The 230,686-nt window shown below is 71.1% G+C and carries 200 protein-coding genes, 2 tRNA genes, 5 pseudogenes and 1 riboswitch (1 of these 208 running past the window's edge); of the genes and pseudogenes, 68 read left to right on the top strand and 139 right to left on the bottom strand.

The features are described from left to right. The 3 genes and pseudogenes from panC to AB0J72_RS03190 form a co-directional block, all read right to left on the bottom strand. On the bottom strand, nucleotides 1–799 hold the 5' portion of the coding sequence (gene panC / locus AB0J72_RS03200; protein ID WP_363393796.1) for a pantoate--beta-alanine ligase. 14 nt of this gene lie to the left of the window's left edge; 799 of the gene's 813 nt are visible here — the first part of the coding sequence; its start codon is at nucleotides 797–799; its stop codon lies beyond the left edge, outside the window. Between the two features lie 92 nt (nucleotides 800–891). Continuing rightward, nucleotides 892–1,803 (bottom strand): annotated as a pseudogene (locus AB0J72_RS03195) (DUF2520 domain-containing protein); the annotation flags it as partial. A 153-nt stretch (nucleotides 1,804–1,956) separates the two neighbouring features. Further along, nucleotides 1,957–2,502 carry a TetR/AcrR family transcriptional regulator gene (locus AB0J72_RS03190; protein WP_363393964.1) on the bottom strand — a complete coding sequence of 182 codons (546 nt, stop codon included), beginning with the start codon at nucleotides 2,500–2,502 and terminating at the stop codon, nucleotides 1,957–1,959. A 225-nt stretch (nucleotides 2,503–2,727) separates the two neighbouring features. Here AB0J72_RS03190 and AB0J72_RS03185 point away from each other — a divergent pair, with 225 nt between their 5' ends. Beyond that, nucleotides 2,728–4,020 carry a D-arabinono-1,4-lactone oxidase gene (locus AB0J72_RS03185; protein WP_363393794.1) on the top strand — a complete coding sequence of 431 codons (1,293 nt, stop codon included), beginning with the start codon at nucleotides 2,728–2,730 and terminating at the stop codon, nucleotides 4,018–4,020. Between the two features lie 1,035 nt (nucleotides 4,021–5,055). Here the strand turns inward: AB0J72_RS03185 and topA are convergent. The 6 genes from topA to AB0J72_RS03155 all read right to left on the bottom strand — a co-directional run bounded on the left by topA (nucleotide 5,056) and on the right by AB0J72_RS03155 (nucleotide 13,353). Further along, nucleotides 5,056–7,899, bottom strand: a complete 2,844-nt coding sequence (gene topA, locus AB0J72_RS03180; RefSeq protein ID WP_363393792.1) for a type I DNA topoisomerase — start codon at nucleotides 7,897–7,899, stop codon at nucleotides 5,056–5,058. A 253-nt stretch (nucleotides 7,900–8,152) separates the two neighbouring features. Continuing rightward, nucleotides 8,153–9,226, bottom strand: a complete 1,074-nt coding sequence (locus tag AB0J72_RS03175) for a hypothetical protein (RefSeq protein ID WP_363393980.1) — start codon at nucleotides 9,224–9,226, stop codon at nucleotides 8,153–8,155. Beyond that, nucleotides 9,223–9,765 carry a hypothetical protein gene (locus AB0J72_RS03170; protein ID WP_363393790.1) on the bottom strand — a complete coding sequence of 181 codons (543 nt, stop codon included), beginning with the start codon at nucleotides 9,763–9,765 and terminating at the stop codon, nucleotides 9,223–9,225. The genes AB0J72_RS03175 and AB0J72_RS03170 overlap by 4 nt, the downstream gene beginning before the upstream one ends. An 87-nt stretch (nucleotides 9,766–9,852) precedes the next feature. Continuing rightward, nucleotides 9,853–12,213 (bottom strand): sodium-translocating pyrophosphatase, encoded by a 2,361-nt coding sequence (locus AB0J72_RS03165; protein WP_363393788.1) that lies wholly within the window; start codon nucleotides 12,211–12,213, stop codon nucleotides 9,853–9,855. Between the two features lie 290 nt (nucleotides 12,214–12,503). Then, nucleotides 12,504–12,986 carry an ATP-binding protein gene (locus AB0J72_RS03160; protein ID WP_363393786.1) on the bottom strand — a complete coding sequence of 161 codons (483 nt, stop codon included), beginning with the start codon at nucleotides 12,984–12,986 and terminating at the stop codon, nucleotides 12,504–12,506. Nucleotides 12,987–12,990: 4 nt separating this feature from the next. After that, the gene (locus AB0J72_RS03155; protein WP_363393784.1) at nucleotides 12,991–13,353 is read right to left on the bottom strand and encodes an STAS domain-containing protein; all 363 of its coding nucleotides are present in this window, start codon (nucleotides 13,351–13,353) and stop codon (nucleotides 12,991–12,993) included. 155 nt (nucleotides 13,354–13,508) lie between these two features. Here AB0J72_RS03155 and AB0J72_RS03150 point away from each other — a divergent pair, with 155 nt between their 5' ends. Further along, complete coding sequence (locus tag AB0J72_RS03150) at nucleotides 13,509–16,253, top strand: DEAD/DEAH box helicase (RefSeq protein WP_363393782.1); 2,745 nt, start codon at nucleotides 13,509–13,511, stop codon at nucleotides 16,251–16,253. Here AB0J72_RS03150 and AB0J72_RS03145 read toward each other — a convergent pair whose 3' ends face one another. The 7 genes from AB0J72_RS03145 to ssd form a co-directional block, all read right to left on the bottom strand. Then, nucleotides 16,254–16,649, bottom strand: coding sequence for an Rv3654c family TadE-like protein (locus tag AB0J72_RS03145; protein ID WP_363393780.1), 396 nt, complete (start codon nucleotides 16,647–16,649; stop codon nucleotides 16,254–16,256). Further along, a complete protein-coding gene (locus AB0J72_RS03140) occupies nucleotides 16,646–16,939 on the bottom strand; it encodes a TadE family type IV pilus minor pilin (protein WP_363393778.1) in 294 nt (97 codons plus the stop codon). Before AB0J72_RS03140 ends, AB0J72_RS03145 begins: the two co-directional genes overlap by 4 nt. 110 nt (nucleotides 16,940–17,049) lie before the next feature. Beyond that, on the bottom strand, nucleotides 17,050–17,229 hold the full coding sequence (locus AB0J72_RS03135) for a DUF4244 domain-containing protein (protein WP_344509081.1): 180 nt from the start codon (nucleotides 17,227–17,229) through the stop codon (nucleotides 17,050–17,052). 55 nt (nucleotides 17,230–17,284) lie between these two features. Continuing rightward, nucleotides 17,285–17,890: a type II secretion system F family protein gene (locus AB0J72_RS03130; protein ID WP_363393776.1), complete on the bottom strand. Its 606-nt coding sequence runs from the start codon at nucleotides 17,888–17,890 to the stop codon at nucleotides 17,285–17,287. Beyond that, nucleotides 17,890–19,611: a hypothetical protein gene (locus AB0J72_RS03125; protein WP_363393774.1), complete on the bottom strand. Its 1,722-nt coding sequence runs from the start codon at nucleotides 19,609–19,611 to the stop codon at nucleotides 17,890–17,892. The genes AB0J72_RS03130 and AB0J72_RS03125 overlap by 1 nt, the downstream gene beginning before the upstream one ends. Then, entirely contained in the window at nucleotides 19,608–20,894 is a 1,287-nt protein-coding gene (locus AB0J72_RS03120) for a TadA family conjugal transfer-associated ATPase (protein ID WP_363393772.1), read from the bottom strand. The genes AB0J72_RS03125 and AB0J72_RS03120 overlap by 4 nt, the downstream gene beginning before the upstream one ends. A gap of 67 nt (nucleotides 20,895–20,961) precedes the next feature. Then, the gene (gene ssd / locus AB0J72_RS03115) at nucleotides 20,962–22,044 is read right to left on the bottom strand and encodes a septum site-determining protein Ssd (RefSeq protein ID WP_363393770.1); all 1,083 of its coding nucleotides are present in this window, start codon (nucleotides 22,042–22,044) and stop codon (nucleotides 20,962–20,964) included. A 658-nt stretch (nucleotides 22,045–22,702) separates the two neighbouring features. On the opposite strand from ssd, the gene AB0J72_RS03110 reads away from it, so the two are divergent. After that, complete coding sequence (locus AB0J72_RS03110; RefSeq protein WP_363393768.1) at nucleotides 22,703–23,515, top strand: HAD-IB family hydrolase; 813 nt, start codon at nucleotides 22,703–22,705, stop codon at nucleotides 23,513–23,515. Between the two features lie 239 nt (nucleotides 23,516–23,754). Here AB0J72_RS03110 and AB0J72_RS03105 read toward each other — a convergent pair whose 3' ends face one another. Continuing rightward, the gene (locus AB0J72_RS03105; RefSeq protein WP_363393962.1) at nucleotides 23,755–24,498 is read right to left on the bottom strand and encodes an oxidoreductase; all 744 of its coding nucleotides are present in this window, start codon (nucleotides 24,496–24,498) and stop codon (nucleotides 23,755–23,757) included. A 151-nt stretch (nucleotides 24,499–24,649) separates the two neighbouring features. On the opposite strand from AB0J72_RS03105, the gene acs reads away from it, so the two are divergent. Beyond that, the gene (gene acs, locus AB0J72_RS03100) at nucleotides 24,650–26,614 is read left to right on the top strand and encodes an acetate--CoA ligase (RefSeq protein ID WP_363393766.1); all 1,965 of its coding nucleotides are present in this window, start codon (nucleotides 24,650–24,652) and stop codon (nucleotides 26,612–26,614) included. A gap of 1,072 nt (nucleotides 26,615–27,686) precedes the next feature. Here acs and AB0J72_RS03095 read toward each other — a convergent pair. The 3 genes from AB0J72_RS03095 to AB0J72_RS03085 form a co-directional block, all read right to left on the bottom strand. Then, entirely contained in the window at nucleotides 27,687–29,060 is a 1,374-nt protein-coding gene (locus tag AB0J72_RS03095; protein ID WP_363393764.1) for a DUF1501 domain-containing protein, read from the bottom strand. A gap of 26 nt (nucleotides 29,061–29,086) precedes the next feature. Beyond that, complete coding sequence (locus AB0J72_RS03090) at nucleotides 29,087–31,060, bottom strand: DUF1800 domain-containing protein (protein WP_363393762.1); 1,974 nt, start codon at nucleotides 31,058–31,060, stop codon at nucleotides 29,087–29,089. Between the two features lie 278 nt (nucleotides 31,061–31,338). Beyond that, on the bottom strand, nucleotides 31,339–32,421 hold the full coding sequence (locus tag AB0J72_RS03085; RefSeq protein ID WP_363393760.1) for a C45 family peptidase: 1,083 nt from the start codon (nucleotides 32,419–32,421) through the stop codon (nucleotides 31,339–31,341). Between the two features lie 117 nt (nucleotides 32,422–32,538). Between AB0J72_RS03085 and AB0J72_RS03080 the strand changes: the two genes are divergently transcribed. Next, entirely contained in the window at nucleotides 32,539–33,462 is a 924-nt protein-coding gene (locus tag AB0J72_RS03080) for an alpha/beta hydrolase (protein ID WP_363393758.1), read from the top strand. Here AB0J72_RS03080 and AB0J72_RS03075 read toward each other — a convergent pair. Both AB0J72_RS03075 and AB0J72_RS03070 read right to left on the bottom strand, forming a co-directional pair. Continuing rightward, a complete protein-coding gene (locus AB0J72_RS03075) occupies nucleotides 33,459–33,821 on the bottom strand; it encodes a hypothetical protein (protein WP_344509059.1) in 363 nt (120 codons plus the stop codon). The two genes, AB0J72_RS03080 and AB0J72_RS03075, sit on opposite strands and share 4 nt — an antisense overlap. Continuing rightward, nucleotides 33,818–38,413, bottom strand: coding sequence for an SseB family protein (locus tag AB0J72_RS03070; protein WP_363393756.1), 4,596 nt, complete (start codon nucleotides 38,411–38,413; stop codon nucleotides 33,818–33,820). The genes AB0J72_RS03075 and AB0J72_RS03070 overlap by 4 nt, the downstream gene beginning before the upstream one ends. 340 nt (nucleotides 38,414–38,753) lie before the next feature. Between AB0J72_RS03070 and mycP the strand changes: the two genes are divergently transcribed. Next, nucleotides 38,754–39,842: a type VII secretion-associated serine protease mycosin gene (gene mycP, locus AB0J72_RS03065; protein WP_363393754.1), complete on the top strand. Its 1,089-nt coding sequence runs from the start codon at nucleotides 38,754–38,756 to the stop codon at nucleotides 39,840–39,842. Nucleotides 39,843–40,140: 298 nt separating this feature from the next. Here the strand turns inward: mycP and AB0J72_RS03060 are convergent, their stop codons facing one another. Further along, on the bottom strand, nucleotides 40,141–40,437 hold the full coding sequence (locus AB0J72_RS03060) for a WXG100 family type VII secretion target (RefSeq protein ID WP_363393752.1): 297 nt from the start codon (nucleotides 40,435–40,437) through the stop codon (nucleotides 40,141–40,143). A gap of 16 nt (nucleotides 40,438–40,453) precedes the next feature. Then, complete coding sequence (locus AB0J72_RS03055; protein WP_363393750.1) at nucleotides 40,454–40,771, bottom strand: WXG100 family type VII secretion target; 318 nt, start codon at nucleotides 40,769–40,771, stop codon at nucleotides 40,454–40,456. A 126-nt stretch (nucleotides 40,772–40,897) separates the two neighbouring features. On the opposite strand from AB0J72_RS03055, the gene AB0J72_RS03050 reads away from it, so the two are divergent. Next, nucleotides 40,898–41,695, top strand: coding sequence for a Dam family site-specific DNA-(adenine-N6)-methyltransferase (locus AB0J72_RS03050; RefSeq protein WP_363393748.1), 798 nt, complete (start codon nucleotides 40,898–40,900; stop codon nucleotides 41,693–41,695). On the opposite strand, the gene eccB is transcribed toward AB0J72_RS03050, so the two are convergent. Further along, complete coding sequence (gene eccB / locus AB0J72_RS03045) at nucleotides 41,682–42,989, bottom strand: type VII secretion protein EccB (RefSeq protein ID WP_363393746.1); 1,308 nt, start codon at nucleotides 42,987–42,989, stop codon at nucleotides 41,682–41,684. The genes AB0J72_RS03050 and eccB overlap by 14 nt on opposite strands. 68 nt (nucleotides 42,990–43,057) lie before the next feature. Between eccB and eccE the strand changes: the two genes are divergently transcribed. The 3 genes and pseudogenes from eccE (at nucleotide 43,058) to rarD (ending at nucleotide 47,082) form a co-directional block, all read left to right on the top strand. Further along, on the top strand, nucleotides 43,058–44,899 hold the full coding sequence (gene eccE, locus AB0J72_RS03040; protein WP_363393744.1) for a type VII secretion protein EccE: 1,842 nt from the start codon (nucleotides 43,058–43,060) through the stop codon (nucleotides 44,897–44,899). A gap of 757 nt (nucleotides 44,900–45,656) precedes the next feature. After that, a pseudogene (locus AB0J72_RS03035) lies at nucleotides 45,657–46,016 on the top strand (phage holin family protein); the annotation flags it as partial. Nucleotides 46,017–46,155: 139 nt separating this feature from the next. Continuing rightward, complete coding sequence (rarD, locus tag AB0J72_RS03030; protein ID WP_363393742.1) at nucleotides 46,156–47,082, top strand: EamA family transporter RarD; 927 nt, start codon at nucleotides 46,156–46,158, stop codon at nucleotides 47,080–47,082. A gap of 15 nt (nucleotides 47,083–47,097) precedes the next feature. Here the strand turns inward: rarD and AB0J72_RS03025 are convergent, their stop codons facing one another. Together AB0J72_RS03025 and AB0J72_RS03020 are read right to left on the bottom strand one after the other, a co-directional pair. Continuing rightward, complete coding sequence (locus AB0J72_RS03025; protein WP_363393740.1) at nucleotides 47,098–47,820, bottom strand: zf-HC2 domain-containing protein; 723 nt, start codon at nucleotides 47,818–47,820, stop codon at nucleotides 47,098–47,100. Nucleotides 47,821–47,839: 19 nt separating this feature from the next. Continuing rightward, a complete protein-coding gene (locus AB0J72_RS03020) occupies nucleotides 47,840–48,364 on the bottom strand; it encodes a sigma-70 family RNA polymerase sigma factor (RefSeq protein WP_363393738.1) in 525 nt (174 codons plus the stop codon). Between the two features lie 142 nt (nucleotides 48,365–48,506). On the opposite strand from AB0J72_RS03020, the gene AB0J72_RS03015 reads away from it, so the two are divergent. Then, entirely contained in the window at nucleotides 48,507–50,633 is a 2,127-nt protein-coding gene (locus AB0J72_RS03015) for a PhoX family phosphatase (protein WP_363393736.1), read from the top strand. 51 nt (nucleotides 50,634–50,684) lie between these two features. Here the strand turns inward: AB0J72_RS03015 and AB0J72_RS03010 are convergent, their stop codons facing one another. From AB0J72_RS03010 to AB0J72_RS02930, 17 genes and pseudogenes are all read right to left on the bottom strand, one after another. Beyond that, nucleotides 50,685–51,464 (bottom strand): IclR family transcriptional regulator C-terminal domain-containing protein, encoded by a 780-nt coding sequence (locus AB0J72_RS03010; protein WP_344509037.1) that lies wholly within the window; start codon nucleotides 51,462–51,464, stop codon nucleotides 50,685–50,687. Nucleotides 51,465–51,868: 404 nt separating this feature from the next. Then, a complete protein-coding gene (locus tag AB0J72_RS03005; protein WP_363393734.1) occupies nucleotides 51,869–52,831 on the bottom strand; it encodes a polyprenyl synthetase family protein in 963 nt (320 codons plus the stop codon). Between the two features lie 163 nt (nucleotides 52,832–52,994). After that, the gene (nuoN, locus tag AB0J72_RS03000; protein WP_363393732.1) at nucleotides 52,995–54,530 is read right to left on the bottom strand and encodes an NADH-quinone oxidoreductase subunit NuoN; all 1,536 of its coding nucleotides are present in this window, start codon (nucleotides 54,528–54,530) and stop codon (nucleotides 52,995–52,997) included. Next, nucleotides 54,527–56,056 (bottom strand): NADH-quinone oxidoreductase subunit M, encoded by a 1,530-nt coding sequence (locus tag AB0J72_RS02995; protein ID WP_363393730.1) that lies wholly within the window; start codon nucleotides 56,054–56,056, stop codon nucleotides 54,527–54,529. The genes nuoN and AB0J72_RS02995 overlap by 4 nt, the downstream gene beginning before the upstream one ends. Continuing rightward, nucleotides 56,053–57,963, bottom strand: a complete 1,911-nt coding sequence (gene nuoL / locus AB0J72_RS02990; RefSeq protein ID WP_363393728.1) for an NADH-quinone oxidoreductase subunit L — start codon at nucleotides 57,961–57,963, stop codon at nucleotides 56,053–56,055. The genes AB0J72_RS02995 and nuoL overlap by 4 nt, the downstream gene beginning before the upstream one ends. A 10-nt stretch (nucleotides 57,964–57,973) precedes the next feature. Continuing rightward, complete coding sequence (gene nuoK, locus AB0J72_RS02985) at nucleotides 57,974–58,273, bottom strand: NADH-quinone oxidoreductase subunit NuoK (RefSeq protein WP_344509027.1); 300 nt, start codon at nucleotides 58,271–58,273, stop codon at nucleotides 57,974–57,976. Then, entirely contained in the window at nucleotides 58,270–59,043 is a 774-nt protein-coding gene (locus AB0J72_RS02980) for an NADH-quinone oxidoreductase subunit J (RefSeq protein ID WP_363393725.1), read from the bottom strand. The genes nuoK and AB0J72_RS02980 overlap by 4 nt, the downstream gene beginning before the upstream one ends. After that, nucleotides 59,040–59,588, bottom strand: coding sequence for an NADH-quinone oxidoreductase subunit NuoI (nuoI, locus tag AB0J72_RS02975; protein ID WP_360564074.1), 549 nt, complete (start codon nucleotides 59,586–59,588; stop codon nucleotides 59,040–59,042). The genes AB0J72_RS02980 and nuoI overlap by 4 nt, the downstream gene beginning before the upstream one ends. 6 nt (nucleotides 59,589–59,594) lie before the next feature. Beyond that, on the bottom strand, nucleotides 59,595–60,941 hold the full coding sequence (gene nuoH, locus AB0J72_RS02970; RefSeq protein WP_363393723.1) for an NADH-quinone oxidoreductase subunit NuoH: 1,347 nt from the start codon (nucleotides 60,939–60,941) through the stop codon (nucleotides 59,595–59,597). Beyond that, nucleotides 60,938–63,397 carry an NADH-quinone oxidoreductase subunit G gene (locus AB0J72_RS02965; RefSeq protein WP_363393721.1) on the bottom strand — a complete coding sequence of 820 codons (2,460 nt, stop codon included), beginning with the start codon at nucleotides 63,395–63,397 and terminating at the stop codon, nucleotides 60,938–60,940. Before AB0J72_RS02965 ends, nuoH begins: the two co-directional genes overlap by 4 nt. Next, entirely contained in the window at nucleotides 63,397–64,713 is a 1,317-nt protein-coding gene (nuoF, locus tag AB0J72_RS02960) for an NADH-quinone oxidoreductase subunit NuoF (RefSeq protein ID WP_363393960.1), read from the bottom strand. Before nuoF ends, AB0J72_RS02965 begins: the two co-directional genes overlap by 1 nt. Nucleotides 64,714–64,724: 11 nt before the next feature. Next, nucleotides 64,725–65,414, bottom strand: a pseudogene (gene nuoE / locus AB0J72_RS02955) (NADH-quinone oxidoreductase subunit NuoE); the annotation flags it as partial. Beyond that, a complete protein-coding gene (locus AB0J72_RS02950) occupies nucleotides 65,414–66,730 on the bottom strand; it encodes an NADH-quinone oxidoreductase subunit D (protein ID WP_363393719.1) in 1,317 nt (438 codons plus the stop codon). The gene AB0J72_RS02950 and the pseudogene nuoE, both read right to left, overlap by 1 nt. After that, entirely contained in the window at nucleotides 66,727–67,425 is a 699-nt protein-coding gene (locus tag AB0J72_RS02945; protein WP_363393717.1) for an NADH-quinone oxidoreductase subunit C, read from the bottom strand. Before AB0J72_RS02945 ends, AB0J72_RS02950 begins: the two co-directional genes overlap by 4 nt. Beyond that, entirely contained in the window at nucleotides 67,422–68,093 is a 672-nt protein-coding gene (locus AB0J72_RS02940; protein ID WP_033363264.1) for an NADH-quinone oxidoreductase subunit B, read from the bottom strand. The genes AB0J72_RS02945 and AB0J72_RS02940 overlap by 4 nt, the downstream gene beginning before the upstream one ends. Nucleotides 68,094–68,096: 3 nt before the next feature. Continuing rightward, nucleotides 68,097–68,462, bottom strand: coding sequence for an NADH-quinone oxidoreductase subunit A (locus AB0J72_RS02935; RefSeq protein WP_344509015.1), 366 nt, complete (start codon nucleotides 68,460–68,462; stop codon nucleotides 68,097–68,099). A 184-nt stretch (nucleotides 68,463–68,646) separates the two neighbouring features. Beyond that, nucleotides 68,647–69,921, bottom strand: coding sequence for a geranylgeranyl reductase family protein (locus AB0J72_RS02930; protein WP_344509013.1), 1,275 nt, complete (start codon nucleotides 69,919–69,921; stop codon nucleotides 68,647–68,649). Nucleotides 69,922–70,369: 448 nt separating this feature from the next. Here AB0J72_RS02930 and AB0J72_RS02925 point away from each other — a divergent pair, with 448 nt between their 5' ends. Further along, entirely contained in the window at nucleotides 70,370–71,149 is a 780-nt protein-coding gene (locus tag AB0J72_RS02925; RefSeq protein WP_363393714.1) for a hypothetical protein, read from the top strand. 855 nt (nucleotides 71,150–72,004) lie between these two features. Here AB0J72_RS02925 and AB0J72_RS02920 read toward each other — a convergent pair. Further along, nucleotides 72,005–72,697, bottom strand: a complete 693-nt coding sequence (locus AB0J72_RS02920) for a demethylmenaquinone methyltransferase (protein WP_363393712.1) — start codon at nucleotides 72,695–72,697, stop codon at nucleotides 72,005–72,007. Next, on the bottom strand, nucleotides 72,694–73,932 hold the full coding sequence (mqnC, locus tag AB0J72_RS02915; RefSeq protein WP_344509007.1) for a cyclic dehypoxanthinyl futalosine synthase: 1,239 nt from the start codon (nucleotides 73,930–73,932) through the stop codon (nucleotides 72,694–72,696). Before mqnC ends, AB0J72_RS02920 begins: the two co-directional genes overlap by 4 nt. An 80-nt stretch (nucleotides 73,933–74,012) precedes the next feature. On the opposite strand from mqnC, the gene AB0J72_RS02910 reads away from it, so the two are divergent. After that, nucleotides 74,013–74,960, top strand: a complete 948-nt coding sequence (locus AB0J72_RS02910; protein WP_363393958.1) for an aldo/keto reductase — start codon at nucleotides 74,013–74,015, stop codon at nucleotides 74,958–74,960. On the opposite strand, the gene AB0J72_RS02905 is transcribed toward AB0J72_RS02910, so the two are convergent. From AB0J72_RS02905 to paaA, 7 genes are read right to left on the bottom strand one after another with little or no spacing between them, the layout of a single operon-like run. Further along, a complete protein-coding gene (locus AB0J72_RS02905; RefSeq protein WP_363393709.1) occupies nucleotides 74,950–75,651 on the bottom strand; it encodes an anti-sigma factor in 702 nt (233 codons plus the stop codon). The two genes, AB0J72_RS02910 and AB0J72_RS02905, sit on opposite strands and share 11 nt — an antisense overlap. Continuing rightward, nucleotides 75,651–76,259 (bottom strand): sigma-70 family RNA polymerase sigma factor, encoded by a 609-nt coding sequence (locus AB0J72_RS02900; RefSeq protein ID WP_363393707.1) that lies wholly within the window; start codon nucleotides 76,257–76,259, stop codon nucleotides 75,651–75,653. The genes AB0J72_RS02905 and AB0J72_RS02900 overlap by 1 nt, the downstream gene beginning before the upstream one ends. Nucleotides 76,260–76,308: 49 nt before the next feature. Continuing rightward, nucleotides 76,309–77,403 carry a 1,2-phenylacetyl-CoA epoxidase subunit PaaE gene (paaE, locus tag AB0J72_RS02895; protein ID WP_363393705.1) on the bottom strand — a complete coding sequence of 365 codons (1,095 nt, stop codon included), beginning with the start codon at nucleotides 77,401–77,403 and terminating at the stop codon, nucleotides 76,309–76,311. Continuing rightward, entirely contained in the window at nucleotides 77,400–77,864 is a 465-nt protein-coding gene (gene paaD / locus AB0J72_RS02890) for a 1,2-phenylacetyl-CoA epoxidase subunit PaaD (RefSeq protein ID WP_363393956.1), read from the bottom strand. Before paaD ends, paaE begins: the two co-directional genes overlap by 4 nt. After that, entirely contained in the window at nucleotides 77,858–78,598 is a 741-nt protein-coding gene (gene paaC, locus AB0J72_RS02885) for a 1,2-phenylacetyl-CoA epoxidase subunit PaaC (RefSeq protein ID WP_363393703.1), read from the bottom strand. Before paaC ends, paaD begins: the two co-directional genes overlap by 7 nt. Further along, complete coding sequence (gene paaB, locus AB0J72_RS02880) at nucleotides 78,595–78,864, bottom strand: 1,2-phenylacetyl-CoA epoxidase subunit PaaB (protein WP_363393701.1); 270 nt, start codon at nucleotides 78,862–78,864, stop codon at nucleotides 78,595–78,597. The genes paaC and paaB overlap by 4 nt, the downstream gene beginning before the upstream one ends. Further along, nucleotides 78,854–79,873, bottom strand: a complete 1,020-nt coding sequence (paaA, locus tag AB0J72_RS02875; protein WP_363393699.1) for a 1,2-phenylacetyl-CoA epoxidase subunit PaaA — start codon at nucleotides 79,871–79,873, stop codon at nucleotides 78,854–78,856. Before paaA ends, paaB begins: the two co-directional genes overlap by 11 nt. A gap of 261 nt (nucleotides 79,874–80,134) precedes the next feature. Here paaA and AB0J72_RS02870 point away from each other — a divergent pair, with 261 nt between their 5' ends. Then, nucleotides 80,135–80,989, top strand: coding sequence for a serine hydrolase (locus AB0J72_RS02870; RefSeq protein ID WP_363393697.1), 855 nt, complete (start codon nucleotides 80,135–80,137; stop codon nucleotides 80,987–80,989). Between the two features lie 684 nt (nucleotides 80,990–81,673). On the opposite strand, the gene AB0J72_RS02865 is transcribed toward AB0J72_RS02870, so the two are convergent. After that, entirely contained in the window at nucleotides 81,674–82,522 is an 849-nt protein-coding gene (locus AB0J72_RS02865; RefSeq protein ID WP_344508992.1) for a menaquinone biosynthesis protein, read from the bottom strand. A gap of 120 nt (nucleotides 82,523–82,642) precedes the next feature. Here AB0J72_RS02865 and AB0J72_RS02860 point away from each other — a divergent pair, with 120 nt between their 5' ends. Continuing rightward, nucleotides 82,643–83,506: a hypothetical protein gene (locus AB0J72_RS02860; RefSeq protein WP_363393695.1), complete on the top strand. Its 864-nt coding sequence runs from the start codon at nucleotides 82,643–82,645 to the stop codon at nucleotides 83,504–83,506. Here AB0J72_RS02860 and AB0J72_RS02855 read toward each other — a convergent pair. Next, on the bottom strand, nucleotides 83,412–84,662 hold the full coding sequence (locus tag AB0J72_RS02855; protein ID WP_363393693.1) for an MFS transporter: 1,251 nt from the start codon (nucleotides 84,660–84,662) through the stop codon (nucleotides 83,412–83,414). The genes AB0J72_RS02860 and AB0J72_RS02855 overlap by 95 nt on opposite strands. Before the next feature lie 46 nt (nucleotides 84,663–84,708). After that, nucleotides 84,709–85,284: a metalloregulator ArsR/SmtB family transcription factor gene (locus AB0J72_RS02850; protein WP_363393691.1), complete on the bottom strand. Its 576-nt coding sequence runs from the start codon at nucleotides 85,282–85,284 to the stop codon at nucleotides 84,709–84,711. A gap of 127 nt (nucleotides 85,285–85,411) precedes the next feature. On the opposite strand from AB0J72_RS02850, the gene AB0J72_RS02845 reads away from it, so the two are divergent. From AB0J72_RS02845 to AB0J72_RS02825, 5 genes are all read left to right on the top strand, one after another. Further along, entirely contained in the window at nucleotides 85,412–86,140 is a 729-nt protein-coding gene (locus AB0J72_RS02845; protein WP_363393689.1) for a VOC family protein, read from the top strand. A gap of 280 nt (nucleotides 86,141–86,420) precedes the next feature. Then, nucleotides 86,421–87,359, top strand: coding sequence for a ricin-type beta-trefoil lectin domain protein (locus AB0J72_RS02840; protein ID WP_363393687.1), 939 nt, complete (start codon nucleotides 86,421–86,423; stop codon nucleotides 87,357–87,359). A 232-nt stretch (nucleotides 87,360–87,591) separates the two neighbouring features. Beyond that, nucleotides 87,592–88,527, top strand: coding sequence for a hypothetical protein (locus tag AB0J72_RS02835; protein WP_363393685.1), 936 nt, complete (start codon nucleotides 87,592–87,594; stop codon nucleotides 88,525–88,527). A gap of 175 nt (nucleotides 88,528–88,702) precedes the next feature. Continuing rightward, the gene (locus AB0J72_RS02830; protein WP_363393954.1) at nucleotides 88,703–90,634 is read left to right on the top strand and encodes an AAA family ATPase; all 1,932 of its coding nucleotides are present in this window, start codon (nucleotides 88,703–88,705) and stop codon (nucleotides 90,632–90,634) included. A 54-nt stretch (nucleotides 90,635–90,688) separates the two neighbouring features. Continuing rightward, on the top strand, nucleotides 90,689–91,441 hold the full coding sequence (locus AB0J72_RS02825) for a VOC family protein (protein WP_363393683.1): 753 nt from the start codon (nucleotides 90,689–90,691) through the stop codon (nucleotides 91,439–91,441). Between the two features lie 6 nt (nucleotides 91,442–91,447). On the opposite strand, the gene AB0J72_RS02820 is transcribed toward AB0J72_RS02825, so the two are convergent. Genes AB0J72_RS02820 through mqnE form a run of 3 tightly spaced genes read right to left on the bottom strand, consistent with a single transcriptional unit; the run spans nucleotide 91,448 to nucleotide 94,740 of the window. Beyond that, complete coding sequence (locus tag AB0J72_RS02820; RefSeq protein WP_363393681.1) at nucleotides 91,448–93,235, bottom strand: M14 family metallopeptidase; 1,788 nt, start codon at nucleotides 93,233–93,235, stop codon at nucleotides 91,448–91,450. Nucleotides 93,236–93,276: 41 nt separating this feature from the next. Then, nucleotides 93,277–93,561, bottom strand: a complete 285-nt coding sequence (locus AB0J72_RS02815; protein ID WP_363393679.1) for a DUF4229 domain-containing protein — start codon at nucleotides 93,559–93,561, stop codon at nucleotides 93,277–93,279. A 9-nt stretch (nucleotides 93,562–93,570) separates the two neighbouring features. Continuing rightward, the gene (gene mqnE / locus AB0J72_RS02810; RefSeq protein WP_360566418.1) at nucleotides 93,571–94,740 is read right to left on the bottom strand and encodes an aminofutalosine synthase MqnE; all 1,170 of its coding nucleotides are present in this window, start codon (nucleotides 94,738–94,740) and stop codon (nucleotides 93,571–93,573) included. A gap of 316 nt (nucleotides 94,741–95,056) precedes the next feature. On the opposite strand from mqnE, the gene AB0J72_RS02805 reads away from it, so the two are divergent. From AB0J72_RS02805 to AB0J72_RS02790, 4 genes are all read left to right on the top strand, one after another. Continuing rightward, on the top strand, nucleotides 95,057–96,589 hold the full coding sequence (locus AB0J72_RS02805; RefSeq protein ID WP_363393677.1) for a C40 family peptidase: 1,533 nt from the start codon (nucleotides 95,057–95,059) through the stop codon (nucleotides 96,587–96,589). A gap of 217 nt (nucleotides 96,590–96,806) precedes the next feature. Further along, nucleotides 96,807–101,711: a hypothetical protein gene (locus tag AB0J72_RS02800; RefSeq protein ID WP_363393675.1), complete on the top strand. Its 4,905-nt coding sequence runs from the start codon at nucleotides 96,807–96,809 to the stop codon at nucleotides 101,709–101,711. 83 nt (nucleotides 101,712–101,794) lie between these two features. Next, nucleotides 101,795–103,099, top strand: a complete 1,305-nt coding sequence (locus AB0J72_RS02795; RefSeq protein ID WP_360566526.1) for a DEAD/DEAH box helicase — start codon at nucleotides 101,795–101,797, stop codon at nucleotides 103,097–103,099. Nucleotides 103,100–103,172: 73 nt separating this feature from the next. Continuing rightward, a complete protein-coding gene (locus AB0J72_RS02790) occupies nucleotides 103,173–103,778 on the top strand; it encodes a putative glycolipid-binding domain-containing protein (protein ID WP_363393672.1) in 606 nt (201 codons plus the stop codon). On the opposite strand, the gene AB0J72_RS02785 is transcribed toward AB0J72_RS02790, so the two are convergent. Further along, a complete protein-coding gene (locus AB0J72_RS02785) occupies nucleotides 103,775–104,221 on the bottom strand; it encodes an Lrp/AsnC family transcriptional regulator (protein ID WP_363393670.1) in 447 nt (148 codons plus the stop codon). The two genes, AB0J72_RS02790 and AB0J72_RS02785, sit on opposite strands and share 4 nt — an antisense overlap. A gap of 187 nt (nucleotides 104,222–104,408) precedes the next feature. Here AB0J72_RS02785 and AB0J72_RS02780 point away from each other — a divergent pair, with 187 nt between their 5' ends. After that, entirely contained in the window at nucleotides 104,409–104,636 is a 228-nt protein-coding gene (locus AB0J72_RS02780; RefSeq protein ID WP_363393668.1) for a BldC family transcriptional regulator, read from the top strand. On the opposite strand, the gene AB0J72_RS02775 is transcribed toward AB0J72_RS02780, so the two are convergent. After that, the gene (locus AB0J72_RS02775; protein ID WP_363393952.1) at nucleotides 104,599–105,231 is read right to left on the bottom strand and encodes a UbiX family flavin prenyltransferase; all 633 of its coding nucleotides are present in this window, start codon (nucleotides 105,229–105,231) and stop codon (nucleotides 104,599–104,601) included. The two genes, AB0J72_RS02780 and AB0J72_RS02775, sit on opposite strands and share 38 nt — an antisense overlap. A gap of 72 nt (nucleotides 105,232–105,303) precedes the next feature. Here AB0J72_RS02775 and AB0J72_RS02770 point away from each other — a divergent pair, with 72 nt between their 5' ends. Beyond that, nucleotides 105,304–106,764 carry a menaquinone biosynthesis decarboxylase gene (locus AB0J72_RS02770; protein WP_363393666.1) on the top strand — a complete coding sequence of 487 codons (1,461 nt, stop codon included), beginning with the start codon at nucleotides 105,304–105,306 and terminating at the stop codon, nucleotides 106,762–106,764. Further along, on the top strand, nucleotides 106,761–107,663 hold the full coding sequence (mqnP, locus tag AB0J72_RS02765) for a menaquinone biosynthesis prenyltransferase MqnP (protein ID WP_363393664.1): 903 nt from the start codon (nucleotides 106,761–106,763) through the stop codon (nucleotides 107,661–107,663). The genes AB0J72_RS02770 and mqnP overlap by 4 nt, the downstream gene beginning before the upstream one ends. Before the next feature lie 1,873 nt (nucleotides 107,664–109,536). On the opposite strand, the gene ccsB is transcribed toward mqnP, so the two are convergent. From ccsB to hemL, 6 genes are read right to left on the bottom strand one after another with little or no spacing between them, the layout of a single operon-like run. After that, entirely contained in the window at nucleotides 109,537–110,559 is a 1,023-nt protein-coding gene (ccsB, locus tag AB0J72_RS02760; RefSeq protein WP_363393662.1) for a c-type cytochrome biogenesis protein CcsB, read from the bottom strand. Further along, nucleotides 110,559–112,115, bottom strand: a complete 1,557-nt coding sequence (locus tag AB0J72_RS02755) for a cytochrome c biogenesis protein ResB (RefSeq protein WP_363393660.1) — start codon at nucleotides 112,113–112,115, stop codon at nucleotides 110,559–110,561. Before AB0J72_RS02755 ends, ccsB begins: the two co-directional genes overlap by 1 nt. Beyond that, complete coding sequence (locus AB0J72_RS02750; RefSeq protein WP_363393658.1) at nucleotides 112,112–112,864, bottom strand: cytochrome c biogenesis protein CcdA; 753 nt, start codon at nucleotides 112,862–112,864, stop codon at nucleotides 112,112–112,114. The genes AB0J72_RS02755 and AB0J72_RS02750 overlap by 4 nt, the downstream gene beginning before the upstream one ends. After that, nucleotides 112,864–113,403 carry a TlpA disulfide reductase family protein gene (locus AB0J72_RS02745; RefSeq protein ID WP_363393656.1) on the bottom strand — a complete coding sequence of 180 codons (540 nt, stop codon included), beginning with the start codon at nucleotides 113,401–113,403 and terminating at the stop codon, nucleotides 112,864–112,866. The genes AB0J72_RS02750 and AB0J72_RS02745 overlap by 1 nt, the downstream gene beginning before the upstream one ends. Continuing rightward, nucleotides 113,400–114,050, bottom strand: a complete 651-nt coding sequence (locus AB0J72_RS02740; RefSeq protein WP_363393654.1) for a histidine phosphatase family protein — start codon at nucleotides 114,048–114,050, stop codon at nucleotides 113,400–113,402. The genes AB0J72_RS02745 and AB0J72_RS02740 overlap by 4 nt, the downstream gene beginning before the upstream one ends. Beyond that, nucleotides 114,047–115,387 carry a glutamate-1-semialdehyde 2,1-aminomutase gene (hemL, locus tag AB0J72_RS02735; protein ID WP_363393652.1) on the bottom strand — a complete coding sequence of 447 codons (1,341 nt, stop codon included), beginning with the start codon at nucleotides 115,385–115,387 and terminating at the stop codon, nucleotides 114,047–114,049. The genes AB0J72_RS02740 and hemL overlap by 4 nt, the downstream gene beginning before the upstream one ends. 101 nt (nucleotides 115,388–115,488) lie before the next feature. On the opposite strand from hemL, the gene AB0J72_RS02730 reads away from it, so the two are divergent. Then, nucleotides 115,489–115,818 carry an STAS domain-containing protein gene (locus AB0J72_RS02730; RefSeq protein WP_360566448.1) on the top strand — a complete coding sequence of 110 codons (330 nt, stop codon included), beginning with the start codon at nucleotides 115,489–115,491 and terminating at the stop codon, nucleotides 115,816–115,818. Here AB0J72_RS02730 and AB0J72_RS02725 read toward each other — a convergent pair. Continuing rightward, nucleotides 115,784–116,383, bottom strand: a complete 600-nt coding sequence (locus tag AB0J72_RS02725) for a response regulator (protein WP_363393650.1) — start codon at nucleotides 116,381–116,383, stop codon at nucleotides 115,784–115,786. The genes AB0J72_RS02730 and AB0J72_RS02725 overlap by 35 nt on opposite strands. Nucleotides 116,384–116,415: 32 nt before the next feature. Beyond that, complete coding sequence (locus AB0J72_RS02720; protein ID WP_363393648.1) at nucleotides 116,416–120,783, bottom strand: HAMP domain-containing protein; 4,368 nt, start codon at nucleotides 120,781–120,783, stop codon at nucleotides 116,416–116,418. 175 nt (nucleotides 120,784–120,958) lie between these two features. Between AB0J72_RS02720 and AB0J72_RS02715 the strand changes: the two genes are divergently transcribed. Further along, on the top strand, nucleotides 120,959–122,833 hold the full coding sequence (locus AB0J72_RS02715; RefSeq protein WP_363393646.1) for a SpoIIE family protein phosphatase: 1,875 nt from the start codon (nucleotides 120,959–120,961) through the stop codon (nucleotides 122,831–122,833). 104 nt (nucleotides 122,834–122,937) lie between these two features. Here the strand turns inward: AB0J72_RS02715 and AB0J72_RS02710 are convergent, their stop codons facing one another. The 8 genes from AB0J72_RS02710 to AB0J72_RS02675 form a co-directional block, all read right to left on the bottom strand. Continuing rightward, entirely contained in the window at nucleotides 122,938–123,402 is a 465-nt protein-coding gene (locus tag AB0J72_RS02710) for a PH domain-containing protein (RefSeq protein ID WP_363393644.1), read from the bottom strand. A 14-nt stretch (nucleotides 123,403–123,416) separates the two neighbouring features. Next, entirely contained in the window at nucleotides 123,417–124,040 is a 624-nt protein-coding gene (locus AB0J72_RS02705; RefSeq protein ID WP_363393642.1) for a hypothetical protein, read from the bottom strand. A 9-nt stretch (nucleotides 124,041–124,049) separates the two neighbouring features. Then, nucleotides 124,050–125,252: an ABC transporter permease gene (locus tag AB0J72_RS02700; RefSeq protein WP_363393640.1), complete on the bottom strand. Its 1,203-nt coding sequence runs from the start codon at nucleotides 125,250–125,252 to the stop codon at nucleotides 124,050–124,052. After that, complete coding sequence (locus AB0J72_RS02695) at nucleotides 125,249–125,935, bottom strand: ABC transporter ATP-binding protein (protein WP_363393639.1); 687 nt, start codon at nucleotides 125,933–125,935, stop codon at nucleotides 125,249–125,251. Before AB0J72_RS02695 ends, AB0J72_RS02700 begins: the two co-directional genes overlap by 4 nt. A gap of 14 nt (nucleotides 125,936–125,949) precedes the next feature. Then, nucleotides 125,950–127,122 carry an efflux RND transporter periplasmic adaptor subunit gene (locus AB0J72_RS02690; RefSeq protein WP_363393637.1) on the bottom strand — a complete coding sequence of 391 codons (1,173 nt, stop codon included), beginning with the start codon at nucleotides 127,120–127,122 and terminating at the stop codon, nucleotides 125,950–125,952. A gap of 81 nt (nucleotides 127,123–127,203) precedes the next feature. Further along, complete coding sequence (locus AB0J72_RS02685) at nucleotides 127,204–128,814, bottom strand: HAMP domain-containing sensor histidine kinase (RefSeq protein ID WP_363393635.1); 1,611 nt, start codon at nucleotides 128,812–128,814, stop codon at nucleotides 127,204–127,206. Between the two features lie 9 nt (nucleotides 128,815–128,823). Further along, complete coding sequence (locus AB0J72_RS02680) at nucleotides 128,824–129,540, bottom strand: response regulator transcription factor (RefSeq protein WP_363393633.1); 717 nt, start codon at nucleotides 129,538–129,540, stop codon at nucleotides 128,824–128,826. 11 nt (nucleotides 129,541–129,551) lie between these two features. Continuing rightward, complete coding sequence (locus AB0J72_RS02675; protein ID WP_363393631.1) at nucleotides 129,552–130,619, bottom strand: efflux RND transporter periplasmic adaptor subunit; 1,068 nt, start codon at nucleotides 130,617–130,619, stop codon at nucleotides 129,552–129,554. A 133-nt stretch (nucleotides 130,620–130,752) separates the two neighbouring features. Here AB0J72_RS02675 and AB0J72_RS02670 point away from each other — a divergent pair, with 133 nt between their 5' ends. The 5 genes from AB0J72_RS02670 (at nucleotide 130,753) to AB0J72_RS02650 (ending at nucleotide 134,731) form a co-directional block, all read left to right on the top strand. Then, the gene (locus tag AB0J72_RS02670) at nucleotides 130,753–131,313 is read left to right on the top strand and encodes a hypothetical protein (RefSeq protein WP_363393629.1); all 561 of its coding nucleotides are present in this window, start codon (nucleotides 130,753–130,755) and stop codon (nucleotides 131,311–131,313) included. A 157-nt stretch (nucleotides 131,314–131,470) separates the two neighbouring features. Continuing rightward, a complete protein-coding gene (locus AB0J72_RS02665) occupies nucleotides 131,471–131,962 on the top strand; it encodes a hypothetical protein (RefSeq protein ID WP_363393627.1) in 492 nt (163 codons plus the stop codon). Nucleotides 131,963–132,099: 137 nt separating this feature from the next. Continuing rightward, nucleotides 132,100–132,783: a response regulator transcription factor gene (locus AB0J72_RS02660; RefSeq protein ID WP_363393625.1), complete on the top strand. Its 684-nt coding sequence runs from the start codon at nucleotides 132,100–132,102 to the stop codon at nucleotides 132,781–132,783. Continuing rightward, nucleotides 132,776–134,167, top strand: coding sequence for a HAMP domain-containing sensor histidine kinase (locus AB0J72_RS02655; RefSeq protein ID WP_363393623.1), 1,392 nt, complete (start codon nucleotides 132,776–132,778; stop codon nucleotides 134,165–134,167). The genes AB0J72_RS02660 and AB0J72_RS02655 overlap by 8 nt, the downstream gene beginning before the upstream one ends. 57 nt (nucleotides 134,168–134,224) lie before the next feature. Beyond that, nucleotides 134,225–134,731 (top strand): hypothetical protein, encoded by a 507-nt coding sequence (locus tag AB0J72_RS02650; protein WP_363393621.1) that lies wholly within the window; start codon nucleotides 134,225–134,227, stop codon nucleotides 134,729–134,731. Here AB0J72_RS02650 and ddaH read toward each other — a convergent pair. Next, a complete protein-coding gene (gene ddaH / locus AB0J72_RS02645; RefSeq protein ID WP_363393619.1) occupies nucleotides 134,728–135,558 on the bottom strand; it encodes a dimethylargininase in 831 nt (276 codons plus the stop codon). The genes AB0J72_RS02650 and ddaH overlap by 4 nt on opposite strands. Before the next feature lie 68 nt (nucleotides 135,559–135,626). On the opposite strand from ddaH, the gene AB0J72_RS02640 reads away from it, so the two are divergent. Together AB0J72_RS02640 and AB0J72_RS02635 are read left to right on the top strand one after the other, a co-directional pair. Then, nucleotides 135,627–136,115, top strand: coding sequence for an Lrp/AsnC family transcriptional regulator (locus AB0J72_RS02640; protein ID WP_363393617.1), 489 nt, complete (start codon nucleotides 135,627–135,629; stop codon nucleotides 136,113–136,115). Nucleotides 136,116–136,120: 5 nt separating this feature from the next. Continuing rightward, nucleotides 136,121–138,010, top strand: a complete 1,890-nt coding sequence (locus tag AB0J72_RS02635; RefSeq protein WP_363393615.1) for a beta-propeller domain-containing protein — start codon at nucleotides 136,121–136,123, stop codon at nucleotides 138,008–138,010. 90 nt (nucleotides 138,011–138,100) lie between these two features. Here the strand turns inward: AB0J72_RS02635 and AB0J72_RS02630 are convergent, their stop codons facing one another. Both AB0J72_RS02630 and AB0J72_RS02625 read right to left on the bottom strand, forming a co-directional pair. Next, on the bottom strand, nucleotides 138,101–138,277 hold the full coding sequence (locus tag AB0J72_RS02630; protein WP_344508247.1) for a DUF397 domain-containing protein: 177 nt from the start codon (nucleotides 138,275–138,277) through the stop codon (nucleotides 138,101–138,103). 23 nt (nucleotides 138,278–138,300) lie between these two features. Beyond that, nucleotides 138,301–139,158: a helix-turn-helix transcriptional regulator gene (locus AB0J72_RS02625; RefSeq protein WP_363393613.1), complete on the bottom strand. Its 858-nt coding sequence runs from the start codon at nucleotides 139,156–139,158 to the stop codon at nucleotides 138,301–138,303. 279 nt (nucleotides 139,159–139,437) lie between these two features. On the opposite strand from AB0J72_RS02625, the gene AB0J72_RS02620 reads away from it, so the two are divergent. Next, a complete protein-coding gene (locus AB0J72_RS02620; protein WP_363393611.1) occupies nucleotides 139,438–139,863 on the top strand; it encodes a DUF6232 family protein in 426 nt (141 codons plus the stop codon). A 12-nt stretch (nucleotides 139,864–139,875) separates the two neighbouring features. Here the strand turns inward: AB0J72_RS02620 and AB0J72_RS02615 are convergent, their stop codons facing one another. From AB0J72_RS02615 to AB0J72_RS02605, 3 genes are all read right to left on the bottom strand, one after another. Beyond that, nucleotides 139,876–140,940 carry a hypothetical protein gene (locus tag AB0J72_RS02615; protein WP_363393609.1) on the bottom strand — a complete coding sequence of 355 codons (1,065 nt, stop codon included), beginning with the start codon at nucleotides 140,938–140,940 and terminating at the stop codon, nucleotides 139,876–139,878. A 120-nt stretch (nucleotides 140,941–141,060) separates the two neighbouring features. After that, nucleotides 141,061–141,297 carry a DUF6457 domain-containing protein gene (locus AB0J72_RS02610; RefSeq protein WP_363393607.1) on the bottom strand — a complete coding sequence of 79 codons (237 nt, stop codon included), beginning with the start codon at nucleotides 141,295–141,297 and terminating at the stop codon, nucleotides 141,061–141,063. 61 nt (nucleotides 141,298–141,358) lie between these two features. After that, entirely contained in the window at nucleotides 141,359–141,976 is a 618-nt protein-coding gene (locus AB0J72_RS02605) for an NTP transferase domain-containing protein (protein ID WP_363393950.1), read from the bottom strand. A 99-nt stretch (nucleotides 141,977–142,075) separates the two neighbouring features. Between AB0J72_RS02605 and fdhD the strand changes: the two genes are divergently transcribed. Continuing rightward, nucleotides 142,076–142,948, top strand: a complete 873-nt coding sequence (gene fdhD / locus AB0J72_RS02600) for a formate dehydrogenase accessory sulfurtransferase FdhD (RefSeq protein WP_363393605.1) — start codon at nucleotides 142,076–142,078, stop codon at nucleotides 142,946–142,948. A gap of 350 nt (nucleotides 142,949–143,298) precedes the next feature. On the opposite strand, the gene AB0J72_RS02595 is transcribed toward fdhD, so the two are convergent. From AB0J72_RS02595 to AB0J72_RS02580, 4 genes are all read right to left on the bottom strand, one after another. Beyond that, entirely contained in the window at nucleotides 143,299–144,339 is a 1,041-nt protein-coding gene (locus AB0J72_RS02595; protein WP_363393603.1) for a DUF4192 domain-containing protein, read from the bottom strand. A 145-nt stretch (nucleotides 144,340–144,484) separates the two neighbouring features. Beyond that, the gene (locus AB0J72_RS02590; RefSeq protein WP_363393601.1) at nucleotides 144,485–145,039 is read right to left on the bottom strand and encodes a GNAT family N-acetyltransferase; all 555 of its coding nucleotides are present in this window, start codon (nucleotides 145,037–145,039) and stop codon (nucleotides 144,485–144,487) included. Nucleotides 145,040–145,288: 249 nt separating this feature from the next. After that, nucleotides 145,289–145,489, bottom strand: a complete 201-nt coding sequence (locus tag AB0J72_RS02585; protein ID WP_344508262.1) for a DUF397 domain-containing protein — start codon at nucleotides 145,487–145,489, stop codon at nucleotides 145,289–145,291. 19 nt (nucleotides 145,490–145,508) lie between these two features. Beyond that, the gene (locus AB0J72_RS02580) at nucleotides 145,509–146,363 is read right to left on the bottom strand and encodes a helix-turn-helix transcriptional regulator (RefSeq protein WP_363393599.1); all 855 of its coding nucleotides are present in this window, start codon (nucleotides 146,361–146,363) and stop codon (nucleotides 145,509–145,511) included. A 177-nt stretch (nucleotides 146,364–146,540) separates the two neighbouring features. Between AB0J72_RS02580 and AB0J72_RS02575 the strand changes: the two genes are divergently transcribed. Then, nucleotides 146,541–146,798, top strand: coding sequence for a hypothetical protein (locus AB0J72_RS02575; protein WP_344508266.1), 258 nt, complete (start codon nucleotides 146,541–146,543; stop codon nucleotides 146,796–146,798). Beyond that, nucleotides 146,798–146,977: a hypothetical protein gene (locus AB0J72_RS02570; RefSeq protein ID WP_363393597.1), complete on the top strand. Its 180-nt coding sequence runs from the start codon at nucleotides 146,798–146,800 to the stop codon at nucleotides 146,975–146,977. The genes AB0J72_RS02575 and AB0J72_RS02570 overlap by 1 nt, the downstream gene beginning before the upstream one ends. A gap of 25 nt (nucleotides 146,978–147,002) precedes the next feature. Here the strand turns inward: AB0J72_RS02570 and AB0J72_RS02565 are convergent, their stop codons facing one another. Next, complete coding sequence (locus tag AB0J72_RS02565) at nucleotides 147,003–147,593, bottom strand: hypothetical protein (RefSeq protein ID WP_363393595.1); 591 nt, start codon at nucleotides 147,591–147,593, stop codon at nucleotides 147,003–147,005. A gap of 351 nt (nucleotides 147,594–147,944) precedes the next feature. On the opposite strand from AB0J72_RS02565, the gene pdhA reads away from it, so the two are divergent. The 6 genes from pdhA (at nucleotide 147,945) to AB0J72_RS02535 (ending at nucleotide 155,943) form a co-directional block, all read left to right on the top strand. Then, nucleotides 147,945–149,078, top strand: a complete 1,134-nt coding sequence (gene pdhA / locus AB0J72_RS02560; RefSeq protein ID WP_363393593.1) for a pyruvate dehydrogenase (acetyl-transferring) E1 component subunit alpha — start codon at nucleotides 147,945–147,947, stop codon at nucleotides 149,076–149,078. Continuing rightward, the gene (locus AB0J72_RS02555) at nucleotides 149,075–150,055 is read left to right on the top strand and encodes an alpha-ketoacid dehydrogenase subunit beta (protein ID WP_363393948.1); all 981 of its coding nucleotides are present in this window, start codon (nucleotides 149,075–149,077) and stop codon (nucleotides 150,053–150,055) included. Before pdhA ends, AB0J72_RS02555 begins: the two co-directional genes overlap by 4 nt. A gap of 11 nt (nucleotides 150,056–150,066) precedes the next feature. Further along, a complete protein-coding gene (locus AB0J72_RS02550; RefSeq protein ID WP_363393591.1) occupies nucleotides 150,067–151,476 on the top strand; it encodes a dihydrolipoamide acetyltransferase family protein in 1,410 nt (469 codons plus the stop codon). 205 nt (nucleotides 151,477–151,681) lie between these two features. Beyond that, nucleotides 151,682–151,816: a hypothetical protein gene (locus AB0J72_RS02545; protein ID WP_344508274.1), complete on the top strand. Its 135-nt coding sequence runs from the start codon at nucleotides 151,682–151,684 to the stop codon at nucleotides 151,814–151,816. 179 nt (nucleotides 151,817–151,995) lie between these two features. Beyond that, nucleotides 151,996–154,041 (top strand): hypothetical protein, encoded by a 2,046-nt coding sequence (locus AB0J72_RS02540; RefSeq protein ID WP_363393589.1) that lies wholly within the window; start codon nucleotides 151,996–151,998, stop codon nucleotides 154,039–154,041. Nucleotides 154,042–154,104: 63 nt separating this feature from the next. Then, nucleotides 154,105–155,943: an NHL domain-containing thioredoxin family protein gene (locus AB0J72_RS02535; protein WP_363393587.1), complete on the top strand. Its 1,839-nt coding sequence runs from the start codon at nucleotides 154,105–154,107 to the stop codon at nucleotides 155,941–155,943. Nucleotides 155,944–156,921: 978 nt separating this feature from the next. Here the strand turns inward: AB0J72_RS02535 and AB0J72_RS02530 are convergent. From AB0J72_RS02530 to AB0J72_RS02520, 3 genes are read right to left on the bottom strand one after another with little or no spacing between them, the layout of a single operon-like run. Then, entirely contained in the window at nucleotides 156,922–157,662 is a 741-nt protein-coding gene (locus tag AB0J72_RS02530; protein ID WP_363393585.1) for a 5-oxoprolinase subunit PxpA, read from the bottom strand. Further along, a complete protein-coding gene (locus AB0J72_RS02525; RefSeq protein ID WP_363393583.1) occupies nucleotides 157,646–158,500 on the bottom strand; it encodes a biotin-dependent carboxyltransferase family protein in 855 nt (284 codons plus the stop codon). Before AB0J72_RS02525 ends, AB0J72_RS02530 begins: the two co-directional genes overlap by 17 nt. Then, on the bottom strand, nucleotides 158,497–159,090 hold the full coding sequence (locus AB0J72_RS02520; RefSeq protein ID WP_363393581.1) for an allophanate hydrolase subunit 1: 594 nt from the start codon (nucleotides 159,088–159,090) through the stop codon (nucleotides 158,497–158,499). The genes AB0J72_RS02525 and AB0J72_RS02520 overlap by 4 nt, the downstream gene beginning before the upstream one ends. Nucleotides 159,091–159,212: 122 nt before the next feature. Here AB0J72_RS02520 and AB0J72_RS02515 point away from each other — a divergent pair, with 122 nt between their 5' ends. Next, entirely contained in the window at nucleotides 159,213–159,839 is a 627-nt protein-coding gene (locus AB0J72_RS02515; protein WP_363393946.1) for a hemolysin III family protein, read from the top strand. Nucleotides 159,840–159,871: 32 nt separating this feature from the next. Here the strand turns inward: AB0J72_RS02515 and AB0J72_RS02510 are convergent, their stop codons facing one another. Further along, nucleotides 159,872–160,144 (bottom strand): DUF6458 family protein, encoded by a 273-nt coding sequence (locus AB0J72_RS02510; RefSeq protein WP_363393579.1) that lies wholly within the window; start codon nucleotides 160,142–160,144, stop codon nucleotides 159,872–159,874. Between the two features lie 88 nt (nucleotides 160,145–160,232). Here AB0J72_RS02510 and AB0J72_RS02505 point away from each other — a divergent pair, with 88 nt between their 5' ends. Next, nucleotides 160,233–160,751: a histidine phosphatase family protein gene (locus tag AB0J72_RS02505; protein WP_363393577.1), complete on the top strand. Its 519-nt coding sequence runs from the start codon at nucleotides 160,233–160,235 to the stop codon at nucleotides 160,749–160,751. 72 nt (nucleotides 160,752–160,823) lie between these two features. Here AB0J72_RS02505 and AB0J72_RS02500 read toward each other — a convergent pair whose 3' ends face one another. The 4 genes from AB0J72_RS02500 to AB0J72_RS02485 all read right to left on the bottom strand — a co-directional run bounded on the left by AB0J72_RS02500 (nucleotide 160,824) and on the right by AB0J72_RS02485 (nucleotide 166,811). Then, on the bottom strand, nucleotides 160,824–162,671 hold the full coding sequence (locus AB0J72_RS02500) for an acyl-CoA dehydrogenase (RefSeq protein WP_363393575.1): 1,848 nt from the start codon (nucleotides 162,669–162,671) through the stop codon (nucleotides 160,824–160,826). Nucleotides 162,672–163,090: 419 nt separating this feature from the next. Further along, complete coding sequence (locus AB0J72_RS02495; protein WP_363393573.1) at nucleotides 163,091–164,200, bottom strand: PP2C family protein-serine/threonine phosphatase; 1,110 nt, start codon at nucleotides 164,198–164,200, stop codon at nucleotides 163,091–163,093. Between the two features lie 66 nt (nucleotides 164,201–164,266). Continuing rightward, the gene (locus AB0J72_RS02490) at nucleotides 164,267–164,833 is read right to left on the bottom strand and encodes a septal ring lytic transglycosylase RlpA family protein (RefSeq protein WP_363393571.1); all 567 of its coding nucleotides are present in this window, start codon (nucleotides 164,831–164,833) and stop codon (nucleotides 164,267–164,269) included. 205 nt (nucleotides 164,834–165,038) lie between these two features. Next, on the bottom strand, nucleotides 165,039–166,811 hold the full coding sequence (locus AB0J72_RS02485) for a proline--tRNA ligase (protein ID WP_363393569.1): 1,773 nt from the start codon (nucleotides 166,809–166,811) through the stop codon (nucleotides 165,039–165,041). 129 nt (nucleotides 166,812–166,940) lie between these two features. Here AB0J72_RS02485 and AB0J72_RS02480 point away from each other — a divergent pair, with 129 nt between their 5' ends. After that, nucleotides 166,941–167,294, top strand: a complete 354-nt coding sequence (locus AB0J72_RS02480; protein ID WP_363393567.1) for a hypothetical protein — start codon at nucleotides 166,941–166,943, stop codon at nucleotides 167,292–167,294. Between the two features lie 173 nt (nucleotides 167,295–167,467). On the opposite strand, the gene AB0J72_RS02475 is transcribed toward AB0J72_RS02480, so the two are convergent. Further along, the gene (locus tag AB0J72_RS02475) at nucleotides 167,468–167,665 is read right to left on the bottom strand and encodes a hypothetical protein (RefSeq protein WP_363393565.1); all 198 of its coding nucleotides are present in this window, start codon (nucleotides 167,663–167,665) and stop codon (nucleotides 167,468–167,470) included. A gap of 162 nt (nucleotides 167,666–167,827) precedes the next feature. Beyond that, a complete protein-coding gene (locus tag AB0J72_RS02470; protein ID WP_363393563.1) occupies nucleotides 167,828–168,160 on the bottom strand; it encodes a sigma factor in 333 nt (110 codons plus the stop codon). Nucleotides 168,161–168,261: 101 nt separating this feature from the next. On the opposite strand from AB0J72_RS02470, the gene AB0J72_RS02465 reads away from it, so the two are divergent. Then, nucleotides 168,262–170,043 carry a glycosyltransferase family 4 protein gene (locus tag AB0J72_RS02465; protein WP_363393561.1) on the top strand — a complete coding sequence of 594 codons (1,782 nt, stop codon included), beginning with the start codon at nucleotides 168,262–168,264 and terminating at the stop codon, nucleotides 170,041–170,043. A 157-nt stretch (nucleotides 170,044–170,200) separates the two neighbouring features. Then, the gene (locus AB0J72_RS02460) at nucleotides 170,201–172,927 is read left to right on the top strand and encodes a BTAD domain-containing putative transcriptional regulator (protein WP_363393559.1); all 2,727 of its coding nucleotides are present in this window, start codon (nucleotides 170,201–170,203) and stop codon (nucleotides 172,925–172,927) included. On the opposite strand, the gene AB0J72_RS02455 is transcribed toward AB0J72_RS02460, so the two are convergent. The 4 genes from AB0J72_RS02455 to AB0J72_RS02440 all read right to left on the bottom strand — a co-directional run bounded on the left by AB0J72_RS02455 (nucleotide 172,924) and on the right by AB0J72_RS02440 (nucleotide 174,830). Then, on the bottom strand, nucleotides 172,924–173,064 hold the full coding sequence (locus AB0J72_RS02455; protein ID WP_363393944.1) for an alpha/beta hydrolase: 141 nt from the start codon (nucleotides 173,062–173,064) through the stop codon (nucleotides 172,924–172,926). The genes AB0J72_RS02460 and AB0J72_RS02455 overlap by 4 nt on opposite strands. Continuing rightward, nucleotides 173,043–173,333 carry a hypothetical protein gene (locus AB0J72_RS02450; RefSeq protein ID WP_363393978.1) on the bottom strand — a complete coding sequence of 97 codons (291 nt, stop codon included), beginning with the start codon at nucleotides 173,331–173,333 and terminating at the stop codon, nucleotides 173,043–173,045. The genes AB0J72_RS02455 and AB0J72_RS02450 overlap by 22 nt, the downstream gene beginning before the upstream one ends. Nucleotides 173,334–173,433: 100 nt before the next feature. Continuing rightward, nucleotides 173,434–174,021, bottom strand: coding sequence for a malonic semialdehyde reductase (locus tag AB0J72_RS02445; RefSeq protein ID WP_363393557.1), 588 nt, complete (start codon nucleotides 174,019–174,021; stop codon nucleotides 173,434–173,436). A gap of 23 nt (nucleotides 174,022–174,044) precedes the next feature. Beyond that, entirely contained in the window at nucleotides 174,045–174,830 is a 786-nt protein-coding gene (locus AB0J72_RS02440; RefSeq protein WP_363393555.1) for an alpha/beta hydrolase, read from the bottom strand. A 101-nt stretch (nucleotides 174,831–174,931) separates the two neighbouring features. Between AB0J72_RS02440 and AB0J72_RS02435 the strand changes: the two genes are divergently transcribed. Continuing rightward, on the top strand, nucleotides 174,932–175,504 hold the full coding sequence (locus AB0J72_RS02435) for a TetR family transcriptional regulator (protein WP_363393553.1): 573 nt from the start codon (nucleotides 174,932–174,934) through the stop codon (nucleotides 175,502–175,504). A gap of 82 nt (nucleotides 175,505–175,586) precedes the next feature. Here the strand turns inward: AB0J72_RS02435 and AB0J72_RS02430 are convergent, their stop codons facing one another. From AB0J72_RS02430 to AB0J72_RS02390, 9 genes are all read right to left on the bottom strand, one after another. After that, nucleotides 175,587–177,995: an Hsp70 family protein gene (locus AB0J72_RS02430; protein ID WP_363393551.1), complete on the bottom strand. Its 2,409-nt coding sequence runs from the start codon at nucleotides 177,993–177,995 to the stop codon at nucleotides 175,587–175,589. 103 nt (nucleotides 177,996–178,098) lie between these two features. Beyond that, nucleotides 178,099–179,082, bottom strand: coding sequence for a sugar phosphate isomerase/epimerase family protein (locus AB0J72_RS02425; protein WP_363393549.1), 984 nt, complete (start codon nucleotides 179,080–179,082; stop codon nucleotides 178,099–178,101). A 6-nt stretch (nucleotides 179,083–179,088) separates the two neighbouring features. Next, entirely contained in the window at nucleotides 179,089–180,522 is a 1,434-nt protein-coding gene (locus tag AB0J72_RS02420) for an FGGY family carbohydrate kinase (RefSeq protein WP_363393547.1), read from the bottom strand. After that, a complete protein-coding gene (locus AB0J72_RS02415; RefSeq protein WP_344508315.1) occupies nucleotides 180,515–181,477 on the bottom strand; it encodes a transketolase C-terminal domain-containing protein in 963 nt (320 codons plus the stop codon). The genes AB0J72_RS02420 and AB0J72_RS02415 overlap by 8 nt, the downstream gene beginning before the upstream one ends. Next, nucleotides 181,474–182,355 carry a transketolase gene (locus AB0J72_RS02410; RefSeq protein ID WP_363393545.1) on the bottom strand — a complete coding sequence of 294 codons (882 nt, stop codon included), beginning with the start codon at nucleotides 182,353–182,355 and terminating at the stop codon, nucleotides 181,474–181,476. The genes AB0J72_RS02415 and AB0J72_RS02410 overlap by 4 nt, the downstream gene beginning before the upstream one ends. 78 nt (nucleotides 182,356–182,433) lie before the next feature. Further along, nucleotides 182,434–183,432, bottom strand: coding sequence for a D-ribose ABC transporter substrate-binding protein (locus AB0J72_RS02405; RefSeq protein ID WP_363393543.1), 999 nt, complete (start codon nucleotides 183,430–183,432; stop codon nucleotides 182,434–182,436). Nucleotides 183,433–183,496: 64 nt separating this feature from the next. Continuing rightward, nucleotides 183,497–184,573 (bottom strand): ABC transporter permease, encoded by a 1,077-nt coding sequence (locus AB0J72_RS02400; protein WP_363393541.1) that lies wholly within the window; start codon nucleotides 184,571–184,573, stop codon nucleotides 183,497–183,499. Continuing rightward, nucleotides 184,570–186,096 (bottom strand): sugar ABC transporter ATP-binding protein, encoded by a 1,527-nt coding sequence (locus tag AB0J72_RS02395; RefSeq protein ID WP_363393539.1) that lies wholly within the window; start codon nucleotides 186,094–186,096, stop codon nucleotides 184,570–184,572. Before AB0J72_RS02395 ends, AB0J72_RS02400 begins: the two co-directional genes overlap by 4 nt. Continuing rightward, the gene (locus AB0J72_RS02390) at nucleotides 186,093–186,758 is read right to left on the bottom strand and encodes a DUF2291 domain-containing protein (RefSeq protein WP_363393537.1); all 666 of its coding nucleotides are present in this window, start codon (nucleotides 186,756–186,758) and stop codon (nucleotides 186,093–186,095) included. The genes AB0J72_RS02395 and AB0J72_RS02390 overlap by 4 nt, the downstream gene beginning before the upstream one ends. Before the next feature lie 167 nt (nucleotides 186,759–186,925). Here AB0J72_RS02390 and AB0J72_RS02385 point away from each other — a divergent pair, with 167 nt between their 5' ends. Then, a complete protein-coding gene (locus tag AB0J72_RS02385; RefSeq protein WP_363393535.1) occupies nucleotides 186,926–187,924 on the top strand; it encodes a sugar-binding transcriptional regulator in 999 nt (332 codons plus the stop codon). Between the two features lie 64 nt (nucleotides 187,925–187,988). Here the strand turns inward: AB0J72_RS02385 and AB0J72_RS02380 are convergent, their stop codons facing one another. The 3 genes and pseudogenes from AB0J72_RS02380 to AB0J72_RS02370 form a co-directional block, all read right to left on the bottom strand. Beyond that, entirely contained in the window at nucleotides 187,989–189,599 is a 1,611-nt protein-coding gene (locus AB0J72_RS02380; RefSeq protein WP_363393533.1) for a nucleoside hydrolase-like domain-containing protein, read from the bottom strand. A gap of 133 nt (nucleotides 189,600–189,732) precedes the next feature. Beyond that, nucleotides 189,733–190,176: a hypothetical protein gene (locus tag AB0J72_RS02375; protein WP_363393942.1), complete on the bottom strand. Its 444-nt coding sequence runs from the start codon at nucleotides 190,174–190,176 to the stop codon at nucleotides 189,733–189,735. A gap of 48 nt (nucleotides 190,177–190,224) precedes the next feature. Then, a pseudogene (locus AB0J72_RS02370) lies at nucleotides 190,225–191,322 on the bottom strand (DUF1593 domain-containing protein); the annotation flags it as partial. A 565-nt stretch (nucleotides 191,323–191,887) separates the two neighbouring features. Between AB0J72_RS02370 and AB0J72_RS02365 the strand changes: the two are divergent. Continuing rightward, entirely contained in the window at nucleotides 191,888–193,822 is a 1,935-nt protein-coding gene (locus tag AB0J72_RS02365) for a S8 family serine peptidase (RefSeq protein ID WP_363393531.1), read from the top strand. Nucleotides 193,823–193,883: 61 nt separating this feature from the next. On the opposite strand, the gene AB0J72_RS02360 is transcribed toward AB0J72_RS02365, so the two are convergent. The 4 genes from AB0J72_RS02360 to AB0J72_RS02345 all read right to left on the bottom strand — a co-directional run bounded on the left by AB0J72_RS02360 (nucleotide 193,884) and on the right by AB0J72_RS02345 (nucleotide 196,169). Further along, complete coding sequence (locus AB0J72_RS02360; RefSeq protein WP_363393529.1) at nucleotides 193,884–194,357, bottom strand: hypothetical protein; 474 nt, start codon at nucleotides 194,355–194,357, stop codon at nucleotides 193,884–193,886. A gap of 455 nt (nucleotides 194,358–194,812) precedes the next feature. Beyond that, nucleotides 194,813–195,361 carry a Uma2 family endonuclease gene (locus AB0J72_RS02355; RefSeq protein WP_363393527.1) on the bottom strand — a complete coding sequence of 183 codons (549 nt, stop codon included), beginning with the start codon at nucleotides 195,359–195,361 and terminating at the stop codon, nucleotides 194,813–194,815. Nucleotides 195,362–195,579: 218 nt separating this feature from the next. Next, nucleotides 195,580–195,653: transfer RNA gene (locus AB0J72_RS02350), tRNA-Gly, on the bottom strand. A gap of 9 nt (nucleotides 195,654–195,662) precedes the next feature. Then, nucleotides 195,663–196,169 (bottom strand): pyridoxamine 5'-phosphate oxidase, encoded by a 507-nt coding sequence (locus AB0J72_RS02345; protein WP_344508369.1) that lies wholly within the window; start codon nucleotides 196,167–196,169, stop codon nucleotides 195,663–195,665. A gap of 66 nt (nucleotides 196,170–196,235) precedes the next feature. Here AB0J72_RS02345 and AB0J72_RS02340 point away from each other — a divergent pair, with 66 nt between their 5' ends. Together AB0J72_RS02340 and dcd are read left to right on the top strand one after the other, a co-directional pair. Then, nucleotides 196,236–196,691, top strand: a complete 456-nt coding sequence (locus AB0J72_RS02340; protein WP_363393525.1) for a MarR family transcriptional regulator — start codon at nucleotides 196,236–196,238, stop codon at nucleotides 196,689–196,691. Between the two features lie 9 nt (nucleotides 196,692–196,700). Continuing rightward, nucleotides 196,701–197,279 carry a dCTP deaminase gene (dcd, locus tag AB0J72_RS02335; protein ID WP_344508373.1) on the top strand — a complete coding sequence of 193 codons (579 nt, stop codon included), beginning with the start codon at nucleotides 196,701–196,703 and terminating at the stop codon, nucleotides 197,277–197,279. Nucleotides 197,280–197,301: 22 nt separating this feature from the next. Here the strand turns inward: dcd and AB0J72_RS02330 are convergent, their stop codons facing one another. From AB0J72_RS02330 to AB0J72_RS02315, 4 genes are all read right to left on the bottom strand, one after another. Next, nucleotides 197,302–198,273 (bottom strand): NlpC/P60 family protein, encoded by a 972-nt coding sequence (locus tag AB0J72_RS02330; RefSeq protein ID WP_363393523.1) that lies wholly within the window; start codon nucleotides 198,271–198,273, stop codon nucleotides 197,302–197,304. A 9-nt stretch (nucleotides 198,274–198,282) separates the two neighbouring features. Next, nucleotides 198,283–198,415: riboswitch (cyclic di-AMP (ydaO/yuaA leader) on the bottom strand. 96 nt (nucleotides 198,416–198,511) lie between these two features. Then, nucleotides 198,512–199,105 (bottom strand): LamG-like jellyroll fold domain-containing protein, encoded by a 594-nt coding sequence (locus AB0J72_RS02325; protein WP_363393521.1) that lies wholly within the window; start codon nucleotides 199,103–199,105, stop codon nucleotides 198,512–198,514. Nucleotides 199,106–199,380: 275 nt separating this feature from the next. Further along, nucleotides 199,381–200,394 carry a hemolysin family protein gene (locus AB0J72_RS02320; RefSeq protein ID WP_363393519.1) on the bottom strand — a complete coding sequence of 338 codons (1,014 nt, stop codon included), beginning with the start codon at nucleotides 200,392–200,394 and terminating at the stop codon, nucleotides 199,381–199,383. Continuing rightward, a complete protein-coding gene (locus tag AB0J72_RS02315; RefSeq protein ID WP_363393517.1) occupies nucleotides 200,387–201,715 on the bottom strand; it encodes a hemolysin family protein in 1,329 nt (442 codons plus the stop codon). The genes AB0J72_RS02320 and AB0J72_RS02315 overlap by 8 nt, the downstream gene beginning before the upstream one ends. A gap of 180 nt (nucleotides 201,716–201,895) precedes the next feature. Between AB0J72_RS02315 and AB0J72_RS02310 the strand changes: the two genes are divergently transcribed. Beyond that, nucleotides 201,896–202,129: a hypothetical protein gene (locus tag AB0J72_RS02310; protein ID WP_344508383.1), complete on the top strand. Its 234-nt coding sequence runs from the start codon at nucleotides 201,896–201,898 to the stop codon at nucleotides 202,127–202,129. 38 nt (nucleotides 202,130–202,167) lie between these two features. Here AB0J72_RS02310 and AB0J72_RS02305 read toward each other — a convergent pair whose 3' ends face one another. Continuing rightward, a complete protein-coding gene (locus AB0J72_RS02305) occupies nucleotides 202,168–204,315 on the bottom strand; it encodes a (Fe-S)-binding protein (protein ID WP_363393514.1) in 2,148 nt (715 codons plus the stop codon). 206 nt (nucleotides 204,316–204,521) lie between these two features. Further along, nucleotides 204,522–204,806: a cell division protein CrgA gene (locus tag AB0J72_RS02300; RefSeq protein ID WP_360568745.1), complete on the bottom strand. Its 285-nt coding sequence runs from the start codon at nucleotides 204,804–204,806 to the stop codon at nucleotides 204,522–204,524. Nucleotides 204,807–204,936: 130 nt separating this feature from the next. Here AB0J72_RS02300 and AB0J72_RS02295 point away from each other — a divergent pair, with 130 nt between their 5' ends. The 4 genes from AB0J72_RS02295 to AB0J72_RS02280 all read left to right on the top strand — a co-directional run bounded on the left by AB0J72_RS02295 (nucleotide 204,937) and on the right by AB0J72_RS02280 (nucleotide 207,845). Continuing rightward, nucleotides 204,937–205,746, top strand: coding sequence for a DUF881 domain-containing protein (locus tag AB0J72_RS02295; RefSeq protein ID WP_360568744.1), 810 nt, complete (start codon nucleotides 204,937–204,939; stop codon nucleotides 205,744–205,746). Nucleotides 205,747–205,825: 79 nt separating this feature from the next. Next, a complete protein-coding gene (locus AB0J72_RS02290; RefSeq protein WP_363393512.1) occupies nucleotides 205,826–206,884 on the top strand; it encodes a class E sortase in 1,059 nt (352 codons plus the stop codon). Between the two features lie 4 nt (nucleotides 206,885–206,888). After that, nucleotides 206,889–207,191 (top strand): hypothetical protein, encoded by a 303-nt coding sequence (locus tag AB0J72_RS02285; RefSeq protein ID WP_363393510.1) that lies wholly within the window; start codon nucleotides 206,889–206,891, stop codon nucleotides 207,189–207,191. Nucleotides 207,192–207,200: 9 nt separating this feature from the next. Next, nucleotides 207,201–207,845 (top strand): aminodeoxychorismate/anthranilate synthase component II, encoded by a 645-nt coding sequence (locus tag AB0J72_RS02280; RefSeq protein ID WP_363393508.1) that lies wholly within the window; start codon nucleotides 207,201–207,203, stop codon nucleotides 207,843–207,845. An 87-nt stretch (nucleotides 207,846–207,932) separates the two neighbouring features. On the opposite strand, the gene pknB is transcribed toward AB0J72_RS02280, so the two are convergent. The 7 genes and pseudogenes from pknB to AB0J72_RS02245 all read right to left on the bottom strand — a co-directional run bounded on the left by pknB (nucleotide 207,933) and on the right by AB0J72_RS02245 (nucleotide 217,346). Beyond that, on the bottom strand, nucleotides 207,933–209,660 hold the full coding sequence (gene pknB / locus AB0J72_RS02275) for a Stk1 family PASTA domain-containing Ser/Thr kinase (protein WP_363393940.1): 1,728 nt from the start codon (nucleotides 209,658–209,660) through the stop codon (nucleotides 207,933–207,935). A gap of 1,052 nt (nucleotides 209,661–210,712) precedes the next feature. Next, nucleotides 210,713–211,513 (bottom strand): annotated as a pseudogene (locus AB0J72_RS02270) (serine/threonine-protein kinase); the annotation flags it as partial. 13 nt (nucleotides 211,514–211,526) lie between these two features. Continuing rightward, complete coding sequence (locus AB0J72_RS02265) at nucleotides 211,527–213,047, bottom strand: penicillin-binding transpeptidase domain-containing protein (RefSeq protein ID WP_363393506.1); 1,521 nt, start codon at nucleotides 213,045–213,047, stop codon at nucleotides 211,527–211,529. Further along, the gene (locus AB0J72_RS02260; RefSeq protein ID WP_363393938.1) at nucleotides 213,044–214,513 is read right to left on the bottom strand and encodes an FtsW/RodA/SpoVE family cell cycle protein; all 1,470 of its coding nucleotides are present in this window, start codon (nucleotides 214,511–214,513) and stop codon (nucleotides 213,044–213,046) included. Before AB0J72_RS02260 ends, AB0J72_RS02265 begins: the two co-directional genes overlap by 4 nt. A 75-nt stretch (nucleotides 214,514–214,588) precedes the next feature. Then, entirely contained in the window at nucleotides 214,589–216,007 is a 1,419-nt protein-coding gene (locus tag AB0J72_RS02255; protein ID WP_363393504.1) for a protein phosphatase 2C domain-containing protein, read from the bottom strand. Then, the gene (locus AB0J72_RS02250) at nucleotides 216,004–216,483 is read right to left on the bottom strand and encodes an FHA domain-containing protein (RefSeq protein ID WP_327007183.1); all 480 of its coding nucleotides are present in this window, start codon (nucleotides 216,481–216,483) and stop codon (nucleotides 216,004–216,006) included. Before AB0J72_RS02250 ends, AB0J72_RS02255 begins: the two co-directional genes overlap by 4 nt. An 86-nt stretch (nucleotides 216,484–216,569) precedes the next feature. Continuing rightward, entirely contained in the window at nucleotides 216,570–217,346 is a 777-nt protein-coding gene (locus AB0J72_RS02245) for a DUF3662 and FHA domain-containing protein (protein WP_344508403.1), read from the bottom strand. Nucleotides 217,347–217,505: 159 nt separating this feature from the next. Between AB0J72_RS02245 and AB0J72_RS02240 the strand changes: the two genes are divergently transcribed. The 3 genes from AB0J72_RS02240 to AB0J72_RS02230 all read left to right on the top strand — a co-directional run bounded on the left by AB0J72_RS02240 (nucleotide 217,506) and on the right by AB0J72_RS02230 (nucleotide 219,683). Then, nucleotides 217,506–217,588 (top strand) — tRNA-Leu (locus AB0J72_RS02240). Between the two features lie 213 nt (nucleotides 217,589–217,801). Further along, nucleotides 217,802–218,875 (top strand): NAD-dependent epimerase/dehydratase family protein, encoded by a 1,074-nt coding sequence (locus AB0J72_RS02235; protein WP_363393502.1) that lies wholly within the window; start codon nucleotides 217,802–217,804, stop codon nucleotides 218,873–218,875. A 1-nt stretch (nucleotide 218,876) separates the two neighbouring features. Continuing rightward, entirely contained in the window at nucleotides 218,877–219,683 is an 807-nt protein-coding gene (locus AB0J72_RS02230) for a WecB/TagA/CpsF family glycosyltransferase (RefSeq protein ID WP_363393500.1), read from the top strand. A 75-nt stretch (nucleotides 219,684–219,758) separates the two neighbouring features. Here the strand turns inward: AB0J72_RS02230 and AB0J72_RS02225 are convergent, their stop codons facing one another. From AB0J72_RS02225 to AB0J72_RS02205, 5 genes are all read right to left on the bottom strand, one after another. After that, the gene (locus AB0J72_RS02225) at nucleotides 219,759–220,055 is read right to left on the bottom strand and encodes a hypothetical protein (protein WP_363393498.1); all 297 of its coding nucleotides are present in this window, start codon (nucleotides 220,053–220,055) and stop codon (nucleotides 219,759–219,761) included. Nucleotides 220,056–220,180: 125 nt separating this feature from the next. Further along, nucleotides 220,181–221,149 (bottom strand): adenosine deaminase, encoded by a 969-nt coding sequence (add, locus tag AB0J72_RS02220; protein ID WP_363393496.1) that lies wholly within the window; start codon nucleotides 221,147–221,149, stop codon nucleotides 220,181–220,183. Between the two features lie 124 nt (nucleotides 221,150–221,273). Continuing rightward, a complete protein-coding gene (locus AB0J72_RS02215; protein ID WP_360568735.1) occupies nucleotides 221,274–221,783 on the bottom strand; it encodes a hypothetical protein in 510 nt (169 codons plus the stop codon). 145 nt (nucleotides 221,784–221,928) lie between these two features. Continuing rightward, nucleotides 221,929–222,156 (bottom strand): DUF397 domain-containing protein, encoded by a 228-nt coding sequence (locus AB0J72_RS02210; RefSeq protein ID WP_344508415.1) that lies wholly within the window; start codon nucleotides 222,154–222,156, stop codon nucleotides 221,929–221,931. Further along, nucleotides 222,156–223,004 carry a helix-turn-helix transcriptional regulator gene (locus tag AB0J72_RS02205; protein ID WP_360568733.1) on the bottom strand — a complete coding sequence of 283 codons (849 nt, stop codon included), beginning with the start codon at nucleotides 223,002–223,004 and terminating at the stop codon, nucleotides 222,156–222,158. The genes AB0J72_RS02210 and AB0J72_RS02205 overlap by 1 nt, the downstream gene beginning before the upstream one ends. Nucleotides 223,005–223,360: 356 nt before the next feature. Between AB0J72_RS02205 and AB0J72_RS02200 the strand changes: the two genes are divergently transcribed. After that, nucleotides 223,361–223,624 (top strand): hypothetical protein, encoded by a 264-nt coding sequence (locus AB0J72_RS02200; RefSeq protein ID WP_344508419.1) that lies wholly within the window; start codon nucleotides 223,361–223,363, stop codon nucleotides 223,622–223,624. 105 nt (nucleotides 223,625–223,729) lie between these two features. After that, on the top strand, nucleotides 223,730–224,539 hold the full coding sequence (locus AB0J72_RS02195) for a hypothetical protein (protein WP_363393493.1): 810 nt from the start codon (nucleotides 223,730–223,732) through the stop codon (nucleotides 224,537–224,539). On the opposite strand, the gene AB0J72_RS02190 is transcribed toward AB0J72_RS02195, so the two are convergent. Next, on the bottom strand, nucleotides 224,522–225,364 hold the full coding sequence (locus AB0J72_RS02190) for a PASTA domain-containing protein (protein WP_363393491.1): 843 nt from the start codon (nucleotides 225,362–225,364) through the stop codon (nucleotides 224,522–224,524). The genes AB0J72_RS02195 and AB0J72_RS02190 overlap by 18 nt on opposite strands. Before the next feature lie 151 nt (nucleotides 225,365–225,515). Between AB0J72_RS02190 and AB0J72_RS02185 the strand changes: the two genes are divergently transcribed. Further along, entirely contained in the window at nucleotides 225,516–226,973 is a 1,458-nt protein-coding gene (locus AB0J72_RS02185; protein ID WP_363393489.1) for a hypothetical protein, read from the top strand. Nucleotides 226,974–227,748: 775 nt separating this feature from the next. Here the strand turns inward: AB0J72_RS02185 and AB0J72_RS02180 are convergent. Together AB0J72_RS02180 and AB0J72_RS02175 are read right to left on the bottom strand one after the other, a co-directional pair. Next, entirely contained in the window at nucleotides 227,749–229,224 is a 1,476-nt protein-coding gene (locus AB0J72_RS02180) for a glutamate--cysteine ligase (RefSeq protein ID WP_363393487.1), read from the bottom strand. Nucleotides 229,225–229,415: 191 nt separating this feature from the next. Further along, nucleotides 229,416–229,991 carry a YceI family protein gene (locus AB0J72_RS02175; protein ID WP_363393485.1) on the bottom strand — a complete coding sequence of 192 codons (576 nt, stop codon included), beginning with the start codon at nucleotides 229,989–229,991 and terminating at the stop codon, nucleotides 229,416–229,418. A gap of 96 nt (nucleotides 229,992–230,087) precedes the next feature. On the opposite strand from AB0J72_RS02175, the gene AB0J72_RS02170 reads away from it, so the two are divergent. Further along, nucleotides 230,088–230,594 (top strand): MarR family transcriptional regulator, encoded by a 507-nt coding sequence (locus AB0J72_RS02170; RefSeq protein WP_363393483.1) that lies wholly within the window; start codon nucleotides 230,088–230,090, stop codon nucleotides 230,592–230,594. Nucleotides 230,595–230,686: the final 92 nt, after the last annotated feature.

Here is a 230,686-nt window from a genome sequence, read left to right as displayed (position 1 = left end):
CCGCGATGTTGTCGATCAGGCGGGTGCCGCCGACCCAGGCCGCGGTCAGCAGCCGGCCGGCGCCGTGCGCGGGTGCCGGGCCCAGCATGGGATCGGTCAGGACGAAGTAGTCGAGCTTGACCTCGGGCTCCGTCGCGAACTCGGCGACCCCCACGGCGATGGGGTCCTTGCTGTGCGCCGCCTTCGTGAGCGCCCTGGACAGCACCAGCGCCGCCTGCCGCTCCGCCGGGGCGAGGTAGCGGTTGCGGCTGGACAGCGCGAGGCCGTCGGGCTCCCGCACCGTCGGCACACCCCGCACCACGATCGGCAGGTCGAAGTCGCGGACCATCGCCCGGATCATGCCGAGCTGCTGGTAGTCCTTCTCCCCGAAGTACGCGACGTCGGGGCGGGTCAGCTGGAACAGCTTGTTGACCACCGTCAGCACGCCGTGGAAGAACCCCGGGCGGCTGGCGCCCTCGAGCTCGTTGCCGGCGGGCCCGGGGTCGACCCGGACCGCGGGCTCACCCTGCGGGTACATGATCTCCGGCGTCGGCGTGAACGCGATGTCCACGCCGGCCCGCTCCGCGATCGCCAGATCGGCTTCCAGGGTGCGCGGGTAGCGGTCGAAGTCCTCGCCCGGCGCGAACTGCAGGGGATTGACGAAGATCGTGAGCAGGACCGTGTCCGCTTCGGCGCGGGCGGCACGCAGGAGCTCGGCGTGCCCCTCGTGCAGCGCACCCATGGTCATGACGACGGCGACGGCGCCGCGCGCTCCCGCCCGCGCGACGGCGAGCTGCTCGCGGGTCTCGGCGACGATCATGGCTTACCTCCGGTGCCCTTGGCCTTCCGGCGGCCGCCGCGCTGCGCGGCGATCGCCGGCACCTGCTTCTGCGCAGAGCCCTCCTTCTGTCCGGAGTCGCCGCCCTTATGCCCGGAGCCGCTGAGCACGTCGAGCAGCGGCTCGGCGTCCATCGGGCGGAGCCGGCCGGCGGCGATGACCCGGTCGGCGGTGCGCCGGGCGAGCGCCAGGTAGGGCGGCACCGACTCCGGGGCGACCGCGTCGAGCGCCCTGAGGTGCTTGGCGACCGTGCCGGCGTCGCCGCGGGACACCGGGCCGGTGATGGCGGCGTCGCCGAGGCGCAGCGAGTTGTCCAGCGCGGCGCCGAGCAGCGGGGCGAGGACCTGCTCCGGGTGCCGGACGCCGGCGTCGCGCAGCCGGTCGAGCGCCTCGTTGACGAGGGTGGCGAGGTGGTTGGCGCCGTGGGCCAGGGCAGCGTGGTACAGCGGCCGGCGCTCCTCCTCGATCCACTCGACCTGACCGCCGAGGTCGGCGACCAGGGAGGCGGCGAGGTCGCGCAGGTCGTCGGGGGCGGTCACGCCGAACGAGACACCGGCGGCGAGCCGGCCCAGGTCGACGGCGGTGCCGGTGAACGTCATCGCCGGGTGCAGCGCCAGGGGGCGCGCGCCGGCGGCGGCGACGGGTGCGAGGACGTCGAGGCCGTGGGCGCCGGAGGTGTGCGCGACGATCTGCCCCGCGCGCAGCGCGCCGGTCTCGACCAGCCCGTGCACCAGGCCGGCGAGCACGTCGTCGGGGACCGCCAGCAGCACGAGGTCCGCGGAGGCGGCGACCTGGTCGGCGGGAAGGAGCGCGACGCCCGGGAGCAGCTGCTCCGCACGGGTCTTGGAGGCGGTCGAGACACCGACCGCGGCGACCACCTGATGGCCGGCGTTCACGAGCGCGGCGCCGAGCACCGCGCCGACCCGCCCGGCACCGATGATGCCGATGTTCTGCCTGCTCTTTTGGCTGTTCAGAGCACTGTTCATCGCGGTGGATCCAGTCCTCGGAGTGGGGTACCGGTCGACCACGAGTATGCGTCGTGCGGGGCAAAGCGGACAGGACGTGTGGGATTGTCAACACGAGGTTTCAGACCCTTTACCGGCCTCGCGAGCGGCCGATAAAGGGTCCGAACGGCGTCGTCAGAGGCGGTGGTGCAGGTAGTCCTTGATCAGGGCCTTGGCCTCGCCGAGCACCGCGCGGTCGCCGTCCGGCGAGCGCCGGAACGCCATCTTGATCAGCGCGTCGGCGGCCTCGACCGCGATCGCCAGCACGAACTGGAGCCGCTCGGCGTCCACGATGCCGAACCGGCCGATGAGCAGCGCCGCGAGCTGCGACACGATGACGTCGTTGTTGTCCCGCTCGTCGTCGAGCAGGTGGATGTCCACGACGTCACCGAAGTGCAGCGTCCGGAAGCCCGGCACCGTGCGGTGCATCTCGATGTACTCGTCGATGGCCGCGTCGACCGCGTCCCACCAGTGCGAGATGTCCTCGTCGGCCAGCCGGGCGCCGAGGCGCTCCAGGTAGCCCTCCAAGCTGCGCAGCGTGAGCGCCTGCACGATCGCGCGCTTGTCCGGGAAGAACTGGTAGACCGAGCCGATCGCCACCCCCGCCCGCTCCGCGAGCAGGGTCGTGGTCAACCCGTCGTAGCCAACCTCGTCGACGAGCTCGGCGCACGCGTCGAGCATCCGCCCGACCCTCGCCACACTGCGCCCCTGCACCGGAACCCGGCGCAGCGGCTTCGTCCCGGCACTGGCCACTGTCTGCGTCGCCACCCGGCAATCCCCCCTCTAGCTCGTCCCTCTGAAACCTACTCACGTCAACGAGCGGGCGGGATCGGCGGATAGCCCATTTCACTCTTGTGGTTCAACGGGTCATTGACGGCGGGCATACGTGAAGGGTACTCAGGTTTCGTGACTTCTCCGTGGGCCAACTGGGCCGGCAACCAGACCGCGCGGGCGACGCGTGTCGCACACCCGTCGACCACCGCTGAGCTGGCCGTTGTGCTCCGCGCCGCGGCGGACGAGGGGCTTCGGGTCAAGGCCGTCGGCTCCGGGCACTCCTTCACACCCACCGCTCTGACGGACGGCGTGCGGATCGAGCTCGACCAGATGGCGTCACTCGTCCGGGTCGAGGGCAACCTCGTCACCGTCCAGGCCGGCATGAAGCTCGCGACCCTCAACGCCACGCTCGCCGCACACGGCCTGGCCATGCCCAACCTCGGCGACATCGACGCGCAGACCATCTCGGGGGCGCTGTCCACCGGTACACACGGGACAGGCGCCGCATATGGGTGCCTTTCGACATTTATCGAGGCCCTCGAGCTGGTCACCGCCGACGGTGCGGTCGTGCGCTGCTCGGCCGCCACCCAACCGGACCTGTTCGCCGCCGCCCGGGTCAACATCGGCGCCCTGGGCGTGCTCACCGAGGTGACCCTGCGCTGCGTGCCGGCCTTCGTCCTGCAGGCCGACGAGCGCCCGGCGCCGCTGTCCGACGTGTGGTCGGGCCTGGAGACCCACATCGCCTCGAACGACCACTTCGAGTTCTACTGGTTCCCCTACACCGACCGGGTCCAGATGAAGCGCAACAACATCGTGCCCGCCTCCGACCGCCCCCTCGCGGGCTGGCGCCGCTGGCTCGACGACGACTTCCTGTCCAACTCGGTCTTCGGCGGCGCGTGCCGGCTCGGCCGGGCCCTGCCCTCGACCGTCCCCACGATCAGCCGCGTGTCGGCCCGGGCGCTGTCCGCCCGCACGTACACCGCCGCCTCGCACGAGGTCTTCTGCACCCCCCGCCGGGTCCGCTTCGTCGAGATGGAATACGGCCTGCCCCGCGCCGCCCTCCGCGAAGCCTTCGACGGCCTCCGCTCGGTGATCGCCGGCCTGCCGTACAAGATCCAGTTCCCGGTCGAGGTCCGCTTCACCGCCGCCGACGACATCTGGCTCTCCCACGGCCACGGCCGCGACAACGCCTACATCGCCATCCACCAGTACGTCGGCGCCCCGTTCGAGGAGTACTTCCGCCGCTTCGAGGCCGTCACCACCCCCCTCGGCGGCCGCCCACACTGGGGAAAGATGAACTTCCGCGACGCGGAGTCACTGGCCGCGGCCTACCCACGCTTCACCGACTTCACCGCGCTGCGCGACAAGCTCGACCCTGGCCGCCTGTTCGCCAACGCCTACACAGACCGCGTCCTCGGCCCCTGACTCCCACCCGCACCCGGCGCCTGACCCGCTGTTTCACACCCCCCTGCACGGATCGCGTCACCCGCACCGCCACCGGACCTGCTGTCCACGGGCGCGATCCCTGCACGAATCGCGCCACCGCAGCCGCACCGCCACCGGACCCGCTGTCCTCGAGCGCGATCCCCTGCACGAATCGCGCCACCGCAGCCGCACCGCCACCGGACCCGCTGCCCCCGAGCGCGATCCCCTGCACGAATCGCGTCACCGCAGCCGCACCGCCACCGGACCCGTGGGACCCGCGGCCCACGGGCGCGATGCGATGGCCGCGCCCTCGACACCTGCCCCTTCACCGCGATCGACGCCCAGCCGACCGTTCGACCAACGCCTGCATGACCCGCGCCACCGCGCCCACCTGCGGCGATCCGCGTGCCCCCGCAGACCCCGACGCGATCCGAAGGTGGGCCGCCGGGCTCGCCGGCTGCCATTCCGCTACCAGGTGCTGTGCCGCCGCCACCTCGGCGCGACGCAGCAGGCACATCGCGGTAAGCGCGGCGCCGGGCTCACCTGGCACGCTGCTGCCGGACCTACGAGACCTGCGGAGCTCGCGGGCTACTGGGCGCGATGCGATGCGGTGCGCGCCCTCGCCGGCTGGCGCAGGTCAACCTCGTCGGGCTCGCCGCCAGCGCCCCGGTGGCGAACACCGTCGGGGACCTCGCCCGACCGGGCGCGTCAACGGCGAGATCATCCGCCTCGACGGCGCCATCCGCATGGCCCCGCGCTGAGTCACCCCGGCCGACATCCGACTGGCCGTTTGGCCGACGCCTGCACGGGTCGCGGGACAGCGCCTGAACGCCTCGCCCCGCCGACGCCTGGCCGGTCACATCGACGGTAACACCGCTGGCCTAATCGACCTCCGGGCTCGGCACCGGCTGTAACCGAGCGAGTGCCTTGCCGCGCCGCGACGGCGATCTCCAGGCCGGCACGGTCGCCATCGCGTCGATGCGGCGACCGTGTGTATCCGATCCGATAACCGTGCGTCCTCGTGGTGCTGTTGGGTCACTCTCCCGGCGGGGTCGACTTCTTCGCCGAGGTGGCCTTCCGCGGGGCTGCCTTCTTGGCCGGGGTTGCCTTCTTCGCAGCCGTGGTCGTTTTCGCCGCCGTGGTCTTCTTCGCGGCGCTCGTCGTCTTCTTGGCCGCCGTCTTCTTCGCGGCAGCGGAAGCGGAAGCGGAAGTCGTCGTGCCGTCCTCGGCGCTCTTCGTGGCCTTCTTCGCCGCGCGCTTCTTCGGCGCCGGGCCCTTGGCCCGCTTCTCGGCCAGCATCTCGCTCGCCTCGTCCATCGAGAGTGACTCGACGGTCTGGTTGCGGCGCAGCGACGCGTTGAACTCGCCGTCCGTCACGTACGGGCCGAACCGGCCGTCCTTGATGACCAGCGGCTTCTCGGTCGCCGGGTCGGGGCCCATCTCGCGCAGCGGCGGCTTGGCAGCGGCGCGGCCGCGGGTCTTCGGCTGCTGCAGCAGCACCATGGCCGCGTCCAGCGAGATCGTGAAGAGCTGACCCTCGTTCTCCAGCGAACGGGTGTCGGTGCCGCGCTTGATGTACGGCCCGTACCGGCCGGGCGAGGCGATGATGTCCACGCCCTCGGGGTCCTTGCCGACGAGTCGCGGCAGGGTCAGCAGCTGCAGGGCCTCTTCGAGGGTCAGGTGCTCCGGCGACTGGGTGGACAGCAGCGAGGAGTTCTTCTCGCCGGTCGACACGTACGGCCCGTAGCGCCCCGACTTGAGGACGATCGGCTCGCCGGTCTCCGGGTGCTCGCCGAGCTTGCGCTCGCCGCTGGCGCCGCCGACGAACAGCTCCGCGACCTTCTCGGGGGTGAGCTCGTCCGGGGCGAGCCCGTCCGGCACGGTCGCCCGGTCGCCTTCGTCGCCCTCGGGCTGGTCGGCGAGGAAGCGCTGCAGGTACGGCCCGTACCGCCCGACGCGCACGACCACGTCGCGGTTGGCCTCGTCGCGGAACAGGGGGATCGAGTTGATCCCGCGCGCGTCGATCTCGCCGAGGCGCTCGGTGACCATACGCTTCAGCCCGCCTTGGCGGGGCACCGACCCTTCGTCGCCTGTGTCTCCACCGAAGTAGAAGGGGCGCAGGAAGTCCACGGCGCTCTCGTCGCCGTTGGCGATCTCGTCGAGGACGTTCTCCATCGACGCGGTGAAGTCGTAGTCGACCAGGCGCGGGAAGTGCTTCTCCAGCAGCCCGACCACGGCGAACGCCAGGAACGACGGGATCAGTGCCTGGCCGCGCTTGAACACGTAGCCGCGGTTGTTGATCGTCTCCATGATCGAGGCGTACGTGGAGGGGCGCCCGATGCCGAGCTCCTCCATCACCTTGACCAGCGACGCTTCGGTGTAGCGGGCCGGCGGCTGGGTGGTGTGCCCGGTCGCGGTCAGCCCCTTCTCGGTCAGCGTCTGGCCCTTGACCAGCACCGGCAGGCGCCGCTCGGCGTCCTCGGCCTCCGCGTTCTCGTCGTCGGAGGATTCGACGTACACGCGCAGGAAGCCGGGATCGGTGATGGTCTTGCCGGTGGTGCTGAAGTCGACCGACTCGCCGGCGGGGGTGGTCGCGTTGATCCGGACGGAGGTGCTGTTGCCGACCGCGTCGGTCATCTGCGACGCGATGGTGCGCTGCCAGATCAACTCGTACAGGCGCAGCTCCTCGGCACTGAGCTCCTTGGCCACGTCGCCGGGTGTGCGGAAGCTGTCGCCGGCGGGGCGGATCGCCTCGTGCGCCTCCTGCGCGTTCTTGACCTTGCCGGTGTAGCGGCGCGGCTGCGGCGGGACGGCGCTCGGGCCGTAGAGGTCGAGGATCTGCTTGCGGGCGGCGGCGATCGCGGCCTCGGACAGGTTCACCGAGTCGGTTCGCATGTACGTGATGTAGCCGTTCTCGTACAGCCGCTGCGCGATCCGCATCGTCTGCGCGCTGGACAGGCGCAGCTTGCGCGAGCCCTCCTGCTGCAGCGTCGAGGTGATGAACGGCGCGGCGGGCTTGCGCCGGTACGGCTTCTCCTCGACCCGGGTAACCGTGAACGGCCGGCCCTCCAGGCGGGCGGCGAGGCCGCGGGCGCCCTGCTCGTCGAGGTGGATGACGCCGGCGTTGGGCCGGACCTTGCCGGTCTCCGGGTCGAAGTCGCGGCCGGTGGCGACCTTGTCGCCGTCGATGGCGAGCAGCGTCGCGTTGAACGTGCGGGTGTCGCCGTCGGGCAGGAGCTTGGCGAGGATGTCCCAGTATTCGGCGGAGCGGAACTTCATCCGCTGCCGCTCCCGCTCGACCACGATCCGGGTGGCGACGGACTGCACGCGGCCGGCGGACAGGCCGCCCTGGACCTTCTTCCACAGGACGGTGGACAGGTCATAGCCGTAGAGCCGGTCGAGGATTCGCCGGGCTTCCTGGGCGTCGACCAGCGCGCGGTTGATCTCGCGCGGGTTGGCGACGGCGGCCTGGATCGCCGGCCGGGTGATCTCGTGGAACACCATCCGCTTGACCGGGACCTTCGGCTTCAAGGTCTCGAAGAGGTGCCAGGCGATGGCCTCGCCCTCGCGGTCCTCATCTGTGGCGAGGTAGACCTCGCTGGCCGACTTCAGCAGTTCCTTGAGCCGGGTGATCTGCTTACGCCGGTCCGCCGAGATGACATAGACCGGGGTGAAATCGTTGTCGACGTCGACGCCCAGGTAGGCCCACGGCTTGCTCTTGAGGTCCTCGGGCATGTCTTTCTTGCCCACAGGCAGGTCACGGACGTGGCCGAAGCTCGCCTCCACGACGTAATTCGGGCCCAGGTAGCCCGAAATCGTCTTGGCCTTCGCCGGCGACTCGACGATCACCAGCCGCTTCGTGTTGGCGGAGTTCGGCACAGCTCTCCCCGGTGCGGACGGACATGTGTCAAACGTAACGCGCGCTCTCGCGCCGAGTTGCGCAATGCGGCACCCGGCGGTCGGCTCGCGACACGCCGATCGGCGCCACGGTACACCCAAGCAGAAGCGCTACCTGCCCGATCTTGCGATCGTGTCGCATCGGCTGCCGTATTTGTCACGCTTTGTCGTACGGCGGTGACCCCGATGGCGGGTGGAATCACACTGCACGCCGACGGACCAGCCTACCCCGCGGTCACCTCGGCCAACTCGCGTTCGGCGCCCCGGCCGGAGGCTCACCGACGAGCTCCGCGAGGCGTGTCACGCGTCGCAGTCCCACGATCCGGTACGCGGGTCCGCCGGCTTTGGGACCGACGAACACCGCGATCAATCCGACGGCCGCCAGAGCATCTCCGATCGCGACCCAATTGTCGGCGATTCTCCTATTGATGGAGTTCTCATCGCTTTCGTCCTGCTGCGTCGGTACCGCGGAAGCCTCGGCCGGCGGTTCGGTGACGGCGTCGAGCTCGACTGTGGGCAGGTCGGCCACCCCGGAGTCGGGCCACTCGTCGCGGCTGTCGTCGACCCAGTCCTCGACCTCCACGCCCAGGTCGACGGGGCCGGGGTCGAACCCGGAGATGAGCGGTGCGGCCTTCTTCTTCGGCTTCCCGCGCGGCTTGCCGTCCTCGACCGCTTCGGCGCCGGCCGCACCCGGCCCGTCGTCGCCGGCGTCATCCATGTCCACCGCGCCCGCCTCGCTCTGGCCGGTTCGCTGCGTCTCGCTTCCCGCTCCGACCCCGCCGCTTCCGTCACCCCTTCCTCCGCCGGACATTTCCGAAATGTCGCCCGACGGGTCGAAGGGGATGACCTGGTCGTCCGCCGCTTCGGGATCGACGTCGTCGTCCGGCAGGGCTGGGCTGCTCGGGGCGAGGCGGAGCAGGTAGGCGCGCTGGCCGTCCCAGGAGCCCGCCGCCGCGACCCACAGCCGCAGCCGGCGGCCGTCGAGCACCAGGTCGGGTGGGGAAACTTTCGTGGTGCCGTCGAGCCAGCGGGTCGCGAGCGGGGCCAGCAGCGCCGCGTACGCCGTCCGGACGGTCCACCGGTCCTCGACGCCGGTCGGCTCGCAGGACACGACCAGGCCCCGCTGCTCGCACTCGGCCCGTAGTACGTCGGCCCGCCAGGCGTCCTCGACCTCGATCGACACCTTCGCGGTGCCGCCCATCCTGCCGACCTCGCCCGCGCCGGCGAGCAGGCCTTCCAGATCCATCGGGGTGGGCGGGCGCGCCTCGACCCCGAACAGCGACAGTTGCCGGCTCCGAGCCGGCGTCACCGACACTCGGGCACCTCGTTGAAGGCCTTCTGCAGGTCCTTCTGCTTGACGTGCTGCGGGTCGATGGCGCTCTGCTCGTACTCCTCCTTGAGCACCGCGAACGTGGACCCGACCGAGGTGTAGAACGCCTTCGCGTCGGCGGTCTGCAGGCCCTGGACGGAGCGCTTCGCGTTGCCATACGCGTCGCGGGCCTTCGCCAGCGAGCCGGTGAACTGCTGGGCGACCTTGTCGCCGCCGGAGACGTCGGGCACGCCTGCGCCGCTGATCCCGGCCCGGGCCTTCTCGCTCGAGGTCTCGGCGCCGGCGAGCAGGTCGACGATGTTGGTCTTGGTCTGCGCGGCGGTCGTCGCCGACTGCAGTTGCTGCTGGGCCTTCGTCGTCAGGTCGGCGATCTCGGTCCGCCAGGGGGTGAGCGCCGTGCACACCTGCTGCGCCCAGCGCTTCGGGGCGATGTCGCCGCTGCCGTCGTCGCCGCAGCCGCTCATACCCGTCGAAACGACGACAATGAGGGCGGCTGTGGCGACGGCGCGGAAGTGCATGGATGGAAGCCTAGAACCGATCGTCTGTTCGACAAATACGACGCCCCGGCCGGATGCTCCCGGCCGGGGCGTCGGATCGGTGCGAGGTCAGGCGGTGACCCGCTCCGGCGTCGTCTCCTGCGCGTTGGAGTCGTCGCCGTTGCTGGCGTCGACCGCGACCGGCTTGCGCTTGCTGATGAGCACCGCCACGGCGACGACGAGCGCCGCCGCGATCGCGATCGCGAAGCGGACCGCCGGGCTGCCGTCGCCCGTGGTGTAGACGACCACGGCGGGTGCGATCAGCAGGGCGACCAGGTTCATCACCTTGATCAGCGGGTTGATGGCCGGGCCGGCGGTGTCCTTGAACGGGTCACCGACGGTGTCACCGATGATCGTCGCCTCGTGCGCCGGCGAGCCCTTGCCGCCGTGCGTGCCGTCCTCGACGAGCTTCTTCGCGTTGTCCCATGCGCCACCCGAGTTGGACAGGAAGACCGCCATCAGCGTGCCCGTGCCGATCGCGCCGGCGAGGTACGCCGCCAGCGGGCCGACGCCGAGACCGAAGCCGACCGCGATCGGCGCCATCACCGCGAGCAGACCCGGGGTGATGAGCTCACGCTGGGCGTCACGGGTGCAGATGTCGACGACCTTGCCGTACTCCGGGCGCTGGCTGTAGTCCATGATGCCCGGGAACTCGCGGAACTGGCGGCGCACCTCGAACACGACCGCGCCGGCCGAGCGGGCGACGGCGTTGATCGCCAGGCCCGAGAAGAGGAACACGACCGCCGCGCCGATGAGCAGGCCGACCAGGTTGCCCGGGTTGGCCACGTTCAGGAACTTGTCGACCTCGACCTGGCTGAACTCCTTGAGGATCGAGTCCGTGTAGGAGCCGAACAGCGCCGTGGCGGCGAGCACCGCGGTGGCGATCGCGATGCCCTTGGTGATCGCCTTGGTGGTGTTGCCGACCGCGTCGAGCTCGGTCAGCGTGCGGGCGCCGCGCTCGTCGATGTCGCCGGACATCTCGGCGATGCCCTGCGCGTTGTCGCTGATCGGGCCGAACGTGTCCATGGCGACGATGACGCCGACGGTGGTCAGCAGGCCGGTGCCGGCCATGGCGACCGCGAACAGCGACAGCGTGATCGAGCCGCCGCCGAGCAGGAACGCGCCGAACACGCCGGCGCCGATGACCAGCGCGGAGTAGACGGCCGACTCGAAACCGACGCTGATGCCGGCGAGCACCACGGTGGCGGGACCGGTGAGGGCGCTCTTGCCGATGTCCTTGACGGGGCGGCGCTCGGTCTCGGTGAAGTACCCGGTCAGCGCCTGGACGATCGCGGCGAGCACGATGCCGATGACGCAGGCGATGATGGCGGTCACGTGCGGGCCGAACGGCGGCGCGTCGCCGCCGGTGAGCCCGACGATCGCCTTGAGCGAGTCGGTCTGGCCGTGCAGGCCGGCCCACGTCTTGGGCAGGTAGACGACCGCGGCGACGGCCACCAGGACCGCGGAGACGGCGGCGGAGATGTAGAACGCCCGGTTGATGGCGACCAGGCCGTTGCGGTCGGAGGGGCGCAGGCGGGTGAGCGCCACACCGAGGATCGCGACGATGACACCGATCGTCGAGACGATGAGCGGGAAGACCAGGCCTTCCTCGCCGAACGCGGCCTTGCCGAGGATCAGCGCGGCGACCAGGGTCACGGCGTAGGACTCGAACAGGTCCGCGGCCATACCGGCGCAGTCACCCACGTTGTCGCCGACGTTGTCGGCGATGGTGGCGGCGTTGCGCGGGTCGTCCTCCGGGATGCCCTGCTCGACCTTGCCGACCAGGTCGGCGCCGACGTCGGCGGCCTTGGTGAAGATGCCGCCGCCGACCCGCATGAACATCGCGAGCAGCGCGGCACCGAAGCCGAAGCCCTCCAGCACGGTCGGGGCTTCGCTCTTGAAGATCAGCACGACCAGCGCCGCGCCGAACAGGCCGAGGCCCACGGTGAGGAAGCCGACGACGCCACCGGTCCGGAAGGCGATCTTCATCGCCTTCTCCCGGCCGCCGTCTTCTCGGGCCGCCGCCGCGACGCGCAGGTTGGCGCGGGTGGCCAGCGCCATACCGGCGCCGCCGATGAAGGCCGAGAAGACCGCGCCGACGATGAAGAACGCCGACCTTCCGATCTTGACCATGGTCTCGTTGCCGCCCCCGACGTCACCCACGGGGAGCAGGAACAGCACCACCACGGCGATGACGACGAAGATGCCGAGGGTCTTGAACTGGCGAGTGAGATACGCGGTCGCGCCCTCCTGCACCGCCCCGGCGATCTCCTGCATCTTCGGGGTGCCCCGACCAGTCGCGAGCACAGCCTTGACCAGCGCGGCCGCGAAGCCCAGCGCCACGAAGGCGATGACGAGCGCGACGACGACGTAGGTCAGGTTGTTCCCGCTGAGGGAAATCTCGTCGGCTGCGACGAGTGTTGCGGACATTCGTTGTCCTCCTGTACCGACACATGACAGCGCCGCGAGCGGTCAGGCCGGCGGCGGGTTCTCCCAAGGGAGCCGTGCTGGACGGTCGAGGTACCCAATGACCAGGCCCGTCATACACGATCGCCGTACTCTAGCCGCAGAGCGTGTCTGTGGTCACACCGACTTGCGCGTTTCAAGAGATCGCTTTTTGTCGATGGTCCGGTTTGTGGCGCGCTTCACTCGATTGGGCGTTCCAGGTGGCCACTCCGTTGAGCGCTCCCACGGCCGTCCCGCCGGGCGCCCCGGCGGCTCTACTCCGCCGGGCGCTCCAGCGGCCACGACATGCGCACCTGCGTGCCGACGCCTTCGCCCAGCTCGGAGACGTTGAGGTCGTCGACGAGCCCGGCGAGCAGGGCGAGCCCCATCCTCGCCGCGACCGCCTCCTCCGCGAGCAGGTCCGGCGGGGTGGTCAGCGGCAGCGCCGGGTCCGACAGCACCATCACTTCATCCCCGGTCTCACCCTCGGCGCGGGTCACCATCGCCCCGTTCGCCGCCCGGTCGACCACCAGCACGGTGAACCGGTCGCCGTCGGCCATCGCGACGTCGACCAGGTCGTCCAGCCCGTGCGAGCGGTGCAGCGCGACGGCACGGGAGCACGCCTCACCGATGGCGAGCCTGACCTCTTCCAGCAGCTCCTCGGCGACACCGGCGCGCCGCGCGACGGCCACACCGACCAGCCGGGCGGTGCGGACGTGTGCGGCCGCCGGCGAGAACGACAGCCTGACTGTGGGCATGAACCTACGCCGTGGGTTCGGTGTCCGAGCCGGCCGCGGCGGTCGCGGAGGCCACGGAGTCGTACAGGGAGAACACCCGATCCAGGGCGGTGATCCGGAAGATCTTCAGGAGCCTCTCGTGCGCGCACACCAGCCCGAACGTGCCGTTGACCGCCCGCAGCCGCTTCAACGCGCCCACGAGCACACCGAGCCCGGTCGAGTCGAGGAACTCCACCCGGCTCAGGTCGACCACGACATGGCGGGCACCCGTCTCGACGAGCTCGACCAGCTTCTCGCGAAGCCGTGGTGCGGTGTACACATCCACCTCACCGCCGACTTCGAGCACTGTGTGGTCGCCGGAGTCGTACGTCGACAACGACAGCTCCATGCGGACCTCCTCTTCTGGCGGGTGCTGCGCACAATGAGTCTCTCGGGCATCTAACCATCGACGCCTCCACAAGGCGACGCGTCCACCCTGTTTCCCACAATTGCCACACGTGTATCACGCCATCTTCTTCGAACATCTGTCTTAGAGTGCTCGTCGTGACGGCCGTACTTCCGCTCTCTTTCCTACCGTCCCACCGCGCCGAGTCGCTCACCCACGTCGAACACGTGCCACCCCGCGCCGGGTCCACCGCCGCGTGGCCGTCATGGGCGCCGCCCGCGCTGCGCACCGCCTTCGAGGCCCGCGGCGTCGCCCTCCCGTGGACCCACCAGGCCACCGCCGCCGACCTCGCGTGGTCCGGCACCCACACCGTCGTCGCCACCGGCACCGGTTCGGGCAAGTCGCTGGCGTACCAGCTACCGGCCCTCTCCGCGCTCCTGCGCGACGCCAAGGCCACGGTGCTCTACATCTCGCCGACCAAGGCCCTGGCCGCCGACCAGCTCCGCTCGCTGCAGGCCGTCGACCTGCCGGACACCCGCCCCGCCACCTTCGACGGCGACACCTCCCGCGAGGAACGCGACTGGGTCCGCCAGCACGCCCGCGTCGTCCTCACCAACCCCGACATGCTCCACCACGGCATCCTGCCCAACCACGCCTCGTGGACCCGTTTCCTGCGCGGCCTGCGCTTCGTGGTCGTCGACGAGTGCCACACGTACCGCGGCGTCTTCGGCTCCCACGTGGCCCACGTCCTGCGCCGCCTGCGCCGGGTGGCCGCCCGCTACACGCCCCGCGGCCTGCCGCCCCCGTGCTTCGTCCTGGCGTCCGCCACCTCAGGCGACCCGCAGTCCTCCGGCTCGCGCCTGACCGGCCTGCCGATGACCGCCGTGACCACAGACGCATCGCCACGCGGCGGGGTGACGTTCGCCCTCTGGGAACCCCCACTGCTCCCACCACCCCCCGACTTCTCCAGCCTCGGCGAGACCGACCTCCTCCTCCCTGACGACCCCACCCTCACGACCACGGTCGCGGAACGCACCTCGCCCGCCGCCACCCGCCCTTCCGCCACACCACACACCTCTATCCCCGCACCCACCCCCACGACCGCCGGCGGCTCCACAACCACGGCCGATGCCAAGACCACTGGCAGCTCTGCTAGCACGCACAGCTCCACGACGGCGCACGCCTCCACAACCACGCGCGGCTCCACGACTGCGGCCAGCCCTACCACGGCGCACAGCTCCACCACCGCCGGCGCCTCCGCAACCACGCGCGGCTCCACAGCCGCAGCCAGCCTCACAACCACGGCGCACAGCTCCACAACCACGCGCGGCTCCACAACCACGCGCGGCTCCACAGCCGCGGCGGGCGGTGCCGGGGCGGGCGGTGCCGCGGCGGCGCGTGACTTCGCGGGCGCGGGGCGGGACGCGGAGCCGGTGCGGCGGTCGGCGCTGCGGGAGACCGCCGACCTGCTCACCGAGGCGGTCATCGCCGGCGTACGGACACTCGCCTTCGTCCGGTCCCGCAAGGGCGCCGAGGTGGTGGCGAGCATGGCAAGGCGCTCGCTCAACCAGGCCGTGCCGGGCCTCGGCGAACGGGTCGCCGCCTACCGCGCCGGCTACCTCCGCGAAGAGCGCCGCGCCCTCGAACGCGACCTCATGGACGGCACCCTGCTCGGCCTCGCCTCCACCAACGCCCTGGAGCTCGGCGTCGACCTCGTCGGTCTCGACGCGGTCCTCATCTCAGGCTATCCAGGCACCCTCGCCTCCCTCTGGCAGCAGGCGGGCCGGGCCGGCCGGGCGGGCCGCGACGCACTGTGCGTGCTGGTCGCCCGGGACGACCCGCTCGACACGTACCTCGTGCACCACCCGGAGGCCCTGTTCGGCAAGCCGGTCGAGGCGACGGTCCTCGACCCCGGCAACCCGCACGTCCTCGCGCCGCAACTGTGCTGCGCCGCCGCCGAGCTGCCGCTCACCCCCGCGGACCTGCCGCTCTTCGGGCCGACCGCCGAGGCCACGCTCGACGCCCTGGTCGCCGCGGGGATCCTGCGGAAGCGGCCCAGCGGCTGGTACTGGACGGAACGCCACCGCCCGGACGTCGACCTCCGCGGGGCGGGCGGCGGCCCGATCGCCGTCGTGGAGGAGGCCACCGGCCGCCTGCTCGGCACGGTCGACACCGGCTCCGCGCACCACCAGGTGCACACCGGGGCGGTCCACCTGCACCAGGGCGTCTCGTACGTCGTGGACAAGCTCGACCTGGCCGACTCCGTCGCGCTCGTCCACGCGGAGGAGCCCGACTGGAGCACCCACCCCCGCGACGTCACCTCCCTCACCGTCCTGTCGGTCCGCCAGACCCGCACCGCGGGCCCGGTCACGCTCTCGCTCGGGGAGGTCGAGGTGACCTCCCAGGTCGTCAGTTACCAGCGCCGCCGCATCACCAGCGGCGAGGTCATCGACACCTGCCAGCTCGACCTCCCCGAACGCATCCTGAAGACCGTCGCCGTCTGGTGGACCGTGTCCCCCGAGGCGCTCGACGAGGCCGGCATCGCGGAGGTCGACTGGCCCGGCGCCCTGCACGCCGCCGAGCACGCGTCGATCGGCCTGCTGCCGCTCGTCGCGACCTGCGACCGCTGGGACATCGGCGGCCTGTCGACCGCGCTGCACGCCGACACCGGCCTGCCGACCGTCTTCGTCTACGACGGCCATCCCGGCGGCGCCGGCTTCGCGGAGCGCGCGTTCGACGTGGCCGCCGACTGGCTCGGCGCCACCCGTGCCGTCGTCGCCGAGTGCCGCTGCGAGCAGGGCTGCCCCTCGTGCGTGCAGTCCCCGAAGTGCGGTAACGGCAACAACCCCCTCAACAAGCACGATGCGGTCCAGGTCCTCTCACTCGTCCTCGCGTCGCTGTAGTCATCTGTCGTCGTCAGCGTCGCCGGTACCGGTGGCCCACACCGGCCCCGCGCGGGCGCTCGCCTTGCCGCCGGCCATCCCGTCGCCCAGGCGGACCTCGACGGTCACCCGCACCTCGAACCCGTCGACCGCGCAGCCGACCAGCCTCGCGTCGTTGGCCGTGACCGCCCGGCCGGCGACCACGCAGGCCACCGCCGGACCGTCGATCGCCCACACCGCCCCGGCCAGCGCGCCCGCGTCGGCCGCGTTCTGCGCCCGGTGCCGCGCGACCTTGGCACCGCCCAGACCGATCCCGGCGAGCAGCGCCCCGACGAACACGACCCCGAGCACCACCATGAGCAGCGAGATCGACCCGCGATCCCGAGCCCCGGCCGCCGCCTGTCGCCGCCCGCTCACGAGGACTCCGCTCCGGGCTCGATCAGGGCGGCGGCCTCCTCCTGCAACGTGATCGACGGCAGCGGGCCGAGGCCGACCCGCTGGCGCACCGTCACGCGGACAAGGTCGCCGTCACGCTGGACCGAGATCGTGGCGCCCGCCGGCATGGCGCCGCCGGACGCCACCGGCTCGCCGCGGGCCGCCGCCCGTGCCGCCAGCCCCGCCGCGTCGGTGAGGCGCACCTTGGCCGCGAAGGCGCTCCACCCGGCGACGAAGATCAGCAGCAGGACGACGACTCCAGGAAGTGTCACGGCGAACTCGACCGTCGCCGATCCGCGGTCGTCGGCCCGGCCGTTGCGGAGCGTCCATCTCCGCCGGCGCCACGGACCCCCACGGCAGGCGCCACGATCCCGGTCGTCTCTCATGCCAGCGCACCGCCGATCAGGCGGAACATGGCGTCGTACGTCGAATCCGACACGACCACTCTCAGCAGCACCGCGGCGAGTGCCACGCCGACGCCGATGACCAGGACGTATTCGATGCTGTGCGACCCACGGTCTTCCCGGCGGAAGGCACGAAGACGGGCGCGGAGGTTGTGCACTGGTGCTCCTTCACGATGACGCTGAACCAAACCGATCGATGAACTGGAATACGAATCACAGGACGCTCACCACGTCGCGGATGATGGCGGCGACCACCGGCACGACCCCGATCAGCACGAACGCGGGCAGGAAACACACCCCGAGCGGCAGCACCACCAGCACGCCGACCCGGCGCGCCGACGCCTCGCCGGCCGCGGCCTTCGCGACCCGCAGGTCGGCCGCCTGCCGCTCCAGGGCTTGCGTCAGCGCCGTGCCCCGGTCGGCGCTGCGGGCGGCGACCCGGGAAAGCCGCCGCCCGCCGGGGAGGTCGGCCAGGTGCGCCCAGGCATCCCGCGGCGTCGCACCGAGCCGCAGTGCCCGTCCGACGAGCGTCAACCTGGTCCCGACCGGCCCGCCGACCGCCTCCCCGACCACGATCGCCGCACGATCGGGTGGCGCGCCGGTCCTCAACGCGGCGGCGAGCAGATCCGTCGCGAACGGCAGGTCACCCCGGGCAATCGCCCGCTCCCGCCGGACGCGCGGGGACTCGACCCGCCGCAGCATCCGCTCCGCCGCGACCGCCGACACGACGCCGGCCACGACACCCACGAGCCCGCCCAGCAGCAGCCCGGCAGCCAGGCCACAACCGGTCGCGTACAGCCACCGTCGCCCCCGGCTCATCACCGCACCTCCGCGACGACGGACCCGACCATCCGCCCGGTCCACAACATCCCGGCGCACTGCAACGCGACCGCGACGATCGCGCACGCCGCACCGAGCGGCGTGTGCAACAACTGCCCGACGGGATCGACCCCGATGCTCGCCCCGAGCCACAGCCCCGCCACCGGCATCCCGACCAGCAACGTCGTGGTCGTCTGCGCCCCGGACGTCTGCGCCGCGAGGTTGAGCCGGAGGGCCTGCCCCGCCCGCAGGTCGGCCTCAACCTGGTCGAGGAGATCGGCGAGCGGCGTGCCGAGCGCCTCACTGACCCGGTGCGCGGCCTCCAGCCGCGCCATCGCGACCGCGACCGCAGCCTCCTCACGCCGCCGCGCCCGCCCGCCACGCGCTCGACCAGACGCCCCGGCCGCCCCAACCCCGCCGACGACCGGACCACCGCTCGACACCACGCCCCCGTCGGCCACTCGGCCACCCACAGCCCGATCAGGTCTCGTGGCCGACCAGCCATTCGCGGCCTGACCAGCTCCCGCCGCCGGCCAGCCTGTCGTTGCCCGGCCACTCTCGACCCCATACCAGCCGACCGCCCGGCCGCCATCTGCTGCGGGGAGATCGCTCATGGCCCGGCCCGTCACCACCGTCGGGGAGCCGTCGGTAACCCCGCCATGGTCGGCAACCTGGTCATTCGTCATCTGCCAGCCGCCTGCGAACCGGCCACGCTCCGCAGCTCGGCCATCGACTGCAGGACGGCCATCGTTCGCAGACCGGGTGTCGGTTGCAGGCTGGGCGTCGTGTGCAGGCCGGCCGTTGATGGCAGAAGCCCAGCCACTGACCGTGGGCGAACCGTCGGCCACAGCCCAGCCACTGGCCAGAGGTCGACCGTCAGCAGCAGCCCGACCATCGGCGGCGGCCCAACCATCAACCACGCCGTGGCTATCAGCCGCAGCCCAGCCACCGACCGCAGGCCGGCCGTTGATCGCGGGCCAGCCACCCGCCCCGGCCGAGCCGCCGACAGCAGCCCGACCATCGACAGCGGCTCGACCACTGGCGGCGGCCCAGCCGCCGACCGCAGCTCGGCCGGTGATCGCGCCCCGGCTGGTGTGGCGACGGTTGGCGGCGGGGGCGGCCTCGGCAGCGTTCCGACCTGCGGCGGGCCGGCGCCGTTGTGCATTCCGGTCGCGGCCGGTGGGCTGACCGTCCTGTCTGTCGGCGGTCTCCCAGATCCGGCGGACGGTCGCCCCGAGGCCGCCCGGACCAGGCGTGCGGAACGGGCTCGGCGTGGTGTGCAGCTCCACGTCCGCCCCGCCCGGATACGGCGCGGCGGTCGCGAAGGGCACGATGCCCGCGCGCAGGTCTCCGACCGCGTCCTCGATCGTGTCGAGCAGCTCGGCGACCGCACGGTCGGCCGCCCGGCGTGCCAGCTGGCGGCGCACACCGATCAGCCCGACCGCCGCATACGCCCCCGCCAGCACGGCGGCGACCGGGCCACCGCCCAGCAGCCCGATCCCGGCCGCGGCCACGCTGCCGGCGGTGATGGTCGTGCGGGGACGGTCGACGAGCGCGGCCCGCAGCCGGTCGGCCTTCGGCAACCATGCGGCGATGGTCGTCCTGCGATGCCGGGTGAGGCGGTCGAGCCGAGCGCGAGCCCGGCGCCGGCGGAGCACGAACAGTCCACAGAAGACGGTCATGCCGCCGCCGGTCGCGAGGGCCAGGTCGATGGCGTTCATTGCCAGCCCGTTCCTCTCTCATAGCGCCAGGGCCCCGAAGAGCGGGGCGGTGTGATGCCTCGGGCGGCGATCAACGTCTCCAGCTGGTCGGACGCGGCCGCCCTGCCGGTGCCGCGCCGCCAGGCGGTGGCCATGACGGTGGTGCGCTGCTCCGGATGCGCCTCCAGGAGGCAGATCTCGCTGAGGTGGCGGCTGCCGTCGGTGGCTCGCTGCAGGTGCATCACGACCCGCAGCGCCGCGTGGGCGAGGGCGTGCAGCGCCGCTCTCGGCACGCCGCCGAGCAGCCCGAGGGCTTCGAGCCTGGCCGGCACGTCGGCCGGCGAGTTGGCGTGCAGGGTGGCCGCTCCGCCTTCGTGCCCGGTGTTGAGCGCGCCGAGCAGGTCGACGATCTCCGCGCCCCGGCACTCGCCGACGACCAGCCGGTCGGGGCGCATCCGCAGTGCCTGGCGGACCAGGTCGCGGAGGGTCACCTCGCCGGCGCCCTCCACGTTGGACATCCGCGACTGCATCGACACGACGTGCGGGTGCGAGAGTCGCAGCTCCGCGGCGTCCTCGACGACGACGAGCCGCTCCGTGGGCGGGGCCAGGGACAGCAGCGCCGCCAGGACGGTGGTCTTGCCGGTGCCCGTGCCGCCGGTCACCAGGAACGGGATCCGTGCCGCGACGATCGCGGCGAGCAGCCGGGCCGCGCCGGGGTCGAACGTGCCGCGGGCGATGAGCTCGTCGATCGTGAACGTCTGCCGGCGGAACGTCCGCAGCGACAGATACGGTCCCTCCCGGCCGATGGGCGGCAGGACCGCGTGCAGCCGGGTGCCGTCGGCCAGCTGCGCGTCGACGAACGGGGACGCGTCGTCCAACCGCCGCCCGGCGCTCGCCGCGAGCCGCTGCGCCAGCCGCCGCACCTCGGTCGCGTCGCCGAAGCGCCCGCCGGCCCGCCGCAGCCCCGCGCCGCGGTCGACCCACACCTCGACACCGTTGACCAGCACGTCGGTCACGGACGGGTCGGCGAGCAGCGGGGCGAGCCCGCCCGCGCCGATCATCTCGCCGATGAGACGGTCGGCGACCTGCCGCAGCGTGCTCTCGCCGAGCAGCGCGGCGCCCGGCTCGGCGCGCACCGCCTCCAGCACCGCCGAGGGGGTCGGCTCGACGCTGCCGACGGTCATCCGCAGCCTGACCCGCTCGGCGAACTCGTCGAGCGAGCTCGTGACGACCCCTCCGCCGGCCGCCACGATCCGCCTGCCCGGCGCCGTCTTGCTGCGCTCGTCGAGCACCAACGCGCTCATGCCATCACCTCCGCCGCACCCCGGCGCCCGCCCGAGCAAAAACCTGCAGTCCCGATCCGCGGCCCGCTCATGCCGTCACTCCGGTCGCCAGGCCGAGGTCGCCGATGATGCGACGGCAGAGGTGGGCGAGGGGGCCGCGGCCGTCGCCGGCCGGTGGGCTGCCCTTCTCGAGCCGGCGCGTGAGGCCGGGCTCGGCGCGCAGGGTGCCGGCGACCGGCACGCCCAGCGAGCGCGCGATGTCCCTGGTGCGCAGCCGGCCCGGCGCAGGCCCCCGGACGACCAGCCGCAGCTCGTCGGTGTGTGGTGTGACGGTCGCGGCGACCCTGGCGGCGGCGACGCAGGCGCGCAGCTCGGCCGGCACGACGAGGAGCACCCGGTCGGCGGCGCGCAGGGCGAGGACCGCCGCGTCGTCCAGAGATCGGGGCAGGTCGGTGACGACGAGGTCGCGGCCGCGGCTGCCGGCGTCGAGCGCGGCGGCCATCGCGTCCTGTGACAGGCCGCCGGGCTGGCCGCGGTCGCAGGACAGGACGGCGACGTCGCCGCGGCTGGGCAGGGCCGAGACGAGCGCCGGCGGGTCGACGGCGCCGCTCGTCGCGGCGAGCGCGGGCCAGCGCAGGCCGGCGACGTTTTCCCAGCCGAGGATCAGGTCGGCGCCGCCGCCGAGGGGGTCGGCGTCGACGAGCAGGGAGCGCAGGCCGACGTTGCCGGCTGTGATCGCCAGGGCGGCGGCGAGGACGCTGGCACCCGCGCCGCCGCGCCCGCCGAGGACGGCGAGGATCCTGCCGCGGGCGGAGACGGTGACGGCGGGCCCGTGGGCCACCGTGGCGAGGCGCTCGGTGAGCCATGCGGCGCCGTCGGGGAAGCGGACGATCTGTTCGGCGCCGACCGCGTCGGCGAGCGCCACCAGGCGGTCCGTCCCGTGGTCGCGGGTCAGCAGCACGACGCCTCGCCGTCGCGGCAGGTGGGCCCGGGCGCACGCCTGCGCCGCGGCGTCGCCGATCAGGACGATCGGCGCGTGGGGATATCGGGCCCTGGCCGGCTCGGGGCCGTGCTCGACGTCGACGTCGAGGGCGACCCCGGCGGCGAGGGCGAGCACATCGTCGAGCAGGTCGACGTCGGCGGTGACGAGCAGCGGTCGGTGACGGGTCACGGCGTGCTCCACGGTCTAGACGGGCTGGTGGACTCCGCACACCATCGCCCCGACCCCGCCGCGGCCGCTCGACCGCCGGCTCGTTCCTGTGGATAACCCGCCGCTTGTGGATATCTCCCGCACCATCAGTCGATCTGCTACGACAGTACGGACAAATCGGGTGCAATGCCGCGTCGCGGTGCGCCGGCAGTACCGTGGAGAAAAATCAAAACGGCCGGAGATGCCTAACCGTGAACGCTCAACAAAGCATCGGGCGTCAATGCCCTTAGCCCGACCAATCGCCGCGCCACCTAGCAAAACGCCATGTGGCTGTTGCGATACAAAGGGGACGACCCCCGCCGGGGGGTGACGGGGGTCGCCGGGGGTTCGGCTCCGGGGGGGTCGAGCCGAACCCACTCAGCGGCTACGGGGGGTGCAACCGCTGAGAGTCAATGGCAGATCGTTGTCGCGTCGACGTGAAACCGCGTCGTAAACATAAGCATGCCTGAGTGGACCGCCATACGTCGAGTAGGCCCGGCCCGCAACACGCCCGGAACGCCAATCAATATTTCGCCCGCCGGTAATCTTGCGTGATCGAGCACACGCCCAGCGTGATCCAAAGTCGGGGTTGCGGCGTCCGGGCCCCACACCATGTCCGACAACGCTACACTTGCCCGCCGTGGGGCGTAGCGCCGCGTTTTTCGACCTGGACAAAACGGTGATCGCCAAGTCAAGCGCCTTGGCCTTCGGTCGACCGTTCTATCGCGATGGGCTGATCAACCGCCGCGACGTGATCAAAGGCGCCTACGCGCAGCTGCTCTTCCGCGTCGGCGGCGGTTCCGACGAGCAGACCATGGCGAAGACACGGGACTACCTCGCGGCCCTGGTCAAGGGCTGGCGCGCAGAGCAGGTCCGGCAGATCGTGCGGGAGACGCTCGAGGAGCTGATCAGCCCGTACATCTACGCGGAGGCCGTGCTGCTCATCGAGGAGCACCGCGCCGCCGGCCGGGACGTGGTCCTCGTCTCGACCTCGGGCGACGAGATGGTGCGGCCGATCGGCGAGCAGCTCGGTGTCACCGACATCGTCGCGACCCGCATGGTCATCGGCGACGACGGCTGCTACACCGGTGACGTCGACTTCTACGCCGCCGGACCCAACAAGGTCGTCGCGGTCAAGGAGCTCGCAGCGGAGCGTGACTACGACCTCTCCGCGTGTTTCGCCTATTCGGACTCGGTCACCGACGCCGGGCTGCTGAGCCTCGTCGGACACCCGACGGCCGTCAATCCCGATCGCGGCCTTCGCAAGATCGCGATCGAGCGCGGCTGGCCGATGCTCGCCTTCCGGCACCCGATCCCGCTCAGCCGGCGCCTGCGGGAGCGGCCGGCGGTGCCCGTGACGGCCGCCGCGATCGGCGTCGGTGTCGGGCTGGCGATCGCGTTCGCGCTGTACAGCAAGCACCGCCGGACCAAGGCTGCCCTCACCGCGGCATGATCACAGCAGCACCATCCGTCACATTCTGCCGCTGAGGACTTCCGCTCATGGAGGTCTCGGCGTAGAACAGAAGAGCGGGATCTGCACGGATCTCGTGCACGGCCACCGGGCACCCACGAGCGATCAGCCGCGGTAGGCGCGTTGCGGCGGCTCCACAAGGACCGCCGACAACGGACTCAAAGTGCACGCATGGTAACCCGGTAGGACGTGTGTGACGGCGCCTCTGGATGGGGCGCCGTTCACTGTACGTAGGCGCCGCTGTCGCAGATCTCGACCAGCTCCTCGGCCGCCCGCTCGGCCGCCGTCGCGTAGTGGCGCAGCCAGGAGCGCAGACCATCCGGCGTGCCCGTCGCGAAGGCGTTGGCCGCACCGACATACTCGGGCTCGCGGCTACGGTGGCCCACATCCATCGCCAGCAGGCCCCGGGGGTCCAGCCCGCCGCCGATCAAGGTCAACCGCGCCGCCGCACGCGCCACCACACCGTTCGGCCCGTCAAAAGACTTCAGAGCCAGAAGCTCACCATGTACGACTGCCGCCAACACCAACACGGGAACCTTCGTGCCGCCGGTGACGAGGGCTGACAGTGCATCGAGACGCGTCGCGGCCTCCGGCTTGACCGGCCGGCCGAGCGACGACTCGGGCACGACGTCGCGGGCGATCAGCGTGTGCAGCCGGGCGAGCGCCTGACGGGGCGCCTTCGACCAGGTGCCCGTCAGCCCGTCGAGGGCCGCGGTCGCCCGCAGCGCGCCGTGAACCACCGGGTCGGTCACGACACCGGCACGCACTCCTTCGAGGTCGAAGCCGTGCGTGTCGAGCGCCGCGCTGGCGACCGACGAACGCAGGGCGACCTCGGCGGCGACGGGTCCGCCGGAGCGGCGCAGGGCACGGTGGCGCATGGCCGCGTCGATGGCGGCGCGCGCGGCGTCGAACGCCGGCCGGACATCGGCCAGATCCAACAGTGGAGCGAGTGGGTCATCTTGCACGGGCAAACGGTATCGTGCCTCTACTGGTAACAATGCTTACAGAAGAGCCCGGCGCTTCACAGGCGCCACTCAGCGCAGAACACTCGCAAACTGTCACACCCCCCAACTAGCCTGCTTGCGAGAGCTGGACCACATCGAGGAGCCATCACCGATGAGCGAGACCTTGGAAAACCTTCTCAACGAGACCCGGCAGTTTCCCCCGCCTGCCGAGTTCGCCGCCGCCGCCAACGTGACGGAGGGTGCCTACGCAGAGGCCACGCAGGACCGGCTCGCATTCTGGGAGAAGCAGGCCCACCGGCTGAGCTGGGCCAAGGAGTGGGAGCAGGTCCTTGACTGGACCAACCCGCCGTTCGCCAAGTGGTTCGTGGGCGGCCAGCTCAACGTGGCGTACAACTGCGTCGACCGGCACGTCGAGGCCGGCCGCGGCGACAAGGTCGCCATCCACTGGGAGGGCGAGCCCGGCGACACCCGCACCATCACGTATTCCGACCTGCACCGCTCCGTGTGCCAGGCGGCCAACGCGCTGACCGACCTCGGCGTCACCGCCGGCGACCGGGTCGCGATCTACATGCCGATGATCCCCGAGGCCGCGGTCGCGATGCTCGCCTGCGCCCGCATCGGCGCGACCCACAGCGTCGTCTTCGGCGGCTTCTCGGCCGACGCGCTCGGCGGCCGGGTCAACGACGCCAGCGCCAAGGTCGTCATCACCGCCGACGGCGGCTTCCGCCGCGGCAAGCCCAGCGGCCTCAAGGCGATCGTCGACGAGGCCGCGGCCAAGTCGCCGAGCATCGAGAGGGTCATCGTGGTGCGCCGCACCGGCCAGGACGTCGACTGGGACGACAGCCGCGACCTGTGGTGGCACGACGTGGTGGAGACCGCCTCCCCCGAGCACACCGCGGAGGCGTTCGACGCCGAGCACCCGCTGTTCATCCTCTACACGTCGGGCACCACGGCGAAGCCGAAGGGCATCCTGCACACCACCGGCGGATACCTGACCCAGGCGAGCTACACGCACAACGCGGTGTTCGACCTCAAGCCCGACAGCGACGTGTACTGGTGCACCGCCGACATCGGCTGGGTGACCGGGCACAGCTACATCGTCTACGGGCCGCTGTCCAACGGCGCCACGCAGGTCATGTACGAGGGCACGCCCGACACGCCGCACCGCGGCCGCTTCTGGGAGCTCATCCAGAAGTACAAGATCACCATTCTGTACACGGCGCCGACGGCGATCCGCACGTTCATGAAGTGGGGCGACGACATCCCCGCCGGGTTCGACCTCTCCTCGCTGCGCCTGCTGGGCTCCGTGGGCGAGCCGATCAACCCCGAGGCCTGGATGTGGTATCGGGAGCACATCGGCGGCGACCGCTGCCCGATCGTGGACACCTGGTGGCAGACCGAGACCGGCGCCATCATGATCTCCCCGCTGCCGGGCGTCACCGCCGCCAAGCCGGGCAGCGCCATGCGGCCGCTGCCGGGCATCTCCGCCGACGTCGTCGACGACCAGGCCCAGTCCGTCCCCGACGGCGGTGGCGGCTACCTGGTCCTGCGCGAGCCGTGGCCGTCGATGCTGCGCACCATCTGGGGCGACGACGAGCGGTTCAAGGAGACGTACTGGTCACGCTTCCAGGACATGTACTTCGCCGGTGACGGCGCCAAGAAGGACGCCGACGGCGACCTGTGGCTCCTCGGCCGCGTCGACGACGTCATGCTCGTCTCGGGTCACAACATCTCCACGACCGAGGTCGAGTCCGCGCTCGTCAGCCACCCGAAGGTCGCGGAGGCCGCGGTCGTCGGCGCCACCGACCCGACGACGGGTCAGGCGATCGTCGCGTTCACCATCCCGCGCGGCGGCGTCGACACCGAGGGCGACGCGGGCGAGGCGCTCATCCAGGAGCTGCGCAACCACGTCGCGAAGACCCTGGGCCCGATCGCCAAGCCCCGCCAGATCATGCTCGTGGCGGAGCTCCCGAAGACCCGCTCCGGCAAGATCATGCGCCGCCTGCTCCGCGACGTCGCCGAGAACCGCAGCCTGGGCGACGTCACCACCCTGCAGGACTCGACCGTCATGGACCTGATCTCGTCCGGCCTCCAGTCGGGCAAGTCCGAGGACTGACAGCCCCGCTTCCCGGGCCGGCAGCGTCCCACTGCTGCCGGCCCGTCGCGGAGCCCTGCCATCAGCCGGAGCCAGCCAAGCCAACACCAGACGACCACGAAACCAGCGGTCGCCGGCGCGGACCCTGCCGTCAGCCGGAGCCAGCGGTCAGAAGCCAGCGAGCCCGAGTCCGGCGAGCCGAGACCGACGGGTGGCGCGCCTGTCGTCAGCTGGAGCCGGCAGAGCCAGGCCAGACAACCACGAAACCAGCGGTCAGAAGGCAGCGTGCCCGACTCCATCGAGCCGGGACCGGCGGTTGGCTCGCCTGCCGCGTGGATGTGTTCGGACGCTCCGGCCGCTGCTCGTGACTCCACTCGCGTAGTGGCCCGCCCGGACAGCCACAGCCGTCTTGGATCAACAGCAGGGCCGGATCGGCCCGCAGCCTGGTCAGCAATGGATGGTGCGCGAGCCGTCCCCGGCGGCCTAGTCCCCGCTCATGATCCAAGTCGCGTGGCGGTCGCCCGCACGGCCACGACTGTCCTTCGATCACCAGACGCCGCCAATGACCACCGCAGCCCAGACCAGCATTTCCCACACAGACCACGCCCAGGAACGACCACGGCCCCCAGCGGCCCACCACACATGATCCAAGTCGCGCAGCGGTCGCCCCCACAGCCACGACCGTCCTTCGATCACCAGACGCTGAAAAGAACCCCTCAGCCCAGGCCAGCATTCGCACACGGAGCGGGCTCAAGAACGACCACAGCTCCCAGCGGCCCACCACACATGATCCAAGTCGCGCTGCGGTCGCCCGCACGGCCACGACTGTCCTTCGATCACCAGGCGCTGCGGATGGCCCGGTGGGCGGCGTCGGGGTGGCTCTCCCTCGGCCACGGCGGCGGGTGACCACGGGATGGGCGCGTATGCGCAACTCCAGCCACGCAAGCGTCGGCTGTGCGCCGCGCAGCGGCGCATTGGGGTGCGGGTGAGAATCCCCGCCGGGACCCGCCGCGAAGCGGTGGGGCGGAAGAACAGCGGAAACAGCGGGGCGGCCCCCGGGACCGGGGCCGCCCCTACTTACGCGTAGGTGGAGCTACGCGTAGATCTTGACCGGCGTGTAGGTCTGGCGCGGGAAGATCTGCCCGACCTCGGCGTCGGTCAGGCCGAAGCGGCCCTGGGCCACTGAGCCGAAGACGCTGAACATGTTGTTGTACTCGGGGACGTCGCCGTTGGTGAGGGTGGTGAGGCCGTTCCAGGTGCCGAGGAGTTTGCCGGCGAGCTTCTTGCCGGACAGGACGATGACGCCGCCGCCCTTGCCGTGGTCGGTGCCGCCGCCGTTCTCGGCGACGCGGCGGCCGAACTCGGTGGAGACCATGACGGTGATGTTGGCGCCCAGGTCGCCCAGGTCGTCGAAGAAGGCGGCCATGCCGGCGGCCAGCTCGCCGAAGCGGCCGGCCAGGTAGCCGCCGCGGGTGCCCTGGTTCTCGTGGGTGTCGTAGCCGCCCATGCCGATCGTGGCGATGCGGACGTTGGCGCCGCCCTTGATGAGCTGGGCGAGCTCCTTGAAGGCGTTGCCCACGCCGGTGTACTTGACGCCCTCGGTGGGGGTGTAGCCCTTCTGCGCCAGCGTGGAGGCGAGGGTGAGGGCGTCGATGCCGGCCTTCACCGGGGCCTCGATCGGGTGGTTGGTGCCGGTGAAGAGCTTCTGGATGGCGTCGACGGTGGCCTGCTTGTACTTGCCGTCGCCGTTCACGTTGAGGGAGCCGACGCTGTTGAGCGCGAGCGCGCCGCCGCCGCCCACCAGGGAGCGGGGCAGGGTCGAGCCGATGCCGATGGCGCGGAAGGCGGTGCCCGGGCCGAGCTTGTCGGCGAGGTTGGTCAGCCAGCCCATGCCGCCGGTCTCGGCGGGGAGGCCGCCGAGCTGGCAGATGTCGGTCGCGGCGAAGTGGCTGCGGTCGAGGCGCCGGTCGCTGACGGCCGGGATGAAGGCCAGCTGGCCCGCGTCCAGGTACTTCTTCAGCGGGGCGAAGGACTGGTTGAGGCCGAACCCGCGGTCCAGCGGGATGGACCCGTTCTCCGGCAGCGTGAAGCTGGGGCGGACGCGCTGCAGGACCGCGTCGTTCATCGGGGCGAAGAGCGAGAGCCCGTCGGCGCCGCCGTACAGGAACACGTGGATGAGCGTGCCGGTCGGGGTGGCCGCGAACGAGGCCTGCGTGGTCAGGAACTGGCTGGTCGCGAGGGCGGTCGTGGTGGCCGCGGCGCCGACGAAGAACCGGCGGCGGGTGACGCCCTTGCCGTCGTCCTGCTCGTCTTCCTGACGGGCCAGCTCGAGGTACTGGTCGCGGGTCGCCTTCTGCTCCTCCTGCACCGCGACGGCTTCGGCGCGCAGGGCGGCCTCGAACCGGTTGGGGCCGAGCTTCAGCAGGTCGGGGCACTCAGGGTGCAGTGACGGGTGTTGTGCGCGCACTGTCTTCTCCATTGGTATGCCTCGACTTACCGGAGGTGGTGGTGGGGAGTGGCGAAGATCGCCCGGACGATGGAGGCGATCGCACCGTTGAACGTGGCGTCGACGGGGGTGCTCGCGGTCGTCGCCGGGCCGAGGATGTGCAGGATCGCCAGGCGGCGGTCGTTGTCGAGCGTGACGTTGATGAGCTTCTTGGTCAGCGCGTCGAGGTAGGCGCCCGCGGTCGCCGGCGGGGCGGCGATGATCGCTTCGGGCTTCTGCCAGGTGAACTGGCGCCGGCCGCCGGTGACGGCGCCGTACGCGTCGTTCCACTGGTTGACCATCGTGCCGGCGGAGGTCCAGGCGACGTAGACGTCCGGGTAGCCGTTGGGGGTCGGCAGCTCCATCGGGGCGTGGCCGTACTCCTCCAGCTTGCGCTTGATGTCGCCGAGGCCCTGGACCATCGGGCTGACGTTCATGTTGTTGGAGGTGAAGCCGGCCGGGGCCTCGGCGCCGATGTCCAGCGCGCGGTAGGTCGCGGTGAGGTACTCGCCCGGGCGGCGCACCTTCTGGCCGACGGACGCCCAGAACTCGGTGCGGCTCAGCATCGTCATGAGCACGGCCGGGATGTTGCTCTTCTTGTCCAGGTACGTCTTCGCCATCGCGTCGACCAGCGTCTTCGGCGGCACGTCGGAGACGAAGCGGGTCGCGAGGTTCTGCGCCATGTACCGCGCGGTGTTGGGGTGCAGCGCGATGTAGCGGAAGTACGCCTCCTGGACGGCTTCACCGCCGGCCGCGTCGCCGTTCGCGTGCGAGAAGCCCATGATCTTCACGGGGCCGACGTAGTGCTGCTCCGGGCGGTAGACGTACTGGTTGTCCCGGATGCTGCGGCCGGTCTGCAGCATGGCGGCCTGCCGGACGTCGGTCTCGGTGTAGCCGTTGAAGGCGCCGACCGTGTAGAGCTCGAGGTTCTCGCGGGCGAGGTTCTCGTTGATCTGGTCCTTCGTCGACTCGTCCTGGTCGAGGTACCGCAGCAGCGCCGCGTGCTTGTTGCCGGCGACGAACATGTCGACGTAGTTGCCCAGGGCGTGCTTGCGGATGACGTCGCGCTCGAACGAGGCGCGGATCAGCTCGTTGCCGTCGTGGAAGGCCGCGACGTGGAAGTAGTCGCCGAAGAAGTCGACCATCATCTCGAAGAGCTGGCGGTCGGAGAACAGCTGCTTGGCGATCGCGTAGCGGACGTTCTGGTCGTCAGCCTGGATGCCCTTCTTGTCCAGGTCCTCGCGCTGGGCCTTCAGCTGGTCGTACGACATGGCCCAGGTGACCAGCTCGGCGTCGGCCTTCTGCTCGCCGCGCGTGAGCGGGATCGTCTCGGGCTTCAGCTGCTTGGCGATCCAGCCGTTGATGCCGAGCTTGTTGATGTCGGCGATCGTCTTGGCGTTCGGCCCGAAGGTCAGCCGCGAAGCGAGGTGCCGGACCGGGTCCTTGGTCGGCAGCACGGTCTTGGCGGTGACCTTGGCGTTCTTGGCGGCGTCGGCGGGGGTGCCGAACGAGTTGCCCGTGGTCGGCGTGTTCTTGCGGATGCCGAGGCCGGCCTGGCCGTTCATCAGGCTCTGGTTCTGGTCGACGTACGCCGGGGCGGCGGTGTCGACGGGCGTCTCGGCGCCGGCGTTGGAGGGCTGGGTGCCCTCGCCGAAGAACTGGGTGACGGCGTAGGCGCCACCACCGATGAGGGCGGCCGCGCCACCGCCGATGGCGATCATCGCCGTGCGGCGGCGCCAGTTCGACGGCTCTTCGTCGCCGAAGTCCTCGTCATCGATGTCGGGCAGGCCCGCGCCGTAGTTGCGGGCGGCGCTGCTGGGGTCGTAGAAGTGCGGGCCCGAGCCGCCACGGTCGGCGGGCATGGCGCGGTCGTGACCACGCCGGCCGCTGCCGGTCTGGTCCTCGTAGCCGGACTCGTAGTACGAGTCGGCGTACGGGTCGTAATTACCGTCAGGGCCCTGTCCCGGGCGCCGTCTCGGCACGTCTCGCTCGTTCATCTACAAATCCCGATTCCGACGAGGTGGGGGCTCACGTGCGTCGATCGGGAAGGTAGTAGGTGCCAAGAGCACCGACAAGCCGCGTATGAAGCGCTCTGACCAGGACTTAAGGAGCCGCGCGACCACCCACCGCGAAGATCACCGATGACCTGCCGGACTTAACCGTGCTGAGCTGCGAAAACAGCCCATCTGACGGCAGTGGCCGGCCGCCGGAACAGCCTCATCAGCACAGATACATTTAAGGTGGTTCTGCACCGCAGCGGTCAGGCGAAAAGTCCGGTTAGTCGGACCTCGTGATACGTATCGGCCTGACACGACGGACCGGCGGCGATGGACATCCGGCGCTCGTCGAGGTCGAGGATCACGGCGTACAGCGACTCGGAGCGGTCCTCCTCCGTCGGCGCGTTCACGTCGTGCCGGCAGATCGCCTGCGGGTGGCCGCCGTGGTCCGCGAGCACCGCCTGGAGGTGCTTCTCATCCACGGGGAGCGTGCCGAGCAGGCGGCGGGCCCGGGCGCCGCGGAAGAACGACGAGCCGCCGAAGTCGCGGAACGTGTCGTGCACCGTCGGCAGCGCCTCGAAGTGGTTGGCGTGGGTGATCACGCCGTCGACCGGATGCAGCACGCCGACGTCACCGGGAGCGACCTCCAGATCGATCAGCTCCCCCGGTACACCCGCGGCGAACGCCTGACCGAGCAGCAGGTTGATGCTCGCGCTGCGCGGCGTGGAGCACGCCACCCGCAGCGCCGTGCCGAGCACGTCCTCCTCCAGCACGGCCCGGAGCAGGACGTGATAAGGCACGCCGCCGGGCCGGCCGTCGCGGTCGCTGGTGAGCATGTTGACGCACACGCCCAGGCCGGCGTCGTTGAACCCCGTCTTGGCCAGCATGCCGGCCTCGGTCAGCGTGAGCACCGTCGATCCGCGCTCGTCCCGGGTCGCCAGCAGCAGCGTGTACGGGCGCTGCGCCGGGTGCCAGTCCCAGTTCTGCGCCAGGAGGGTGTGACCGGAGGCCGTCCGCGTGTCCAGCACGCCGATCGAGGTGCATTCCGTGTTGCCGTACAGCAGCTCCGTGCGCGCGTTGAGGGCATAGATCTCCTCCACCGGTACACCGGCACCCTCAGCGACACCGTCGAGCATCTCCGCCACGCGGGGGGCGTGCTGCCGGGACGCGGCGCGGAACAGGCTGCCGGCGCGCCGGACGGCCGGGCGGTCGAGCCCCGTCGCCGCGAACCGCTCGATGTAGTTCGCGGTGTTCGCCGCGATCATCGAGCGGGCGGCAGCACCGTAAGCGACGCCACACTCACCGGGAGTGCCCGAGACTTCGATCAGCGGCAACGGCAGGCTCATGCGCTGCACGCTAAGCGTGACTCACCCCTGCCGAGAACCCTCGGCGTTTCCCAGAGCGGCGGATCACACCCGGTCGCCTGGCAGGGATCCGGGCCGCGTGGCCCTACGCTGAGCTACATGAACCCCGCGGTAGACGACACGTGCGTCATGATCGACGGGCCGTGGTCGCACCGCTTCGTCAGCGCCAACGGCACGAGGTTCCACGTCGTGGAGGCCGGGACCGGTCCGCTCGTGCTGTTCCTGCACGGCTTCCCCGAGTTCTGGTACGCGTGGCACCACCAGCTCAGCGCGATCGCCGACGCCGGCTTCCGGGCGGTGGCCGTCGACCTGCGCGGCTACGGTGCGAGCGACAAGCCACCGCGCGGTTACGACGGGTACACGATGGCGGGTGACGTCGCCGGGCTGATCCGCGCGTTGGGCGAGCGGACCGCGCACCTCGTCGGCGCCGGGTACGGCGGCATGATCGGCTGGGCGACGGCGGCGTTCCACCCGAAGCTGGTCCGGCGCCTGGTCGTGCTCGGCGCGGCGCACCCGCTGCGGCTGCGGGCGGCGCTCGCGACCGACCCCCGCGGCCAGCTCGCCGCCGCGCGGCCGGTGCTGAAGTTCCAGCTGCCGCGCTTCGAGCACGTGCTGACCCGCGACAACGCCGCGCTGGTCGGCGAGTATCTGGCGATGTGGGGCGGGCCGGCGTGGGTCGGCACCGACGAGTACCGCGACTACGAGCACTCCTGCCGGCAGGCGATGCGCATCCCGCAGGCGGCGTTCTGCGCCCTGGAGACCTACCGGTGGGCGGCGCGGTCGGCGTTGCGGCTGCAGGGGTACCGCTTCGTCAAGCAGCTCCAGAAGCCGATCACCGCGCCCGTGCTCCAGTTGCACGGCGCGCAGGACACGGCGGTGCTGCCGCGGACCGCGCAGGGCTCGGGCCGTTACGCGCAGGCCGAGTACGAGTGGCGACTGATCCCCGATGTCGGGCACTTCCCGCATCTCGAGCAGCCGGAGCTCGTGACCGGGGAGATCCTGCGGTGGATCAAAACGGGCTAGACCCGATATTCCCGTAATTCGCTGACGTCGGCGCGGGGGGCCCAGCCCTGATACACGCCGTAGTCGAACTCCTCCAGGCCGAGCTCGGCGGCCACGGTCGCCTTGCCGCCGGTGTACTCGACGCGCAGCCAACCGTCGTGCTCGCCGAGCACGATGAACGGCTCGTCGCGCCAGAAGCAGGTCGTGCGGACGTACGCGAAGTCGACCTCGCCGAGCGGCACCACCCGCCGGAACCGCCCGGGCCGCACCTCCTCGAAGCCGTCGCTGGGATCCGGCCGGTACAGGCGGACGTTGTCGCCGTCCGGGCTGGCCTCGTACTCCGCGCCCTGCCAGCGGGCCGCGTAACCGTCCCGGATCACAGCTCCTGACCCTTCCGCCACGCCGGCCCGTCGGCGTCGAGGCGGGCGATCAGCTCCTGCCTGCCGTCGCGCCGCAGCCGCCACAGCTCCGCGTGGTGCGGCAGCCGGGCGCTGTCGACCTTGAACTCGGCGATCACGTCGCTGGTCTCGCTCGGCGCGAACCCGTTGCCCCGGAACGGCGGGCGCTCGATGACCCAGCCCTCCATCGCCCGCATCCCCGCCTCGTGCGACCCGCCGTAAGGGATCCGGTACAGGTCTCCGCGGTACGCCTTCCAGCGCAGCACGTACGCCTCCTCGGCGTCCGGCTTGAACGACGAGCCCGCGTACCCCAGACCCAGCGCCTGATACAGCTGCTCCGGCGTCTGCAGGTGCGCCACCTCGCCGGCGCGGTGCACGAAGCCCGACACCCGGTCGTAGCCGCGCTCCAGGTAGTACGACAGCTGCTCGGGCGAGATCGGCTTCTGCATCAGCAGCGGCCCGCTGGCCACCGGCGGCTCGAACGCCGGCCTCGGCTGCTGCGCGGGGCTCGCGGCCGCCGCGGGCTGCACCGGCTCCGGCTCGTCGACGCCCAGGCCCAGCTCGGCGGCCCACGTCGCGAGCTGCACCACCTCCGTGCCCGGCAGCACCGCCCCGGTCGGGGAGTCCGGGTTGACCGCGAACGCCAGCTGGTCCCCCGGCGGCCAGTTGCGGATCAGCCGCGTGAACTTGATCCAGCTACCCTGCGTGTCCGCGCCGAGCCGGTCCGCCATCCGCTCCGCGGACGTGAACACGACCAGGTGCGGCAGGCCGTTCATGTGCTCGGTCCGCCACGCCGCCGGGTCGATCAGCCCCTCACCGGTCCACTCCGGCACCAGGACCTTGGCCAGCAGCAGCGTCGACAGGAACCGGTCGGTGCTGTTGGCCTGCACCGCCTCGAACAGGTCCTGCTCGACCGTGTTGGCCGGCCGGAAGTCCCGCGCCTGCGCCGCGGCCGACTTCACCGGCACCGTCGGGGGCGGGATGACGACCTCCGCGTCGACGACGTCGGCATGCAGTCGCATCGGCGGCTCGTCGACGACCTCGGGCTCGTAGACCGACTCGAAGAAGGACCTCACCTCGTGCGAGGGCGCCGCTCCCGTTGCGTTTTCGGCTGCTGTACCGGCGGCTGCTGCACCGGCGGCGGGCGCGCTGGAGGCCGCGCTGGAGGCTGCACTGGAGGCTGCACTGGAGGCGAAGAACGAAATCGGGGTGTCTTCGGCGGGCCAGCCGATCGCCTGGGTCGATTCGCTGTCGCCTCGGGTGGTGTCCTGCGCGCCGGTCCAGCTCTGCCCGGCACTGTTCGACGCGCGGTCGGCGTCGGCCCGGTCGGTCGCCCCGGCCGGTCCGTCGTCCGTGGCACCGCTGCCTGCCGCGACTCGGCCGCTGGCCTCCTCGGCGCGGCGGCGGGCATCCTCGACAGCGCTGGACCGGGCGACTCGCTCCTCGATCGCCCGCAGCTGCTCGGCCAGCTCGCGGGCGGCCTGTTCCTCGGCGGCCCTGGCCTGGGTGGCGCGCTCCTCGATCGCCCGCAGCTCGGCCGCCAGGTCGAGGCCCGTCGCCTCGTCGGACGGCCGCCACGGCTCGAACGCACTCTGGGCGGCCGCCTCGGCGTCCCGCTCTGCCTGCGCACGGGCCGCTTCCTGCGCTTCGAGGTCGCGAAGCTGCTGGGCCACCAGCTCGCGGGCGGCCTCCTGCGTGGCCCGCTCCTCCTCGGCCCGCTCCCGTGCCTCCTGCTCCCGGGCTTCCTGCTCGGCCCGCTCACGGGCGTCGCGCTCGGCCCGCTCCCGGGCTTCCTGCTCCCGGGCTTCCTGCTCGCGTGCCTCCTGAGCGGCCCGGTCCCGGGCTTCCTGCTCCCGGGCTTCCTGCTCGCGGGCTTCCTGTTCGCGGGCCTGTGCGGCCTGCTCGCGGGCCGCCTGCTCGCGGGCCTCTTGGGCGGCCTGTTCGCGCGCTGCCTGTTCGCGGGCGGCCTGCTGGGCGGCGATCTCCCGGGCCATCTGGTCGCGGTTGCCCTGCTCGAACGCGTCCGGCCCCCACGGCACCTGCTCGCGCGGCGCGAGGTCGCGGTCGCTCTGCTCGAACGCGTCCGGGCCCCACGGCACCTGCTCGCGTGGCGCGAGGTCGCGGTCCGACGGCCCGGACGAGCGGCCCGGCCCGTCGAACCCGGAAGGCTCGGCGTCGGCGAAGAACGGGTGATCGTCCAGGTCCGAGATCCGCCCGAACCCGGCGGCCTTGGCCCGCCCCTTGACCGGCCCGAAGAGCGACCCCGGCTCGTCGACCGGCGCGGCCGGCTCGTCGGCGGGCGCGGGCGCCTCATCGACCTCGGGCGCCTCGATGTCCAGCCGGCTGAACCCGGGCCGGTCGAACACCGGCCGGTCGAACGGCAGCGGCGGCTCCGCCTGCGGCCGGCGCGGCTCCTCGGCGCGACCCCCCGCGGGTGCGGACAGGAAACCGCCCTGGTCCTGCGGCCCGCTCTCGCCCTGACCCGGGCGGGGCTCCTCGCCACGGAACGCGGCAGGCTCGTCGCCCCTGTCCCGCCCGCCCAGGAACCCACCCTCGCCGGGCCGGAACGCGCCAGGGTCGACCAGCCCGGGACGCACCGGCAACCCACCCGGCGCGCCCGGACCAGAGGGCCGCTGCGGGAGAGCGCCCGGACCACCGGGCTGAATGCCTTCGCCGGCACCGGGTCGCGACGGCAGCGGGCCGCCACCAGGCGCGGGCGGGGTCGGCCGGGACGGCAGCGCGCCGCCCTCTCCAGACCTGAACGCGGCCGGCACCTCGGCCTCGCCACGCCCACCCGGCTGGCGGGTCGGCAGCGGCGGAGCGGTCGACAGCGGCAGGTCCGGGGGCGGCTGCCACGCCGCCGGGATCACCGGGTCGGCGTGTTCGGTGAAGATCTCGCCGAGGCTGCGCGCGGGTTCGCGGCGTGGCCAGTACCGACGCGGATCGCCGTCACGGTCGTCCTGTCCAGGACCGTCAGCACCGCGCGAGGGCAGGCCACCGGACTGCTGCCGCCCGGGAACGGGCGCCGAGCCACCACCAAGCGCCGTGGACGGCCGCGACGGCAGACCCCCCGCCGGCGACGTCGGCCGCATCGGCAGCCCTGACTCACCACCAGGCCGCATCGGCAGGCCGGACTCGCTGCCGGGACGTGTGGGCAGACCAGACGAGCCGGCGGACCCGGGAGCAGGTGACGTCGGCCGCATCGGCAGACCACCAGGACCAGCCTCAGCACCACCCGAACGCCCCGCGAAGCCCGACGCACCGGACTCACCGGCACCGGGCCGCATCGGCAGACCAGACGAGCCAGCGGACCCGGGAGCGGGCGACGTCGGGCGCATCGGCAGGCCACCGGGCCCGGCCTCGGCACGCGCCGCGAAGCCCGACGACCCGGCGGACCCGGGAGCAGGCGACGTCGGCCGCATCGGCAGACCAGACGAGCCGGCGGACCCGGGAGCGGGCGACGTCGGGCGCATCGGCAGGCCGGACGGCTTGGACTGCGCTGCCGGGCGGGTGTCGGCACCAGGTGACCAGCCCGGCGCGCGGCTGGGCGCCTCGGGCTGCAGGTCGCTGAAGAGCTCGCGCTCGCCCGGCACGTCGAGCGACGAACGGTCCGACTCGTCGAAGAGCCCAGACCTGCCCGTCGGCGGCACCGGCGGCGGAGCGGCGGCGGGCGCCACCGGCGGCCGGGGACGGCGGAAGTCGGCGGGCCGGTCATAGCCCGCGGCCCCCGTCGTGCGCTCGTAGTTGATCGGCCGATCGGCCCGCGTCGGCAGGAACGCCCCGGGCGGCGCCACGTCGGGCGGCGGCACGTCCCGCTTCGGCGGCGGCCCGGCAGGCGGCCGGCCGGCGAGCCCCGACTGCCCCGCGCCCGCGAACCCACCGGCCCCCGGAGCACCGGAGCCGGCTCCAGGCATCCCGGACCGGGCGCCGCCGGCTCCAGCAGCCCCGGGCCCGGACGTGCCAGGCCCAGACGGAGCGGAGCCACCGAACCCGGCACCCGCGGACCCGGAACCGGGCGGCGCGGAGGTCGGTGCGGGCGACGACGACTCGGCGGCCTTCATGCGATGGCGCTCGATCGGCGTCGGGGCGGGCTGGTTGGGCACACCGCGGACCGGCACCTGCGCGGTCGCCCTGGCCCGCGACCCGGACGCCTGCTCGATCCTCGCCCGGGCCCCGAGCGTGCGCCCGGGCAGCCGGACGTCGCCACGAGTGATCTGGGTCACGAACCACGACGGCAGGTAGCCCTCGATGGGCAGGCCGGGGTTGACCGCCAGCCACCACTCGACGTTGGGCCAGATGCCGGACAGGTCACGGAACGGCACCCGCCGATGCGTGCCCGGATGCCCGGCGAGGCACTCCCGGAGCGCCTCGGGCGACGTGAACGCCAGCACGTGCGTGCGGCCCTCGGTCGTCCAGGTGCCCCAGCCGGAGTCGCCGGTCTGCACGCCCTCGGGCGCGATGGGCAGCAAGATGTCAGTCCGCGCCAGGATGCGGAAGTACTGCTCCTGGTCATTGGCGCGCAGGGCGTCACGCATGGCGCCCTCAGCCTCGGTGGCCGGCTGCCACTCGCTCACGGCCACCCCCTCTGTCGGGCTCGGAACCGCCGCGCTCGCGAAACTTAACCTATACGGCCACGGCAATCCGAGGGGTGCGACCCTGCAAGCGCTCCGGCCAGCATAGCGATCCAACCGCCTCCGAACCCAGGCCTGTCTCACGAGCGTCACCGTCCGAGGGTCGAACGACTACGATCTGCGCATGCCAGGAGCCGTCAGAACGGCCTTTCTGAGTGTTTCATGCTGCTTCGTCGCATTGTTTGTCGCACCTCCGACGGTCGAGGCGCACGCTCCATCTGCCTGTCCGGCCCCGATCCGGCCGCCCGCGCCCGCCCCGACCTCGCTTTCCTGGCCTTCGCAGATGTACGACCACCGCAAGCTCGACCCCCTCGCCGACGGTCGCGGCGTGACGGTCGCCGTCGTCGACTCGGGTGTCGACGCCGGGCACCCACAGCTCCAGGGCGCGGTACGGGAGGGGCCCGACCAGTTCCAAGAGGGCGGCTCGCTGATCGACTGCGTCGGCCACGGCACGGGTGTGGCGGGCATCATCGCCGCCCGCCCGATCGCCGGCTCACCGCTGCGGGGCCTCGCCCCGGCCGCGACGATCCTGACGATCCGGGTGAGCGAGCTGGTCGAGCTCGAGGACGGCAGCACCGCCGGCCGGCGCGGCACCCCGGCAGGCGTCGCCACGGCGATCCGGTCGGCCGTCGAACTGGGCGCCGGGGTGATCAACCTCTCGCTCGTGTCGTACCAGGACAATCCCGGCGTGCGTGAGGCGATCCGCTTCGCGGTGTCGCGCGACGTGGTCCTGGTAGCCGCGGCCGGGAACAGGTTCGCGGAGGGCAACCGGACCCCGTACCCCGCCGCGTACGACGGCGTGATCGGCGTCGGCGCCATCGGCCCGGACGGCCAGCGCCTGCCAGGCTCGCAGACCGGCCCGTACGTCGACCTCGTGGCCCCAGGCGGCCGCGTCGTGACGACCTCCCCACCCCGCGGCCTCGCCACCGTGGAGGGCACGAGCTTCGCGACGCCGTACGTCACCGCCGCGGCAGCCCTGCTCCGCCAGTACCACCCGGAACTGACGGCACCGGAGATCGCCGCCCGCCTCACCGCAACCGCCGACGGCGGCACGGCAGGCCCCGGCTACGGCGCCGGCGTGCTCAACCCCTACCGCGCACTGACGGAGGAGACCGGCGCCCAACCAGTCCGCGCCGGCCAGCCACTCCCCCCGATCGCCACGGACACACACGCAGCGGAACGCGCCGCGGCCGAACACCAGACGCTCCTCATCGCCGCCCTGACCACGGGCGTGGCCGCGCTGCTCCTGCTGACCGCGGTCGTCCTGCCCCGCGGCCGCCACCGCCGCTGGCGCCCAGGCCTCCAACGCCTCCCCGAACCGGCCAACCCCACACCCGACCGCTCAGCCCCCGCCTTCACCCCGCGCCGCTGACAACCAGCCAGGCACCCACCGCCACCTCACCGACGGCCCGAACCCCGCGCCCTCCCGCCCGGTGCCCACTTCGCCTGGTGGCCGCGCGGGCAGCGCGAGTCCGTCGCCGTGCTGTTGCTTCCCTTGGACGAAGACACGCGCCTCTCCCTCAAAAATCGGAGGGCGCTGGGCATGCCGAATCGCGCCGGGGGTCGAGCCCCCGACGCTCGTCGAACCGGCCCGCAAACCGCGAGGCGGCGGCGGGCATGGCAGGGGCCCGGTCCGCGAGCAGGTGCGGACCGGGCTGTCTCCGGGCGCCTCAGCGCTGGGGGAACAGGTGCCTGTTGCGTTGCTCCGTTTCCAGGTAGCGGCGCATGGACTCGTCCAGGGCGACCTTGATCTCCCGCAGCGTCGCGGCCAGGTCGGTGCCGGCGCGCTCCCAGTTGGCCTGGCGGGCGGCGTACGCCTGCTGGGACTCGCCCTGCCAGCCGGCGGTCAGGCGGCGGCCGAGCTGCGAGACCTCGTCGAGGCGGGCGGTGAGCGTGTTGAGCGCGCTCTGGATGGACTGCCCGGCGTGGTCCATGGCGGAGAAGTTGACCACCAGTGTGTCGTCCATGAGTGTCTCCCCCGGCTCAGAGCGGCAGCTGCTTGGTGCCGATGCCCCGGAAGCGGGCGCCGGCGTCGGTGTCGGAGACCTCGTAGTTGCGGCCGGCGGAGCGCAGGCCCTCGGCGGTCTCCAGCAGGTTCTTGTTGAGCGTGTCCTGGTCGCGGTGCCATGCCTGCTTGACCGTGTCGAACGACCGGCCGCCCGCGCCCTGCCAGCCGGTCCTCGTCGTCTCCAGCTCGCGCATCAGCGTGCCGAGCATGGTCTGCAGCTCGCCGTTGACCTGCTCGAACCGTTGTGCCGCCGATTGCAGCTCGGCCTGCTGCGCCTGTGTCGTCTGTGCCACGGTGCTCACCCCGTCTCTCGTGTCGCGGACTCGCCGACCGTATCGGCAGTCACCGATCCGCAACCAGACGTAATTCCTCCCTGTGGATAACTTCCGGCATTTCGCCGCTCCTTTACGATGGTGCGCGTGGCGGATGGCCGGTCGTTCATCAAGTGGGCCGGTGGGAAGACCCGGTATGCGACGCAGTTGATCGCGATGGCGCCACCGTTCACGGGGCGCTATTGGGAGCCCTTCATGGGCAGTGCCGCGGTGTTCTTCGAGTTGCGGCCGGCCAAGGCGGTGCTGTCGGACGCCAATCCCGAGCTCGTCGCCTGTTTCCGCGCCGTGGCCGCGCATCCGGAAGCGGTCATGCGGCGGCTGGACGCGCTGCCCAACACGGCCGAGCGGTTCGCCGCAGTCCGGGCGCAGAACCCCGCCGAACTGACCGACATCGAGCGGGCCGCCCGGGTGATCTACCTCAACAAGACCGCGTTTCGCGGGCTTTGGCGGGTCAATCGGCGAGGCGGGTTCAACGCACCTTATGGCGCTTACGACCGCCCGTACTATCGCCGGGAAACGCTGCTCGCGGCGTCGGCGGCACTCGCCGGGGTGGACATCCGGCTGTGCGATTTCGAGGAGCCGCTGCGCGAGGCGGCGGCGGGCGACTGGGTGTTTCTCGACCCGCCGTATCTGCCCGAGGGCGGGTTCGCGGATTTCAAGCGGTACACGCCGGGGCAGTTCAGCGACACGGACCACGAACGCCTCGCCGCCGCGATGCGGGCCGCCACCGGACGGGGGGTCCTGATCACCATGACCAACAGCGACACCGACGCCACCCGTCGCATCTACGGCGACTTCACCGCCACGACGATGGCCACGCGCCGCGACATCAACCTGCGGTCCGACGCACGGGCCAGCTCGGACCTGATCCTCACGAACTACTGAGCGCGACCTCCGGGTCGAGCGCCGGTCCGGCCGGCAGGAGCGCGACGAACTCGCCGGGCACGACGGCCGGCTCCACGCCCTGATAGCCGAGGCCGGACAGGACGCCCGCCACGGGAAGGGCGTGCCTGCGACCGAGATCGGTGACCAGTGTGAGGTTTCCGGAGTCGGTACGGACGAGCGCACCCCCACCCGGCGCCACCACGATCCGGTCGGCCAGCACCGCGCCCGAGGCCGACGCCGAGGACGTCTGCAGTGCGGCCCCGAGGTCGGGCAGCGTGTTGCCGGTCGTGATGGTGGCCGCACTGGTCGTACACGCGACGCCGGAGACATCGTCGAGAAGTTCAGGCACCTCTGAGGGCAGGCCGGCGCCGGGCGCGAGCGGGTGGACGGGCCGGTCCCCGACCAGCGCGGCGAACTCCCCCGGCGTCAGCGGCTGCGGCCTGACCTGCAGGAGCGCGGCCTGCAGCGGGGTCACCGAGGCAAGCCCGACGGCCGTCACGACGAACGCGTCGGCCCTGTCCCCGGTGCGGACCTCGAACAGCTGCCCGACCGTTCCCGCGGCGACCTTGCGCCCGCGCTCGGCGATCTCGGGAACGACCAGGTCAGGGCCGGATGGAATGGCGTGCAGGAGCGCTTGGGCGACCTTGGCCTGGCCGCGTCCCGACCACACCAGCGCCGGCAGGACGCTCCCAGGTTGCCTGATGAGGTGTTTTCGCCCGTGTACGACCAGGTACAGGCTTTCTGTCGTTCCTTTCGCGAGCAGCGCCCTGGTCCCGAGCGGCGTGCCGTCGCGTGGCGCGTTCGCGCCGATGAACAGCACCGACTCGCCCTGGTGCGCGCAGACTGCCCATGTCCCACGGTGGAGGCTCTTGGCGGACGGCAGCGAGGCGGGCGCGCCCGGGATGCCGAGCGGCGCGCCGCGGGGCGCCTCGGCGAGTGCCTTCCTGCCGACGGATACGGTTTTCGCTCCGGCACGGTTGATGATGAGCAGCGCGGACGCCTGATTCAGGACTGGATGGACGCGTTGGTCGCGATACACAAATAGTGCGCCCGACTCCTTCTCCACAATGATCGCTGTTTCGTCGCGCCATTTACCGGAGGCGCCGGGGACGATCAGCGCAAAAGCCGCGGCGCCTCCGATGCCGAGCGCCGCGAGCAGCACCCCGACCAGCGTTGCCCCTGCTACGCGCCGAAACGGCGATCTCGGCGGGTCGCCCTCGCGCATGACCAACGCGGCCACGACCCGCTGGACCATGAACTGATACGAATGCAGCTGGTCCTGCCGCGACGCCATGCAGCCCCTCCGAAATTGTCGTACCGGCGCTTTACGATATTCCGTGGATTGCATAGGCGGGGGGCGATATGAGGAAGGTCCTGTACGTGGTGCTGGCGCAGGCCGCGCTGGCACTGGCCGTCCTGGCGTGGACGGTGCACCCGGCGTGGGCCCTGGGGTTCGTGGTGGCGCCGGTCGGGCTGCTCGCCCGCCCGCGTGGCACCGCTGTCCGGTCCTTCATGACATCCGTCGACATCGACGGTGTCGCCGCGGGCGTGGTGGAGGACGCCGACGGGCTGGCCGTGATGATCCAGGTCGGCGACCTGTCCGACCTGCTCGGCGACGCCCCGCCGCCGCTTCCGCCACTGAGCACGCTGCTGCCCCCGCCCGCCCCGGACCTTCCGGAGCTACGCGTCCAGCTGCTGATCAGCGCGACCGCCGCCCTGGACCGCGACGCGTCCCCCTCCGCCGTGTCCTACCGGCAGCTCACCGACGGCCAGGTCCTCGCGCACCAGCGGGTCCTGGTGTGCGTGCGCGCCCGCCGCGCGGGCGGCTTTCAGCGCGAGGACCTGGAGCACACCCTCGTCGCCGCGGTCCGCCGCGCGTGCCGCCAGCTCACCAAGGCCCGCCTGCCCGCCCATCCCCTGCCGGCACCGTCGGCCTCGGCCGCGCTCGCGGAGACCACCGGCGACCGGCCCGGCCTGCCGGCCCGCGAGACGAGGCACGGCCTGGAGATCGGCGGCCTGCACCAGGCGATATACAGGCTGCGCCGCCGCCCGCGGGAAGGTCCGTTCGCCACGCACCTGCTGACACTGCCGTGCGCCGCCGTGACGGTCGCCCTCACCGCCGCCGGCGACAACCCGTGCCGCGCCGAGCTGACGATCCGCCTCGCGACCCCGACCCCGGCCGCCCTGGACCGGGCGACCGCCGCGCTGCACCGCCTGGCCACCACCCACGACGCCGCCGTCACCCGCCTCCGCGGCGCCCAGCTCGACGGGCTGGCCGCCACGCTCCCTCTCGGTGGCGGCGCCGCGTCCAGCACCGCCGCGCTCGCCGGCCTGCTCACCGGCCGCGACGACCTGACCCCCGACGGCACCCCAGCCGACCCCGTCACCACCGCCGACCTCACTTTCCTCCAGCCGACCCCCGCCCTGGCCGGCCTCATGCTCGGCCGCGACCGCCGCGGCGCCCCCGCCGTCATCCACCCGTTCCGCGCCCAGCCGACCCGCGCCGTCCTGATCGGCGGCGCCCGCTGCGCCCAGCTGCTGACCCTGCGCGCCCTGGCCGTCGGCGCCCACGTCACGGTCCAGTCGTCCCGCCCCGACACCTGGTCCCCGTTCCTGCGCTCCCTGACCGGCGAGCAGATCACCCTGCTCCCAGCAGGCCAGCCCGCCACCCTCCCCGCCCCAACCCCCACCCACCCCCAACTCCTGATCCTCGACCTCGACGCCGCCCCCACCGCCCAACCCACGCCCGCTGCTCGCCGCACTCCCACCGCCAGCAGCAGGCCGCTGCCCGCCACCCCTGCTCACGCCAACGGCCCCACACCCGCTCCCACGTCCACACCTACGCCGTCGACCGGCTTCGCTCCCATTCCCGTCGATGGCCCTGACGCGGACGTCGTTGTCGGAGCGGGCTTCCCGGCCATCTCGAGTGAGTCCCCTTGGCGCGCCACGCTCGTGATCCGTGACGGGCTGACGCTCGCCGATGCAGATCTGCTGACCGAGGCCGACCTCGTCTTCCTTCAGCCCCTGACCCCAGCCGAGGCCACCATCGCCACCGACGTTCTCGGCCTGACCGCTTCAGCCTCCTGGCTGACCCGCATCTCACCCGAGATGCTCGGCACCGTGATCAACCACCACACCCTCCGCTGGACCCACCTGTCCCCGACCGCCATCGAGCTCCAGCTCATCGGCCGCCCCACCCGCTGACCCAGGCCACCTTGCGCGTGGCCACTCCGTCCTGACCCGACGGACCGCGACCGCTACCAACATCCACGAACTCCACAACGTCACCTCGCGGCCCGCCACACCTCACCGCGTTCAGCCCCGCCATCAGCGCACCCGCCCCGCCAGGAACGCACCCGCCCGCAAACCGAGCCCCACCGAAACTCCAACTCGCCGGCCGCCCTGTTCGCTGACCAGAGCCACCTTGCGCACAGCCCACCCATCCGACCCAACGGCCGCGATCAACATCGACGAACTCGACAACGCAACATCGCAGCCGACCACGCCCGGCCTCGTCCTTCTCGAACCCTTGATCCGAGCAATGCCGCTGTCGCCACCGGTGCCCCTCGTCCAAATGCAGGAGCCGCCTATTCCCCCAAGCTCCAATCGACCGGCGCTTGTTCGGGGCCGCCAGCTGGGCAAACGGCGAGGGTCGATGGTTGGACTCGATGGGGCACGGCGGTTTGCCATGATCCCGAATGGTTCTGGTAGTCCCGGCCACCGGAACCGCACGGGATCATGGGGTGCGGCGGAGGCCGGGCACCGGATGCGGCGCGCATGCGCGGAAGCCGCCGCCTCGCGCCGTAGGCGCGCAGTAAGCGCAGCGTGGCAGGCGGTGCGAGCGAAGCGAGCATTGGGGTGCGGGTGAGAATCCCCGCCGGGACCCGCCGCGACAGCGGTGGGGCGGAAGTACAGCGCCGCAGCTAGCACTGCCTTGGTGGGGCGTGGCACGATCACCGGCATGGGAATCCTGATCCGGCTCGGCGTGAGTGCGTTCACGGTGTGGCTGGCAACGCTGGTGATCCCGGGCATCACTGTTGGGGGGACGACTGGGCGGACGGTGCTCACCGTGCTCGTCGTCGCCGCGATCTTCGGGATCGTCAATGCGGTGTTGCGCCCGATCATCAAGACCATTGGGTGCTGGGCGTATCTGCTGACGCTCGGGCTGATCTCGCTGGTCGTCAACGGGCTGCTGCTGATGCTGACGAGCTGGATCGCCGAGCAGTTGGACCTGGCGTTCCACGTCGAGAACTTCTGGCCGTCGGCGGTGCTCGGGGCGCTGTTCATCGGCATCGTCAGCTGGGTCATCAACCTCGTGATCCCCGACGGTGGCGACAAGGACCGAAACCAGCGCCGGCAGCCCCCGCCGTCGCGGCAGCAGCAGTACTACCCCCGCAACTACCGGTAGGCGAACGACCCGGTGAGGGGCGGTCGGCCGACCGCCCCTTACGGTAAGAGGCGTGGAACCGCTGCGCCGAGGGTATTTGTCCGCATTGTCCGCCAACATCATGTGGGGCGTGTTCCCGCTGTACTTCCGGGCGCTGCGGCCGGCGGGGGCGGTGGAGGTGCTCGCGCACCGGATCGTGTGGTCGCTGGTCTCGGTGGCGGTGCTGCTGACCGTGCTGTCGCGGTGGCAGACCCTGAAGGCGCTGGTCAAGGACGGCAAGCGGCTCGCCGGGATCGCCTCGGCGGCGGTGTTCATCGCCGTCAACTGGGGTGTCTACATCTTCGCCGTCGACACCGATCACGTGGTCGAGGCGTCGCTGGGGTACTTCATCAACCCGCTGTTCGTGATCCTGCTCGGCGTGCTGGTGCTGCGCGAGCGGCTGCGGCGGCTGCAGTGGGTCGCGCTCGGCGTCGGATTGGTCGCCGTCGTCGTGCTGAGCGTGGACAACGGGCGGTTGCCGTGGATCGCGCTGACGCTGGCCGGGTCGTTCGGGACGTACAGCCTGATCAAGAAGCGGCTCGGGCTGCCCGCCGGTGAGGGGCTGTTCCTGGAGTCGGCGGTGCTGACGCTGCCGGCGCTCGCGTTCCTGGCGTGGCTGGCGAGCCGGCACCAGGAGACGTTCGGCACGGTGTCGGCCTGGCACACGATCATGCTGGCGGGCAGCGGCCTGCTGACCGCGGTGCCGTTGCTGCTGTTCGCGGAGGCGGCGAACCGGGTGCCGCTGTCGGGCCTCGGGATCCTGCAGTACCTGACGCCGACGCTGCAGCTGGTGCTGGGCGTGCTGGTGTTCCACGAGCCGATGCCGCCGGCGCGGCTGGCCGGGTTCGTCATCGTGTGGTGCGCGCTCGCGATCTTCACCGCCGACGCGATCCGGCACAGCCGCAAGAGAAGGGCGTCCGCCGTGAAGGAGCCGGCGACCGCCGTCCGTGAAGCGGTGTGAGTCAGACGACGAAGGTCAGGCGTCGAGGGCGAGCAGGGGCGTGCCGTCCGCCCCGCGGATCTCGATCTTCTGGATGTTGTCGCGCCGGTACTGGCTGTGCGCCTTGAGCTCGTACTCGTCGCCGGCGCCGGCGGTCCACGAGTCGAGCTCCTCGGGTTCGCCGGACTTCGGCACGACGTAGAGCTTGTAGGTCCACTTGCCGTAGCCACCGCCGGGCTTGTAGGCGCACCGCATCCGCACGAGGGTGCCGTCGTCGAGCCCTTCGATCGCGAGGCTGGCGGTCACCGGCACCGTCGCCGCGACCTCCTGCATGGCGACGAAATCGGGCTGTCCGAGCCCCGCGGACCGCACCCCGAGCACGGCGAGCACGCCCAGGCAGGCGGCGACGAGCGCCGTCCCCGCGGTCTGCCAGCGACGGCGGCGCCGCTCGGTGCGCCGGCTGCGCCGCGCCCGGTCGAGCACCCGCGGCAGCAACGGATCAACCCCAGAAGCATCGGCCGGAGAAGGCGCGACCGACGGACCAGCCCACGAAAGGTCCGAAGACGAAGACGAAGACGAGGGCGAGGACGGCGGCACAGCCGAGGGACCGGCCCACGAAGCGACGCCAGGATCGAGCTTGCCGAGCAGCTCCGGCAGGTCGCCGAACTCCGCCACCTCCGCCTGGCACTCCGCGCAGCCCGCCAGGTGCCGCTCATACGCGTCGCGCTCCTCGGGCGACAGCGCCCCGAGCACGTACACGGCCGAGTCATGGAGGTGTTCACACCTCATTGCCCACCCCCAACTCCTCCAGAACGACCTTCAGCGAACGCAGTGCGTAGTAGGTCCGCGACTTGACGGTGCCCGGGGGCACGCCCAGTCGTTCGGCCGCCTCGGCGACCGAGCGTCCCTGGTAGAAGCACTCCACCAGGACCTCGCGGTGCGGTCGGGAAAGCCGGTTCAGCGCCTCCGCCAGGACCCAGGACTCCACCGCGCGCTCGGTCTCGTCGACCACGACCGGAGCCTCCGGCAGCTGGTCGGTGAAGACCTCGCCGACCCGCGCGGAGCGTCGCCGCCACGCGTCGATGGCAAGGTTCCGAGCGGTGGTGAAGAGCCAGGCCCGCACCGAGCCGCGGGCCGGGTCGAGCGCCTCCGGGTGTTGCCAGGCCCGCAGCAGGGTCTCCTGCACGAGGTCCTCGGCCCGTTGACGGTCTCCGCCGGTCAGTCGCAGCGCGTGGGCGAGCAGCGCGTCTCCGTGCTCCTTGTGGAGCGCCTTCAGCAGCAGGTCAGCATCGTCTGTACTCACGCTTTGGCACTATCCGCATCCCTTCCACTGGCTTCTACGCACTAATACGCACAGCGGTTCAAGGCGGCGTCACATGTCATTCACCCGACATCCCTAGGGTCGCGTGTCATCCCCCGTCGCTGATCAGGATCAGGAGCCCGTAATGTCGGATACCCATCGCCGGCCGTTACCGTTCATCGGCGCGGCCAACGTGACGCACGGCGGCCGTGACCGCATGACCTGCCTGTACCGCTGCGGCAACGCCTGCGAGCACCCGGTGCCGAACCAGTCCGACAACCCGTACTTCACCGACCAGGTGAACGCCGTGTCGCGGCGCGGCGTCATGCGCGCCGGTGCGCTGGTGCTGGGCCTGGCCGGGGCGGGCGCCGCCGCCGGGACGCCCGCGTTCGCCGCGCCGGCCGGGGAGGCCGTCGAGCCTGACGTGGTGGTGCCCGAGGTCGACACGTTCGCGGCGAAGAGCCCCGAGCCGTCGCAGCTGACGTTCAAGGCGGTCACGCCAAACCAGGTCGACGGCATCGTCGTCCCCAACGGGTACGACCACGCCGTCGTCATCAAGTGGGGCGACGAGGTCGTGCCGGGCGCGCCGCGGTTCAACGTCGCGAAGCAGTCCGCCGACGCGCAGTCGAAGCAGTTCGGCTACAACAACGACTTCGTCGCGGTGCTGCCGCTGGACCGCCGGGGCGAGCGGGCGCTGCTCGTGTGCAACCACGAGTACACCAACGAAGACCTGATGTTCCCGAACTTCCCGGGCATCGACGGGCTGTCGGTCGAGCAGCTGCGCACCGCGATGGCGGCGCACGGCATGTCGGTCGTCGAGCTGGAGCGGGTCGGCGACTCGGGTCGCTGGACCCCGGTGTCGCGCGGGTGGCGGCGGTACAACCGCCGGATCACCGCACTGGCGACGCACTTCAAGATGACGGGCCCCGCGGCCGGCCACGCCCTGCTGAAGACCGCGGCGGACCCGTCGGGCCGCGACGTCATCGGCACGCTCAACAACTGCGCCGGCGGCGTGACCCCGTGGGGCACGATCCTGTCGGGCGAGGAGAACTTCAACCAGTATTTCGTCGGCGCCGAGACCGCCGTCGAGCCGGCGAAGACCCGGTTCAACCGGTACGGCATCGACACGGTCAACCACTACCCGTCGGGCAGCCGCAAGTGGGACCGCGCCGACGCCCGCTTCGACCTGACGAAGAACCCGAACGAGGCCAACCGCTTCGGCTGGGTCGTCGAGATCGACCCGTTCACGCCGGGCTCCACCCCGCGCAAGCACACCGCGCTGGGCCGCGTGAAGCACGAGGGCGCCAACATCATCATCGCCAAGAACGGCAAGGCCGTGGCGTACATGGGCGACGACGAGCGCTTCGACTACCTGTACAAGTTCGTGTCGGACAAGAAGTTCGACAGCGGGAAGTCCTACTTCGCCCGCCGGCACAACCTGACGCTGCTGGAGTCGGGTTCGCTGTACGTGGCGAAGCTCGGCTTCACGTCGGCGGCGGAGATCGACGGCAGTGGCAAGCTGCCCGCCGACGGCGCGTTCAACGGCACCGGCGAGTGGGTCGCGCTGGTCAAGGACGGCAAGTCGCAGGTCCCCGGCATGTCGGTCGAGGAGGTGCTGATCTTCACGCGCCTCGCGGGTGACGCGGTCGGCGCGACCAAGATGGACCGCCCCGAGGACGTCGAGCCCAACCCGAAGACCGGCAAGATCTACGTCGCGCTGACGAACAACACCGCGCGCGGCCCGGCCGGCAAGGCGCCCGCCGACGAGGCGAACCCGCGCACGAACAACAAGCACGGCCACATCTTCGAGATCACCGAGGACAAGGACGACCACACGGGCACGACGTTCACCTGGACGATCCCGATCGTCTGCGGCGACCCGAAGGACCCGGCCACCTACTTCATGGGCTTCGACAAGGCCCAGGTGTCGCCGATCTCCTGCCCCGACAACGTCGCGTTCGACGGCGCCGGCAACCTGTGGATCTCCACGGACGGCAACGCGCTCGGCACCAACGACGGCCTGTTCGCTGTGCCGCTCGAGGGCCCGGAGAAGGGCCACCTGAAGCAGTTCCTGACGGTGCCCTACGGCGCCGAGACCTGCGGCCCGTGGATCCACGGCGACAACAAGAGCGCGTTCGTCGCGGTGCAGCACCCAGGCGAGATCACCGGCGCCTCGATCGAGAAGCCGGCGTCGAACTGGCCCGACGGCGACTTCGCCAAGCCGGGCGTCGCGGTGGCGTGGCGGGTGGACGGCCGCAACATCGGCGTCTGAGCCGCATCTCCATGGCGGGTGTCTCCCCTGTACGAGGGGGAGGCACCCGCTTCACTGTTCGGCCAGGACCGTCGCCAGGTGGTGCGCGGTGGCCAGCAGGCGGGTCCGCACGACCTTCGCCGAGGACATCAGCTCGGCGGGCGGCAGCGCGCACGCCAGCACGACCCGGCGGTCGGGGTCGCGGTCGTTGACGACCATGACGGCCGCGCAGGCGAGGCCCTGGCGGAACTGGCCGATCTCGATCTGCATGCCGCGGCGGTCGCCGGCGGCGAGGTCGGAGTCCAGCGCCTCGGGCGAGGTCAGCGTCGCCGAGGTGTAGGCGCGCATCCCGTACTCCTTCAGGAACCGCCACCGCTGGTCGGCGCTCATCGTCGCGAGCAGCGCCTTGCCCAGCGCGGTCGCGTGCGCGGCCTCGTCGTAGCCGGGCACCAGGTCGTCGAGCGGCGGCGTCCGCGGGCCCTCGGCCGCGGCCGTCACGGCGATCCTGCCGCCGATGAAGCGCCCCAGGTAGTGGCTGTACCCCGTCTCGGCGGCGGCGCGGCGCAGCCGGTCCGTGACGGCGCTGGGCCCCCGGAACGCGAGCACCAGCTCCCGGTAGCGGTCGGCGATCTCCAGGCCGACCACGTAGGTGCCGTTTTCGCGGCGGATCACGTAGCCCTCGTACGCGAGGGTGCGCACCAGGTGATAGGTAGTAGCGACCGTGAAGTCACACCGCCTGGCGATCTGCTTCACGGTGAGGCCGCGTGGTGACTGACCCACGGCCTCCAAGACTCGTAGTGCCCTCGAAACGCTCCGGATGAGGTCCGAGGGTTCGGCCTGTGGATCCCGCACCGCCGCCCTCCCCAGCCGCAGCAGTAACTGGATTCACACCATATGAAACTGGAGCGGGTCCAGGGAACACTTTGATCATTTCTGGAGCCATGTCAGGGAATCCGGCGGCTCTACACATAGCGATGAATGGCCCATTCTGGACATAGGTCATGTGCAGTCATGCTGTCGACACGCCGTGTAGCGTGAGTAATGCTCAGGCTGCGCCCATGGCATCTGTGGAAGTAATGGGTGCTCGCTTGAGTAACCGTCGCGCGAGTTCCGCCAAGCCGCTCCTGGCTGTCATCACGCCGTTGCGAGTTGTTGCGGGGGCAGGTACCAGCGCCAGGTCGCTATGAGCAATATGGCCGGGCATGCCGAAGCCCCGGTGCGGTCGTCGTGACCGCCGCCGGGGCTTCGGAAGAGGATCAGTTGGTGCGGTCGGCGATGAAGTCGCAGAGCGACTCGAGGGCCGCCCGCGCCGGCACGTGCGGCAGCGGGGCCAGGGACGCCCGTGCGCGGTCGGCATAGCCGCGGACGGTCTCGCGGGCCTGCTTCAGCGCCGCGGACTCCCGGAGCAGCCCCAGGGCCTCCGCGTGCAGCGCGTCGTCGGTGACCGGCCCGGCGGACAGGATCTCGCGGAGGCGGATCGACGTGGCGTCGCCGTCGCCGGAGGCCAGCGCGTAGAGCACCGGCAGGGTCGGCACGCCCTCGCGGAGGTCGGTGCCGGGCGTCTTGCCCGACTGGGTGCTCTCGCTGGCGATGTCGATCAGGTCGTCGGACAGCTGGAAGGCGATGCCGAAGGTCTCCGCGAAGGTCGCGAGCGCCTCGATCTCCTCCTCGCTGCAGCCGCCGAACATGCCGCCGAAGCGGGCGCTGGTCGAGATCAGCGAGCCGGTCTTCTGCGAGATGACCCGCAGGTAGTGCGAGATCGCGTCCTCGCCGTGCATCGGGCCGGCGGTCTCGGCGACCTGGCCGTGCACGAGGCGGGAGAACGTGCTCGACTGGATCTTGACCGCCTCGAGGCCGAGCTCGGTGGCGCACGCGGCGGCACGGGCGAAGAGGTAGTCGCCGATCAGGATCGCCAGCGAGTTGCCCCAGCGCGAGTTCGCGCTGGGCGCGCCGCGGCGCACGTCCGCCTCGTCCATGACATCGTCGTGGTAGAGCGTGGCGAGGTGGGTCAGCTCGACCACCGCGCCGGCCATCACGACGTCGCGCGAGCTCGGGTCGCCGAAGTGCGCGGCGAGCGCCACGAGCAGCGGGCGGAAGCGCTTGCCGCCCGCGTTGACCAGGTGGCGGGCCGCCTCGGTCACCAGCGGGTTGGCGCTGTCGACGGAGTCGATCAGCACTGTCTCGACGTCCTTGAGGATCGCCATGACGCTGCTTTCCAACGCCGGATCGGCGAAAGTCAGGCCGACAGACGCACCCGATTGCACGGTTCCCGTACTCACCACAGCTCCAACGATGCCATAGCCTGTCCGATCAGCTTGCGTCGCCCTTCATACAGCGACGTCCCCACGTGGTTGGCCACGGGGGACGTCACGGTGTGCGGGGCTATTTTCCGAAGAATGCCCCGGCGTGCTCGGTCGCATCGAGCAGCACGCTCGGGGCGACACCAAGCACCAAGGTCGCGACGGTCCCGATGACCAGCGCCGCTGCCGTCATCGCGCCCGGGATCGACACCGCAGGGGTGGTCTCGCCCGGCTCCGACAGCCACATCATGACGACCACCCGCAGATAGGGGAAGGCCAGAATGGCGCTGCTCACCACGCCGGCGATCACCAGCCACGTCTGGCCGGCGTCGATGGCGGAGGCGAAGACGCCGAACTTTGCGGTGAAACCGCTGGTCAGCGGCAGACCGGCGAAGGCCAGCAGGATGAACGTGAAGAGCGTCGCATACAGCGGCGAACGCTTCCCGAGCCCGGCCCAGCGGGACAGGTGGGTCGCCTCGCCGTCGGCGTCGCGGACCAGGGTCACCACGGCGAACGCGGCGAGCACCGTGAAGCCGTAGGCGACCAGGTAGAACATCGAGCTGGAGACGCCCTTGCTGAACGCGAGGACACCGACGAGCAGGTAGCCGGCGTTGGCGATCGAGGAGTAGGCGAGCAGGCGCTTGATGTCGGTCTGCGTGACGGCCAGGATCGCGCCGACGAGCATCGTGATGACCGCCACGGTGCCGAGCACGTCCTGCAGCGCCCACTCGGTGCGGGAGAAGCCGACGTTGACCAGCCGCAGCAGACCGCCGAACGCGGCCACCTTGGTGCAGGCCGCCATGAGCGCGGTGACCGGGGTCGGCGCGCCCTGGTAGACGTCCGGGGTCCACACGTGGAACGGGACCGCGGCGGCCTTGAAGAGCAGGCCGATCGACAGCATCGCCAGGCCGATGTAGAGCAGGATGTCGTCGTTGGCGGAGTTCTGGATCGCGGTGTCGATCGCCTTGAAGTCGACCTGGCCGGCGTACCCGTAGATCAGCGCGATGCCGAAGAGGAAGAACGCCGAGGCGAACGAGCCGAGCAGGAAGTACTTGAGCGCGGCCTCCTGCGAGAGCAGCCGCCGGCGGCGGGCGAGGGCGCACAGCAGGTACAGCGGCAGCGAGAAGACCTCGAGCGCCACGAACATGACCAGCAGGTCGTTGGCGGTGCAGAAGAGCAGCATGCCGCCGAACGCGAACATCGCCAGCGGGAAGACCTCGGTGGCGCCGGCGGTGCGGGTGGCCTGGTCGCGGTCGGCGTCCGTGTTGGCGGTCACCGCGGCCTGCGCGACGAACGCGCCGCCGGTCTCCAGCGTCCGCTCCCCGATCAGCAGCAGCGACACGATGCCGAGGACGATCACCGACGCCGACAGGAACAGGCCCGGCTTGTCGATGGCGACCGCGGTGTGCGCCGTGAGCACCTCCTTGCTGCCCTGGTTGATCACCATGACGAGCGCGGCGACCATGCCGAGCAGCGACAGCGAGAGCTGCACGGTGTGCCGGAACCGCCGCGGCACGAAGCCCTCGACGAGCACGCCGACGCACGCGACGCCGAAGAGGATCAGCATCGGCGACAGGGCCGCGTAGTCCAGGTGCGGCAGTTGGAGTTTGTCGTTCACTTGCCGGCCTCCACGGTGCCTGCGGTGGCTTTCGGGTCGGTGACGTGCATGTCCGTCATCGTCGCCTTGATCGCCGGGTTGATCACGTCGATGACCGGCTTCGGGTAGAAGCCGAGCACCAGGATCAGCACGATCAGCGGCGTGACGACGACGGCCTCACGCAGCGACAGGTCGCGGCTCATCGCCTTGACCTCGAGCAGCTTCGGGTTCGTGGTGCCCTGCGTGGTGCGCTGGATCATCCAGAGCACGTAGCCGGCGGCCAGGATGATGCCGGCGGTGGCGATGACGGCCACCGTCTTGTTCACCGTGAACGTGCCGATCAGCACCAGGAACTCGGAGACGAACGGCGAGGTGCCGGGCAGTGCGAGCGAGGCGAGACCGGCGATGAAGAACACGCCGGCGAGGACCGGCACGAGCTTGCCGGCGCCGCCGAAGTCGCTCACCAGGGCGCTGCCGCGCCGGCTGACCAGCATGCCGACGACCAGGAAGAGCAGGCCGGTCGCGAGGCCGTGGTTGACCATGTACAGCACGGCGCCGGTGCCCGCCTGGGTGGTGAAGGCGAAGATGCCGATGCCGATGAAGCCGAAGTGGGCGATCGACGTGTAGGAGACCAGCCGCTTCAGGTCCTGCTGACCGATCGCCACCAGCGCGCCGTACACGATGCCGACCAGCGCGAGCGTCAGCCCCAGCCAGGCGAAGTACTTCGAGGCGTTGGGGAACAGCGGCAGGCAGTAGCGCAGGATGCCGAACGTGCCGACCTTGTCCATGACGCCGACGAGCAGCGCCGCCGAGCCGGCCTGCGCGGCGCCACCGGCGTCGGGCAGCCAGGTGTGGAACGGGAAGAACGGCGCCTTGATCGCGAACGCGAGGAAGAAGCCGAGGAACAGCCACCGCTCGGCGGTGACGCTGAAGTCCGCGGACACCAGCGTCTGCCAGTCGAAGGTGTGCCCGCCCAGCACCCACAGCCCGACCACGGCGGCGAGCATGAACAGGCCGCCGACGAGGGAGTACAGGAAGAACTTGACGGCCGCGTACTGCTTCTGGTGCCCGCCGTAGGAGCCGATGAGGAAGTACATCGGCACGAGCATGACCTCGAAGAACACGTAGAACAGGAACACGTCCTGCGCGGCGAAGACGCCGATCATCGTGGCTTCGAGGGCCAGCAGCAGCGCGAAGTACGCCGGCACCGACCGCTTGCTCTTGTCGGCGTCGTGCCAGGACGCGAGCACGACCAGCGGCACCAGCAGCGCGATCAGCGCGATCATCACCAGGGCGATGCCGTCGACCGCGAACGTGAACTTGGCGCCCCACTGCGGGATCCAGGTGTACGACTCGCGGAACTGGAACCGGTCGCCGTTGGGCTTGAACTGCAGCCACAGCCCGACGGTCAGCGCCAGGATCAGCAGCGACCAGCCGAACGCGGCGCGCTTGGCCAGCTCCGGCTTGTCCTTCGGCAGGAACGCGATCCCGGCGGCGCCGACGAGCGGCGCGACCGTGAGCACGGTCAGGTACGGAAAGGAGCTCATCCGAACGTCACCGCCAGCATGGCGGCCACCACGAGCACCGCGCCTCCAAGGATGGACAGGGCATAGGAGCGCACGAAACCGGTCTGCGCCCGGCGGAGCCGGCCGGAGCCGCCGCCCACACCCGCGGCGAGGCCGTTGACCAGCCCGTCGATGCCACGGTTGTCGAGGTAGACCAGCGCGCGGGTCAGGTAGCGGCCGGGCGCCTCGAAGACCGCCTCGTTGAACGAGTCGGTGTAGAGGTTCTTGCGGGCCGCGGTGACCAGCGGTCCGGCCGGCTCCTCCTGCAGGGCGGTGCCCTTGTTGAACAGCGCGATGGCCAGGCCGGCGCCGGCGAACGTCATCACGAGCGACAGGACGGTGATGAGCAGGTGGCTCATGACCGGCTCGTGCTCGGCGTGCTCGCTGCCGTAGACCGGGGTCAGCCAGTCGGGCACCGAGGTCGACAGCAGGTAACCGGCCGCGACCGACCCGATCGCCAGCAGGATCAGCGGGATCGTCATGATCTTCGGCGACTCGTGCGGGTGCCGGATGTCGTCGGTCCACCGCTCCGGGCCGTGGAACGTCAGCCAGAAGAGCCGGGTCATGTAGAACGCGGTCAGCCCGGCGCCCAGCAGGGCCGCGCCGCCGAACAGCCAGGCGGTCCAGCCCTCGCGCTCGAACGCCGCGACGATGATCGGCTCCTTGGAGAAGAAGCCGGACAGGCCGGGGAAGCCGATGATGGCCAGCCAGCCTAGGCCGAACGTGACCCAGGTGATCTTCATGTACTTCCACAGCCCGCCGAAGCGGCGGATGTCGGTCTGGTCGTGCATGCCGTGCATGACCGAACCGGCGCCGAGGAACATTCCCGCCTTGAAGAAGCCGTGCGCGAGCAGGTGGATCAGGGCGAGCGCGTAGGCGGCGCCGCCGAGCCCGACACCCAGGAACATGTAGCCGATCTGGCTGACCGTCGACCAGGCGAGGACCCGCTTGATGTCGTCCTTGGCGGTGCCGATGATGCAGCCCATCAGCAGCGTCAGCGCGCCGACCGCGACCACGACCGTCTGCGCCGTGGAGTTGGCGTCGAAGATCGGGTGCGACCGGGCGACCAGGTAGACGCCGGCGGTGACCATCGTGGCGGCGTGGATGAGCGCCGACACCGGGGTCGGGCCCTCCATGGCGTCCGGGAGCCAGGCCTGCAGCGGGAACTGGCCGGACTTGCCGGCCGCGCCGAGCAGCAGCAGGAGCGCCATGGTCAGGACCACGCCGTTGCTGAGCTTGCCGACGCCGTTGAAGACCTCGGCGTAGTCGACCGTGCCGAGGTAGGCGAACATCATGAAGATGGCGATCGCGAAACCGGCGTCACCGACGCGGTTCATCAGGAACGCCTTCTTACCGGCGGTCGCCGCGCTCGGGCGCAGGTACCAGAACGAGATCAGCAGGTAGGACGCGAGACCGACGCCCTCCCAGCCGAAGTAGAGCATCACGTAGTTGTTGCCGAGGACCAGCAGCAGCATCGCCGCGACGAACAGGTTGAAGTAGCCGAAGAACTTCCGGCGACCCGGGTCGTGGTCCATGTAACCCACCGCGTACAGGTGGATCAGCGAACCGACGCCCGTGATCAGCAGGACGAACATCGCCGACAACGGGTCGAACAGCAGACCCAGCTCGACCTTGAAGTCCCCGACGCCGATGTAGTCCCACAGCTTCAGCTCGACGCCGCTGCGGTTCTCCAGCCCGCGGAGCGTGAAGAAGTAGGTCAGTCCCAGCACGAAGGACGTGGCGACGCTGAGCACGCCGAGCCAGTGTCCCCAACGGTCGGCGCGCTTGCCGAGCAGCAGCAGCACCGCCGCGCTCGCCAGCGGGATCGCGACGAGCAGCCAGAACGAGCCCAGCCACCCGGACGCCGCCGTGTAGGCGATTTGTTCCACAACCCGCTCCCTAGTACTTCAGCAGGTTCGCGTCGTCGACGCTTGCGGAGCGTCGAGTCCGGAAGATCGACATGATGATCGCCAGGCCGACGACGACCTCGGCCGCCGCGACGACCATGACGAAGAACGCCATGATCTGGCCGTCGAGCGAGCCGTTGATCCGGCTGAACGTGACCAGCGCGAGGTTGGCCGCGTTGAGCATGAGCTCGATGCACATGAACAGCACGATGGCGTTGCGCCGGATGAGCACACCCACCGCGCCGATCGTGAACAGGATCGACGCCAGGACGATGTAGTACGTCGGTGTCACTTCTCGGTCCCCTTCGGTGCGACGTCTGCCGACGTCAACTCCCGGGTCGGGAGGATCTTGGAGATGCTGCGGTCCGACGGGGTGCCGTCGGGCAGCCGCGCGGGCGTCGCCACCGAGTCGGAGGTGGAGAACACGCCCGGGCCGGGCTTCGGCGCGGGGTAGTTGCCCGGCCGGAACCGGGCGAGCATCCGCTCCGGCTGGCTGACCTTGTCTTCCTTGCGCTTCTCGATGTGCGCCAGGATCATCGCGCCCACCGCCGCCGTGATCAGCAGCGCCGAGGTCACCTCGAAGACGAACACGTACTTGGTGAAGATGAGGCTGGCCAGGCCGGTCACGTTGCCGGCCGCGTTCGCCTCGGCCAGCCCCTTCGGGGCGCTCCCGCCGAGCGCGCGGTACAGCCCCATGCCCATCAGCAGGGCCAGCCCGACGCCGAGCAGGATCGCCACCATCCGCTGGCCGCGCAACGTCTCGATCAGCGAGTCCGAGGAGTCGCGGCCGACGAGCATCAGCACGAACAGGAACAGCATCATGATGGCGCCGGTGTAGACGATGATCTGCACCATGCCGATGAACGGGCCGGCCTGCAGGACGTAGAACACGCCCAGGCACAGCATCGTGATCACCAGGAACAGCGCGGAGTGCACCGCGTTGCGCGCCCAGACCATGCCGATGGCGCCGAGGACCGCGATCGGGGCGAGGATCCAGAAGGTGGCGGCCTCGCCGCCCTTCACGTCACCCGCGGCGGCCAGCAGCTCGAGGGAGTAGTTCACGCCTGACCCCCCTTGTAGTGCTCGGCACCCGCGGACGTGCCGGGGTTGTCGAGCGCGCCGACGTAGTAGTCCTTCTCGGTGTCACCGAGACGCATGTCGTGCGGCGGGCGCTCCATGCCCGGCAGCAGCGGCGCGAGCAGCATCTCCTTGGTGAAGATGAGGTCGCGCCGGTTGTCCCGGGCCAGCTCGTACTCGTTGCTCATGGTCAGCGAGCGGGTCGGGCAGGCCTCGATGCACAGGCCGCAGAAGATGCAGCGGGCGTAGTTGATCTGGTACGTCTGGGCGTACCGCTCACCGGGCGAGAAGCGCTCGTCCTCGGTGTTGTCGGCGCCCTCGACGAAGATCGCGTCCGCGGGGCAGGCCCACGCGCACAGCTCGCAGCCGATGCATTTCTCCAGGCCGTCCGGCCACCGGTTGAGGATGTGCCGTCCGTGGTACCGCGGGGCCGGAGGCTTGCGCTGCTCCGGGTACTCCTCGGTGACCACCTTCTTGAACATGTGCGAGAAGGTGACCCCGAAGCCCTTGAGAGTTCCACCAATGCTCATGTGCCGTCAGCTCTCCTTGCCGGTCGAGACGGGCTCCCGCTCGACGATCACGCGCTTGGCCCGTGGACTCGGCGGCACCTCGAGGTTCAGCGGCGGCAAGGGGAAGCCCTTGCTGCCACCGACCCGGCCGCCCGGGTGCGCCTTCGGCATCTCGACCACCGTGACGTTGCGCCGCGACAGGGCCACCGCGACGAAGCCGAGCGCCAGGGCCGCGACGATGATCGCGACGGAGACGCCGAACTTGCTGCCGGAGCTGAGGCTGTCGGTGTTGATCGTCAGCAGGATGCCGGCGAGGGTCAGGATCCAGATCAGGTTGGCCGGGATGAGGACCTTCCAGCCGAACCGCATGAACTGGTCGTACCGCAGGCGGGGCAGCGTGCCACGCAGCCAGATGAACACGAACAGCAGCAGCAGGACCTTGATGGTGAACCAGAGGACCGGCCACCAGCCCTGGTTGGCGCCGTCCCACAGCGAGATCGGCCACGGTGCCCGCCAGCCGCCGAGGAACAGCGTCGCGCACAGGCCGGAGACGGTGACCATGTTGACGTACTCGGCGAGGAAGAACAGCGCGAACTTCAGCGACGAGTACTCGGTGTGGAAGCCACCGACGAGCTCCGACTCGGCCTCGGGGAGGTCGAACGGCGCCCGGTTCGTCTCGCCGACCGCGGCGGTGAAGTAGATCAGGAAGCTCGGCAGCAGCAGGATGACGTACCAGGCGGGCAGGTCCGCGCTCCAGCCGCCGATGTTGACGGTGCCGTTGCCGGCCTGCTGCTCCACGATCTGCGAGGTCGACATCGTGCCGGAGACCAGGAAGACCGAGACGATCGACAGGCCCATCGCGACCTCGTACGAGATCATCTGGGCGCTGGAGCGCAGGCCGCCGAGCAGCGGGTAGGTCGAGCCGGAGGCCCAGCCGCCGAGCACGACGCCGTAGATGCCCATCGACGAGCACGCCAGCACCAGCAGGACCGCCACCGGGATGTCGGTGAGCTGCAGCGGGCTGTGGTGGCCGAAGATCGACACCGTCGGGCCGAACGGGATCACCGAGAACGCGGTGAACGCGCAGATCGTGGAGATCACCGGCGCGAAGAAGAAGACCACCTTGTCCGCGAGCCGCGGCATGATGTCTTCCTTGAACGCCAGCTTCAGGCCGTCGGCGAGGGACTGCAGGAGGCCGAACGGGCCGTTGCGGTTCGGCCCTGGGCGGACCTGCATCCGGGCGACGACCTTGCGCTCGTACCAGATGGCGAAGAGCGTCATGACGACCAGGAACGCGAAGATCACGACGACCTTGGCGAGCACCAGCCACCAGGGGTCTTTGCCGAACTGGTCGAGGTTCGCGGCGAGGATCATGAGTTGGTACCCCCAGTGCTGATCTCGACCAGCGCACCTTCGGCCACGCCGAGCGTGCGCCGCAGGGTCGAGCCGGGCGAGTTCGTCGGGACCCAGACGACGCGATCGGCCATGTCGGTGACCAGCGCCGGCAGGGTGATCGCGCCCCGTGCCGTGCCGACCGTCACCGGGTCACCGTCGGCGACCCCGAGGTCGGCGGCGGTGCTCTTGGAGATCCGCGCGACCGGTGTGCGGGCGGTCCCGGCCAGGTGGCCGTCGCCGTCCTGCAGCGAGCCGCTGTCGATCAGGTGGTGCCAGGACGCCAGGATCGCCTGTCCGCCGGCCGGCGTGGCGGCCACACCCGCGGCCACCGTCGGCACCTCGGCCCGGACGCTGGCGCGCAGCGCGGCGCCGGCCGTGGCGGTGCCCGGCAGCGGCAGCTCCGCGAGCGTGGCGAGCTGCGCCCGCGCCGCATCGACGTCGCCGACACCCAGCTCGATGCCCAGCTCACGGCCGAGCGCGTCCAGCACGCGGGCGTCGCTCATCGCGGCGGTCTTCAGCACCGTGCCGAACGGCCGGACCCGGCCTTCCCAGTTGACGTAGGAGCCGCTCTTCTCGACCGCCGGGGCGATCGGCAGGACCACGTCGGCGCGCTTGGCGACGGCGCTGAGCCGCAGCTCCAGGCTGACCACGAACCCGACCGCGTCGAGCGCCTCCTCGGCCGCCCGCGGGTCGGCCAGGTCGCCCGGGTCGACGCCGCCGACGAGCAGGCCGCCGAGCTGGCCGGCCTTCGCGGCGGCGATGATCGCGTCGGTGTCCCGTCCCGACGCGCTGGGCAGGACGCCCGCGTCGAGCTGCCATGCGACGGCGACCTCGCTGCGCGCGGCCGGGTCGTACACCGGACGGCCACCCGGCAGGAGGGTCGGCAGCGCGCCGGCCTCCACCGCGCCGCGGTCACCCGCGCGCCGTGGCACCCAGGCGAGCTTGGCGCCGGTCTCCACGGCGATCCGCGCCGCGGCGGACAGGCCGCCCTCGACGCTCGCCAGCCGCTCGCCGACGAACAGGATCGCGCCCTCGGCCGACAGCGCCTCGCGCAGCTGCTCGGACCCGCCGAGCACCTCCGCCTCGGCGCCCGGCGCGGTGAGCAGGACGGTCGCGCCGAGCTTCTCGAACCCGCGGCTGACGAACGGGGCGACCGCGTAGCTGGCCAGCCCCCGCTTCAGGTAGGTCTTGCGGGCCCGCAGGTAGATGATCGGGCACTCTTCCTCGGGCTCCAGCCCGACGAAGACGACCGCGCCGGCGCGCTCGATGTCGGCGTACGTGACGTCGACCTGGCCGGCCACCGACGAGCCGAGGAACTCGGTCTCCTCCATGGACAGCGGGCGGGCCCGGAAGTCGATGTCGTTGGTGCCGAGGGCGACCCGGGCGAACTTCGAGTACGCGAACGCGTCCTCGACCGTCAGCCGGCCGCCGGTCAGGACGCCGACGCCGCCGTTGTCCTTCGCGGCGGCGAGCCCGGCGGCCGCGACCGTGAGGGCCTCGGGCCAGCTCGCCTCGCGCAGCTCACCGGTCTTCGCGTCGCGCACCAGCGGCTTGGTCAGCCGGTCGTTGGCGTTGGTGTACTGGAACGCGAAGCGGCCCTTGTCGCAGTTCCACTCCTCGTTGACCGCCGGGTCGTCGCCCGCCAGGCGGCGCATGACCTTGCCGCGGCGGTGGTCGGCCCGCTGGTCGCAGCCGGCCGCGCAGTGCTCGCACGCGTTCGGCGTGGAGACCAGGTCGAACGGCCGGGCCCGGAAGCGGTACTGCGCGCTGGTGAGCGCGCCGACCGGGCAGATCTGGATCGTGTTGCCGGAGAAGTACGAGTTGAACGGCGCGTCGTCCTCGGGCGACTCGGGGTTGCCCCGGAAGACGCCGATCTGCTCGTTGGACGAGCGCTCCATGAGGTCGATGAACTTGTCGCCGGCGATCTCGTCGGAGAACCGGGTGCAGCGCTGGCACAGCACGCACCGCTCGCGGTCGAGCAGCACCTGGGTGCTGATCGGCAGCGGCTTCGGGTACTCCCGCTTGTGCTCGACGAACCGGCTCTCGGCCTGGCCGTTGCTCATCGCCTGGTTCTGCAGGGGGCACTCGCCGCCCTTGTCGCAGACCGGGCAGTCCAGCGGGTGGTTGATCAGGAGGAACTCCATGATGCCCTCTTGGGCCTTCTTGGCCACGTCGGAGGTCATCTGGGTGCGGACCACCATGCCCTCGGCGACCGGCTGCGTGCACGAGGCCACCGGCTTGCGCTGGCCTTCCACGTCGACCAGGCACTGGCGGCACGCGCCGGCGGGAGCCAGCAGCGGGTGGTCGCAGAAGCGGGGGATGGAGATGCCGATCTGCTCGGCGGCCCGGATGACGAGGGCGCCCTTGGGTGCCTCGACCTCGATGCCGTCGATGGTCAGCTTGACCGTCTCGACCTTCGGAACGACGTCCGTCATCAGTGGGCTCCTACCAGTTCGCCCTTGAACATCGGGGCCTTGCGGCCTTCGATGTAGTCCAGGTAGTCCTGCTTGAAGTACTTGATCGAGGACGTCACCGGGCTGGTGGCACCGTCACCGAGCGCGCAGAAGGAGCGCCCGAGGAGGTTGTCGCAGGCGTCCAGCAGGGTGTCGAGGTCCTGGTGGGTGCCCTGGCCGGCGAGGATGCGGTGCAGGATCCGCACCATCCAGTAGTTGCCCTCGCGGCACGGCGTGCACTTGCCGCAGGACTCGTGGTGGTAGAAGGCGATCCACCGGTACGTCGCGTAGACGATGTCGTCCTGGTCGGAGAAGACCTGGACGGCGGTGGTGCCGAGCATCGTGCCGACGCTCATCATGCCTTCGAAGTCCATCGGCGTGTCGAGGTGCTCGTCGGTGAGCATCGGCGTCGACGACCCGCCCGGCGTCCAGAACTTGAGCTGGTGGCCGGCCTGCATGCCGCCGGCCAGGTCGATGAGCTGCCGCAGCGTGACGCCGAGGCCGCACTCGAACTGGCCGGGGTTGTTGACCCGCCCGGAGATCGAGTAGATCTTCGGGCCGGGCGACTTCTCGGTGCCCATGCTGCGGAACCAGGCCGAGCCGCCGAGGACGATGTACGGGATGCTGGCGATCGTCTCGACGTTGTTGACGACCGTCGGCGACGCGTAGAGCCCGTGCGTCGCGGGGAACGGCGGCCGCAGCCGGGGCTGGCCGCGGTACCCCTCCAGCGAGTCCAGCAGCGCCGTCTCCTCGCCGCAGATGTACGCGCCGGCACCGCTGTGCACGACCAGGTCGAGGTCGAAGCCGCTGCCGAGGATGTTCTTGCCGAGGTACCCCTTGGCGTACGCCTGCTCGACCGCAGCACGGAGGCGGCGGGCGGAGTGGACGGCCTCGCCGCGGATGTAGATCGCGGCGAAGTTGGCCCGGATGGCGTAGGAGGCGATGATGACGCCCTCGACCAGCGCGTGCGGGTCGGCCATCATCAGCGGCAGGTCCTTGCAGGTGCCCGGCTCGCCCTCGTCGGCGTTGACCACGAGATAGTGCGGCTTGCCGTCGTTCTGCGGGATGAAGCCCCACTTCATGCCGGTGGGGAAGCCGGCGCCGCCGCGGCCGCGCAGGCCCGAGTCCTTGACCAGCTGGATCAGCTCGTCAGGGTGGGCCTTGAACGCCTTGCGCAGCGCGGTGTAGCCGTCGAGCCGCTCGTACACGTCGATCTTCCACGCGTCGGGCGAGAGCCAGCGCTTGGTCAGCACCGGCGTCAGCTTCGACAGCGACTCCTGGGAGGGCTGGTAGTCCAGCGTCACGGCTTCGCCTCCTCTTTCTTGGAGATCGGCGTTTCGGGGTCGAAGCCGGGGACCGCGATGCCGAAGCGCTCCGCGAGCCGGTTGCCGGCGAGGGTCGGCTCGCCCGCGGGGCCGTCGGCGATGACGTCGTCGCCCCGGTCGTCGGCGAAGCCGGCCAGCTGGACCGCCATCTCCTTGAGCGTGCACAGGCGAGTGCCGCGGGTCGGCTGCGGGCGCTCGCCGTTCTGCAGCTGCTTGACCAGGGTGAGCGCGCTGTCCTCGGTGATCTGGTCGAAGAACTCGTAGTTGACCGTCATCACCGGCGCGTAGTCGCAGGCGGCCAGGCACTCGGCGTGCTCGAGCGTGATCTTGCCGTCGGCGGTCGTCTCGTCGTGGTCGACACCCAGGTAGTCGCGCAGCGCCTCGTACGCCTTGTCGCCGCCCAGGACGCCGCACATGGTGTTGGTGCAGACGCTGACCAGGTAGTCGCCGGTCGGCTTGCGCTTGTACATGGTGTAGAACGTCGCGACCGCGCCGACCTGTGCCTTGGTGATGCCCAGGATCTCGGCGCAGAAGGCGATGCCCTCCGGCGAGACGTATCCCTGCTCCGACTGCACCAGGTGCAGCAGCGGCAGCAGTGCCGAGCGCGACCGGCCCTCGGGGTACCGCGCGATGATCTGCCGCGCGCGCTCGCGCGTGACCTCACTGAACGCCATTAACGATCACACCCACCCATGACGGGGTCGAGCGAGGCGCCGCCCACGATGACGTCGGCGAGCAGCCCGCCCTCGGCCATCGCCGGAATCGCCTGCAGGTTGACGAAGCTGGGCTCCCGGTAGTGCACCCGGTAAGGGCGGGTGCCGCCGTCGGAGACCGCGTGCACGCCGAGCTCGCCGCGGGGCGCCTCGATCGGCACGTACACCTGGCCGGCCGGCACCCGGAAGCCCTCGGTGACCAGCTTGAAGTGGTGGATCAGGGCCTCCATCGACTGGCCCATGATCTTCGCGACGTGGTCGAGGGAGTTGCCGAGACCGTCGCCGCCGATCGCCAGCTGCGCCGGCCACGCGATCTTCTTGTCGCCGATCATGATCGGGCCGGGCTCGAGCCGGTCCATGGCCTGCTGGACGATCCGCACCGACTGGCGCATCTCGTTGAGCCGGACCTTGTAACGGCCCCACGCGTCGCCGGTCGACTCGGTCGGGACCTCGAAGTCGTAGGTCTCGTAGCCCGCGTAGGGCTGCTGCTTGCGGATGTCCCAGCCGAGGCCCGCGGAGCGCAGCACCGGGCCGGTGATGCCCAGCGCCAGGCAGCCGGTCACGTCCAGCACGGCGACGCCCTGCGTGCGCTCTTTCCAGATCGTGTTGCCCGACAGCAGGTCCTCGTACATGTCGATGCGCTCGGGCATCCAGCCGAGGAACTCGCGGATCTTGGCCAGGGCCTCCTCGGGCACGTCCTGGGCGACGCCGCCCGGCCGCACGTAGGCCATGTTCATCCGCAGGCCGGAGATCATCTCGAAGATGTCGAGGATGTACTCCCGCTCACGGAAGCCGTAGATCATCATCGACAGCGCGCCGAGCTCCATGCCGGTCGTCGCCAGCCACACGAGGTGGGAGGCGACCCGGTTGAGCTCCATCATCAGCACGCGGATGGTCTTGGCGCGGGGCGTGATCTGGTCCTCGATGCCGAGGAGCTTCTCGACCGCCATGCAGTAGCCGGTCTCGTTGAAGATCGGCGCCAGGTAGTCCATGCGGGTGACGAACGTGGTGCCCTGCGTCCAGTTGCGGAACTCGAGGTTCTTCTCGATGCCGGTGTGCAGGTAGCCGATGACGGTCCGGGCCTCCGTGACCGTCTCACCTTCCAGCTCCAGGACCAGCCGGAGCACGCCGTGGGTCGACGGGTGCTGCGGGCCCATGTTGACGACGATGCGCTCCTCGGCGCCCGCCTCGTTGACGACCGAGTCCCAGTCGCCGCCGGTGACGGTGAAGACCCGGCCTTCCGTGGTCTCCCGGGCGCTTGCGTAATCGGTGGTCACTGGTAACTCCTCCGCTGGTCCGGCGGTGGGATCTCGGCGCCCTTGTACTCGACCGGCACGCCGCCGAGCGGGTAGTCCTTCCGCTGCGGGAAGCCCTCCCAGTCGTCGGGCATGAGGATGCGGGTCAGGTTGGGGTGGCCGTCGAAGACGATGCCGAACATGTCGTAGGTCTCCCGCTCCTGCCAGTCGGCGGTCGGGTACACCTGGGTGACGCTCGGCAGGTGGGGGTCCTCGGTCGTGACCGCGGCCTCCAGCCGGACCCGGCGGCGGAACGTCATCGAGGTCAGGTGGTAGACGGCGTGCAGCCGCCGGCCGTCGGTGCCCAGGTAGTCGACGCCTGACACCGATGACAGCAGCTCGAAGCGCAGCGCCGGGTCGTCGCGCATGATCTGGGCGACCTCGGCGATGCGCTCGGGCACGATGTGCAGCGTCAGCTCGCCGCGGTCGACGACGATCCGCTCGATCGCGTCGTTGAAGCCCGGGTAGGCCTCCTCGAGCGCGTCGACGACCTCGTCGAAGTCCCCGCCGAACGGCCGCGGCGAGTCCAGCTCGACCTCGCGGCGCCGGCGCAGACCGCCGAAGCCGGAGGTGTCGCCCGTGCCGTGCACGCCGAACATGCCCCGGCCGGCGGTGCTGGACGGGGGGAACTGCGCCGGGGCGCCGAGCTCGGCGCCGACCGGTTCTACCTCAGTCACTTCGCTCCTCCGGACAGGTTCGCCCGCTCTTCCATCCACTTCTGGATGCGCAGCTGCTCCTCGCGGCCCTGAGCGACGGCCTTGGTCCACTCGGCGCGCTTGGCCTTGTCGAACCGGTAGCTCGACGGCATCGCGCCCGGCGCCACGATCGGCGCGCCGTCGCGCTCGACCCGCGCCTCGATCATGCGGCGGCGACGGTCACCGAGCGGCTCGGCCATCACCTTGTCGTGCAGCCGCAGGATCGCGTCGATCAGCATCTCGGGCCGCGGCGGGCAGCCCGGCAGGTACATGTCGACGGGCACGATGTGATCGACGCCCTGCACGATCGCGTAGTTGTTGAACATGCCGCCGCTGGACGCGCAGACGCCCATCGAGAGCACCCAGCGGGGCTCCGGCATCTGGTCGTAGATCTGGCGCAGGACCGGGGCCATCTTCTGGCTCACCCGGCCGGCCACGATCATCAGGTCGGCCTGGCGGGGGCTGGCCCGGAAGACCTCCATGCCGAAGCGCGCCAGGTCGTAGCGGGCCGCGCCGGTCGCCATCATCTCGATGGCGCAGCAGGCCAAGCCGAACGTGGCGGGCCAGAAGCTGGCCTTGCGCGACCAGTTGACCAGCTTCTCGACGGTGGTCAGCAGAACGCCGGTCGGTACCTTTTCCTCGATGCCCATGGCTCAGTCCCAATCCAGCCCGCCGCGCCGCCACACGTAGGCGAACGCGACGAACACCGTGACGATGAACAGGACCATCTCCACGAACCCGAACACCCCGAGCATGCCGAAGTTCATGGCCCACGGGTACAGGAAGATGATCTCGATGTCGAAGACGATGAAGAGCATCGCGGTCAGATAGAACTTGACCGGGAAGCGTCCACCGCCGACGGGCTGCGGAGTGGGCTCGATGCCGCACTCGTAGGCGTCGAGCTTCGCCTTGTTGAAGCGGCGCGGCCCGACGAACGGGGCCGCCGCCACCGAGAACAGCGCGAAGGCTGCGGCAAGGGCGAAGAGTCCGAGGATAGGTACGTACGGCGCGAGCGACACTGTGCTGCTCCGTCCTTTCGGCGAGCCCGGCGGGGCTGCCGCCCCTGGGGACCACTCAAGCTGTATGCGGTTTAACACTATTCGGTGAGGTCCGGACTGCTCCGTCCGGGGCTGTGCTTTTGGCCGTGCTTTTGGCTGTTCAGTTGCGGTTTTCGGGATGTGCCGTCATATGTCTGCCTGCTGGCTAAGCTGCCGGCGCGATCCGGGTCATCGCGTTGATCACACGGTCCATGGCGTCGCCACCCCGCGGGTCGGTGAGGTTGGCGAGGAGCTTCAGGACGAACCGCATGAGCATCGGGTGGGGCATGCCGTGCTTGGTGGCCATCCGCATCACCTGCGGATTGCCGATCAGCTTCACGAAGATGTTGCCGAGCCGGTAATAGCCGCCGTAACGCGCCTTGAGCTCGGTCGGGTAGTTGGCCAGCACCCGCTCGCGCGCGGTGCCCTGCGGGCGGGCCAGGGCCTGGATGGCGATCTCCGCCGCCAGCTCACCCGACTCCATCGCATACGCGATGCCCTCACCGTTGAACGGGTTGACCATGCCGCCCGTGTCGCCCACCAGCAGGACGCCCCGGGTGTAGTGCGGCACCCGGTTGAAGCCCATCGGCAGCGCGGCGCCCTGCGGCTTGCCCTCGGCGTTGGCCGGGTCGGACAGGCCCCACTCGGCCGGCGTGTTGTCGACCCAGTCGGAGAGCAGCGTCTTGTAGTTGGTCTTGCCGTAGGCCACGCTGCTGTTGAGCACGCCCAGGCCGACGTTGACCCGGCCGTCGCCGAGGCCGAAGATCCAGCCATAGCCGGGCAGCAGCTTGTCGCCGGACTCGCGGCTGCGCAGCTCCAGCCATGACTCCAGGTAGTCGTCGTCGTGCCGGAACTCGCTGCGGAAGTATTGCCGGACGGCCACACCCATCGGCCGGTCCTCCCGCTTGGCGATGCCGAGCGCGAGCGCGAACCGGCCGGAGACCCCGTCGGCCGCGATGACCAGCGGCGCCCGGAACTCCAGCGGCTCCTTGCCGGGGCCGGTCGCGGTCACGCCGACGACCCGGCCGGTGCGGTCGAGGATCGGGCCCGTCACCGGCGTGCCGGTGCGCAGGATCGCGCCGGCGTCGGTCGCGGCCGTGGCCAGCATCTGGTCGAAGTCCATGCGGGTGCGGGTCAGCCCGTAGTCCGGGAAGCTCGCGAGGTCGGGCCAGTCGAGCTCGAGCCGGATGCCGCCACCGATGACGCGCAGGCCGCGGTTGTGCAGCCAGCCCTTCTCCTCGGTGGTGTCGATGCCCATCTTGATGAGCTGCTTGACCGCGCGCGGGGTCAGGCCGTCGCCGCAGACCTTCTCCCGGGGGAACTCGGTCTTCTCCAGCAGCAGCACCCGCAGCCCGTGCCGGGCAAGGTGGAACGCGGCGGACGAACCGCCGGGCCCGGCGCCGACGACGATGACATCTGCGTCTTGCCGTGTGTCGGTCACAGCCGTCACCTCCCTGCCCTTCGTCTCGCTGACCGGTGGATCCCCGGGGTCATTCCCCAGGTCGCTCCCCGGTCGTCTGCGGTCGTTTCCGGCTCGTGAAAGTCTTCACAAAGTCACTCTGGTGCGAGTCTAGAACCGTGACGAGGTCCGCTGTCGGTTAGGCGACCCTAAGTTTTCACCCGAGCGGTCACCTAGATCGGCAAATAGGACGACAAGGCAGCGGTCGGTCGGATCCAGCGTCTCGGAGACGGTGATCATGGCGCTGGGTTATCCACAGAAAATTGTTGTGCGTCGACTTCGGACGGGTGCATGACGATCCTCGGTCATCATGAACCCCGGGCAGCCGGACCGTGACCGGCTCGACGCACTTGCCGCTGACCAACGCGGCCTCTTCACTCGCGCACAGGCTCTGAGCTGCGGTTTCAGCACCCTGCGGATCAGGACCAAGATGCAGGCCGGCGACTGGTCCCCGGTCGTCCGGGACGTCTTCGCCGACCGCGGCCTGCCGGTCACCTCCAGGCTGCGCGACGTCGCCGCGCAGCTCGCCCTTCCCGGCGCCGTGCTCGCCGGCCCGTCCGCCGCCCGCTGGCACGGCTGGGAGGTGCCGAGCACAGAGACGTTCGTCGCATTTCCGGGCCGCCGCCCGCGGCTCAGGCACGTCCACGTCGTGCCGGTGGACCTGCCCGCGACGGACATCTGCACCGTCGACCAGCAACAGGTCACGACACCGTCACGCACCGTGTTCGACTGCGCCCGCCTGCTGCCCGACGGCGCCGCCTCGGCCCTGCTGGCGACCGCCCTGCAGGAGTGCTGGACGACGATGCCCGACCTGGCGACCCGCATCCGCGACGCCACCGGCCGGCACGGGACGCCGCGGCTGGTCCGGCTGGTGCGGATGGTCGCCCTGGGCAATCGCACGGCCGCGCAGAAGCTGGCGGGGAAGCTGCTGCAGCGGGCCGGGATCTGGGGCTGGTCACCGCACGAGCCGATCAGCGACCGGTGGGGCCTGATCGGCCTGGGCGACCTGGTCTTCCCCGAGGCGAAGCTGGTCATCGAGCTGGGCATCGACGAGCTGGAGCCGGCGCCGCTGCGGGAGCGGCACACCCGGTTGGCCGCCGCCGGGTGGACGGTCGTCAGCTACTCCTGGACCGACCTGACCACCCGGCCGTCCGACCTGGTGGCCGAGCTCCGCCAGCACCTGGACCGCCTGACCCCGGTGCGGTGGTGACGGTGGCGCCGCTCGACCCCGGTGCGGTGATGACAGTGGCGCTCGGCCCCGGTGCGGTGATGACAGTGGCGCTCGGCCCGCTGCGCTGGAACGCCTGGCCGGCGCCCCGCCCTCCGCCCCGTCCTTCATGATCCCGTGCGGTTCCGGTAGCCCTGGCCCCGGAACCGCACGGGATCACGGGCGGGTCGGTCGCGGAGCGTCAGCCGGAGCCACGCTCAACGGCATCCGGCCATCGGACGTCGCCCGCTGGCGCACCCCTGCCGGTGTGGTCGCAGCGGCGCGCCCCGCCAGCGTGCGGGAGTGCCGGGGTGCCGGGGTGCCGGGGTGAGTCTCCCGGTGAACGCAGGTGAGCCTTTCGTGACCACGCCGCTGGAGCGGCTCGTCGCGTCCGGCGAGTTCGTCGCGCCCGGCGAGTTCGTCGCGCCCGGCGAGTTAGCTGGTCGCGCCCGGCGAGCTGGTCGCGTCCGGCGAGCTGGTCGCGTCCGGCGAGCTGGTCGCGCCCGGCGAGTTAGCTGGTCGCGCCCGGCGAGCTGGTCGCGTCCGGCGAGCTGGTCGCGCCCGGCGAGTTAGCTGGTCGCGCCCGGCGAGCTGGTCGCGCCCGGCGAGCTGGTCGCGCCCGGCGAGCTGGTCGCGCCCGGCGAGGAGGACCGGATCTGACGGACCTGCCGCCCAGTTTTCTGGAGCTTCTCGCGACGGACCGCCGTGCAATGTGGGCGGCCGGTCGTGTGGTGCGGGATGAGCGTCTCGTAGCGGGCCCGCCGCGCGGGTGCGAGGCGAGCCCTCCCCCGACGCGAAACCGCCGGGATGCAGGGTGAGCATCCCGGCGGCGGGCCGCGGTGAAGGTGGCGGTCGGGGCTAGACGCGGAAGCCGCGGTGCAGGGCTACCACGCCGCCGGTGAGGTTGCGCCAGGCGACCTTGCGCCAGCCGTTGGCGGCGACGCGGCCGGCCAGGCCTTCCTGGTCGGGCCAGGCGCGGATGGACTCGGCGAGGTAGACGTAGGCGTCGGGGTTGCTGGAGACGCGCTTGGCGACCTGGGGGATGGCCTTGACCAGGTAGCCGAGGTAGGCGCCGCGGAAGGGGCGCCAGGTGGGGTGGCTGAACTCGCAGATGACCAGGCGGCCGCCGGGCTTGGTGACGCGGGCCATCTCCTGGAGCGCGGCGTCGGTGTCGACGATGTTGCGCAGGGCGAAGGAGATGGTGATGGCGTCGAAGGTCTCGTCGGCGAAGGGCAGGGCCAGGGCGTCGCCGGCGAGGAGCGGGACCGCCGGGCGCTTGACGTGGCCGGCCTGGAGCATGCCGATGGAGAGGTCGACGCCGACGGCGAAGGCGCCGGACTTGGCCAGCTCCTCGGTCGAGACGCCGGTGCCCGCGCCGAGGTCGAGGACGCGTTCGCCGGGCTTGAGGCCGAGCGCGAGGCGGGTCTCGCGGCGCCAGATGCGGTCCTGGCCGCCGGAGATCACGGTGTTGGTGAGGTCGTAGCGCTTGGCCACGCCGTCGAACATGGCGGCAACCTCGTGGGGCTGCTTGTCCAGCGAGGCGCGGCTCATGACGACACCGGCGTCAGCGGGATGGAGCGGCCGGTGCCGCCGCCGGGGATGGCGATCGAGGAGAAGTGTGATTGCACGCGGTCGTCCGTGGGGTCGTCGGCGGGGGTCAGGTGGACGCGCAGATGGCGGTACTGGGTGTCGCGCTGCGCGGGAATCCGGTCGGCGTCGCGGATCATCTGGACCAGTTCGGTGAGGCGGGAGCGGTGGCGGGCGCCGGCGGAGGAGATGACGTTCTCCTCCAGCATGATCGAGCCGAGGTCGTCGACGCCGAGGTGCAGCGACACCTGCCCGACGTCCTTGCCCGTGGTGAGCCACGAGGACTGCAGGTGGGCGATGTTGTCGAAGAACAACCGCGAGACCGCGACGAGTCGCAGGTATTCGAGGCTGGTCGCCTGGGTGCGGCCCTTCAGGTGGTTGTTCTCCGGCTGGTAGGTCCACGGGATGAACGACCGGAAGCCGCCGACGGTGCCGTCGAGGTCCGCCTCGGTCGTGTAGCCGTTGGCGACCGCCTTGTCCTGCACGTCGCGGATCATGCGCAGGTGCTCGATGCGCTCGGCGTTGGTCTCGCCTGTGCCCATCATCATCGTGGCGGTGGAGGAGACGCCGAGGCGGTGGGCCTGGGTCATGACCTCGAGCCAGCGCTCGCCGGACTCCTTGAGCGGGGCGATCGCCTTGCGCGGGCGCTCGGGGAGCATCTCCGCGCCGGCGCCGGCGATGGAGGCGAGGCCGGCGGCCTTGATCCGCAGGATCGCCTCCTCGATCGAGACGCCGGAGACCTTGGCCATGTGCAGGACCTCGGACGGGCCGATCGAGTGGATGACCAGCGACGGGAACGCCTGCTTGACGGAGGAGAACAGCTCCTCGTAGTACTCGACGCCGTACTCCGGATGGTGGCCACCCTGCAGCATCACCTGGGTCGCGCCGAGGTCGACCGCCTCCTGGCAGCGGTGCAGGATCTCCTCGGTGCCGTGCGTCCAGCCCTCGGCGTGCTTCGGCGCCCGGTAGAAGGCGCAGAACTTGCAGGCCGTGACACAGACGTTGGTGTAGTTGATGTTGCGGTCGATGAGGTACGTGACGATGTTGTCCGGGTATCGGCGGCGGCGCACCGTGTCGGCCGCCTCACCCAGCGGGTGGAACGGGGCGTCGGTGTAGAGCAGCAGCGCCTCCTCCGCGCTGATCCGCCCGCCGTCGGCCGCACGCTGCAGAATGTCGCTGATCACCGGAGTCTCCGTCACACCTCCGAGACTACGTTGGCGGCAAACGGGTATGGCAGGGCCCCGCGACCTCTCGTGCCTAGGATCACCAAGTGACTGACATGCGTTATCGACGCCTCGGCTCCTCGGGCCTGACCGTCTCCGTCGTCGGCATCGGATGCAACAACTTCGGCGGCCGCATCGACGCGGACCGCGCGGCGGGCGTGGTCCACGCCGCGATCGATCTCGGAGTGACCCTGTTCGACACCGCCGACGTGTACGGCGCGACCCCGGGCGCCTCGGAGGAGGCGCTGGGCAAGGCGCTGGGAAAGCGGCGGGACGAGGTCATCGTCGCGACCAAGTTCGGCATGGACGCGCGCGGCTCGAACGGGCCCGACTGGGGCGCGCGGGGCAGCCGGCGGTACATCGCGAGGGCCGTCGAGGCGTCGCTGTGGCGCTTGAAGACCGAATACATCGACCTCTACCAGCTGCACGCCCCAGACCCGGGGACGCCGATCGAGGAGACCCTCGACGCCCTCGACGCGCTCATCAAAGCGGGCAAAGTCCGGTACATCGGACACTCGAACTTCTCCGGATGGCAGGCGGCCGACGCGGCATGGACCGCGAAGACCACCGGGAAGGCGCCGTTCGTCAGCGCGCAGAACTACTACTCGCTGCTGGAGCGCGGCATCGAGAAGGACCTGGTGCCGGCGCTGGAGCACTACGGGGTGGGTCTGCTGCCGTTCTTCCCGCTCGCGCACGGGCTGCTGACCGGCAAGTACCGGCGCGGCGAGGCCGCCCCCGAGGGCACCCGCCTGGCGCGGGACGGCTTCGACAAGGTCCTCGCCGCCGCGCCCTGGGACGCGATCGAGCGCCTGGAGGCGGTCGGCAGGGAGCGGGGCGTCGACCTGCTGACGGTCGCGATCGGTGGCCTGGCCGCCCGGCCGGCGGTGACCAGCGTGATCGCCGGCGCGACCAGCCCCGAGCAGGTCGAGGCCAACGTCGCGGCCGGATCCTGGGTCCCCACCGCCGAGGACCAGGCCGCGATCGAGGCCGCCCTCACAGGTTGATCTGACCGACGCCCGTCGGCGAGGGCAGCCGCGATCCGCCCTCGGGCTCCACGGTGACGGCGAACCTGGGCGCGAGTCCGGTGATGTACTGCCGGCCCGTCCCACCGGCCACGACACCGACCGGTGCGGGACCGGAGTCGCCGATCATCCACAGCTGGTAGTCCTTGCCGGCGCCAGGGTCGGCGAGGCCGTTCAGGACCGCCACCGCGGCGTTCCGGGAGGGCGAAACGATCAGCGTCACCCGGCCGCCCGCCATCTCCGAGGAGACCAGGCGGGCGTCCGGAGCGGCGAGGACGGCGTCGATCCGCGCGTTCTCCCGCTGTACGCCCTGCCGCGCGACCGTCCAGGTGCCGACGCCCACGCCGGCGGCCAGCACCGCGGCGGCGACCGCGCCGGCGGTCCAGCGCAGCAGCCGGGAGCGCCGGGACCGGCCCGCGCCGGAGGCACCCCGCCGGGGTCGTTCCTGCGCCGTCCGGCCGACCTCGGCCAGTACCGACTCCCGCAGCCGCGGCGGGGGTGCCTCGGCGACCGCATGGGTCAGCCACGAGGCCGTCTCCCGCAGCTCGGCGACCTCGACCGCGCACGTCCCGCACTCCCGCAGGTGCCGGTCGAAGGCGGCGCGCTCCAGATCGTCGACCGCGTCCAGCGCGTACGCGCCGGCCAGCGCGTGGATGTCCACCGTCTCGGCCATCAGAACGCCACCCCCAGGCAGTCCCGCATCCGGATCAGCCCGTCACGCATGCGTGTCTTGATGGTCGGCAGCGCGGCGCCGAGCAGGTCGGCGACCTCGCGGTAGCTGTTGCCGTTGTAGTACGCGAGCGTGATCGCCTCGCGCTGCAGGTCGGTGAGGCCGTCGAGGCAGCGGCGGACCTGCTGCTGCTCGATGCGGGCCGTCGCGGTCTCGACCACGTCGTCGTACGGGGTGTCGACGCTGCTCGCGGCCACCCGCTGCGCCCGGTCGCTGCTGGCCTGCTCGGCGCGGACCCGGTCGACGGCCCTGCGGTGCGCGATCGTGAAGACCCACGCGGTCGCGGAGCCGCGGGCACCGTCGAAGCGGCCGGCGTTGCGCCACACCTCGACCATGACCTCCTGCGCGACCTCCTCCGACTGGGCCGGGTCCCGCAGCACGCGGCGGATCAGTCCGTACACGCGCGGCGACAGCAGGTCGTACAGCTCGGCGAACGCCCGCTCGTCGCCCCGGGCGACCCGACCCAGCAGCTCGTCGGCGTCGACGCGGCGCTGCGGGGGCGGCACGGCGACGAGTCGCTGGGTGGGCAGCTCCTCGTGTTCGGGTCTCATGTCGTTCATTCGGAGCCGCCGCGGCCGCGGATGGGATCGATCCCGAGCGTCATGCGTCGTAGTCCACCACGACCTTGTCGGTGATCGGCAGGGCCTGACAGGTGAGGACATACCCGGCGGCGACCTCGTCGGGCTCCAGGGCGAAGTTGCGGGCCATCTCCACGGAACCGGACACGATCTTGGCGCGGCAGGTGGAGCAGACACCGCCCTTGCACGCATACGGCAGCTCGGGTCGCTGCCGGAGCGCGGCGTCGAGAATCCGCTCGTCAGGAGCCATCGCGATGGTCGACGTCCGGCCGTCGAGCACGATGTCGACCGTCACGCCCGCTACTTCAGAGGTGGCACGGGCAGGCGCTGCCGGTACATCGGCGACATGGAACAACTCGGTGTGCACGGCGGCGTCGGACACGCCCCGGAGGCTCAGCGCGACCCGGGCGTCGAGGACCATGCCGTGCGGCCCGCACAGGAACCACTCGTCGACGGTGGCCGCCGGGACCAGCGTGTCGAGGATGGCGCCGATGCGCTGCTCGTCGAGGCGGCCCGACAGCAGCGCCGACTCCTGCGCCTCCCGCGACAGCACATGTACGACGTGCAGCCGCTCGCGATGGCGGTCCTTGAGGTCGGCGAGCTCCTCGGCGAACATGACCGTGCCGGCGGCGCGGTTGCCGTAGACGACGGTGAACCGGCTGGCCGGCTCGACCTCGAGGGCCGTCGCGACCAGCGACAGGACCGGCGTGATGCCGGATCCGGCGACCAGCGCCCCGTAGTGCCGGGTGCGGGCCGGGTCGAACGCCGTGGTGAAGTGGCCCAGCGGCGGCATCACGTCGATCTCGTCGCCGGGGCAGAGGTCGGCGACCGCGTAGGACGAGAACGCCCCGCCGGGCACGGCCCTGATCCCGACCCGCAGGACCCCTTCGGCGGCGAGCTTCGACGGGCTCGAGCAGATGGAGTACGAGCGGCGGACCTCGGTGTCGCCGTGCCATCTGCGCACGGTGAGGTGCTGCCCGGCCTGGAACGCGAACGCGGCGCGCTGCGGCGCCGGGACGTCGAACGTCACCACGACCGAGTCGTCGGTGAGCTGCTCGACGTCGACGACGGGCAGCCGGTGGAACGTCGGGCGGCGCAGCTTGGGCGGGGCCGTCATAGCGCCTTCACCGCGTCGAAGGGCTCGAGGCAGGCGGTGCAGCGCCACAGCGACTTGCACGCGGTCGAGCCGAACCGGGACAGCTGCTCGGTCGCCGGCGACCCGCACCTGGGACATCGGATCGACAGCTGGACGGCCACCTTGGTGGAGCTCGGCGGCGCGATGCCGGCCGCGGCCAGCTTCGACCTGCCCTCCTCGGTGATCATGTCGGTGGTCCAGGGCGGGTCGAGCACGGTCCGCACCTTGACGTCGGCGACGCCCACCTCGTGCAGGGCGGACTCGATGTCGCTGCGGATCAGGTCCATGGCGGGGCAGCCCGAATACGTCGGGGTGATCGTCACCGTGACGGCGCTGCCGTCTTCGGTGACGTCGACGTCGCGGAGGATGCCGAGCTCGGCGACGTTGAGGACCCGCAGCTCGGGGTCCTTGACGGCGGCGACCACGTCGAACAGTGTCACCAGCGGGCTCCCGGGTGTGCGCGGTGCAGCACCTGCATGTCGGCGAGCAGCTCGGTCAGGGCCTCGGTGTGCTCGGTCCTGCTCATGACCGCCGTCTCGGTGTTCGGTCTGCTCAGCTGGGACTCGGTCAGGACCGTGTCGATCGTCTCGAGCCAGGCCGGGCGCAGCGTCGACGGGGCGACCACGACGCCGGCCAGGGCCAGGGTGTGCACGGCGGGGCCGGCCTCGAACAGCTGGTGCGTGTAGGGCCAGATCTGGTCGACGGCGGCCTGCATGCGGCGGTGCGACTCATCGGTGCCGTCGCCGAGCCGCACGACCCACCTGGAGCTGTGGTCGACGTGGTACGCCGACTCCTTCCTGGCCTTGGCGGCGACCGCGGCGATCCGCTCGTCGCCGGCGCCGATCGACCGGTCGTAGAGCAGCCGCTGGTACACCGACAGGAACAGCAGCTTGGCCATGGTGACCGCGAAGTCACCGTTGTCGAGCTCGACCAGCCGGACGTTGCGGAACTCGTGCGCCTCGCGCAGGTATGCCAGGTCGTCCTCGGTGCGGCCCTGGCCTTCGAGCTCGCCGGCGTAGCTCAGCAGCATCCTGGCGACGCCGAGCTGGTCGAGGGCGATGTTGGCCAGCGCGATGTCCTCCTCCAACTCCGGCGCGCGCGAGCACCACTCGCTCAGCCGCTGCGCGGCGATCAGCGCGTCGTCGGCGAGGCCCAGCACATACCCGAAGTGGCTCATATGTGGCTCGCACCTTCGGGCACGTCGTAGAACGTGGGATGCCGGTACACCTTGTCGGCGGCGGGCGCGAAGAAGGCGTCCTTCTCGTCGGGGCTGCTCGCGGTGATCTCCGTGGCCGGCACGACCCAGATCGAGACGCCCTCCTGGCGGCGGGTGTAGACGTCGCGGGCGTTGCGCAGCGCCATCTCGGCGTCGGACGCGTGCAGGCTGCCGACATGGGCGTGGGACAGCCCCCGCCTCGGCCGGACGAATACTTCAAACAGCACTGTTCTCTCTTTTCGCCGCGTACGCCATGGCGGCCTCACGCACCCAGGCGCCGTCCTCGTGGGCCCGCCGGCGGTGCTCCATGCGCTGCTGGTTGCAGGGGCCGTCGCCCTTGATCACGCGCATCAGCTCGTCGTAGTCGGGCTGCGTGTAGTGGTGCAGCTGGCGCTCCTCGTCCCACCGCAGGTCGGGGTCGGGAATCCGCAGGTCGAGGACGCCGGCCTGCTGGACGCACATGTCGACGAACCGCTGCCGCAGCTCGTCGTTGGAGAACCGCTTGATCTTCCAGGCCATCGACCGCTCGGAGTGGGTCGAGTCGCCGTCGGGCGGGCCGAACATCGCCAGCGACGGATACCACCACCGGTCGACGGCGTCCTGGGCCATCGCCTTCTGCTCGGGGGTGCCGTGCGACAGCGTGTGCAGGATCTCGAACCCCTGCCGCTGGTGGAACGACTCCTCCTTGCAGACGCGGATCATCGCCCGCGCATACGGCCCGTAGGAGCACCGGCACAGCGGCACCTGGTTGACGATCGCGGCCCCGTCGACGAGCCAGCCGATCGCGCCGACGTCGGCCCAGGTCAGGGTCGGGTAGTTGAAGATGGAGCTGTACTTCTGCCGGCCGTCGATGAGCATCTCGACCAGCTCGTCGCGGGAGATGCCGAGCGTCTCGGCGGCGGCGTAGAGATACAGGCCGTGCCCGGCCTCGTCCTGCACCTTCGCCAGCAGGATCGCCTTGCGCTTCAGCGACGGCGCGCGGGAGATCCAGTTGCCCTCCGGCTGCATGCCGATGATCTCCGAGTGCGCGTGCTGGGCGATCTGCCGGATCAGCGTCTTGCGGTAGGCCTCGGGCATCCAGTCGCGTGGCTCGATCTTCTGGTCGGCCGCGACGATCGCGTCGAAGTAGCCCTGGAGGTCCTCACCAGCCGCGACGTCCCGACCGGCGGCGTCTTGAAGGTCCCGCTCGGCGCTGTCCACCTGCTCGAGGAGCGGGGCGAAGTCGTTGCCGTACACCCCCTCAGTGTTACAGCAACTGACCGCATCGGCAAGAAGGTGTCACAGTCATCGAGGCAACTACCAGGGACCTTTGAGCGCGTCCGAGCTGCGAAGAATGCGTTGGAAGGAGAGACTGTCCGGGATCATCACGTGGCGTCACCCCCTGATTGCTTACGTGCTGGTTACCCCGGCTACATCTGCTCATGACCAGCGGTCGATGCAATGGGTGCGACCGCCAGGGAGGACCACCGACCCATGCGCAAACGCGTCGGATTCACCATGCTCGTACTGTTGGCCGTCGCAGTGATGATCGGCGTCCCGTTCGTCTGGGGCAGCGACCTGCTGGACGACCGCAGTTTCAGCGCCGCCGCGCCCGCGGCCGTGGCCGAGTCCGAGGCGGCGCAGGTCGAGGCGACCCGGAAGGCCGCCCCGGCGGCGCCGGCCGCCCCGTCACTCCCGCCGGCGCTGCTGCACCCGGCCACCGTCACGGTCAACGCCACGGGCTTCTGGTCCTGGACGGTTTTGGACCGCCGCACCGGCGAGATGGCCGGCTCCCCCAACGCCACCACCACCCAGCGCACCGCCTCGATGATCAAGGCCTGGCTGGCCGCCGACTACCTGCGCCGCACCCCGAACCCCAGCGCCTCGAACCTCCGCCAGCTCACATCCATGATCCGCAACAGCGACAACACCGCCGCCTCGTACTTCTGGACCCTCGACGGCCGCTCGGCCAGCATCACGCGGCTCGTGCAGATGTGCGGGCTGACGGACAGCAAGGCCTACATCGACTGGGCCAGCACCCTGCTCTCGGCCCGCGACGCCGCCCGGATGGGCGCCTGCATCGGCGACGGCCGCGCAGCCGGTCCGAAGTGGACCGACTGGGTCCTCAACGAGATGCGCAACGTCGCCAGCAGCCAGGAGTTCGGCATCGTGCCCGCCCTGCCGGCCGCGGAGCAGGCGACGACGGCGGTCAAGAACGGCTGGATCGCCCGCAGCGACGGCAAGTGGCACGTCAACTGCCTGGCCATCGGCACCGAGTGGGTCCTCAGCGTCCTGACCGTCTACCCGTCCTCGAAGGGCATGGGCTACGGCGCCGAGATCTGCACCAGCGTCACCCGCCAACTCCTGGCCTAGCGAACCCACCTTCCGCCGCCTGCCCCCTGCCGGACATCGCCGCCTGCCCTGCCGGACATCGCGGTCGGCAGCGACGGCCCGGCCCTGCGCCACACCGGCCGCGCCGCACCAGTCCCGCCGCACCGGCCGCGCCGCACCGGTCCCGCCGCACCGGTCCCGCCGCACCGGTCCCGCCGGATCGGACCCACCGGATCGGCCCCACCGCACCGGTCGTGCCGGATCGGTCCCGCCACGACGGCCGCCCGCAACGCGGGCCTCGCCGCCCCGCCCGAACTGGGACCCGCCCGTGCTCTGCCCTCGACGCGCATCCCAACCCCGCCGCAGCCCCAACGTCCGGCATCTCGCGACGATGGCGCCCGCGCTCGCTCGGCCCCAGCCAGGCAAGCGTTCCAGCCGGCCCCAACCAACCAGCCCCAACCAACCCCAACCAGCCGGGGCCAGACAGGCAAGCGTTCCAGCCGGGGCCGGGCGAGCATTCCAAGCCGGGCGAGCGTGTCAGGCGCGCGCGATCAGGCAGCGAACGGGCGGCGACTCGGGGACGGGTAGGACGTCAGGCAGGGCTCAGGCCTCGCGTGGGCCGGAAGGCGGGAGCGGTCGCGGTGGCGCTCCGATTTCTCTCCACCGTACCTGACGCATACAAATTGATCACTGAAGCCGTATACATCCAAGTCACCGAATGTAGTGCTAGCCGATGAAGAACTCCGGGCCGTTCGGGGGAAGGGCGGGCACGACGCCGCGGGCGGCGGTGCGGCGGGCGAACTCGCGGATGCCCTCGACCTGGCGGGCGCCGAGGGAGAAGTCCAGCACGCGGAAGTAGTGGGCGAGGGTTGCCGCCGACAGGGTCTCCCAGCGGGCGGCGGCCTCGGCGACCTCGTCGAGCTCGGTCAGGCAGAGCTCCTTGGAGCGCAGGAACGCCTGGTGGACGTCCTTGACCAGGCCGGGGTGGGCCTCGGCGAAGGAGCGCCGGACGGCCCAGGCGGCGAAGACCATCGGCAGGCCCGTCCAGTCGCGCCAGGCCTGGCCGAGGTCGGTGACGGTCCAGCCGTGCTGCGGGGCGTCGTGCATCGCGCGCAGGGCAACGTCGCCGATGATCACGGCGGCGTCGGCCTCGTCGAGCATGCGGGCCAGGTCGGGTGGGCTCTGGAAGTACGTGGGTGTGACGCCGACCTTCGACTCCAGGTACATCTGGGCGAGCATGACGCCGGTGCGGGACGTGGCGCCCAGTGCGACGCGCCGGCCCGAGAGCGAGGTGAGCGGCACGGTGGACACGAGGTTGACCGACAGCACCGGGCCGTCGCTGCCGACCGCGATGTCGGGTAACAGCAGCAGATCGGAGGCGTTGCGCAGGTACTCGACCATGGTGATCGGGCCGACGTCGAGGTCGCCGGCAACGAGGGCGGCGCTCAGCCGCTCGGGGGAATCCTTGTGCAGGTCGACGTCGATCAGTGCGCCCGAGCGCATCAGCCCCCAGTAGAGCGGCAGACAGTTCAGGAACTGGATGTGGCCGACGCGGGGCCGCTGCAGTGCAGGCACACCGCCCATGGTGCCCCAGGATTCGCCGCTCAAGCAGGAGAGGCGGTCATTGTCACAGCGTGTGATTCGGCGGGACACGCAGGCGGGCGGGGCATTGTCACGGCGCGTACCCTCTTGGGGATGCGACGCCCCCTCGCAGTACTGACCTGCGCCATCATGCTGGCGGGCTGCAGCACACCCGCGGAGCAAAAGCCGCAAAACGCCCAGCAGGCCGCCGCAGCGACCTCGGAAGCCGCGGCGAGTGCGTCCGCGGCGAGTCCGGCAGCGAGCCCGAGCCCCAGCGGCCCGCTCTTCGCGCCGACCAATCCGGTGACGATGAACGTCAAGGGCTTCTGGTCGTGGGCGTTCTACGACCTGAAGGAAGACAAGATGTACGGGTCGACCCCGTACACGACGAGCGACACCGCGAGCATGGCGAAGGCCTGGGTCGCCGCGGACTGGCTGCGCCGGCAGGCCGAGCAGAACAAGCAGCCCGCGGCCGCCGCGCTGCAGGAGCTGTCGCGCATGATCCGCGACTCCGAGACGGAGAACACGTTCAAGTACCACGTCCAGAACGGCAACCTGACCTCGATCAAGCGCATGGTCACGACCTGTGGGCTCACGGAGACCAAGGGCACGCAGAACTCGTGGAGCCTGACGCAGATGTCGGCGCGTGACGTGGCCCGGCTGGCGAAGTGCATCGGTGACGGGCGGGCGGCGGGGCCGAAGTGGACCGGCTGGCTGCTCAACGAGATGCGCAACGTGCGCGGGCCGGGGCGGTTCGGGCCGATCGAGGTGCTGCCGGCGGACGTACAGAAGGCGACCGCGATCAAGAACGGCTGGCTCGCCCGGGACGACGGTCAGTGGCACATCGCGTGCATGGCCGTCGGCGACGGGTGGACGATCGGGATCATGGCGCACTACCCGAGCACGCTGGGGAAGGACTACGGGACGAAGACGTGCCGGGAAGTGACGAAGCAGCTGCTGACCCAGCCGCCGCGCTGACCCGCCACATCCAGCTGCCGAGGGTCGCGGCGGCGATGAGGCCGGCGATGCCGCAGCCGATGACGATCTGCCGCGGTTCGAACCGGCCGACGAGCACGCCGCCGGCCGCGTAGCCGATGAGGTTGGCGGCGTTGATCACGGCGCCGAACCGGGCGAAGAACGCTCCTCGCACGGCCGCGGGGACGCGCCTGGCGGCGATGACGCCGAGGAAGTTGTTCTCCGCTCCGTTCACGGCGCCGCCCAGCAGCCACAGGGGGTACATCAGCAACACCGCGGTGACGAAGCCTGACAGCAGCACGACCAGCGCGGTCGCCAGGTGCATCAGCGCGAGGACCCGGCCGAGTGCGCCGTCGTCGCGGGCGCGGGACGCGGCGAGCCATCCTCCGGCCAGCATGCCGGCCGTCCACGCCGCTTCGACGAGCCCGAACTCGGCAGGGCTGCCGCCGAGCGTCTCCCGGATGAAGAACACGCCCACGACCATGTTGACGTTGATCGTGAGCACGATGGCCCCGACCAGGCAGGTCAATGCGAGCAGGAATTTGTCGTCGCGGATTTTCCACGGTGTACGACCAGTGCCTGCCGCTTCTGCCGGCGCCGCCGTGCGGCGGGTGCGCAGCAGGAGCCCAGCGGCGACGACGGCCAGGTAGGTGACGGCGTCGATGAGCAGCGGGACGCGCAGGCCGAACGCGCCGACGAGCAGCCCGGCGAGGGCGGGTCCGGCGAGCGAGCCGACCGAGTTGGCGGTCTGCCCGATCGCCATCGCCCGGCCGACGCCGTCGGGTCCGGCGCAGTCGGGCAGCAGGGCGTTGAACGTCGGTGAGGTCACCGCGACGCCGGCGGCCAGCAGCGCGACCAGCGTGATCAGCAGCCAGGTGTTGGTGGTGAGGGCCATCGCGGCGCAGCAGGCGGCCTGGCCGAGGCCGACGGTGGTGAGCAGGACGCGGCTGTCGATCCGGTCGACGAGCCGGCCGACGAGCGGGGCGAGCGCGACGACCGGCAGGACCGACGCGATGAGGACGGCTGCGACGGCGGATCCGCCCGCGCCGCGGTCCTGCAGCGCGAGCAGGATCGCGGTGGCGGCCATGAAGTCCCCGAGGTACGAGACGCCTCGCGCGACCGCGAGCAGGTACACGTCACGAGCGGATGTGAAGGACATACTTCGAAGTTAATGCTTCACATCTCGTGATCACCAGATGGTTGCCCTAACTACGGGGAAAGGTCCGGTACGTCACGTTCACCTGGCGGGCGCCCTCCGGCGGGTCGGGGCGGCGGGACCGCGCGTACCGCTCGAACAGCGCGAACACCTCGTCGTTGAGCGCCTTGAGCTCGTGCGCGGTGACCTGGATCTGCATGTCGGCCGAGGTCGCGGCCGTGTACCACGCGTAGGGCTCCTCGTCGCGGCGGGCCAGCCACGCGCGCGCCCGGGCGTCCTCGATCTCCAGGAACATCAGCGACAGCTCCCGGTCCGCGGCCCGCTCCGCCGCGCCGCCCTCCGGGCCGGGCTCGATGTTGAGCCCCCGCAGCTGGCTGCGCCAGACCCGCTCCCGGCCGTCGCCGCGGCTCGGCGCCTGCTCGATCAGGTTGACCTTCGCCAGCTCGCGCAGGTGGTAGCTGGTCGCGCTGGGTGACAGGCCGCAGACCTCGGCGAGCTCCGTCGCGGTCGCCGGCTCCCCGCCGTCGAAGAGCCGGTCGAGGATGGCGATCCTCGCCGGGTGCGCGAGCGCTCGCATGGTCGAGGCGTCGCGGATGTTCGCTCGCACCGGGGTCTCATCAGCCACGCACCCAGGGTATTCATGGCCCTTCGGATGATCTAAGGTCAGACCTTTTTTCTTATCGTTGGGGATCTTCAACTGAGGGGGACTGGTGCGAGTACGTGGTTACGCCCCTGCTACGCCGTGTTGGACCGTGCTGACCAGCCCCGACCCTTCGGCCTCCGCCGACTTCTACACCGGGCTCTTCGGCTGGACGGCGGCGCCCGCCGACGACGGGACCACCACGTTCCTGCTGCGCGACCTGGCGGTGGCCGGCCTGGCCGCCGCGCCCGGCCGCCCGTCGGCGTGGCTGACCTACGTGTCGACCGAGGACGTCGAGGCGACAGCGGGCCTGGTCACCGACGCGGGCGGCAGCATGCTCGCCCCGCCGGCGCAGGCCGGGACGCGCGGGCGCAGCGCCCTCTTCGCCGACGCGAGCGGCGCGGTGTTCGGCGCGTGGCAGCGCGGGACCTTCGCCGGCACGCAGGTCGTCAACGAGTCGAACGCGATCTGCTGGAGCGAGGTCGTCACCCCCGACATTCCCACGGCGGTCAGCTTCTACGGGAAGGTCTTCGGCTGGACCGAGCGCGCCGGTTCGGCGGGCGCCAACCAGGAGTACCACGAGTGGGTCGCGACGAACCGGGTGGTCGGCGGCATGAGCCCGATGGGCGCGCTGTACCCGCCGGGGACCCCCGCGCACTGGCGCACGATCATCCTCGTCGACGACTGCGCCGCGACCGCCTCGCGCGCCGAGTCGCTGGGCGGGCGCCTGATGGCCGGCCCGGTGGACGCGGGCATCGGCCAGGGCGCGTTCCTGCTGGACCCGACGGGTGCCGCGTTCCTCGCGTTCGAGCTGCTCCCCGAGCTGCGCGAGCACTTCTAGCCGCCGACCGTGGACATCGCCGCCCGCTGATGGTCGGCCGTTCGGTCAGGGCCACGACGCGCCCCGGCCGGACAGAGGTAGACGTTCCACCCACCCGGGACGGGTGAATCCGGAGGGTGATTTCGTAAATCACCCTCCGCAACTTCATCAGTACGCACCGATGGCCGCTACGTTCGGCGTCATGCGACCCCCGGCGCTGCTCATGATGTCGTTCGAGGGCCGCGACGGCGACGGCCGCGGCTGAACCGGCGGCCCCTGGGTGGAGGGAAGCGGCCGGCGCATGACCGATCCCAGCATGACGGCCGCGTGCACGGCCGGGCCGGAACTCGACGACGAGCCGCTGCTGGTTCGTCCGTACGTCCGCCTGCTCGCGGACCAGCTCGCGGCCGACGAGCCCGTGGACGACGTACCGGCGCCCGACGACCGGCCCGAGGACGACGGCCGACACGCGGGGCCGCCCACCGACGTCCTGCCGACCCAGGCCGCCCGTCCGGTCAGGCGGGTCCGCTGGCGCCGCCTTGCCGTCGGCTCGGGCATGCTGGTGCTCGCGCTGGGCGCCACCGCGCTCGGGCTGAGCCTCGGCGACCGGCCCGCGGCGCCCGCCGCGAGCCCGGGCGGGACGGCGGCGCCGAGGGGTGGCCTCTTCGGGACGGCCGCCGCGCCGGCCCTGCCGGCGCCGGGCACGGAGGCGGCGTCGCCCGGGGCGTCGGACGTGCCCGGGACGGCCGGAGCGTCGTCCGTCCCCGGGAAGCCGCCGCTGCCCGGGGTGTCTCCCGCCCCCGCGGATGCCGTCCTGCCGAGCGGTGACCCCGCGCCCAGCGACCTGCCCGCTGCGTCGCCGCCGCCTGGAGTGGAGTCCCGCACGGGCCGGATCACCGGCGCGTCCGGGCTGTGCCTCGACGGCAGCGCCGACCCGGACGACGGCGGCGACAAGGTCCGGCGGTCGGACTGCAACGGTGCCGCCGGCCAGGCATGGACCGTGGCGGGGGATGGCACCATCCGGGCCCTCGGCCGGTGCCTGCAGGCGTCGGGCGACCAGCTCCGCCTGCGCGGCTGCGACGGCGGAGCGGCCCAGCGGTGGCGGTCCGGACCCGCGGGCTCGCTGATCAACCAGGCGTCGGGGCTGTGCCTCGGGAGCCCGGACAACGTGAGCAGCAGGGCCCCGCAGCGGATGGCGGCCTGCAACCAGTCCGATGCGCAACGATGGACCCTGCCGTAGCGGCGCTTCCGCCGCATCTCTTGGGGGAAATGCGCCGATCGTTCGGTGTCTCGGCTGACCACCGACGATCACGACCTGCCTATCTGTAACGGGGTAGGCACGTAGAGCGCTACTTCGTGAGGGCGCACCTCCGAAGTGGCATCGGCACCGGCGCGTGGAGCGCCGCTGGGCGGACTCGATGGCATCTCGGTCGTGCCTCGCCGTCCTGGACCCCTGCCGATGAGGTGCACGGATGCTTACCGCACTACGCCTGGAATGCGACACCGCGCCTGATCTCGCGGCCACCATGAAGCTGCAGATCCCTGCCCTGGCCTGGCACAGAACCGGCGTCGGCGAATGGCAACGCACCTACCACCCGAATGGGCGGGGCATCCCGGTGCGGGTCGAGGCCGATCACGGCGGGCTGCGGTTCACCTTCCGGACCAGCGCGGAGGAGGCGCTGCTGCGTGACGTGCTGATCGCCACGTTCCGCAACGGCGAACAGGTCGGCGCCATGGCCCTCGCGGGTCACCCGGCGCTGAGAACGCTGCGCCGGCACCACCAGGGCATGATCCTGCTGAACGGTTCGCCGTTCGAGACGCTCGTCCTGGCCGTCCTGGCCCAGGGCCGGCCCGCCGAGGCGGTGCGGAAGGTGTTCCCCCGGCTCGCCGCCACCTGCGGTGGCATCACCCCGCAACGGCTGTCCGCCCTGCCACTGCCCAGACTGGCCCAGCTCGTCCGGCCGCTCGGCGAGGTCAAGGCATCCCGCCTGCACTCCACGGCGGCCATCCTCACCCGGCGCGGCGCGACGGCGTTCGACCGGCTGATCGCCGGCTCCGGCTCGCTCGCCCTGAACTACCTGCTGTCGCTGCCCGGCGTCGGTACCCACACCGCCGCCCTCGTCGTGACGATCATCAACAACATGCCCGACCTGGTGCCGATCGACCAGCATCTGATGCGGGTCGCGTACCGTCTCGGCCTCACCGACCACGACGGCGGCCTCACCAAACCGGGCAGCCGCCGGGTCGCCGCGGACCTCCTCGCCTACGGCCCGGACCTGGCGCGCGTCCACCCCCTGCTCCAGCAGGTCGCCTACGACACGTGCACCCCGGCCGCCCCGGACTGCCGCCGCTGCTTCCTCGCCGAGTCCTGCCGCCACGCCGCCCGCACCGCCGGCGCCCGCGTCTGAAGCAGGAGAGTCGACACGACGGCGGAAATGGGTGGAGGGGGTGGTGGGTGGGGCGTAAGGTGGTGGACCGCTTGACGGCCGCGGTGAGGTAGGCACCGCAGCGGACGTCCCTACGCGCCGGGTCGATGCGGTCCGGATACGCGAGCGAGCAGCTGCTGAGATTCCCCTGAAGGAAATCACCGTGCCCGCACTGGAAGACGAGCTCGCCGCTGAGCGAGCGCACCTGGAAGCATCGCGCAAGGCGCTCCGCAGGATGCGGGAGCATGCCGAGGATCTGTTCTCGACCGGGGATCAGGTGGCCGGGGACCCGTTCGCGGCGGAGACGCTGGGGCGGCATCTGGCCCGGCGGATCGCCGAGCTGGCGGACAGTCCCGACACCCCGTTGTTCTTCGGGAAGCTGGATATCGAGCAGGACAAGTTCCACGTCGGGCGGCGGCACGTCACCGACGTCGCCGGGGAGCCGATGGTGCTGGACTGGCGGGCACCGATCAGCCGGAAGTTCTACCAGGCGAGCGTCAAGGACCCGCAGGACGTCAGCCGAAGGCGGCGGTTCGGGTTCGTCAAGGGCGAGCTGACCAGCTTCGAGGACGAGAACCTGCGAGCCGGCGAGGAGCTCGGCACCAGCAGGATCCTGCTGGAGGAGATCGAGCGGCCGCGCGTCGGGCCGATGCGGGACATCGTCGCGACGATCCAGCCGGAGCAGGACGAGCTGGTGCGGGCGGAGCTGGACGAGTCGATCTGCGTCCAGGGGGCGCCGGGGACCGGGAAGACGGCGGTGGGGCTGCACCGGGCGGCGTACCTGCTGTACCTGCACCGGGAGCGGCTCAAGCGGTCCGGGGTGCTGATCGTGGGGCCGAACAGCGCGTTCCTCGGCTACATCGCGAGCGTGCTGCCGGCGCTCGGCGAGATCGAGGTGCAGCAGTCCACGATCGACGGGCTGCTCGGTACACCGGCGAAAACGGACGACGACGAGGCCGCGGCCCGGGTGAAGCACGACCCGCGGATGGCGGACGTGCTGCGCAGACGCCTGGAAGGCAAGATCCGGAAGCCGGAGGAGCCGCTGACGGTGTCCGACGGGTCCTACCGGTGGCGGGTGACGGCGGAGGCGCTGCGGCGGGTGGTCGACGACGTGCGGCGGGAGGCGCCACCGTACGGGATCGGCCGGGAGCGGGTGCGGGCCAGGATCGTGTCGCTGCTGATGCGGCAGTCGGAGGCGCGGCGCGGCGACTCGCCGAGCGAGGGCTGGCAGCGGCGGATGGGTAAGTCGCAGCCGGTGGTCGCGGTGCTGGATCACGCGTGGCCGGCGGTCACGCCGGAGCAGCTCGTGTTCGAGGTGCTCAGCGACCCGGCCGACGAGCTTCTCGAGCCGCACGAGCAGGCGGCGATCGCCTGGGCCAGGCCGCCGAAGACGGCGAGGTCCGCCCGTTGGTCGGCGGCGGATGCGGTGCTGGTGGACGAGGCCGCCGGACTGATCGACCGGGTGCCTTCGTTCGGCCACGTCGTGGTGGACGAGGCGCAGGACCTGTCGCCGATGCAGGCGCGGGTGATCGCCAGGCGCTCCGAGCACGGGTCGATCACGCTGCTCGGCGACCTCGCGCAGGGCACGGCGCCGTGGGCGGCGCTGGAGTGGCGGACCCTGCTGGCGCACCTGGGCAAGCCGGACGCGCGGGTGGTGCCGCTGACGACGGGGTTCCGGGTGCCGGCCGCCGTGGTCGCCCTGGCCAACCTGCTGCTGCCGGCGCTCGGTGTCGACGTGCCGGAGGCGCGGTCGCTGCGGACCGACGGCGCGCTGACGATCGGCGCGACGCCGTTGCAGGACGCGGTGCGGCAGGCGCTGACGTTCGAGGGGTCGATCGGGGTGATCGCGGCGGACGCGGCGGTCCCGGCGATCGCCGCCGTGGTGCGCCACGAGCGGGTCACGGTGCTGCCGGCGAGCCTGGCGAAGGGTCTCGAGTACGACCACGTCATCGTCGTGGAGCCGGCCGACATCGTCGAGGCCGAGCCGCGCGGGCTGAACCGGCTCTTCGTGGTCCTGACGCGGGCGGTGTCGCGGCTGGACGTCCTCCACGAACGTCCGCTTCCTGCACCGTTGGATAGGGTGTCGTGATCACGTCCCGGATGTCACTATCTCGAAACAGTGTGACAACCGGGAGGACGCGGAATGCGAGTAAGGGGTTACGCGCCGGGTACACCGTGCTGGGCCGAGGTCGGCAGCCCCGACCCGGTCGCCGCGCGGGCGTTCTACGGCGGCCTCTTCGGCTGGCAGTTCAACGACGACGGGCACTTCACGCTCAACGGCCGCGCCGTGGCCGGCCTGCGCACCGCCGGCCGGCCCGCGTGGCTGATCTCGATCTCGACCGACGACCCGGCCCGCACCGCCGAGGCGGTCGAGCGGGCCGGCGGGTCCGTGAAGGTGCCGCCGGCCAGCGTGCGGGACCTGGGCACGGCCGCCGTGTTCGCCGACGCCGGCGGCGCGGTCTTCGGCACGTGGCAGCGCAGCAGGTTCGGCGGGGCGCAGGTGTCGTTCGAGCCGGGCGCGATCTGCTGGTACGAGCTGGCCGCCCACGACCTGGACCGCACGGGTGCCTTCTACGGCGAGGTCTTCGGGTGGCACGCGGTGGGGACGGAGAACGCCGAGCCGTACTTCGAGCTGCACCACCACAACGATGCCGTCGGCGGGCTGCTGCCGATCGACGGCCGGTTCCCCGCGGGGCTGCCGGAGCACTGGACGGTGTGCTTCATGGTCGACGACGCGGTCACGGCGTGCGAGCGGGTGGCCGAGCTGGGCGGCACGGTCGCCCGCAAGCCGATGGTGTCGTCGGCCGGCTGGTATGCCCGCGTCGCCGACCCGGCCGGCGCTCATTTCGCACTGATCGAGATTTCCGACGAGTACGGCTTTTCGGGCGGCCTCTAGTGAACGCTAGCCGCGGGTGATCTTGACGTCGTCGACGGCGGCCTCGATGAGGCTGGCGCCGGCGGCGTCGGTGGCCTCGATCAGCAGCTGGATCGTCTTGCCGGCGTAGGGCGTGAGGTCGGCGCTGGCCGCGGCCCACACCGCGGCACGGTCGGACGCCGCGCCGGCCCTGGTGAAGATCGCGGTCTTCGAGCCGTTCTGCACCACGCTGACCTTGAACTGGTCGGCGGCCGACGCGTTCGCGGCGTGCGCGAAGTACCACGACCAGCCCAGCGTCAGCGGGCCGGCGGCGGGCAGCGCGACCGACGGCGACCGCACGCCGGTGGTGCCGCCGTCGACGTCGTAGCTGCCGGCCGCGGTGCCCGCCCTGCGGCCGGTGACCAGGTCGTTGTCGCCGCTGACCGTGGCGCCGAGCTGCTTCGGGCCGTTCTGCGTGGTCGCCTCGGGGTTGCCGCGCTCCCACAGCCCGGCGGTCGCGGTGCCGCTGGTGGTGGTCCAGCCCTTGGCGGTCTCGAAGTCGTCCGACCAGACGGTGTCGCCGCCGCAGTACTGCGCCTGCTTGCCGATGACCCGGTAGACGCAGTCGGCGTACTCCGCGAGCTGCAGGCTCGCCTCCTTGTTGCGGGCCGTCTGTGCCGCGATCACGCTCGCCGGCGGGTAGAAGCCGCTGGCGGAGCCGACCCCTGGGTACATCTCGAACGTGTAGGCGAAGATGCCCTGCGTCGCCCACAGCCAGTCGATGACCGAGCCGTCGGTGATGTAGAGGTCGCTGGACTGCTGGGCGGTGTAGCCGTTGGACTTCGCCATCCCGGTGCCGAGAGCCTGGAACGCCGCCTGCTGGTCGGCGCTGAGCCCGGGCACCGTGTCGGCGACCGTGTAGCCGAACGGCCAGAGGATCAGCTCCGAGAACGTGTGGAAGTCGATGCTCGCCTTGATCTGCTGGACCCCGTTGACCCGCCGGCTGAGCACGAAGTCGCGCAGTCGCTGGGTCTCGGGCGCGGAGAACGCCGCGTCGCCGTGGTAGGTCTCCGACGACGGGTTCGCCGACGATCCCCCGCAGCACCCGAACTTGTAGCTCCAGTTGCGGTTGAGGTCCGTGCCGATGCTGCTGGACCCGGCGTTCGGCTGGCGGTTCTTGCGCCAGTTGCGGTAGCCGCCCGTGGCGATGTCGTACTCGCCGCCGTCGGGGTTGAGGTCCGGCACGATCCACAGCTCGCGGCCGTCGACGAGCTTCGTGATGCGGGGATCCTTGCCGTAGCCGTCGGTGTACAGCTTCACCAGGTACAGCGCCATCTCGACGGTCAGGTGCTCGCGGGCGTGCTGGTGGGCGCCGTAGAGGACCTCCGGCTCGTCCTCGTCCACCGCGACGTTGTCGGAGATCTTGATCAGTGGCAGGTCGCGGCCCTGGAACGACGTGCCGATGCTCATCTTGCGGGCGATCGCCGGGTGGTCGGCGACGGCCTTGTCCAGCTCCGCGACCATCTCGGCGTAGTTGTGGTACCCCGAGTCGGCGGCGGGGAAGTCCTCGGCGCGGACCTCGGCGACGGCGTAGCCCTGGTCGCGCAGCTTGCGCACCTCGGACGGCAGGGCGGTGATCTCGGCCCGCCCGTGCTCGATCCCGTCGATCGCGGCGCCGCTGCGGGCCACCCGGTTGCGGTCCTCGAGGGTACGGACCCCCTCCACCACGTAGCTGCCGGACCGCTCGGCGGGCGCGGCGCCGGCGGGGTTGACCCCCACGAGCAGCAGCAGGCCGACGCCGGCGAGCGAGAGTGATACGGACAGCTTGCGGGCCATCGCTACTCCTTGGGTGGTCTGCACCAACCAAGGTCTAAGCGCTATTGGTCCGCTTTGGTGGTGCTTTCACCCCCATCTTCATCCCCGTTGAGCGCGGCGCGCAGTCGTTCGCGCTTTTCCGTGCGGCGCTGGGCGGCACCGACCGCCTGCACGGAGGCCTCCTCGCGGAGGCCCTTCAACAGGAAGAAGGCGAGCGCGGCGGAGACCACCACGGCGATCATCAGCTTCAGCAGCACGCTGACGTCGAGCGGGACGGCGAACATCACCGCGGCGGCCAGGACGAAGAGCCCGAGCCGGGCGAGGGAGTACTTCAGCAGAGCGGACATGGTGTCGTTCTACGCCCAAACCTGCTGCGGCTCCGCCCGGCGCGCGGCGAGGGGCGTCGGCTTCTCGTACTCCCGGACGACCTCATACCGCGTGTTGCGCTCGACGGGCTGGAAGCCGGCGTCCCAGATCAGGTGGAGCAGGTCCTCGCGGTGCATCGTGTTGGGCGTGCCGTAGCTGTCGGCGTCGTGGGTGATCTTGTACTCGACGACCGAGCCGTCGAGGTCGTCGACGCCGAAGTTGAGCGAGAGCTGGGCGACGGACAGGCCGTGCATGACCCAGAAGCACTTGACGTGCGGCACGTTGTCGAACATCAGCCGCGACACGGCGAAGGTCTTGAGCGACTCCGCGGGCGAGGCCATCTTCGTGCGGGCCTGCAGCTTGTTGCGGATCTTGCCGTCGGCGGAGTCGACGAAGTCGTGCTGGTAGCGCAGCGGGATGAAGACGGTGAAGCCGCCGGTCTCGTCCTGCAGCTCGCGCAGGCGCATGACGTGGTCGACCCGGTGCCGGGGCTCCTCGATGTGGCCGTAGAGCATCGTCGACGGGGTCCGCAGGCCCTTGCTGTGGGCGAGGCGGTGGATGCGGGACCAGTCCTCCCAGTGGCAGGCGTGGTCGACGATGTGCTGGCGGACCTCCCAGTCGAAGATCTCCGCGCCGCCGCCGGTCAGCGACTCGAGGCCGGCGTCGATCAGCTCGTCGAAGATCTCGTCGGCGGGCAGGCCGCTGATCTTCTCGAACCACTGGATCTCGGTGGCGGTGAACGCCTTGAGCTTGACGCCGGGCAGCGCGCCCTTCAACTCGCGGAGCACCTTCGGGTAGTACTTCCACGGCAGGGTCGGGTGCAGGCCGTTGACGATGTGCAGCTCGGTGAGCTGCTCGTCCTCCATCTCCTTGGCCTTGGCGACCGCCTCGTGGATGCGCATCGTGTAGGCGTCCTTCTCACCCGGCTTGCGCTGGAACGAGCAGTACGCGCAGCTGGCGGAGCAGACGTTGGTCAGGTTGAGGTGCCGGTTGACGTTGAACATCACCCGGTCGCCGTTGAGCTCGGTGCGCTTGTGGTGCGCCAGCTTCCCGAGCCAGACAAGATCGTCGCTCTCATACAGAGCGATGCCGTCTTCCCTGCTCAGCCGCTCGCCGGCGACGACCTTGGCCTCGAGTTCACGCTTCACACCTGCATCCACGAGGCCAGCGTACGTCGGCCCGTCCGGCGGGGAAGAGGCCCGGGCGCCAGTGCGGTGTTCATCTCTCTGTTCACCTCATCGCGAGCAAGCTGACATTGATCAGCTCTCGACGCTGATTGCTTCCGTGAGGTAAACAAAAGTGGGCAGAAACACGGTCGGGCGGCAGACCGACTGATCGATCGATCCTGATCGACCAATGGCGGGCAGACCGACTGGGGACGGTGGCATGGACGGATTGGTACTGAGAGCGGCGAGCTATCCCGGCGACGAGTGGGTCCCACCTGCACAAGCAGAGGAATCCGCGCAGGTCGCGGCCATGACCCCCAGACCGCGCGGGAAGCACTCGACCGGCCGGCGCGGCAGGATGTTCGTCGCCACGGTCGTGTGCACGCTGCTGTGCTCGCTGGTCCCCCGGCCCGCGTACGCCGATCCGGGCGGCGCGATCCCCGACACCGGCTCGCGGCCGATCGCGGCCGGCACGCTCCTCATGCCCGGGCAGACCGGCACCGGCACGCCCGTGCCCGTCGGCGGGAGCACCACGACGCAGCGCGGCCCGCTCGCCACCCAGCTCGCCACCCTCGAGGTCACGGTCAGCACGCTCGGGCAGAAACGGCTCCAGGCCCAGATCGACCTGGAGACCGCGCAGGCCGCGGCCACCGACGCCCAGGACAAGCTGCGGCTGGCCACCGACCAGGTCACCGAGCTGCGCAGCCGGGCCGACTCGGCCGCCGCGGAGGCCTACAAGCGCGCGACGGGTCTCGGCCCGCTCGACGGCTATGCCCACAACCTGCACCAGTTCGGCCTGCTCGCCCCGGGCCTCGGTCAGCAGCCGGGCAGCCAGGAGGACGCCCGTGGCCTGCTGCGCGCCGAGCAGGAGGAGGCGGCCGCCAAGCTGCAGTACGAGCTGGCCCAGTCGACCTACCTCGCCGCGCAGGGCACGTTCGTGCCGCTGGACTCCGACTTCAAGATCAAGGACGCCGAGTTCCAGAAGCTCAAGGCCGACAACGAGGCGGCGGTCCTGCGGATCGCCGCGGAGGACGCGGCCGCCGAGCAGGTCCTCGGCACCGTGGACAACGTGCCGGTCGACGGCATGGTCGCCAACCCGAAGGCCATCCAGGCGCTGAACTACGCCCTCGGCAAGATCGGCAGCTGGTACGTGTGGGGCGACGAAGGCCCCAGCACCTTCGACTGCTCGGGGCTGGCCTACTGGTCCTACGGGCAGGTCGGGGTCCGCGTGCCGCGGGTCGCCAACGACATGTACCACGGCACCCACGCGATCCAGGCGACCAAGCGCACCCTCGGCGACCAGCTGCTCCCGGGCGACCTGGTGTTCTTCGCCAGCGACTCCAGCGACTGGCGCTCGATCTACCACATGGGCATCTACATCGGCGGCGGCAAGATGGTGCACGCGCCGACCACGGGTGACAAGGTGAAGATCGGGCAGGTCAAGTGGTCGCGCTTCTTCGGCGCCACCCGGATCTTCGACGCGGTGCGGGCACCGAACGCGACCCCGACCACGACAGCGCCGTCCTCGACCCCGCCCTCCTCGACGCCACCCTCGTCGACCCCGCCGTCGTCGACGCCACCGTCCTCGACCCCGCCGTCGTCGACGCCACCCTCGTCCACGCCACCCTCGTCCGCCCCGCCGTCGTCGGCGCCGCCGTCGTCCGCGGCACCCACGACGACGACCGCACCGCCGCCCGCGCCGGAGCCCACCACCGACGAGACGTCGAAGGCGCCGAGCACGCCGGCCAGTAGCGCCGCGGCACCGACGAAGACGGCCGTCAAGCCGTCGACCGCCGGCGCCAGCACGACAGCGCAGGCGACGCCCTCCGCGTCGGACAACTGAGCATCCTGTTCCACCGGACCGGCTCACGGGTCTCCCGTGGCCGGTCCGTTCGTTTCCGAACAAAATCCGGCGTCCGCACGGGCGGATGATCCAAAACCCGACCGAGGTCCGGTCCAGCGTTCCGTGACTCGATGTGGCACCGTGGACGCGTGACTGGCGGCGGGGCACGCCGGGAGCGCGATGACGCCCGGGCAGGGCACGGTCATGGAGGGCAGCAATGGACGAGCGGGAGACACGGGACGGCGCACGCGACGAGGGGGTGCGGGCCGGCTCCCCGTTCGGCTTCCCGCCCGGCGCGCAGCCGCAGGCCACGAACCCGGCGGCCAGCACCGACGCGGAAGCACTCGACGACCTGCCGCCGCTGCCGCCACCGCCACCGGTCGGCGCCGAGCTGCCGCCGGACACGCCGGCGGAAGTGGTCCCCGACGCGGCGTACGAGCTCCCGCCCACCCCCACCGACGGCGCCCTCTGGCCCGGCGGCGACCCGTTCGCGGACGCCGACGACGACGAGGACGACCCGGAGGTCGCGGCGATGGTCGCGGCGTTCCACTCGACCGACACCGCCGCGCCCGCATCCGACGGGCTGTCCGAGGCGCCCGACACCCCCGAAGGCATGGACGCCGGCGTGAGCCCCGCGGGCCTCGGGCAATCCGCCGGCGTGGGCCCCGCCGGCACCGGCGTGGACGCCGGGTTGAGCCCCGCGCCGAGCGGCTCGTTGAACGAGGCGCCCGAGCAGCGGCCGGCCGGTCCCGACGGGCCGCGCCGCCGCGCCGAGCCCGAGGCGGACGTGATCGCCGCCGCGCTCTCCGCCGAGCCGCCGGCGTTCCAGCTGCCGAGCTTCGACCCTGTCGCCGGGACGTACGGTCCTCCGCCCGGCGAGTCCACGCCGTACTCCGGAGCCCACCCCGCGGAGCCGGAGTCCTCGGACGTGGCGGCGCCGCCGTTCGCGCCGGTTCCGGTGTCGGGCTTCGGGGCTCCCGCCGCGTCGATCGAGGACCCGGTGTCGCCGGCCGCTGGTTCGCCGTCGGACCCGCCCGCTGGTTCGGCTGAGGAATCGTTGCCGCCGCTGCCGAGCCGGACGCGGGCGCCGCGGCCGCTGCCGGAGTCGTCGTGGGACGCGTTCGCACTGCCGTGGAGCGCACCCTCGTCCTCCGATGCACCCGCCGCCGACGCTTCACCTGCTGGTTCACCCGCTGAGGCGCCGGTGTCGGAGCCGCAGGTGGTGCATCCGTTCGCAGTGCAGCGGCCGTCCCTGCCGTTCCCGCCCGCCGCTGAGCCCGCTCCGGCCGCCGCGGCCGAGCCCGTGCTCGCGCCGATCGACCGGCCCGTCGTCGACGTGCCCGCCGAGCCGCTGATGGCGCCCGGCTCGTCCGCACCGGTCTCCTCCGCTCCGGTGGTGCTGCCGGTCGCCGGGGCGTTCGCCGCCGCCGTGGTCGCCGCCCGGGCCAGCGCCTCCGTGCCCGGCACCCACTCGGTGACCGCCGAGGAGGCCGAGCAGGCCGCCCGCGCCACCGCCACCCCGACCGTGTACCGCACCTCCATGGCCCTCCCGCAGTCCATGGCTGGTCCGGGCACCTCTCCCTCCGGCGCCTTCGCCGCCGCTGGTCAGGACGCCTCGCCTGCCGCGGCGCCGGTCGACCCGATCCCGGGGCCGGAGCCGTCGCCGCTCCCCGGCCCGGAGCCGTCGCCGTTCCCGAGCCCGGAGCCGGTGCCCACGCCGGAGCCGGCACCGTTCCCGCCGGCGCCGGAGCCCGAGCCGATCCCGACGCCGTACCCGCCGACTCCGCCCGCGCCCGAGCCCACTCCCGTGCCGGAGCCGGAGCCGACGCCGCAGCCGTTCCCGGTGCCTGAGCCGTCCCCGGTCCCCGGCCCCGGACCCGAGCCGTCGCCGCCGTTCCCCGGCCCCGGGCCGCAGCCGCCGTCGCCGTTGTTCCAGACGCCCACGCCGTACACGACGCCGTCCTCCCAGCACCCGTGGGGCACCTCCGACGCCGGCCGCCCCGCCGCCGCTGCCTCCGGACAGGAGGAGGCGCCCGCTTGGGCCCAGCCGGCCGCCGGTGTACCGCAGCCGCCTGCCGGACCGCAGCAGCCGCAGCCCTGGCTGGCCGGCCAGCAACCCGTGTCGACCCCGCCCGGCCAGAGCTGGACCCAGCCCCCCGCGCAGCAGCAGCCCTGGCAGGCTCCCCCGGCCCAGCCCACCCCCGGCGGCTACAGCACCCCGGCCCAGCAGCCCCCGGCCTACCAGCCCCCGCCGCAGTACGGCACCCCCGGCCAGCCCGGCCCCGCGGGTCAATACGGCGTCCCCGGCCAGTACGGCACCCCTGCCCAGTACGGCACTCCCGGCCAACAGGGTGTTCCCGGTCAGCAGGGTGTTCCCGGTCAGCAGGGTGTTCCCGGTCAGCACGGCGCTCCAGGACAGCAGGGTGCTCCTGGCCAGCACGGCACCCCGGCCCAGCCCGGTCAGTACGGCGTCCCCGGCCAGTACGGCTCGCCCGCCCAGCCCGGTGCGCCGGGCCAGTACGGCACGCCCGCTCAACCCGGGCAGTACGGCACCCCGGCCCAGCACGGTGCCCCTGGTCAGCACGGTGCCCCGGGGTATCCGGGTGCTCCTGGTCAGCACGGCGCTCCGGGACAGCAGGGTGCTCCTGGTCAGCACGGCGCCCCGGGGCAGCCTGGTCAGTGGGGTGCCCCGCAGCCCGGCCAGCAGGGCGCCGCGGGCCAGTACGGCACGCCGCCTCAGCACGGTCAGCCCGGCCCGGCACCTCAGCACGGTCAGCCCGGCCCGGCACCTCAGCACGGTCAGCACGGCCCGGCACCTCAGCACGGTCAGCCCGGCCCGGCGGGTCAATACGGCGCTCCAGGCCAGCCCGCCCAGTACGGCACGCCCGGCCAGCCCAACACCTACGGAACGCCAGGCCAGCCCCCGGCACCGGGCCAGCAGGGATGGTCCACCCCGCCGGCGTCAACCCCGCCCGCACAGGGTTGGGCCGCGCCGCCGGCCCCCGCACAGCCCGGCTGGCAGCAGCCACAGGGCCAGCAGCCCGCCGCCGCACCGGCCGAGCAGGGCTGGGCCGCCGCACCCGGCCAGGGCTGGGCCCCCCCACCCCCGGCCCCCCAGGGTTGGCAGCCAGGCACCGGCCAGACGGGCGAACAGGTCTCCTCTCCCCCGGCACCCTCCTGGCAGTCACCCCCGGCCCAACCGGCATCAGCCCCACCGGCGTTCGCACCACCCACCTCGGGCGCACCGGCCTCCAGCACCCCACCCTTCGCCCCGCCGTCGCCGTCCGACTCGGCCCCGCCTGCGTTCGCACCGCCGACCTCAGGTGGACCGGCCTCGGCCCCACCCGCATTCGGCGCACCAGCCTCGGCACCACCGGCGTTCGCACCACCCACCTCGGGCGCGCCGGCGTCCAACACCCCGCCGTTCGCCCCGCCCGCGTTCGCGCCGCCGTCGTCGGACTCGACGCCGCCCGCGTTCGCACCACCCACCTCAGGCGGGCCAGCGTCCAACACCCCGCCGTTCGCCCCACCCGCATTCGCCCCGCCGCCGTCATCCGACTCGGCCCCGCCGGCGTTCGCACCACCGACCTCGGGCGCACCGGCCTCGGCCCCACCCGCGTTCGGCGCACCAGCCTCGGCCCCGCCGGCGTTCGCACCACCCACCTCAGGTGGACCGGCGTCCAGCACCCCGCCGTTCGCCCCGCCCGCGTTCGCACCGCCGCCGTCATCCGACTCGGCACCACCAGCATTCGCACCGCCGACCTCAGGTGGACCGACCTCGGCCCCACCCGCATTCGGCGCACCAGCCTCGGCCCCACCCGCGTTCGCGCCGCCGTCGGACTCGACGCCGCCCGCGTTCGCACCACCCACCTCGAGTGGACCGGCGTCCAGCACTCCGCCGTTCGCCCCTCCTGCGTTCGCACCGCCGCCGGCGGGCGGGCCGGGGGCAGGCACTCCGCCATTCGCGCCGCCCGCCTACGGGGCTCCGGCGTCGGAGCCGCCCGCTTCGGCGCCGCCGAGCTCCGGGGCAGTGTCGTACACCATGCCATCAGCATCACCGTCGGACTCCATGCCGCCGGTCTCCTTGCCGGGCGCTGTGTCCGGATCGTTCACCATGCCGTCCGCGACGCCGTCACAGTCGACGCCGCCGAGTTCTGCGCCACCTAGTTCGGGGGCTGGGTCGTACACCATGCCATCAGCGTCACCGTCAGACTCCATGCCTCCGGTCTCGTCTCCGCCGGCCTTCTCCATCCCCTCGGCGAGCCCATCGGACTCGACGCCGCCGGTGTCGGCGCCGCCGAACTGGGCTCCCGGTGGGCAGTCGTCAGGCTGGATGCCCCCACCGGCGACCACTGACTCGGTGTCGGCGCCGTTCGCGCCGAGCTGGGCCGCGGAACCCCCCGCGCCGCCTGCGTCCTCGGCTCCCTCCTCTCCTGCCGCGCCCGCGGCTTCCGCCTGGGCGCCGCCCCCGTCTTCGCCGGACTCCGGGCAGGGCTGGGCGCCGCCGCCTTCCTCCGACGGCCCGCCCGCCTACTCGGTGCCGACCGCCCAGCCCGAGCTGCCCCCGCTGCAGCAGACAGGCTGGGGCGCGCCAGCCTGGTCCCCGTCCGAGCCGCCGTCGGCGGGTCCCGAGCGGGACGACCGGCCGTCCAACGACAGGACGCCCGGCTCCGTCTACCCGTCGAGCGGCGCACCCGCCAACCCGTCTCCTCCGCCGCATCAGCAGCCGCCCGCGATCCCCCCGCCTGCGTCCGACGAGACCCAGGTGGTGAGCGACGCGGGCCCTTCGCCCGCGGCGGAAAGCTACGGAAAATGGGCTCGGAACCATCGCGGCTCTGCGGGCACAGTCTATGGCGGGCAAGGTGTCACCCCGGTGACAACAGCCTCGGCCGACGGCGGCAGCAGTCCTTTGGAGAACTCCGGCTCGCTGACCGGGCACATCTTGAGTCAAGGCACGCAGGACGCGGACGAGGACGACGACGAGCCGGCCCGATCCAGCAACCTGAAAGTCATGGTCATCATCGCGGTCATCGTGGTGGTGCTCGTGGTGGGCGGTTATCTCGCTGTCACGTTCTCCAAGTCATTCATGGAGGACATGTTCAGCGGCGTACCGCAGAAATAGTGAGGCACGACACCTCGACGCGGGGTCGGTGAGCGAGATCGGATAAGCTGAAGGGTCTCCAATCGGAAGGTCCCAGCTCCTTGCTGCTCGCTGACCCCAGTTCGTTCCCCTCCATCTTCGAATCCACCGATGAGCCGGGCTTCGCCGGCCTCGGTCTGCCCGCCAGGTTGGTGCGCGCACTCGCCGACCAGGGCATCACCGATCCGTTCCCCATCCAGGCCGCGACGGTCCCCGACGTCCTCGCGGGCCGCGACGTGCTGGGCAGGGGGCGCACCGGCTCGGGCAAGACGCTCGCGTTCGGCCTGCCCCTGCTGGCCCGGCTGGCGGCGAGCGGACGGTCCCGTCCGCATGCGCCGAAGGCGTTGATCCTCGTGCCGACGCGCGAGCTCGCGATGCAGGTCAACGACGCGTTGACGCCGCTGGCGAAGACGCTCGGCCTGTTCTGCAAGACCGCCGTCGGCGGCGTGCCGTATGACCGGCAGATCTGGTCGCTCGAGCGGGGGGTCGACGTGCTCGTCGCGACGCCCGGCCGCCTCGGTGACCTGATCAAGCGCGGGGTCTGCCGGCTCGACGCGGTGGAGGTCACCGTGCTCGACGAGGCCGACCAGATGGCCGACATGGGCTTCCTGCCGGAGGTCACCGAGATCCTCGGGCAGACGCCGGCCGGCGGCCAGCGCCTGCTGTTCTCCGCGACGCTCGACAAGGACGTCGACTCGCTGGTCAAGCGCTTCCTGGTCGACCCGGTCACGCACTCGATCGAGCCGCCGACCGCTTCGGTCGGCTCCATGGACCACCACGTGCTGCTGGTCCCGCCGAATGACAAGTTCGCCATCGCCGCGTCGATCGCCGCCCGCAAGGGCCGCACGATCCTCTTCGTGAAGACGCAGATGGCCGTCGACGAGCTGGTCGAACAGTTCGCGGCCGTCGGCGTGCGGGCCGGTGCCCTGCACGGCGGCAAGACCCAGCGGGTGCGCACGCGCACGCTCGCCGAGTTCAAAGAGGGCACGTGCAACGTGCTGGTGGCGACCGACGTCGCGGCGCGTGGCATCCACATCGATGACGTGTCGCTGGTCGTACATGTCGACCTCCCACGTGACCAGAAGGACTATCTGCACCGTGCCGGGCGGACCGCGCGGGCGGGGGCCGCGGGGACGGTCGTGACGCTGGTGCTGCCGCGGCAGCGGCGGCGGGCGGCGGCGCTGCTCGCGAAGGCCGGGGTCACCCCGACCGAGCTGCGGGTGCGGGCCGGCGACCCGGCGTTGGCCGAGGTCACGGGCGCTCGGCAGCCGAGCGGTGTGCCGGTGCGCATCCAGCGCAGTGCCCCGTCGCACGGTGGTCGTCCGGCCCGGCGGCCGAATCACGACCATGATCGTCGTCCACGGCGTTAGTCGCTGACGACAAGGGCGGTCCGCGTTTGGTGCGGACCGCCTTTTTGTCGTACCCATCGGATAGCGTCGACGCATGACGGTGCTTCCTCGGGCGTTCGCGTGGCAGCGGACCGACACGACAGGCGGCGAGTTCGTCACGCTCGACGACCGCCGCGGGCTCTATGCCAAGGGCATGGCGTTCGCCGCCGACAACGCGTTGTATTCGTGCCGATATGACCTGCACACCGACGAGGGCTGGGCGAGCACGCGGCTGGAGGTGACGGCCGAGGGTGCGGGCTGGCGACGGACGCTGCGCATGGAGCGGGCCGCGGGCCGGTGGCGGGTCACCACCGGCGAGCAGGGCGATCTGGAGCAGGTGCTGCCGACGGCGCCGTTCGCGGGCGTCGAGGAGCCCGACCGGCTGCATCAGGTGCTCGACGTCGACCTCTACAACTCCCCGCTGACCAACACGTTACCCGTGCGCCGGCTGGGCCTGCACCGCGCGGAGCCCGGCACGGTGGCGACGATCGAGGCGGCGTGGGTCCTGCTGCCCAGCTTGGCCGTGTTGCCGTTGCAGCAGGTGTACGAGGTGCTGCCCGGCCGACGGGTCCGCTATTCGTCGGAGGGTTTCACGGCCGACCTGGAGCTGGACGCGGAGGGTTATGTGGTCGACTATCCCGGGCTTGCGACGCTGGCCTAGGCCGGGGGCTGGGTGCGGCCTTCCCACTTCGTGGAGAGGGCGATCGCCGTGCGGGTGCGGGCGATGCCTTTGACGCGGTTGAGGTCGATGATGAGCCGTTCCAGGTCGCCGATCGTCTTCACGCGCGCCTTGCACAGAAACGATTCCTCGCCCGCCATGAAGTAGCAGGATTCGATCTCCTGGTGCTCGCGGAGGGCCTCGAGGATGTCGTCGGTGTCGCCGTTGCTGTCGTGCACGATGCCGATGACGGCGGTCAGCGGCAGCCCCATGGCCTCCGGGTGGATCTCGGCGCGGTAGCCCCGAATGACCCCCGACGACTCGAGCTTGCCGACGCGTTCGTGCACGGCCGGCGCGGACAGGCCGACCTTCCGGGCCAGCTCCGCGTATGGAAGCCGGGCGTTGTCTCGAAGCAGGTCGATGAGTTGTCGATCGATCGCATCCATCGCGTCCAGCCTAATGGTCAGGGTTTTAGCACAGCTAATTACCCAACACGTGCGATTTCCTCGTTTCCCGGACACGGCACGCTAGCGGTGCTGTAATGGGCGTACATCCCAGGATGACTCGTGCTTTCAGCTTGCCGCATGGGGGTGCGCGGGCCCGATCGAGCCACCCATGGGTTAAGGAGGGGCCGTGGAGACGGGAGATCGTCTGCTGACGCCCGGCGAAGTCGCCGCCTTGTTTCGTGTCGACCCCAAAACGGTGACACGCTGGGCTGCGGCTGGCCGGATCAGCAGCATCCGAACCCCGGGGGGACACCGGCGGTTCCGGGAATCCGAGGTGCGGGCACTGCTCGAAGGAGACGAGTCGCTCGACGACACCTCTAACGGGAATGGCCGAGTTCACCCGACCAACGAGTGAACAAGGTATGAGTGACGCCGGCAGCGTCGAGGACCTTGCCGGCGATGAAGTCAACGAGTTGGGCGGCCGTGGCCGCCGCTCCGGCCGAGTAGAAGCCGGGGCTGGCGGGGAGGACCACGGCGCCGGCGTCATGCAGGGCGATGAGGTGCTCCAGGTGACTGCGGGTCACCGGGGTCTCCCTCGGGACGACGACCACTGGGCGGCGCTCCTTGAGGTTGACCTCGGCAGCCCGCTGCAGCAGGTCCTTGGAGAGGCCGATCGCGATACCGGCGCACGCCGCGGTGCTCGCCGGCACGACGAGCATGCCCTTGACCTGGTACGACCCGCTGCTGGGACCGGCGGCGAGATCACCGGCGGGCCAGTAGGCGACGTCTGCTTCGGTCGCTTCCCGCCCCACCCAGGTGGCCAGGTCGTCCTTCCAGTGAGCGTCGCGGAAGGGTGCGCCGGTCTCGTCGAGGATCGTGAGCCGGGCGGCGCGTGACACGACGAGGTCGACGGCCTCGCCCGCGTCGAACAGCGCCCTGATCACCGCGGCCGCGTATGGCGTGCCGGACGCACCGGACACCCCGACGACCCACGGCCTGCGCTGATCCACCACGCGGTCAACTCTGCCACAACTGACCAGCCCGCTCGGAAAGTGTCGTACCGGGTTGGCAGGATGGTGGGCATGGCACGCGGCTTTCCGTACGCAGACCTCAACGACTTCCTCGCCGACCTCCAGCGGGCGGGTGAGCTGCATCGCGTGTCCGCACCCGTCGACCCGCACCTGGAGGTCAGCGAGATCGTCACGCGGACCGTCCGGGCGGGCGGACCGGCGCTCGTGTTCGACCGGCCGACACGTGGCGACATGCCGGTCGCGATCAACCTGTTCGGCACCGAGCGGCGGATGGCGATGGCGCTCGGCGTCTCCCATCTCGACGAGGTCGGCGAGCGCATCGGGTCGCTGGTCAAGCCGGAGCTGCCGGTCGGCTGGGCGGGCATCCGCGAAGGCATCGGCAAGCTGCTGCAGCTCAAGGCCGTGCCGCCGAAGCACGTGAAGACCGCGCCCTGCCAGGAGGTCGTCTACAAGGGCGACCAGGTGGACCTCAACCGGCTCCCCGGCCTGCAGATCTGGCCCGACGACGGCGGGATCTACCACAACTTCGGGCTGACCCACACGAAGCACCCCGAGACCGGCAAGCGCAATCTCGGGCTCTATCGGCTGCAGCAGCACTCGCACAACACGCTCGGCATGCACTGGCAGATCCACAAGGACTCGACCGCCCACCACGCGGTGGCCGAGCGGCTCGGGCAGCGGCTGCCGGTCGCGATCGCCATCGGCGCCGACCCCGTCGTCTCCTACTCGGCGAGCGCCCCGCTGCCCTCCGACATCGACGAATACCTGTTCGCCGGGTTCCTGCGCGGCGAGCGGGTCGAGATGGTCGACTGCCTGACCGTGCCGCTGCAGGTGCCGGCCAACGCACAGATCGTGCTCGAGGGCTATCTGGAGCCCGGCGAGCGCCTGCCCGAGGGGCCGTTCGGCGACCACACCGGGTTCTACACGCCGGTCGAGGACTTCCCGGTGCTGCACGTCGAGTGCATGACGACCCGCAAGCAGCCGATCTACCACTCGATCATCACGTCGAAGCCGCCGCAGGAGGACCTGGGCCTCGGCAAGGCGACCGAGCGGATCTTCCTGCCCCTGCTGAAGATCATGATCCCCGACATCGTCGACTACGACCTGCCCGCGGCCGGCGTGTTTCACAACTGCGTGATCGTGTCGATCCGCAAGCGCTATCCGAAGCACGCGCAGAAGGTGATGAGCGCCATCTGGGGCGCGCACCTGCTGTCGCTGTCGAAGCTGATCGTGGTCGTCGACGAGGACTGCGACGTGCACGACTACGCCGAGGTCGCCTTCCGCGCCTTCGGCAACGTCGACTACAAGCACGACCTGCTGATCACCGAGGGCCCAGTCGACCACCTCGACCACTCGTCCTATCAGCAGTTCTGGGGCGGCAAGGCCGGCCTCGACGCGACCCGCAAGGGCCCGTCGGAGGGCTACCATCGCGGCTGGCCGGAAGAGATGATCATGTCTCCCGAGGTCGTGGCGCGGGTCGACAAGCGCTGGAGAGAGTATGGGTTCAAGTGACGCTCGCTGAGGCACCCCCGAGCCGGGTCAAGGCTTTCCTGCGGCTCGTCGCGATCGAGCACTCGGTGTTCGCGCTGCCGTTCGCCTATCTGTCGGCGCTGACCGCGATGACCGTGCACGGCGGCCACGTCAACTGGGCCGATCTGCTCCTGGTGACGATCGCGATGGTCGGCGCCCGCACGTTCGCCATGGCCGCCAACCGGATCATCGACCGCCACATCGACGCCCGCAACCCGCGCACCGCCCAGCGCGAGCTCGTCACCGGCGCCGTCAGCGTCCGCACCGCGTGGACCGGCGCCGCCGTCGCCCTCGTCGTGTTCCTCGGCGCCGCCGCCCTGCTCAACTGGCTGTGCCTGATCCTCGCCCCGCTCGCCGTGGTGCCGCTGGTCCTCTACCCGTATGGCAAACGCTTCACCAACTGGCCGCACGCGCTGCTCGGCCTGGCGCAGATGGTCGGCCCGGTCGGCGCCTGGCTCGCCGTCACCGGCGACCTGCGCGGCTCGGCCCCCGCCTGGGTGCTCGGCGCCGCGGTCGGCCTGTGGATCGGCGGCTTCGACCTCATCTACGCCTGCCAGGACGCCACCGTCGACCGCGAGATCGGCGTCCACTCCGTCCCGTCCCGCTACGGCGTCCCCTTCGCCCTCCATCTGTCCAGCGCCGCCCACGTGGTGACGTTCGGCCTGTTCGTGTGGTTCGGCCAGCTCGTCGACCTCGGCTGGCTGTGGTGGATCGGCCTGGCCGCCACGGCCGTCGCCTTCATCTACGAGCACGCCATCGTCCGCCCCGACGACCTGTCCCGCGTCAACCGAGCCTTCTTCACCGCCAACGGCTTCGTGGGGATCGCACTCTTCGTGTTCGCCCTCCTCGACCTGACCGTCTTAGGCGGCCTCCGCCCCTGACCCCACCTCCCCGCCCTCGACCTCGACCTCGCCCGCGTCAACGTCGACGCTGCCATCCGCACCGGGCGCTGACGTCCACGCTGCAGTCGAACGCGAAGCCTTCCCACGGACATCACTGGTGTCAGGCGCAGGGCCTCGCACGGACGTCGCTGCCGTCGGACACGAAGCCTGCGTACGGACGTCGCTGCCGTCGGGCGCTGACGTCCACCCTGCCGTCGGACATGGAGCCATCCCGCGAACGTCGCTGGCGTCGAGCTCGGAGGGCTTTACAAGGACGTCAACGTTCACGCCGGCATCGCACGCGGGGCCTCGTGAGCGCCGCTGGCGAGGCCTTCAGGGCGTCGCTGGCGTCGGACGCGGGGCCTCGTGAGCGCCACTGGCGGGGCCTTCGCAGGGCGTCGCTGGCGTCGGACGCGGGGCCTTCGCACGGACGTCAAGGTCCATGCCGGCGTCGCACGCCGACGTCGACGTTCCGCGCAGGCGTCGGACGCGGGCATCAGGGCGCGGGCCTCGCGCAGCCGCGGGCGTCAGGCATCCGCGTTGACGTTCCCCTAGGCGTTGAGCATTCGCGCGGGCGCGGGCCTTCGCGTTGGGCGTTGACCGTTCCCGCAGGCGTCAGGCTTCGGGCGCGGAGCCTTCGCGAGGAGGTCAACGTCCACGCTGGCGTCGCACGCAGGCGTGGACGTTCCACGCAGGCGTCGGACGCGGGCGTCGGACACGAAGCCCTCGCACGGACATCGCTGGCGTCGGGCGCTGACATCCACCCTGCCGTCGGACATCAAGCCTTCCCGCGAACTTCGCTGGCGTCGAGCCCGGGGGCTTTGCAAGGACGTCAACGTCCACGCCGACATCGCACGCGAGGCCTTCACGGACGTCGCGGGCGATGCCTTCACGGGCGTCGCGGGCGTCGGACGCGGGGCCTCCGCACGGACGTCAACGTCCACGCAGGCGTCGCACGCCGACGTCGACGTTCCACGCAGCGTCGGACACGGACATCAGATGCGGGACCCGCGCAGCCGTGGGCGTCAGGCATCCGCGTTGACGTTCCCCTAGGCGTTGAGCGTTCGCGCGGGCGCGGGCCTTCGCGTTGGGCGTTGACGTTCCGTCAGGCGTCAGGCGTCAGGCTTCGGGCGCGCGGCCTTCGCGGGCGTCGCTGGCGTCAGGCGCGGGGCCTTCGCGGGGAGGTCAACGTCCACGCCGGCGTCGCATGCAGGCGTCGACGTTCCGCGCAGGCGTCGGAGGCGACCATCGGCGATGGGACCTCGCGTGGCCGTGGGCGCTGGCGTTCGGGCGCTGGCGTTCACGCAGGCGTCGGGCGTTCGCGGGCGTCGGGCGCAGGACCTCGTACGGCCGTGGGCGTTTGGCATCCGTGTTGACGTTCACGCAGGGGTTGAGTGTTCGCGTGGGCGCAGGCTTGCGTTGGGCGTTGGCGTTCACGCAGCACCCGCAAGCCGCCTCAAACTGCCAACCGTGCGCGAGCCACCAACGTGGACTGAAGAAGCACCAACCCGCTGCGGGTCGATCGGCGACGTCGTACGGGCGAGGTAGAGGTCAGGCCCGCCCGCGGGTGCCGGACGCTTGCCGACCCTCCGCGGAATGATCGGCTCCCGCGGGATGTGAATGCCCATGCCCAAGCCCCGCGCGAAGGCTCGCGTCCACGCAAGCGCTCAAGGGCGTTGGGCCTGCGCCCGGGCGGATCGATCCGGCGAACGCTCGAGGGATGGCGCATGCAACAGGCGTAGGTGACGTGAGCGGGCCGCCGGTGGTTGGGTGGCGGGCGTGGAGAGATCGAAGGAGGGATCTGGCCGTAGTGGTGGCCGGATCCCGCCTTCGATCAAGTGACGGTGGGCGGATCAGCGGTGTGGGGTGAGGGTCAGACGCCGGCGTAGGAGTGGAGGCCGCTGGCTACGAGGTTGACGCCGAAGAGGTTGACGAGCATGGTCAGCCAGCCGACTACGGCGATCCAGGAGGTGATGCGGCGGCTGACGCTCGGGGTGGAGCGGGCGTGGAGGTAGCAGGCGTAGACGACCCAGGCGATGAAGGACCAGACCTCCTTGGGGTCCCAGTTCCAGTATCGGCCCCAGGCTGCCTCGGCCCAGATGGCGCCGGCGATGACGCCGAAGGTCCAGATGGGGAAGGCGAAGGCGTGGACGCGGAAGGTGACGCGTTCGAGGGTGTCGGCCTGGGGGATGCGCTCGCCGAGGCTGTACGGGAAGTTGCGCTTGCCCTGGTCGTGGCCGGTGCGGATCAGGTGCATGGCGGCGGCGACGAAGCCGACGAGGAAGATGCCCGAGGCGATCGAGGCGGCGCCGACGTGGATGACGAGCCAGTAGGACTGGAGCGCGGGGACGAGGGGGCCGACCGGGACGTACAGCGTCATGCCGGCGATCGACAGCAGGATCGACGCGACCAGGGTGACGAAGAGGCCCAGGTGCCGGAGGTTGCGCCACTTGAACAGCACGACCAGCCAGGCGGAGACGCCGACGAGGGTGGCGGTCATGACGAACTCGTACATGTTGCCCCAGGGGGCGCGGTCGGCGGCGATGCCGCGGGTGACCAGGGCGCCGACGTGGGCCAGGTAGCCGAGGACGGTGAGACCGACGGCCGCGACGCCCGCCCACCGAAGACCCGAACCCGAAGAGTCCGGCTTATCCGAAAAATCGGAAATGTCCGCGGGGGAAGAGGAAGCGGAGGACAGAGAAGAAGAATGCGCGGAAGAAGTGGAAGCCGCAGCGGCCACCGGGATGGCTTCGACCGCTGGGGCGTCAGCAGTCATCAGCGCGCGCTGGCCGACGAGGCTGCGGGCGCCGAACGCGTATTCGACGGCGTACGCCAGCATGGCCAGGACGTAGCTGAAGATCGTGACGACCAGCAGCTGATTGGACAACCCACCCATCAAACGACCTCCTTGACGTCAGCGTCAGTCTGCGCCACCTGGTCCGGCACGGTGGCGGCAGGGGTCACCGCGGCCACGATGGACGCGAACTCCTCGGCGAAGCCCGGGTAGTCGCCGCGCGGCAGGCCGCCCGCGGACATGCCGGTCGGGGTGATCCGGAAGAACACGCGGCGGCGCTTGCCGGTGAGGGAGCCCAGCAGGCCGAGCAGCAGCGCGGCCGCGCCGCCCAGGACGATCGGCTGGCCGGGGTCGTGGCGGATCGAGATGCTGATCCACTGCTCGGTGCCGAGGAACTCGACCGTCGTGCCGTCCGGGAGGGTGCCCTTGTCGCCGGGCTTGAGCATGATCGGGTCGCCGAAGGGGCTGAGGCGCTTCGCGTCGATCTGGCGCTGGTCCAGCGTGTACACGGACAGGGGCGCGCCAGCGTCGAAGCCGAGGACGCCGCGGTACGCCTGCAGCATGAGACGCGGGTCGTTCTCGGCGGGGAAGGCCGACGACGCGACCGAGGGGTCGGACGGCAGGGTGGGCAGGTAGACGCCCGAGAAGCCGATCTGGGCCTTCTCGTCGCGGGTGCCGGTCGACGGGTTCAGGTTGACGTCCGGGAAGGTGGCGACGCCGTCGCTGGTGAGCATCCCGTCCTTGGGCAGGAAGGCGGCGACCTGCTCGTGCGACTTGCCGTACTTGTCGGTGTAACGCAGCCGGGGGGCGTACCCGTGGCCGAGCAGCGACACGTTGGCGCCCGAGAGGCGCAGCGGGTCGTTGACCTGCAGCACGTGCTTGGAGGAGCGGCCCCGCTCGGTGACGGTCACGTCGGCCTTGTAGGTGACGGGCTGGCCGTTGTCGAGGTACGTGGCGGCGAACTTGTCCATCCGCACGCAGAAGCGGGGCAGGTCGCCCTCGCCGACCTGGGCGCCGAGGGCGTGCTCGTCGTAGTTGAGCAGGGTGTTGCAGAAGGCGAAGTCCTGCCCCTGGATGAGCAGCCGGTTGCCGTGCCAGCCGAACCACGACCCGTACGCGACGCCGATCAGCAGCGACAGCAGCGCGAAGTGGAAGACCAGGTTGCCGGTCTCCTTGAGGTACCCCTTCTCCGCGCTGATCTCGGTGACGTCACCGGAGGTCCGGACGACGGTCCGGAACCGCCGGCGCCGCAGCACCGACAGCACCGAGGAAGCCGGCGCAGCGGGCAGATCCAGGGCCGACGCGGGCAGCCGGGCGAAGCGGGCCGGTGCGGGTGGAGGCTTGCGCACCATGGCGACGAAGTGCGCCCGGAAGCGGGGCACCAGGCAGCCGACGAGCGACGTGAAGAGCAGCAGGTAGATCGCCGAGAACCACGGCGAGGCGTACACGTCGAAGAAGAAGAACCGGTCCAGCGTCGGGCCCCAGTCGGGGTTGTCCCGCAGGTACTGCCGGACCTGCTCGGGCGACACGTTGCGCTGCGGCAGGACCGAGCCGGGGATGGCGGCGACGGCGAGCAGGAACAGCAGCACCAGCGCGGTGCGCATCGAGGTCAGCTGGCGCCAGGCGCGCCGGCACACGGACACGAGCCAGCGCGTCACAGTGGCACCAATCCCGGCCCGAAGCTGGCCGTGAGGGCGATCATGAGCGAGTGCCAGACGCCGGTGATGAGCGCGACGCCGACGAGGACGAGCAGGGCGCCGCCGACGCGGGTCACCCAGCGGCTGTTGCGGCGGATGAACTTGATGACCCCGATGAGCCGCTGGAAGCCCAGCCCGACCGCGATGAAGGGCAGGCCGATGCCGAGGCTGTACGCGATGGCGAGGGTCACCGCCCGTGCCTGCGAGCCGCTGGTGGAGCCGAGCGCGATCATCGCGGCGAGCGTCGGGCCGGTGCACGGCGCCCAGGAGAGGGCGAAGACGACGCCGAAGACGGGGGCGCCGACCAGCCCTGCGGCCGGGAGCCGCTGGATCCGCCATTGCCGCTCCAGCCCCGGCACGAGGCCGATGAAGGCCAGACCGAGGACGATGACGATCACGCCCGAGACGATCTCGATCGTCCGGCGGTGGACCATGAGCTGCATGGCGGCGCTGGTCGCGAGGACGATGAGGGTGACGAAGACGGCCGTGAACCCGGCGATGAAGAGCGAGACGCCGGCGACGACCCGGCCCCGGCGCTGCCCGGAGTCGAGGTCGGCGCCGGCGAGGCCGGTGACGTAGGAGAGGTAGCCGGGCACGAGCGGCAGGATGCACGGCGACAGGAAGCTGGCCAGCCCGGCGAGGACGGCGACGGCGATCGCACCGACCAGCGGGCCGCTGGTGGTGAAGTCGAAGACGCCGGCGAGGACCATCAGGCCTGCTCGGCGACCAGGTCGCGCACGATCGGCTCGAGCAGCTTCTGGTCGACCTGGGAGCGGATGACGGCGGCGACCCGGCCGCCGCGGTCGATGACCAGCGTGGCGGGGATCGTGTTGGGCGGCACGGCGAAGTTCAGCGGCAGCTCGCCCGGCGGGTCGAAGATGCTGCCGTACGTCGGCTTCACGTCGGCCAGGAAGGAGGCGGCGGGGTCGCGCTGGTCGCGGACGTTCACGCCGACGAAGACGACGCCGTCGCCCTTGGTCGCGCCGTACACCTTCTCCAGCTCAGGCGCCTCGGTGCGGCACGGCGCGCAGTAGGACGCCCAGAAGTTGATCACGACGACCTCGCCCTTGTGCTGGGCGAGGTCGAACGAGCCGGCGCGGTCCATGAAGTCGCCGCGCATCGCCGGCGCCGCCACCCGGTCGGAGGCAGCGATCTTGCGGCTGCCGAGGGCGTTCTGCGGGGCGGCGCTGTCGCAGGCGGCCAGGAAGACGCAGGCGACGAGGATCCACAGGAAGCGAGCCCGCATCATGCACCCTTCGCGTCGCGCGCGCCCGGCGACATGGCGACGAGGTGCGCGGCCGGTTCGCTGTACGCCACCCCGACGATCTTCGTGTCCTCGAAGTGGAAGCTGGTGTAGCTGGCGAGGTTGCACTCGCGCTTGCGGGGGTCGTGCCACAGCCGCCGGCGCTCGACGTGCCGGCGCAGCGTCCAGATCGGCAGCTGGTGCGACACGCACACGGCCTCGTGGCCCTCGGCGGCCTCCCGGGCGGCCATCAGCGCGGCGAACATGCGCGAGGCGATCGCCGTGTACGGCTCACCCCACGACGGCGTCACCGGGTCGCGCAGCACCCACCAGTTGCGGGGGTCGCGGAGCGCGCCGTCGCCGGCGCCGACCCGCTTGCCCTCGAAGAAGTTGCCGCTCTCGATGAGCCGCTCGTCGACGGCGATCGGCAGCCCGAACTGGTCGGCGATCGGCGACGCGGTCTGCTGGGCACGCTCCAGCGGGCTCGCCACCACGTAGGTGATGTCCTTCTCGGCGACGGCCTGGGCGGCGGCCTTGGCCATCTGCACGCCGAGCTCCGACAGCCGGTAGCCGGGAAGGCGGCCGTAGAGGATCTTCTCCGGGTTGTGCACCTCACCGTGCCGCAGCACGTGCACGATCGTCTTCGTCGTCATGAGAGGCCCGCCGAGGCGGCCGCGGCGGCGCGGGCGGCGTGCGGGAGCGCGGCCGCGATGACGTCCAGGGCCTCGGCGCCGATCGCGGTGGAGACGAACCACGACTCGTAGGCGCTGGGCGGCAGGTAGACACCCCGGGACAGCATGGAGTGGAAGAACGCCTTGAACGCCGCCACGTCCTGCGTGCGCGCGTCGTCGTAGTTCCGCACCGGCTGCGCCGTGAAGAAGATCGAGAACATGCTGCCGGCGGTGGCGAGCGTGTGCGGTACACCCGCCGCGGCCAGCGCATCGGAGGACAGCTTGCCGATCGTGGCCGCCGTCGCGTCGAGCTGCGCATAGACCTCGGGGGTCGCCAGTCGCAGGGTCGCGAGGCCGGCCGCGCAGGCGAGCGGATTGCCCGACAGCGTGCCGGCCTGGTAGACCGGGCCGGCCGGGGCGAGGTGCGCCATGATCGAGGCGCGACCGCCGAACGCGGCGGCCGGCAGCCCGCCGCCCATGACCTTGCCGAAGGTCCACAGGTCGGCGTCGACGGGCTCGAGGCCGGTCCAGCCGGCCCGGCTGACCCGGAAGCCGGTCATGACCTCGTCGAGGATGAGCAGCGCGCCGTGGCGGTGGGCGAGCTCGGCGAGCTTGCCGTTGAACCCGTCGTGCGGCGCGACGACGCCCATGTTGCCGCAGGCCGCCTCGGTGATCACGGCCGCGATCAGGTCGCCCTCGGCGGCGAAGACCGCTTCGACGGCGGCGATGTCGTTGTACGGCAGGACGATGGTGTCCCCCGCCGCCGCACCGGTGACGCCGGGCGAGTCGGGCAGCGCGAGGGTCGCGACCCCGGACCCGGCGGCGGCGAGCAGCGCGTCGACGTGACCGTGGTAGCAGCCGGCGAACTTGACCACCTTGGGCCGGCCGGTGAAGCCGCGGGCGAGCCGGAGCGCGCTCATCGTGGCCTCGGTGCCGGAGTTGACCAGGCGGACCTGCTCGACCGGGGTGCGCGCGACGATCTCCTCGCCGAGCGCCACCTCGCCCGGTGTCGGGGTGCCGAAGCTGGTGCCGTGCGCGGCCGCGGCGGTGATCGCACCGATCACCTCGGGGTGCGCGTGGCCGAGGATCAGCGGCCCCCACGAGCAGACCAGGTCGACATAGCGTCGCCCGTCGGCGTCGGTGAGCCAGCAGCCCTCGCCACTGACCATGAACCTGGGGGTGCCACCGACCGCGCGGAACGCCCGGACAGGTGAATTCACCCCACCCGGCACGATGGCCTGAGCGCGGTCGAACAGTGCCTGCGAAGCCGGAGCGTCACCCGCGTAGGGGCCGAGGCCGGCGGAGTCAAAAGCTGTCACAGCCTGCCCATTCTGACAGCCTGCCCGAGGCGACGCCGACCGCCCCCGGGCGGCCTGTGCCCGACGCCACTGCGGGCGCTGATCCACGTTAGGCTGTGCGGGTGGATCGACCGGAGCTTTCCGTCACAGTGCGGCGTGCGCCGACCGAGACCGTGGTATCGCTCGCGGGCGAGATCGACATGTCCACGGTCCAGCGGCTGGCGACAACCGTCGATGAGATCCTCGGCGGCGACGCCCCGCAGCGGGTCGTCCTCGACATGGGCGGCGTGACGTTCTGCGACTCGCAGGGCCTCGGCACGCTCGTGGTCCTCAGCCGCAAGGCGACCATGGCACAGAGCTATCTGGTGCTGACCAACGTCGGGGCGTTCCTGATCCGCGTCCTGGACATCACGGGCCTCAGGGGCGCACTGATGATCCAGGAACCTGCCTGAAGGCTCTGGTCAGCGCCTCCATCGCCTTCTCCACCTGCGAGCGGCCGACCTCCCCGCCGGCGGCCAGCCCGGCCTTCAGCAGCGCGGTGGCCTCGTCGACGGCGACCCCGGCGGCCCGCAGCTCGCCGTCCCGGGCCTTGACCAGCTCGGACTGCGCCGCGAGCTGCGAGGTCTTCGTCCACAGCTCGACGAACACGGACACCTTCGCTCGGAGCACCCATGGGTCGAAGGGCTTCGTGAGGTAGTCGACGGCGCCGGCCGCGTACCCGCGAAGCGCCAGATGCGAGTCACGGTCGGCCGCGGTGAGGAAGATGATCGGCACGTGCCGGGTCCGCTCGCGGCGCTTGATGTGCCGGGCGGTCTCGAAGCCGTCCATCGTCGGCATCTGCGCGTCCAGCAGGATCAGGGCGAAGTCGTCCACCAGCAGGTGCTTGAGGGCGTCCTCGCCGCTCTCGGCGGCGACGGCCTGGACCGGCAACCCCTGCAGGATCGCCTCCAGGGCGAGGAGATTGTCCCGCCGGTCGTCGACGAGCAGCACCTTCGCCGGCCGGTCCGGTCCAGTCAAGGACGCGCCCCTTTCTTCCGTTTCGGAGCAACCTACACCGCGCGACCCTCCCCGTTTACCCAAGCGGCCATCACGTCAAGCAGCTCGTCAAGATCGACCGGCTTGGTGATGTAGTCGCTCGCCCCGGCGGCCAGGGACGACTCGCGGTCGCCGGGCATCGCCTTGGCGGTCAGGAACACCACCGGCAGCTTCGCGAAGCGCCGGTTGCGCCGGATCGCCCGGGTCGTCTCGTTGCCGTCCTGGTCGGGCATCATCGCGTCCATCAGCACGATGTCCACGCCCGGGTGCTCCGACAACACGCGCACGCCGTCGGCGCCGTTGTCTGCGTACAGGACGGTCATGCCGTGCAGCTCGAGGGCGCTGGTGAGGGCGAAGACGTTACGGACGTCGTCGTCGACGATGAGCACGGTCGCGCCGTCGAGCTGATGCGCCGCCGCGGTGGGGCGCCGCTCCGGGGTCGGCAGCGCCCGCAGCATCGCCGGGCCGGGCGGCAGGCTGCGCACCGGCGCCAGGGGCTGCGCCGGCGCGGTGTGCAGGGTCTGGGTGACCTCGGTCGCGATGACGTCCGGCAGGTACAGGGTGAAGACGGCGCCCCGGCCGACCTCCGAGGTGACCCCGATCGCGCCGCCGAGCAGCCGGGCCAGCTCGCGGCTGATCGACAGGCCGAGGCCGGTGCCGCCGTACTTGCGGCTGGTGGTGCCGTCCGCCTGCTGGAACGCCTCGAAGATCAGCGCGACCTTGTCGTTGGAGATGCCGATCCCGGTGTCGGCGACCGCGAACGCGATCACCCGGCGCGCGCCGGCCAGCGTCGGCGACGAGAACTGCAGGTCGGGCGTGGCGACGCTGATCGACAGCGTGACCGCGCCCTTCTCGGTGAACTTCACCGCGTTGGAGATCAGGTTGCGCAGGATCTGCTGGAGGCGCTGCGGGTCGGTGACGATCGCGGGCGGCAGCTCCTCGGTCGTGCTGACCGTGAAGTCGAGGCCCTTGTCCTCCGCCTGCGGGGCGAACGCCTGCTCCACGTACGAGCGGATCTCGTCGAAGGAGACCTCACCGGGCTCCACGTCCATGCGGCCCGCCTCGATCTTCGACAGGTCGAGGATGTCGTCGATGAGGGCGAGGAGGTCGGAGCCCGCGTTGTGGATCGTCGCCGCGAACTCGATCTGCTTCGCGGTGAGGTTGGCGTCCGGGTTGTCGGCGAGCAGCCGTGACAGCAGCAGCATCGAGTTGAGCGGAGTGCGCAGCTCGTGGCTCATGTTGGCGAGGAACTCCGACTTGTACTGCGACGCCTGCGCCAGCTGCTGCGCCTTCTCCTCCAGGCCGAGGCGGGCCATCTCGATCTCGCGGTTCTGCTTCTCGATGTTGCCCTTCTGCTCCGACAGCAGCGTCGCCTTCTCCTCCAGCTCGGCGTTGGTGCGCTGGAGCTCCGCGGACTGGTCCTGCAGCTCCAGCGCGAGGCGCTGCGACTGGGACAGCAGCTCCTCGGTCCGCCGGTTGGCGAGGATCGTCTTGAGCGCGACGCCGATGGTGACCACGAGCCGGTCGAGGAACGCCAGGTGCAGCTCGGAGAACGACGCGACGCCGGCGAACTCGATGACGCCGAGCGGCTCGCCCTCGAACAGCACCGGCAGGACGACGAGGTCCGCGGGCGGGGTCGCGGCGACCCCGGAGCGGACCTGGAGCCGGCCGTCCTGGGGTGCGCTGACCCGGATCGCGCGGCGTGACAGCGACGCCTGCCCGATCAGGCCCTCGCCGGGCGCGAAGCTGACCTCGGCGCCGGGCGCCATGTAGCCGTAGGACGCCTCCAGGCGCAGCCGCAGGCCCGACCCGGCGTCTGCGCCGGCCAGGAAGAACGCGCCGATCTGCGCGTCGACCAGCGGCGTCACCTCGGCCATGATCATGCGGCAGACCTCGCCGAGGTCGCGCTGGCCCTGCAGGAGGCCGCCGACGCGGGCCAGGTTGGAGTCGAGCCAGCCCTGCTCGGCGTTCTTCTTCGTCGTCTCGCGCAGCGTGACGATCATCTGGTTGATGTTGTCCTTGAGCTCGGCGACCTCGCCGAGCGCCTCGACCGCGATCCGCTGGGTCAGGTCGCCGCGGGTCACGGCGGTGGACACCTGCGAGATCGCCCGCAGCTGGGTGGTCAGCGTCGAGGCGAGCTGGTTGACGTTCTCCGTCAGGTCGCGCCAGGTGCCGGAGACGCCGCGCACCTGCGCCTGACCGCCGAGCTTGCCCTCGGAGCCGACCTCGCGGGCCACACGCGTGACCTCGTCGGCGAACGACGACAGCTGATCGACCATCGTGTTGACCGTCGACTTCAGCTCCAGGATCTCGCCGTGCGCGTCGACGGTGATCTTCTGGGACAGGTCGCCGCGGGCGACGGCGGTGGTGACCTGGGCGATGTTGCGGACCTGGGACGTCAGGTTGGACGCCATCGAGTTGACGTTGTCGGTGAGGTCGCGCCAGGTGCCGGAGACGCCCTTCACCTGGGCCTGGCCGCCGAGCTTGCCTTCCGTGCCGACCTCGCGGGCCACACGCGTGACCTCGTCGGCGAACGACGACAGCTGGTCCACCATCGTGTTGACGGTCGACTTGAGGGCGAGGATCTCGCCCTGCGCGTCGACGGTGATCTTCTGCGACAGGTCACCGCGGGCTACGGCGGTGGCGACCTGCGCGATGTTACGGACCTGGGCGGTGAGGTTGGACGCCATGAAGTTGACGTTGTCGGTCAGGTCGCGCCACGTGCCGGCGACGCCGCGCACCTGGGCCTGGCCGCCGAGCTTGCCCTCCGTGCCGACCTCGCGGGCCACCCGCGTGACCTCGTCGGCGAACGACGACAGCTGATCCACCATCGTGTTGACCGTCGACTTCAGCTCCAGGATCTCGCCCCGGGCGTCGACCGTGATCTTCTGCGACAGGTCACCACGGGCCACCGCCGTCGCGACCTGCGCGATGTTACGGACCTGGGACGTCAGGTTGGACGCCATGAAGTTCACGTTGTCCGTCAGGTCCCGCCACGTGCCGGCCACGCCCGTCACCTGCGCCTGACCACCGAGCTTGCCCTCCGTGCCGACCTCACGGGCCACACGCGTGACCTCGTCGGCGAACGACGACAGCTGATCCACCATCGTGTTGACCGTCGACTTCAGCTCCAGGATCTCGCCCCGGGCGTCGACCGTGATCTTCTGCGACAGGTCACCACGGGCCACCGCCGTCGCGACCTGCGCGATGTTACGGACCTGGGACGTCAGGTTGGACGCCATGAAGTTCACGTTGTCCGTCAGGTCCCGCCACGTGCCGGCGACACCCGTCACCTGCGCCTGACCACCGAGCTTGCCCTCCGTGCCGACCTCGCGGGCCACACGCGTGACCTCGTCGGCGAACGACGACAGCTGATCCACCATCGTGTTGACGGTGTCCTTGAGCTCGAGGATCTCGCCCTGCGCGACGACGGTGATCTTCTGCGACAGGTCACCACGGGCCACGGCGGTGGCGACCTGCGCGATGTTGCGGACCTGGCCGGTGAGGCTGGACGCCATCGAGTTGACGTTGTCGGTGAGGTCCTTCCAGGTGCCGGCCACGCCCGGCACGTCCGCCTGGCCGCCGAGCTTGCCCTCCGTGCCGACCTCGCGGGCCACGCGGGTCACCTGTTCGGCGAAGATCCGCAGCGTGTCGACGAGCGAGTTGATCGTCTCGGCGAGCTCGGCGACCTCGCCCTTGGCCGTCACCGTGATCTTCTGCGACAGGTCGCCGCGGGCGAGCGCGGTCGCCGCGGTGGAGATCGACCGGACCTGGCCGGTGAGGTTCGCGGCCATCGAGTTGACCGAGTCGGTGAGGTCGCGCCAGGTGCCGGCGACACCGGTCACCTGCGCCTGGCCGCCCAGCTTGCCCTCCGTGCCGACCTCGCGGGCCACCCGCGTGACCTCGTCAGCGAACGACGACAGCTGATCGACCATCGTGTTGACCGTGCGGCCGATGGTGAGGAACTCGCCACGCAGCGGCCGGCCGTCGATCTCCAGCGCGAGCTGCTGCGAGAGGTCGCCCTCGGCGACGGCGACGATGACCCGGGCGATCTCCGTCGTGGGCCGCCCCAGGTCGTCGATCAGCGAGTTGACCGCGTGGATGCGGTCCAGCCACGCCCCCTCGAAGCCCTCCTCGTCGAGGCGCTCGGTCATGCGGCCCTCGCGGCCGACGACCCGGCTGATCCGCATGACCTCGCGGGTGTGCCGCAGCTTGAGCTCGGCGAGCCGGTTGAAGCGCTCGACGACCTCGCCTGGCAGGCCGTCGCGGCGGCTCAGCCGGTACTTCAGGTCGCCCGAGGCCAACCGGTCCAGCCCGGTGGACAGCTCCTCGAGCAGCAGCGTCTCGGGACTCTTCTGGGTGACTTCTTCGACTGTGGTCATGGCGTCTCCACCGGTCTCGGGGGCAGGCGGTGTCCACCCATCGTCGTCTCCAGGTTGGATTGTTACCACCGTTCGGTAGAGACTGCGAGGTGTGAACGCCCCGACCGTCCGGAGGATCCGACTCCCGGCCGACCATAGCTCTCCTGGGCTGGCCCGCGAAGCGATCCGGACGATCGTGCACGAACGGGATCTGGGCGGCATTCTCGACGAGGCGCTGCTGCTGGTGACCGAGCTGACGACCAACAGCGTCGTGCACGCCGGCACCGAGGTCGACGTGGAGATCACCGCCGCCGACAGTTCGCTGACGGTCACCGTGCTGGACTTCAAGCCCGGCACGGTCGTGCCCAACATCCCCGTGCCCGGCACCGACCTGGACGAGCGCGGCCGCGGCCTGCTGCTCGTCGACCAGCTGGCGTCCTCCTGGGGCACCCTGCACTTCGGCGGCGGCAAGGGCGTCTGGTTCCGGCTGGACAAGAAGCCCGGCACCGCCGGCAGCGACAGGACGGCGCCGAGCTTCGAGATCCCCGTCGCGCCCGCGCCGGAGGCGCTCAGCGCGCTCGGCTGGTCGGGCACCGGCACGTCGCTGACCGAGGTCTCGGAGGAGCTGCTGCAGCGGCTCGTCGGCGTGATCGGCGGGACCGGCGCGGCGCTGACCCTGGACGAGGGCGACGGCCCGCACACGGTCGCCGCCGTCGGCCGGCTCACCGGGACCGTCGACAGCGGCCTGCGGGTGCCGCTGCGGGTCACCAAGCCCTGGCGGGCGGAGCTGCTCGTCGCCGGCGGTGGCGGCAACCCGTACGCGCGGCCGCTGACGTCGCTCGCCGCGGACCGGCTGATGCTGCTGATCGAGAACCACCGGCTGCGCCGCGCCGACTCGGAGCGGCGCACCTGGCTGACGTTCCTCGCCGACGCCAGCGAGCTGCTCGCCCAGTCCCTCGACGTGGAGCTGACCCTCGCCCTGATCCCGCGGCTGGTGGTGCCGCGGCTGGGCACCTGGTGCGCGATCCACGCCGCCGACGCCGGCGGTGAGCTGCGGCTCGCCGCGGCCGCGCACGCCGACGAGTCGATGCTCACCGACCTGCTCGACTCGCTCGCCCACGCGGCCCCGCAGCTGAAGGAGGCGATGGGCACCGACGCGGTGGTGCCGCTCGGCCCGCCGCTGGAGGGGTATGTCCTCGCGCTGATCGCCCGCGGGCAGCACCTGGGCACGCTGACCGTGGGCGGTGGCGGCGACACGTGGCAGCGCAGCGAGGAGGTCGCCGTCGTCGAGGACGTGGCCCGGCGCGCGGCGCTCGCGATCGACAACGCCAACATCCACGCGGAGCGGCGCAGCATCGCCCAGGCCCTCCAGCGTTCGCTGCTGCCGCCGCAGCTGCCGAAGGCCGACGGTGTGGAGTTCGGCGCCGAATACGTGCCGACCGGCGAAGGGGTCGACGTCGGCGGCGACTTCTACGACGTGGTGCCGCTCTCCGGCCGCCGCTGGCTGGTGGTCGTCGGCGACGTGTCGGGCAAGGGCGTCCAGGCGGCGACGGTCACCGGTCTGGTGCGGGACGTCACCCGCGTGCTGGTCCGCGACGGCCGGCCGATGCCCGAGACGCTGAAGCGGATCAACGAGACGCTGATCGAGCGGGGCGCCGGCCGCTTCTGCACGCTGTGCCTGGCGGAGATCCTGCGCCGCCCCGACGGCACCCTGGACGTGGCGCTGCACCTCGCCGGGCACGACCAGCCGGTGCTGCTGCGCGCCGACGGCAGCACGGAGCTCGCCGGCCGGTGCGGCACCGCCCTCGGCCTGCTCGACACGATCAACACCCCGCGCACCCAGATCACGCTGCAGCCCGGCGACACGCTGATCTTCTACACCGACGGCGTCACCGAGCGCCGCCGCGGCGCGGAGCTCTTCGGCGTCGACCGGCTGCGCAAGGAGGCGGCGCTGCTGGCCGGCTTCCCCGCCGACGTGGTCGTCGCCCGCCTGCGCGCGACGACGCTGAGCTTCTCCACGGAGGCTCCCCGCGACGACATCGCCATCTTCGCCGTCCGCAACGACAGCTAGCACCCAACGGCAGCTGTCCGCAACGGCAGCTAGACCCCAACGGCAGCTAGACCCCAACGACAGCTAGACCCCAACGACGGCTAGCAGCCAGAAGCCGACGACAGCTAGAAGCCGCGGAGCCGGAGCAGCGCCTCGTAGACGTCGGCCGGGTGCGCGTTGAGGTCGTACCGGCTGAGCAGGAACAGCTGCTCGCCCGCGTCGATCTCCAGGAGCTCGCTGCGCATGCCGCCACGGGACCGGGCGTCGACGCGCATCCGCTCGACCTGCACCCAGTCGACCCGGCGGCGTCCCGCGTAGCCGGTGACGACGGTGACCCCGTCCGGGTCGGCGGCGAGACGGACCGGCGCGACGAAGTCCCGCAGCGCATAGATGCCGAGGATGGCCGCGGCGACCAGCGCGGCGGTGAGCATCCGGCGGTCGCCCGCGGCGAACACGCCGGCGACCAGGAGGCCGATCGCCGCACAGGCCTTCAGCGCGGCGAAGCCGGTCGACACCCGCCACCGTAAGGCGGTCGCCTGCGCCTGCGGCTGCGGCTGCGAGGGGTCGAAGGTTCCGCTGCGGAGGTCCATGCCCCCAGCATGCGCTACTTCGTCTTGGTGATCGAGGTGGCGGTGACGGTCCCGTCGGCGTTCTGGCCGACGATCGTCACGCTGGAGCCGGCGGTGAGGTCCTTCAGGGCACCCGGCATCGAGACGGTGGTCGTGCCGCTGGTCTTCACGATCAGCGTCTGGCCGTCGGCGGTCTCCACGTAGACGGTGGTGCCGTCGACGAGCTTGACGGTGCCGGTGATGCCACCCCGCGTGCCCGTCTGCCCCGTGCCGGTGCCGCCCTGCGCGCCGCCGGGGAAGCCACCCCGCCCGGCGAACTGGCTCGCCAGCGCCGCCGGGTTGGCGCCGCCGCCCGGGGTCGAGGCCGCCGGGGCGGTGCCGTAGGACTTCTGCACCTGGGCGCCGCCGACGAAGCCGGCGACCAGCAGCGCCAGCCCCGCCAGGACGTACGTGGCGCGGTTGGCGAGCCGGCGCGGTGCCGCCTTGCTGATCCGCTCGTTCAGGTCGTCGTCGAGCGGCTGCGCGAGGAGGTCGTCGTCGAGCGGCGGCGCGAGGAGGTCGTCCGGCGCCGGTTCTTCGAGCAGCACCGGCTCCAGCACCTCGGTGTCGTCGACGGACACGGTCGCGTTCGCGTTCGGCCGGCGAAAGGCGTGGCTCACAGGAATCTCCTACTCATAGCGCAGCGCTTCGATGGGGCGCAGGCCGGCGGCGCGGCTGGCCGGGTAGCTGCCGAAGAACAGCCCGATCGCGACCGAGAACCCCAGCGCCAGGAAGACCGAGCTGGGCACGATGACGGGCTTGATGCTGACGATCGTGAACCGGCTGCCGATCACCGCCGCGGCCACGCCCAGGAGCCCGCCGATCAGGCTCAGCACGGTCGCCTCGACCAGGAACTGGCTGAGGATCGTGCGCTTCGGCGCGCCGAGCGCCTTGCGGATGCCGATCTCCCGGGTCCGCTCGGTGACGGTGACCATCATGATGTTGGTGATGCCGATCCCGCCGACCAGCAGGCTGATCCCGGCGACCGCGCCGAGCAGCAGCGTGAAGGTCTCCGCGGTGTTCGCGCGGGTCTCCAGCAGCTGCGAGGCGTTCTGGATGCGGTACGCGCTGGTGCTCGACCCGGTGATGTTCAGCTTGGCGTTGAGGATCGCCGTGACCTCGCCCTGCGCGGCGCTGACGTCCTCCGGCGCGGTCGCCTGCACCAGCAGCTGGTTCAGCGACCCGTAGCCGGTCAGCGACTCCTGCACCGCGGTGACCGGGGCGATCGCGACGTCGTTGGGGTCGGTGAAGCCGGTGCCGCCCTTGTCGGCGAGCACCCCGACGACGGTGAAGAGCTTGCCGGAGACGGTGATCTGCTTCGACAGCGGGTCGACGGCGCCGAACAGCTCCTCCGCGACGGTCTTGCCGATGAGCACGACCTTGCGGGAGTCCTTGACGTCCTCGTCGGTGAAGAGGGCACCCTTGTCGACCTTGAAGTTCGAGGCCGCGACGTAGCCCGGGTAGGTGCCGACGAACTGCGCGATCGTGTGGTCGGTGCCCTCGTACGTGGCCGACTGCGAGCCGGTGACGACCGGCGAGACGCTGCGCACGTGCGGCGCCTCGTCCTTGTCGGACAGCGCGGGCACCAGGTCCATGGTGAGCGCGGTGCTCGTGGTCGCCGCCGCACCCCGCGCGCCGCCGCCACCGCCGGCCGTGACGGTCAGCGTGTTGGTCCCCAGCGACTCGATCTGCTTCTGTACGGCCTGGGCCGAGCCGTTCCCGACCGCGACGAGCAGGATGACCGCCGCGACGCCGATGAGGATGCCGAGCACGGTGAGGCCGGACCGCAGCTTGTTGGCGGTGATCGCCCGCAAGGCGAAGAGGATGTTCATTTCAGCCGCTCATCCTGGACGATGTGTCCGTCGACGAGCCGGATCAGTCGCTTCGCCCGTTCGGCGACGTCCGGCTCGTGGGTGATCAGCACGATCGTCCGGCCCGACGCGCTGAGCCGGTCGAAGACGGCCAGGACGTCGCTGGTGGACTGCGTGTCGAGGTTGCCGGTCGGCTCGTCCGCGAGCACCAGCGCCGGCGCGGTGACCAGCGCCCGCGCGACGGCGACCCGTTGCTGCTGGCCGCCGGAGAGCTGGTTGGGCTCGTGGCCGGCGCGGTCGGCGAGCCCGACCATCGCCAGGGCCAGGTTGGCCCGGCGGCGGCGCTCCGCGGACCTCACCCCCGCGTAGGCGAGGGGCAGCTCGACGTTGGCGAGGGCGCTGGTCCGCGCGATCAGGTTGAACGCCTGGAACACGAACCCGATCCGCCGGTTCCGCACGAGCGCGAGCTGCCGGTCGTTGAGGCGGCTCACGTCGACGCCGTCGAGCAGGTACTTGCCGGTCGTCGGGATGTCGAGGCAGCCGAGGATGTTCATCAGCGTCGACTTGCCGGAGCCCGACGAGCCCATGATGGCGACGTAGTCGCCGCGCTCGACGGTCAGCGACACCCCGCGCAGTGCCTGGACCTCGGTCTCGCCGTGCCCGTAGATCTTCTTGACCTTCTGGACGTCCAGAACTGGGTGCATGTCGCCGGGTCCCATCAGTTGCCCTGGCGGCCGCCGCCGCCACCGGTGAAGCCACCGCCGCCGGTGAAGCCGCCACCGCCGCCGGGGAAGTTGCCGCCGCCGGGGAACTGGTTGGTGTTGGTGCCGGTCGTCGAGCCGGTCGTCGTGGTGGTGATCACGACCTGCTCGCCGGCCGTGAGCCCCGACTTGATCTCGACGAACGAGCCGCCGCTGATGCCGACCTCGACCGTGCGGGTCTCCACCTGGCCGTTGACCTGCACCTGGACGGTGCGCTGGCCGCCGGCCGTGCGCAGCGCCTGGGTCGGGATGCGCACCACGTTCTGCGCCTCGGCGATCGTCACGACCGCCGTGGTGCTCTGCCCGAGCCGCACCCCTTCCGGCAGCGTGTCCAGGCCGATGACCACCGCGTAGGAGTTGACGTTGTTGGTGGTCGTCGCCGTCGGCGAGATCGTGCTGACCTTGCCGGTGGCGCGGGTGCCGCTGAGCGCGCTCCAGCTGATCTCCGCGGTCTGGCCGGGCTTGAGCTTCGTCGCGTCGGCCTCCGCGAAGCCGGCGTTGATCTGCAGCTTCGTCAGGTCGGCGAGCTGGATGAAGCCGGACGAGCTGCTGCTGGAGGAGGTCGCGCCGCCGGTACCGCCGCCGCCGGACGAACCGGAGGACGATGACGCCGATCCGACGGCGCCGTTCACGGCGGTGACCGTGCCGGCGATCGGGGCGGTCAGGACCGTGCCGTTGACGGTCGTCTGCGCCGACGTGACGCTGGCCTGCGCGGTCGCGACCTGCGCCTCCGCGGAGGCGATGGTGGCGTCGTCGGCGTTGTTGTTCTCCGCCCGGGTCAGCGCCGCCTTCGCCGCGGTCAGGTTGGCCTTCGCGGTGTTCAGCGACGCGTTCGCGGCGGTCGGGTCGATCTTTCCCAGGACCTGCCCCTTGGTGACCACGTCGCCGACCTTCACGTCCACCTCGGTGACCGTGCCCGAGCTGGTGAAGTTGGCGTTGGCGGTCGCGGAGCTGGCGACCGAGCCCGACGCCGACACCGTCTGCGACACCGTGCCCTGCGTGGCCGCGACGACCCGGGTCCGCGTGGTGGTCTGCGACGCCTGGGCGGCCGCCGGGCCGGAGACGATCTGATAGGCCCAGAGCCCGCCGCCGACCGTGGCGACCGCGAGCGCGGCGTTGATCAGACCCACGGAGTTCGGACGAGGCCGGCGTAGAGACGGCAGCGACAAACGCATGAGGGGAATCGTGGTGGGTGCCGCTCGGAGCGACCCTCAGTCCACCTCGGAGTTACCTCGGAATTCGGTTGCCCCGGTTTCTCCGGATTCGTCGGCGTCGGGGCCGTCGGGCCCGTCCTCGAAGTCAGGCTCGTCCATCGCCGGCAGCAGCACCCGGAACCGCGCACCCACGCCCGGTGCCGTCCACAGCTCGACCCGCCCGCCGTGCGCCTGCACGATCGCCGCGACGATGGCGAGGCCCAGCCCGGCGCCGCCGTGCCGGCGGGAGCGGGAGCCCTCCGCGCGGTACAGGCGCTCGAACACCCTGGTGGCGTCCTCCGGCTTCATGCCCGGCCCCGTGTCGCTGACCTCGATCGCGGCGAGCGGCACCCCTTCAGGCAGCGGCGCACCGATCGACGCGGTCGGCGGCGGGGTGTCGCCGGTCGCCCGCCCGACCCGGACGACGACGCGGGTGTCCTCCGGCGTGTGCTGCAGCGCGTTGCTGACCAGGTTGGCGACGACCTGCCGGATGCGCGCCTCGTCACCCTCCACGGTCACCGGCTCGAACGTCACCGACCGGTCGTCGAGCGCCGACAGCTGCACGAACCGGGTCGGCACCCGCACGTGCGCGTCGCGCACCGAGTCGGCGGCGACGGCGAGCAGGTCCACCGGGTGCCGCTGCAGGGCCCGCTCCTCGTCCATCCGGGCCAGCGTCAGCAGGTCGTTGACGAGCAGCCGCATCCTGCTGACCTCGGCCTCGATGCACGCCATCGCCTCGTCCAGCGCGGGGCCGGGCGGGGCACCGCCACGCCGGTACAGCTCGGCGAAACCCTGCACGGAGGTCAGCGGCGTGCGCAGCTCGTGCGCGGCGTCGGCGAGGAACTGGCGCAGCCGTCGCTCCGAGTCGGCGCTGTCCTCGACGGCCTCCTCGATGCGGGTGAGCATCGTGTTCAGCGCGATGCCGAGCCGCCCCGACTCCGTGTGCGGGTCGGCGTCGACGATCCGGCTGGACAGGTTGCCGTCCGCGATCTCGATCGCGGTCTCCTCCATGCGGGTCAGCGGGCTCAGCCCGACCCGCACCAGCGACGCCGTCGCGAACCCGGCGAAGCCGAGCACGATCAGGCTCACCAGCAGCGAGTACTGCAGCATCCGGTCCCGCGTGTCCTGGATCTCGACGAGGGAGACCGCGTTGGCGCCGTACCCGTTGGCCCCGGCCGCGGTGCCCGTCGGCACCGGCAGCGCGAACACGATCGCCCGCCAGTCCTCGCCGGCCGGGCTGGTGACCGTGAACGGCTTCGGATCCTCGGCCCGCTGCCGGACGTCGCCGAAGAGCGCCGGGTCCAGCACGACCGTCGACGGCTCCTTGAGCTTGCCCGAGCTGTCGAAGCGGTAGATCTGGTACAGCGGCCCGGGGAAGAACTCGCCGCTGTACCGGTCGCGCCGCCCGCCCGTCACCGAGGCGCTGGGGCTCGGGTTCGGGTTGCGGCCGACGAACGCGGGCGGGTGCGCCGAGTGCTCCAGCTGGTCGTCGATGCGCTGCATCAGGTACCAGTTGAGCAGCCCGACGCCGATCGCGTTGGCGGCGATGAGGGCGACCCCGGCGAGGGCCACCACGGAGACGACGATCCTCGTGCGGACCGTCCACTGGCGCCAGGGCCTGAGTCTCACCGCTGCGGCCTACTTCTGGGGCAGGCGCAGCGCGTAGCCGACCCCGCGGACGGTGTGGATCAGCGGCGGATCCCACTTGTCGACCTTGCGGCGCAGGTAGTAGACGTACGACTCAACGATGCGCCCGTCGCCGCCGAAGTCGTAGTTCCACACGCGGTCCAGGATCTGCGCCTTGCTGACCACCCGGCCGGCGTTGGTCAGCAGGTACCGCAGCAGGTTGAACTCGGTCGGGGAGAGGTCGACCCGGTGCCCGCCGCGGCGGACCTCGTGCGCGTCCTCGTCCATCTCCAGGTCCGCGTAGCGCAGCACCCCGCCGTCGACCAGCTGCTGCTGATCGCCCAGGCTGCGGCGCAGGATCGCGCGGATCCGCAGCACGACCTCCTCCAGGCTGAACGGCTTCGCGACGTAGTCGTCGGCGCCGACCGTCAGCCCCGAGATGCGGTCCTCGACGGAGTCCCGGGCGGTCAGGAACAGCACCGGCACCGGCCGCTGACCGCTGCGCAGCCGCTGCGCGACCTCGAACCCGTCCAGGTCGGGCATCATCACGTCGAGCACGACCAGGTCGGGCGCGAACTCGGCGGCGGCCGCGAGGGCCTCCCGCCCGCCGCCGGCGACCTTCACGTCGAAGCCGGTGAGCCGCAGCGTCGCGGACAGCAGGGCACGGATGCTCGCCTCGTCGTCCACGACGAGGACCTTCGGCTGTGGCGTGTTCGCCTGTACGGTCATCGGCTCCATCGTCACCGACCCGCCGTCAGGATCTCGTCGCCTTCGGCAAGTCCGCTCGTGATCTCGGTGTTGACGTCTCCGCGCAGCCCCGTCGCGACCTTGCGCTCCTCGTCGCGGCCGTTGACCCTGACCACGACCACGCCGCCGCGCACGGCCGTGGAGGGCACCGACAGCACGCCGTCCACGGACGCGGTGACCACTGCGACAGTAGCGCTCTGCCCGTAGAGCAGCGTGTCGGGCACCGTGTCGAACGCGATCAGCGCCGCGTAGCGCACCAGCCGGTTCGACACCGTGCCGGCCGGGTCGATCTGGATGACCTTGCCGTCGGACTTCGCGCTCGCGTTGTCCGGCAGCGTGATCCGGGCCACCTGGCCGACCTTGAGGTGGGCCACCTCGGCCTCGGTGAACTGCGCCTTCACCACGACGTCTCCGGTGCCGGCGAGCGTGATCACGCTCGAGCCGGCGGCGGATCCGACGGTGCCGTTCACGGCGAGGATCTTGCCCGCGAGCGGCGCGGTGATCACCGTCCCGGCCAGCTTGGCGTTGGCCTGGGTGAGGGTGAGCTTCGCGTTGTTGAGCCGCTGCTGCGCGTTGAGCAGGTTGTCGCTGGCGTTCTGGACGCTGTTCTGGTTGCCGGTGCCGGGGTTCTGCCCGCCGCCGCCGCTGCCGGGAGCGCGGCTGGCGCTCGGGCTGGCGCTGGGCGTGCTGGTGGCGCTCGCCTGGGCGGTCTCCGCGCGGTCCAGGGCGTCCTCGGCGCTGTCGACGCTCTCCTCGGCGGCGTCCACCGACTCCTGCGCGGCGGTCGCGTCGATCCTGGCCAGCACCATGCCGGCGGCGACGACGTCGCCGGGCTTGACGTTGAGCTCCGTCAGCGTGCCGCTGCTGGTGAACCCGAGCGTGCGGCTCTGCTGCGCCTGCACCGTCCCGGACGCGGAGACCGTCGTCGAGACCGACCCGCGGGTCACCTTCGTCGTGCTCACCTTCGCCGGCGCGACCTTCTCGTCGCCGGTCAGCAGGACCCCCACGACGACCGCGACCGCGAGCACGGCAGCCCCTCCGGCCAGCCACCAGACCTTCATGCCTGCTAGTTGACCGGTCCCGGCTCCCGGTCAGCTCGACCGGACCTCAAAGTTCCCTGGGAAGGCGCTCTCACCGAATTTTGAGGTCCAGCCCACGGTGCGTCGAGGTTCGCGCCGTTGCATGGCGGGAGTGATGACCAAGCGGATCGGTGGGGCCGCCCTCGCGCTCGCCGCGGTGGCGTTCTTCGCCACAGCCTGCGGATCGTCGGACAGCGCGGCGCCGGCCACGGCGGCGTCCGGCACCGACTACGCGTCGTGCCTGCGCGACAACGGCGTCAACCTGCCGCAGATGAACGGCTCGGGACGCCCCACCGCCCGTCCCGACGGCAACGCGTCGGGCCGGCCGACCGCGTTCCCGTCGGGGCAGCCGCGCCCGTCCGGCAGCGGCGGGTTCCGCGGCGGTGGCGGTGGCTTCTTCGGTACGGCCGCGCCGAGCGGCGTGGACCAGCAGACCTGGGAGAAGGCGCAGAAGGCGTGCGAGTCGCTGCGCCCGACCGCGTTCCCGGGCGGCGGTTTCGGCAACGGCGGAGGCGGCGGTGGCGGCCGGGACGCGGCGTACCGCAACTGCCTGACCGAGCACGGCGTCACCGTCAGCGGCCCGGTCGACCAGCTCGACACCGGCGACGCGAAGGTGGCGGCCGCCGTCACCGCCTGCGCTCCCCTCAAGCCCAGCCCCCGCCCGTCCGCGTCGTAGCCCTCCCCGGCTGTCGGACAGGCGGTGCGCCGGTCTTGCGGGTGTGGCGGTGGCGAAAAGGACATCGTGGGAGTGTCCTGACACTACGCCCGCAAGATCGGCGCATCTCCGGAGGCGCGACGCGTGTCGCTGAGCGCGAACCGTCGTTGCCTTCGATATGGAGACGCTGGACACCTTCACGTGCACCTTCCTCCCGGCCACGGCACTGGCGAGGCTGTCCGCCGCGACCATCCGCCGCCACGTGCAGGTGCTGCGCGGCTGCGCGGGGGACCGTGACGCCGTCGCCGTCGTCGCCCGCTGCACGTCGCGCGCCTCCCGCAACAGCGTGCTGATGCTGACCCGCAGCCGCCTCGTGATCACCACCGAGTCGCCGCTGCTGCGCCGGGTCTCCCTGCACCTCAACACCGACCTGCACTCGCTCGCCGACGTCACCTGGACCCCCGAGCCGACCCGCTCCGGCATCCAGCTCGGCGTGACCGCCATCGACGGCGTCCGCGAGAACGTCTGGGTCCGCCTGCCGAACAAGGTCGAGATGTGGCGCCTCGACGAGGCCCTCAAGCAGGCGTTCCGCACCCCGTGGGGCGTGGTCGCCGCCGCCGCGACGCCCCGGGTCCCCGCCCTGGCCAGGGCGGTCCTCCGCTTCGCGTGAGCAATCGGCCCACCCTTCGCGGCAGGCGCTGGCTTCCTCGCGAAGGGTGAGCCGATCGATGTTCCTGTATCCGACCGGTTCGATGCCCAAACATCGCCCGAACATCGGGCGGGGTGCGGGCGCGGCACAATGGGCCCGTGGATCAGGGCAAGGGGCTGGTGCTGGTCGTCGAGGACGAGCGGCCGATCGCCGACCTGCTGCGCATGTATCTGACGCGCGAGGGCTTCGGGGTGCACGTCGAGCACGACGGCCCGGCGGGCCTGGCCGCGGCGCGGAAACTGCGGCCCGTCGCGTGCGTGCTGGACATCGCGCTGCCGGGGATGGACGGCACGGAGATCTGCCGGCGGCTGCGGGAGGCCGGTGACTGGACGCCGGTGCTGTTCCTGACCGCGCGGGACGACGAGGTCGACCGGATCCTCGGGCTGGAGCTGGGCGGCGACGACTACGTGACCAAGCCGTTCAGCCCGCGGGAGCTGGTCTCGCGGGTGAAGGCGGTGCTGCGCCGCACGCAGGGCCCGCCCGACGTCGAGCAGGTCCGCACCGTCGGACCCGTCACGCTCGACCCCGCGCGGCGGGAGTGCCTGGTCGACGGCGCGCCGGTGGTGCTGACGTCGACGGAGTTCGCGCTGCTGGCGCACCTGATGAACCGGCCGGGGCGGGTGTTCACGCGGGAGGAGCTGCTCGGCTCGGTGTGGGGGTATGCCGCGCACTCCGGCACCCGGACGGTCGACGTGCACGTGGCGCAGGTGCGCGGGAAGCTCGGCGCCGCGGCGGGGGTGCTCAGGACGGTGCGGGGCGTCGGGTACACCGCCGATGCTTAGGGGCGGGTTCCGGTCCATCGCCGGGCGCAGCGCGCTGGTCACGTGCCTGGTCGCGGTCATCTCGGTGCTGGTGACGGCGCTCGTCGGGGCGCCGCTGGCGATCCAGGAGGCCAACAAGGCGGCCCGGGTCCGGCTGGCCGACGACGCGACGCTGACCGCCGAGCTGCTGCGACCCCGGTTCAACACGCCCCGGAGCACGGACGAGCAGGTGATCGTCGAGCGGCTGCGGACCCGCGGGATCCAGGTCTACCTGATCCGGGCGGGGCAGCCGGACCGCGCGGGGCTGCCCGACGGGGTGGTCAAGACGGTCGGGGCCGGGCGGCCGGTCCCGGTCCGGCGGGCGGTGGTGGACCAGCAGGTCCAGCTCGTGGTGGGCCGGCCGATCGGCAACGCGGGCAACGGGATCGTGCTGACCGAGCGGATGCCGTCGCGGCAGGCGACCATCGCGCGGCTGTGGGGGCAGCTGTGGATGGCGCTGCTGGCCGGGTTGGCGGCCGGGCTGCTGGCGGGTGTGCTGCTGGCCAGGAGGATCGCGCGGCCCATCCGTACCGTGGCGGCCGCGGCGAACCGGCTCACCGCCGGGGACCGGTCGGTCACGCTGGACGCGGACGGGCCGGCGGAGGTGGCGGACCTGGCGCACGCCGTGAACGCGCTGACCGCGGCCCTCGCCACGAGCGAGGGGCGGGAGCGGGACTTCCTGCTGTCGGTGTCGCACGAGCTGCGCACCCCGCTGACGACGATCCGCGGCTACGCGGAGGCGCTCGCGGACGGGGTGGTGGGTCCGGACGGGGCGCAGCGGGCCGGGCAGACGGTGCTCGACGAGGCGGAGCGGCTGGACCGGCTGATCGCCGACCTGCTGGTGCTGGCCCGGCTGGAGGCCGCGGACCTGCCGGTCGAGGTGGTCGACGTGGATCTGACCCAGCTGGTGGCGGCGACCGCCGAGGCGTGGGGCGGGCGGCTCACGGCGGCGGGGCTGCTGCTGCGCACGGAGCTGCCGCCGATGCCGGTGCCGGTGCGCACCGACCCGGGACGGATCCGCCAGATCGTCGACGGCCTGCTGGAGAACGCGCTGCGGGTCGTGCCGTCCGAGCAGGCGACGGGGGTGCCGGTGGTGCTGGCGCTGGTGTGGGGGCCGGCGGAGGCGTCGATCGAGATCCGTGACGGCGGCCCCGGGTTCACCGACGACGACCTGGCGGTGGCCTTCGAGCGGGGTGCGTTGTCGCGGCGGTACCAGGGCGCGCGCAAGGTCGGCAGCGGGCTGGGGCTGGCCCTCGCCGCGCGGATGGCCCGCCGGCTCGGCGGCAGGATCGAGGCCGGTCACGCGCCCGAGGGCGGGGCGAGATTCACGGTGACGGTGCCGTTTGGGCCGGGTGAGAGGAGGTAGTGCACCCGTCGGCTCAATTCGGCGGAGCTCGGAGCAGCTCGGACAGGAGGTACCCAGATGCGACGTACACGCATAGGCCTGTTGCTCAGTGCCGTGATCCTGGTGATCGTCGGCTCCCTGCCGGGGGTCGCACTGGCGGATCCGACACCCGGCGAGACCGGTCAGGGTGGCCAGCACGAGAACTGGCTCAAGAACGTGCTGCACGGTGAAGGCATCGTGCAGACGAAGAAGGGCCCGATACGGGTCGCGATGCAGAACGGCACCGCAACGGCGGCGACGGAAACGTCCGTGACGGTCCGGTCGACCGACGGCTACACCAAGACGTGGACCCTGGCCCAGCACGCCAAGATCTACAACGACCACATGAGCGTGCAGCCCGGCGCACTGCAGGCGGGCTCCCAGGTGGTGGTCGGCGGTCCGATCACGGTCAGCGGCGGCGGCGGAAGCCCGGCGGCGTCCCCCACCACGACCTACACGGCGCAGATCGTGCTGATCCAGTCCACGGCCGGGACCGGGACTGGGACCGGGACCGAAACCCCAGCGCCGGCTCCGGCGACCTCTTAAGGCCGAAGCTCGGCGATGCAGCACTTCACGGAGCCGCCGCCCTTCTTGAGCTCGGTCAGCTCCACCGGTACAGGCAGGTAACCGGCCTGGCGGAGCTTGGCCGCGAGGGCGGTGGCTTCACTGTTGAGCACCACGTTGCGCCCGTCGGAGACGAGGTTGAGCCCGAACGACAGGGCGTCCTCCTCGTCGGCGACGACGGCGTCCGGGAAGAGCTGCGCGAGCACCCGCTGGGACGCGGCCGAGAACGCGCCCGGGTAGTAGACGACAGTGCGGTCGTCCAGCGACGCCAGCGCGACGTCGAGGTGGTAGAAGCGCGGGTCGACGAGGCGCAGCGAGATCACCGGCCGGCCGAGTGCCTCCTGCGCCTCCGAGTGCGCCGAGGTCTCGGTCCGGAAGCCGTGACCCGCCAGGATCACGCCGCCGCCGAGCGCGTCGGGCAGGTAGGCGAAGTCGCCCTCGCCCTCGTTGGTCTCGGCCGGCGCGACGAACTTCCAGCCGTGGTTGTCGTAGAACCGCCGGTGCGCGGCGGCCTCGGCGATGCGCTGCGGGTACTTGAAGCGCGCCCCGTAGACGACGCCGTCGACGCTGAACGCCCCGTTGGCCGCGTAGACCATGTCCGGCAGGCCGATCTCCGGGGGCAGCACGTGCACCTGGTGGCCGAGCCGCACCAGGGTCTCCCGCAGGCCCTCCCACTGTTTCAGGGCGAGCTCCGTGTCGACCGGCGTGGACACGTCCATCCACGGGTTGATCGCGTACTCCACCACGAAGTGCTCGGGTGGCGACATCAGGTAGGTGCGCTCGCGTGGCTGCCGCTCGACGTGGGTCACGAGATCAAACGGTAGATTTGTGGGGTTGCACAAAACAGCGGTATTGCTTGCTTTCGAGGAGGGATTTGTTGCGCCTCGACCCGATCGACCAGCAGATCATTGCGTTGCTGCAGGAGGATGCCCGCTCATCGTATGCGGACATCGGATCGCGGGTGGCGCTGTCCGCACCGGCCGTGAAGCGTCGCGTCGACCGGCTTCGATCAAATGGAGTGATCCGCGGCTATACGGCGCTCGTCGACCCGGACGCGCTGGGGTGGACGACGGAGGCGTTCGTCGAGCTGTTCTGCACCGGGCGGACGTCGCCGCAGCAGATCCGCGACGCCGCGAAGCGCCACCCGGCGGTCGTCGGCGCCTACACCATCTCGGGTGAGGCCGACGCGCTGGTCCACCTGCGGGCGGTCGACATGGCGGGGCTCGAGGAGGCCCTCGAGCGGCTGCGCGCCGAGCCGTTCGTGACGTCGACCCGCAGCATGATCGTGCTGTCCCGGCTGGTCGAGCGGCTGGCGCCGAAAGTCGTCACCGTGCCGGGAACCGGATCGACACCCGCCACGTCCTAGCACGCATGAGACGCTCGCTTGCCGCGTTGAGTGCCCTGGTTTTCGTTGTCGCCGGATGTACGGACGGCGGGTCGCCCAAGTCCGCGCCGTCCACGGTCGCCGGGCCGGAGCCGGCGTTCAAGCTGGTGGCGTTCGACTCCTGCGAGCAGCTGCTGTCGTCGCTGCGGGACGCCGCCGCGGGTGCGGTCGGGCCGTGGGGGTTCCTGAACGACGGCGGCATGCTGCGCGGCGGTCGCGCCGAGGACACCGGCGCACAGCGGCAGGGCGGGCTCAACAGCGGTAAGGCGGCCGCGCCGGCCGGACAGGAGTTCTCGGGCACCAACACCCATGAGGCGGGTGTCGACGAGCCGGATCTCGTGAAGACCGACGGCAGGCGGATCGTGACGCTGTCGCACGGCGACCTGAAGGTCGTCGACGTCGCCAGCCGGGCGGTGACCGGCTCCCTGGCCATCGGCACCGTCGACGACGTCAGCGGCAAGCGCGCCGCCAGCGCCACGGAGCTGCTGCTGTCCGGGGACCGCGCGCTGGTGCTCGGCTACGACTACCGGGCCGGCTTCGACGACGTGCCCGGCGTGTCGGGCGCGCAGATGACGCTGGTCGACCTCGCCGGCGCGCCGAAGGTGATCGGCCGGTTCACCGTCGAGGGCGGCCTGCTCGACGCCCGGCAGGTCGGCGGCACCGCCCGGGTGGTCGTGGTGTCCCGGCCGCGGATCGCGTTCCCCGACACCGGGAAGCTCGGCAGCGACGACGCGCGGATCGCGGCGAACCGTTCGGCGGTCATGGCCGCGCCGGTCGACGCGTGGCTGCCGAAGTGGGCCGCGACCGACGCCGCCGGCAAGCGCACCGAGGGGCGGGTCGACTGCGGCGCGGTGAGCCGGCCGGCGACCTACTCGGCGACGTCGATGCTGACGGTGCTGACGTTCGACCTGGGCGGTGCGGCGCTCGGCGGCGGCGACCCGGTCTCGGTCGTGGCCGACGGCGACACCGTCTACGCCAACGGGCCCAGCCTGTACATCGCCAACGACCAGCGCTGGCGGGTGCTCGCCGCCGACGTGGTGCGCAAGAAGGTCGCGACGTCGCCGGCCCGGCCGTCGACCCAGGTGTTCAAGTTCGACATCGGCGGGGCGGGCAGCCCCCGGTTCGTCGCGTCGGGTGAGGTGCCGGGCTGGCTGCTCAACCAGTACTCGATGTCGGAGTGGGACGGGCACCTGCGGATCGCCACGACGATGTCGGCCGACAACACGACGGCGTCGGCGGTCTACGTGCTGCGCCGCGACGGCGGCCGGCTGACCGAGGCGGGTCGCGTCGACGGCCTCGGCAAGGGCGAGCGGATCTACTCCGTGCGGTTCATCGGCACGACCGGCTACGTGGTCACGTTCCGGCAGACCGATCCGCTCTACACGCTCGACCTGCGCGACCCCGCGGCGCCGAAGGTGGTCGGGGAGCTGAAGATCCCGGGCTATTCGGCATACCTGCACCCCGCGGGCGACGGGCGGCTGCTCGGCCTGGGGCAGGACGCCAACGCGCAGGGCCGGGTGCAGGGCATGCAGGTGTCGCTGTTCGACGTGCGGGACCCGGCGCACCCTTCGCGGGTCGCGCAGTTCAAGCGGCAGGGCGGCAGCTCCGAGGCGGAGTACGACCCGCACGCGTTCCTCTACTGGGCGCCGCTGGGGTTACTCGCGGTGCCGGTCTGGCGCGACACCCAGCCGGCCGTGCTGGTGCTGAAGGTCGGCGACTCGGCGATCACCGAGGCGGGTGCGATCACCCACCCCGGTCGCTACACGGCGATCCGCCGCTCGCTGATCATCGGTGGCACCCTGTGGACCCTGTCGGAGCAGGGGCTGAAGGCGACCGACGCGGCGACCCTGGCCGAGCAGGCCTGGATCGCGCTCTAGCTGGATCGTGTTTCGGTTCTGCGCCGCTTGTACGGTCAGCGCTGCTGGACGGTCAGCGCTGCCACACGGTCAATGCTGTCCGCCGTGCGGTCAGCGCTGCTCTCCGGCGACGTGCTGCACGAACGCCCTCCAGGCGGCGGCGTCCACGAAGATCTCCGGGCTGTTGGCGTCCTTCGAGTCCCGGATGCCGACGGCCTTCGGGTCGAGTAACACCTCGACGCAACCGTTGCCGCCGCTGCGCGTGCTTTTACGCCACACAATGCTCATGATGATGACCCCTAGAACCTGGGCTATTCGTATTCGCGAATAGCCCGCTGAATGTAATCGAGTGTTTCCGCGTGGCTCAACGCCACAGTGCGCAACGATTCGAAGGCGACCAGGTAGCGCCGCACTTCCTCGGGGCGGTTGCGAAACACCCCGCCGGTCATTCCGTCGCAATACACGAGCGCCTGCTCGGTGTCGCCGACGAAGTCGAGCACCGTGAACGCCCCGTCGATCCCCCGGTGCGCCCCACGGTCGAACGGCACCATCTGCAGCGTCACCGTCGAACGGTCGGCGATCTCCAGGAGCCGCATGAGCTGCCTGCGCATGACATCATGGCCGCCGACCGGCCGCTTGAGGACCGCCTCGTCGAGAATCGCCCAGATCCGCGGCGGCGGATCGCGGGTCAGGACGGCCTGTCGCGCCATCCGGACCGACACCCGCTGGTTCACCACGTCGGGCCGCTCCCCCACGGACACCGAATTGATGATCGCGCCGGCGTATTCCACGGTCTGCAGCAGTCCGTGGAGGATAACCGCGTCGTAGATGTAGACGTCGGATGCCTCGGATTCGAACCCGATCATTGTTTCATAGGCGCCGAGCAATGCGTCGCCATAGGCTTCCCACCAGGCCCGCTGGCGCGATTGCGCGGCGAGGGCGGTGATGCGGGTGCGCTCGGCCTCTGCGGTCTGGTAGAGGTCGAAGAGCTTCGTCAGGTCCGGGTTGCGGACGCTGCTGTTGGCGGTCTCGATCCGGCTGACCTTGGACTCGGACCACTTGAGCTCGGCTGCGACATCGGCGGCCGTCTTCCGGGCAGCCTCTCGCAACCGGCGCAGCTCGGCTCCGAGCTGGCGACGGAGCAGAGTCGGGCTCGGCTTCGAGGACATCGACCACACCGTACCGCATCCACACTCAAATACTGAGAACTTTCGGCACTGGGTTGCACTTGCATCTGACAGCGAGTTGATGCGTAATCAAGTTAGAAGCTTACGGGTGCGGTTGCATGATCCGCCTCACCCAGCGACGGCGACGCTTGGGCTTCGATGTGCCTCATCCCCAGGAGGCACTCTGGACGGCGGCCGTCACCGTGGCCGGTTGCCGCCTTCCTCTTTCGTCGTGTCGGCGTCCGCGATCCGGGCGCTGACCAGCAACAAGGGAGCGCGACCATGAGTTCCTACGCACCCCAGTCGTTCGAGTCCCGGCCGGTCGTCCACTACAACCAGCACGGGATTCTGGTCACCGACCGGATCTTCGCCACCGACCACGGCCGCTACGAGATCGCGGAGCTGTCGCGACCGACGCACGGCACCGGCACCCTGCACCCGGGCGTGCGGGCATGCATCGCGGTCGGGATCGCGAACGTCGTGGTCCTCGGCGCGGCGGCGACCACCGGCTCCGTGCCGGTCATCCTGGTCGCGCTGTCGGCGCTGCTGATCACCTGGGTCGTCGGGGTCGTCTACGCACGCCGCTGGCCGCGGCAGCACACGCTGCTCGCCGACTACCGCGGCACGCGGGTCACGCTGCTGCGCACGCGGGACGTCGACCTCTTCGGCCGGGTGTCCCGGGCGCTGCGCCGCTCCTGCGGGCTCTAGCGTCGCCCGCGCTTACAGGTACATCCCGGTGCGCTCGCCCTCGATCTGCTTGGGGGTGTCGTTCTCGCCGAAGAACCGCTTCCCGCCGAACTCGCCCTGCAGGCGGTCGTCCAGCTCGTCCGCGAGCCCGGTCATCACCTGCACGGCGAGCATCAGGTGGGTCGCCTGGAAGTCCCTGCCGAACACCGGCACCGACGCCCACACCGTGTCGTTGGTGCAGTACAGCCGGCCGATCGGCATCCGGTTGGTGAGCTCCGACAGCTTCACGTAGAGCCGCTCGGTCGGCTCGATCTCGGTCAGGACCGGCGAATACACGTCGACCAGCGGCGGGTTGTCCCGCACCCGGACGAACACCATCGCCGACCCGGACCGGATGCCGATGTCACCGTCCGGGTCGATCGTCAGCTCCTCCGGCGTCGTCTTCATCAGCCGGGCCACGACCGTGATCACCTTGTCGTGCAGCGGCAGGTCGTCCTGCTCGTCACCCGCCTGGTGCTGCTTCGCCCGCACCACCGCCACCGGCCCGTCGCCGTCGGTCTCGACGATCGACGCGAGCGACCGGGCGACGCCGAGCGACGGCAGGGCCGCCACCAGCCCCTGCGCGTCGTGGGCGAGATAGGTGAGGAACGCGGGGTGCGGCGTGCCGTAGATGTCGCGCAGCGTCCGCATGATGAGCCGGCTGAGCTGGACGGACTCGCTCTTGGGCACCCGCACGCCGAACGCCTCGCCCGAGCCCGGCACCACCCCCGGCGGCGACCACCCGAGCGCCACCGTCTGCGCGATCACGGTCCGCCCCAGCCGATACGCCGCGGGCAGGTCGGCGTTGCCGACGGCGGTCGCGGCGAGCATGTCGCCGTCCTCGCCGGTCACCTGCACCGAGTAGATGGCGTCGCCGGTCCCGGACGCCGTCGGGTCGAGCGTCAGATCAAGCGTCGTGCCGGGGGCGAGCTGCCGCAGCGCGTCGACCAGGTGCCGCGCGAAGTCGCGCCAGGCCTCGGCGACCTTCTCCTTGAGGTCCCCGCCGATCGGGTCCTCGTCGTCGAACAGCGCCGCCTCGTAGTCCTGATCATCCGCCATGACCGCCTCCAATCCCCCCGGGGCTCACCCTATCCAGACGATGCACGTCCCGGGTGCCTCGGGCTCCTCGGACTGGTTGCTTCCGGGCCGTGGCGCCTGTTTCCGGGTCGTATCGTCCGGTCAGCCCTCGTCCACCAGGGCGACGAGCCGCGCCCGGGCCTCCTCGAAGTCGGCGCCCCGCCCGACGGCGACCCCCAGCAGGAACGCGGTCAACGGCGCCCCCGGCCGGGCCACGTTGTGCGCCACGTCCCGCGCGAGGTCGAGGATCGCGTCCTGCTCCCCCGCGCCCAACGGCTCCAGCCCGAGCTCCGCGCACGCCCGCACCACCCACGCCGCCAGCTCCGGATTTTCGCTCATGCCGCCACCTCCGCTACGCTCCGGCCCGCTCATGCCGCCACCTCCACTGCGCTCCGCCTGTTCATGTGCCGGTCCGGTCCGCCCGGCGCAGGTCTTCTTCGGTGTCACAGTCGAAGTACGGCGCCGGCCCTGAACCGGTCCACTCGACCTCGACCACGTCCAGCCCATCCAACACCGCCCGCATCGACCGGCCTTCGGGCGCCCCGAGCCGCTCGACCGCGTCCCTCAGCGCGCCGGCCCGCCACACCCCGCACAGCAGCTGCCGCTTGCCGCGCCCGTCGACGAACACCGCGCCATCCGCGTGGCTCCCGACCGCCGCGACCAGGACCCCGACGCCCTCAGCCGTGAGGTACGGCAGATCAGCGGCGAACAGCCCGACCAGCGCCGGCCCCTCCTCCGCCTCGGCCTGCTCCTTCGCCTCGGCCTGCTCCTCCGCCGCCGCTCGCGGGACGAGGCCGAGCGCCGCGGCGGTCGCTGCCGCCGGGCCGGCACCGGGCGGCTCCTCACGGACCGTGCGCACCCCCGCGGGCAGCCCCTCCCGGGGCGGCCCGACCACGATCCGCAGCGCCGCCCCCTCGACCGCGGCGAGCACCCTGTCGAGCATCGGCACCCCGGCGACGGGCAGCATCGGCTTGTCCTGGCCACCGAGGCGCGTGCCGCCACCCCCGGCGAGGATCACGGCCACGAGTCCCGGCCATGCGGTGGCTGCGCCCATGGGCAGAACGTACCGTCGAGCGGGCAACGACCGGAACCACTCCCCGCATCTGGAGGCCCGACCATGGGACGCGTCACGCAACGGCGCACGATCACCCGGGTCACCGTCACCCCCGCCCCGGACGGCCCGGCGAGCGTCGCGGCAAAGGTCGGACCGGACACCTTGATCGCCGAGGAGCCGCTCGAGATCAGGGTCGGGCCGGCCGGAACGCCACGCCCCCCGCTTGCGGTCACGATGCGGACCCCCGGGGACGACCTCGACCTGGCGATCGGGTTCCTCCTCACCGAAGGGATCATCCGCTCCGCCGCGGACGTGCGGACAGCGCAGCTGTGCGCCGGCGACCAGGAAGCGAACACCTACAACGTCGTGGACGTGGTGCTCGCCGACGGGGTCCCCGCCCCGCAGACCGACCCGAGCCGGAACTTCTACACCACCTCCTCGTGCGGCGTCTGTGGCAAGGCCAGCATCGACGCGGTGCGGACCCGCTCCCGGTTCGACGTCGCGGCGGACGGCGTACGGGTGGCCCCGGCCCTGCTCGCCGACCTGCCCGACGCGCTGCGGGCGGGCCAGCGGGCGTTCAGGACGACGGGTGGCCTGCACGCCGCCGGGCTGTTCGACGCGGACGGACGCCTGGTCTGCCTCCGGGAGGACGTGGGCCGGCACAACGCCGTGGACAAGGTGATCGGCTGGGCCGCGCGACAGGACCGCCTGCCGCTCGCCGGCCACGTGCTGATGGTCAGCGGCCGGGCGAGCTTCGAGCTGTGTCAGAAGGCCTGGATGGCAGGCATCCCGGTGCTGGCCGCGGTCTCGGCGCCGAGCACCCTGGCCGTCGACCTGGCCGAGGAGGCAGGCCTGACCCTCATCGGCTTCCTGCGCGGCCAGACCTTCAACGTCTACACCGGCACCCACCGCATCACCGACCTCCCCCCGGCCTGATCAGCACGCCGCCCAGGCTCGGTTGGACGGCAAGGCACCCTCATCCAGGGCGACTCCAGGCCGCGTCACGGCCCGCAGGACAGCGGCGGTGACCCCGCGCCGGATCGCCAACCGGGCCGAGAGAACCTCACCGCAACCGACAACCCGCGTCCGACCCGGACCGGCAAACACCGCAACCAGGTCGAACGCGACGTCGACCGCCGCCGCAACAGCTCATGGCTCGTGGTCTCAACCAGGCACGACGCCCTGAACACCTCCCATTAGTCAGGAACGCGGCACCGAGCAGACCGCCAACGCCCACACCCGAGCCAGCAGCAGCCCGCCGGGGCGGGGCGGCGCCGGGCAGAGGTTCAGCGCTTTCGGCGGCGGGTGGTGCGACGGCGGGGCGGGGTGGGCCGGCGACCGTCGCGGCGGCCGATCGGGGGCAGGGACTGCGGGGACAGCCCCCGGTCGAGGATCTCGGCCATGAGCTTGGCGGCACGATAGCCAGGGTCGGCGTCGAACGCCCGGTCCAGAGCGATCCGGGAGCGGACACCGTTGCCGGAGCGCCAGGACGCGTAGGCGACGAGCATCGCGGCCGGGGCGGCGAACGTGGGTGCGCAGCGGCGCAGCACATCGGTCCACAGGCGGTCGTGGAGGTCGAGGTCGGTGTCGAGTTCGCGGTCGATGCGCAGCCAGGCCTCGTCGCGCAGGGGCAGGCTGTGGAGGAGGAACGCGAGCCAGGCGACCTCCTCGTCGGTGAGGCCCTCGCCGGCGCGGACGCGGCGCAGCGCGGCGTCGATGGAGGCGACGCCTTCGGCGGGCGTGCCGGGCGAGTGGACGAGGCGGGTCTGGGCCTGGCGGGTGGCGCGCTCGGCGGCGTCGAGGTCGGGGCCGGTCGGGGCGGCGAGGCTGGCGACGAGGGCGGCCCGGTCGGGCAGCGCGACCATCCCGATCAGGGTGGCGGTCGCCGCGACCGCGGACGTCTCGACGTCATAGGGCTGGCCTTCGGTCGGGCAGCAGTACGGCGACTCGCAGGTCAGCGACCGGTAGCGCCCCTCATGGGCCCAGAGCATCTCGTGCACGGCGATGCCGTGGCGGCGCATCGCGGCGGCGGTGGCGCGGATGAGGGTCTCGATGCGCTCGGGCGGGCCATAGCCGATGAGCACGACGTGGTCGACGTCCTGGCGGGCGAACAGGGCGCCATAGCCGTCGGCCAGGGTGTCGAGGTCCTCGCCCGGATCGGGCAGGTCGTCGCGCATGTGGAAGCGCAGCCGCTTGTCGCGCACCCCGAGGGCGACGAGGCTGTCGGACGGGTGGAACCCGAACAGGTACGGCGTGCCGGCAAGGATGTCAGCGGGGGTGCGCAGGCGCAGCCGGGGCTGCGCGAGGGTCGAGGTCGCGGTCGTCATGCATCCGAGCCTGGCGGTCGCCACCAGCCACGGGAACTCGCGGTTTTCGGCTGTGGACAACGCCCGATTCGATCCACAACCGCCGGCCGCACCTTGACAAGCGCCAGCACACCGGTACAGGCGAGAAAATGAACAGGAAGCGGCGTTAGAAACGGAAGCGCTGCGCGTGCAGGTCGATCCCGTCGTGCCAGTCGTGGCCGTCCGGGTGCAGGTCGATGGCGAGCGTCACCCGGGCGAGCGCGTCATACCCGGCCGCCTGCAGGCACCGGATCGCGTCGACGTTGCGCGCCGCCGGCGAGATGCTCAGCTGCCCGAGCCCGCGCCGCTTGGCCTGGTCGGCGACGTGGGAGAGCAGCGCCCGCCCGATCCCCGCGCCCCGCCGGGACGACGCGACGACCAGCGGCTCGACCTGCCCGCCGCGCCCGTCGAGGATGAGCCCGACCATGCCGACCACGCCGACGCCGAGGATCTCCGCGACCCACATGCCGGACAGGTCGAGCCGCGTGAGGTACTCCTCGAACGCGGCCCCGGGGTCACCGCTGACGGGTGGCGTCGCCGGGTAGAGGTGTTGATGCTCCTCGGTCAGCTCCGCCCACAGCTGCCGGCACTCACGATGGTCCGTCGGTCGATACGCCCGGATCGTCGGCTGCAGCGTCGCGACCCCGCCACCCACGCCGTCATCTGCGCGAACAGTCACCATGTGTTCATGCTTACTCCGGTGCGCGCCGCCGCGACACCCACATCGCGGTATTGCACCCCGGCCGATCGCCGCCTGACCGTTTCACGCCTTTTGTTGCAACACGCGGATCGTGGCCAAACGGTTATGGATGGAGCCGGTGAGCGATAACATCAAAATCGGCTCGCAGCTACGCCGAAGGGACCGCCGGTCGGGACGGTCCCTTCGTTGTTGCTCAGGCTTGGTTTTGGGGGAAGCTGTTGCTCAGGCTTGTTACGGAAGGCGGAATTCGCCGTCGGTGTCGACCGCGGCGATGAAGGTCTCCCATTCGGCGCGGGTGAAGCGCACGGATCCCGCGTCCGGGGAGTTGGAGTTGCGGACCTCGACGACGCCGTCGACGAACCGCGCTTCGACGCACTGTCCGTTGTTACCGCTCCGGGTGGGCTTGTGCCACCGCTCGTTCAGCGCAGCCATTCTGCGCACTCCTTCGTTGTCAGGCCGTCTCAGCGACCGTTGACTCGATCAGCTTGACCGACTCGAATGGGCTGAGCGCGGCGGCTCGCAGACTTTCGAACACGTCGTGGTACCGCTGGACGTCTCCGGCTTCCTGGTAGATGTCGCCGGCCATGGCTTCGGCGTACACGACGCTTGGTGCACCTTGGAACTTGAGGATCGCGAATGATCCAGCCATGCCGGCATAGGCTCCCCCGCTGAAGGGGAGTATCTGGATCGTCACGTTCCTCGCCCGGCCCATTTCGGCCAGGTGCTTGAGCTGCGACCGCATCACGTCGGACCCACCGATGAGGCGCCGGATGACGCTCTCGTCGAGGACCGCGATGAACTGCAATGGATTCTCGGCCCGGGTGAGCAGTTCCTGCCGCTCTCGCCGGGCGCTGACATGCGCTTGGACCGCGTCCTCCGACTCGCCGGACGGGGAGGCGGCGGCGAGCAGCGCCCGCGTGTACTCCTCCGTCTGGAGCATTCCGGGCACCACGAGCGCCTCGTAGTCCCGCATCTCGATCGCGTTGGACTCCAGGCCGATGTAGCGGGAGTAGTGGCTGGGAAGGTCGCCGAAGCGGGCGAACCAGCCCCGCGTCTTGCCTTCCTTCGCAAGCGCGATCAATGTCTCCGTGAGATCGCTATCATTTACGTCGTAAATCTTGAGCAGCTGTTCGAGGGTGCTGCGGCGGATGCCGACCTTCCCGCCCTCCATGCGGCTGATCGTGCTGGGCGAGCAGTCGAGCTGCAGGCCGACGTCCTCGGTGGTGAGCTTCGCCTGCTCGCGCAGTCGCCGGAGCTGTTTGCCCAGCTGGAAGCGGGGGAACGTGGGGCTGTGCGCGTGTGACACCACTCACCTCCATTACTCAGGACGAGTGTCACCGTTACCGGGTTGTCGCGCAAGCTTGTGCGTCAGTGAGCGATTGGGTTGCTCTACTCAAGTTTGACGGAACGTATTGCTCCCGGAAACCTGCACATGCATTCTGGGGCGGTCAGAGATGGTTCCTCTGCCGGAGGGAGATCCGTCGTGATCGAAGACGACGTGATCCTGCTCGAAGGCGCACCACGGCTTTTCGGCATTGTCGCCGATCCGTTCGACGACGACCACCCCCAGGTCGTCGCCTGGGGTCACGAGCTGCCGGATCAGGCCGTGCTCACCTGGCGCCTGGGTAATGGGAAGTCCGAAATCGCCGTTTTCCGCTCGGCGAACGACGCGCTCGCAACCGCTCAGCAGCTGTATCCCGCCTGGATCCTGTGGACCGCACCCGCGACGCAGGGGTTCTGATGGCCGTCATCTATGACCACGCCGTGACCGACGCCCGCCGTCTCGTGGCGCGCCACCAGCCGTTACGCGTCCATCAGGCGACACGCTGCGCGGCCGGCTGCGCGCGCTGGCCGTGCAAGCCGTTCTCCACCGCCTGGGCGATGGTGACCCGCAACTCCAACACACGCGCCAGCCGCTGACCCGCGCACACTGCATGACCGAGCGCTAAACCTGTGCGGCCGGGCAGTCCTCCAGATCTGACTGATCGGCCGACCCCGATCGGGGCCGATTCGCGGTCCAGCGCTTGACCGCCTCCGGCTTGCCCTTACGCGGCGCGTTCCACCCCGGCCACGCCCTGTCCTGGATGGGCACGCCCTTCGTCGGCGAGGGCGTGGGCACGACGGCCGGGGGCTCCTGCACCTCGGGTGCCGGCGCGGCCGGCGGAGCCGGCGCCACCGTGGGCGGCTTGGTGCCCGTACCGACGACGACACCGCCGCCTGATCCACCCGACGTCCTCACGCTGGCGCGCGGCTTCGCCACGGTCGCCGGGGGCAGCGGCGCGGTCGGCTCCGCCGCGCGCGACGGCGTGCCCGTGCCGTGCAGCCCGCTGCTGGGCGTCGGCGCGAGCACGAGCGGACCGGGCCGTGGCTCGGCGACGATCGGCGTCCGGACGGACGGCGCCGTGTCCAGCGAGGCGCTGCCGGCGGCGACCACGATCAGGGTCGGCACCGAGGTCAGCGCCACGAGCAGCGCGGAAATGAACAGCGGCCGCCGGTTCGGCGACAGTATGCGGTGGGTACGGACGTCGGATTCCAAAGGAAGCGCTCCAGTGTGCGGGGGAAGGCAGAACGAAGCTCATTCGGACCAACTGCCGCACGCCGGGCGAGGATCTGCCCGGTTCGGAGGGATTTTTCGACCTTGCAACGCGGACGAACCCGGACTCCATGGTGTCGATCCACACGCCTTCTGCGATGCTGGACACACACCGGCAACGGGGCTGTAGCGTCCGCATACCCTGCGACTGAGCCTCAGAGCCGGCTCCCGGGCGTGATCCACTCACACCCACCGCGACGCGCCGGCTCCAACAGGGCCGCCGCGTAGCAGCCACCCCCGCTGCGCGGCAGGGTTACCCCCGCTGCCGACGCGAGAGACGACAGGGAGAAACGGATGGCGAAGGGCGAAGCAAAGGCCCGGACGTCAGGAACACGGGCCGCGCCTGAACCCGCGTTCGTGCAGCTGCTCACCCCTGAGGGAGACCGGGTCGAACACCCCGACTACACGGTCGACTTCACCGATGAGGAATACCGCTCGCTCTACCACGACCTCGTCGTGGTCCGGAAGCTCGACGCCGAGGCGACCGCCCTGCAGCGCCAGGGTGAGCTGGGCATCTGGGCGAGCCTGCTGGGCCAGGAGGCGGCGCAGGTCGGCTCCGGCCGGGCACTGCGCAAGCAGGACATGGCGTTCCCGACCTACCGCGAGCACGGCGTGCTGTACTGCCGCGGCGTCGACCCGATCGCACCGCTGACCCTGTTCCGCGGCGTCGACCAGGGCGCCTGGGACCCCAACGAGTTCAAGTTCGGCATGTACACGATCGTGATCGGCGCGCAGACGCTGCACGCGACCGGCTACGCGATGGGCGTCACCAAGGACGGCAAGGTCGGCTCCGACGACGGCGAGGCCGTCATCGCCTACTTCGGCGACGGCGCCACCAGCCAGGGCGACGTCAACGAGGCCTTCATCTGGGCGTCGGTCTTCAACGCGCCGATGGTGTTCTTCTGCCAGAACAACCAGTACGCGATCTCCGAGCCGCTCGAGCGGCAGACGCGGGTCCCGCTGTACCACCGGGCCAGCGGCTTCGGCTTCCCCGGCCTGCGCGTGGACGGCAACGACGTGCTCGCCTGCTACGCGGTCACCCGCAAGGCCCTCGACGACGCCCGCCACGGCCAGGGTCCCTCGCTGATCGAGGCTTACACGTACCGGATGGGCGCCCACACCACGTCGGACGACCCGACCAGGTATCGCATCGCCAGCGAGGTCGAGGCGTGGCAGGCGAAGGACCCGATCGCGCGCCTGCGGGCGTTCCTCGGCAAGCAGGGCATCGCGGGCGACGACTTCTTCGCCGCGGTCGACGAGGAGGCCCGGGTGGCCGCCGCCGACCTGCGCGAGCGCGTCCTCACCATGCCGGACCCGGATCCGCGCACCCTGTTCGACCACGTGTATCCGCACGGTTCGCCGGAGCTCGAGCAGCAGAAGGCGCAGTTCGACAAGTACCTGGCGTCGTTCGAGGGGAGTGGGCACTGATGGCCGAGACCCTGACGATCGGCAAGGCGCTCAACACCGGCCTGCGCCGGACGATGGAGCGCGACCCCAAGGTCCTCGTCATGGGCGAGGACGTCGGCAAGCTCGGCGGCGTCTTCCGCATCACCGACGGCCTGCAGAAGGACTTCGGCGACGAGCGCGTCATCGACACCCCGCTCGCCGAGTCCGGCATCATCGGCACCGCCGTCGGCCTCGCGATCCGCGGCTACCGGCCGGTGTGCGAGATCCAGTTCGACGGGTTCGTCTACCCGGCCTATGACCAGATCGTGTCGCAGGTCGCCAAGATGCACTACCGCTCCAAGGGCAAGGTCCGGCTGCCGATCGTCATCCGGATCCCCTTCGGCGGCGGCATCGGCGCGGTCGAGCACCACTCCGAGTCGCCCGAGGCCTACTTCGCGCACACCGCGGGCCTGAAGGTCGTCTCCTGCTCCAACCCCGACGACGCGTACTGGATGATCCAGCAGTCGATCGAGTCCGACGACCCGATCATCTTCATGGAGCCCAAGCGCCGCTACTGGGAGAAGGGCCAGGTCAACGTCGACGCCGCGAGCGCACCGCTGCACGTCTCGCGGATCGCGCGCCCCGGCACCGACGCGACGCTGCTCGCCTACGGCCCGATGGTCCGCACCGCGCTGGACGCCGCGACCGCCGCCGCCGAGGACGGGCGCGACCTGGAGGTCATCGACCTGCGCACGCTGTCGCCGCTGGACATGGGCCCGGTCTACGAGTCGGTGCGGCGCACCGGCCGCGCGATCGTCGTCCACGAGGCGCCCGGCAACCTGGGGCTCGGCTCGGAGATCGCGGCCCGGATCACCGAGGAGTGCTTCTACTCCCTCGAGGCGCCGGTCCTGCGCGTCACCGGGTTCGACACGCCGTACCCGGCCGCCCGGGTCGAGGAGGAGTACCTGCCCGACCTCGACCGGGTGCTCGACGCCGTCGACCGCTCGTTCGGGTTCTAGGGGGACGCGCAGTGACACGGGTCAAAGAGTTCAACCTTCCCGATCTGGGCGAAGGCCTCACCGAGGGCGAGATCCTCAAGTGGCTCGTCCAGGTCGGCGACACGATCGAGCTCAACCAGCCGATCGTGGAGGTCGAGACCGCGAAGGCGGCGGTCGAGATCCCCGCGAAGTGGGCCGGTCAGGTCGCCAAGATCTTCCACCCGGAGGGCACGACGGTCGAGGTCGGCGCCCCGATCATCGCCATCGACACCGATCCGGGTGGTGCCCCGGCGCCCTCCACGGGGGCGCCTTCCGCGGCGGCGCTGGCGGCCGTCGACATCGCCGGTGACGCACCGGTCGAGCCCGGCATGATCGGTGGCCCCGCGCCGGGCGGCCGCACCGCCGTGCTCGTCGGCTACGGTCCGAAAACCGCCGCCGCGAAGCGCCGGCCAAGAACAACTGCAAGTGCAACCGCGGCACCTGTACTGCCGAAGCCTCCCGCCACGCCCGTAGCGCCGGCTCCGGTCGTCGTCGTGGAGCCCGTGGACCGGACGCCGCCAGCGCGGGGCAACGTGCTGGCCAAGCCGCCGGTCCGCAAGCTGGCCCGGGACCTCGGCGTCGACCTCGCGGAGATCACGGGCACGGGGCCCAACGGTTCGATCTCGCGGGACGACGTGCTGTCCGTGTCGTCGGCCCCCGCCGCGGCTCCGGTTTCCCCGGCGGCGGCCCAGGCGCCCCGCGTCGGTCGCGAGGAGCGGATCCCGGTCAAGGGCGTGCGGAAGCTGACCGCCGAGAACATGGTGGCGAGCGCGTTCACCGCGCCGCACGTCACTGAGTTCCTGACGGTCGACGTGACCCGCTCGATGAAGGCCCTCGAACGGCTGAAGGCCAAGCGGGACTGGCGCGACGTGCGGGTGTCGCCGCTGCTCATGGTCGCCAAGGCGGCCCTGGTCGCGTTGAAGCGCTACCCGATGGTGAACTCCACGTGGCAGGGCTCGGAGATCCTGGTCAAGCACTACGTCAACCTCGGGATCGCCGCGGCGACGGAGCGCGGGCTGATCGTGCCCAACATCAAGGACGCCGACGCGCTCACCACGCGGGAGCTCGCCGACGGGCTGAACGACCTGGTCGCCACCGCCCGCGAGGGCAAGACGTCGCCGGCGGCGATGAGCGGCGGGACGTTCACGATCACGAGCGTCGGCGTCTTCGGCGTCGACACCGGCACCCCGATCCTGCCCCCGGGCGAGTCGGCGATCCTGGTGTTCGGCGCGATCCGGGACACCCCGTGGGTCCACAAGGGCAAGATCAAGATCCGGCAGGTGACGACGCTCGGCCTGTCCTTCGACCACCGGATCATCGACGGCGAGCTGGGCTCCAAGTTCCTGCGCGACGTCGGCGCGTTCCTCGAGGATCCCGAGGGATCGCTGCTGGCCTGGAGCTGAGCAGTCCAATTCACGGCAGGTGGCCCGGCGCTGACGCGCCGGGCCACTGTCATATGGCTGACGAACTGGGCGTTTACGCAGCCAGCAACCCTACGAATCGTCGGCGCGTGCGCCGCGTCACTTGCTATTCGCTGGCTAACGATCTTCCACTGGGCGTGTAATGGATGGGAAGCAAGTCTCGTCCTTACATCCCAAGGAGCCCGCCGTGAGCACCTTCATGGAGCGTTACCGCGCCCGCCGCAACGCCGCCCGCCGCCTCGACGCGATCGAGCGCGCCATCGCCAAGAACCCGTCCGCCGCGCTGCGCGACGAACTCCACGCCATGCTCAGCCGAAGTTGAGCCTGCGCACCACCCGCACCGCCCCGCGCCTGCCGCCCTGGTCCGACCCTCCCCGGACCGGGGCGGCATCGCTTTGTTCACCTATTCTGGGAGCGCTTGCCGGCGAACCTGAGCCGCCGATCTGCCATGTACGGTTCGGGTCGACTACGGTCGCAAGGGTCTGACCCACAGGAGGCACGATGACGTCCGACCAGCCCCACCCGTCCGAAGCGGACGAGAGTGCGGCGAGCGCGCCGAGCTCACCCCCGCCCGGCACGCCCCCGGCCGGCACCGTGCGAGCCACCGCGTCGGTCCCGATGCCGACCAGACCTCCCGTCCAGCCGTCGTCCCCGGCGGCGCCGCCGACCCCCGCGACGTACGGCTCACCCGCCGCCTCCTCAGAGCCCGCCCCTGGCGCCCCTGGCGCCCCTGCTGCGCCCGCCGCGCCGGCCGCGCCGCTGGTCGCGCCGGCCGCCGCGCCTCCCGCTGTGCCCGCGGCGACCGGCCAGGGCGCGGTCGAGGAGGCCGAGCAGCAGTCGAGGCCCGGTCCGTTCCCGCCGGCTGGACCGTTCGCGCCGCCGGCCCCTCCGCTTCCGGCCCGCACGCCGCCGAACGTGCCTCCCGGCCCGGAGGGCAGCTTCCCCGGCTTCACCCCGGCCCCGCACGCCGGCGAGGCGTCGCCCGCTGCTTCGCAGAGCGACCCGGCCGCCGCCCAGGCGCCGGCGGGCCCCAGCGGCCCTCCTGCCGGCTACACCCAGGTGCCGGTCCCCCCGCCCGCCCCGTCTTCCGGCGCCGCGCCTTCTTCCGGCGCCGCGCCTTCTTCCGGCGCCGCGCCTTCTTCCGGCGCCGCGCCTTCTTCCGGCGCCGCGCCTTCTTCCGGCGCCGCGCCTTCCTCCGGCGCCGCGCCTTCGGCTGGATCCGCGCAGGTGCCCGGGTCCGGCGGTTCGCCGGTCGGATCGGTGCCCGGCGCCCAGCACGGCAACGCTCCCGTCTCGGCGGCTCCCGTCTCGGGGAGCGCCCGGACGTACGGCACCGCCCAGGTCTCCGGCAGCGCCCAGGTCCCCGGCGCCATGCCTCCGCCGCCCGCGGTCCCGCCGACCTCCGCGCCCCCGGCGACGTACGGCACCCCGGCCTCGCCCCCACCCACGTCCGCCCCGCCGGCCACCTACGGCGCGCCTTCTTCCCCGCCGCCGGCCGCGTTCGGCGCCCCGACCTCCGCTCCCCCCGCCGCCTATGGCGCGCCCACCTCGGCGCCGCCGGCCGCTGCCACCTACGGCACGACTTCCGCCACGCCGCCCGCCGCGTACAGCGCACCCACCTCCGCCCCGCCGGCCGCCTATGGCGCGCCCACCTCGGCGCCGCCGGCCGCTGCCACCTACGGCACGACTTCCGCCACGCCGCCCGCCGCGTACGGTGCACCCACCTCCGCTCCGCCGGCCACGTACGGCGCCCCGACCTCCGCCCCGCCCGCGACCTACGGCACGCCGGCATCTGCGACGCCCGGTGCGGCAGGCCCTGAAGCGGGACAGCCCGCCGGGGCCGTGCCGGCGGGGCCGAACCTGGGGAAGATCCCGCCGGCGTCGTTCGCCGCGCGGGCACAGGTGTCCGTCCCGCCCGCGAACGTGCCCCCGACCAGCGCGCCGCCGGCCAACCTGCCGCCCACGAGCGCACCGCCGGCGACCGGGCTGTACCAGGCGTCAGCACCGCCCGCGTACAACGCGCCTTCTTCGGCGCCTCCGGCGTCCGGCCCGCCCGCGACCGGCATCTATCAGGCCGCGCCGCCGCCCGCCACGGGGGTGTACCAGGCTTCGGTGCCGAGCGCAGCACCGGCCGGCCCGCATTACAGCGACCTCGTCACCATGCCCGGCGATCAACCCCATTCTGGTTCTGAGTCTGTCGGTGGGGCGCCGGTCGTACCGACGCCGCCGACCGAAAAGAAGAGCAAGCGCGGCCTGATCATGGGACTGGTCGTGGTGGTCGTGGTCTTCCTGCTCGCGGTGGCCGGCACAGGCATCGTGGTGGCGCTGAACAACGCCGACAGCACCAGCTTCGCGGTCAACTCGTGCGTCAAGCAGGACGGCAACTCGGCCAAGAAGGCGAGCTGCTCGGACAAGGACGCATTCACGATCGTGCAGAAGGTGGAGAAGCCGGAGAGCTGCTCAGACGCCAGCCAACCGTACGTCGTGCTGCAGCACAAGGGACAGAAGGACGAGGTCCTCTGCCTCCGTCCGACCTCGGCCAAATGACCTAGGCGCCCGGGGCCAACGTCGCATGGGAGCGCCCGGCGGCACTCGGGCAGACTTGAGGGCATGACCGACCCGGCACAGTCGCCACTGCTCAAGGCCCGCGTCCGCGCTCCCGAACTCCGGGGGCGCGGATGGCTCAACACCGACGGACTCACCCTGTCCGATCTGCGGGGAAAGATTGTCGTTCTCGACTTCTGGACCTTCTGCTGCATCAACTGCCTGCACGTGCTCGACGAGCTGCGCCCCCTTGAGGAGCGGTTCGCGGACGTGCTGGTGACCATCGGGGTGCACTCGCCGAAGTTCGAGCACGAGAAGGACGCCGCGGCGCTCGCGGCCGCCGTCGAGCGGTATGGGGTCGACCATCCGGTCCTGGACGACCCCGAGATGGAGATGTGGCAGCAGTATGCGGCGAAGGCCTGGCCGACGCTGACCGTCATCGACCCCGAGGGCTATGTCGTGGCGACGATGGCCGGCGAGGGGCACGCCGAAGGGCTGGCGCGGCTGGTCGAGGAGCTCGTCCGCGTGCACGAGGCGCGGGGCACGCTGCGGCGCGGCTCCGCTCCGCAGGTCGCCGCCAGGACCGAGGAGACGGTGCTGCGGTTCCCGGGCAAGGCGCTGGCCCTGGCCGACGGGCACTTCCTGGTCGCCGACTCGACGCACCAGTCGCTGGTCGAGCTCGACGCCGACAACGAGACCCTGATCCGCCGCATCGGCACCGGGCAGCGCGGCAGCAAGGACGGCACGGACCCCGAGTTCTCCGAGCCGGGCGGGCTGTGCCTGCTGCCCCCGCACGTGGCCGAGATCGCCGGGTATGACGTCGTGGTCGCCGACACGGTCAACCATCTGCTGCGAGGCCTGAAGCTCTCGACCGGCGAGGTGACCACGGTCGCCGGCAGCGGCCGGCAGTGGCGCGGCAGCGTCGACTTCGACGCGCACGACTCCCTGGCGGTCGACCTGTCGTCGCCGTGGGATGTGGCGTGGTTCGACGACCAGGTCGTGGTCGCGATGGCCGGCATCCACCAGCTGTGGTGGTTCAACCCGGTGCGGCGCACCGCCGGCATGTACGCGGGGACGACCGTCGAGGCGCTCCGCGACGGCCCGCTGCACGAGGTGTGGATGGCGCAGCCGTCCGGCCTGTCGGCGTCGCCCGACGGCACGACGCTGTGGATCGCCGACAGCGAGTCCAGCGCGATCCGCTTCATCGCCGACGGCCAGATGTCGACCGTGGCCGGGCAGGGCCTGTTCGACTTCGGGCACGTCGACGGCCCCGCCGACCAGGCGCTGCTGCAGCACCCGCTCGGCCTGCTGGCCCTGGCCGACGGCAGCGTGCTCGTCGCCGACACGTACAACGGCGCCATCCGTCGCATCGCCGACGGCGTGGTGTCCACCGTCGTCGACGGCCTCCGCGAGCCGAGCGACCTGGTGCTCAGCTCGACCGGCGACGTCGTGGTCGTCGAGTCGGGCGCGCACCGCCTGGTCCGGCTCGCCCCCGGCACCCTGGCGGCGGCGGGCATCGACGTCGCCGGCGTCCGGCACCGCACCGAACGCCCCTCGACGATGCTCGCCCCCGGCGAGGTCCAGCTCGACCTGATCTTCGAACCGGCACCGGGCCAGAAGCTGGACGAGTCGTTCGGCCCGTCGACCCGCCTGGAGGTGTCCGCCTCCCCACCCGAGCTGCTGCTGGAAGGCGCCGGCGTGACCCAGGACCTGCGCCGCCGCCTGGTCCTCTCCCCCGACGTCACCGAGGGCGTCCTCCAGGTGGTGGCCCAGGCCGCGACGTGCGACATCGACGCGGAGTTCCCCGCCTGCCACCTGACCCGCCAGGACTGGGGCGTCCCGATCCGCGTGGCCAAGGACGGCGCCCAACGCCTCCCCCTGGTCCTCCGCGGCCTCGACACCTGACGCCACGCCCGCCCTCGAAGATCCGGAAGACCTCACGGACCTCCGATCCGCACAAGGTCTTCCGGATCACCAAGCCGCAGCACACCACCCCAGCCCTGACACCGACCCCCGCGGCAAGCCCTGCCACCGCAACACCAACGCCCTCCGACGCTGAGCGTTGACGCCGCAGCCCGCCCGGTCAGCCAAACAGGACGCACCGCAAGACCAACCCCTGCACGACGCACACAGCAACGCTCAAAGACACTGCGGCGCCCACACCTCATGATCCGGAAGACTTTATGTCGTCATAGCAGCACAAAGTCTTCCGGATCACGAAAAACCGGCTGCAGACACGCCTCGCTGGTGGCGAGGGGGCAGCCGCGCGGACGACGTCCGCCATAGATACCGCGCCCGGGGTGTCGCCGCCGACTCACAGAGCCTCAAACGGCAGATACTTTTCGATCACGGGACGAACCGCGCGGCATTGCATCGCGGCGGCCAGTGCAGACACCCGCAGCAGCGCCGGACCCGGCCGGGCCGGCAACAGGCGACACCACCCCGCCGACGCCGCCGCTACTGCTGCTCATGATCCGGAAGACTTTATGTCGCCATAGCAGCACAAAGTCTTCCGGATCACGGAAAACCGGGCCACAGACGCGCCTCGCTAGCGGCGAAGGGGCAGCCGCGCGGACGACGTCCGCCATAGACACCGTGCCCGGGGTGTCGCCGCGGACGCACAGGGACCTAGACGGCAGAAGATTTCGGGTCACGGAGCAATGCCGCGCGGCATGACATCGCGGCGACCAGCTCAGGCGTCTGCAACAACGCCGCTCCGGGCCTGCACCAGGCGACGCCGCCCGCCAACGCCGCTCTTGCTCATGATCCGGAAGAGATTGTGTCGTCATAGGTGCACAAAGTCTTCTGGATCACGGAGAACGGGCGGCGTGGGCGGGGTCGCGCAAGGGACTCGAATGGCAGACGGGTTCCGGGTTTTCTGGGTCACGGGGCAGCGGGGGTGAAAGGGGTCACGGGGAGGCCGGCGGCGAGGAGGGCGGTGCGGACGGCGGTTGCCATGGACACGGCGCCCGGGGTGTCGCCGTGGACGCAGAGGGACTCGAACGGCAGGTGGAGCACGGTGCCGTCGATGGCGGCGACCTCGCCGGTGCGGGCCATGCGGACGGCGCGGGCGGTGACGGTGGGGAGGTCGGTCAGGATCGCGCCTTCGGCGCCGCGGGGCACGAGGCGGCCGTCCGGGAGGTAACCGCGGTCCACGAAGCCCTCAAAAACCACGCGCAGGCCCGCCTCGGCGGCGAGGCGAGCCAGGACCGAGCCGGGCTGGCACAGGACGGGAAGGCCGAAAGCGGCAGCGGCGGCGGCGACGGCCGAGGCGTGGGTGGGGTCGACGGCGGCGGTGTTGTAGAGGGCGCCGTGCGGTTTGACGTAAGTGACCGGGCCGAACGCCGACAGGGCGCCGATCTGGTAACGCAGCTCGTCGGTCAGCGTGGTGGCGTCGACGTCGATGCGTCGGCGGCCGAAGCCGGCCAGGTCGCGGTAGCTGACCTGGGCGCCGATCCGGACGCCGCGGGCGACGGCGAGGGAGCAGACGCGGCGCATCGTGGAAGGGTCGCCGGCGTGGAAGCCGCAGGCGACGTTGGCGCTGGTGACGATGTCCAGGAGGGCGTCGTCGTCGCCGAGGGTCCAGATGCCGAAGCCTTCGCCGAGGTCACTGTTGAGGTCCACGGAACCGAACGGTATCGCCCGGGCGGGCCTGGGCGAGCAGCGGCAGATCCGTGGGGTCGACGACGGCGACGACCGGATAGCCGCCGGTGGTGGGGTGGTCGGCGAGGAAGATCAGCGGCTGGCCGGAGGCCGGGACCTGCACGGCGCCGAGGACGATGCCTTCGCTGGGGAGTTCGCGCTGGTGGGCGCGGGTGAGTGCGGGGCCGCCGAGCCGCGCGCCGATCCTGTTGCTGTCGTTGCTCAGGGTGTACGTGCCGGCGAGCAGGTCACCAGGGGCCGTGAAGTAGTCGTGGCGGGGGCCCCAGGTCAGGCCGAGCGTGATGGGGCCGCCCAGGGCGGGGCGGGGCGCCACGTCCACGGTGGACGGGTCGCCGATCGTGGGGCCCACGGCCAGCACGGCGCCCACGCCGACGACCGGCGGGCCGAGCGCCGCAAGGGTGTCGGTGGCGCGGCTGCCCAGTACCGGCGACGCGGCGAAACCTCCGTCGACGGCGAGGTATCCGCGCAGCCCGGCCACGGCGCGGCCGATCTCGACGCGGTCGCCGGCGCGGAAGGGGACGGGGGCGTTGATCGGCGCGGGCCGTCCGCCGACGCGCAGCGGCGCCGCCGCCCCGGTCAGGGCGAGGGTGCCGGCGAAGGACAGGGTCGCGGCGAAGGGGCCGAGCGTGATCTCCAGCCCGGCGCAGGACCCATCGTTGCCGACGAGGCGGTTGCCGAGGCGCAGGGCCGGCTGGTCGAGGGCGCCGGAGCGGGGGACGCCGAGGTGCGCGAACCCGGGCCGGCCGCGGTCCTGCAGGGTGGTGAGCGGGCCCGCCGTCTCGACCGTGAGCGTCCTCATGCCGGGACCAGCCGCACGGTCCGTCCGGGGGGCAGCAGGGCGGGCGGGTCGCGGTCGATGTCGAACAGGACGGTGTCGGTGCGGCCGACGAGCTGCCAGCCGCCGGGGGACGCGGTCGGGTAGATGCCGGCGTACTCCGCGGCGAGCGCGACCGACCCGGCCGGGACGCGCGGGCGCGGGCTGTCCCGCCGGGGGATGGTCCACGGCAGGCCGCCGAGGTACGCGAACCCGGGCGCGAAGCCGCCGAAGGCGACCGTGAGGGTGGTTTCGGTGAGCGTGCGGACGAGCGCCTCGACGGACGAACCGGTCATTTCCGCGACCGCCGCGAGGTCGGGCCCGTCAAACACGACCGGAATCGCCAATTTGTCACCATAAAAGCGGGCAAAAGACGGCGTCGGCCACGAGCGCAACGAGGCGGCCAGAGCCGCGGGCGACGGGACCCCGTCGAGCAGGACGGTTCGCGCACCGGGGACGATATCGGTGACCGCGAGGCGTCCGGCGACCCGCTCGGCGTCCAGCGCGGCGAACCATGCCAGCGGATCGTCGACCTCGATCAGCAGGGCAGAGCTCCCGACGGGGCGGATCTCCATGACCGCCACCCTAGTTGGTGTCCGCTTCGATACTTGCCAGTAACCTACGGTACCGTAACCTGGAGGGCGTGACAGTGAAGACCGAGACCCGCCTGCGCCCGGTCGACCTCGGCAAGCCCAGGATGCGCGGCTGGCTGCACACCTATGCGTTCGGCGCCGCGATCGTCTGCGGCATCGTGCTGTGCTCGCTGGCCGCGGGCCGCCCGGGCTGGTCGCCGTTCGTGAGCTGTCTCGTGTACAGCCTGACGGTGTGTGCCCTGTTCGGGACCAGCGCGCTCTATCACCGCCGGGTCTGGTCGCCGGCGGGGTACAAGCTGATGCGCCGACTCGACCACTCGATGATCTTCGTGTTCATCGCCGGCACGTACACGCCGTTCAGCGTCCTGCTGCTGTCGGGGCGGACCGGCGACGTCATCCTGAGTGTGGTCTGGGGCGGCGCGCTGCTCGGCGTGGGCATGAAGATGATCTGGCCGAACGCGCCCCGCTGGGTGGGGGCGCCGCTGTACGTCGCGCTCGGCTGGGTCGCCGTGGTGGTCCTGCCGGACATCCTGCGCACGGGCGGCGTGACCGCGCTCGTGCTGACGATCGTCGGCGGCGCGTTCTACACGGTCGGCGCGGTCTTCTACGCCCTGCGCCGGCCCAACCCGTGGCCGACCGTCTTCGGCCACCACGAGTTCTTCCACGCCTGCACGCTCGTCGCCGCGATCCTGCACCACATCGCCATCTACTTCGCGCTGTACGCGAGGTAGACGGCGATGTGTGCGGTTTTCCGCGGATTTTTCTAGTAGGTACGGTCCTCGTACGTCCGGCGCCGTTCGACGACCTCGTCCACGGTCGGGGGGATCGCCGTGCCACCGGCCGTCGGAACCTGCCGGACGACCGTGCGCCGACGGCTGTTCCAGAAGTACAGCGTCAGGAGCAGCCCGACCAGGCCTGCGAGCTGGAAGATCCAGCCGATCGTGTCGAGGTTGAACGGCCCGAGGTCGGTGTCGTCCAAGCCGAACGTCATGATCGCTCCGACAACGATCAGAAGAATGCTGCCACCGATACCCATCGAGGGCCTCCAGGACGTTTGGTTGGTAACCATCTGTACCGCTGGGTTACCCACCTACGACGGCGCTCAATCGGGCACGCTATAGGACATGGCTGACGGCACCACTGGGCGCACCCTGATCCTGCTCCGGCACGCGAAGGCCGTCGACCCGGATCCGTACCCCACCGACCTCGAACGCCCGCTGAGTCCCCGCGGCCGCCGGGACGCCGCCGCGGCCGGCGACTGGCTGCGTGATCAGGGCCTGCGGCCCGATCTGGTGGTGTGCTCGACCGCGGTCCGGACCCGCGAGACGCTGGACGGCCTGCACCTCGACAAGCATCACAAGCATCACAAGCACGACAAGCACGTGCCCGTGGTGTTCGAGCACCGGGTGTACCTCGGCCCGGCCCACGACACGCTGGACCTGCTGCAGAACACTCCGGACGTGGCGACGCTGCTGCTGATCGGCCACAACCCGACCCTGTCGATGCTGTCCGACCTGCTCGACCCGGACGCGCTCCCCGACGAGGGCCTGGCCACCAGCGGGATCGCGGTCCACACGGTGACGGGCCCCTGGCGCGACCTGGAGACCGCGCCGCTGCGGGCGCACCACACGGCCCGCGGCTGACCTCAGAAGACCGGAAACAGAAAAGCGGGAGGGCGCCATTGCCCTCCCGCCAGCTCTCTGTGGAACGGAACCCTAGAACGAGTCCTCGGACAGGTCCATCGCGTCCAGCGTGGTGGCCTCGATGACGCGGCGGTCGGAGCCGGTCCGCGGGAGCACCTCGCGGGCGAAGAACTTCGCCGCGGCGACCTTGCCCTCGTAGAAGGCCTTCTCCGTGGTCTCGCCGGCGAGGGCCTTCAGGGCCACCTCCGCCTGCCGCTGCAGGAGCCAGCCGACGACGACGTCGCCGAGGGCGAGCAGGAAGCGGCGGCTGTTGAGGCCGACCTTGTAGAGCGCCTGGGGGTCGCCGGCCTGGGCCTCGCCGAGCCAGCCGGTGAAGATGCCGAGCATGTTCTGGACCTCGCCGAGCGCCTTGCCCAGCGCGACCCGCTCGACCTTCAGCTGGCCGTTGCCGCCCTCGGACTCCAGGAACTGCTGGATCTCGGCGGCGACGGTGAGCAGCGCCTTGCCCTGGTCCTTCACGATCTTGCGGAAGACGAGGTCGAGGCTCTGGATCGCGGTCGTGCCCTCGTAGAGGGTGTCGATCTTCGAGTCGCGGATGTACTGCTCGAGCGGGTAGTCCTGCAGGAAGCCGGAGCCGCCGAAGGTCTGCAGCGACTCGTGGCCGAGCAGCTCGTATGCCCGCTCGGAGCCGACGCCCTTGACCAGGGGCAGCAGCAGGTCGTTGACCCGCTTGGCGATCTTCGCGGCGGCCTCGTCGCCCGCGGCCTCGGCCAGGGCGACCTTGTCCTGCCAGGAGGCGGTGTAGAGGACGAGGGCACGGAGGCCTTCGGCGTAGGACTTCTGCATCAGCAGGGAGCGGCGCACGTCGGGGTGGTGCATGATCGTGACGCGCGGCGCGTTCTTGTCGCTGCTGGCGAGGTCGGCGCCCTGGACGCGGCTCTTGGCGTAGTCGAGCGCGTTGAGGTAGCCGGTCGAGAGAGTGGCGATGGCCTTCGTGCCGACCATCATCCGCGCGTACTCGATGATGAGGAACATCTGGCGGATGCCCTCGTGCACGTCGCCGAGCAGCCAGCCCTTGGCCGGGACGCCGTGGCCGCCGAAGGTGACCTCGCAGGTCGTGGAGACCTTGAGGCCCATCTTGTGCTCGACGTTGGTCACGAAGGCGCCGTTGCGGTCCTTGAGCTCGCCGGTGTCGCCGTCGAAGTGGAACTTCGGCACGACGAAGAGCGAGAGGCCCTTCGTGCCGGGGCCGCCGGCGCCGGGCGTGTCGACCGGGCGGGCCAGGACGTAGTGGACGATGTTCTCGGCGAGGTCGTGCTCACCGCTGGTGATGAAGCGCTTGACGCCCTCGATGTGCCAGGAGCCGTCCGCCTGCGGGATGGCCTTGGTACGGCCCGCGCCCACGTCCGAGCCCGCGTCGGGCTCGGTCAGCACCATGGTCGAGCCCCACTGGCGGTCGACGAAGAGCTTGGCCCACTTCTTCTGCTCCTCGGTGCCCTCGATCCGCAGCGTGTTGGCGAAGGAGGGGCCGGACGCGTACATCCAGATGGGCGCGTTGGAGCCGAGCACCATCTCGGCGAGGGACCACCACAGGGCCCGCGGCGCGGCGGTGCCGTCGAGCTCGGCGGGGAGGTCGAGGCGCCAGAACTCGGCGGCCATGAAGGCCTCGTACGACTTGCGGAACGACTCGGGCATCTTCACCGAGTAGGTCGCCGGGTCGTACACAGGCGGGTTGCGGTCGGCGTCGGCATAGCTCGCGGCGAGGTCCTCGCGGGCGAGGCGGTCGACCTCGGCGAGGATGCTGCGCGCGGTGTCGACGTCGAGATCTCCGTAGGGACCCTGGCCGAGGACCTTGTCGACGCCGAAGACCTCGAAGAGGTTGAACTCGAGGTCCCGCAGGTTGCTCTTGTAATGGCTCATCGCGGAGTGGCCCCCGTCTCTGGGTCGCTTTTGTAGATCGAGCATGGACGACCGAGGTTACCAGTCGGTAACAGGAATCTTATTACTTGCGAGTAACCTCAGGCAACCCACCCGGGCGGGTGATGGCCGTCACAACAGGCGTCACCTATTTCGGCAGGTCAGGGTGAACGGTGAGTACTGCAAGGTGGCAGATGAGTAGCGCACAGGGTGTACGTGCGCACGACACGCCGTCACCTGCGGGTGACGTGATCGTTGAGCGGTTACTCGCAGTCAGAAGGAGGGCACCGCGATGATCGTCCGGATGATGGGCTCTCTGTTCGCTCCCAAGTACCCGCGCTTCTACACAGGCCGGCACCGCGCCCCGATGCGCCGCTTCGTCCCCCGCCCCCGCGTGGTGACGGAGTAGCACCCGGAGGACGTCAGCCGACGGCCGTCGCTCCGGCGCCGCCGATCTCCCAGCTGGGGACCGTCGCCGGAGCCTTGACCCCCTGGTACTCCACCAGCACCAGCGCGATGTCGTCGTCGAGCCGGCCGCGCACCCACTCCAGCAGCGCGCTCTCCAGCGACGCCAGCCCGTCGCCGACGGTGCCGTGCCCCAGCAGCCGCTGCGCCCGCTCCGCGGTCGGGAAGAACTCCCCGTCGCGGCGCGCCTCCGCCAGCCCGTCGGTGAAGAACAGCAGCCGGTCGCCCGGCTCCAGCCGCTCGACGCGCGGCTTCACCACCGGCATGAAGCCCAGCGGCGGCGCGTTGGACGGCGGGTCGAGCGGGATCACCTGGCCGCGGCGCAGCAGCAGCGGCGCCGGGTGGCCGCAGTTGACGATCGTCAGCGTGCCACCGCGCTCCTCGATCAGCGCCGCGGTCACGAAGTCCTCGTCGCCGACCGACCTGGCCACGGCCCGGTCGAGGTCGGCCACGATCGCGCGCAGGTCGGCCCGCTCGAACGCCACGTGCCGGTAGGAGCCGAGGACGATGCTGGCGAGCCGGACCGCGTCCAGGCCCTTGCCCCGCACGTCACCGATGATCATGCGGACGCCGTACGGGGTGTCCAGCGCCTCGTACAGGTCGCCACCGATGTCGGCGGCGGCGCTGGCGGAGATGTAGCGGGCAGCGATCGTCAGCGGGCCGAGCTGTGGCCCCAGCGGACGCAGGACGGCCTGCTGCGCGACGGAGGCGAGCTTCGACAGCTCCGCGTACCGCGCGATCTGCCGCTGTCTGATGGCGCCGACGGCGGAGGCGATGCCCGCGGCGAGGATGACGGCGCCCAGGTTGAGCATCATCACCAGCGTGCGCTCGCGGGTGTGCATGAGCTCGATGCTGCAGAAGACGATGGCGAGCAGCGTCGAGGCGCTGCCGACGGCGAGGACCTCCGGCCAGGAGGCGAACGCGGCCGCGAGGAACGGCGCGGCGGCGAGCAGCCCGACGTAGTTGGCGTCGGTGCCGTCGGCGAGCTCAGCGGCCAGGACCAGGCAGAGCAGCACGAAGGCCGCGCCGACTCCGGCGCGGGCTTCGGGAAGCAACGGTCGTTTCATAGGTCCGATCGACAGCATGCCACCAACCGGCCCCCGAGCCGCTCAAACAAACGGCCGGGATGCGGCTTACTTGAGTACCTCGTACTTTGCGTTGATCACGCCGGCACTCACCGAAGCGATCGCCACGAAGGCCCCGCGGGCGAGGTCGAGGCAGCGACCGCTGACGAAGGGTCCGCGATCGTTGATCCTGACCACGACCGATTTCCCGTTGGCCAGGTTGGTCACCCGGACCCGGGTGTTGAACGGCAGCTCCTTGTGCGCGGCCGTCATCCCGTTGGGGTCGAAGCTCTCGCCGTTCGCGGTGCGCGACCCACTCGCATAGTACGACGCCTTGCAGGTGCCGGTGTTCGTGACGACACCGCCCGTGGGGTTCGTCGAGGGCTTCTTCGTCGGCGTCTTCGACGGCGTCTTGGTCGCCTCCGGCGACTTGCTGACCTGCGCGGACGCGGAGGGTGACGGCGAGGCGGACGGCGACGTGGAGGGCCGGTCGCCGCGGTCGGCGCGGGTGTCGGCGCTGCGGCTGCCGTCGATCAGGTCGCTCGCCGAGGTCGGTTTGGCATCATCCGACCCCATATTGACGGTCGCAACCGCACCGCCGATGAGCGCGATCGCCGCGACAGTGCCGGCGATCAATGGAATGAGGTGACGTCGGCGGATTGCGGTGTGTCGGCCGGACAACGTCAGCACCCTTCGTCGACAGCATGGCCGTGACCGAACGTATCCGCCGGTCCCTGACGCCAGTCAAACCGAAGTGCCGCACGTGCGGGGATTTGACGGGATAGGTCCGGCCGAACAGCTGATCCGACAAGGAGCCGAACGGCCGACCCTTCCCGCGCTGTCACCCCGCGCGGACGATCGCGGCGATGCGCTCCGCCGCACCCTCGACCGGAATCTCCTCTTTCTCGCCGGTCTTGCGGTCGCGGATCTCGATCATGCCGTCGGCGAGCCGCTTGCCGACCACGACGATCGTGGGCACGCCGAGCAGCTCCGAGTCGTTGAACTTCACGCCCGGCGAGACGTCCTTGCGGTCGTCGAGCAGCACCTCGAGCCCGGTGGCGGAAAGCGCGTCGGCGAGCTGCGCCGCGCCGGCCTTGATCTCCTCGGTCTTGCCCGCGGCCACCACGTGCACGTCGGCGGGTGCGAGCTCGCGGGGCCAGCACAGCCCCCGCTCGTCGGCGGTCTGCTCGGCGACCACGGCGATCGCCCGGGTCACGCCCACGCCGTAGGAGCCCATGGTGACCGTGACGGCCTTGCCGTTCTGGTCCAGGACGGTGAGGCCCAGCGCCTTGGCGTACTTCTGGCCGAGCTGGAAGATGTGGCCGATCTCGATGCCGCGGGCCAGCTCGAGGGCGCCGCCGTCGACGGGGCACACGTCGCCGTCCTGGATGCGGACCGCCTCGACGGTGCCGTCCGGGGTGAAGTCCCGCCCGGCGACGAGGTGCACGACGTGCTTGCCGGGCTGGTCGGCGCCGGTGATCCAGCTGGTGCCGTCCACGACGCGGGGGTCCACGAGGTACCGGATCCCGGAGGAGCCCTTCTCGCCGAGGACGCCGGGGCCGATGTACCCCTTGACCAGCGCGGGATGCTGCTGGAACTCCGCCTCCGACATGGGTGCGACCTCGGCGGGCGCCACCTGGGCCTCCAGCCGGCGCAGGTCGACCTCGCGGTCGCCGGGGACGCCGACGGCGAGGGGCTCGCGCTTGCCGTCGGGCAGCGTCAGCATGAGCATGACGTTCTTCAGCGTGTCGCCGGCCGTCCACGCCCGGTCCTCGCGGCGCAGGTCGTCCCGGGCGTTGAACAGGTCGACGAGCGTCTCGATCGTCGGGGTGTCGGGCGTGTCGACGACCTGCGCGGCGGGCAGCCCCTCGATCGCGAGCGCCTCGGGGGCGGGCGTGGTGACCGCCTCGACGTTCGCCGCGTAGTCGCCGTTGGTGCAGCGCACGAACGTGTCCTCGCCGATGTCGCAGACCGCGAGGAACTCCTCCGACGCACTGCCGCCCATGGCGCCGCTCGTCGCGGAGCAGATGACGTAGTCCAGGCCGAACCGGTCGAAGATCCTGCCGTAGGCGAGCCGGTGCCGCTCATAGGCGGCCCGCAGCCCGTCGTCGTCGACGTCGAACGAATAGGAGTCCTTCATCAGGAACTCGCGGCCGCGGAGGATGCCGGCGCGGGGGCGTGCCTCGTCGCGGTACTTCGTCTGGATCTGGTACAGGGTGAGCGGCAGGTCCTTGTAAGAGGAGTAGAAGTCCTTCACGGCGAGCGTGAACATCTCCTCGTGCGTGGGCCCGAGCAGGTAGTCGCCGCCCCGGCGGTCCTTCAGCCGGAAGAGGTTGGCGCCGTACTCGGTCCAGCGGCCGGTCGCCTCGTAGGGCTCGCGGGGCAGCAGCGCGGGGAACGTCAGCTCCTGGCCGCCGATGGCGTCCATCTCCTCGCGGACGATCCGCTCGACGTTGCGCAGCAGGCGCAGGCCCATCGGCAGCATCGTGAAGATGCCCGGCGCGACCCGTCGGACATAGCCGGCGCGCACGAGCAGCCGGTGGCTCGTCACCTCGGCATCCGCGGGGTCTTCGCGCAGCGTCCGCACGAACAGCGTGGACATCTTCAGCACCATCGGGCATCCGCCTTACTTCTCAAACAGGCCTTCGGCGACGATACCCGTACGACTCCGGTGCGTGACTACAGGGTTTTCTCAACCCGGCCGTTTTCTCAACCTGCCGCCGCGCCTGCCGATCCGCCCGGTATGCAACTGCGTCACCGCCTGGTCGCGCTGGGCGTCGGCGGGACCCTCGTCACCGCCGTCGTGCTGTTCGCCGTCGGTGCGCTGGAGAGCCGCAGGTTCAGCGACCACGCGCGGACGAGCGTCCAGCAGCTGTCCGCCGGCGACCTCGACCACGTGGCGCAGGGTGTCACCCGGCTCGCGACGGCGGTCGGCGACGGGGTGCAGGCGTCGGTGAACCGCGCCCAGCAGGTCGCGATCGCCGAGCTGGGCCAGCGCGGCGGGTTCCGGTTCACCCCCGAGACCGTCACCTGGCAGGCGACCAACCAGCTGACCCAGGCGGTGACCCCGGTGACGCTGCCGCGGGTCACACCTTGACGCGAAGGACGCCGGCGACGCCGCGTACGTCGACAAGATCACCACCGAGGCACCGAACCTCGCCGCCGACGCCATGTGGCACACGACCTACACGCTGCCCGGCACGACCGGGGCGCCACCGGCCGCCAGCGACCTCACCGTCACCTACTACGCCCCGTACAAGTGGGCGATCGTCACCCAGTCGTACCGCCCGGGTCGCCGCGATCCGGGCGGACACCGACGGCGCGGTCCAGGCGATCCAGGCGATCACGGACGCCATCGACCGGGTCGGCGATCGCCACGGCCGTCGAGGAGCAGACGGCGACGACCGACGAGATGCGCCGCAGCGTCAGCAACGCCGCCGGCGGCAGCGGCGCGATCGCCAGCAGCATCGACGGCGTGACCGAGAGCGTCGCCTCCGCCCAGCGGGCGGTGGAGAGCTCCCGGCACGCCGCCGACCGCCTCAACACCAACGCCTCGACCCTCGCCGGCCTGGTCGACCGCTTCCGCCGCTGACGCGGCACGGCGCTAGATCCGCGAGACGTCGACGACCTTCAGCGAGTCGCCGGCCGGGGACCAGAGCAGCGGGCGCGAGACCTGCTGCCGGAACGAGTCCCCGGTGTACGTGCCGACCAGCCCGGTGCGCAGGTCCCAGACCGCCGGCGCCAGATCCTGATGTACTGCCGGGCCATCGACCGCCGCACGTAGGCCTCGACGGCATCCTGCTGGCGGATCCGGGACCACTTGCCGCGCAGCCCGATGAGTGCGTCCTGCAACAGGTCCGCCGCGTCGGCCTCGTTGCCGCTCAGCAGGAACCCGTACCGCATCAAACTCGCGCCGCGCGCCCGCACGAACTGCGCGAGCGCCTCGTCGGCCGGCTCGCTCATCGCATCGCCTCCACCCGGGTAGAGACACACCGCCGCCGATCTGCTGCATCCCCGCGGGGCGAATGTTCTCAAGCGGGTCGCGGGGCGGCCGATGTCAGGGTGTGCCGACCTTCGAGGAGCACCCACCGCTGCGGCCGGACCTCGCCGCCATCATCACCGCCGCCCGCCAGGCCGAGTTCGTGAGCAGGCGGGACATGCCCGCCGCCGCGCCGCGGCCGGCCCGCCGCGACCGCAGGAACAAGGTCAGGAACGCCGGCGCCGGCCCGCTGCGGCTGTGCTTCCTCGTGCCGCGCACGGATGTCGGCGGCGGCGCGCGCGTGCTGTTCGAGCACGCCAACCGCCTGCACGGGCGCGGGCACGAGGTGAAGGTGCTCAGCCACTTCCCGCCGCCGCAGTGGCACGACCTGCGGCCGGAGTTCTGGACGGTGCCGTTCGGCGTGGAGCTCGCCGAGGCGGTCCCGGAGTGCGACGTGATCGTCGCCGGCTACTGGGACCAGGTCCTCGCCGCCCGCTCGCTGGGTCTCGCGCCCGTGGTCCACTTCGAGCAGGGCGACTCGCACCTGTTCGAGGACCTGCAGCCGGCGATGCACGAGCTCGTGGCCCGGCACCTCGAGGCCGCCGACGCGACGCTGACCGTGAGCGGCACCGTCGCCGACGTGCTGCGCGAGCGCTTCGGCGTCGCGGCGAAGGCCGTCGGCAATGCGGTCGACCCGGACGTGTTCCACCCGGGCGGCGCCGAGCAGGCGCGGCCCTACGTGCTGTTCGTCGGGTGGGACGGCAACGAGTTCAAGGGCATGGCGCAGATGCGGCAGGTGTGGCGGGCGCTCAGCGCCGAACGCCCGGCGCTGGACCTCGTGTGGGTCACGCCGAAACCGGCGCGCGAGCCGCTCGGCCGGGTCGTCGTCGCCCCGGACCAGGCGACGCTCGGCGCGCTGTTCCGCGGGGCCGCCGCGTACGTCTGCTGCTCGCACTACGAGTCGTTCTCCCTGCCGTGCCTGGAGGCGATGGCGTCCGGCACGCCGGTCGTCGCGACCAGGAACACCGGTGTCCTCGAATACGCCCGCGACGGCGTGAACGCGCTGCTCGCCGACGTCGGCGACGCCGGCGGGCTGCTCGCGGGGGTGCGGCGGGTCCTGGACGAGCCGGCGCTCGCGGTGCGGCTGCGGGAAGGCGGGCTGCTGACCGCGGCCGGCTACTCGTGGGACACGATCATCACCCGGGTCGAGGACGTCCACCGCGCCGCCCAGGCCGCCTGGTCGCCGCCGGCGGCCCGCGACGAGTGGCGCTTCGACCTGCGCGGCCTGCGCTTCGACCAGAGCCACACCGAGGTCGAGCGGCGGCTCCGGCGGCGGGCCGCCGCGACGGCCGCCGGCGCCGTCGCCGTGCCGGTGACGTTCCCCGTGTTCGACGGGCACCGCGCCGTGCGCTGGCAGGTCGTCGGCCGACGGCAGGGCGGCAGCGGCACCATCCAGGCTTACCTGCTGGGCCACGCGGACGGCCCGCCGGCGGACCTGCCCTACGCGGCGGCGCTGCGCGACTTCACCGCCGGGCGCTTCGAGGCGGCGCTGGACGGGTTCCTGGAGCTCTACGAGCGCGGCGGCGAGCTGCGCACCACCGTATGCCGCTGGATCGTGCTCACGCTGCTCGAGCTGGGCCGCGACGAGCAGGCGGCGGCGGTCGTGGAAGCCGGTGTGCAGGGCGTCCAGGGGCACAGCGACTTCCACTACCTGCGGGCGGTGACGGGCCTGCTCACCGGCCGTGCCGTCGACAGCGCCGCCTACGTCGACCTCATCGACGGCCTCGGACCGGCCAGCCACTTCGACGAGTGGTTCGACGAGCCGGACGTGCTCGTCCGGCAGCGGCTGCTCGCCACCGTGCGGTGATGCCGACCGCGCACGGTGACCGGCGGGTGAGCGCCGGCCGCCGTACGTCCCCGATCGGGTCGGCATTGACCAACTGCGAATATGGATGTCGTCGCTTGCGCCACGCTTGACACGCCACCGGCGGCGCCGCGAATGCGACCGGCTACGGTGTGCCGCTGTGAGGTTCCGGCTGCTGGGTCCGTTGACGATCGACTCGACCGGCGGTCCCGTCGTGCTGCGCCGGCGCCGGGAGCGGTGCCTGCTGGCGGTGCTCCTGTTGCACAACCACGCGCCCGTGCCGGTGGAGCGGCTGGAGTACCTGCTGTGGGACGGCGAACCGGTGCCGACCGCCCGCCAGCTGCTGCACAGCCACGTCTCCCGGGTCCGCGGGGCGCTCAAGGATCCGGCGGTCGCCCTGAGCAGCACCGGCACCTCGTACCAGATCGACGTCGACGACGACGCGATCGACGCCCGGCGCTTCGGCGCGCTGGTCACGGCGGCCCGCGCGGTGACGGACCCGGCCGCCCGGGGTGCGCTGCTGCGGGACGCGCTCGCGCTGTGGCGCGGCGACGCGCTCGACGACACCGTCTCGGCGTGGCTGCGCCCCCGGCTCGTCGGCGACCTCGACGAGCTGCGGCTGGTCGCGACCGAGGAGTGGCTCGACTGCGAGATCACCGTGGGCCGGCACGCGGAGGCGCTGCCGGAGCTGACCCGCCTGGCCGCCGCGCACCCCACCCGGGAAGGGCTGCTCGGGCTGTCGATGCGCGCGCTGCACGCGGCCGGGCGGAGCATCGAGGCGCTCTCGGCGTACCGGCGGCATCAGCAGCGACTGGCGCGGGAGTTCGGCCTCGATCCGGGGCCTGACCTGCAACGCCTCCATCTCGCGGTGCTCCGGGGCCAGCCCCCGACCGCCACCCCCGCCACGGCACAGGTGTCGCCGGGGCCGCTGGTGCCGGCGCAGCTGCCGGCGGCGCTGCGCGGGTTCACGGGGCGCGACGCGGAGCTCGCCCGGCTCGACGCCCTGCTCGCGCAGGCCGGGCGGCAGACCGTGATCTGCACCGTCGCCGGCACCGCGGGGGTGGGCAAGACCACGCTCGTCGTGCACTGGGCGCATCAGGTCGCGGCGCGGTTCCCCGACGGCCAGCTGTACGTGAACCTGCGCGGCTTCGACCGGACCGCGCCGCCGACCGACCCGGCGGAGGCGGTCCGCGGGTTCCTCGACGCGCTGGACGTCCCGCCGCAGCGGGTGCCGGCCGGGTTCGACGCGCAGGTCGCGCTCTTCCGCAGCCAGCTCGCCGGCCGGCGGATGCTGGTCGTGCTCGACAACGCCCGCGACTCCGACCAGGTCCGGCCGCTGCTACCGGGCGCCGGCGGCAGCCTCGTGCTGGTGACGAGCCGCAACGAGCTGTCCGGGCTGCACACCGCGGAGGGTGCCGAGCCGCTGCCGCTGGACCTGCTGACCACCGCCGACGCGCGCCGGCTGCTGGCCGCCCGGCTCGGCGCGGCCCGGGTCGCGGCCGAGCCCGCCGCGGTCGAGGAGATCGTGGCGGCGTGCGCGGGGCTGCCGCTCGCGCTGGCGATCGTCGCGGCCCGGGCGGCGCACGCCCCGCTGGAGGAGGTCGCCGTCTCGCTACGCAACGCGGGGCGGCAGCTCGACGCGTTCACCGGCGCCGAGCGCGGCACCGACGCCCGGGCCGTCCTGTCCTGGTCCTACGCGGCGCTGAGCCCGGCGGCGGCGCGCCTGTTCCGGCTGATCGGCCTCCACCCGGGCCCCGACTTCACCGCCGACTGCCTGCCGGCCTCGACCGGGGCGGCCGTGGAGGAGCTGCTCGGCGAGCTGGCCCGGGCGCACCTGCTGACCGAGCCCGCTCCCGGCCGGTACACCTGCCACGACCTGCTGCGCGCCTACGCCGGCGAACAGGCGGTCGCGGTCGACTCCCCCGCCGACCGGCGCGCCGCGCAGCAGCGGATGCTCGACTACTACCTGCACACCGCGTACGCGGGGACCCGGCTGCTCAGCCCGCACCGGGAGACGCTCGACCTCGACCCGCCGCCGCGGCCGGCCGACGCTAAGCAGGCCCTCGCGTGGTTCACCGCGGAGCGGCCGGTGCTGCTCGCCGCCGTCGACCAGGCGGAGCGGCTCGGGTTCGACGGGCACGCCTGGCAGCTGGCGTGGTGCCTGGCCACGTTCCTGGACCGGCAGGGGCTGTGGCGCGACTGGCTGCACACGTCGGAGGTCGGTCTCGCCGCCGCCGAGCGCCTCGGCGACCGTCGCGGGGTCGCCCACCTGCACCGGCTCCTCGCCCACGCCTGCCTGAAGGTCAACCGGATCGACGACGCGGCGTCGCACGCGGCCCGCGCCCTCGAGCTGTACGAGGAGGTCGGCGACCACGTCCTGCAGGCGCAGGGGCACATGAACCTGGGCGAGATCGCCGCCCGCCGCGGCGACACCGCCGAGGGTCTCCGGCACGTGTCGCAGGCCCGCGACCTGTTCCGCGCCGCCGGCGGCCGCAGCGGCGAGGCCAACGCCCTCAATGCGATGGGCTGGCTGCACGCCCAGCTCGGCGACCACCGCGAGGCGGTGACCGCCTGCCGGCAGGCGCTCGCGCTGCACCAGGAGCTCGACAACCGCCAGGGCGAGGCGGAGACCTGGGACACCATCGGCTACGCCCACCACCACCTGGGTGAGCTGGCCGAGGCGGCGGCCTGCTTCGAGCGCGCGGTCACCCTGTTCCGACTCACCGGCGACCGCGACTTCGAGGCCGACTCCCTGCACCACCTCGGCGACACCCGCCTCGCCGCGGGCGACCCGGAGGCCGCCCGCGACACCTGGCGCCGGTCACTGGAGATCTTCGAGGACCTCGACCACCCCGACGCCGCCACGGTCCGCGCCAAGCTGCACTAACATTCGCGGTCCTGCCGGGGCAGGACCCCGTCGAGCAGGTATCGCTCGACGGTGCCGTCCACCCAGGCGTTGCCGGCGATGAGGTACTGGCCGTGCGCGAACCGCCCGCGCAGGGTCACCATCCGGGAGCCGTGCAGCGCCCGGTCGCCCTGTCGAAGACCGCGAGGTTTTCGGCCAGGGTCGCGTAGGTCCCGGCCGAGTCGTCGTACAGGCTGACGAACAGCAGATAGGGCAGCACGTGTTCGTCCACTGTGTACACACCGATCCGCAGCGACGGCGCCCGACCGAGGACGCGTTGCGGTGCCGGCCCGAGCCCGTACTCGGCGTCGTGTCCCGTGCCAGACCAGCTGCTGCGGCCGGTCCCCGGCGACCGCCACTCCCGGCGCCGCCACGAGAGTGTTCGCACCGGCCAACCGTAGGAACCGGCAGGCCCCCGGCACGATGGTGCACAGATGAGCATCCATGCTCCAGAATCCGGGGCCGGCTCTACCGGCGGGCGTCCGTTCTCAGAGCGTGGTGAACACCTGCGCGTAGTCGAGCCGGGGCAGGCGGCCGCGCCAGGCGTCTGGGCCTGGCTTGCCGATGTTGACGACGACCAGCGAGCGGTGCGTGCCGCCGGGGAAGAACTCGGCGTCGACCTTGGCCGCGTCGAAGCCGGTCATCGGGCCCGCGGCCAGGCCGACGGCCCGCATGCCGAGGATGAGGTACGCGACCTGGAGCGTGGCGTTGAGCCGGGCCGACGCCTCGCGGACCGCCGGGTCGGCGAAGTACTCGTCCTTCGCCTGCGGGTAGTGCGGCAGCAGGACCGGCAGCAGCTCGTGAAACTCGGTGTCGGCGGCCAGGATCGCGGTCAGCGGCGCGGACGCGGTCTTGGCCCGGTTGTCCTCGTCCATCAGCGGGACCAGGCGGGCGCGGGACCCGGGCGAGCGCAGCAGGACCGCCCGCAGGGGCTGCTGGTTGAACGCGGTCGGCGCCCACTTCACGAGGTCGTGCAGGGCGGTCACCTGCTCGTCGGTGACGGGCTCCGCGGTGAACGTGTGCGCGGTGCGCGCCTGGCGGAACAGCAGGTCCTGGGATTCGGCGTCGAGCAGCACGGTCGTTCGCCCTCCTTTCTGCGTCAGCGGCCGGTCGCGGCGCGCTCGATGAGCTGAGCGGTGTGCACCGGGCGCGACACCATCGCGGCGTGCCCGGTGCCGAGCTCGACGGTGCGGGCACGGCCGGCGGCGCGGGCGGCCATCGCCCGCTCGGCGGCGACCGGGATCATCCGGTCGGCGGTCGCGATCTGGTACCAGGTGGGGAACTGCTTCCAGGCCGGCGTCCCGGTGACCGTCGCGCCCAGCGTCGCCGCGGCGACCGGCTTCTGGGTCGCGGCGAGCACCTGCTGCTCGGCCCGCGGCGCGTCCTGGGCGAAGTCCTCGCCGAAGTGCGTCCGGTCGAGGATCAGGTCGGTGGCGGAGATCGGCACGAAATGCGACAGCGACGGCAGCGCCGGGTATCCGCCGAGGATGCTGCCCGCGCTCTCGCCGGTGTCGGGGGCGAACGCGGCGATGTAGACGAGGCCGACGACGTTGGTGGCGCCCGAGGCGGCCTGGGTGATCACCGCGCCGCCGTACGAGTGGCCGACCACGAGCGTGGGGCCGCCGCCGAGCGAGGCGAGGTCGCGCTTCACCACGGCGACGTCGGCGTCGAACGAGGTGAGCGGCAGCTGGCTGGCGACCACGGGGTAGCCGTCGCGCTGGAGCCGGCGGGTGACCTCCCGCCAGCTCGACCCGTCGGCGAAGCCGCCGTGGACCAGCAGGATGGTCGGCTTCGCCGGTTGTGGTGCGTGCGCGCCGGCCGGCGTGACGAGTCCCAGGCCCAGGACGGCCAGCGCGGTGGTGGCGGCGACGAGCAGGCGCTTCATGGATTACCTCCGGTGGAAGACATGATCGCCGCCGACAGTAGACGGAACGTTCTATCTACACAACCGTTGAAGCGGGACGATCGTTCTACTAAGCTCGGCGGGTGACCCGGACCATGCGCCCGTCGGCGGCGCGCCAGCGGCTGCTCGACGCGGCCACCCGCGTCTTCTACGCCGAGGGCATCCACGCGGTCGGCGTCGATCGCATCATCGCCGAGGCCGGCGTCACCCGCGTGACGTTCTACCGGCACTTCCCGTCCAAAGAGGACCTGATCCAGGCGTATCTCAGCGCCCACGACGCCGAGATCCGCGCCAACGTCGGCGCGAGGATCGCCGCGGCGCGCGACCCGCGAGCCGCCGTATCGGCCATGATGGGCAGCCTCGGCACGGCCATCTGCGCACCCGGGTTCCGCGGATGCGCGTTCATCAACGCCGCCGCGGAGTACCCCGACCCCGCGCAACCCATCGCGAAGCTCGTCGCCGGCCACCGGCGCTGGTTCCGCGACACGGCGACCGACCTGCTGACCAGCGCCGGGCACCCTGACCCGGCGGGGACCGCCGCGCTGCTGCTCATGGTCCGCGACGGCGCGATGGTCGGCGGCTACCTCGACGACGCCGAGACCGTCCGCGCCAACCTGTCCCGCGCCGTCGAAGCGCTCCTGCCATCAGACAACTGAAAACGCTCCTGCCATCAGACAACTGAAAACGCCCCTGCCGCCGGACGACTGAAACGCCCCCTACCGCCGGACGACTGAGCCGTCAGACGGCTGAGACGTCCCAGAGAAAGACGTGGAACCCGCCCGACTGCGCGACCGCGAGCACCCGGCCGTCGTGGCTGAACGCCAGCTTCTCCGCACCGTAGCCCTCGCTCGAGTCGAGCGGCCCGAGGACCGGCTGGTGGTCGGACACGCGCCAGAGCCGCGCCCCTTCGGCACCGGCGGTGGCGAGGTACTGGCCGTCGGCGGTGAACGCGACGTCCTCCGCCTCACGCACCGCGATGGGCTCGCCGGACTGCGTCTGGGAGGCGACGTCCCACAGCCGGACCGTGCCGTCGCCGCCGGCGGTGGCCAGCAGCGTGCCGTCGCGGTTGAACGTGACGGCGAAGACGTTGCTCGAGACGTTCGACGCCCTGCTGTGCCCCGCGAACGCCCTGCCGAACTGGCCCCCGCCCGGCACCAGCCACATGGTGGCGAGGCTGGCCTCGTCCCCGGTGGCGATCCGGTCGCCGGCGGCGTTGAACGTGGCGTCCCAGGGCCCGCCGTCGACCCGGGTGATGCGGGCCCGGCTCGCGACCTCCCACACCGCCGTGCCCCGCAACCCGGCCGACAACAGCCTGGTGCCTCCTGCGTTGAACTCGACCGAGTAGCGCCAGTCGTCGTTCGGATTGATGTCCGGGCGGTTGACCAGCGGCTGCCCGACCTGCGCGTTTGTGCGCATACTCCACAGCCGCACCGTGCCGTCCTGGCTCGCCGTCGCGAACGTGTCCCCGTCGGGGCTGAACGCGACCGCGTTCACCCGTCCGCCGTACGTGCCCCCGCCGTGCCCCGTGAACGGCTGCCCGATCCGTTGCCGCCCCGCGACGTCCCACAGCTCCGCGGTCTCCCCCACGGCGACCACCAGCTTCTTGTCGTCGAGGCTGAACGCCATGTCCTGCGGGCTCGCGCCGAGCTTCAGCTCACCGACGAGGCGCTCGGAAGTGCGGTCCTCCGGCGTCTGGTCCCTGTCGGGCAGCACCGCCACCAGCACCGCGACGACGACCAGCAGCACGGCCAGCGCCGCCAACACCGCGGGTCCAGCCGCTGCCTTTGGCGTTTTCCCAGGTTGTACGGCGTGCGCCAGCTCGCCCGCCGCGGGGGTCGCGCCGCCGGTACCCGTGCCGGGCTCGGCCGTCACGTCAGCGGGCCACTGTGGCCCGGCGTCCTCGGTCTCAGCCCCGGCAGCCGTCACCGCAACAGCCGCAGGTCGCTCGGCCGGCGCCTCGGTCGCCGCCGCGCCGGCCAGCGCCTCGGTCGCCGCCGCGCCGGCCGGGGCCTCGGTCGCCGCCACGCCGGTCAGGGCCTCGGTCGCCGCCACGCCAGCCGGAACCGCAGGGGTCCGCAGCGCGGCCGGCGCGTGCAGGCTCCCCTCGGCGACCACCAGCTCCGGATGGTCGAGCGCGGTGGGCGCGATCCGCAACGCCCGGTGCAGCAGCGTCGCCACCAGCGGAATCCGCGACGAGCCCCCGACCAGGAACACCCCCGCGACCTGCTCGCGCGGCACCCGGGCCTCCCGCAGCACCCGCACGGTCCAGGCGACGGTCCGCTCCAGCAGCGGCCGGACCAGCGCCTCGAACTCCTCCCGGCTCAGATGCGCCGCCGCCTCGACGAGCGGCACCCGCACCTCGGCACCGGGCCGCCGCGTCAACTGCTCCTTCGCCGCCCGCGCGTCCTGCCACAACAGGTGCCGCGCCCGCAGGTCGTCCGCCGTCTGCGGCCAGTCCAACCGCCCCCACGCCTCGCCGCTCCCGCCGGCCCGCCGCGCGTGCTCCACCACCGCCGCATCGATGTCGAGGCCCCCGACATCGCCCAGCCCGTCGGCACTCACGACCGCGAACCCGTCGTCGGTCCGCCGCACCACCGCGACGTCGAACGTCCCGGCGCCCAGGTCGTACACCAGCAGACACCGCCCCGGCGCGAGCTCCTCCCCAAGGACGTCCACGTAATAGGCGGCCGCGGCGACCGGCTCCGGCAACAACCTCACCGGCCCCAGCCCCGCCCGCTCGGCCGCCGACGCCAGCACCCCCAGCCGCCGCGCCGCCCACCCGGCCGGGTGCGTCAGCACCACCTCCGCCAGGGTCCCGCCACCGACCCGGGCCGCCTCGTCCCCGACCCGCCCCAGCACCGCCGCGATCAGGTCGGCGACCGCGTGCTCCTCCTCGCCCAGCCACACGGTCCCGTCATCGATCCGCCGCTTCGGGTTGAGCTCCAGCCCCGCCGGCGCCCCGAGCCCGGCCCGCTCGGCATCGCTGCCGGTCAGCACCCCGTCCGGCCCCGCGAACACGGCCGACGGCAACAGCGGCGACGCCCCGAACAGCAACGGCCGCACCCGCCCGTCGCCGTCGGCCACCACCGCCACCGTGTTCGACGTCCCGAAGTCGACCCCCAGCCGCACCCCACCCAGACCCGTCACGCCCCCACCATACGATCGATCCCCGTCGACCCGGCAGGACGAGGGGCGGCTCCGCCGCAGCGGCGCCGCCCCGTTCCGGCTGAAGTGCGGAAGTGCGACGGCCTCAGTCGACGGCGCCGAAGAGGGCGTCCTGGACGATGCGCTGGGCGGCCATGGCGTCCTGGCGCTCCTGGGCCTCGGCGAGCGCGCCGACGTCGAGCCGGTCGAGCGCCCGGTGGATGCGCTTGAGCGTGCCGATGGCGGTCTTGGCCGCGTCGACGCTGTCCTCGCGGAAGGGGAACTGGTCGAGCTGCCAGACGCCGTCCCAGTTGTTCTTGCGCAGCGTGTGGAAGAACTCGAAGATCTCGGTGAGGTGGACGGTGCCGACGACCAGGTCGTCGTCCCAGCCGCGCAGGTTGTCGTTGACGTCCATGCCGAAGAGGCGGCCGTGGTCGATGATGAGCTGGGCGGCGTCGGCCGGCGACTCGCCGCCGTAGAGGCTGTGGCCGAAGTCCAGCAGGACGCCGACGTTGTCCAGGCCGATCTGCTCGATGCCGAGCAGGGTGCGCGCGGCGGAGTCCCACGTCATCTTGACGCGCGGCTCACGCGGCTTGTATTCGATGGCGAACTTGAGGTCGGGGTGGGCGCCGGCCAGCTCCCGCATGCCGTCGACGGCGAGCTTCCACAGGGTGCGGTGGTCGACCTGGAACGGGTAGTCCCAGCCGTCCTGACCGGGCCAGATCTTGACGTAGTCGGCGCCGAGCTCCCGGACCACGCCGGCGGCCTCGTGCATGAGGTCCAGCGCCGCGGCGCGGGTGGCCGGGTCGGGGTTGGTGAACGAGCCCCGGCTGAACTTGCGCAGGTAGATCTCGGGGGTGATCCCGATGGCGGCGAGCCCCTGCGCGGCGAGGGCGTCCTTCACCTCGCCGATACCGACGCCGGGGGTGAACGGGTAGTTGAGGTCGACGACGGACAGGTCGCCGACCTGCCCGGCCAGCTCGATGGCTTCCAGCGTGGTCCGGGCCGGGCCGTAGCCGTCGGTGGCGTACCGGTCGACGTAGGTGGCGAAGTGCCAGAGGCCGGCGCCGAAGCGCGGGTACTCGGTCATGGCGGATCAGCTCCCGAGGTGGTGTGCGGACGGGGTGGATGCTCGCTCGACGGCCTGGCGCCATCCGGAGCGGAGCTCGGCGGCGGCGGTGCCGCGCGGAGCGAAGTCGTCGTAGGCGACACCGGTCGACGGGGCGCCGGCCGGCCAGAGTCCGGCGGCGCGGCCCGCGAGGTGGGCGGCGCCGAGCGCGGAGAGGTTCGCGGTCCGGGCCCTGCGCACCGGCACGCCGGCGAGGTCGGCCTGGATCTGCATGAGCTGGTCGTTGCCGCTGGCGCCGCCGTCGGCGAGCAGGCATCCGGCGCTGCCGATGGCGTCGACGACGTCGGTCACCTGGTGCGCGATCGACTCGATCGCCGCCCGGGCCAGCTGCGCCGCGCCGGCGCCGAAGGTGAGGCCGGTGATCGTGCCGGTGGCGGTGTCGTCCCACCACGGTGCGGCGAGGCCGCCGAACGCCGGCACCAGCTGGACGCCGTCGCTGGAGGCGGTCTCGGCCAGCGCGGCGATCCGCTCGGGCGTGGTGTCGAGCAGGTCGGCCAGCCACGTGATCGTCGCGCCGCTGGAGCGGATGTTGCCCTCGGCGGCGAGCCGGGCGCCGGGATCGCCCCAGGCGACGGTCACGCAGACGTCCTCGCCGGGGTCCGGTGCCGTGTCGGGCAGCAGCCGCATGACCGACGATCCGGTCCCGTAGGTGACCTTGACGCCGTCCGCGGCCCGGGGACCGTGGGCGTAGAGGGCAGCGTGGGAGTCGCCGAGCACGGCGGTGATCGGCAGACCGGCGAGGATCCCGCCGTGCTTGCCGATCGTGCCGAGGTCGCCGGCCGAGGCCACGATCTCGGGCAGGGCGCTCGCGGGGACGCCGAACAGGTCCAGGAGGTCGCTGCTCCAGCTCGCCGAGTGCACGTCGAGCAGTTGCGTACGCGACGCGTTGCCGACCTCGATGCGGTGCTCGCCGGTCAGGGCGTACAGCAGCCAGGCGTCGATCGTGCCGACGGCGGCGTCCGGTGCCCGCTCGAGCAGCCACCGCAGCTTGGCCGCGCTGAACATGGGGTCCAGCGGCAGCCCGCTGACCGCCCGGACCGGCTCGTCGTGCCCGCCGGCCCGCAGCTCGTCGCAGAACGCCTGGGCGCGCTGGTCCTGCCAGCCGAGGACCGGCCCGGCCGGCCGGCCGGTGTGCCGGTCCCAGACGACGGCCGACTCGCGCTGCGTGCTCAGCCCGACCGCGACGACCGTGTCGAGGGCGACGCCGTCGAGACACTCGGCGGCGGCCCGCGACACGCTGTCGAGGATGTCGTCGGCGTCCTGCTCCACCCACCCTGGCCGGGGGTAGCGGATGCCGACCGGAGCGGAGCCGGCGCGCACGACCGCCCCGCTCCTGTCGACCAGCAGGCACTTGGTCGAGCTGGTGCCCTGGTCGATCGCGAGGATCAGGTCCTCAGGCATCGGAGCGGGCGAGGGTGACGGCGGCGGCCCGGATCTCCGCGGCGGTGAGGCCGAAGTGCTCGAGCAGCATGGCCGTGTCGCCGGTCGGCGCGAACTGGCGCGGGACGCCGAGCATCCGCATCGGCACGGGCCGGCGGTCCGCCACGACGATCGCGGCCACGGCCGCGCCGAGCCCGCCGGTGACGGTGGCTTCCTCGGCGGTCACGATCGCGCGCGTCTCGCGGGCCGCGCGGCGGATCGCCATCTCGTCCAGCGGCGCGATGGTGGACATGTTGAGCACGCGCACGGAGACGCCTTCCGCCGCGGCCTGCTCAGCCGCCTGCAGCGCCCGGGAGACCATCGTGCCGGTGGCCACCACCGTGACGTCGTCACCGTCGCGCAGGCAGGTCGACTGGCCGTAGGTGAACGGGTGGTCGCCGGTCACGGCCGGCACCTTGAACCGGCCGATCCGCAGGAAGACGGGGGTGCGGGCGCCGGCGGCCCACCGCACGGCGGCCCGGGTCTCGGCCGGGTCCGCGGGGACCACGATGCCGAGGCCGGCGATGGCCCGCAGCCACGCCAGGTCCTCGATCGAGTGGTGGGTGGGGCCGAGCTCGCCGTACGCCATGCCGGGGCTCATCCCGCACAGCACGACCGGCGACTCGCTGTACGCGACGTCGGCCTTGATCTGCTCCAGCGCGCGGCCGGTCAGGAACGGCGCGGCCGCGCACACGAACGGGATGTAGCCGCTGAGCGCGAGCCCGGCGCCGACGCCGACCATGTCCTGCTCGGCGATGCCGACGTTGATGAGCCGGTCCGGGAACTCCTTGGCGAAGCCGCCGAGGTTGCTGGAGCCGACCGAGTCGTTGCAGACGGCCACGATGCGCTCGTCGGCGCGGGCCAGCTCGAGCAGCTCCTCGGCGAAGGCGACGCGGCAGTCGTAGGTCTGCGCGTCCGTCTCGACGACCGCGCTCATCGGGCCAGCTCCGCCACGGCCGCGCTGATCTGCTCCGCCGTGGGCACCTTGTGGTGCCATTCGACGCGGTCTTCCATGAACGAGACGCCTCTTCCCTTGATCGTGTTGGCGATGACACAGGTGGGCCGGTCGCCGCGGGTGGCGGTGAACGCCTCCAGCAGCGCCAGGTGGTCGTGGCCGTCGACCGTCACGACGTCCCAGCCGAAGCTGCGCCACTTGTCGTCCAGCGGGTCGAGCGCGCTGGTGTCCTCGGTGCGCGCGCCCTGCTGGAGGCGGTTGCGGTCGACCACGGCGGTGAGGTTCGTCAGCCGCCGGTGCCCGGCCGTCATCGCGGCCTCCCAGTTGCTGCCTTCCTGCAGCTCCCCGTCGCCGAGCACGACAAACACCTGCCGGGCCGAGCTGTCGAGCCGCGCCGCCACCGCCATGCCGACCGCCACCGGCAGGCCATGCCCGAGCGGGCCGGTGTTGGTCTCCACGCCCGGCACCTTCACCCGGTTCGGGTGACCGTTGAGCGCCGAGTGGGGGGCGGCAAAGGTCTCGAGCTCGTGGGCGCCGAAGAACCCCGCCGCCGCGAGGGTGGCGTAGAGCGCGCCCGCGGTGTGGCCCTTGCTGAGCACGAGCCGGTCGCGGTCGGTCCAGTCCGGTCGCTCCGGGTCGACGCGCAGGACGGCGAAGAACAGGGTGGTGAGAATGTCGAGGACGGACATGTCGCCGCCCACGTGCCCCAGCCCGGCACGGCTGATCATCGCCAGGTCGGTGGTGCGGGACTGGTTGGCCCGGCGCCGCAGCATCTCACGGCGGTGTTCGGGCTCGGCGTCGGCGAGTTCCTTCCGGAATCGGCGCCAGGCGGCGGCGGCCGAAGAGTCGGCGACCAGCATGGGAGTCCTCTCGTTTCTGCTGTGGTGACCGTTCGAGCCGGGCGGGCCCGGGTCCCTGGGCCCGCCCGGTGCAGCACGTCAGGAGCCTGCGACGGCGAAGGCGTTGACCTGCTTGGCGTTGTCGGCGTTGACCAGCACGCAGTCCACCGACTGCTTCTCGGGCTGGCTCGCCTTGCCGTTCTTGATGTAGTAGTCGGCCTGGTCGACGGCCATCTGGGAGATCTTGCTGGCCGGCTGGAGCACGGTGGCCTTGATGCCGTCCTTGAGGATCGAGGCGACGACGTCGGGGCTGCCGTCGAAGCCGACGACGACGATGTCCTTGCGGTTGGCGGCCTGGATGGCGGCGTACGCGCCGAGCGCCATCGTGTCGTTGCCGGCGATGATGCCCTTGATGTCCGGGTGGGCCTGCAGGATCGTCTGGGTCTTGGTCAGCGCCTCGGCCTGATCCCAGTTCGCGCTCTGCTGCGCGACCATCTTCATGTCCGGGTACTGGTCCAGCACGCCGTGGTAGCCCTGGGAGCGCACGCCGGCGTTGGTGTCGGTGGCCTTGCCGGTCAGCTCCGCGTAGTTGCCCTTGTTGCCCATCACCTTGGCGAACTCCTGGCCGCCGAGGCCGGCGCCCTGGGCGTTGTTGGCCACGATCTGGGCGACCGCGACGCCGGTCTTGTTGATCTCACGGTCGATGAGGAAGGTCGGGATCTTCGCGTCCTTGGCCCGCTGGATGGCGCTCACCGACGAGTCGGCACCCGCGTTGTCGAGGATGATCGCGGCCGCCTTGCGCGAGATCGCGGTGTCGATCTCCTGGCTCTGCTTGGTCGGGTCGTCGTCGTGGCTGAGCACGAGCGTGTCGTAGCCGAGCTTCTTCGCCTGGGCGGCCGCGGCGTCCTGCTCGGCCTTGAAGAAGACGTTGTCCGGCGAGGGCGTGATGATGACGATCAGCTTGCTGCCGCCGGCGGCGGGAGCGCCGCTCGCCGACGAGGAGGTGTCGGACGACCCGCCGCCGCACGCGGCGAGGGTGAGCAGGGCGGCAACGCCGACGGGCAGTGCGAAGCGGCGCAGGGCCGAGGGTGTCTTCATCGGGGGAACCTTTCGGTGGGGAGGCGGGTTGGCGTGACTGATGGGTTGGTGTGACGGGTGTCGATCAGGCGGTGCGTTTGGCCAGCCGGGTTTGCAGCCCCTGCTGCGCCTGCTCGGCGACGATCGCGAGGATGATCACGGCGCCCTTGACCACCGACTGCCAGAAGGTGGAGACGCCGACCAGGACCAGGCCGTCGCTGAGGAAGCCGATGACGAAGGCGCCCATGACAGTGCCGACGATCGTGCCGCGCCCGCCGCTGAGGGCGGTGCCGCCCAGGACGGCCGCGGCGATCGCGTTGAGCTCGTAGGTGGTGGCGGTGTCGGGGTACGCCGCCCCGAGCTCGGACGTGAGCAGCAGGCCGGCCAGCGCGGCGCAGGCACCGGAGATCACGTACACGGCGATCTTGACGCGCTTGACCCGGATGCCGGACAGCACCGCGGCGCGCTCGTTGCCACCGACGGCGAAGACCCGCCGGCCGAAGGGGGTGCGGGTGGTCACGACGATCGCCGCCACCGCGACGGCCACCATGATCCACACCGCGACCGGGATGCCGAGCAGGCTGTCCACGCCGATGAAGTGGAAGCCCTCGTTGCCACGACCGGGCGTGCCGGCCAGGTCCGGGTAGGTGCCGCCGTTGCTCAGCAGCTGCGCGACGCCCCGGGCTACGTAGAGCATGCCGAGCGTGGCGATGAACGGTGCCACCTTGAACCGGGTGACCAGCACCGCGTTGAGGCCGCCGACCAGCGCGCCGACGGCGATGCCGATGACGATGACCACCGCGACGGAGAAGAACAGCGTGCCGCCCGGCACGTGCAGTCCCTTGAACAGCAACCCGCCCGCGATCATGCTCGCCAGCCCGGCGATCGAGCCGACGGACAGGTCGATGCCGCCGGTCAGGATCACGAAGGTGACGCCGATGGCCAGGATGGCGTTGATCGCCACGTGCTTGGTCATCAGGATCAGGTTGCTCTGCGTCAGGTACTCCGACGAGATGGCGCTGAAGACGATCACCAGCGCCACCAGCACGATCAGCGTCCGGCCGCGCAGCAGGAGCAGCGCCGCCGAGGCGAACCGCGAGCCCGTGGGGGGCGTTTGTCTGGCGGAGACGGGATCGGACTTCGCGACGTCCGTGTCGATCATGGTTGTACCTCCAGGACGCTGTCGGATGCGGAGGCGCCGACCAGGGCCTCCTCGGTGACGTTCGCGGCGGTGAACTCGGCCGTGATCCGGCCCCGGGCCATCACCAGCACCCGGTTCGCCATGGCGATCACCTCGGCGAGTTCCGAGGAGATGAACAGCACGCCCATGCCTTCGGCGGCCAGCCGGGACATCAGGGCGGCGATCTGTGCCTTCGCGCCCACGTCGATGCCCCGGGTCGGCTCGTCGAGCAGCAGCACGACCGGCTCGGTGAGCAGCGCCCGGGCGAGCACGACCTTCTGCTGGTTGCCGCCGCTGAGCGCGGTGACCGCGGCGGACAGCCCCGGGATCTTGATGCGCAGGTCGCTGACCTGACCGGCCGCGATGCGCTGCTCGGCGGACGTGGAGAGCAACCCGGCGCGGCTGACCCGGTCGACCGTGGCGAGCAGGATGTTGTCGCGCACGGACATGGTCTGCACCAGGCCGTCGCGCTGCCGGTCCTCCGGCACCAGCGCCAGCCCGGCGGCCAGGCGGGCCTGCACGGTGGCCTCGGCGGCGAGCTTGCCGCGCACGCGCACCTCGCCGGCGGCGGCGCGGCGCGCACCCATCAGCGCCTCGACGAGCTCGGTGCGGCCGGCGCCCATCAGCCCGTAGATGCCGACGACCTCACCGGCGCGCAGCGTGAACGACACGTCGTCGACGAGCGGGCGCACCGTCCCGGGCACGGTGAGGTGGCGGACGTCGAGCAGCACGTCGCCGACCGGCGCGTCGCTGTGCTCGTACAGCGAGTCGGGGTCCCGCCCGACCATCTGCCGCACGATCCACCCGGTGTCGGTGTTGCTCATGGACTCGTGCGCGACCAGGCTGCCGTCGCGCAGGACCGTCACCCAGTCGCCGATGCGGCGGAACTCGTCGAGCTTGTGCGAGATGTAGATGATCGTCACGTTGCGTTCGCGCAGGTCGGCCATCACGTCGAACAGGACGTCGACCTCGTGGTTGGACAGGGCCGAGGTCGGCTCGTCCATGATCAGGACCCGGACGTCGGACAGCAGGCACCGGCCGATCTCGATCAGCTGCTGCTGGCCGATGGGCAGGTCACCGACGAGCGTGTCGGGATCCAGGTCCTGACCCAGGCGGCGCAGGACCTCGGCCGTCCGGCGCCGCTGGGCGGCGTCGTCGACGAAGCGGCCGCCCCGGCGCAGCTCGCGGCCGGCGAACATGTTCCGGGCGATGGACATGTTCGGGAAGAGACTGAGCTCCTGGTGGATGATCTCGATGCCGCGCGCCATCGCCTCGCGCGGGCTGCCGAGCTGCACCGGCTCGCCGTCCAGCAGGATCTCGCCGCGGGTGGGCTGCTCCGTGCCGGACAGGATCTTCATCAGCGTCGACTTGCCGGCGCCGTTCTCGCCGACCAGCACGTTGACTTTTCCGCGGTACGCCGTGAAGGTCACGTCCTTGAGCGCCCGCACGCCGCCGTACTCCTTGCCCACGCCCCGGGCGACGAGGATCTCGTCGGTGTCCGTCACGGCGTGACCTGCAGTTCGGTCGGGACCACCATGATCTGGTTCGGGGCCAGGGCCGAGAACGCCCCGTAGAAGCTGACCGTCTTGTCAGTGAGACCGCCGCGATCGACCTTGGCCACCACGTCGCTCTTGACCCGACTGTTGATCTCGTTGGCCACGTTGGCGTAGTCGATCTGGTTGGTGAAGTCGCCGAAGGAGATGAAGCCGACGCCGTCGCGGATCGCCGTGCCGGCGATGACGGGCCCGGTGGCCACGTACAGCGTGATCGGCTGGCCGCCGTCCTGGGCGATCTCGACGGTCACCGGCCCGGTCGGCGCGGACGTGTCGACCTTGACCACCTTGCCGGTGCCCTTGACCAGGAAGGCGTACGGGCTGCCGGTGCCGGCCTGGTGCCCGTACTGCTTGCCGGCAGCGTTGACGTCCTTGGCGACGGCCGCCGCGACGGTGGAGATGTCGACGGCGTTGTCGTGCACGGCCGGCACGATCTTCGACGTCCAGATGCCGTCGACGTAGGTCTTGGCATCGAACGCCGCCGCACCGCCCGGCCGGCCGCCGGCTTGCTGAGCTTCGTAGACGTACACGCCCGGCACGCGGCCGCACGCCGAAAGCACCGGCAGTGCAAGCAGGCCCACGATCGCGCACCGCAGCAGAAGAGTCACCCTCATGTTGAATATCCATTCAGTTGTGATTGGACATGCATGTACTGTGAACTTCCCATGTCGGGTTTGTCAACGGGTTGATTCGCCCTGGCAGGCGGCGGCGTCGGACTCCCGCTACCCCGGCCTGGCCGGTCTGGTTACGCTCTCGCTGAGGACGTTTGGAGGAGGCACCAGTGAGCCCGAGGCTCGACGCGAACGACGGCTCGGAGCCCTACGGGGTCGCTGCCGAACACATCCGGCTGCTGACCAAGGTCGCCCGCATGTACCACGAGCGCGGCGTGCGGCAGCCGCAGATCGCGGAGCTGTTGCACATCTCTCAGCCTCGCGTGTCGCGGCTGCTCAAGCAGGCGGTGGCGGCCGGCATCGTCCGCACCGTGGTGATCACTCCGCGCGGCGTGCACGCGGACCTGGAGGACGCCGTCGAGCAGCGGTACGGATTGAGCGAGGTCGTGGTCGCCGACAGCGCCGGGCAGACCGACGAGATCGCGGTGACCCGGTCGATCGCCGCCGCGGCCGCCGTCTACCTGGAGACCACCCTCAGCCGCAACGACCGGGTCGGCATCTCCTCGTGGAGCGCGACGCTGCTGGCCACCGTCGACGCCATGCACTCGGCCACGGGCCTCGCGACCGAGCGGGTGGTGCAGATCCTCGGCGGCGTGGGCACGAGCGCCGCGCAGAGCCAGGCGACGCGGCTCACCGGTGGGCTCGCCCGCCACACCCGGGCCGAGGCGGTCTACCTGGTCGCGCCCGGGCTCGTGGCGACGTCCGAGATGCGCCAGGGACTGGTGCGCGAGCCGAGCATCGCGGCCGTGCTGGACGCCTGGCAGGACCTCACCGTCGCGCTCGTCGGCGTGGGCAGCCTCGAGCCCTCCACCCTGCTGCGGCAGAGCGGCAATGCGATCGCGGAGCAGGAGGAGCAGCGGCTGCGCGAGCTCGGCGCGATCGGCGACGTGTGCATGCGCTTCTTCGACGAGCGCGGTCAGCACATCGCCTCGGACCTGGACGATCGGGTGCTGGGCATCGGCGCCGAGACCCTGAAGAAGGTGCCCCGCCGCATCGGGGTGGCCGGCGGCGAGCGCAAGTGGCGCTCCATCCGCGCGGCGCTGCTCGGCGGCTGGCTGAACGTGCTCATCACGGACCAGACCACGGCCGCCGAGCTCCTGCGCGACTGAGCCCGCAACCGGTTCTGTCGCGCGGCCCGCGGGCCGCGCGACAGAACCTGCTCGTGCGGTCCCGTCAGTGAACCGTCACGACCACCCGCGCGTAGCGGGTCATGGGCTTGCCGGCCTGGTCCTTGACCTCCAGGATCAGGTGGATGGTCTGCCCCGGCCGGGCGTCGGCCGGGACGGTGAAGGACGTGCGCAGGTCGGACGGGCCGGCGACGGCCACGGCGCCCGGGTAGGTGCCGGCCTCGCGGTACTGCCACCACGTGGTCGTGACCTTGTCACCGTCCGGGTCGGAGACGGCCGCGTCGAGGTTGACGCGCGCGCCGGGCTTGGCGGTGACGCTGGTGTTGCCCCGCAGCCGCACGACCGGCGGGTGGTTGGCGTCGGCGTACGACTTGGTCTGCCACTCGGAGCGCGCCGCCAGCTCCTCCTGCAGGGCGGGGATGAACCGGGTCTGCGCGTAGGCGACGTCGAAGCCCTCGCCGTACGGGCTGGCGTCCCGGACGCGGCTGGGCTCCAGGTCGTAGTTGCGCTGGTTGTACGCCTGGTCCTTGTTGGCGAGGTAGGACGGGAAGTCCGTCCAGCGGTGCTGCGAGACCTGGGTGAAGCGCCCGCCCCAGCCGCCGAAGCTCGGGTCCTCCCAGCTGCGCAGGCCGTTGTCCAGCAGCCCGAAGTAGCTCGGGGAGTCGCCCTCGGAGAGGAACTCCGTGGTGTTCGGGAACCGGTCCCCCGCGAGGACGTAGGCGTCCGCCGAGACGGGGTAGGTGCCCATCAGCGGGCCGGTGCGCATGGCGCCGACGTACGCCGGGCCGAAGTACGCGTCCTCCAGCGGCTTCGGGACCCGCGGGAGGCCCCTGGCGCCCTGGTAGCGGTACGTGTTGTAGGCGAAGCTCCAGAACTGGTCGCGGTTGACCGTGACGTTGAGGTCGGGCCAGTGCGGATCGATGTAGTCCTTGTACGTCTCGTCCTGGTCCAAGATGATGTAGACGTTCGCCTTGGCGACGACCTTGTTGTAGACCTTCTGCCAGTCCTTCGTGCCCTTGTACTGGTTCTCGATGGAGCGCAGCGCGGCGGCGATGGTGTTCGTCCCGCCCCACACCGGCAGGTACAGCGGACGCGGATCGTTGTCCAGCAGGGCCGCCTTGATGGCGTCGGAGCCCTCGGTGTCCTTCTGCATCTCACCGCGGTAGCTGATGTTGCCGACCTTGATCAGGCTGTTGAGATGCTCGACCGACGGGAACCGCGGGTCGTGCTTGCGCAGGTTGTCGAGCACGGCCTTGTAGCCGCCGCCCACGCCCTGGGGCCCGGTGCCGTTGACGATGTTCTGGAACACGTCGCTGCCGGCCCAGTTCGACGCCGGGATCGGCGGGTTCGCGGCCGGGTCGCCGGCCCAGTGGAACGTCGAGCTGGAGTAGATGACCGCTTCCAGGCTGTCGCTCAGGTCGTTCGCCTCGAGCAGCAGCCGGTGGAACGACGCGACGTCGTCGATCTCGGCGTCGCTGGTGACCATGATCCGGAACGGTGACTGGCCGCGCGCCACGGAAGTCCCGGCGGGGGTCTCCGTGGCGGCCGAGGCGGCGCCGGGCGCCGTGAGGGGTGTCAGGACGGCAAGGGCGGCGGCGAACGCCACGGCGCCACGGCGCAGGCGCTTGCCGCTCGGGGGTTGAACGGTCGGAGTCACAGAGAACCTCCATCAGTTCCCGGTATTCGCATGTACATGCGAACACGAATAGGAATTCAAGAACGTTCATGGGTGCCGGGCCGGCGCGGACGCACACGACGTCCGCACCGACCTGGCTGTGGCGATCCGGTGGTCAGACGACCTGGATGAGCACCCGGTCGTAGCGGGTGAGCGGGAACTGACCGGAGTCGGTCCCCTGGAGGATGACGGAGATCGTCTGACCCGGCACCGCGTCGGCCGGGACCGTGACCGTCACGTGGTCGTGGCCGCCGCGGTCGGCGATCGCGACCTTGCCCGGGTAGGTGCCCTCCTCCTGGTACTGCCACCAGCTGGTCGCGACCTGATCCCCATCGGGGTCGTTGGCCACGCCGTTGAGGTTCACGACCGAGCCCGGCGCCGCCTTGACGGTGCCGTTGCCGGCGATCTTCAGTACGGGCGCGTGGTTGCCGGCGCGGTGGTCGCCGTCCAGGCTCCACTGGACCCGGGCCGCGAAGTCGTTCTGCGCGGCAGCGGCCCAGCGCAGCGTGGTGTAGGCCGAGACCGACGCGCCGGTCCCGTCCTTCTCGGTGCCGACCATGGTCCACAGGTTGGGCGAGGTGGTCGTCTGCACCGACCGGCCGCCCCAGCCGCCGAGGCCCGGGCTCGCCGGGTCCTGCAGGCCGGTGTGCAGCAGCGGGTTGAACGCGACGTTGTCGCCCTCGGAGAGGAAGTCGTACGGCGACAGCGGCTTGCACCAGCCGGTGGGGGCGAGCTTCGGGTCACCGAAGATGTCGAGCTGGTCGCCCGGCATCGCCTGCCCGTCCAACCAGGAGCGGTAGAGCGACCCCAGCGGGCCGACCTGGATGTTCGCCTTGATCCAGGCGCCGCTGAAGTACACCCGGTCCTGCGGCAGCCCGCGGGTGTTGCCCGCGCCGCGGCTGCAGTTGTAACCCCAGGTGGAGTAGCCGGCCTGCAGGTTCTCGACCCGCAGCTCCGGCCACACCGGCGCGATGTACTGCGCGTAGGTGTCGTCCTGGAAACCGCTGGCCAGGATCACCGCCTTCGTCGAGACGGCGGCCTTGACCTTGCTCCACTGCGGGGTGCCGGAGTACTGCTCCTCGATGGACTTGAGCGCCCGCGCGATCGTGCTCGTGCCGCCCCACGCCTGCAGGTACAGCGGCCGCGGGTCGTTGTCGAACAGGAGATCCCGGATCAGGTTCGACCCGTCGGTGTCGTGGTCCATCTCGTTCTCGAAGTCGATGTTGCCGACCTTGACCCGCGACAGCAGCTCGCCCGGCGTGGGGTAGTCCGGGTCGTGCTTCTTCAGGTTGGGGTAGACCTTGGCGTACCCGGCGAGGACGTCGTCCTGGATCGTGTTGGTGCCGGTCCAGCGCCACGACGTCTGCGGGGTCTTGTACTAGCGGCCCGGCAGGAAGAAGGTCGTGCCCTTCCCGTCACCGGCCCAGTGGTACCGGCCACTGGCGTAGACGATGCCCTGGGTGTCGACATCGTTGGTGTAGTACAGGTACCGGATCAGCGACGCGAGGTCGTCCTGCTCCATGTCGGTGGTGACGACGGTGCGTGGCTTCTGCGCCTGCTCCACACCCTGGCTCGCCGCGGCGACCGGCTGCGCGGTCACGCTCGCCGCGACCGCAAGTCCAGCGGTGGCCACCGCCGCCGCCAGCACCCGAAAGCGGTGCCGAGCACCAGGAGCCGAGCCGTCCCGGGGTCCGGACGTCTGCATAGCAGCTCCTCTCTAGTGAATATCTATTCACTATCGAATGGAATATCACCCGCCAGCAGTATTAGGTTTCGCTCCGATGTCGTCAAGATTTCGCACTCATGAGTGTTCACCCCGGTCACTGCCCGGGACGCCACTGACCAGCAACGATGCGCCCGTCCGGGCTCCGGTGACGCCGCATCGCGCGGTTCGGTGCTGGGTGCGAAAAGCCAGGTTGCATTTCGACAAGTAGCTTTTCGCAGGTCTATTGCATTGGCAGAAATGTCACTGAGTCGCGCCCGGGCGCGCTCGTGCACGCTCGCGGAAATAGGCGTTTCCGAGCGGTAGTGACCATCCGCCGTACAGACGAGTGAAATTTGTCTGACGACGCAAATACGATCACCGAACCCCTATCACAACACGGGGTCACCCCCCGTTTCGCAGGAGGCCAGGATTGAAATCCCGGTTACCCAGGTATGCCCTGTTTGCCGCAACAGCGGCAACAACCGTCATGGCGGGCGCAACAATCGCGCCAATGGCCGCGGCGGCCGAAACCACCGGCCCTAACCTCAGCTACGTCGTCAATGCGGTGAACAAGGATCGGACGGCGGACGCCGTCGCCGCCGTCACCGCGGCCGGCGGCACGGTGACGGTGTCGTACGCCCAGATCGGCGTGGTCATCGCACGCTCCACGAACCCCTCGTTCGTCCAGGCGGTGAAAGGCGCCGCCACCGGCGACGCCGTCCTCTCCGTCGGCGCGACCCGGACCGCGGCCCTGCCCGCCATGACCGAGGACACCGAGGCCGTCGAGGCCGCGGATGCCTACGCGCCGGACGCGATGGAGAACGCGACTCGGCAGAGCGACATGGTCCTCATCGGCGCGCGTGCGGCGCACGAGGCCAACCTCGGCAGCTCCACCGTCACGGTCGGCGTGCTCGACGACGGCATCGACGCCAACCACCAGGACCTCGCGCCGGTGGTGGACCAGTCGAAGTCCGTCAACTGCGTCGGCACCGGCGCTCCCGACACGACGCCGGGTGCGTGGCGGCCCACCAGCCTGACCGCCGACTACCACGGCACGCACGTGGCCGGGACCATCGCCTCGGCGAAGAACGGCGTCGGCATCGTCGGCGTCGCGCCCGGCGTGAAGCTGGCCTCCATCAAGGTGGTCAACTCCGACGGCTTCATCTACCCGGAGTACGCGATCTGCGGCTTCGTCTGGGCCGCCGAGCACGGCATCCAGGTCACGAACAACAGCTACTACATCGACCCGTGGCTGTACTGGTGCGAGAGCCAGTCCGACCAGGCGCCGGTCGTCGAGGCGGTCCGCCGCGCGGTGGACTACACCACCGCCCACGGCATCCTCAACGTGGCGGCGGCGGGCAACGAGAACCAGGACCTCGCCAACAAGACGGTGGACACGACGAGCCCCGACGACACCAACCCGGTGCGCCGCACGCTCGACCCGAGCTGCCTCGACCTGCCGGCCGAGCTGCCCGGCGTGGTGACGGTCTCCTCCACGACCCAGCCGACCGTCCCCGCGGCGGCCGTCGGCCCGTGGGCCCAGGGCCTGACCACGCAGCCGGCGCGGTCGTCCTTCTCGAGCTTCGGCCTCGGGGCCGTGGACGTGGCCGCACCCGGCTCGAGCATCTACTCCACGTCCCCCTCGACCGGGGTCAGCAGCTACCGCACGCTCTCGGGCACCTCGATGGCGTCGCCGCACGTGGCGGGCGTCGCCGCGCTGCTGGTGTCCAAGCACCCCGGTGCGACCCCGGACTACATCGCGGAACTCCTGCGCAAGCAGGCGATCCCGCTGGCCTGCCCCACCTCCGGCACCGACTTCACCCAGGGCCGGTGCAAGGTCGACCCGGCGAACCCGAACGTCAACGGCTTCTTCGGACACGGGCTGGTCAACGCGTACAAGGCCGTCACCGAGGCCGAGGACGTGACCGCGCCCACCGTGGCGGTCACCGGCGTCACCCAGGGCCAGCAGATCACGCTGGGCGTGTCCGTCACGCCTGGCTGCACGACGACCGACGCGGGCAGCGGCGTGGCGAAGTCCGCGACCCTGACCGTCACCGGCGGCCCGAAGGTCGGCTACTTCACCGCCACCTGCACCGGCGGCCGTGACCGCGCCGGCAACACGGCCACGCCGGTCAGCGTCACCTACCAGGTGGTGTACGGCTGGCGCGACTTCAGCTCGCCGATCAACGTCGACAAGCTCAACGTCGTCAAGGCCGGCAGCGCGGTCCCGGTGAAGTTCGGCCTCTCCGGCAACCAGGGCCTGAACATCTTCACCGGCGGCGCCCCCACCCTGCAGACGGTGGCCTGCGACACCTCCACCCCGCAGGACCCGGTCGAGACGACGGTGACGGCGGGGTCAAGCTCCCTGACCTACGACGCGGCAGCCGACCAGTACAACTACGTCTGGAAGACCCAGAAAACCCAGGCAAAGACGTGCGGCCAGCTGATCGTCACCCTGATCGACGGCACCACCCACACCGCAACCTTCATGTTCTCCTGACAATCCCCCGAACTGCGGCCCGGAAGCAATCGCTTCCGGGCCGCAACCAATCACGCGCATTTCAGGTGTCGTACTCGCCGTCCCAAGGCTCGTGGAACCCAAGCTCTTGAGGGTAGAGCTCAGCCCATGGACCGCCGTGACCCTCGTAAGGATCGTCGATGGTCTCGTCAATGAGGCCAAAGATGACGTCGTCGAAGTCGGCTCGGAAGGGCCGGATGGCGATGTCGCAGTAGGTGACTGCCCCAAGGTTCGACAGCCAGTCGGACAGCATCTGCTCGGCTTGTTCGAAGGCTGCAGGACCGTCGGCCCGGACGCCGGCGCACCAGATGTCCGAGCCCAGGTGATGCCCGCTGTCGTCGAAGCGATGGAGCACCGCATAGATCCGCTGCTGGTGACGCCAATCGTCTCCCCGCGTGACACTCTCTTGGTATGCGCCAGTGATGTCAGCGAAGAACTGCCCACCTGCATACCGACCGATGCGGTCAGTCCGATAGTCAGGCACGTACTTGATCGGGATCACTTCCGGAAGCCGCACAGCGCGAATCGTAGCCAGCCTGGAGCAAACACGCCCCGACAGCTGACAGACGGGCGAATGGCCCGCTCATGGCACGCCGGGCTCAGCCAGCGGCTCGCCGAACCCGGAGCGTCAGCCGGCAGCAAGCTGAGGTGCTTGGTGCGCCTCAGCCACGACGGCTGCTGACCACAGATCGTGAGGTCTGGGGTTCGGACCCCAGGCGGGTATGGCGAGGGCTCCCGGTTCGCGCTTCCCGCGAACAGAGGGCCCTCAGGTCCGAGCGGGTGAAGGGAATCGAACCCTCACTGTCAGCTTGGGAACTGGACATGCAGACCCAGAACTTGCAGGTGGTGTGCTCGACGGTCCGGCACCGAGCGGCCTACAGCAACCTCAGCGCGCCTGCCGTAATGGCACGCTAATGGCATGCAGGCATGATCGCGCCGAGTTCGTGGCTCGTGAGCTGACCGAAGAGGTACTCATCCCACGTCCGGGGTAGTGGTCAGCAGCCAGGCAAGAGGCTGTGTGTCATCGGAGTTGACATATCCCGCCGCCTGAACGTCCAGCGTCAGCCGATGCACGGTGTTGCCGGCGTCTCGCTCCACGATCCAGTAACGCGGAATGCCAGCCTTTGCATACTCGTCCTTCTTCGTCACCCGATCGGCAACTTCTGAGCCCTTGGAGACGACCTCGACGGCGAGAAGCAGGCCGTCGACGCCTGCATAGCTTGAACGTGCCCGCCGTGGAGGCCTGCCGTCAGCCCAGACCGAAAGGTCCGGTACCCGCCCACCGCCCACGTCAATGCCGCAGTCGACAACGACCTGCTCAGGACCGTATCCGTTAGTCAGGAACCAGGCGAAGATCCGCGTCACGAGCAGCGCGTGATCGGGGTCCGCTGGCGGCATGACGGACAACACTCCCTCGGGGCTGAGTTCGTAGCGGTGGTTTTCGTCGGCAGCAGCCATCGCGGCCAGATCATCCAGGGTGACCTGCGCCGGCATCTCAGCACCCACGGTCGCGGCACTCATCCCGACTCCTCTACGTCGCGCAATCCGAGGCTACCGCAGCAAGCGCCCGACGCGAGGCCTCAGGACTCTGCGATGCCTCACCGGCCCGAACGCCGTCAGCCTCATTGAAACAGCTGACACTGAGCCCCAATGGCCCGCTGATGGCCCAGAGGCGGTTCGAGTCGGCCGACATGCAACGAAGCCCTGGCGGACCTCAGTCCTGACCAGGGCCTTAGCGTTGGAGCGGGTGAAGGGAATCGAACCCTCACTGTCAGCTTGGGAAGCTGATGTTCTGCCATTGAACTACACCCGCGAGCGACGCCTACTGTACCGAATCCGCGGCCGCCGTGCACGGACCATTCCGGCGGGCTTTGGGAAGTCGGGGTAAGCGGTCGCGCCAGAGGGTCTTGGTGGAGGTGAGGGGGGAGTCGCGCTGGACGATCATCGCTACCTCGATGGTGAGGGCGTAGAGCTTCCAGTCCACGCGTTGCGCGGCTCGCATCTGGAGGGCCAGGGAGGCCACGACCAGGGGATCCATGACGGGGGCGGCGCGGCCTGAGAGGTACGCCTCGTCGGAGGTGTCCTCGGCGGGGAAGCTGTGCAGCGCGTAGCGGCCGTCGCGGTCGAGGTCGTGGCGCTTCGGGGAGGGGAGGATGAAGCAGTAGAGGCCTTCGTCGGTGATGACGGGCATCACGGGGTGGACGCGGGGCCCTCCGTCGGGGCGGATGGTGGCCAGGTAGCCCATGCCGGGGCCGTACTGGCAGATCAGGGTGCGGATGGCCGTCGCCAGCAGAGGCTCGGCCGCGGAGAATTCAGCCCACGTCGCCATGCCCCCAATTTACTCGTACACGTGTACGAAAAGTGTGTGATTCCACGAATGAAGGACAATGACCCTGTGGGTGATGCGAGCGGCGAGCTGATCGACCTGCTGAGGAAGTTCAACCTCGAGGCCGACCGGTTCCTGGAGGTGTTCACCCGCCAGCACGGGCTGCACCGCACGGACATGAACGCCGTGGCGTACATCTGGCGGGCGACGGAGGAACGGCAGCCGCTGACGCCCGGGGAGCTGGCCAGGACGCTGCGGCTGAGCCCGGCGGCCACGACCGCGTTGCTGGACCGGTTGGAGAAGGCCGGGCACGTCGAGCGCCGGCACGACACGGAGGACCGGCGTCGCGTACACCTCGTGATGCAGCCGCCGGCGAAGGCCTTGGCGCAGGAGTTCTTCGCGCCGCTCGGGCGGCACATCCGGGAGGCGCTCGCGGAGTTCGACGAGCACGATCTGGACGCCGCGAAGCGAGTCGTCGAGGCGGTCCGAGGGGCCACCGCGAAAGCCACGAACCAAACCACATAGGGTCAGGACGTGCTGCTCTCCGACCGTGACCTGACCAAAGAGCTCGCCGACGGCCAGTTGCGGCTCGAGCCGTTCGACAAGGACCTGGTCCAGCCGTCGAGCATCGACGTGCGGCTCGACCGGTGGTTCAGGGTGTTCAACAACCACCTGTACACCCACATCGACCCGGCGATCCAGCAGGACGACCTCACCGCGATGGTGGAGGTCGACGACGGCCAGCCGTTCGTGCTGCACCCCGGGGAGTTCGTGCTCGCCTCGACGCTGGAGGTGATCAGCCTCGGCGATCAGCTCGCGGGTCGGCTGGAGGGCAAGTCGAGCCTGGGGCGGCTCGGGCTGCTGACGCACTCGACCGCGGGCTTCATCGACCCGGGGTTCTCCGGGCACGTGACGCTCGAGCTGTCCAACGTGGCCAATCTGCCGATCATGCTCTGGCCGGGGATGAAGATCGGGCAGCTGTGCATCTTCCGGCTGTCGTCGCCGTCGGAGCACCCGTACGGGTCCGCGGTGTACGGCAGCAGGTACCAGGGGCAGCGCGGCCCGACGGCGAGCCGCTCCCACCAGAACTGGCGGACCTGGCCGACGACGTAAAGGCCGGCCAGGTCCCGAAAATCTAAGCCACTCTGCCGTACCCGGAGATCGGTGCGGTGTCGATCTTCTTCATGCGGACCACGTCGCCGGTGGTCGGGGCATGGACCATCCAGCCGCCGCCGACGTACATCCCCATGTGGTGCATGTCGCTGTAGAAGAAGACCAGGTCGCCGGCCTTGAGGTCGGCTCTGGTGACGCGCTTGGTGTCCGAGTACTGCCACTTGGTGTAATGCCGCAGCGTGTGGCCGGCCTGCTTCCAGGCGTAGAGCGTGAGGCCCGAGCAGTCGAAGGTGTTGGGGCCCTCGGCCGCCCACACGTACTTCTTGCCGATCTGCTGGCAGGCGACCTGCGCGGCCTTCGCGGCGTCGCCGCCGGAGTATTCGACGGGGCAGGCGACGGGGCGCAGCTCGCCGGTCGCGCCGCTGGAGCCATACGCCTTCGTGCGCATGTCGTTGAGCGTCTTGATCTCGGCGTTGATGGTGGTTTCCTTCGTCGCCATCTCCGCCTCGGCGGCCTTCTGCTTGGCGATCAGCTCGTCGAGCGGCTTCTTCTGGTCGTCGAGGACCTTCTTGCTGTCCATGACGTCCTTGATGCCCTCGGCCTCGTCCTTGGCCAGCATGTTCAGCATCACGAGCTGCTCGGCGAAGGTGTCCGGCGAGCCGGTCGTCATCAGCGCGTTGAAGCTGGAGACCCGCCCGGTCTTGTACTGCAGGACCGAGAACGCGCTCACCCGCAGCAGCGCGCTGTCGACCTGCGCCTGCAGCGGGTCGATCTTGCTCTTCAGCTGCGCCTGCTTCGCCAGGTTGGCCTTCAGCTCGCCCTTGAGCAGATTGTGCTGCTCGATGATGGGCTCGACTTCATTCCACTTCTTGTCGATCTGCGCTTCGAGCTCGGCGGGCGTCGGGTCCGCGTGAGCGAGTCCGGTGATTCCGACGGCGAGCGAGAGACCGCTGATCGTGGCAACGAGGAGCCGAACCAGACGGTTGGGCCGCATGGAGGGGGCACTCCTTCTTCCAGCCGCCTACCGGGTTAGCTGACGGGTTCGGACGGGAAGGTCGTCCTACCGCAGATCGCGGATTCACCCCGATGACGCAGGTGGGTCCCCGGTTCAGAAATCGACTCGGCGGTGCCGTCTGGCGCACCCGTGGTGGGCGCGGACATCCATCCGACCGGAATTTACGGTATGGCGAGTGACCCAGTGGAGCAAGCGGGTGTCCGATTTAACCGAAAAGTCAGGGCGCCCGAGTGATGAACACATCATCAATTGCACCGGCGAACTGGTCGTTGTTCGCACTGGTTCCCTTACCGCCAATACAGAGTGGATCCGCGTTCACTATGGACAGTGACGGAGGAATGGTCGCCCGACCCCTGGGTTGACCGTCCACGGCCACCGTGAGCAGGGCGTCACTGCGCGAACACTCGATCCGGTGCCACCGCCCGTCGGCCACGGTGAGCGATGCGAGGGCTACGTAAATGGTAGATCCGCCCACGCCGACAATCACGCAACTGGGGCGCCCGGCGGCGCCGTCCACCTGCAACTTGAACTGACTGTCACCGACCGAGAACCCTTTTTGCAGAACATTGGCGCCTTTGGAAGTCTCATTGGGCGCGACGAGCACGCTCGCGCCATACGAGAACGCTTCCTGGCCCGGATTGAGGAATTCAGCGGGGCCGCTCTGCAGGATGGCGCGTGCGCAACTCTCCGCACCGTAGTGCTCACACGGCCGGGGAAATCGCACCGCGAGTCCGCCGTTGTGCGGCACGGTCGACAGCTGGCCGCCGGCCCTGCGGATCCGCAGCGGGAGCCGGCCCGCGCCGTCCAGCACCGGTCCTGTGATCCCACTGTCGAAGCTGTACCGCAGGACCGTGGCCGAAGGCGCGACGGCAACGAACGAGGGCGCGGCCGGGGAAGAGGGTGCCGCCCCGGACATCGTGGCGTGACCGGGCGAGGGCCGAGCCGACGGCGCGGATTCATGAGGTTGCTGTCGCGTGGGGGAAGCACAGCCGGCGAGAGGCACGAGCGCAGCCAGGAGGAGGAGCCACGTACGCATAACCGGACATTATGCCGAAATCCGGGAGGCAAAATCCCGGCTGAACACGATCAGGGGACGGATTGCCCGACGACCGCGGTGAGCACGTCGTCGAGGGTGACCACGCCGATCGGCACCCGGCCGTCGCTCACCAGCACGATGTGCTGCCGCTCCCGGCGCATCGCCAGCAGCAGCTCGGCGAGGGTCCTGGTCGGCGGCACGATGCCGAGCGGGCGGATCAGGTCGAGCGGGATCGGTGCCCGCCGCTGCGGGCCGACGAACCCGAGCACGTCTTTGACGTGCACGAAGCCCAGCACCCGCCGCGACGACCGCTCCACGACGGGGAACCGCGACCGGTTGGTCCGGGTCGCGAGGACCTCCAGCGACGCCGGCGACACGTCCTCCGCCACGGTCGTGATCTCCGACCAGAGCCGGAGCGCGTCGCGGGCCGTGCGCCGGCTCAGCGCGAGCGCGCCGGTGATGCGGGCGTGCTCCTCCGGCGCCAGCAGGCCCTCCGTGGTGGCCTGCGCGGCCAGGCCGGCGAGCTCCTCGGCGGTGAAGACCGTCTTGACGGAGCCGGTCGTCTCGATCCGCCACAGCGACAGGATCACCCGGGACGCCCACTTCATGGCGACCAGGACCGGCTTGAACACCATGCAGAACGCCAGCATCGGCGGCCCGAGCCACAGCACCGCCCGCTCCGGCGACGCCAGGGTCAGGTTCTTCGGGACCATCTCGCCGATGACGGTGTGCGCGAACACGACCACGCCGAGCGCCAGGACGAACGCCACCGGGTGGATCAGCTGGTGGGGCATGTGCAGCGCCTCGAACGGCCCCTGCAGCCCGTGCGCGAGCGCCGGCTCGGCCAGCGCGCCGAGGCCGAGGGAGCAGATCGTGACGCCGAGCTGGGCGCCCGCGATCATCAGCGGGATCTCGCCCATCGCCCGCAGCGCGGTGCGGGCCCGGCGGGACGTCGTGGCCATCGGCTCGATCACCGTGCGCCGCGACGCGATCAGCGCGAACTCGCTCGCGACGAAGAAGGCGTTGCCGAGCAGCAGTAGTACCGTGATCAGCAGGTCACTCATCGTAGGCCTCCGGGCGCACGACACGCACCTGCTCGATCCGGCGCCGCTCGACTTCCACGACGGTGAACTCCCAGCCCTCTTCCTTCCAGATCTCCCCGACGGAGGGGATCCGGCCCAGGCGGGCCATCAGGAAGCCGGCGAGCGTCTCGTACGGGCCCTCGGGCATCCGGAAGCCGGTCACCTCGGCCAGCTCGTCCTCGCGCAGCACGCCGTCGACGAGCAGGGTGCGCTCGTCGCCGGGGGCGGTCAGGTCGGGCATGCCGTGCGCGGTGGTCGGCTCCTCCTCGATGTCGTGCTCGTCGACGATCTCGCCGACGAGCTCCTCGACCAGGTCCTCGACGGTGACGACGCCGTCGGTGCCGCCGTACTCGTCGACGACGATCGCGAAGTCGGATTCGCCGCGGCGCAGCGCCTGCAGGACGCCGTCGAGGTCGAGGCTCTCCGGCACGAACACCGGCTCCCGCGCGACCGCGCCGACCCTCGTGGTGGGCCTGCGCACCGGCGGCACCCCGAGCGCGTCGGTGACCGTCACGACGCCGGTGACCTGGTCCAGGGTCTGCACGTAGATGGGGAAGCGGCTGTACCCGGTCTGCACCGACGTGGCGAGCAGGTCGGCGACCGTGGCGTCGGCGCGCAGCGAGATGACGTCGACGCGCGGGGTCATCGCCTCGGCGGCGCGCTTGTCGCCGAAGCGGATCGTGCGCTGCAACAGCACCGCGGTCTCCCGCGGCAGGGCGCCGGCGCGGGCCGAGATCGCCGCGAGCAGGCCGAGCTCCTCCGGCGAGCGGGCGCTGGCGAGCTCCTCCTGCGGCTCGACGCCGAACCGGCGCACGATCCAGTTGGCGGAGCCGTTGAGCAGGCTGATCAGCCAGGAGAACAGCTTGGAGAACATGCGCTGCGGCCCGGCGGTCGCCCTGGCCACCGGCATCGGCTTGGCGAGCGCGGCGTTCTTCGGCACGAGCTCGCCGAAGAGCATCGACAGCAGGGTCGCCAGGATCAGCGCCGCGACGTGGGCGGCGCCCTTGGTCATGGTGCCGAACACCGGCTCCAGCAGCGGCTCGAAGATGTGCGCCAGGGCCGGCTCGGCGAGATAGCCGGCGAGCAGGGCGGTGATGGTGATGCCGAGCTGCGCGCCGGACAGCTGGAAGGACAGCTCACGCAGCGCCACCCGGACGGTGCGGGCCTTGCGGTCGCCACCGGCGGCCTGCTGCTCGATCTCCGCCCGGTCGACCGTGACCAGGGCGAACTCGGCCGCGACGAAGCCCGCGTTCGCCGCGGTGAGCAGCGCGAAGGCCAGGAGGGGCAACAGGGTGGTGAACACGCGCGCGCGACGATCCCTTCGAGGTGACAGCCGATTGTTCCACGTGAACCCACGCTCCGCCGACGGCGGCCCGCTCGAATGTCACCCGTATCGAGAGGCGTAGATCACCCTCCCTCTTTCGGGGACTTCTCGCACCCCGAAGCAGCCTCGATGCTGTGAAAACGACCCAAGGAGGGCGGTATGGGAGCGGCACTGATCGGTGTCTTCATAGCAGTCGTCGCCGGGTTCGCCGCCGGCAGCGCCAACACCAAGGCCAAGCGCGCGCGGCTGGACTACTCGCGCACGAAGGCGCTGGTCCCGGGCGCGCGCAAGGCAGCGTGGTCGGAGAGCCTGCGTGGCCTTCGCGTGATCGCGACGGCGGCGGCGGTACTGGTAGCGCTGGCGATGGCGATGAACGTCATCGGGCAGCGCTGACCCGTCCTTCAGGAAGCTAGAGCGAAAAGTCCGATTTGTCAAGAATTGTTGGACGACAGCGACCGGAGCAGCACCGACGCCACGTCCACGACCTCGACGTCGTCCGGGGCGGCGCCCGCGGCCTTCTTGCCCGTGACCCCGTCGCCGAGCATCGTCAGGCAGAACGGGCAGGACACGGCCACCGTCTTCGCACCGGTCGACAGCGCCTCCTCGACGCGCTCGACGTTGATGCGCTTGCCGATCCGCTCCTCCATCCACATGCGCGCCCCACCGGCGCCGCAGCAGAACGAGCGCTCGGCGAAGCGGTCCATCTCGACCAGGCCGGCGTCGTCCTGGGTGGACGCCACCGCGCCGAGCACCTCGCGCGGCGGGGCGAAGACGCGGTTGTGCCGGCCCAGGTAGCACGGGTCGTGGTAGGTGATGGCGCCGTCGACCGGCTGCACCGGGGTGAGCTTGCCGGCCGAGACCAGCTGGGCGAGCAGCTGCGTGTGGTGGATGACCTCGAAGTGGCCGCCGAGCTGGCCGTACTCGTTGGCGAGGGTGTTGAAGCAGTGCGGGCAGGTCGCGACGATCTTCTTGACGCCGGCCTCGTTGAGCGTCTCGACGTTCTGCTGCGCGAGCATCTGGAAGACGAACTCGTTGCCGATGCGGCGGGCCGGGTCGCCGGTGCAGGTCTCGCCCTGGCCGAGGATCGCGAACGACACGCCCGCCTCGTTGAGCAGGGTGGCGACGGCGCGGGTCGTCTTCTTCGCGCGGTCCTCGAAGGCGCCGGCGCAGCCGACCCAGAACAGGTACTCGAAGTCGCCGCCGTCGGCCACGTTGGGCACCGTGAAGTCCAGGCCCTTGGTCCAGTCCTCGCGGGTCGACTGGGCGGCGCCCCACGGGTTGCCCTTGTTCTCGAGGTTGCGGAGCATGACGCCGGCCTCGGTCGGGAAGTTCGACTCGATGAGCACCTGGTAGCGGCGCATGTCGACGATGTGGTCGACGTGCTCGATGTCGACCGGGCACTGCTCGACGCAGGCGCCACAGGTGGTGCACGACCACAGCACGTCGGGGTCGATGACGCCGTTCTCGTCGACGCCGCCGATCAGCGGGCGGTCCTTCTCCGCGAGGGCGAGGACGTCGACCTTGGCGAGCGCCTCCTCGGTCGCCGACGAGCCGCCCGCCAGCAGGTAGGGCGCCTTCGCGTAGGCGTGGTCGCGCAGGCTCAGGACCAGCAGCTTCGGCGAGAGCGGCTTGCCGGTGTTCCAGGCCGGGCACTGCGACTGGCACCGCCCGCACTCGGTGCAGGTGGAGAAGTCGAGGATGCCCTTCCACGTGAACTGCTCGACCTGCGCGACGCCGAACTGGTCCTTCTCCGGGTCGGCCTCCTCGAAGTCGAGCGGCTTGCCCTCGCTCATCATCGGCCGCAGGGCGCGCAGGCCCGAGCCGGCGCGGCCCGGCTCGCGCTTGAAGTAGATGTTGAAGAACGCCAGGAAGCGGTGCCAGGCGACGCCCATCGTGATGTTGCTGGCGATCACGATGACCCACGTCATCGACACGACGATCTTCAGCATGGCGATGAGGCTGACGGCGGTGGCGCTGGCGGGCAGTACGGCGCCGAGGCCGTGGCTGACCGGCGCGGCCCACACCGGCCACTCGAGCGTGTCGTTGGCGGCCTTGAAGCCGCGGATGAAGAAGCCGCAGAGCAGGACGGCGAGGATCGTGTACTCGACGTAGTACGCCTGCCACATCGTCGAGCCGGTGAAGCGGGAGCGGCGGTTGGGGTTGCCCGGCAGGTTGCGCAGGCGGATGCCGATCAGGACCAGGATGCCGATGAAGCCGAGCACGCCGATCCACTCGGTGACCAGGCCGTAGACGTTCCAGGCGCCGATCAGCGGCAGGCCGTGGTCCGGGTCGGCGACCTCGAAGTACGCCTCCAGCACCAGCGACGACAGCGCCATGAAGGCGATCATGACGAACCAGTGCGCGGCGCCGACCACGGTCCACCGCAGCATCCTGGTGTGCCCCAGGGTCTCGGCGAGCATCGTCTTGAGGCGCAGGCCGCGCGGGCCGCTCCGGGACGGGTCGGGTTGACCCAGCCGCACCACGGAGAGCATCCGGCGCACGGTGCGCACGACGAGCACGATGGCCACGACGGTGATCACCGCCGCGACACTGGTCGCGATGATCTGCACTGGGCCCATGCCGTTTGCCTCCCACGCCGCTGGTCCTTCAGGAGACCTTAGTCCCCCTGGTTACTCATGAGTAACGTGAAGTTTGTCGCAGCACACGCTATGACGCGCGGATGCGACACCCACAGGCGACGCCGCAAGTTGTGACGGAATAGCGCCAAATGCCCCCTCGGCGCGCGAACGCACCGAAGGGGCTGTGACGGAGCAGGGGAACTAGATCAGCGCCACTTGGACAGGACGCCGAGCGAGGCCACGAGGAACCCGAACCCGATGGCCAGGTTCCAGTACTGGAGCTTGGCCACGGCAGAGAACGCTTCCACGTCGAAGAAGCCCTGCGTCAGGTAGTACGTCACCAGCCACCCGATGCCGATCACGATGAGACTCACCGCGAGGATCGGCACCCAGACCGGGCTCGGACGGCGCTTGGCGGCCACCGTCTCCTGTGGGCGCAACTCCGCCGGCGGCGTGTACACCTTCTTCTTACGAACTGTCGACTTCGGCACGGCGCTCTCCTGGAGGGGTCGTCTGGCCAACACTATCCACGTGACGCCGCCACCTCCGCCAGCGTCGGCCTGAATAATGTTCTACGTCTAGCGTAGTCAAGTCGGCACGCGTCCGGGGGGAGGGGTCGTGGTGGAGTACACATCGGGCGATTCCTCGTGGGCCCGCGCCCTGCGCAGGCTCGGCCGCGCTATGCTGCCGCACCCCCGCAAGGGCCAGCGTTTCGGCTGGTCAGCGGCGACTCCGCTGGTTTTCGCGGCGGCCGGGCTGCTCTTCTCGCTGACCGCGGCGACCGCGGGCGGCACGGATCTGCGCGACGACCGGCGCCCCGAGCTGACCAACCTGATCGCTGGAAGAAAACAGGAAATCGCCACGGCCCGCGCCCGGGCCGCCCGGCTGCGCGGCGAGATCGAGGCGCAGCAGCAGAGCCAGGAGGGCGCGGACGGCGCCGTCGGCGAGCAGCGCCGCCGCGGCGAGAGCCAGCTGGCCGGCGCCGGGCTGACCGCGGTGCACGGCCCGGGACTCGTGGTCGTGCTCGACGACGCCCCCAGACGGCCCGACGGCAGCCGCCCGGCGGGTGCCCGTCCGGACGACCTGGTGGTCCACCAGCAGGACGTACAGGCCGTGGTCAACGCGTTGTGGGCCGGCGGCGCCGAGGCCATGACGCTCATGGGAGTCCGGGTCATCGCCACGAGCGCGGTACGCTGCGTTGGCAACACGCTGCTGCTCGATGGTCAGGTGTATTCGCCCCCGTTTGAGATCGCCGCGATCGGTGACCAGGTGCGCCTCCAGCGCTCGCTCGACGACACGGAGGGAGTTGCGCTGTTCAGGAACGCCGCGGACAACTTCGGCCTGGGCTACCAGGTGCGGATGGAGGCAGACGTGCAGGCGAAGGCCTACGACGGCTCCACCGCGCTCCGGTCGGCGACGACCGGGTCCTGACCATGAACGGGGCGCAGCGGAGCGAGGAGCCGCGAACCATGAACGCAGCTTGGCTCAGGCCGACGCGGAAGGCGGCGGCATGAGCGACGCGCACCGTCCCCGGCATCGCGCCCTCGACCAGGACGACATCGCGACCCGGATGATCCCCCGCATCCGGGACGACCGCCCGCCCATGGACGCCGCCGAGACCGTCACGGCGGGACCGGCGGGACCGGCGGACGCCACCGCCTACATCCCGAAGTTCACCGAGCACAGCGGGCCGCCAGGAGCGGCCGACGCCACCACGGTGCTGCCGAAGGTCCCCGCGGCGGCGGAAACAACCCCAAAAGCCACCCCCCAGGATGAACCGGAAGCGACTACGGAGCCTGACGCCGAAAAGGGTGTCAAGGTCGTGCCGTTGCGGCCGGTCCGCACCCAGGAGGGTTATCGCAGCGTGTACTCCGAATACACGAGGACCACGTTCGGCACGGTCGTACGGGCGGTCAGCCGGGGCACCGGCGAGTTGCTCATCACGTTCGGCCTCATCGTGCTGCTCTTCGCCGGCTACGAGGTCTGGGGCAAGTCGGCGATCGTCGAGGCGCACCAGGACGAGCTCAACCGCCAGCTGGAGCAGCAGTGGTCCCACCCGGAGCCCGACCCGACCGTGTCGCCGTCCGGACCACCGGCACCGGTCGCCAAGCCCGCCAACGGGGCGGTGATCGCCTCCGTCCACATCCCGCGGCTCAAGAAGAAGTGGGCCGTCGTGCAGGGCGTGACCGCCGCCGACATCCGCTACGCGCCGGGGCACTACCCGGACACCGCGCTGCCGGGCCAGATCGGCAACTTCTCGATGGCCGGGCACCGCACGCCGGCGATCTGGTGGGACCTCGACCAGCTCAAGCCCAACGATCCGGTGGTCATCAAGACCCAGGACACCTGGTACGTCTACCGCGTGATCGGTCACGAGATCGTGCTGCCCACGGCGGTCCAGGTCGTCGCGCCCGTGCCGGGCAAGCCCGGGACGGCACCCACCGAGGCGCTGCTGACCATGACGACCTGCAACCCGAAGTTCAACAACTACCAGCGGCTCGTCGTGCACGCGAAGCTCGACCGGTCCCAGCCCGTCTCCGCCGGCGACCCCGCCGAGCTGAAGGGATAGCCGCGTGTACGGATGGATCTGGCGGCACATCCCCTTCAAGCAATGGCAGCTCAAGTCGCTGGTCTCGGTGATCCTGATCGGTGCGCTCGGGGCGCTGCTGTGGTACAAGGTCTTCCCGGCGGTCGAGCCGATCCTGCCGTTCGACGACGTCCAGGTCGAGACCACCGACCAGGACGGCGGACAACTGCAGCAGCCGAGCACAGACCCGTCGCAACGGCCGTCGACACAGTCGTCGACGCAGCCTTCCAAGCAGCCGTCGAAGCTGCCCACGAAGACGCCGTCAGCCCCGCAGGTCCTACCGAGCTAGGTGAGCCGCTTGCGCATCCTGGTCGTCGACAACTACGACTCGTTCGTGTTCAACCTGGTCCAGTACCTGGGCCAGCTCGGCGTCGAGTGCGACGTGCGCCGCAACGACGAGATCTCGGTGGAGGAGATCGGCGCGGCGCGGCCGGCCGGCATCCTGCTCTCCCCCGGGCCGGGCACGCCGGAGCGGGCCGGGATCTGCATGGCGGTCATCCGTGAATACGCGGGCAAGATCCCGATCTTCGGGGTGTGCCTCGGGCACCAGGCGTTCGGCGCGGCATTCGGCGCCACCGTGACCCGCGCGCCCGAGCTGCTGCACGGGAAGACCTCTCTGGTCACCCACGGCGGCCAGGGCGTCCTCAAGGGGCTGCCGGACCCGTTCATCGCGACCCGCTACCACTCGCTCGCCGTGGTGGAGTCGACGCTGCCGCCGGAGATCGAGGTGACCGGCCGCACCGAGTCGGGCGTGATCATGGCGATGCGCCACCGCGAGCTGCCGATCGAGGGCGTGCAGTTCCACCCCGAGTCGGTGCTCACCCAGGGCGGCCATCAGATGCTGGCGAACTGGCTGGCCGCCTGCGGCCTCCCCGCCGCGCTGGAGTGGGCGCCGGAGCTCGTCGCCGAGGTGGAAGCCCGCCGGATCGCCGCGTTCGCGTAAGGCGCCCTGTGCATAACCCTGTGGATAACTGCCGTGTTATCCACAGGGTACGTACGGTGATGGGTGGAAAAACCGGGTGAACCGGGCCTAATTGCCGGGCGAGGCGCTGCCGCTCGGCTTCGGTGAGCCGGACTGGTTGCCGCTCGCCAGCACCCCGATCCGCAGGGTGATCACTTCGGTCTTCATCAGCACCCTGCCGGTCGGCTGCGACGCGCTGATGACCAGGCCGTCCTTGGTCGGGTCGATCACCTGCGTCTCCGTCGTCTTCGGGTCCGCCGTGAAGCCGGCCGTCTCGAGCAGCGCCTGCGCCTGAGCGAGGGTCTTGTTCGAGACGTCGGGCATGACCGCCTGGTTGTTCTTCGAGACGTAGATCGTGACCGTGGAGCCGATCTTCACCGATGAGCCGGCCGGCGGGTCGGACTCGATGACCTCGTCCTTCGGCTGGGGGCCGTCCTTCGCGACGACGTTGGGCTTCAGGTTGAGGTTGGTCAGCAGCCTGCTGGCTTCGTCCTTGGTGGACCGGATCAGGGTCGGGATGATGGCCATCGAGGGCGCGCCGCAGAGTTCGTAGTCGATCTGGGTGCCCGCCTTGACCTCCTGGCCCTTCGGCGGGTTCTGCCGGGTGACCGTGCCGGTCTTGCAGTTCTCGTTGGCGCCGGGGCGCCCGTCGCCCTCCAGCTTCGCTGCCCGCAGCGCGTCGCGGGCCTCCTGCTCGCTCTTACCGACGAGATCGGGCACCGTCGCCATCGGCTCCTGGTTGGCCAGGTAGAGCCCGATCGACAGCGCGGCGACCGCGAGCAGGCTCAGCACCGTGAGCGCGACCGCGATGCCGGTGGAGTTCTTCCGCTTCTGCCGCTGCGCGGCGCGGGCGGGCTGGCGCGAGGCGGGCGGCGCGGGCCGGTAGGCGGTCTGCGCCGCCATCACGGTCGCCATCTCGTCCTCGGTCATGACCGGCGGCGCCGAGACCGGGCGGCCGGCCGCCGCGCGCATGACGTCGGCGCGCATCTCGCCGGCGCTCTGGTAGCGGTTGAGCGGGTTCTTGGCCAGGGCCTTGAGCACGACCGCGTCGATATCGGGGGTCACGTCGCGGTTGCTGCTGCTCGGCGGCCGCGGGTCTTCCCGGACGTGCTGATAGGCCACCGACACCGGGTTGTCCCCGACGAACGGCGGATGGCCGCACAGCAGCTCGAAGAGCACGCAGCCGGACGCGTAGACGTCGCTGCGGGCGTCGACGGGCTCGCCGCGGGCCTGCTCCGGCGACAGGTACTGCGCGGTGCCGATGACCGCGGAGGTCTGCGTCATCGTCGTGGCGCCGCTGGCCAGAGCCCGCGCGATGCCGAAGTCCATCACCTTGACCTGGCCGGTCTGGGTGAGCATCACGTTGCCGGGCTTGATGTCCCGGTGGATGATGCCGTGCCGGTGGCTGAACTCCAGCGCCGCGCAGATGTCGGCGGTGATCTCCAGGGCCCGCCTCGGCATGAGCCGTCCCTCGGCCGCGAGCACCTCTTTGAGGGTGCGGCCGTTGACGAACTCCATGACGATGTAGGGCAGTTCCTCGCCCGCGGGCCCCCGCTCCTCGCCGGTGTCATACACGGCGACGATCGCGGGGTGGTTGAGCGAGGCGGCATTCTGCGCCTCACGGCGGAACCTCAGCTGGAAGGTCGCGTCGCGGGCCAGGTCGGTGCGCAGGGTCTTGATCGCGACATCGCGGCCAAGGCGCAGGTCACGGCCCCGATGGACCTCGGCCATGCCGCCATAGCCAAGCAACTCCCCGACCTGGTAACGGCCGCCGAGGAGGCGAGGCTGGGCGGTCATGTCGTGTCGTCCTTCGGTCATCGACTCTTACCTTGCCACGTCTTGCGACGAGAACCCATTCCGATCCAGCCCGTCGGGACGATCCGGCCCGCCGGGACGCACCCGTCCGGCGGGACGGATCACCCTGTCTTGACGCACAGGCCGCCGACGTTTGTCTCGCCGGGCGGGCAGGACGGCTTGTTGCCGGCTGCCGGCTGCGACGAGTTGCCGGCGCTGGGCGACTCGCCCGCGCCACCGTTGTCGTCCGACGGCTCGGTGGTCGGCAGCTTGCCGCCGCCCTCCTGGTAGAACACCTCGATGTCGCCCACCGGGGTCGTCGGGCCGCACGGCTCGACCTTCAGCACCTGGCCCGGGATCGGCTTCTTGCCGTCCTGCGGGGTCTCCTTCACCTTGAAGCCCTGCCGCTGCAGCTGCCGCACCACGTTCGCCCGCGTCTGGAGCCTGGACCAGTCGCACGGGATGTTGACCGTCTTACCGGTCGGCTTCGCGCTGGACGGCGCCTGCGAGGCCGCCGCCGTGGTGCCCTGGCTGCTCGGCGTGTCCTTCGTGTCGTTGCCGCTCATCGCGTACCAGATGCCGCCGACACCCAGCAGCAGCACCAGCACCGCGGCGGCCGCGCCGAGCAGCACCATCGTGTTGCGGTTGCCACCCGGCCGGTTGTTGGACGGCGGGGCCGGCTGGTAGCCGCCGGTGGGCGGGTAGTTGCCGGCGTCGCCCGGGAAGTACGCGGTCTCGTTGCTGGGCGGCGGCGGGACGCCTGCCGCGCCGCGGGCGGCGTGTCCGGCACCTGCCGCGGCGACACCCGGCGGCGGAACCGCGCCACCGGGCATGATCCGCGTGCCGCCGGCGCCGATGCCCGGCGAGGTGGGGGCGCCGCCGGAGATCGGGGTGCCGAACGCGCCCGACATGGGACCGCCGGAGACCGGAGGGCCGGAGACGGGGGTGTACGCGACGGGCGAGCCGGGCGGTCCGACCGGCGACCCGGGCGGGCCGAGCGGCGCCGCCATCGGGATGCCCGGGCCGGACGTGGTGCCGCCACCGGCGCCGGAGACCCGGCGGGCGGCCTGCGCCATCGCGGCGGCGCTGGGCCAGCGGGCCGACGGGTCCTTGGCCATCGCGCGCTCGACGAGCTGCGCGATCGGCGGCGGGATGTCGGCGGGCAGCGGCGGCGGCATGTCGCGGACGTGCCGCATCGCGATCTGCAGCGGGTTGTCGCCCTCGAAGGGGCGCTGCCCGGACAGGCACTGGTAGGCGACCACGCCGAGGGCGTACACGTCCGACAGCGGGGTGGCCTGCGCACCGGAGGCCTGCTCCGGCGAGATGTAGGAGGCGGTGCCGAGCACCGAGCCGGCCGCGGTGAGCTGCGCGGCGGCGGCGGAGCGGGCGATGCCGAAGTCGGTGAGGACCAGCGTGCCGTTGGGCCGCACGAGCAGGTTGCCGGGCTTCACGTCGCGGTGGACGATGCCCTTCTCGTGCGCCGCGTGCAGCGCGTCGGCGGCCTGGGCGACGAGCGCCATGGCCCGGGCCGGGGTCAGCCGGCCGACGCGGGACAGCGTCCGGGAGAGGGCGTCGCCCTCCACGTACTCCATGATCAGGAAGGCGGTGCCGCCCTCGCTGCCGTAGTCGTAGATGTCCACCACGCCGGGGTGGTTGATGGTGGCCATGGTGCGCGCCTCGTCGCGGAAGCGCTGGGCGAAGCCGGCCTCCTCCAGCAGCGAGGGCAGCAGCACCTTGATCGCGACCGTGCGGCCGAGCACCTCGTCGGTGCCACGCCACACGTCACCCATCCCACCGCCGGCGATGCGCTCGTCCAGGCGGTAGCGCCCACCCAACGTGGTGCCGGCGCTCAACATGTCGCGCACCTCATTATTTGATGCCCTTTTCGTCCGCGTATGCCTTCATGACCAGGCCGGCGATGCGAGCCGCCTCCGCGCTGCCACCCTTGCCAGCGTTCTCGAGGAAGACCGCGACCGAGATGATCGGCTTGCCGTCCTTCATTGCGAAGCCGATGAACCAGCCGTGGTCACCGGCATCGTCACCGTCCTCCGCCGTTCCGGTCTTACCACCAACCTGCAAGCCGGGGATGTTGGCGTTGCGGCCCGTGCCGTCACGGGCAGTGACGACACTGAACATCATCTGCTGCAGCGAAGCTGCCACGTCGCCGCTGATCGGGCGGCCCAGCTCCTTCGGGTCGGTCCGGTCGGCGTTGGACAGGTCGGCGTTCTGCAGACGGTCGACGATGTAGGGACGCATCTCGCGCCCCCCGTTGGCGACCGTCGACGCAATCATGGCGCCTTGCAGCGGAGACATCTTCACTTCCCGCTGTCCGATGCTCGACTGAGCCACGGCCGGCGGGTCGACGCGGTTGTCGTCGCCTGCGGTCATCGGGCCGGTGTGGCTGGCCGCGACGTTGCAGTAGTTCTTTTCCTGGTCCTCGATGAAGCGCGGCTGGGCCTCGAAGCCGAACGCCTGCGCCATCGACTTGAGCTTCTCCGCACCGAGCCGCTCCACGCCCATGCGGGCGAAGACCGTGTTGCACGACACGGTCAGCGCCTGCTTCAGCGTGATCTGGTCGGGGCAGATGCCCTCGTGGGCGTTCTTGATGCGGAACGTCGAGGTCTGCGGCGGCTGGTAGAACTCGCCACCCGGCACGACCGAGTCGGGCGTCAGCGACGAGTCCGCGGACAGCGCCGCCGCCGACGTGATGATCTTGAAGGTCGACCCGGGCGGGTAGATCTCCTGCACCGCGCGGTTGAGCATCGGCTTGGCCGGGTCGGTGTCCAGCTTCTTGTAGTTGGCGCTGGCGGCGTTGATGTCGTGGGTGCTCAGCAGGTTCGGGTCGTAGCTGGGCAGCGACACCTCGGCGAGGATCGCCCCGGTGGCCGGGTCCATCGCCACGACCGCCCCGCTCTTCACGCCCTTCTTGTTGTTGCCGAGCTGGGTGTACGCGGCCTCCTGCGTCGCCTGCGACAGCGTCAGCAGCACGTTGCCGCCGGCCGGGTCCTTGCCCGTGAACAGCCCGGCGATCCGGTCGGCGGCCTGCTTGTCGGAGGTGCCGATCAGGAAGTCGTTGTTGAGCTTCTCCAGGTTGGTCGCGCCGAGGTTGACCGGCTTGAAGCCGATGACGTGCGCGTACTTGTCCTTGAGCGGGTACGTGCGGAGGAACTTCAGCGTGTCGCCGGTCTCCTGCGAGTCGGCGATCGCGATGCCCTGCGCGTTGATGATCTTGCCGCGGGCGCGCTCGTACTCGCTGGCCTGGACCCGGCCGTTGCGCGGGTGCGTCCGATAGTCGTCGGCCTTGACCACCTGGCGGTAGTTCAGATTCACGAACAGCATCGCGAACAGCACCAGCGCCACGACGCCGACCCGGCGCAGTGGGGCGTTCATCGCACGACCTCCGTGGGAAGCTCTTGGATCTGGACCGGCGCGCCGCCCCCACCACCGGTGGACACCCCGCCCAGCCCGATCGACGGCGCACCGCCGGCCGGGCGTCGCGACGCGTCCGAGATGCGCAGCAGCAGACCGATCAGCAGCCAGTTGGCCACCAGCGACGAGCCACCCGCCGAGAGGAACGGCGTGGTCTGGCCCGTCAGCGGGATGAGCTGGCTGATGCCACCCACGATGACGAACACCTGCAACCCCAGCGTGAACGCGAGGCCACCGGCGAACAGCTTGCCGAAGGAGTCCCGCACGTTGATCGCGGCGCGCAGGCCCCGCTCGACCAGCAGCAGGTAGACCACGAGCAGGGCGGTCAGGCCGAAGAGCCCGATCTCCTCGCCCATGCCGGAGAAGATGAAGTCGGTGCGCACCTCGGGCACCTTGAGCGGCTGGCCGGCGCCGGGGCCGGCCCCGGTCAGCCCGCCGGTGCCCAGGCCGAGCAGCGACTGGACCAGCTGGTAGCCCTTGTTGTCCGCGTCGGCGAACGGGTCGAGCCAGGTGGTCGCGCGCTCGGAGAAGTTGAGGAACGGGCCGCCGACGGTCTTGCCGAGGAAGTACGCGAGGAACGCGCCGCCGAGGAAGAAGGCCAGGCCGATGATGAGCCAGCTGACCCGGACCGTCGCGATGTAGAGCGTCACGACGAACATGCCGAAGTACATGAGCGAGGTGCCGAGGTCCTTCTCGAAGACGAGGACCATCAGCGACAGCAGCCAGACCAGCACGACCGGGCCGAGGTCGCGGCCGCGGGGGAAGTCGACGCCGAGGATGCGCTTGCTCGCCATCGACAGCACCTCGCGCTTGCGCACCAGGTAGTAGGCGAAGAAGACCAGCAGGCAGATCTTGGCGAACTCACCGGGCTGGATCGAGAAGCCCGGGAACTTGATCCACAGCTTGGCGCCGTTGATCGAGGAGAACCGCGCCGGCAGCACCGCCGGGATCAGCACCAGCACGATGCCGGCGAGCCCCAGCGTGTACGCGTAACGGGACAGCGACCGGTGGTCCCGCACGATCGCCATCAGGATGATCGCGCCGACCACCGCCGCGGCGGTCCACCCGAGTTGGCGGAAGCCGTCGCCGCCGAAGACGCTCAGGTCGGCCCGCTGGGGTGCCTTGGCGTTGGCGAGGTCGAGCCGGCGCAGGAAGGCGACGCCGAGGCCGTTGATCAGCGCGACCGCCGGCAGGATCACCGGGTCGGCGTACGGCGCCAGGAACCGGATCGCCATGTGGGCGACCCCGAAGATGATCGCAAGGATCGCGGTCTGCACCCAGAAGTCCGCGGTGACCTCGCCGATCGCGTTGCCCTCGACGACCCCCGCGTAGATGACCAGGATCGCGGCGACGAACAGCAGCAGCCCCAGCTCGACGTTGCGCCGGGTGCCCGGCCGCGGCGCACCGGCCCCGCCACCCGGGTCCATGGGCGACGGGGAAGGGATGGCTGTTGCGGTCACAGCAGAATTCCTCTTGGCCTCGCGGTCAGGGTCATCGTCGGATCAGCAGCTGGCGGACGGGGACGGAGTCTCGGACGCCATCGGCGGCTCGGTGGTCACCGCGGCCGTGGTCGGCGCCGGCGACGCGGCACCCGTGCCGGCCGAGACGCTGGCGGACATGCCGGGCACGACCGCGCCGGTGGGGCTGGCGGACGCGTCGGTGGTCGGCTCGCCGCTCGGGCACGGCTGCTTCCGCGACGGGTTCTCGGGATCGGTCAGCGCCGCGAGCTTGTCCTTGGCCTGGTCCAGGTTGTCGACCTGGATGCCCTGCTTGACCGTGCTCTGGGCGGCCGGGGTCAGGTCGTCGAGCTTGAGTTCGCTCGGCTGGTAGACCTCGGACAGGTCGATCCACGCGATCTTGCCCGGGACGCCCTTGAAGATCGCGACGGTGCCGTCGTCGGTCGCGCCCACGTAGTAGCGCGACTGGGTGACGCTCCACCCGTACCAGAGGCCGCCGCCGAGCAGGCCCAGCAGCACCACCAGCAGGACGACGGTGCGCACCGGGTGGCGCTTCGGGCGGCCGGCGTCGTCACGGGCGGTCGCCGCGGCGTGGGCCCGCGCGTCCTCGTCGGACTCCGGCACCGGCGGGCGCGGCGCGGCGAGCGCGGCACCCCGGGCCGAGGACATCGACTGGTCGGCGGACGTGGCCATGCCGCGGTCCTGGGCGGCCGCACCCCCGACGATCGGCCGCTCCTCGACGATGTCCTCGTCGGTGACGTCGGCGACGATCACGGTGATGTTGTCCGGGCCGCCACCGCGCAGGGCGAGCTCGATGAGCCGGCCGGCGCACTGGTTGGGGTCGACGTACTCGCGCAGCGTCGACTCGATCGTCTCGGCGCTGACCACGCCGGAGAGCCCGTCGCTGCACAGCAGGTAGCGGTCGCCCGTCTTGACCTGGCGCACCGAGTACTCGGGGTCGGCGTCGCGCCCGTCGAGGGCGCGCGTCAGCAGCGAGCGCTGGGGATGGCTGTTGGCCTCTTCCAGGCTGATCCGGCCCTCGTCGACGAGCATCTGGACGTACGTGTCGTCCTTGGTCACCTGGGCGAACTCTCCGTCACGCACGATGTACGCGCGGGAGTCGCCGATGTGAACCATGCCCATCTTGGTGCCGGAGAACAGCATGGCGGTGAGGGTGGTGCCCATGCCTTCCATGGCCGGGTTTTCCTCGACGGCGTCGCGGATCTGCTGGTTGGCCAGGTCGACGGCGCCGCGAAGCGTGTCGATCATGGCGTTTCCGGGCACATCCTCGTCGAGCGGCGCCATGGTGGCGATGACGATGTTGCTGGCGACGTCACCGGCGGCCATGCCGCCCATTCCGTCGGCAACGGCGAGCAGCCGCGGTCCGGCGTAGACGGAGTCCTGGTTTCCACTCCGAATCAGACCGCGGTCACTGCGGGCCGCGTAGCGCAAGGTGAGGGTCATGGCCGTAACTCGAGTGAAGTGCGTCCGATGCGAATCGGCACGCCGAGGGGGACGGGGGTAGGTGCGCCGACCTTGGTCTTGTCGAGGTAGGTGCCGTTGGTCGAGCCGAGATCCTCGAGGTACCACTGGCCGGCGCGGGGCACGAGGCGGGCGTGCTTCGCTGAGGCGTAGTCATCGGTGATCACCAGCGTCGAATCCTCGGCGCGGCCGATTGTGATCGGCGCCTCACCGAGTGTGATCCGGGTGCCCGCCAGTGAGCCGGCGGTGACGAAGAGCTGGTGGGCGGTCTTGCCGCGCTTCACCTTCGCCGGACGGCCAGGAGCCGTCGCCGCACCAACCCCCCGGGGTGCGGCGACGATCCGGCTCGTTCGAGAGCCCGCGAACAGGTCGCGCCGGATCACTCCCACCACCGTGAACACGAAGATCCACAGCAGCACGAGCAGCCCGTAGCGGGCGACCGTAATGACAAATTCCATCTACGACCTATCAGGGGCCCGGAGGCCCGGTCGAGCAGGTGCACTCATGCAGATCCGCCTAACGTCGACCACGTGGTGCAGGGACTTCAGCCATCCACGCGGTAGGTGAGCGTGGTCGTGCCGAGCTGGATCATGTCACCGGGATTCAACGCGACCGCGGAGACGCGTTGCCCGTTGACCATCGTGCCGTTCGTCGAGCCGAGATCGGTGAGCACCACCTGCGCACCGTCGAAGTCGAGTCGCGCGTGACGGCGCGAGATGCCGACATCTGGCAGGCGCATGTTGGCCTGATCGCCCCGGCCGATCACGGTCGAGCCGATCGACAGAGGGTAGCTTCGCCCGTCGCCGGACACCAGTCGTACGTTGCGGGCGGGCCCACCGGGGCCGCCGGGGCCGGGACCGTAGCCGCCGCCCTGGTTGTAGCCGCCGTAGGGGTCGGGCGCGGCCTGGGGCGCGACCTCGCCGCCGGTGTAGACCTCGGCCGTGACCCGGAACATGCCGGTGTCGAGGCCGTCGCCCCGCTCGATCTCGACGATGACGTCGCCGTAGACCGTCCACCCCTGCTCGCCGATGAACTCCGCCTGCGACTGGGCGAGCTCCTGGGCGAGCGCGGCGGCGTACGGCGCCAGCCGACTGTGGTCATAGGGCGACAGGTCGATCACGTAGCGATTCGGCACGAGCGTGCGCCCGCCAGCCAGAATCGCCTTGTGGGCTTCCGCCTCCCGTTGCATGGCGTTGAGGATCTCCACGGGGTGGACGACCCCCTTGAAGACCTTTGCGAAGGCCCCCTCGACCAGGCCCTCTAGGCGCTTCTCGAAGCGCTGCAGCACACTCACCGGTTCCTCCTCGGGTTCCGAGGTCATGATGGTATCCGGACGTCGCACGCCCGGTTGCATCCTCACCGGCTAGCCCGTGCTACTCTTCCGTGGCGCCCAGGGCAGCCTAGTACTAACCCGGTGAAAACGCCGAGTTGGCACACGCTACGCTGGGCACTGCCAGACGATGAGCCAGCTCGTCGTCAAGGGGAAGTGGCGGAATGGCAGACGCGCACGGTTCAGGTCCGTGTGCCCGAAAGGGCGTGGGGGTTCAACTCCCCCCTTCCCCACACAACGATGAGCGCACTCTGTTCGCGGAGTGCGCTCATTTTTTCGTTGCGTCCTCCCTCGCGCGAGGCTGAAGCCTCGCTCCCCATTGGGGGAGCTTCGCTCCACCCACGCCTCCTCAACAGCAGCGGGCGGTTGGTCGTGCGTCAAAATAGCGACTCTCGCGTGCGGGGTATGCTCGGCCGGTCCTGCTGGAGTGGCAAGGAGTTCTGCTCGTGAGCGTCGTCATCGTCACCGGGTCTGCCGGGTTGATCGGGTCCGAGGCTGTCCGGCACTTTGCCTCGTTGGGGCTGGATGTCGTCGGCATCGACAACGACATGCGGAAGCAGTTCTTCGGGGCGGAGGCCTCGACCGCGTGGAACGTGGTGGGGCTGACGAGCGACCTCGGGGACGCGTACACGCACCATGACGTGGACATCCGGGACCGGGACGCGCTGGCCGCCATCTTCAAGCGCTACGGCAAAGACGTGGCGCTGGTGGTGCACACCGCGGCGCAGCCCAGTCACGACTGGGCGGTGCGGGACCCGTTCACGGACTTCGACGTGAATGCCGGCGGGACGCTCAACATGCTGCAGAACGTGCGGGAGCACTGCATCGAGGCGCCGTTCATCCACTGTTCGACCAACAAGGTGTATGGCGACCGGCCCAACAGCCTGCCACTGGTCGAGCAGGAGACGCGGTGGGAGATCGAGGCGGGTCACCCGTACGAGAACGGCATCAAGGAGGACATGTCGATCGACGCCTGTCTGCATTCCGTCTTCGGGGCCTCGAAGGTCGCCGCCGACGTGATGGTGCAGGAGTACGGGCGCTACTTCGACATGAAGACCGCGTGCTTCCGGGGTGGGACGCTGACCGGGCCGGCGCACTCGGCGACCGAGCTGCACGGCTTCCTCGGGTACGTGATGCGGTGCGCGATGGAGCGCCGCACGTACAAGATCTTCGGGTACAAGGGCAAGATGGTCCGCGACGCGATCCACTCGCACGACGTGGTCGCCGCGTTCGAGGCCTTCTTCCGGGCGCCGCGCAGCGCCGCGGTCTACAACCTCGGTGGCGGGCGGCACTCCAACACCTCGCACCTGGAGGTGTTCGCGCTTGCGCAGCGGATCACCGGCAACGAGATGGTCACCGAATACCACGAGGCCAACCGGGTCGGCGACCACCAGTGGTGGATCGGGTCCAACGAGCGCTTCCAGCTGGACTACCCGGACTGGAAGCAGGTGTACGACGTGCCGATGATCTGTCAGGAGATCTACGAGGCCAACGTCGGCAAGTGGACCCCGGTGGCCTGACTTGATCGACCAGGGGAAGCAGAACGTCCTCGGCGTGCAGGTCAGCGCCGTCGACTACGACAGTGCCGTCGAGAAGGTCATGAGCGCCGCCCGGGAGGGCCGGCCGCTCGCGGTGACGGCGCTCGCCGTGCACGGCGTGATGACCGGCGTGCAGGACAAGGCGCACGGCGCCAGGCTCAACGCGTTCGACCTCGTGACGCCCGACGGGCAGCCGGTGCGCTGGGCGCTCAACCTGCTGCACCGGGCGCGGCTCGCCGACCGGGTCTATGGTCCCGAGCTCACGCTGCGGGTCCTGCGGGCCAGCGCGGAGCAGGGTCTGCCGGTGTACCTGTACGGCTCGACCGAGCAGACGCTCGACCTTCTGGTCAGCAAGCTGCACGAGCGGTTCCCCGCGATCAAGATCGCCGGGATGGAGGCGTCGAAGTTCCGCTCGGCGCAGCCGGGTGAGCCCGAGGAGATCGCGGCGCGGATCAAGGCGTCCGGCGCGCGCGTGGTGATGGTCGGCCTCGGCTGCCCCCGCCAGGAGATCTTCGTCTACGGCATGCGCCACCTGGTGGACGCGCCGATGCTGGCGGTGGGCGCGGCGTTCGACTATCACGCCGGCGGACTGAAGAACCCGCCCGCGTGGATGCAGAAGTACGCCCTGGAGTGGCTGTGGCGGCTCGGCCTGGAGCCCAAGCGGCTCTGGCGCCGCTACGTGCTGCTCAACCCGGCCTACCTGGCCCGGCTCGGCGCGCAGAAGACGCGCCTGTGGCGGGCCACGCCGCCGGCGCCGGCCACGGAGCCGCTGAGCACGTTCGCGGTCTGAGGCCGGGCGGGTAGCCCGTCCAGAAGCACAGCATGACGCCGGCCCCCTCGGGGACCGGCGTCAGTGTTTCTGTGCTCAGCGACCGGTGATCGCGTCGACCTTGACGGCGCGGCGCTTGAAGGTGCCGCGCTTCTCCAGCGCGCGCTCGGCCGGCACCAGCATGAGTGCCAGCGGCGCCGCGATGTACCAGCGGTCGAGCAGCACGTAAGCGACGATGTTCATGACGACGCCGAACGCGTAGAGGCCGATCAGCCAGTCCACGCGCTTCTCGCCGATCCCGCGCTTGTGGTAGGCGTCAAGCACGCCGAATGCACCGATGCTGAGGGCCAGGAGGCCGCCGCCACTCATCAATGCGAACATCAGATCAGACACGTCACTCACCCTTGCCTCCCCGTTTCCTACCAGCGAACCCGCCCAAAGCTAAGCGGACATTTCAAGATCGACCATCAACTTTGCGACACCCGACCCGGGCCGAACGTAGCGCACCAATCGGACATTCAGCCGATATCACTGATCTTGCTCTTCAGCAGTGCGCGAGTGTCGTCGTCGCAGGCAGCGCCCGCGACGCCGGCCAGGTAGGCGTCCTTCGCACTGAGACCGAGATCGGCAGCGACGCGGTGCTCTTGAGCCAGATCGGTGTTGAACATCGCCGGGTCGTCGGTGTTGACCGTGCAGGGCACCCCCGCCGCCAGCAGGGCCGGCAGTGGATGAGCCGCGAGCGACTGTACCGACCGGGTCCGCACGTTCGAGGTCGGGCAGACGTCCAGCACCAGCCCCCGGTCGACGACCTCCGCCAGTACACCGGCATCCTCGACGGCACGGATGCCGTGCCGCAGCCGGTCGGGTGCGAGGGTCAGGATCTCGCGGACCGACTCGGCGCCGGCCGACTCGCCGGCGTGCGGCACGATCGCCAGTCCGCCGTCGCGGGCCAGCTCGAACGCCTTCGCGTAGGTCGTCGCGGGGCCTGCCTGCTCGTTGCCGCCGAGGCCGAGGCCGACGATGCCCCGGTCGGCGTAGCGCACGCTCCACCGGGCGACGTCCTCCGCCACGTCGACCGGCATGCCTCGGTAGAGGTCCGGGGTCAGCCGGACGATCACGCCGTGCCGCTCCCGCGCCTCGACGATGCCGTCGGTGTAGCCCTCGTACAGGTCCTCCCAGGCCACACCGCGCTGGGCCCGCTCCCCGGGGGAGAAGATCGCCTCCAGGTACACGGCACCGTGCGACGCGGCCACGCCGGCGTAGTCGACCACGATCTGCCGGAAGTCGTCCGCGGTGCGCAGGCAGTTCGTGGTGAGGATCCAGACCTCGACGAACTTCTTGAAGTCGGTGAACTCATAGAGCCCCAGCACGCCCTCGACGGTGTCGACCGGCAGCGGCAGGTCGTTGCGCCGGGCGATCTCCAGCAGCGTCGCGGGCGGGATCGCCCCTTCGAGGTGCACGTGCAGCTCGATCTTGGGATAACTCATGGGTTCAACTTATCGACGGGCCCGGCACGCTCGCGCGCACCGGAGCCCGTCCGACCTCCCCAGGTCGAGCCTCCCTGCTTTCTACGGCATGGGATTCGACCTGTCGACCGGCGAGCACGGCGGATTACTTCAGACCTCGGGCCTCTTGCGAGTAGATGAGCTCCAGGATCGAGCGGGCCGCCTCGAACCAGCGGTCCAGCCACTCCTGCTGCGGCATCGTGCCCTTCGGCGGCAGCTCCAGCAGGAGCCCCCGCAGCAGCGGGTGGTCGGCCATCGACTGGCTGGGGCCGTCGAGCCAGGAGTCCTGCAGCACGCCGCCGCGGCCGAACATCGGCTCGGTCAGCGGGCTGAGGTCCGCCACCAGGGACGACTCGGGCAGCTTCGGCGGCGTCAGCGACGCGGCGATCGGTGAGTTGTCCAGCGGCAGGGACGCACGGTCCAGCGGCGACGAGGCGCGGTCCAAGGGCGACGAGGCGCGGTCCAGCGGCGAGCCGTTGCGCGGCGACAGTTCGTCGATCGGCCCGTCGCCGATGACGTCCCGGCGGCCGCCCGGGCGGTAGCTACCGAGCTGCCCGGAGAAACGGTCGTCGGTCTTCGACGAACCGTTGCCGAAGTTGTCGGGGCCATTGTTCATCGGATACAAGCCTTATCTGACTCGGGTGTTCGGATCTGGCGTGAAGTTCCTGAGCGCTCATTGAATACAACGATGACCGGCCCGGTCCGCAACGGCGATACCACCGTCGCGGGCCGGGCCGGTCGATTTTGACCTGGCGTTTCGCCTACGAGAGATCGAACTCCCCGTCCTTGGTGCCGCCGACGAAGGCCACCCACTCCTCGGGGGTGAACAGCAGCACCGGCCCGGCCTTGTCCTTCGAGTCGCGCAACGCGACAGCCCCGCCGACGAACGCGACCTCGACGCAGTTGTCCGAGTACGGACCGCTGCGAGTGCTCTTGCGCCAGCGGGCACCCTCAAGATTCACGCTGAAGCCCTTGGCCTCAATGTTCACTACGACTCCTTTGCCAGCTTCACGATCATCGATACTGACTCGTCCGGACGGAGTGCGTTGGCGCGCAAGTAGTCAAAGATGAATCCGTAGCGCTGCAGTTCGTCGTCCTTCTCGAGAAAGAGACCGCCGGCCGCGTTCGAGGCGAACACGAAGTTTTGCCCTGCGGACTCGTCGTACAGCAACATCGTGAATGTCCCGTCCATCCCGGCATGAGCACCGGCGGAGAAGGGCAGGATCTGGAGGGTCACGTTCGGCCATCCCGCTGCCGTGCCCAGGTGCTCGAGCTGACGGCGCATGACCGCTCTTCCGCCGACCGGGCGGCGCAGCACTGCCTCGTCCAGCACCACCCAGAGATCTATCGGGTCATCCTGGGTGACCAACGATTGGCGGCTCATCCGGACACGCACACGTTTCTCGACCTCCGTGACACTGATGTCCGGACGGGCCGCGTGGATCATGGCCTGCGCGTATTCCTCGGTCTGCAGCAGTCCGGGGACGACGAGCGCCTCATATGAACGAATGTGATCGGCGGCCGCTTCGAGGCCTACGTAGGCCCCGGTGAGCACGTCACCGTAGAGCTGCCACCAACCCTTCTGGCGCGCCTCCCTGGCGATTTTCAGCAACTGTTCGGCGTATTGTGGCTCGACACCGTAGATGTCCAGCATGTCCCTTACGTCGCGCGGGGTGACGCCGGTCTGTCCCGTTTCGATCCGCGAGATCTTGGACCCGGAGCATTCCAGTCGCTCGGCGACATGATCGATTGTGACGTGTGCCGCCTCGCGAAGGCGGCGCAACTCCATACCGAGCTGTCTGCGTCGCAGCGTCGGGCTGCCTCGTCGACTTGCCACGCTTGCACCTCCGCGCCGGCCCACGGAATTTCCGATACGTATAGATCAGCGCAACCTGACGAAGGTCCGCAACCCGGATCGGCACGACATTCTCACCATCTCGCGGGGCCCCGCCACTCGGGAGCGACGCTCTCATGCGTGAGATGGAAATTTCTCACTGCAAGTTGCATTGATCACCGACCTCGGGCAATCTGTGGGTGTGGCGGTGGTCACGGTCCGTTCATCTTCGCGCCAACGAGACTCAGGACGACCGGGACACCACTGCGGACGCAGCGACAAACGATCGAGCCGATCGGCGGTTATGGGGCGCCCGTGACCGATCTTCCCCCTGCCGGCAGATGACGGGAGTCTTACCTGTGTTACCGAAGACCGGTGACGTGCTGCGTGTGACCAAGGCCGCGAGCGTGCAGTTCGTGCAGCCGATGCTGTTCCGGGTGATCCGGGTGCACGACTGGCAGACCTATGACGGGTGGGCGTGGCTGGACGGCTACCAGCTCAACGCCACCGGCGACGCCGTCGAGCGCCGATCCATCTTCGTGCAGCTCCAGGGCCTGCAGCCCGGCTTCGTCACCCGCACCGCCCGGACCGGCAGCCGGGTGCCTGTATCCGCGTCCGCGTAGCCAGCTCCTCCGTTCGGCCGATTCAGAGATGATCGAACGGCCCGTCATCCGTGCTTCACCGAGCTCTCGTCTTCACGGGTACATCACCCACTGAAGGAGTTCGAGATGCACAAGCACACCGTCAAGGCCGCCTGCGTCGCCGCCGCCGCACTCACCGTGCTGACCGGCTGCGCCGCGGGCGCCGGCACGACCACCCCCGGCGCCGCGACGTCCGCCTCGCCGGCCGCCTCCGCGGCGACCACCCCGACGGCGACGGCCGCGCCGCGACCCACTCGCACCGCCGGCATCTCCACGGTCAGGTACTACAAGCCGGCCCCCGGTGGGAAGTACTCCCTGCAGAGACTGTCGGGCGACAAGGTGGTCGGGCTGATGTCGTCGGACGTGGCGTACGCCGCCGCGGTCTCCCCCGACGGCAGCAAGATCGCGTTCGTCACCGAGTCGGAGCTGCGGCTGATCGGCACCGACGGCACCGGCGCGCGGAGCTTCGGCACCGGCTACGCGGGCGTCGGGTTCGAGCCGGCCTGGTCGTCGACCGGGGACCGCCTCCTCGTCAGCAAGCGGGACGCCGGCGTGGGCACCGTCGACATCGCCACCGGCGCGTTCACGCCGCTGCGGCACGACCTCGACGGCACCAGGCTCGCCCTCGACGTGATCCACCCCGGCGAGGAGTACGGCGACATCGGGCCCAACCTGAAGGCCGACGCCATCGTCGACACGACCAGCGGCAAGACCGTCGCCATCCCGGTCACCGGCACCATCACCCAGATCCTCTTCGGACCCGACGGCTCCGTGCTGGTGCGCTCCACCCGCCAGGCCGGCACGACCCTGACGCTGCTCAACGCCGACCTCACCGTCCGGACGTCGGTGCAGGAGCCGGCGGTCGCGAAGAACTGGCGCCTAACTGGGTACAGCTGACGGCGACTTGCTCGACGGCGCCTTCGTCGGCTCGGTCGCCACGAAGAGGGTGATGGTCTCGCCCGGCGCGACGATCTCGCCCGCGCCCGGGTCCGTCCCCGCGACCTCGCCGGGCTGCACGGAGTCGTCGGCGCGACGGACGACCTTCACCTCGAGCCCGAGCTGCTGCAGCTTGATCGTCGCCTGGGCGAGGGTGTTGCCCGTCAGCGGCGGGATCGTGACGCTGGTCGGCGCGGCGGCGGTGGTCGCCGTGGGCGCCTCCGATGTCGGAGCGGCGGTCGTCGGTTGCGGTGTCGGCGACGGTACGACGCTGCTGCCGGCCACCGTCGGCACCGGCAACTGGTCGGACGGTGCGTTGTCGCCGTCCGCGGTGGCCTGATAGATGAGGTACAGGCCGACGCTCAGCGCGCCGACGAGGACCAGCGCGACGACGCCGATGATCACCGGCGTGAACCAGGAGCGTCCCTGGTACGGGTCTTCCTCCTCGATCCACTCCTCCGGCGCGGCGGCCGGGCGGAGCGACGGGTCACCCGGCTGGGGGACGTTGGCGCGGGCGGACCACCGCGGCGGCTCGTCGCTGCCGAGCGGACCGCCGATCCTGGTGGCGCCGCTGTCGTCGGGGCGCAGCGGCGACGTGCCGCCACCGATCCTGGTCGCGTCCGGATCCGTGGGCCTGGTGCTCGGCGGGCCGATCCGGGTCGCGTCGGGGTCCTGGCCTGCCGGGCCGATCCGGGTCGCATCGGGGTCTTCCGCTCGTGGCGGCGGTCCCCCGTCAGGCGATGGCGGTCGATCGAACGGGGCGGTGGCGTCCGGCTCGTCTGGCATAGGTCCCAGTTCACCACCTTGTCCGACAAATCGCCTGCCAGTGGACAGGTTGCCCACCTCAGCCCCACCCTCCGCGACCGCCGTCTGCACGGCCTGACGTTCCGCTGACATCGACTCGCCCGGGTGGACGGCTGGGCGTACGCTGCGCGGCATGGCGGCACGAAGCTGGGCAACCTCAATATTCACCGCGATCGGTGTCGCGGCGGGCGCGGGTGCCGCGCAGCTCGGTCTTGGCTATGGCCTGGGCATCATCTCCTGGCAGCCGACCGGCAACAGCGCGACCATCTGGGTCAGCAGCCTGGCCTGGGTGGCCTGGCTCGCGGCGTCCTCGACGGTCATCGGCGCCCTGTGCGCGGACCGGCTCAGCCCCGCCGACACCCCGGTCGCGGGCAACGCCTCGACCCCCGGGGCACACGCGCTGACCGCCGCCTGGCGGATCGTGATCGCGTTGTCCGCGGCGGTCGGCGCCCTCATCGTCGTGCCGCTGGTCGCCGTGCCGTCGCGCACGCCCCGCCCCGACAACGTCGCGCCATACTTCACCGCCGGCGGCTATGCGATCGCCGGCATCATCGTCGGCCTGCTGATCGCGGTCGGCGCCCTGGCCGCCCGCGCGATCGCGGCCAACGTCGTCGCCTCCTCGGCCTGGCTGTGGGTCCTCGCGGTCGTCGCGGTCGTCGACGTGGTCCGCGCCGACGGCAACCTCGCCACCGCCGCCCAGCTCGGCACCTGGCAGTTCACCGACGCCACCTGGATCCGCAACATGGTGAACCTGCCCGGGGCGCTCCTCATGCTCGCCATAGCGCTGGTCATCGGCGCCCTCGCCGCCTGGCCCGCCAGCCGCCGCGGCGACAACCGCGTCGGCGTCGCGGTCTCCGGCGCGGCCGGCCCGCTCCTGGTCGCCCTCGCCTACTTCCTGGCCGCTCCCGCCGTCGGCGAGCGCGACCCGCAGCTGTCGGCGTTCGTCATCGCCCCGTATGCGGTCCTCGCCGGCCTCGCGGGCTCCGTCATCGTCTCCGCCATCGGCCCCCGCGGCTCCCGCGCCCAGGCCCGCGCCGCCCGCCAGGCCGCCGCCGCGGAGCGCGAGGCCCGCGCCGCCTCCGACATCTCCGACTGGACCCAGGCCCTGGCCGACGCCGACGCCGCGGAGGCCCGCCGCCGCACCGAGCGGGGCGAGCCGCAGGACGCCGACGACCCCTGGACCGCCGCCCCTGACCGCACCCCCGAGCCGGTCACGATCGGCGCGGGCGGCAAGTCCCCGGCCGCCGCTCCCAAGCCCCCGACGTCCACCGGCAAGGCCGCCGTCTCGAAGGCCACGGCCACCAAGTCCGCCGACCTGGACTCGGCCAAGGACCTCGAGTCCGACGCCTACGCCCCGTCCCGCGCCTACGGCGGCGAGTCCTCGGGCCGCACCTACGCCTCCGAGTCCGCCAACCGCGCGTACGCCGAGGACACCGTCTCCGACGACACCGACCCCGCACCCAAGAAGCCGGCCCCGGCCCGCGGCTCCGTCGAGCCCCTGTGGCCGACCGACACCGCCGCAACCCCGGAGCCGCCCAAACCCGCCCCGGGCCGCCCCCGAGGCCGCGGCCGCGGCAAGTCCGCCGAGTAACCCGCCGGCCCGCCACCACACGACCAGAACAGCAAGAAGCTCCACACCCGAGGCGGTCCGCACACCGGACGACCGCCTCAATGACGCTGAACCACGCGCCACCGGAGCCGCGACCACAGGCTGCGGCCGTGACGGTGCTCGCGCCGGAGCCGCGCCACGGGCCGGGCTGACGGCGCTGCCCATCCACGCGCTCCAGCCCACGGCCGCGTCAACGACCGCACAGCCGGAGCGGCGCGAAGATCAGCACCCGGGCGGTCTGTACGCACCGGACGATTGCCTCAATGGCGCGGGACCAGGCGACGCCGGAGCCGCGAGCACGGACCCGGACTGACAGCGCCGCCAATCCACCCGCGCCCGGTCACGCAAGGGCTGGGTCGACGGCCGGCGCCGCGACCACGGGACCGTGGCCGAGACGGCGCTGACGACGGAGCCGCATCACGGGCGCCGGGCTGACGGCGCTGCCCATCCATTCGCGCCCGCCACACGGCCGCGTCGACGACCGCGCAGCCAGAACGGCGCGAAGCTCAACATCCGAGGCGGGCTGCACGCACCGGACGATCGCATCGACGGGGCTGGACCAGGCGCCTTCGGAGCCGCGACCACGGGGCCCGGACTTGACGGCGCTGACGTCGGAGCCGCAGTACAAGCCCTGGCCTATGACGGCGCTGTCTATCCACGCGTGCCTGGTCACGCATGATGCGGGCGGGCGGCGTCAACCGTCCGATGACCCGGAAGGCAGGACGAGGCCGCTCCCCCAGCGGCGGGGCGGGGTTGGTCAGATGGGCCAGGTGTGGACGGGTTCGTTGGCGTGGAGGCCGACGCTGTACCGCTGGAGCATGGCGCGGAGGGCGGCATTGCGGTCGAGGTGGTGTCTGGACTGCAGGTCGTTGACGGTCTCGGTCTGCCAGGCGGCGCCGTTGCGGCCGGTGCGGCAGCGGCCCTCGATCACGCCGAGCAGGCGGTCGCGGGTGGCCGGGCGGACGCCGAAGCGGTCCAGGCCCGCGGAGGCCAGCGGCAGCAGCTCGTCGAGGACCAGCTCGGCGACCTGCACCTCGCCGCGGTCGGGCCACCAGAGGCGGGCGTCGAGGCCCTCGCGGGCGGCGGTGTGGAAGTTCTCCTCGGCGGCGGAGAACGTCATCTGCGTCCAGATCGGACGGTCCTGCTGGACGAGCTCGCCGACCAGGCCGAAGTAGAACGCGGCGTTGGCGACCTGGTCGACGACGGTGGGGCCGGCGGGCAGGACGCGGTTCTCGACGCGCAGGTGCGGGCGGCCGTTCATGATGTCGTACACCGGCCGGTTCCAGCGGTAGATCGTGCCGTTGTGCAGGCGCAGCTCGCCCAGGTTGGGCACGCCACCGGCCTCGATGACGGCGACGGGGTCCTCGTCGTCGGTGATGGGCAGCAGCGGCGGGAAGTAGCGGACGTTCTCCTCGAAGAGGTCGAATATCGACGTGATCCAGCGCTCGCCGAACCAGACCCGCGGCCGGACGCCCTGGGCCTTCAGCTCTTCCGGGCGGGTGTCGGTGGCCTGCTCGAACAGCGCGATGCGGGTCTCCGCCCAGAGGCGCTTGCCGAAGAGGTATGGCGAGTTGGCCCCGACCGCGACCTGGATCCCGGCGATCGCCTGGGACGCGTTCCAGTGCATGGCGAAGTCTTCGGGAGCGACCTGCAGGTGAAACTGGACGCTGGTGCACGCGGACTCGGCGGCGATCGAGTCTGACTCCGCCTCGAGCCGCTCCTGCCCGCGGATGTCCAGGGCGATGTCCTCGCCGCGCGCGTTGATGATCTGCTCGTTGAGCAGCTGGTAGCGCGGGTTGTTGGACAGGTTGGCCAGCACCGTGTGCTCGGGCCGCAGCGTCGGGAGGATCCCGATGAGCACCAGCTGGGCGTCCGACTTGCGGGCGCGCTCGTCGGCGTGGACGAGGCTGGCGAGGACCTCCCGCTCGTACACGTCGAGGCCGTCGCCCTCGATGACCCTGGGCGCCACGTTGATCTCGAGGTTGAACTGCCCGAGCTCGGTCTGGAACGACGGATCCGCCAGGTCGGCGAGCACCTCGGCGTTGCGCATCGCGGGCTGCGCATCGGGATCGATGAGGTTGAGCTCGATCTCGAGCCCTGTCATCGGCCGGTCTGAATCAAACCGGAAGTCGTTGAGCATCAGCGCGAAGACGTCTAGACATCGGCGGACTTTATACCGATATCGGGCACGATCCTCCCGTGTGAACGCACCCCGTATGACGTCTTGCCCCATTCCGTTCCCCAACTCCCCGGCCGACCCCGTGGACCCTCCACGTTAGGAGTGGTCTGGATGTACCGCTAGGGACAAAACGGGCGCAACCTCAGCCTACGGTGATCGAAACCTTGCGGAGGGTGGGAGATTTCGCCCACCCTCTGCAGCATGGTCAAACTCCGGCGTAAGGAGCAAAGAGCCGCAATTCAGGCTCAGCCCTGACGCACACCCTCGGCGCCGATCTCAATCTTGACCTTCTTGCCGACGAGGACGCCGCCGGTCTCCAGCGCCTGGTTCCAGGTGATGCCGAAGTCCTCGCGGTCGATCTCGGTGGTCGCGCTGAACCCGATGACCTCCTGGCCCCACGGGCTCTTCGCGTGCCCCTCGAACTCCACGTCGAGCTCGACCTGGCGCGTGACGTCGCGGATCGTCAGGTCGCCGACCAGCTTGAACTCGCCGCCGGAGAAGCCGGTCACGCGGGTGCTCTTGAAGGTCAGCGCCGGCCACTTCTCGACGTCGAGGAAGTCGGCGCTGCGAAGGTGACCGTCCCGGTCGGCCACGCCGGTGTCGATGCTGGCGGCGTCGATCTCGACCTCGACGTGCGACTCCAGCGGGTCCTCGGCGATGACGATGGTGCCCGTCGCCTTGGTGAAGCCGCCGCGGACCTTGCTCACCATGAGGTGCTTGGCGACGAAGCTGACCCGCGTGTGCGCCGGGTCGATGTCGAACTTGCCCGGCGTCGGGATCGCAACGCCGTTGTACTCGCGGGTGCCGACCGGTGCGGTCATGATGCCCTCCAGATGAGCTGTGGTGGAGAAGTTTGCTGAAGCAAATATACGCACGGCAGAGTCTCGTTTGTCAAGCTCTTCTGATAGACTGCCACTGTGACCGACGAGATGCTCGAAGATCCGCGAATCACCGCCATGGGCCTGTTCGTCGAGGCCTTCACCGGTGTGACCGCGCGTCTCAACGTCCAGCTGGCCGAGCACGGCCTCGGCAACGTCGACTTCGAGGTGCTGGTCAGGCTCGCCCGGTCGCCGGGCGGCGAGCTGCGGATGACCGACCTCGCGGCGCAGACCGGCCTGTCGACCAGCGGCGTGACCCGGGTCGTCGACCGCCTGGAGCGCGACGGCCTGGCGATCCGCCGTGCCTGCCCGACCGACCGGCGCGGCTCGTTCACCGTCGTGACGCCCGCCGGCGTGGCCAAGATGCACGAGGTCCTGCCGGACCACCTCGCGCTGATCGACGAGTGGTTCACCGGCCGGCTGTCGCCGGAGCACCTGGAGGCGCTGCTCAGCGGTCTCCGCACGATCCGCGACGCCGTCCGCCCCGGCGCCACCTCCGGCGTCGCGGACCTGGGCCGCACGACCGAAGCGCACCGCGCCGCGTAAACCGCCCGAGCGTGGCGGGCACCAGCCGGGCGCCCGAACACCGCGCTGCGTAAACCGCCCGAACACCGCGCCGCGTAGAACCGCCCGGGCAA

Origin of the sequence: Dactylosporangium sp. NPDC049742 (assembly GCF_040674675.1) — a bacterium.
Classification (GTDB): Bacteria; Actinomycetota; Actinomycetes; order Mycobacteriales; family Micromonosporaceae; genus Dactylosporangium; species Dactylosporangium maewongense.
This window is presented reverse-complemented; position numbering and strand designations above follow the sequence as displayed.

Coding starts and splice junctions, on each gene's coding strand:
- AB0J72_RS02355 (WP_363393527.1), bottom strand. CDS start 195,361: ATGAGTGCCGCGACCGTGGGTGCTGAGATGCCGGCGCAGGTCACCCTG.
- eccB (WP_363393746.1), bottom strand. CDS start 42,989: ATGGCGTCGCGGCAGGACCAGCTGCATTCGTATCAGTTCATGGTCCAG.
- AB0J72_RS02505 (WP_363393577.1), top strand. CDS start 160,233: ATGGCTGACGGCACCACTGGGCGCACCCTGATCCTGCTCCGGCACGCG.
- AB0J72_RS02855 (WP_363393693.1), bottom strand. CDS start 84,662: ATGTCCTTCACATCCGCTCGTGACGTGTACCTGCTCGCGGTCGCGCGA.
- AB0J72_RS02860 (WP_363393695.1), top strand. CDS start 82,643: ATGCGACGCCCCCTCGCAGTACTGACCTGCGCCATCATGCTGGCGGGC.
- AB0J72_RS02620 (WP_363393611.1), top strand. CDS start 139,438: ATGAGTTCCTACGCACCCCAGTCGTTCGAGTCCCGGCCGGTCGTCCAC.
- AB0J72_RS02585 (WP_344508262.1), bottom strand. CDS start 145,489: ATGGCTGCGCTGAACGAGCGGTGGCACAAGCCCACCCGGAGCGGTAAC.
- AB0J72_RS03080 (WP_363393758.1), top strand. CDS start 32,539: ATGAACCCCGCGGTAGACGACACGTGCGTCATGATCGACGGGCCGTGG.
- AB0J72_RS02265 (WP_363393506.1), bottom strand. CDS start 213,047: ATGAACGCCCCACTGCGCCGGGTCGGCGTCGTGGCGCTGGTGCTGTTC.
- AB0J72_RS02965 (WP_363393721.1), bottom strand. CDS start 63,397: ATGACGGACGTCGTTCCGAAGGTCGAGACGGTCAAGCTGACCATCGAC.
- AB0J72_RS02180 (WP_363393487.1), bottom strand. CDS start 229,224: ATGGGGCAAGACGTCATACGGGGTGCGTTCACACGGGAGGATCGTGCC.
- AB0J72_RS02425 (WP_363393549.1), bottom strand. CDS start 179,082: ATGACCGAGTACCCGCGCTTCGGCGCCGGCCTCTGGCACTTCGCCACC.
- paaE (WP_363393705.1), bottom strand. CDS start 77,403: ATGACGGCCCCGCCCAAGCTGCGCCGCCCGACGTTCCACCGGCTGCCC.
- AB0J72_RS02375 (WP_363393942.1), bottom strand. CDS start 190,176: ATGGTCGGCACCGAGAAGGACGGGACCGGCGCGTCGGTCTCGGCCTAC.
- AB0J72_RS02390 (WP_363393537.1), bottom strand. CDS start 186,758: ATGAGGGTGACTCTTCTGCTGCGGTGCGCGATCGTGGGCCTGCTTGCA.
- AB0J72_RS02870 (WP_363393697.1), top strand. CDS start 80,135: ATGCTCGTACTGTTGGCCGTCGCAGTGATGATCGGCGTCCCGTTCGTC.
- AB0J72_RS02790 (WP_363393672.1), top strand. CDS start 103,173: ATGACGGTGCTTCCTCGGGCGTTCGCGTGGCAGCGGACCGACACGACA.
- AB0J72_RS02720 (WP_363393648.1), bottom strand. CDS start 120,783: ATGACCACAGTCGAAGAAGTCACCCAGAAGAGTCCCGAGACGCTGCTG.
- AB0J72_RS02910 (WP_363393958.1), top strand. CDS start 74,013: ATGCGTTATCGACGCCTCGGCTCCTCGGGCCTGACCGTCTCCGTCGTC.
- fdhD (WP_363393605.1), top strand. CDS start 142,076: ATGGGACGCGTCACGCAACGGCGCACGATCACCCGGGTCACCGTCACC.
- AB0J72_RS02905 (WP_363393709.1), bottom strand. CDS start 75,651: ATGGCCGAGACGGTGGACATCCACGCGCTGGCCGGCGCGTACGCGCTG.
- AB0J72_RS02670 (WP_363393629.1), top strand. CDS start 130,753: ATGACCAAGCGGATCGGTGGGGCCGCCCTCGCGCTCGCCGCGGTGGCG.
- AB0J72_RS03165 (WP_363393788.1), bottom strand. CDS start 12,213: ATGTCCGCAACACTCGTCGCAGCCGACGAGATTTCCCTCAGCGGGAAC.
- AB0J72_RS02805 (WP_363393677.1), top strand. CDS start 95,057: ATGACCCCCAGACCGCGCGGGAAGCACTCGACCGGCCGGCGCGGCAGG.
- nuoH (WP_363393723.1), bottom strand. CDS start 60,941: ATGATCCTCGCCGCGAACCTCGACCAGTTCGGCAAAGACCCCTGGTGG.
- AB0J72_RS02175 (WP_363393485.1), bottom strand. CDS start 229,991: ATGACCGCACCGGTCGGCACCCGCGAGTACAACGGCGTTGCGATCCCG.
- AB0J72_RS03120 (WP_363393772.1), bottom strand. CDS start 20,894: ATGAGCGCGTTGGTGCTCGACGAGCGCAGCAAGACGGCGCCGGGCAGG.
- AB0J72_RS02475 (WP_363393565.1), bottom strand. CDS start 167,665: ATGCTGCTGGCGATCGCGCCGCTGCCGCCGGCGGCGTTGCTGACGCTG.
- AB0J72_RS02215 (WP_360568735.1), bottom strand. CDS start 221,783: ATGAACAATGGCCCCGACAACTTCGGCAACGGTTCGTCGAAGACCGAC.
- AB0J72_RS02785 (WP_363393670.1), bottom strand. CDS start 104,221: ATGGATGCGATCGATCGACAACTCATCGACCTGCTTCGAGACAACGCC.
- AB0J72_RS03125 (WP_363393774.1), bottom strand. CDS start 19,611: ATGAACGCCATCGACCTGGCCCTCGCGACCGGCGGCGGCATGACCGTC.
- AB0J72_RS02700 (WP_363393640.1), bottom strand. CDS start 125,252: ATGAACATCCTCTTCGCCTTGCGGGCGATCACCGCCAACAAGCTGCGG.
- AB0J72_RS02770 (WP_363393666.1), top strand. CDS start 105,304: ATGGCACGCGGCTTTCCGTACGCAGACCTCAACGACTTCCTCGCCGAC.
- AB0J72_RS02835 (WP_363393685.1), top strand. CDS start 87,592: ATGCTTACCGCACTACGCCTGGAATGCGACACCGCGCCTGATCTCGCG.
- AB0J72_RS02195 (WP_363393493.1), top strand. CDS start 223,730: ATGCACAAGCACACCGTCAAGGCCGCCTGCGTCGCCGCCGCCGCACTC.
- AB0J72_RS02815 (WP_363393679.1), bottom strand. CDS start 93,561: ATGTCCGCTCTGCTGAAGTACTCCCTCGCCCGGCTCGGGCTCTTCGTC.
- AB0J72_RS02570 (WP_363393597.1), top strand. CDS start 146,798: ATGGCCGTCATCTATGACCACGCCGTGACCGACGCCCGCCGTCTCGTG.
- AB0J72_RS02840 (WP_363393687.1), top strand. CDS start 86,421: ATGACCGATCCCAGCATGACGGCCGCGTGCACGGCCGGGCCGGAACTC.
- AB0J72_RS02635 (WP_363393615.1), top strand. CDS start 136,121: ATGAGACGCTCGCTTGCCGCGTTGAGTGCCCTGGTTTTCGTTGTCGCC.
- AB0J72_RS02820 (WP_363393681.1), bottom strand. CDS start 93,235: ATGGCCCGCAAGCTGTCCGTATCACTCTCGCTCGCCGGCGTCGGCCTG.
- AB0J72_RS02615 (WP_363393609.1), bottom strand. CDS start 140,940: ATGGCGGATGATCAGGACTACGAGGCGGCGCTGTTCGACGACGAGGAC.
- AB0J72_RS02515 (WP_363393946.1), top strand. CDS start 159,213: ATGCGCGGCTGGCTGCACACCTATGCGTTCGGCGCCGCGATCGTCTGC.
- AB0J72_RS02535 (WP_363393587.1), top strand. CDS start 154,105: ATGACCGACCCGGCACAGTCGCCACTGCTCAAGGCCCGCGTCCGCGCT.
- AB0J72_RS02420 (WP_363393547.1), bottom strand. CDS start 180,522: ATGCCTGAGGACCTGATCCTCGCGATCGACCAGGGCACCAGCTCGACC.
- AB0J72_RS03060 (WP_363393752.1), bottom strand. CDS start 40,437: ATGGACGACACACTGGTGGTCAACTTCTCCGCCATGGACCACGCCGGG.
- mycP (WP_363393754.1), top strand. CDS start 38,754: ATGTACGACCACCGCAAGCTCGACCCCCTCGCCGACGGTCGCGGCGTG.
- AB0J72_RS02740 (WP_363393654.1), bottom strand. CDS start 114,050: ATGACGACGAAGACGATCGTGCACGTGCTGCGGCACGGTGAGGTGCAC.
- AB0J72_RS03170 (WP_363393790.1), bottom strand. CDS start 9,765: ATGCACTTCCGCGCCGTCGCCACAGCCGCCCTCATTGTCGTCGTTTCG.
- AB0J72_RS02485 (WP_363393569.1), bottom strand. CDS start 166,811: ATGGTGCTGAAGATGTCCACGCTGTTCGTGCGGACGCTGCGCGAAGAC.
- AB0J72_RS02595 (WP_363393603.1), bottom strand. CDS start 144,339: ATGACGACCGCGACCTCGACCCTCGCGCAGCCCCGGCTGCGCCTGCGC.
- AB0J72_RS02290 (WP_363393512.1), top strand. CDS start 205,826: ATGAGCGACGCGCACCGTCCCCGGCATCGCGCCCTCGACCAGGACGAC.
- AB0J72_RS02185 (WP_363393489.1), top strand. CDS start 225,516: ATGGCGGCACGAAGCTGGGCAACCTCAATATTCACCGCGATCGGTGTC.
- acs (WP_363393766.1), top strand. CDS start 24,650: ATGAGCGAGACCTTGGAAAACCTTCTCAACGAGACCCGGCAGTTTCCC.
- AB0J72_RS02260 (WP_363393938.1), bottom strand. CDS start 214,513: ATGGACCCGGGTGGCGGGGCCGGTGCGCCGCGGCCGGGCACCCGGCGC.
- AB0J72_RS02345 (WP_344508369.1), bottom strand. CDS start 196,169: ATGGCGACGTGGGCTGAATTCTCCGCGGCCGAGCCTCTGCTGGCGACG.
- AB0J72_RS02925 (WP_363393714.1), top strand. CDS start 70,370: ATGCAGGCCGGCGACTGGTCCCCGGTCGTCCGGGACGTCTTCGCCGAC.
- AB0J72_RS02750 (WP_363393658.1), bottom strand. CDS start 112,864: ATGGTCCTCGCCGGCGTCTTCGACTTCACCACCAGCGGCCCGCTGGTC.
- AB0J72_RS02190 (WP_363393491.1), bottom strand. CDS start 225,364: ATGCCAGACGAGCCGGACGCCACCGCCCCGTTCGATCGACCGCCATCG.
- AB0J72_RS02250 (WP_327007183.1), bottom strand. CDS start 216,483: ATGGAATTTGTCATTACGGTCGCCCGCTACGGGCTGCTCGTGCTGCTG.
- AB0J72_RS03190 (WP_363393964.1), bottom strand. CDS start 2,502: ATGCTCGACGCGTGCGCCGAGCTCGTCGACGAGGTTGGCTACGACGGG.
- AB0J72_RS02650 (WP_363393621.1), top strand. CDS start 134,225: ATGCGACGTACACGCATAGGCCTGTTGCTCAGTGCCGTGATCCTGGTG.
- paaC (WP_363393703.1), bottom strand. CDS start 78,598: ATGAGCCACTTCGGGTATGTGCTGGGCCTCGCCGACGACGCGCTGATC.
- AB0J72_RS02495 (WP_363393573.1), bottom strand. CDS start 164,200: ATGAAACGACCGTTGCTTCCCGAAGCCCGCGCCGGAGTCGGCGCGGCC.
- AB0J72_RS02920 (WP_363393712.1), bottom strand. CDS start 72,697: ATGAGCCGCGCCTCGCTGGACAAGCAGCCCCACGAGGTTGCCGCCATG.
- AB0J72_RS02710 (WP_363393644.1), bottom strand. CDS start 123,402: ATGGACCTCCGCAGCGGAACCTTCGACCCCTCGCAGCCGCAGCCGCAG.
- AB0J72_RS02320 (WP_363393519.1), bottom strand. CDS start 200,394: ATGAGTGACCTGCTGATCACGGTACTACTGCTGCTCGGCAACGCCTTC.
- AB0J72_RS02510 (WP_363393579.1), bottom strand. CDS start 160,144: ATGGGTATCGGTGGCAGCATTCTTCTGATCGTTGTCGGAGCGATCATG.
- AB0J72_RS02940 (WP_033363264.1), bottom strand. CDS start 68,093: ATGGGCATCGAGGAAAAGGTACCGACCGGCGTTCTGCTGACCACCGTC.
- AB0J72_RS02410 (WP_363393545.1), bottom strand. CDS start 182,355: ATGCTGGTCGCCGACTCTTCGGCCGCCGCCGCCTGGCGCCGATTCCGG.
- AB0J72_RS02825 (WP_363393683.1), top strand. CDS start 90,689: ATGCGAGTAAGGGGTTACGCGCCGGGTACACCGTGCTGGGCCGAGGTC.
- add (WP_363393496.1), bottom strand. CDS start 221,149: ATGAGTTATCCCAAGATCGAGCTGCACGTGCACCTCGAAGGGGCGATC.
- AB0J72_RS02900 (WP_363393707.1), bottom strand. CDS start 76,259: ATGAGACCCGAACACGAGGAGCTGCCCACCCAGCGACTCGTCGCCGTG.
- AB0J72_RS02255 (WP_363393504.1), bottom strand. CDS start 216,007: ATGACCCTCACCTTGCGCTACGCGGCCCGCAGTGACCGCGGTCTGATT.
- AB0J72_RS02695 (WP_363393639.1), bottom strand. CDS start 125,935: ATGCACCCAGTTCTGGACGTCCAGAAGGTCAAGAAGATCTACGGGCAC.
- AB0J72_RS02470 (WP_363393563.1), bottom strand. CDS start 168,160: ATGAGCGAGCCGGCCGACGAGGCGCTCGCGCAGTTCGTGCGGGCGCGC.
- AB0J72_RS02525 (WP_363393583.1), bottom strand. CDS start 158,500: ATGAGGACGCTCACGGTCGAGACGGCGGGCCCGCTCACCACCCTGCAG.
- eccE (WP_363393744.1), top strand. CDS start 43,058: ATGAGGAAGGTCCTGTACGTGGTGCTGGCGCAGGCCGCGCTGGCACTG.
- AB0J72_RS02800 (WP_363393675.1), top strand. CDS start 96,807: ATGGACGAGCGGGAGACACGGGACGGCGCACGCGACGAGGGGGTGCGG.
- AB0J72_RS02305 (WP_363393514.1), bottom strand. CDS start 204,315: ATGGGCCCAGTGCAGATCATCGCGACCAGTGTCGCGGCGGTGATCACC.
- AB0J72_RS02995 (WP_363393730.1), bottom strand. CDS start 56,056: ATGAGCTCCTTTCCGTACCTGACCGTGCTCACGGTCGCGCCGCTCGTC.
- AB0J72_RS02520 (WP_363393581.1), bottom strand. CDS start 159,090: ATGGAGATCCGCCCCGTCGGGAGCTCTGCCCTGCTGATCGAGGTCGAC.
- AB0J72_RS03015 (WP_363393736.1), top strand. CDS start 48,507: ATGTCGGATACCCATCGCCGGCCGTTACCGTTCATCGGCGCGGCCAAC.
- AB0J72_RS02610 (WP_363393607.1), bottom strand. CDS start 141,297: ATGAGCGAAAATCCGGAGCTGGCGGCGTGGGTGGTGCGGGCGTGCGCG.
- AB0J72_RS02655 (WP_363393623.1), top strand. CDS start 132,776: ATGCTTAGGGGCGGGTTCCGGTCCATCGCCGGGCGCAGCGCGCTGGTC.
- AB0J72_RS02400 (WP_363393541.1), bottom strand. CDS start 184,573: ATGATCGACACGGACGTCGCGAAGTCCGATCCCGTCTCCGCCAGACAA.
- AB0J72_RS02630 (WP_344508247.1), bottom strand. CDS start 138,277: ATGAGCATTGTGTGGCGTAAAAGCACGCGCAGCGGCGGCAACGGTTGC.
- AB0J72_RS02405 (WP_363393543.1), bottom strand. CDS start 183,432: ATGAAGACACCCTCGGCCCTGCGCCGCTTCGCACTGCCCGTCGGCGTT.
- AB0J72_RS03160 (WP_363393786.1), bottom strand. CDS start 12,986: ATGCCCACAGTCAGGCTGTCGTTCTCGCCGGCGGCCGCACACGTCCGC.
- AB0J72_RS02590 (WP_363393601.1), bottom strand. CDS start 145,039: ATGGTGACTGTTCGCGCAGATGACGGCGTGGGTGGCGGGGTCGCGACG.
- pdhA (WP_363393593.1), top strand. CDS start 147,945: ATGGCGAAGGGCGAAGCAAAGGCCCGGACGTCAGGAACACGGGCCGCG.
- AB0J72_RS03130 (WP_363393776.1), bottom strand. CDS start 17,890: ATGAGCCGGGGGCGACGGTGGCTGTACGCGACCGGTTGTGGCCTGGCT.
- AB0J72_RS02540 (WP_363393589.1), top strand. CDS start 151,996: ATGACGTCCGACCAGCCCCACCCGTCCGAAGCGGACGAGAGTGCGGCG.
- AB0J72_RS02680 (WP_363393633.1), bottom strand. CDS start 129,540: ATGACCGTACAGGCGAACACGCCACAGCCGAAGGTCCTCGTCGTGGAC.
- AB0J72_RS02480 (WP_363393567.1), top strand. CDS start 166,941: ATGCAACTGCGTCACCGCCTGGTCGCGCTGGGCGTCGGCGGGACCCTC.
- pknB (WP_363393940.1), bottom strand. CDS start 209,660: ATGACCGCCCAGCCTCGCCTCCTCGGCGGCCGTTACCAGGTCGGGGAG.
- AB0J72_RS02245 (WP_344508403.1), bottom strand. CDS start 217,346: ATGACCTCGGAACCCGAGGAGGAACCGGTGAGTGTGCTGCAGCGCTTC.
- AB0J72_RS02415 (WP_344508315.1), bottom strand. CDS start 181,477: ATGAGCGCGGTCGTCGAGACGGACGCGCAGACCTACGACTGCCGCGTC.
- AB0J72_RS02310 (WP_344508383.1), top strand. CDS start 201,896: ATGGGAGCGGCACTGATCGGTGTCTTCATAGCAGTCGTCGCCGGGTTC.
- AB0J72_RS02330 (WP_363393523.1), bottom strand. CDS start 198,273: ATGCGGCCCAACCGTCTGGTTCGGCTCCTCGTTGCCACGATCAGCGGT.
- AB0J72_RS02625 (WP_363393613.1), bottom strand. CDS start 139,158: ATGTCCTCGAAGCCGAGCCCGACTCTGCTCCGTCGCCAGCTCGGAGCC.
- AB0J72_RS02500 (WP_363393575.1), bottom strand. CDS start 162,671: ATGAGCCATTACAAGAGCAACCTGCGGGACCTCGAGTTCAACCTCTTC.
- AB0J72_RS02745 (WP_363393656.1), bottom strand. CDS start 113,403: ATGATGCGGGCTCGCTTCCTGTGGATCCTCGTCGCCTGCGTCTTCCTG.
- AB0J72_RS02665 (WP_363393627.1), top strand. CDS start 131,471: ATGGAGACGCTGGACACCTTCACGTGCACCTTCCTCCCGGCCACGGCA.
- ccsB (WP_363393662.1), bottom strand. CDS start 110,559: ATGGGTGGGTTGTCCAATCAGCTGCTGGTCGTCACGATCTTCAGCTAC.
- AB0J72_RS03155 (WP_363393784.1), bottom strand. CDS start 13,353: ATGGAGCTGTCGTTGTCGACGTACGACTCCGGCGACCACACAGTGCTC.
- nuoI (WP_360564074.1), bottom strand. CDS start 59,588: ATGAGCATTGGTGGAACTCTCAAGGGCTTCGGGGTCACCTTCTCGCAC.
- AB0J72_RS03085 (WP_363393760.1), bottom strand. CDS start 32,421: ATGAGCCTGCCGTTGCCGCTGATCGAAGTCTCGGGCACTCCCGGTGAG.
- AB0J72_RS02675 (WP_363393631.1), bottom strand. CDS start 130,619: ATGAAGGTCTGGTGGCTGGCCGGAGGGGCTGCCGTGCTCGCGGTCGCG.
- AB0J72_RS02440 (WP_363393555.1), bottom strand. CDS start 174,830: ATGAAGCGCCTGCTCGTCGCCGCCACCACCGCGCTGGCCGTCCTGGGC.